General features: G+C 37.8%; 251 protein-coding genes, 2 pseudogenes, 2 riboswitches and 1 other annotated feature (2 of these 256 running past the window's edge). Of the genes and pseudogenes, 41 read left to right on the plus strand and 212 right to left on the minus strand.

The window, feature by feature from the left end; translation table 11 throughout:
• The 17 genes from hisC to H0184_RS06390 all read right to left on the minus strand — a co-directional run.
• Window positions 1-531 carry the 5' portion of a histidinol-phosphate transaminase gene (gene hisC, locus H0184_RS06310; protein ID WP_221822683.1) on the minus strand. 585 nt of this gene lie to the left of the window's left edge, so 531 of the gene's 1,116 nt are visible here — the first part of the coding sequence; its start codon is at window positions 529-531; the stop codon falls past the left edge of the window.
• Between the two features lie 42 nt (window positions 532-573).
• On the minus strand, window positions 574-948 hold the full coding sequence (gene aroH, locus H0184_RS06315; protein WP_221822685.1) for a chorismate mutase: 375 nt from the start codon (window positions 946-948) through the stop codon (window positions 574-576).
• An 18-nt stretch (window positions 949-966) separates the two neighbouring features.
• Window positions 967-2,037 (minus strand): 3-dehydroquinate synthase, encoded by a 1,071-nt coding sequence (gene aroB, locus H0184_RS06320; RefSeq protein ID WP_221822686.1) that lies wholly within the window; start codon window positions 2,035-2,037, stop codon window positions 967-969.
• On the minus strand, window positions 2,037-3,209 hold the full coding sequence (gene aroC / locus H0184_RS06325; protein ID WP_221823105.1) for a chorismate synthase: 1,173 nt from the start codon (window positions 3,207-3,209) through the stop codon (window positions 2,037-2,039). The genes aroB and aroC overlap by 1 nt, the downstream gene beginning before the upstream one ends.
• A gap of 243 nt (window positions 3,210-3,452) precedes the next feature.
• Window positions 3,453-3,899: a nucleoside-diphosphate kinase gene (gene ndk / locus H0184_RS06330; RefSeq protein ID WP_221822687.1), complete on the minus strand. Its 447-nt coding sequence runs from the start codon at window positions 3,897-3,899 to the stop codon at window positions 3,453-3,455.
• A gap of 128 nt (window positions 3,900-4,027) precedes the next feature.
• Complete coding sequence (gene hepT, locus H0184_RS06335) at window positions 4,028-4,990, minus strand: heptaprenyl diphosphate synthase component II (RefSeq protein ID WP_221822688.1); 963 nt, start codon at window positions 4,988-4,990, stop codon at window positions 4,028-4,030.
• A gap of 45 nt (window positions 4,991-5,035) precedes the next feature.
• Complete coding sequence (locus H0184_RS06340) at window positions 5,036-5,740, minus strand: demethylmenaquinone methyltransferase (RefSeq protein ID WP_221822689.1); 705 nt, start codon at window positions 5,738-5,740, stop codon at window positions 5,036-5,038.
• Window positions 5,741-5,744: 4 nt separating this feature from the next.
• Window positions 5,745-6,566: a heptaprenyl diphosphate synthase component 1 gene (locus H0184_RS06345; RefSeq protein WP_313771725.1), complete on the minus strand. Its 822-nt coding sequence runs from the start codon at window positions 6,564-6,566 to the stop codon at window positions 5,745-5,747.
• Window positions 6,567-6,740: 174 nt separating this feature from the next.
• Entirely contained in the window at window positions 6,741-6,980 is a 240-nt protein-coding gene (gene mtrB, locus H0184_RS06350; RefSeq protein WP_221822691.1) for a trp RNA-binding attenuation protein MtrB, read from the minus strand.
• A 12-nt stretch (window positions 6,981-6,992) separates the two neighbouring features.
• The gene (gene folE, locus H0184_RS06355; RefSeq protein ID WP_221822693.1) at window positions 6,993-7,559 is read right to left on the minus strand and encodes a GTP cyclohydrolase I FolE; all 567 of its coding nucleotides are present in this window, start codon (window positions 7,557-7,559) and stop codon (window positions 6,993-6,995) included.
• A 160-nt stretch (window positions 7,560-7,719) separates the two neighbouring features.
• Window positions 7,720-7,992: a non-specific DNA-binding protein Hbs gene (gene hbs, locus H0184_RS06360; RefSeq protein WP_034676225.1), complete on the minus strand. Its 273-nt coding sequence runs from the start codon at window positions 7,990-7,992 to the stop codon at window positions 7,720-7,722.
• Window positions 7,993-8,353: 361 nt separating this feature from the next.
• On the minus strand, window positions 8,354-9,832 hold the full coding sequence (gene spoIVA, locus H0184_RS06365) for a stage IV sporulation protein A (protein ID WP_179596418.1): 1,479 nt from the start codon (window positions 9,830-9,832) through the stop codon (window positions 8,354-8,356).
• Window positions 9,833-10,160: 328 nt separating this feature from the next.
• The gene (locus tag H0184_RS06370; RefSeq protein WP_221822695.1) at window positions 10,161-10,871 is read right to left on the minus strand and encodes a hypothetical protein; all 711 of its coding nucleotides are present in this window, start codon (window positions 10,869-10,871) and stop codon (window positions 10,161-10,163) included.
• Window positions 10,872-10,893: 22 nt separating this feature from the next.
• Window positions 10,894-11,079, minus strand: coding sequence for a DUF2768 domain-containing protein (locus H0184_RS06375; RefSeq protein ID WP_221822697.1), 186 nt, complete (start codon window positions 11,077-11,079; stop codon window positions 10,894-10,896).
• Between the two features lie 247 nt (window positions 11,080-11,326).
• Window positions 11,327-12,379: an NAD(P)H-dependent glycerol-3-phosphate dehydrogenase gene (locus H0184_RS06380; RefSeq protein WP_313771726.1), complete on the minus strand. Its 1,053-nt coding sequence runs from the start codon at window positions 12,377-12,379 to the stop codon at window positions 11,327-11,329.
• 21 nt (window positions 12,380-12,400) lie between these two features.
• On the minus strand, window positions 12,401-13,711 hold the full coding sequence (gene der, locus H0184_RS06385; protein WP_221822699.1) for a ribosome biogenesis GTPase Der: 1,311 nt from the start codon (window positions 13,709-13,711) through the stop codon (window positions 12,401-12,403).
• Between the two features lie 198 nt (window positions 13,712-13,909).
• On the minus strand, window positions 13,910-14,518 hold the full coding sequence (locus tag H0184_RS06390; protein ID WP_221822701.1) for a YphA family membrane protein: 609 nt from the start codon (window positions 14,516-14,518) through the stop codon (window positions 13,910-13,912).
• A 110-nt stretch (window positions 14,519-14,628) separates the two neighbouring features.
• Between H0184_RS06390 and H0184_RS06395 the strand changes: the two genes are divergently transcribed.
• Window positions 14,629-14,772, plus strand: coding sequence for a YpzI family protein (locus H0184_RS06395; RefSeq protein ID WP_221822703.1), 144 nt, complete (start codon window positions 14,629-14,631; stop codon window positions 14,770-14,772).
• 29 nt (window positions 14,773-14,801) lie between these two features.
• Here the strand turns inward: H0184_RS06395 and fni are convergent, their stop codons facing one another.
• The 16 genes from fni to H0184_RS06475 form a co-directional block, all read right to left on the minus strand.
• A complete protein-coding gene (gene fni / locus H0184_RS06400) occupies window positions 14,802-15,860 on the minus strand; it encodes a type 2 isopentenyl-diphosphate Delta-isomerase (RefSeq protein WP_221822704.1) in 1,059 nt (352 codons plus the stop codon).
• 12 nt (window positions 15,861-15,872) lie between these two features.
• The gene (rpsA, locus tag H0184_RS06405; protein ID WP_221822706.1) at window positions 15,873-17,012 is read right to left on the minus strand and encodes a 30S ribosomal protein S1; all 1,140 of its coding nucleotides are present in this window, start codon (window positions 17,010-17,012) and stop codon (window positions 15,873-15,875) included.
• 129 nt (window positions 17,013-17,141) lie between these two features.
• Window positions 17,142-17,723: a lysophospholipid acyltransferase family protein gene (locus H0184_RS06410; protein ID WP_221822708.1), complete on the minus strand. Its 582-nt coding sequence runs from the start codon at window positions 17,721-17,723 to the stop codon at window positions 17,142-17,144.
• 2 nt (window positions 17,724-17,725) lie between these two features.
• Window positions 17,726-18,400 (minus strand): (d)CMP kinase, encoded by a 675-nt coding sequence (cmk, locus tag H0184_RS06415; RefSeq protein WP_221822710.1) that lies wholly within the window; start codon window positions 18,398-18,400, stop codon window positions 17,726-17,728.
• Between the two features lie 154 nt (window positions 18,401-18,554).
• Window positions 18,555-18,734: a YpfB family protein gene (locus H0184_RS06420; RefSeq protein ID WP_221822712.1), complete on the minus strand. Its 180-nt coding sequence runs from the start codon at window positions 18,732-18,734 to the stop codon at window positions 18,555-18,557.
• 67 nt (window positions 18,735-18,801) lie between these two features.
• On the minus strand, window positions 18,802-20,154 hold the full coding sequence (gene ypeB / locus H0184_RS06425; protein WP_221822714.1) for a germination protein YpeB: 1,353 nt from the start codon (window positions 20,152-20,154) through the stop codon (window positions 18,802-18,804).
• Between the two features lie 13 nt (window positions 20,155-20,167).
• Window positions 20,168-21,091, minus strand: coding sequence for a spore cortex-lytic enzyme (gene sleB, locus H0184_RS06430; protein WP_221822716.1), 924 nt, complete (start codon window positions 21,089-21,091; stop codon window positions 20,168-20,170).
• 110 nt (window positions 21,092-21,201) lie between these two features.
• Window positions 21,202-21,891, minus strand: coding sequence for a glutamic-type intramembrane protease PrsW (gene prsW, locus H0184_RS06435; protein ID WP_221822718.1), 690 nt, complete (start codon window positions 21,889-21,891; stop codon window positions 21,202-21,204).
• A gap of 97 nt (window positions 21,892-21,988) precedes the next feature.
• Window positions 21,989-22,945 (minus strand): asparaginase, encoded by a 957-nt coding sequence (locus tag H0184_RS06440; protein WP_221822720.1) that lies wholly within the window; start codon window positions 22,943-22,945, stop codon window positions 21,989-21,991.
• Between the two features lie 9 nt (window positions 22,946-22,954).
• Window positions 22,955-23,926, minus strand: coding sequence for a YpdA family putative bacillithiol disulfide reductase (locus tag H0184_RS06445; RefSeq protein ID WP_221822723.1), 972 nt, complete (start codon window positions 23,924-23,926; stop codon window positions 22,955-22,957).
• 87 nt (window positions 23,927-24,013) lie between these two features.
• On the minus strand, window positions 24,014-25,291 hold the full coding sequence (locus tag H0184_RS06450; RefSeq protein WP_221822724.1) for a Glu/Leu/Phe/Val family dehydrogenase: 1,278 nt from the start codon (window positions 25,289-25,291) through the stop codon (window positions 24,014-24,016).
• 209 nt (window positions 25,292-25,500) lie between these two features.
• Window positions 25,501-26,088 carry a genetic competence negative regulator gene (locus H0184_RS06455; RefSeq protein WP_221822726.1) on the minus strand — a complete coding sequence of 196 codons (588 nt, stop codon included), beginning with the start codon at window positions 26,086-26,088 and terminating at the stop codon, window positions 25,501-25,503.
• A gap of 71 nt (window positions 26,089-26,159) precedes the next feature.
• On the minus strand, window positions 26,160-27,071 hold the full coding sequence (locus H0184_RS06460; protein WP_221822728.1) for a MerR family transcriptional regulator: 912 nt from the start codon (window positions 27,069-27,071) through the stop codon (window positions 26,160-26,162).
• Between the two features lie 32 nt (window positions 27,072-27,103).
• A complete protein-coding gene (locus H0184_RS06465; protein ID WP_221822729.1) occupies window positions 27,104-27,877 on the minus strand; it encodes a metallophosphoesterase in 774 nt (257 codons plus the stop codon).
• Between the two features lie 69 nt (window positions 27,878-27,946).
• Window positions 27,947-28,189, minus strand: a complete 243-nt coding sequence (locus H0184_RS06470) for a hypothetical protein (protein WP_221822731.1) — start codon at window positions 28,187-28,189, stop codon at window positions 27,947-27,949.
• A gap of 57 nt (window positions 28,190-28,246) precedes the next feature.
• The gene (locus H0184_RS06475) at window positions 28,247-28,879 is read right to left on the minus strand and encodes a CBS domain-containing protein (protein ID WP_221822733.1); all 633 of its coding nucleotides are present in this window, start codon (window positions 28,877-28,879) and stop codon (window positions 28,247-28,249) included.
• Window positions 28,880-29,022: 143 nt separating this feature from the next.
• Between H0184_RS06475 and H0184_RS06480 the strand changes: the two genes are divergently transcribed.
• From H0184_RS06480 to H0184_RS06490, 3 genes are read left to right on the plus strand one after another with little or no spacing between them, the layout of a single operon-like run.
• Window positions 29,023-29,253: a spore coat associated protein CotJA gene (locus H0184_RS06480; protein ID WP_221822734.1), complete on the plus strand. Its 231-nt coding sequence runs from the start codon at window positions 29,023-29,025 to the stop codon at window positions 29,251-29,253.
• Complete coding sequence (locus tag H0184_RS06485) at window positions 29,250-29,510, plus strand: spore coat protein CotJB (RefSeq protein WP_221822736.1); 261 nt, start codon at window positions 29,250-29,252, stop codon at window positions 29,508-29,510. The genes H0184_RS06480 and H0184_RS06485 overlap by 4 nt, the downstream gene beginning before the upstream one ends.
• Before the next feature lie 35 nt (window positions 29,511-29,545).
• A complete protein-coding gene (locus H0184_RS06490; protein WP_221822738.1) occupies window positions 29,546-30,115 on the plus strand; it encodes a manganese catalase family protein in 570 nt (189 codons plus the stop codon).
• A 30-nt stretch (window positions 30,116-30,145) separates the two neighbouring features.
• Here H0184_RS06490 and H0184_RS06495 read toward each other — a convergent pair whose 3' ends face one another.
• From H0184_RS06495 to H0184_RS06515, 5 genes are all read right to left on the minus strand, one after another.
• Window positions 30,146-30,601 (minus strand): DUF2663 family protein, encoded by a 456-nt coding sequence (locus tag H0184_RS06495; protein ID WP_221822740.1) that lies wholly within the window; start codon window positions 30,599-30,601, stop codon window positions 30,146-30,148.
• Window positions 30,602-30,687: 86 nt separating this feature from the next.
• Entirely contained in the window at window positions 30,688-31,344 is a 657-nt protein-coding gene (locus H0184_RS06500; RefSeq protein WP_221822742.1) for a LysM peptidoglycan-binding domain-containing protein, read from the minus strand.
• A complete protein-coding gene (locus H0184_RS06505) occupies window positions 31,337-31,945 on the minus strand; it encodes a CPBP family intramembrane glutamic endopeptidase (protein ID WP_221822744.1) in 609 nt (202 codons plus the stop codon). Before H0184_RS06505 ends, H0184_RS06500 begins: the two co-directional genes overlap by 8 nt.
• Window positions 31,942-33,447 (minus strand): RecQ family ATP-dependent DNA helicase, encoded by a 1,506-nt coding sequence (locus H0184_RS06510; protein WP_221822769.1) that lies wholly within the window; start codon window positions 33,445-33,447, stop codon window positions 31,942-31,944. The genes H0184_RS06505 and H0184_RS06510 overlap by 4 nt, the downstream gene beginning before the upstream one ends.
• Window positions 33,438-34,484, minus strand: a complete 1,047-nt coding sequence (locus H0184_RS06515; protein WP_221822771.1) for a YpbB family protein — start codon at window positions 34,482-34,484, stop codon at window positions 33,438-33,440. Before H0184_RS06515 ends, H0184_RS06510 begins: the two co-directional genes overlap by 10 nt.
• 233 nt (window positions 34,485-34,717) lie before the next feature.
• Between H0184_RS06515 and H0184_RS06520 the strand changes: the two genes are divergently transcribed.
• Complete coding sequence (locus H0184_RS06520; protein ID WP_079509594.1) at window positions 34,718-34,966, plus strand: ferredoxin; 249 nt, start codon at window positions 34,718-34,720, stop codon at window positions 34,964-34,966.
• A gap of 398 nt (window positions 34,967-35,364) precedes the next feature.
• Here H0184_RS06520 and H0184_RS06525 read toward each other — a convergent pair whose 3' ends face one another.
• From H0184_RS06525 to H0184_RS06610, 18 genes are all read right to left on the minus strand, one after another.
• Window positions 35,365-35,934: an ECF transporter S component gene (locus H0184_RS06525; RefSeq protein WP_313771727.1), complete on the minus strand. Its 570-nt coding sequence runs from the start codon at window positions 35,932-35,934 to the stop codon at window positions 35,365-35,367.
• A gap of 163 nt (window positions 35,935-36,097) precedes the next feature.
• Window positions 36,098-36,229: riboswitch (FMN riboswitch) on the minus strand.
• An 87-nt stretch (window positions 36,230-36,316) separates the two neighbouring features.
• A complete protein-coding gene (locus H0184_RS06530) occupies window positions 36,317-37,039 on the minus strand; it encodes a peptidoglycan DD-metalloendopeptidase family protein (RefSeq protein ID WP_221822772.1) in 723 nt (240 codons plus the stop codon).
• 216 nt (window positions 37,040-37,255) lie between these two features.
• Window positions 37,256-38,434: a GerMN domain-containing protein gene (locus tag H0184_RS06535; protein ID WP_221822773.1), complete on the minus strand. Its 1,179-nt coding sequence runs from the start codon at window positions 38,432-38,434 to the stop codon at window positions 37,256-37,258.
• Window positions 38,409-38,960, minus strand: a complete 552-nt coding sequence (sigX, locus tag H0184_RS06540) for an RNA polymerase sigma factor SigX (protein ID WP_221822776.1) — start codon at window positions 38,958-38,960, stop codon at window positions 38,409-38,411. Before sigX ends, H0184_RS06535 begins: the two co-directional genes overlap by 26 nt.
• Window positions 38,961-39,143: 183 nt before the next feature.
• Window positions 39,144-40,949, minus strand: a complete 1,806-nt coding sequence (locus H0184_RS06545) for an ATP-binding protein (RefSeq protein ID WP_221822777.1) — start codon at window positions 40,947-40,949, stop codon at window positions 39,144-39,146.
• A complete protein-coding gene (locus tag H0184_RS06550) occupies window positions 40,946-41,662 on the minus strand; it encodes a response regulator transcription factor (RefSeq protein ID WP_221822779.1) in 717 nt (238 codons plus the stop codon). Before H0184_RS06550 ends, H0184_RS06545 begins: the two co-directional genes overlap by 4 nt.
• A gap of 174 nt (window positions 41,663-41,836) precedes the next feature.
• Entirely contained in the window at window positions 41,837-43,021 is a 1,185-nt protein-coding gene (gene ccsB / locus H0184_RS06555) for a c-type cytochrome biogenesis protein CcsB (RefSeq protein ID WP_221822781.1), read from the minus strand.
• Window positions 43,022-44,653, minus strand: a complete 1,632-nt coding sequence (gene resB / locus H0184_RS06560; RefSeq protein ID WP_221822783.1) for a cytochrome c biogenesis protein ResB — start codon at window positions 44,651-44,653, stop codon at window positions 43,022-43,024.
• Between the two features lie 23 nt (window positions 44,654-44,676).
• Complete coding sequence (resA, locus tag H0184_RS06565) at window positions 44,677-45,201, minus strand: thiol-disulfide oxidoreductase ResA (RefSeq protein ID WP_221822785.1); 525 nt, start codon at window positions 45,199-45,201, stop codon at window positions 44,677-44,679.
• A gap of 105 nt (window positions 45,202-45,306) precedes the next feature.
• Window positions 45,307-46,044 carry a 23S rRNA pseudouridine(2605) synthase RluB gene (gene rluB, locus H0184_RS06570; RefSeq protein WP_221822786.1) on the minus strand — a complete coding sequence of 246 codons (738 nt, stop codon included), beginning with the start codon at window positions 46,042-46,044 and terminating at the stop codon, window positions 45,307-45,309.
• Between the two features lie 227 nt (window positions 46,045-46,271).
• Window positions 46,272-46,808: a spore maturation protein gene (locus tag H0184_RS06575; protein WP_221822788.1), complete on the minus strand. Its 537-nt coding sequence runs from the start codon at window positions 46,806-46,808 to the stop codon at window positions 46,272-46,274.
• 5 nt (window positions 46,809-46,813) lie between these two features.
• On the minus strand, window positions 46,814-47,401 hold the full coding sequence (locus H0184_RS06580) for a nucleoside recognition domain-containing protein (RefSeq protein ID WP_221822790.1): 588 nt from the start codon (window positions 47,399-47,401) through the stop codon (window positions 46,814-46,816).
• Window positions 47,394-48,539 carry a D-alanyl-D-alanine carboxypeptidase family protein gene (locus H0184_RS06585; RefSeq protein WP_221822792.1) on the minus strand — a complete coding sequence of 382 codons (1,146 nt, stop codon included), beginning with the start codon at window positions 48,537-48,539 and terminating at the stop codon, window positions 47,394-47,396. The genes H0184_RS06580 and H0184_RS06585 overlap by 8 nt, the downstream gene beginning before the upstream one ends.
• Window positions 48,540-48,685: 146 nt before the next feature.
• Window positions 48,686-49,576, minus strand: a complete 891-nt coding sequence (locus H0184_RS06590; RefSeq protein ID WP_221822794.1) for a superoxide dismutase — start codon at window positions 49,574-49,576, stop codon at window positions 48,686-48,688.
• 130 nt (window positions 49,577-49,706) lie between these two features.
• On the minus strand, window positions 49,707-50,195 hold the full coding sequence (locus H0184_RS06595; protein WP_221822796.1) for a YpuI family protein: 489 nt from the start codon (window positions 50,193-50,195) through the stop codon (window positions 49,707-49,709).
• 31 nt (window positions 50,196-50,226) lie between these two features.
• On the minus strand, window positions 50,227-50,646 hold the full coding sequence (locus tag H0184_RS06600) for a hypothetical protein (RefSeq protein ID WP_221822798.1): 420 nt from the start codon (window positions 50,644-50,646) through the stop codon (window positions 50,227-50,229).
• A 348-nt stretch (window positions 50,647-50,994) separates the two neighbouring features.
• Complete coding sequence (gene scpB / locus H0184_RS06605; protein WP_221822800.1) at window positions 50,995-51,582, minus strand: SMC-Scp complex subunit ScpB; 588 nt, start codon at window positions 51,580-51,582, stop codon at window positions 50,995-50,997.
• 5 nt (window positions 51,583-51,587) lie between these two features.
• The gene (locus tag H0184_RS06610; protein ID WP_221822801.1) at window positions 51,588-52,343 is read right to left on the minus strand and encodes a segregation/condensation protein A; all 756 of its coding nucleotides are present in this window, start codon (window positions 52,341-52,343) and stop codon (window positions 51,588-51,590) included.
• A 199-nt stretch (window positions 52,344-52,542) separates the two neighbouring features.
• Here H0184_RS06610 and H0184_RS06615 point away from each other — a divergent pair, with 199 nt between their 5' ends.
• Together H0184_RS06615 and H0184_RS06620 are read left to right on the plus strand one after the other, a co-directional pair.
• A complete protein-coding gene (locus H0184_RS06615; RefSeq protein WP_179156986.1) occupies window positions 52,543-52,632 on the plus strand; it encodes a YjcZ family sporulation protein in 90 nt (29 codons plus the stop codon).
• Between the two features lie 140 nt (window positions 52,633-52,772).
• A complete protein-coding gene (locus tag H0184_RS06620) occupies window positions 52,773-53,294 on the plus strand; it encodes a DUF309 domain-containing protein (protein WP_221822803.1) in 522 nt (173 codons plus the stop codon).
• A 34-nt stretch (window positions 53,295-53,328) separates the two neighbouring features.
• On the opposite strand, the gene H0184_RS06625 is transcribed toward H0184_RS06620, so the two are convergent.
• The 19 genes from H0184_RS06625 to H0184_RS06715 all read right to left on the minus strand — a co-directional run bounded on the left by H0184_RS06625 (window position 53,329) and on the right by H0184_RS06715 (window position 69,717).
• Window positions 53,329-53,679 carry a GNAT family N-acetyltransferase gene (locus H0184_RS06625; RefSeq protein WP_221822804.1) on the minus strand — a complete coding sequence of 117 codons (351 nt, stop codon included), beginning with the start codon at window positions 53,677-53,679 and terminating at the stop codon, window positions 53,329-53,331.
• A gap of 417 nt (window positions 53,680-54,096) precedes the next feature.
• Window positions 54,097-55,401: a diaminopimelate decarboxylase gene (gene lysA / locus H0184_RS06630; RefSeq protein ID WP_221822805.1), complete on the minus strand. Its 1,305-nt coding sequence runs from the start codon at window positions 55,399-55,401 to the stop codon at window positions 54,097-54,099.
• A gap of 166 nt (window positions 55,402-55,567) precedes the next feature.
• On the minus strand, window positions 55,568-57,052 hold the full coding sequence (locus H0184_RS06635) for a spore germination protein (protein WP_221822806.1): 1,485 nt from the start codon (window positions 57,050-57,052) through the stop codon (window positions 55,568-55,570).
• On the minus strand, window positions 57,015-57,614 hold the full coding sequence (gene spoVAEA, locus H0184_RS06640) for a stage V sporulation protein SpoVABEA (RefSeq protein WP_221822807.1): 600 nt from the start codon (window positions 57,612-57,614) through the stop codon (window positions 57,015-57,017). Before spoVAEA ends, H0184_RS06635 begins: the two co-directional genes overlap by 38 nt.
• Before the next feature lie 61 nt (window positions 57,615-57,675).
• On the minus strand, window positions 57,676-58,098 hold the full coding sequence (locus H0184_RS06645) for a stage V sporulation protein AB (protein ID WP_221822808.1): 423 nt from the start codon (window positions 58,096-58,098) through the stop codon (window positions 57,676-57,678).
• Window positions 58,088-58,708: a stage V sporulation protein AA gene (locus H0184_RS06650; RefSeq protein WP_221822809.1), complete on the minus strand. Its 621-nt coding sequence runs from the start codon at window positions 58,706-58,708 to the stop codon at window positions 58,088-58,090. The genes H0184_RS06645 and H0184_RS06650 overlap by 11 nt, the downstream gene beginning before the upstream one ends.
• Window positions 58,709-58,794: 86 nt before the next feature.
• Window positions 58,795-59,553: an RNA polymerase sporulation sigma factor SigF gene (sigF, locus tag H0184_RS06655; protein ID WP_221822810.1), complete on the minus strand. Its 759-nt coding sequence runs from the start codon at window positions 59,551-59,553 to the stop codon at window positions 58,795-58,797.
• A gap of 12 nt (window positions 59,554-59,565) precedes the next feature.
• Window positions 59,566-60,006 carry an anti-sigma F factor gene (gene spoIIAB, locus H0184_RS06660; RefSeq protein ID WP_221822811.1) on the minus strand — a complete coding sequence of 147 codons (441 nt, stop codon included), beginning with the start codon at window positions 60,004-60,006 and terminating at the stop codon, window positions 59,566-59,568.
• A 2-nt stretch (window positions 60,007-60,008) separates the two neighbouring features.
• Window positions 60,009-60,359 carry an anti-sigma F factor antagonist gene (spoIIAA, locus tag H0184_RS06665; protein WP_221822813.1) on the minus strand — a complete coding sequence of 117 codons (351 nt, stop codon included), beginning with the start codon at window positions 60,357-60,359 and terminating at the stop codon, window positions 60,009-60,011.
• 129 nt (window positions 60,360-60,488) lie between these two features.
• Complete coding sequence (locus H0184_RS06670; protein ID WP_221822815.1) at window positions 60,489-61,658, minus strand: D-alanyl-D-alanine carboxypeptidase family protein; 1,170 nt, start codon at window positions 61,656-61,658, stop codon at window positions 60,489-60,491.
• 127 nt (window positions 61,659-61,785) lie between these two features.
• Window positions 61,786-63,090 carry a pyrimidine-nucleoside phosphorylase gene (locus H0184_RS06675; RefSeq protein WP_221822816.1) on the minus strand — a complete coding sequence of 435 codons (1,305 nt, stop codon included), beginning with the start codon at window positions 63,088-63,090 and terminating at the stop codon, window positions 61,786-61,788.
• Window positions 63,091-63,112: 22 nt separating this feature from the next.
• Window positions 63,113-63,934 (minus strand): purine-nucleoside phosphorylase, encoded by an 822-nt coding sequence (locus H0184_RS06680; protein WP_221822818.1) that lies wholly within the window; start codon window positions 63,932-63,934, stop codon window positions 63,113-63,115.
• A gap of 12 nt (window positions 63,935-63,946) precedes the next feature.
• Window positions 63,947-65,131: a phosphopentomutase gene (gene deoB / locus H0184_RS06685; protein ID WP_221822820.1), complete on the minus strand. Its 1,185-nt coding sequence runs from the start codon at window positions 65,129-65,131 to the stop codon at window positions 63,947-63,949.
• Window positions 65,132-65,344: 213 nt separating this feature from the next.
• Window positions 65,345-66,235 carry a site-specific tyrosine recombinase XerD gene (gene xerD / locus H0184_RS06690; protein WP_221822822.1) on the minus strand — a complete coding sequence of 297 codons (891 nt, stop codon included), beginning with the start codon at window positions 66,233-66,235 and terminating at the stop codon, window positions 65,345-65,347.
• A gap of 6 nt (window positions 66,236-66,241) precedes the next feature.
• Window positions 66,242-66,469, minus strand: coding sequence for a YqzK family protein (locus tag H0184_RS06695; RefSeq protein ID WP_045517435.1), 228 nt, complete (start codon window positions 66,467-66,469; stop codon window positions 66,242-66,244).
• A 162-nt stretch (window positions 66,470-66,631) separates the two neighbouring features.
• Complete coding sequence (gene fur / locus H0184_RS06700; protein WP_221822823.1) at window positions 66,632-67,096, minus strand: ferric iron uptake transcriptional regulator; 465 nt, start codon at window positions 67,094-67,096, stop codon at window positions 66,632-66,634.
• Between the two features lie 110 nt (window positions 67,097-67,206).
• Window positions 67,207-67,851, minus strand: coding sequence for a stage II sporulation protein M (gene spoIIM / locus H0184_RS06705; protein WP_221822825.1), 645 nt, complete (start codon window positions 67,849-67,851; stop codon window positions 67,207-67,209).
• 151 nt (window positions 67,852-68,002) lie between these two features.
• On the minus strand, window positions 68,003-69,166 hold the full coding sequence (locus H0184_RS06710) for an endonuclease Q family protein (RefSeq protein ID WP_221822827.1): 1,164 nt from the start codon (window positions 69,164-69,166) through the stop codon (window positions 68,003-68,005).
• Window positions 69,163-69,717, minus strand: a complete 555-nt coding sequence (locus H0184_RS06715) for an NUDIX hydrolase (protein ID WP_221822828.1) — start codon at window positions 69,715-69,717, stop codon at window positions 69,163-69,165. Before H0184_RS06715 ends, H0184_RS06710 begins: the two co-directional genes overlap by 4 nt.
• Before the next feature lie 74 nt (window positions 69,718-69,791).
• Between H0184_RS06715 and mciZ the strand changes: the two genes are divergently transcribed.
• On the plus strand, window positions 69,792-69,923 hold the full coding sequence (gene mciZ / locus H0184_RS06720; protein ID WP_221822830.1) for a Z-ring formation inhibitor MciZ: 132 nt from the start codon (window positions 69,792-69,794) through the stop codon (window positions 69,921-69,923).
• Window positions 69,924-69,988: 65 nt separating this feature from the next.
• Window positions 69,989-70,900: an aldo/keto reductase gene (locus tag H0184_RS06725; protein WP_221822832.1), complete on the plus strand. Its 912-nt coding sequence runs from the start codon at window positions 69,989-69,991 to the stop codon at window positions 70,898-70,900.
• Window positions 70,901-70,928: 28 nt separating this feature from the next.
• Here H0184_RS06725 and H0184_RS06730 read toward each other — a convergent pair whose 3' ends face one another.
• From H0184_RS06730 to H0184_RS06745, 4 genes are all read right to left on the minus strand, one after another.
• Window positions 70,929-71,183, minus strand: coding sequence for a YqkE family protein (locus tag H0184_RS06730; RefSeq protein WP_221822834.1), 255 nt, complete (start codon window positions 71,181-71,183; stop codon window positions 70,929-70,931).
• 94 nt (window positions 71,184-71,277) lie between these two features.
• A complete protein-coding gene (locus H0184_RS06735) occupies window positions 71,278-71,934 on the minus strand; it encodes a 3-oxoacid CoA-transferase subunit B (RefSeq protein WP_221822836.1) in 657 nt (218 codons plus the stop codon).
• 23 nt (window positions 71,935-71,957) lie between these two features.
• Window positions 71,958-72,647, minus strand: a complete 690-nt coding sequence (locus H0184_RS06740) for a CoA transferase subunit A (RefSeq protein ID WP_221822838.1) — start codon at window positions 72,645-72,647, stop codon at window positions 71,958-71,960.
• 27 nt (window positions 72,648-72,674) lie between these two features.
• Window positions 72,675-73,862, minus strand: coding sequence for an acetyl-CoA C-acetyltransferase (locus H0184_RS06745; RefSeq protein ID WP_221822840.1), 1,188 nt, complete (start codon window positions 73,860-73,862; stop codon window positions 72,675-72,677).
• Between the two features lie 146 nt (window positions 73,863-74,008).
• On the opposite strand from H0184_RS06745, the gene H0184_RS06750 reads away from it, so the two are divergent.
• The 4 genes from H0184_RS06750 to H0184_RS06765 all read left to right on the plus strand — a co-directional run bounded on the left by H0184_RS06750 (window position 74,009) and on the right by H0184_RS06765 (window position 76,761).
• The gene (locus H0184_RS06750; protein WP_221822841.1) at window positions 74,009-74,914 is read left to right on the plus strand and encodes a hydroxymethylglutaryl-CoA lyase; all 906 of its coding nucleotides are present in this window, start codon (window positions 74,009-74,011) and stop codon (window positions 74,912-74,914) included.
• 76 nt (window positions 74,915-74,990) lie between these two features.
• Window positions 74,991-75,131 (plus strand): hypothetical protein, encoded by a 141-nt coding sequence (locus H0184_RS06755; protein WP_221822844.1) that lies wholly within the window; start codon window positions 74,991-74,993, stop codon window positions 75,129-75,131.
• A 154-nt stretch (window positions 75,132-75,285) separates the two neighbouring features.
• Window positions 75,286-76,203 (plus strand): alpha/beta hydrolase, encoded by a 918-nt coding sequence (locus H0184_RS06760; RefSeq protein WP_221822846.1) that lies wholly within the window; start codon window positions 75,286-75,288, stop codon window positions 76,201-76,203.
• A 351-nt stretch (window positions 76,204-76,554) separates the two neighbouring features.
• A complete protein-coding gene (locus tag H0184_RS06765) occupies window positions 76,555-76,761 on the plus strand; it encodes a CDGSH iron-sulfur domain-containing protein (RefSeq protein WP_221822848.1) in 207 nt (68 codons plus the stop codon).
• A gap of 59 nt (window positions 76,762-76,820) precedes the next feature.
• On the opposite strand, the gene H0184_RS06770 is transcribed toward H0184_RS06765, so the two are convergent.
• On the minus strand, window positions 76,821-77,156 hold the full coding sequence (locus H0184_RS06770; RefSeq protein ID WP_221822850.1) for a YolD-like family protein: 336 nt from the start codon (window positions 77,154-77,156) through the stop codon (window positions 76,821-76,823).
• A gap of 214 nt (window positions 77,157-77,370) precedes the next feature.
• The gene (locus H0184_RS06775) at window positions 77,371-78,630 is read right to left on the minus strand and encodes a Y-family DNA polymerase (RefSeq protein WP_221822852.1); all 1,260 of its coding nucleotides are present in this window, start codon (window positions 78,628-78,630) and stop codon (window positions 77,371-77,373) included.
• A 222-nt stretch (window positions 78,631-78,852) separates the two neighbouring features.
• Between H0184_RS06775 and H0184_RS06780 the strand changes: the two genes are divergently transcribed.
• Complete coding sequence (locus tag H0184_RS06780; protein ID WP_221822854.1) at window positions 78,853-79,047, plus strand: YqzH family protein; 195 nt, start codon at window positions 78,853-78,855, stop codon at window positions 79,045-79,047.
• Window positions 79,048-79,074: 27 nt separating this feature from the next.
• Here the strand turns inward: H0184_RS06780 and H0184_RS06785 are convergent, their stop codons facing one another.
• The gene (locus H0184_RS06785; RefSeq protein ID WP_221822855.1) at window positions 79,075-79,872 is read right to left on the minus strand and encodes an SDR family NAD(P)-dependent oxidoreductase; all 798 of its coding nucleotides are present in this window, start codon (window positions 79,870-79,872) and stop codon (window positions 79,075-79,077) included.
• Between the two features lie 9 nt (window positions 79,873-79,881).
• Window positions 79,882-80,844 carry an MBL fold metallo-hydrolase gene (locus tag H0184_RS06790; RefSeq protein WP_221822857.1) on the minus strand — a complete coding sequence of 321 codons (963 nt, stop codon included), beginning with the start codon at window positions 80,842-80,844 and terminating at the stop codon, window positions 79,882-79,884.
• Between the two features lie 454 nt (window positions 80,845-81,298).
• Here H0184_RS06790 and proC point away from each other — a divergent pair, with 454 nt between their 5' ends.
• From proC to namA, 3 genes are all read left to right on the plus strand, one after another.
• Window positions 81,299-82,144, plus strand: coding sequence for a pyrroline-5-carboxylate reductase (gene proC, locus H0184_RS06795; protein WP_221822859.1), 846 nt, complete (start codon window positions 81,299-81,301; stop codon window positions 82,142-82,144).
• Between the two features lie 123 nt (window positions 82,145-82,267).
• Window positions 82,268-83,338 (plus strand): glycosyltransferase family 2 protein, encoded by a 1,071-nt coding sequence (locus H0184_RS06800; RefSeq protein WP_260631471.1) that lies wholly within the window; start codon window positions 82,268-82,270, stop codon window positions 83,336-83,338.
• Window positions 83,339-83,519: 181 nt separating this feature from the next.
• Window positions 83,520-84,539, plus strand: a complete 1,020-nt coding sequence (gene namA / locus H0184_RS06805; RefSeq protein WP_221822862.1) for an NADPH dehydrogenase NamA — start codon at window positions 83,520-83,522, stop codon at window positions 84,537-84,539.
• Between the two features lie 785 nt (window positions 84,540-85,324).
• Here namA and rnz read toward each other — a convergent pair.
• On the minus strand, window positions 85,325-86,248 hold the full coding sequence (gene rnz, locus H0184_RS06810) for a ribonuclease Z (RefSeq protein WP_221822864.1): 924 nt from the start codon (window positions 86,246-86,248) through the stop codon (window positions 85,325-85,327).
• A 195-nt stretch (window positions 86,249-86,443) separates the two neighbouring features.
• Between rnz and zwf the strand changes: the two genes are divergently transcribed.
• Complete coding sequence (gene zwf / locus H0184_RS06815; protein ID WP_221823111.1) at window positions 86,444-87,913, plus strand: glucose-6-phosphate dehydrogenase; 1,470 nt, start codon at window positions 86,444-86,446, stop codon at window positions 87,911-87,913.
• A 43-nt stretch (window positions 87,914-87,956) separates the two neighbouring features.
• Here the strand turns inward: zwf and H0184_RS06820 are convergent, their stop codons facing one another.
• The 4 genes from H0184_RS06820 to mce all read right to left on the minus strand — a co-directional run bounded on the left by H0184_RS06820 (window position 87,957) and on the right by mce (window position 92,469).
• The gene (locus H0184_RS06820) at window positions 87,957-89,237 is read right to left on the minus strand and encodes a DNA polymerase IV (protein WP_221822866.1); all 1,281 of its coding nucleotides are present in this window, start codon (window positions 89,235-89,237) and stop codon (window positions 87,957-87,959) included.
• A gap of 74 nt (window positions 89,238-89,311) precedes the next feature.
• A complete protein-coding gene (locus H0184_RS06825) occupies window positions 89,312-90,433 on the minus strand; it encodes a tripeptidase T (RefSeq protein ID WP_221822868.1) in 1,122 nt (373 codons plus the stop codon).
• A gap of 73 nt (window positions 90,434-90,506) precedes the next feature.
• Window positions 90,507-92,057, minus strand: a complete 1,551-nt coding sequence (locus tag H0184_RS06830) for an acyl-CoA carboxylase subunit beta (RefSeq protein WP_221822870.1) — start codon at window positions 92,055-92,057, stop codon at window positions 90,507-90,509.
• A gap of 7 nt (window positions 92,058-92,064) precedes the next feature.
• A complete protein-coding gene (gene mce / locus H0184_RS06835) occupies window positions 92,065-92,469 on the minus strand; it encodes a methylmalonyl-CoA epimerase (RefSeq protein WP_221822871.1) in 405 nt (134 codons plus the stop codon).
• Between the two features lie 161 nt (window positions 92,470-92,630).
• Between mce and prli42 the strand changes: the two genes are divergently transcribed.
• On the plus strand, window positions 92,631-92,726 hold the full coding sequence (gene prli42 / locus H0184_RS06840; protein WP_221822874.1) for a stressosome-associated protein Prli42: 96 nt from the start codon (window positions 92,631-92,633) through the stop codon (window positions 92,724-92,726).
• 47 nt (window positions 92,727-92,773) lie between these two features.
• On the opposite strand, the gene H0184_RS06845 is transcribed toward prli42, so the two are convergent.
• From H0184_RS06845 to H0184_RS06925, 17 genes are all read right to left on the minus strand, one after another.
• Window positions 92,774-93,286: a L,D-transpeptidase gene (locus H0184_RS06845; RefSeq protein WP_221822876.1), complete on the minus strand. Its 513-nt coding sequence runs from the start codon at window positions 93,284-93,286 to the stop codon at window positions 92,774-92,776.
• A gap of 23 nt (window positions 93,287-93,309) precedes the next feature.
• On the minus strand, window positions 93,310-94,293 hold the full coding sequence (locus H0184_RS06850; RefSeq protein ID WP_221822877.1) for an aromatic acid exporter family protein: 984 nt from the start codon (window positions 94,291-94,293) through the stop codon (window positions 93,310-93,312).
• A gap of 57 nt (window positions 94,294-94,350) precedes the next feature.
• Complete coding sequence (locus tag H0184_RS06855; RefSeq protein ID WP_221822878.1) at window positions 94,351-95,073, minus strand: amino acid ABC transporter ATP-binding protein; 723 nt, start codon at window positions 95,071-95,073, stop codon at window positions 94,351-94,353.
• A complete protein-coding gene (locus tag H0184_RS06860) occupies window positions 95,066-95,725 on the minus strand; it encodes an amino acid ABC transporter permease (RefSeq protein ID WP_221822879.1) in 660 nt (219 codons plus the stop codon). The genes H0184_RS06855 and H0184_RS06860 overlap by 8 nt, the downstream gene beginning before the upstream one ends.
• Window positions 95,726-95,799: 74 nt before the next feature.
• On the minus strand, window positions 95,800-96,576 hold the full coding sequence (locus H0184_RS06865) for a transporter substrate-binding domain-containing protein (RefSeq protein WP_221822880.1): 777 nt from the start codon (window positions 96,574-96,576) through the stop codon (window positions 95,800-95,802).
• Window positions 96,577-96,792: 216 nt separating this feature from the next.
• On the minus strand, window positions 96,793-97,230 hold the full coding sequence (locus H0184_RS06870; protein ID WP_221822881.1) for a BrxA/BrxB family bacilliredoxin: 438 nt from the start codon (window positions 97,228-97,230) through the stop codon (window positions 96,793-96,795).
• A 110-nt stretch (window positions 97,231-97,340) separates the two neighbouring features.
• Complete coding sequence (gene meaB, locus H0184_RS06875) at window positions 97,341-98,468, minus strand: methylmalonyl Co-A mutase-associated GTPase MeaB (RefSeq protein WP_221822882.1); 1,128 nt, start codon at window positions 98,466-98,468, stop codon at window positions 97,341-97,343.
• Window positions 98,469-100,667 carry a methylmalonyl-CoA mutase gene (gene scpA, locus H0184_RS06880; RefSeq protein ID WP_221822884.1) on the minus strand — a complete coding sequence of 733 codons (2,199 nt, stop codon included), beginning with the start codon at window positions 100,665-100,667 and terminating at the stop codon, window positions 98,469-98,471.
• Complete coding sequence (locus tag H0184_RS06885; protein WP_221822886.1) at window positions 100,648-102,531, minus strand: methylmalonyl-CoA mutase subunit beta; 1,884 nt, start codon at window positions 102,529-102,531, stop codon at window positions 100,648-100,650. Before H0184_RS06885 ends, scpA begins: the two co-directional genes overlap by 20 nt.
• Before the next feature lie 134 nt (window positions 102,532-102,665).
• Window positions 102,666-103,979 carry a dihydrolipoamide acetyltransferase family protein gene (locus H0184_RS06890; protein ID WP_221822888.1) on the minus strand — a complete coding sequence of 438 codons (1,314 nt, stop codon included), beginning with the start codon at window positions 103,977-103,979 and terminating at the stop codon, window positions 102,666-102,668.
• 15 nt (window positions 103,980-103,994) lie between these two features.
• Window positions 103,995-104,978 carry an alpha-ketoacid dehydrogenase subunit beta gene (locus tag H0184_RS06895; RefSeq protein ID WP_221822890.1) on the minus strand — a complete coding sequence of 328 codons (984 nt, stop codon included), beginning with the start codon at window positions 104,976-104,978 and terminating at the stop codon, window positions 103,995-103,997.
• Between the two features lie 12 nt (window positions 104,979-104,990).
• Entirely contained in the window at window positions 104,991-105,986 is a 996-nt protein-coding gene (locus H0184_RS06900) for a thiamine pyrophosphate-dependent dehydrogenase E1 component subunit alpha (protein WP_221822892.1), read from the minus strand.
• A gap of 37 nt (window positions 105,987-106,023) precedes the next feature.
• Entirely contained in the window at window positions 106,024-107,445 is a 1,422-nt protein-coding gene (gene lpdA, locus H0184_RS06905; RefSeq protein WP_221822894.1) for a dihydrolipoyl dehydrogenase, read from the minus strand.
• Between the two features lie 19 nt (window positions 107,446-107,464).
• Window positions 107,465-108,547 carry a butyrate kinase gene (gene buk / locus H0184_RS06910; RefSeq protein WP_260631486.1) on the minus strand — a complete coding sequence of 361 codons (1,083 nt, stop codon included), beginning with the start codon at window positions 108,545-108,547 and terminating at the stop codon, window positions 107,465-107,467.
• A 111-nt stretch (window positions 108,548-108,658) separates the two neighbouring features.
• Complete coding sequence (gene bcd, locus H0184_RS06915) at window positions 108,659-109,753, minus strand: branched-chain amino acid dehydrogenase (protein WP_221822897.1); 1,095 nt, start codon at window positions 109,751-109,753, stop codon at window positions 108,659-108,661.
• A gap of 38 nt (window positions 109,754-109,791) precedes the next feature.
• A complete protein-coding gene (gene yqiS, locus H0184_RS06920; RefSeq protein WP_221822898.1) occupies window positions 109,792-110,697 on the minus strand; it encodes a phosphate butyryltransferase in 906 nt (301 codons plus the stop codon).
• A gap of 135 nt (window positions 110,698-110,832) precedes the next feature.
• Window positions 110,833-112,908, minus strand: coding sequence for a sigma-54 interaction domain-containing protein (locus tag H0184_RS06925; protein WP_221822899.1), 2,076 nt, complete (start codon window positions 112,906-112,908; stop codon window positions 110,833-110,835).
• Window positions 112,909-113,096: 188 nt separating this feature from the next.
• Here H0184_RS06925 and H0184_RS06930 point away from each other — a divergent pair, with 188 nt between their 5' ends.
• Entirely contained in the window at window positions 113,097-113,333 is a 237-nt protein-coding gene (locus H0184_RS06930) for a DUF2627 domain-containing protein (RefSeq protein ID WP_221822900.1), read from the plus strand.
• 10 nt (window positions 113,334-113,343) lie between these two features.
• On the opposite strand, the gene H0184_RS06935 is transcribed toward H0184_RS06930, so the two are convergent.
• Window positions 113,344-114,072: a glycerophosphodiester phosphodiesterase gene (locus H0184_RS06935; RefSeq protein WP_221822902.1), complete on the minus strand. Its 729-nt coding sequence runs from the start codon at window positions 114,070-114,072 to the stop codon at window positions 113,344-113,346.
• Window positions 114,073-114,114: 42 nt separating this feature from the next.
• Between H0184_RS06935 and H0184_RS06940 the strand changes: the two genes are divergently transcribed.
• Window positions 114,115-114,252 (plus strand): YycC family protein, encoded by a 138-nt coding sequence (locus H0184_RS06940; protein WP_221822904.1) that lies wholly within the window; start codon window positions 114,115-114,117, stop codon window positions 114,250-114,252.
• Between the two features lie 66 nt (window positions 114,253-114,318).
• Here H0184_RS06940 and spo0A read toward each other — a convergent pair whose 3' ends face one another.
• The 22 genes from spo0A to spoIIIAA all read right to left on the minus strand — a co-directional run bounded on the left by spo0A (window position 114,319) and on the right by spoIIIAA (window position 133,953).
• Entirely contained in the window at window positions 114,319-115,110 is a 792-nt protein-coding gene (gene spo0A / locus H0184_RS06945; RefSeq protein ID WP_221822906.1) for a sporulation transcription factor Spo0A, read from the minus strand.
• 278 nt (window positions 115,111-115,388) lie between these two features.
• Complete coding sequence (gene spoIVB / locus H0184_RS06950) at window positions 115,389-116,687, minus strand: SpoIVB peptidase (protein ID WP_396953578.1); 1,299 nt, start codon at window positions 116,685-116,687, stop codon at window positions 115,389-115,391.
• 99 nt (window positions 116,688-116,786) lie between these two features.
• The gene (gene recN, locus H0184_RS06955) at window positions 116,787-118,487 is read right to left on the minus strand and encodes a DNA repair protein RecN (protein ID WP_221822910.1); all 1,701 of its coding nucleotides are present in this window, start codon (window positions 118,485-118,487) and stop codon (window positions 116,787-116,789) included.
• A gap of 13 nt (window positions 118,488-118,500) precedes the next feature.
• Complete coding sequence (gene ahrC, locus H0184_RS06960; protein ID WP_221822911.1) at window positions 118,501-118,950, minus strand: transcriptional regulator AhrC/ArgR; 450 nt, start codon at window positions 118,948-118,950, stop codon at window positions 118,501-118,503.
• 146 nt (window positions 118,951-119,096) lie between these two features.
• Window positions 119,097-119,936: a TlyA family RNA methyltransferase gene (locus tag H0184_RS06965; protein WP_221822912.1), complete on the minus strand. Its 840-nt coding sequence runs from the start codon at window positions 119,934-119,936 to the stop codon at window positions 119,097-119,099.
• 3 nt (window positions 119,937-119,939) lie between these two features.
• Window positions 119,940-121,832: a 1-deoxy-D-xylulose-5-phosphate synthase gene (gene dxs, locus H0184_RS06970; protein ID WP_221822913.1), complete on the minus strand. Its 1,893-nt coding sequence runs from the start codon at window positions 121,830-121,832 to the stop codon at window positions 119,940-119,942.
• Between the two features lie 149 nt (window positions 121,833-121,981).
• On the minus strand, window positions 121,982-122,875 hold the full coding sequence (locus tag H0184_RS06975; protein ID WP_221822914.1) for a polyprenyl synthetase family protein: 894 nt from the start codon (window positions 122,873-122,875) through the stop codon (window positions 121,982-121,984).
• 3 nt (window positions 122,876-122,878) lie between these two features.
• Window positions 122,879-123,112: an exodeoxyribonuclease VII small subunit gene (locus tag H0184_RS06980; protein ID WP_221822915.1), complete on the minus strand. Its 234-nt coding sequence runs from the start codon at window positions 123,110-123,112 to the stop codon at window positions 122,879-122,881.
• Window positions 123,105-124,460: an exodeoxyribonuclease VII large subunit gene (gene xseA / locus H0184_RS06985; protein WP_221822916.1), complete on the minus strand. Its 1,356-nt coding sequence runs from the start codon at window positions 124,458-124,460 to the stop codon at window positions 123,105-123,107. Before xseA ends, H0184_RS06980 begins: the two co-directional genes overlap by 8 nt.
• A 14-nt stretch (window positions 124,461-124,474) precedes the next feature.
• Window positions 124,475-125,329: a bifunctional methylenetetrahydrofolate dehydrogenase/methenyltetrahydrofolate cyclohydrolase FolD gene (gene folD, locus H0184_RS06990; RefSeq protein WP_221822918.1), complete on the minus strand. Its 855-nt coding sequence runs from the start codon at window positions 125,327-125,329 to the stop codon at window positions 124,475-124,477.
• Window positions 125,330-125,363: 34 nt separating this feature from the next.
• Window positions 125,364-125,753 carry a transcription antitermination factor NusB gene (gene nusB / locus H0184_RS06995; protein ID WP_221822920.1) on the minus strand — a complete coding sequence of 130 codons (390 nt, stop codon included), beginning with the start codon at window positions 125,751-125,753 and terminating at the stop codon, window positions 125,364-125,366.
• 388 nt (window positions 125,754-126,141) lie between these two features.
• Window positions 126,142-126,549 (minus strand): Asp23/Gls24 family envelope stress response protein, encoded by a 408-nt coding sequence (locus H0184_RS07000; RefSeq protein WP_221822922.1) that lies wholly within the window; start codon window positions 126,547-126,549, stop codon window positions 126,142-126,144.
• A gap of 18 nt (window positions 126,550-126,567) precedes the next feature.
• Window positions 126,568-127,923, minus strand: coding sequence for an acetyl-CoA carboxylase biotin carboxylase subunit (gene accC / locus H0184_RS07005; protein ID WP_221822924.1), 1,356 nt, complete (start codon window positions 127,921-127,923; stop codon window positions 126,568-126,570).
• A 15-nt stretch (window positions 127,924-127,938) separates the two neighbouring features.
• The gene (gene accB, locus H0184_RS07010; protein ID WP_221822925.1) at window positions 127,939-128,454 is read right to left on the minus strand and encodes an acetyl-CoA carboxylase biotin carboxyl carrier protein; all 516 of its coding nucleotides are present in this window, start codon (window positions 128,452-128,454) and stop codon (window positions 127,939-127,941) included.
• 130 nt (window positions 128,455-128,584) lie between these two features.
• Window positions 128,585-129,163, minus strand: a complete 579-nt coding sequence (locus tag H0184_RS07015; protein WP_221822926.1) for a SpoIIIAH-like family protein — start codon at window positions 129,161-129,163, stop codon at window positions 128,585-128,587.
• 15 nt (window positions 129,164-129,178) lie between these two features.
• Entirely contained in the window at window positions 129,179-129,832 is a 654-nt protein-coding gene (spoIIIAG, locus tag H0184_RS07020) for a stage III sporulation protein AG (RefSeq protein ID WP_221822927.1), read from the minus strand.
• Window positions 129,822-130,454 carry a stage III sporulation protein AF gene (gene spoIIIAF / locus H0184_RS07025; RefSeq protein WP_221822928.1) on the minus strand — a complete coding sequence of 211 codons (633 nt, stop codon included), beginning with the start codon at window positions 130,452-130,454 and terminating at the stop codon, window positions 129,822-129,824. Before spoIIIAF ends, spoIIIAG begins: the two co-directional genes overlap by 11 nt.
• An 11-nt stretch (window positions 130,455-130,465) precedes the next feature.
• Window positions 130,466-131,665: a stage III sporulation protein AE gene (spoIIIAE, locus tag H0184_RS07030; protein ID WP_221822929.1), complete on the minus strand. Its 1,200-nt coding sequence runs from the start codon at window positions 131,663-131,665 to the stop codon at window positions 130,466-130,468.
• 227 nt (window positions 131,666-131,892) lie between these two features.
• Entirely contained in the window at window positions 131,893-132,282 is a 390-nt protein-coding gene (spoIIIAD, locus tag H0184_RS07035) for a stage III sporulation protein AD (protein ID WP_095247152.1), read from the minus strand.
• A gap of 16 nt (window positions 132,283-132,298) precedes the next feature.
• Complete coding sequence (gene spoIIIAC / locus H0184_RS07040; protein WP_007084610.1) at window positions 132,299-132,502, minus strand: stage III sporulation protein AC; 204 nt, start codon at window positions 132,500-132,502, stop codon at window positions 132,299-132,301.
• Window positions 132,503-132,513: 11 nt separating this feature from the next.
• A complete protein-coding gene (gene spoIIIAB, locus H0184_RS07045) occupies window positions 132,514-133,029 on the minus strand; it encodes a stage III sporulation protein SpoIIIAB (RefSeq protein ID WP_221822930.1) in 516 nt (171 codons plus the stop codon).
• Window positions 133,030-133,953: a stage III sporulation protein AA gene (spoIIIAA, locus tag H0184_RS07050; RefSeq protein ID WP_221822931.1), complete on the minus strand. Its 924-nt coding sequence runs from the start codon at window positions 133,951-133,953 to the stop codon at window positions 133,030-133,032.
• 197 nt (window positions 133,954-134,150) lie between these two features.
• On the opposite strand from spoIIIAA, the gene H0184_RS07055 reads away from it, so the two are divergent.
• Complete coding sequence (locus H0184_RS07055; RefSeq protein WP_221822932.1) at window positions 134,151-134,825, plus strand: SIMPL domain-containing protein; 675 nt, start codon at window positions 134,151-134,153, stop codon at window positions 134,823-134,825.
• A 50-nt stretch (window positions 134,826-134,875) separates the two neighbouring features.
• Here H0184_RS07055 and H0184_RS07060 read toward each other — a convergent pair whose 3' ends face one another.
• The 16 genes from H0184_RS07060 to H0184_RS07140 form a co-directional block, all read right to left on the minus strand.
• Window positions 134,876-135,382, minus strand: coding sequence for a TlpA family protein disulfide reductase (locus H0184_RS07060; RefSeq protein ID WP_221822933.1), 507 nt, complete (start codon window positions 135,380-135,382; stop codon window positions 134,876-134,878).
• 79 nt (window positions 135,383-135,461) lie between these two features.
• Window positions 135,462-135,587: a CcmD family protein gene (locus tag H0184_RS07065; protein ID WP_221822934.1), complete on the minus strand. Its 126-nt coding sequence runs from the start codon at window positions 135,585-135,587 to the stop codon at window positions 135,462-135,464.
• A 12-nt stretch (window positions 135,588-135,599) separates the two neighbouring features.
• Window positions 135,600-136,361: a cytochrome c biogenesis protein gene (locus H0184_RS07070; protein ID WP_221822935.1), complete on the minus strand. Its 762-nt coding sequence runs from the start codon at window positions 136,359-136,361 to the stop codon at window positions 135,600-135,602.
• Between the two features lie 3 nt (window positions 136,362-136,364).
• Complete coding sequence (locus tag H0184_RS07075) at window positions 136,365-137,039, minus strand: heme exporter protein CcmB (RefSeq protein ID WP_221822937.1); 675 nt, start codon at window positions 137,037-137,039, stop codon at window positions 136,365-136,367.
• Complete coding sequence (gene ccmA, locus H0184_RS07080) at window positions 137,039-137,743, minus strand: heme ABC exporter ATP-binding protein CcmA (RefSeq protein ID WP_221822939.1); 705 nt, start codon at window positions 137,741-137,743, stop codon at window positions 137,039-137,041. Before ccmA ends, H0184_RS07075 begins: the two co-directional genes overlap by 1 nt.
• A gap of 23 nt (window positions 137,744-137,766) precedes the next feature.
• Window positions 137,767-138,762, minus strand: a complete 996-nt coding sequence (locus H0184_RS07085) for a hypothetical protein (protein WP_221822940.1) — start codon at window positions 138,760-138,762, stop codon at window positions 137,767-137,769.
• Complete coding sequence (locus H0184_RS07090; protein ID WP_221822942.1) at window positions 138,759-139,136, minus strand: hypothetical protein; 378 nt, start codon at window positions 139,134-139,136, stop codon at window positions 138,759-138,761. Before H0184_RS07090 ends, H0184_RS07085 begins: the two co-directional genes overlap by 4 nt.
• Window positions 139,137-139,148: 12 nt before the next feature.
• Window positions 139,149-139,652, minus strand: a complete 504-nt coding sequence (locus H0184_RS07095) for a cytochrome c-type biogenesis protein (RefSeq protein WP_221822944.1) — start codon at window positions 139,650-139,652, stop codon at window positions 139,149-139,151.
• Window position 139,653: 1 nt separating this feature from the next.
• Entirely contained in the window at window positions 139,654-141,636 is a 1,983-nt protein-coding gene (locus H0184_RS07100) for a heme lyase CcmF/NrfE family subunit (protein WP_221822946.1), read from the minus strand.
• A gap of 15 nt (window positions 141,637-141,651) precedes the next feature.
• Window positions 141,652-142,116, minus strand: a complete 465-nt coding sequence (locus tag H0184_RS07105; protein ID WP_221822948.1) for a cytochrome c maturation protein CcmE — start codon at window positions 142,114-142,116, stop codon at window positions 141,652-141,654.
• A 14-nt stretch (window positions 142,117-142,130) separates the two neighbouring features.
• Window positions 142,131-143,198, minus strand: coding sequence for a hypothetical protein (locus tag H0184_RS07110; RefSeq protein WP_221822950.1), 1,068 nt, complete (start codon window positions 143,196-143,198; stop codon window positions 142,131-142,133).
• A gap of 328 nt (window positions 143,199-143,526) precedes the next feature.
• A complete protein-coding gene (locus tag H0184_RS07115) occupies window positions 143,527-144,177 on the minus strand; it encodes a c-type cytochrome (RefSeq protein WP_221822952.1) in 651 nt (216 codons plus the stop codon).
• A 10-nt stretch (window positions 144,178-144,187) separates the two neighbouring features.
• Complete coding sequence (locus H0184_RS27600) at window positions 144,188-144,637, minus strand: PCYCGC motif-containing (lipo)protein (RefSeq protein ID WP_313771728.1); 450 nt, start codon at window positions 144,635-144,637, stop codon at window positions 144,188-144,190.
• Between the two features lie 166 nt (window positions 144,638-144,803).
• Window positions 144,804-145,364 carry an elongation factor P gene (gene efp, locus H0184_RS07130; protein ID WP_221822954.1) on the minus strand — a complete coding sequence of 187 codons (561 nt, stop codon included), beginning with the start codon at window positions 145,362-145,364 and terminating at the stop codon, window positions 144,804-144,806.
• A gap of 20 nt (window positions 145,365-145,384) precedes the next feature.
• Window positions 145,385-146,446, minus strand: coding sequence for a Xaa-Pro dipeptidase (pepQ, locus tag H0184_RS07135; protein WP_221822955.1), 1,062 nt, complete (start codon window positions 146,444-146,446; stop codon window positions 145,385-145,387).
• 104 nt (window positions 146,447-146,550) lie between these two features.
• The gene (locus H0184_RS07140; RefSeq protein WP_221822956.1) at window positions 146,551-147,048 is read right to left on the minus strand and encodes a YqhR family membrane protein; all 498 of its coding nucleotides are present in this window, start codon (window positions 147,046-147,048) and stop codon (window positions 146,551-146,553) included.
• 329 nt (window positions 147,049-147,377) lie between these two features.
• On the opposite strand from H0184_RS07140, the gene H0184_RS07145 reads away from it, so the two are divergent.
• Entirely contained in the window at window positions 147,378-147,770 is a 393-nt protein-coding gene (locus H0184_RS07145) for an SA1362 family protein (protein WP_313771729.1), read from the plus strand.
• A gap of 33 nt (window positions 147,771-147,803) precedes the next feature.
• On the opposite strand, the gene H0184_RS07150 is transcribed toward H0184_RS07145, so the two are convergent.
• Together H0184_RS07150 and splB are read right to left on the minus strand one after the other, a co-directional pair.
• The gene (locus H0184_RS07150; protein ID WP_221822958.1) at window positions 147,804-148,688 is read right to left on the minus strand and encodes a patatin-like phospholipase family protein; all 885 of its coding nucleotides are present in this window, start codon (window positions 148,686-148,688) and stop codon (window positions 147,804-147,806) included.
• Window positions 148,689-148,772: 84 nt separating this feature from the next.
• Complete coding sequence (splB, locus tag H0184_RS07155) at window positions 148,773-149,798, minus strand: spore photoproduct lyase (RefSeq protein ID WP_221822960.1); 1,026 nt, start codon at window positions 149,796-149,798, stop codon at window positions 148,773-148,775.
• A 187-nt stretch (window positions 149,799-149,985) separates the two neighbouring features.
• Here splB and H0184_RS07160 point away from each other — a divergent pair, with 187 nt between their 5' ends.
• Complete coding sequence (locus H0184_RS07160; RefSeq protein WP_221822962.1) at window positions 149,986-151,782, plus strand: urease accessory protein UreH domain-containing protein; 1,797 nt, start codon at window positions 149,986-149,988, stop codon at window positions 151,780-151,782.
• A gap of 39 nt (window positions 151,783-151,821) precedes the next feature.
• On the opposite strand, the gene H0184_RS07165 is transcribed toward H0184_RS07160, so the two are convergent.
• The 5 genes from H0184_RS07165 to H0184_RS07185 form a co-directional block, all read right to left on the minus strand.
• Window positions 151,822-153,183, minus strand: coding sequence for a sensor histidine kinase (locus tag H0184_RS07165; protein WP_221822964.1), 1,362 nt, complete (start codon window positions 153,181-153,183; stop codon window positions 151,822-151,824).
• Window positions 153,184-153,870 carry a response regulator transcription factor gene (locus tag H0184_RS07170; protein ID WP_221822966.1) on the minus strand — a complete coding sequence of 229 codons (687 nt, stop codon included), beginning with the start codon at window positions 153,868-153,870 and terminating at the stop codon, window positions 153,184-153,186.
• Between the two features lie 128 nt (window positions 153,871-153,998).
• Complete coding sequence (locus H0184_RS07175) at window positions 153,999-156,410, minus strand: heavy metal translocating P-type ATPase (protein ID WP_221822968.1); 2,412 nt, start codon at window positions 156,408-156,410, stop codon at window positions 153,999-154,001.
• 81 nt (window positions 156,411-156,491) lie between these two features.
• Window positions 156,492-156,698, minus strand: a complete 207-nt coding sequence (gene copZ / locus H0184_RS07180) for a copper chaperone CopZ (protein WP_221822970.1) — start codon at window positions 156,696-156,698, stop codon at window positions 156,492-156,494.
• Between the two features lie 328 nt (window positions 156,699-157,026).
• Entirely contained in the window at window positions 157,027-157,761 is a 735-nt protein-coding gene (locus H0184_RS07185) for an urease accessory protein UreH domain-containing protein (protein WP_221822971.1), read from the minus strand.
• 239 nt (window positions 157,762-158,000) lie between these two features.
• On the opposite strand from H0184_RS07185, the gene H0184_RS07190 reads away from it, so the two are divergent.
• Entirely contained in the window at window positions 158,001-159,176 is a 1,176-nt protein-coding gene (locus tag H0184_RS07190; RefSeq protein ID WP_221822972.1) for a chromate transporter, read from the plus strand.
• Between the two features lie 411 nt (window positions 159,177-159,587).
• Here H0184_RS07190 and H0184_RS07195 read toward each other — a convergent pair.
• The 3 genes and pseudogenes from H0184_RS07195 to H0184_RS07205 all read right to left on the minus strand — a co-directional run.
• Window positions 159,588-160,697 (minus strand): annotated as a pseudogene (locus H0184_RS07195) (vitamin B12-dependent ribonucleotide reductase); the annotation flags it as partial.
• A 60-nt stretch (window positions 160,698-160,757) separates the two neighbouring features.
• The gene (locus tag H0184_RS07200) at window positions 160,758-161,693 is read right to left on the minus strand and encodes a PDDEXK family nuclease (protein WP_221822973.1); all 936 of its coding nucleotides are present in this window, start codon (window positions 161,691-161,693) and stop codon (window positions 160,758-160,760) included.
• Window positions 161,694-161,888: 195 nt separating this feature from the next.
• A pseudogene (locus tag H0184_RS07205) lies at window positions 161,889-163,331 on the minus strand (vitamin B12-dependent ribonucleotide reductase); the annotation flags it as partial.
• Window positions 163,332-163,709: 378 nt separating this feature from the next.
• On the opposite strand from H0184_RS07205, the gene H0184_RS07210 reads away from it, so the two are divergent.
• Window positions 163,710-164,189: an SRPBCC family protein gene (locus tag H0184_RS07210; RefSeq protein WP_221822975.1), complete on the plus strand. Its 480-nt coding sequence runs from the start codon at window positions 163,710-163,712 to the stop codon at window positions 164,187-164,189.
• Between the two features lie 40 nt (window positions 164,190-164,229).
• Here H0184_RS07210 and H0184_RS07215 read toward each other — a convergent pair whose 3' ends face one another.
• Window positions 164,230-165,066 (minus strand): lipoate--protein ligase family protein, encoded by an 837-nt coding sequence (locus H0184_RS07215; RefSeq protein WP_221822976.1) that lies wholly within the window; start codon window positions 165,064-165,066, stop codon window positions 164,230-164,232.
• A gap of 191 nt (window positions 165,067-165,257) precedes the next feature.
• On the opposite strand from H0184_RS07215, the gene H0184_RS07220 reads away from it, so the two are divergent.
• A complete protein-coding gene (locus H0184_RS07220) occupies window positions 165,258-165,641 on the plus strand; it encodes a rhodanese-like domain-containing protein (protein WP_221822977.1) in 384 nt (127 codons plus the stop codon).
• Between the two features lie 257 nt (window positions 165,642-165,898).
• Here H0184_RS07220 and gcvPB read toward each other — a convergent pair whose 3' ends face one another.
• From gcvPB to gcvT, 3 genes are read right to left on the minus strand one after another with little or no spacing between them, the layout of a single operon-like run.
• Window positions 165,899-167,359, minus strand: a complete 1,461-nt coding sequence (gene gcvPB, locus H0184_RS07225) for an aminomethyl-transferring glycine dehydrogenase subunit GcvPB (RefSeq protein WP_221822978.1) — start codon at window positions 167,357-167,359, stop codon at window positions 165,899-165,901.
• On the minus strand, window positions 167,352-168,698 hold the full coding sequence (gcvPA, locus tag H0184_RS07230) for an aminomethyl-transferring glycine dehydrogenase subunit GcvPA (protein WP_221822979.1): 1,347 nt from the start codon (window positions 168,696-168,698) through the stop codon (window positions 167,352-167,354). The genes gcvPB and gcvPA overlap by 8 nt, the downstream gene beginning before the upstream one ends.
• Window positions 168,699-168,719: 21 nt before the next feature.
• Complete coding sequence (gene gcvT / locus H0184_RS07235; protein ID WP_221822981.1) at window positions 168,720-169,823, minus strand: glycine cleavage system aminomethyltransferase GcvT; 1,104 nt, start codon at window positions 169,821-169,823, stop codon at window positions 168,720-168,722.
• Window positions 169,824-170,016: 193 nt separating this feature from the next.
• Window positions 170,017-170,105, minus strand: a riboswitch (glycine riboswitch).
• Between the two features lie 154 nt (window positions 170,106-170,259).
• Between gcvT and H0184_RS07240 the strand changes: the two genes are divergently transcribed.
• Both H0184_RS07240 and H0184_RS07245 read left to right on the plus strand, forming a co-directional pair.
• A complete protein-coding gene (locus tag H0184_RS07240; RefSeq protein ID WP_221822983.1) occupies window positions 170,260-171,948 on the plus strand; it encodes a DEAD/DEAH box helicase in 1,689 nt (562 codons plus the stop codon).
• Window positions 171,926-172,717, plus strand: coding sequence for a YqhG family protein (locus H0184_RS07245; RefSeq protein ID WP_221822985.1), 792 nt, complete (start codon window positions 171,926-171,928; stop codon window positions 172,715-172,717). The genes H0184_RS07240 and H0184_RS07245 overlap by 23 nt, the downstream gene beginning before the upstream one ends.
• A gap of 71 nt (window positions 172,718-172,788) precedes the next feature.
• Here H0184_RS07245 and H0184_RS07250 read toward each other — a convergent pair whose 3' ends face one another.
• From H0184_RS07250 to comGA, 8 genes are all read right to left on the minus strand, one after another.
• Entirely contained in the window at window positions 172,789-172,974 is a 186-nt protein-coding gene (locus tag H0184_RS07250) for a YqzE family protein (protein WP_221822987.1), read from the minus strand.
• A 72-nt stretch (window positions 172,975-173,046) separates the two neighbouring features.
• Entirely contained in the window at window positions 173,047-173,430 is a 384-nt protein-coding gene (gene comGG / locus H0184_RS07255) for a competence type IV pilus minor pilin ComGG (RefSeq protein ID WP_221822989.1), read from the minus strand.
• Window positions 173,427-173,867, minus strand: a complete 441-nt coding sequence (gene comGF, locus H0184_RS07260) for a competence type IV pilus minor pilin ComGF (RefSeq protein ID WP_313771730.1) — start codon at window positions 173,865-173,867, stop codon at window positions 173,427-173,429. The genes comGG and comGF overlap by 4 nt, the downstream gene beginning before the upstream one ends.
• The gene (comGE, locus tag H0184_RS07265) at window positions 173,851-174,189 is read right to left on the minus strand and encodes a competence type IV pilus minor pilin ComGE (protein WP_221822993.1); all 339 of its coding nucleotides are present in this window, start codon (window positions 174,187-174,189) and stop codon (window positions 173,851-173,853) included. Before comGE ends, comGF begins: the two co-directional genes overlap by 17 nt.
• Complete coding sequence (gene comGD / locus H0184_RS07270) at window positions 174,173-174,607, minus strand: competence type IV pilus minor pilin ComGD (protein WP_221822995.1); 435 nt, start codon at window positions 174,605-174,607, stop codon at window positions 174,173-174,175. Before comGD ends, comGE begins: the two co-directional genes overlap by 17 nt.
• On the minus strand, window positions 174,607-174,921 hold the full coding sequence (comGC, locus tag H0184_RS07275; RefSeq protein WP_221823115.1) for a competence type IV pilus major pilin ComGC: 315 nt from the start codon (window positions 174,919-174,921) through the stop codon (window positions 174,607-174,609). The genes comGD and comGC overlap by 1 nt, the downstream gene beginning before the upstream one ends.
• Window positions 174,922-174,941: 20 nt before the next feature.
• Window positions 174,942-175,973 (minus strand): competence type IV pilus assembly protein ComGB, encoded by a 1,032-nt coding sequence (comGB, locus tag H0184_RS07280; protein WP_221822997.1) that lies wholly within the window; start codon window positions 175,971-175,973, stop codon window positions 174,942-174,944.
• The gene (gene comGA / locus H0184_RS07285; RefSeq protein ID WP_221822999.1) at window positions 175,960-177,045 is read right to left on the minus strand and encodes a competence type IV pilus ATPase ComGA; all 1,086 of its coding nucleotides are present in this window, start codon (window positions 177,043-177,045) and stop codon (window positions 175,960-175,962) included. The genes comGB and comGA overlap by 14 nt, the downstream gene beginning before the upstream one ends.
• A 289-nt stretch (window positions 177,046-177,334) precedes the next feature.
• On the opposite strand from comGA, the gene H0184_RS07290 reads away from it, so the two are divergent.
• On the plus strand, window positions 177,335-178,030 hold the full coding sequence (locus H0184_RS07290) for a helix-turn-helix transcriptional regulator (RefSeq protein WP_221823001.1): 696 nt from the start codon (window positions 177,335-177,337) through the stop codon (window positions 178,028-178,030).
• An 80-nt stretch (window positions 178,031-178,110) separates the two neighbouring features.
• Window positions 178,111-178,353, plus strand: coding sequence for a DUF2626 domain-containing protein (locus H0184_RS07295; protein ID WP_221823002.1), 243 nt, complete (start codon window positions 178,111-178,113; stop codon window positions 178,351-178,353).
• Between the two features lie 51 nt (window positions 178,354-178,404).
• Here H0184_RS07295 and H0184_RS07300 read toward each other — a convergent pair whose 3' ends face one another.
• Window positions 178,405-179,487, minus strand: coding sequence for a class I SAM-dependent methyltransferase (locus H0184_RS07300; protein ID WP_396953579.1), 1,083 nt, complete (start codon window positions 179,485-179,487; stop codon window positions 178,405-178,407).
• 186 nt (window positions 179,488-179,673) lie between these two features.
• Window positions 179,674-180,309 (minus strand): MBL fold metallo-hydrolase, encoded by a 636-nt coding sequence (locus tag H0184_RS07305; RefSeq protein ID WP_221823005.1) that lies wholly within the window; start codon window positions 180,307-180,309, stop codon window positions 179,674-179,676.
• A gap of 193 nt (window positions 180,310-180,502) precedes the next feature.
• Here H0184_RS07305 and H0184_RS07310 point away from each other — a divergent pair, with 193 nt between their 5' ends.
• The gene (locus H0184_RS07310) at window positions 180,503-180,679 is read left to right on the plus strand and encodes a DUF2759 domain-containing protein (RefSeq protein ID WP_221823006.1); all 177 of its coding nucleotides are present in this window, start codon (window positions 180,503-180,505) and stop codon (window positions 180,677-180,679) included.
• Between the two features lie 37 nt (window positions 180,680-180,716).
• On the opposite strand, the gene H0184_RS07315 is transcribed toward H0184_RS07310, so the two are convergent.
• From H0184_RS07315 to H0184_RS07330, 4 genes are all read right to left on the minus strand, one after another.
• The gene (locus H0184_RS07315) at window positions 180,717-181,859 is read right to left on the minus strand and encodes a YqgU-like beta propeller domain-containing protein (RefSeq protein ID WP_221823007.1); all 1,143 of its coding nucleotides are present in this window, start codon (window positions 181,857-181,859) and stop codon (window positions 180,717-180,719) included.
• Window positions 181,860-182,049: 190 nt separating this feature from the next.
• Window positions 182,050-183,237, minus strand: coding sequence for a M14 family metallopeptidase (locus H0184_RS07320; RefSeq protein WP_221823008.1), 1,188 nt, complete (start codon window positions 183,235-183,237; stop codon window positions 182,050-182,052).
• 101 nt (window positions 183,238-183,338) lie between these two features.
• Entirely contained in the window at window positions 183,339-184,313 is a 975-nt protein-coding gene (locus H0184_RS07325; RefSeq protein ID WP_221823009.1) for an ROK family glucokinase, read from the minus strand.
• 5 nt (window positions 184,314-184,318) lie between these two features.
• A complete protein-coding gene (locus tag H0184_RS07330; RefSeq protein WP_221823010.1) occupies window positions 184,319-184,531 on the minus strand; it encodes a YqgQ family protein in 213 nt (70 codons plus the stop codon).
• 192 nt (window positions 184,532-184,723) lie between these two features.
• Between H0184_RS07330 and H0184_RS07335 the strand changes: the two genes are divergently transcribed.
• Window positions 184,724-185,560 (plus strand): hypothetical protein, encoded by an 837-nt coding sequence (locus tag H0184_RS07335; RefSeq protein ID WP_221823012.1) that lies wholly within the window; start codon window positions 184,724-184,726, stop codon window positions 185,558-185,560.
• Here H0184_RS07335 and H0184_RS07340 read toward each other — a convergent pair.
• The 16 genes from H0184_RS07340 to H0184_RS07415 form a co-directional block, all read right to left on the minus strand.
• On the minus strand, window positions 185,523-187,094 hold the full coding sequence (locus H0184_RS07340) for a rhomboid family intramembrane serine protease (protein ID WP_396953580.1): 1,572 nt from the start codon (window positions 187,092-187,094) through the stop codon (window positions 185,523-185,525). The genes H0184_RS07335 and H0184_RS07340 overlap by 38 nt on opposite strands.
• A gap of 145 nt (window positions 187,095-187,239) precedes the next feature.
• The gene (locus H0184_RS07345; RefSeq protein WP_221823016.1) at window positions 187,240-187,446 is read right to left on the minus strand and encodes a hypothetical protein; all 207 of its coding nucleotides are present in this window, start codon (window positions 187,444-187,446) and stop codon (window positions 187,240-187,242) included.
• Window positions 187,447-187,503: 57 nt separating this feature from the next.
• Window positions 187,504-188,454 (minus strand): L-lactate dehydrogenase, encoded by a 951-nt coding sequence (locus H0184_RS07350; protein ID WP_221823118.1) that lies wholly within the window; start codon window positions 188,452-188,454, stop codon window positions 187,504-187,506.
• Window positions 188,455-188,535: 81 nt separating this feature from the next.
• Window positions 188,536-189,315, minus strand: a complete 780-nt coding sequence (locus H0184_RS07355; RefSeq protein ID WP_221823018.1) for a DUF92 domain-containing protein — start codon at window positions 189,313-189,315, stop codon at window positions 188,536-188,538.
• A complete protein-coding gene (locus H0184_RS07360; protein WP_221823020.1) occupies window positions 189,312-189,878 on the minus strand; it encodes a 5-formyltetrahydrofolate cyclo-ligase in 567 nt (188 codons plus the stop codon). Before H0184_RS07360 ends, H0184_RS07355 begins: the two co-directional genes overlap by 4 nt.
• 58 nt (window positions 189,879-189,936) lie before the next feature.
• On the minus strand, window positions 189,937-190,086 hold the full coding sequence (rpmG, locus tag H0184_RS07365; RefSeq protein ID WP_015594975.1) for a 50S ribosomal protein L33: 150 nt from the start codon (window positions 190,084-190,086) through the stop codon (window positions 189,937-189,939).
• Between the two features lie 142 nt (window positions 190,087-190,228).
• Entirely contained in the window at window positions 190,229-191,467 is a 1,239-nt protein-coding gene (locus tag H0184_RS07370; RefSeq protein ID WP_221823022.1) for a glycosyltransferase family 4 protein, read from the minus strand.
• Entirely contained in the window at window positions 191,460-192,128 is a 669-nt protein-coding gene (locus tag H0184_RS07375) for a DUF4912 domain-containing protein (RefSeq protein WP_221823023.1), read from the minus strand. Before H0184_RS07375 ends, H0184_RS07370 begins: the two co-directional genes overlap by 8 nt.
• A gap of 262 nt (window positions 192,129-192,390) precedes the next feature.
• On the minus strand, window positions 192,391-193,050 hold the full coding sequence (gene phoU, locus H0184_RS07380; protein ID WP_221823025.1) for a phosphate signaling complex protein PhoU: 660 nt from the start codon (window positions 193,048-193,050) through the stop codon (window positions 192,391-192,393).
• An 11-nt stretch (window positions 193,051-193,061) separates the two neighbouring features.
• The gene (gene pstB, locus H0184_RS07385) at window positions 193,062-193,862 is read right to left on the minus strand and encodes a phosphate ABC transporter ATP-binding protein PstB (protein WP_221823027.1); all 801 of its coding nucleotides are present in this window, start codon (window positions 193,860-193,862) and stop codon (window positions 193,062-193,064) included.
• 28 nt (window positions 193,863-193,890) lie between these two features.
• Window positions 193,891-194,769 (minus strand): phosphate ABC transporter permease PstA, encoded by an 879-nt coding sequence (gene pstA / locus H0184_RS07390; protein ID WP_221823029.1) that lies wholly within the window; start codon window positions 194,767-194,769, stop codon window positions 193,891-193,893.
• A complete protein-coding gene (gene pstC / locus H0184_RS07395) occupies window positions 194,769-195,716 on the minus strand; it encodes a phosphate ABC transporter permease subunit PstC (RefSeq protein ID WP_221823031.1) in 948 nt (315 codons plus the stop codon). Before pstC ends, pstA begins: the two co-directional genes overlap by 1 nt.
• 76 nt (window positions 195,717-195,792) lie before the next feature.
• Window positions 195,793-196,752, minus strand: coding sequence for a PstS family phosphate ABC transporter substrate-binding protein (locus H0184_RS07400; protein WP_221823033.1), 960 nt, complete (start codon window positions 196,750-196,752; stop codon window positions 195,793-195,795).
• A gap of 198 nt (window positions 196,753-196,950) precedes the next feature.
• Entirely contained in the window at window positions 196,951-199,077 is a 2,127-nt protein-coding gene (locus H0184_RS07405; protein ID WP_221823035.1) for a peptidoglycan D,D-transpeptidase FtsI family protein, read from the minus strand.
• 163 nt (window positions 199,078-199,240) lie between these two features.
• A complete protein-coding gene (locus H0184_RS07410; protein ID WP_221823036.1) occupies window positions 199,241-200,458 on the minus strand; it encodes an MFS transporter in 1,218 nt (405 codons plus the stop codon).
• A 113-nt stretch (window positions 200,459-200,571) separates the two neighbouring features.
• Entirely contained in the window at window positions 200,572-201,180 is a 609-nt protein-coding gene (locus H0184_RS07415; RefSeq protein ID WP_221823038.1) for a superoxide dismutase, read from the minus strand.
• A 300-nt stretch (window positions 201,181-201,480) separates the two neighbouring features.
• Between H0184_RS07415 and H0184_RS07420 the strand changes: the two genes are divergently transcribed.
• On the plus strand, window positions 201,481-202,176 hold the full coding sequence (locus tag H0184_RS07420) for a Crp/Fnr family transcriptional regulator (RefSeq protein WP_221823039.1): 696 nt from the start codon (window positions 201,481-201,483) through the stop codon (window positions 202,174-202,176).
• Window positions 202,177-202,217: 41 nt separating this feature from the next.
• Here the strand turns inward: H0184_RS07420 and H0184_RS07425 are convergent, their stop codons facing one another.
• Window positions 202,218-202,700: a DUF456 domain-containing protein gene (locus tag H0184_RS07425; RefSeq protein WP_221823041.1), complete on the minus strand. Its 483-nt coding sequence runs from the start codon at window positions 202,698-202,700 to the stop codon at window positions 202,218-202,220.
• Between the two features lie 136 nt (window positions 202,701-202,836).
• Here H0184_RS07425 and H0184_RS07430 point away from each other — a divergent pair, with 136 nt between their 5' ends.
• The 3 genes from H0184_RS07430 to ispG all read left to right on the plus strand — a co-directional run bounded on the left by H0184_RS07430 (window position 202,837) and on the right by ispG (window position 205,257).
• Window positions 202,837-203,616: a DUF1189 domain-containing protein gene (locus H0184_RS07430; RefSeq protein WP_221823043.1), complete on the plus strand. Its 780-nt coding sequence runs from the start codon at window positions 202,837-202,839 to the stop codon at window positions 203,614-203,616.
• A gap of 87 nt (window positions 203,617-203,703) precedes the next feature.
• Entirely contained in the window at window positions 203,704-204,033 is a 330-nt protein-coding gene (locus H0184_RS07435) for a LysM peptidoglycan-binding domain-containing protein (RefSeq protein ID WP_221823045.1), read from the plus strand.
• 117 nt (window positions 204,034-204,150) lie between these two features.
• Window positions 204,151-205,257, plus strand: a complete 1,107-nt coding sequence (gene ispG, locus H0184_RS07440) for a flavodoxin-dependent (E)-4-hydroxy-3-methylbut-2-enyl-diphosphate synthase (protein ID WP_221823120.1) — start codon at window positions 204,151-204,153, stop codon at window positions 205,255-205,257.
• A 109-nt stretch (window positions 205,258-205,366) separates the two neighbouring features.
• Here the strand turns inward: ispG and H0184_RS27605 are convergent, their stop codons facing one another.
• Window positions 205,367-205,747 (minus strand): DUF4190 domain-containing protein, encoded by a 381-nt coding sequence (locus H0184_RS27605; RefSeq protein ID WP_260631476.1) that lies wholly within the window; start codon window positions 205,745-205,747, stop codon window positions 205,367-205,369.
• Window positions 205,748-205,856: 109 nt separating this feature from the next.
• On the opposite strand from H0184_RS27605, the gene H0184_RS07450 reads away from it, so the two are divergent.
• The gene (locus tag H0184_RS07450; RefSeq protein ID WP_221823047.1) at window positions 205,857-206,420 is read left to right on the plus strand and encodes a hypothetical protein; all 564 of its coding nucleotides are present in this window, start codon (window positions 205,857-205,859) and stop codon (window positions 206,418-206,420) included.
• Between the two features lie 48 nt (window positions 206,421-206,468).
• Here H0184_RS07450 and H0184_RS07455 read toward each other — a convergent pair whose 3' ends face one another.
• Genes H0184_RS07455 through H0184_RS07465 form a run of 3 tightly spaced genes read right to left on the minus strand, consistent with a single transcriptional unit; the run spans window position 206,469 to window position 208,515 of the window.
• The gene (locus H0184_RS07455) at window positions 206,469-206,879 is read right to left on the minus strand and encodes a Fur family transcriptional regulator (RefSeq protein WP_045517657.1); all 411 of its coding nucleotides are present in this window, start codon (window positions 206,877-206,879) and stop codon (window positions 206,469-206,471) included.
• Complete coding sequence (locus tag H0184_RS07460) at window positions 206,876-207,739, minus strand: metal ABC transporter permease (protein WP_221823049.1); 864 nt, start codon at window positions 207,737-207,739, stop codon at window positions 206,876-206,878. Before H0184_RS07460 ends, H0184_RS07455 begins: the two co-directional genes overlap by 4 nt.
• Window positions 207,736-208,515, minus strand: coding sequence for a metal ABC transporter ATP-binding protein (locus tag H0184_RS07465; RefSeq protein WP_221823051.1), 780 nt, complete (start codon window positions 208,513-208,515; stop codon window positions 207,736-207,738). Before H0184_RS07465 ends, H0184_RS07460 begins: the two co-directional genes overlap by 4 nt.
• A gap of 173 nt (window positions 208,516-208,688) precedes the next feature.
• On the opposite strand from H0184_RS07465, the gene H0184_RS07470 reads away from it, so the two are divergent.
• Entirely contained in the window at window positions 208,689-208,943 is a 255-nt protein-coding gene (locus H0184_RS07470) for a DUF2624 domain-containing protein (protein ID WP_221823053.1), read from the plus strand.
• A gap of 342 nt (window positions 208,944-209,285) precedes the next feature.
• Here H0184_RS07470 and H0184_RS07475 read toward each other — a convergent pair whose 3' ends face one another.
• Together H0184_RS07475 and H0184_RS07480 are read right to left on the minus strand one after the other, a co-directional pair.
• Entirely contained in the window at window positions 209,286-210,179 is an 894-nt protein-coding gene (locus H0184_RS07475) for a deoxyribonuclease IV (RefSeq protein WP_221823055.1), read from the minus strand.
• Between the two features lie 21 nt (window positions 210,180-210,200).
• Window positions 210,201-211,511: a DEAD/DEAH box helicase gene (locus H0184_RS07480; protein WP_221823057.1), complete on the minus strand. Its 1,311-nt coding sequence runs from the start codon at window positions 211,509-211,511 to the stop codon at window positions 210,201-210,203.
• Window positions 211,512-211,764: 253 nt separating this feature from the next.
• Here H0184_RS07480 and H0184_RS07485 point away from each other — a divergent pair, with 253 nt between their 5' ends.
• Entirely contained in the window at window positions 211,765-212,424 is a 660-nt protein-coding gene (locus H0184_RS07485; protein WP_260631478.1) for a YqfQ family protein, read from the plus strand.
• A gap of 141 nt (window positions 212,425-212,565) precedes the next feature.
• Complete coding sequence (locus H0184_RS07490; RefSeq protein ID WP_221823058.1) at window positions 212,566-213,504, plus strand: 4-hydroxy-3-methylbut-2-enyl diphosphate reductase; 939 nt, start codon at window positions 212,566-212,568, stop codon at window positions 213,502-213,504.
• A 29-nt stretch (window positions 213,505-213,533) separates the two neighbouring features.
• Here the strand turns inward: H0184_RS07490 and H0184_RS07495 are convergent, their stop codons facing one another.
• The 17 genes from H0184_RS07495 to H0184_RS07575 all read right to left on the minus strand — a co-directional run.
• The gene (locus tag H0184_RS07495) at window positions 213,534-214,649 is read right to left on the minus strand and encodes a Nif3-like dinuclear metal center hexameric protein (protein WP_221823059.1); all 1,116 of its coding nucleotides are present in this window, start codon (window positions 214,647-214,649) and stop codon (window positions 213,534-213,536) included.
• Window positions 214,627-215,358: a tRNA (adenine(22)-N(1))-methyltransferase gene (locus H0184_RS07500; RefSeq protein ID WP_221823060.1), complete on the minus strand. Its 732-nt coding sequence runs from the start codon at window positions 215,356-215,358 to the stop codon at window positions 214,627-214,629. Before H0184_RS07500 ends, H0184_RS07495 begins: the two co-directional genes overlap by 23 nt.
• A gap of 79 nt (window positions 215,359-215,437) precedes the next feature.
• The gene (gene cccA, locus H0184_RS07505; protein WP_221823061.1) at window positions 215,438-215,797 is read right to left on the minus strand and encodes a cytochrome c550; all 360 of its coding nucleotides are present in this window, start codon (window positions 215,795-215,797) and stop codon (window positions 215,438-215,440) included.
• 185 nt (window positions 215,798-215,982) lie between these two features.
• Window positions 215,983-217,122: an acyl-CoA dehydrogenase family protein gene (locus H0184_RS07510; RefSeq protein WP_221823062.1), complete on the minus strand. Its 1,140-nt coding sequence runs from the start codon at window positions 217,120-217,122 to the stop codon at window positions 215,983-215,985.
• 338 nt (window positions 217,123-217,460) lie between these two features.
• On the minus strand, window positions 217,461-218,588 hold the full coding sequence (rpoD, locus tag H0184_RS07515; RefSeq protein WP_221823063.1) for an RNA polymerase sigma factor RpoD: 1,128 nt from the start codon (window positions 218,586-218,588) through the stop codon (window positions 217,461-217,463).
• Between the two features lie 42 nt (window positions 218,589-218,630).
• Window positions 218,631-220,439 carry a DNA primase gene (gene dnaG / locus H0184_RS07520; RefSeq protein WP_221823064.1) on the minus strand — a complete coding sequence of 603 codons (1,809 nt, stop codon included), beginning with the start codon at window positions 220,437-220,439 and terminating at the stop codon, window positions 218,631-218,633.
• Between the two features lie 713 nt (window positions 220,440-221,152).
• Window positions 221,153-221,962, minus strand: coding sequence for a pyruvate, water dikinase regulatory protein (locus H0184_RS07525; protein WP_221823065.1), 810 nt, complete (start codon window positions 221,960-221,962; stop codon window positions 221,153-221,155).
• 66 nt (window positions 221,963-222,028) lie between these two features.
• Window positions 222,029-222,664 (minus strand): helix-turn-helix transcriptional regulator, encoded by a 636-nt coding sequence (locus tag H0184_RS07530; RefSeq protein ID WP_260631479.1) that lies wholly within the window; start codon window positions 222,662-222,664, stop codon window positions 222,029-222,031.
• A 63-nt stretch (window positions 222,665-222,727) separates the two neighbouring features.
• Window positions 222,728-224,110: a glycine--tRNA ligase gene (locus H0184_RS07535; RefSeq protein WP_221823066.1), complete on the minus strand. Its 1,383-nt coding sequence runs from the start codon at window positions 224,108-224,110 to the stop codon at window positions 222,728-222,730.
• A gap of 62 nt (window positions 224,111-224,172) precedes the next feature.
• Window positions 224,173-224,358 (minus strand) — a binding site (T-box leader).
• 49 nt (window positions 224,359-224,407) lie between these two features.
• Entirely contained in the window at window positions 224,408-225,160 is a 753-nt protein-coding gene (gene recO, locus H0184_RS07540) for a DNA repair protein RecO (protein WP_221823067.1), read from the minus strand.
• 31 nt (window positions 225,161-225,191) lie between these two features.
• A complete protein-coding gene (locus tag H0184_RS07545) occupies window positions 225,192-225,335 on the minus strand; it encodes a YqzL family protein (RefSeq protein ID WP_081954416.1) in 144 nt (47 codons plus the stop codon).
• 162 nt (window positions 225,336-225,497) lie between these two features.
• Window positions 225,498-226,415, minus strand: coding sequence for a GTPase Era (era, locus tag H0184_RS07550; RefSeq protein WP_221823068.1), 918 nt, complete (start codon window positions 226,413-226,415; stop codon window positions 225,498-225,500).
• Window positions 226,405-226,806, minus strand: coding sequence for a cytidine deaminase (locus tag H0184_RS07555; protein WP_221823069.1), 402 nt, complete (start codon window positions 226,804-226,806; stop codon window positions 226,405-226,407). The genes era and H0184_RS07555 overlap by 11 nt, the downstream gene beginning before the upstream one ends.
• Before the next feature lie 181 nt (window positions 226,807-226,987).
• Window positions 226,988-227,374 (minus strand): diacylglycerol kinase family protein, encoded by a 387-nt coding sequence (locus tag H0184_RS07560; RefSeq protein ID WP_221823071.1) that lies wholly within the window; start codon window positions 227,372-227,374, stop codon window positions 226,988-226,990.
• Entirely contained in the window at window positions 227,358-227,831 is a 474-nt protein-coding gene (ybeY, locus tag H0184_RS07565) for an rRNA maturation RNase YbeY (protein ID WP_221823073.1), read from the minus strand. Before ybeY ends, H0184_RS07560 begins: the two co-directional genes overlap by 17 nt.
• Window positions 227,828-229,996: an HD family phosphohydrolase gene (locus H0184_RS07570; protein WP_221823075.1), complete on the minus strand. Its 2,169-nt coding sequence runs from the start codon at window positions 229,994-229,996 to the stop codon at window positions 227,828-227,830. The genes ybeY and H0184_RS07570 overlap by 4 nt, the downstream gene beginning before the upstream one ends.
• Before the next feature lie 190 nt (window positions 229,997-230,186).
• Window positions 230,187-230,686, minus strand: partial view of a PhoH family protein gene (locus H0184_RS07575; RefSeq protein ID WP_221823076.1) — the 3' portion only. It continues 469 nt past the right edge of the window; the window shows 500 of its 969 coding nt (coding positions 470-969); its start codon lies off the right edge, out of view; it ends in the stop codon at window positions 230,187-230,189.

Consider the following 230,686-nt stretch of genomic DNA (forward strand, 5'->3'; position numbering starts at 1 on the left):
TAAAAATGCGATTAATCTATTCTCTGATACATATGTACCTGTTGGATTGTTAGGGCTGCAAACCCAAACTACATTTGTATTATCATCAATGGCAGCTGCCATTCTCTCCAAATCATGCTGCCCATCAAGTAATGGAATTTCCCTTATTTCTGCTCCTTCAATCACAGCATTATGTTTGTATTGTGAAAAGGAAGGGGTCGCCATTACGGTATTTGCTCCCGGATGCAATAACGCCCTTGAAATGATTTGAATAATATTATCCGAGCCATTACCAAATATAAGTTCATCTTGGTTTACTTTTAAAAATGAAGCTACTGATTCTCTTAAACCTGTCATATAGCCATCAGGGTAAATAGCAAAACCTGGTTGAGAATTTTGTAATGCAGTAAGAACCTTCTTCGAGCACCCAAAAGGGTTCTCATTTGATGCTAACTTAACAATTTGATCTAATTTATATTGTTTTTTTACTGACTCGATTGATTTACCTGGCTGATATGGAGTCAGTGTTAATAACTGCTTTTTCCATCTCATTTCTTTCCACTCCATCCGTATATGATGATATTTATTCTGAGTTTATTTCGACGTGGTATTGCCTAAATCAGGCCGTAAAACCGTTGCCCCTCCTAAATATACATGGACAATTTCTTCCTGAGGGACTGCCGTATTAACATGCAGCATGATTCTAACGCACATCTGTAATGAATTCGGTACTGGTAATTCCCTCATACACATAACAGGTACATAAGTCCACCCGGCGAATTTGCGGAGTGCTTTAGCAGGGAATGCAGCGTTTAGATCTTCAGTTGTAGAAATAAAAGCCGAAGCTACCTGCTCTGGAAGGATATTGTTATCCTCAATTAATTGTTTCAAAAGTATTTCTGTTGCCGATACGATGGCCTCTTCGGTATTGCAATCAACAGTGACTGCTCCCCTCACCCCTCTAATCATGAAAAATCCCCCTTGTTCTTATAGATTCTTGAGCTGGTCTAATAAAAAATCATCCGATAGCTCTTGAAGTTTTGGTATACCTATTTGCTCTAACAATACAAATTTTACTGCCCCGGCTGCAGATTTTTTATCCTGCTTCATCTTTGACAACAATCTCTCAGGTGACAGGTGCGGAGGAATCTCTGTTTGATAACCAAGCCCCTTTACCCAGGTAACAAACTCATCTGTATTAAAGGTTAATCCTGCTATTTCTTTACTGAGCTTTAAAGCAAAGATCATTCCAATCATAACCGCTTCACCATGTGTGAAATTACCATAGCCCATTTCCGATTCAATGGCGTGTCCTAAAGTATGTCCAAAATTCAAGTAAGCTCGAACTCCAGTCTCTTTTTCGTCCTTTGAAACAAACTCATTCTTTATTTTTATCCCTTTTGTAAGTGATTCAAATAATTGATCTGAAGTTAAGGATTTTAGATCGTGAATATCTGACTTTAACCAATGATAAAAAGTAGAATCATAAATAAGTGCATGTTTAATAACCTCTGCAAAACCAGACCGAATTTCTTGCTCAGGTAATGTATGGAGAAAGTTAAGGTCATAAAAAACAGCTTCGGGCTGGTGAAAAGCCCCTATCATATTTTTTCCCAGCGGATGATTTATAGCCACTTTCCCCCCTACCGCACTATCATGTGCGAGTATAGTGGTGGGAACCTGAATAAAGGGTATACCTCTCATGAACGATGCCGCAACAAAACCTGATAGATCTCCAACCGCACCACCGCCAAGAGCGATAATGGCAGATTTACGGTCTAACCGGTTTTCTAACGCCACTGACAATGCCTCGTAGTATACCTCGAACGTTTTTGCTTTTTCACCGCTTGGCGCAGTAAAAATAGCAGGATTCCATTGAGACAATAGCGGTACCACTTTATCAAGATGTATACTCCCAACTGTCTCATCCGTAATAATTAATACTCTGGTGAGGTTTGGAAAATGATTGTTTAAAAAAGTTCTAATCTCATTTAATATACCTTCGCCAACAAACACATTATAGCTTTTCGAACTCGTTTGAATGTGAATGGCTTCCATTAAAATTCCCTCGCGTATTCACGCTGGCGGTTTATTTCAGCCGCAAAGGTTTCAAAACGATCACTATAAAATTGTTCGATAAGTGAATTGGCTAATTCCCACGCGACAACATGCTCTGCAACTACCGCCGCAGCAGGAACAGCACAACTATCAGAACGCTCTACACTCGCAGAAAATGGTTCCTTACTATCGATATCAACACTCATCAATGGCTTATAAAGCGTTGGAATTGGCTTCATCACTCCACGAACTACGATAGGCATCCCTGTGGTCATACCGCCTTCAAAACCGCCTAAACGATTTGTTTTACGAGTATAGCCATTTTCTTGATCCCAAACAATTTCATCATGCACTTCACTTCCTGGCTTTCTTGCAGCTTCAAAGCCAATTCCAAACTCTACTCCTTTAAATGCATTAATACTAATTATTGCTGCAGCTAGCTTTGCATCTAATTTTCTATCATATTGAACATAACTTCCCACACCTGCAGGCATACCCGCAGCAATAACTTCTACAACCCCGCCTATTGAATCACCATTCTTCTTAGCGTTGTCTATTGCATTCATCATGTCCTGTTCTACATCTGGGTCCCCGCAGCGTACTGGCGAAAGCTCTGTTCTTTCCTTCAACTCTGCAATTGTTAGGTCTGGATTGGCTTTGGCCTTAATACCGCCAATTTCAACCACATGAGATACAAGTGTAACACCTACTAAAGATAAAAGTTTCTTAGCAACTGCACCTGCTGCAACTCTTACAGTCGTTTCTCGTGCAGATGAACGCTCGAGAACATTCCGCATATCTCGATGGCCGTATTTTATCGCACCATTTAAATCTGCATGTCCAGGTCTTGGACGGGTAATTTTTCGTTTTACTTCATCTTCTTGACCTTCTATTAATGGGTCTGCCCCCATAATTTTCGTCCAATGTTTCCAGTCATTATTCTTTACGACAAGAGCAACTGGAGAGCCTAGTGTTTCTCCATGTCTTACTCCTGAAGTGATTTCAACAGTATCTTTTTCAATTTGCATTCGCCTGCCGCGGCCGTACCCCTGCTGCCGTCTTGCAAGTTCCGTATTAATATCCTCTGCCAATAATGGCATACCTGCTGGCAGTCCTTCTAATATTGTCGTTAATTGTGGACCGTGTGATTCCCCTGCTGTTAAATATCTCATTCCCATGACTCTTTCCCCCTTCAACTCATTAAAGGATTTTATTCAATATACCATATACAGACTAATATAGTAAGTATAATTATCTGAAAATAGCATAAATTGATAGATGATTATTTATTTAATGATAATCACAGTTTATCCATTTGTACACTATTGTTACCGAAATATTTTTATAATTTTTGATGTATGCGCATACAAAAAAAGCACTTGTATTTTTCTATACAAGTGCTTTTTTTGTATATATTAGTAAATCCATTCGTTAACTAGTTTAGAGTACTCTACTACGCCGCCATCTTTAAAGAACAAGCCAATTTCACGTTCTGCACTTGCAGGTGAATCTGAACCGTGAATAACATTCTTTCCAACCGTTAAGCCAAAATCGCCGCGGATAGTACCTGGTGCTGCATCTTTAGGATTGGTAGATCCCATCATTTGACGTGCAGTTGCAATAACATTCTCACCTTGCCAGACCATAGCGAAAACAGGGCCGGATGTAATGAAATCTACTAGTTCACCAAAGAATGGACGTTCTTTGTGTTCGCCATAGTGCTCCTGTGCAAGTTCAGTAGGAATGCTCATTAATTTAGCGCCTACTAATTGGAAACCCTTTTTTTCAAAACGAGCAACAACTTCTCCGATTAAATTACGCTGTACACCATCAGGCTTCACCATTAAAAATGTTTTTTCCATGAATTCCACTCCTAAAATAGTATGTATAATAATTGTCATAGTGGGACAATCCATTGAAATGTTATCATTTTTTGGAAAATTTCGCAAGTCTATTAAAAAGGAGCTAATCTCTGATTAGCTCCTAGCATTTAATATTTTCGGCGGCCGATGAATTTTGCAATATCCCGCAGTGTTTTTTTTGCTCTATTAGAGGGCAGATCTTCTAATACTGCCAATGCTTTATCAAGATACAAATCACTTAAGGCGATAGATTTTTCAATCGCACCTGAAGCTTTAATTAGTGAGATAATTTTTTGTATCTGAACTGGCTCCATATCCTCATGAACCTTTTCAATTTCACGTCGAATGGTTTCATTCTCCATAGCATATAGCGCAGGAGCAGTGATGTTTCCTTGAAGCAAATCACTGCCTGCGGGTTTTCCCAGCTCCTCCTCTGATGAGGTAAAGTCGAGAATATCATCTGTAATTTGAAAAGCCATCCCAACATAATAGCCAAATAAATACAGTTTATTATGTATAGACTCTTCTACATCAGCTGCAATAGCACCAAGCTGGCAGCTTGCTGAGATTAACAATGCCGTCTTTCGTTTGATTCTTCTTAAATAATCCCGAAGATTTTGATTAAAACGATACTTGTCTTTTATCTGTTGAATTTCACCAACAGTTACCTCAACAATGGTATGGGCTAATATTTTATGAGCTAAGGGCTTATGAATGCCACTCATCAGTTCCAGTGACAGCGCAAAGATAAAATCACCCGTATACATAGCTGTCTTATTGTCCCATTTCGCTTTAACCGTTGGCTGGCCTCTTCGCAAATCCGCGTCGTCGATAACATCATCATGAACTAATGAAGCCATGTGGATCAGTTCTAGAGCAACAGCCACATTCTTCATTACATTAATATCATAGTTGCCGAACTTTCCTGCCAATAAAACAAAAACAGGACGAATCCTTTTACCACCTGCCTGCAGGGTATGTAAAGAAGCCCGTTTCAAAAGAAGAGAGTCCGCCTGAATGGTCTCTTCTAACGTTCTTTCAATTAAATTAATATCTGAATTCAAAAATGAATACATCATCTTTAATTTCATTTGTATTCACCAGCTTTTCGTCCTGTTTACATGTCTAATTACAAATTACCTTTTATAACCGATATGAACTGCAGCCGCTCCACCACTATACGGTTTATAAAAAACATTTTTAAAACCAGCAGTTTCAAACATTTTCGCTAATTCTTTCATACCTGGGAAATCCCGGGCAGATTCCTGGAGCCACGAGTATTCTTGATAACTCTTTGCAAATAACTTGCCAAACATAGGCATGATAAATTTAAAGTAGAAATAAAATAACTGTTTATAACCAGGTAAGGTAGGCTGGGATGTTTCTAGGCAAACTGCAATGCCTCCTGGTTTTACTACACGGTGCATTTCTTTTAATACTTGCAGGTAATCAGGTACATTCCTCAAACCAAAACCTATAGTCACATAGTCAAAGCTGTTATCCGGGAAAGGAAGTTCCATGGCATTACCATGTATTAAAGTTACCTGGTTTAGACCTAAATTTTTTACTTTTTCTAAACCCACGTTTAGCATATTTTGACTAAAATCTAATCCATTAACCTCACCAGAAGGGCCAACGGCCTCAGCTAGGGCAATCGTCCAGTCACCTGTTCCACAACATACATCAAGCGCTTTCGAACCTGGCTTAACATTCATTCTTTTCATTGTATCTTTACGCCATTTGATGTGCTGCTGAAAACTAATTACTGAGTTCATTTTATCGTAGTTATCTGAGATTTTTTCAAATACCTTATGAACTCGTTGTTCCTTAGATTGCTGCATACGCTTACCCTTCTTCCACTAAAGTATTCGCCAATGGTTGATGTTCATTAATGATCGAAGTAATTCTTTCTTCTAACATATCATTTAGATATGGGAGCTGACTAATCCCTTTTAAGAGGAATTGTTTTGAAGAATCAAGATAATGATCACAAATCACTAGCAAATCTCTCTGCTGTTTATCTGATAGATTTTTTATTGAAATATTATTATTAGCTATTGTTAATTCTTTTAGGATTTCAAACACTAAGCTGTTTCCTGCTTGTATAAATAATTTCTTTTCGTGAAGCAAACGCTTGAAAAAGAATAAATTACCTACAAACTCATTCCATAGGTCCACTTTAAAGCAATCAGAGAATTTCACAAGTAAAGAGCTTTCAATTCTCTTAATACTAGTCATTAAGTTATCAATTCCATTAAGTTCTTTTTGATATACGGAAACTTTATGTTCATTAACCAATTTTATCCCTTTGGAGAGTTCTTTTATCATGTTTATATCTTCAGACTCTGCCAAAAGTTTATAATACAATCCACTATAATAATCTCCAGCTAGGACCGTTAATTGTCTATTTATATCATCCACATGAGCATTAGATATATGCTCATGGGTATCAAGGGCAATCTGGATAAGCATCGTAGTCATCGCATAATTTTTTAACTCATTGTAAGACAATTCGAGTCGATCCATAATGGATACAAGAATAAGCAGTTTATCTTCATCAATTACAGGCGTCTCAATATATTTTAGCAAGTAAGGATGAAATACTTTTTGCTCAACTTGCTCCTTTATGTCTGTAAACTTTTGTCGAATGTCTGGCAATTTAATCACCCTTGCTTCCCCGAATTAATATATTTATTACGATCCTCTTATGTTAACAAGGCAGTGACAATTATATCATAAAAGCGTATGTATGGGCAGAAATTCACAAAATAAATACATCTAAACACTTTGGAAATAAGAATGAAAAAAATAAAACGGTTATATTAATAACATTTTTCTAAATTACTTTTTCATTTCGCTTTCAATTTCGCCAAAATGAGTCATTATTTTTGCATTTCCCCTAATTTTTATTGCTGATGTATGTTCGGTGAATTGGGCGATTAAGACTTCGCCTTTATCCAGCTTCTCTGAATGATGAAATTTTGTATCACTTCCTCGAGTCAACCCGATAACACTAACACCATCATCAACAGCTTTTATTACAACAAACTCACTACTATTTTGTGATTGACGTTTCTCCATAGTATCACCCCATTAATTCTTAATTAAAGCTAATATTTCAGAACGAGCAATGGTATCATTTGCAAGATTGCCCCGAACTGCAGTTGTCACTGTCTTTGACCCTGGTTTTTTTACTCCCCGCATGGTCATACACATATGCTCTGCCTCTACGACAATCATTACTCCATGAGGATCTAACTTTTCCATCATACTATCGGCAATGGTAGAAGTAATCCTCTCCTGCAGTTGAGGTCTTTTAGCCACGGCCTCTACAGCCCTGGCTAATTTACTTAGCCCTGTTACACGACCGTTTTTAGGAATGTAGGCAACATGAGCTTTTCCGAAGAAAGGTACAAGATGATGTTCACACATGGAATAGAATGGAATATCCTTCACTAGCACTAATTCTTCATGGTCTTCACTAAAAATGGTCTCGAAGTGTTTTTTTGGATCTTCACTTAGACCGCTGAATACCTCTTCGTACATTTTTGCTACTCGTTTCGGTGTATCCAGTAGGCCTTCTCTGCTCGGATCTTCACCAATTGCTGTTAATATTAAACGTACCGCCTCTTCGATTTGGGTACGATTCACTTCTTTCATGCATATTCCCCCTACTGTATATCAAACAAGTATATATAATAAATACATCTTAGCACAACAAAAGTGATGTTCAAAGTTCTGATAAACAGAAAAAAGGTCACGAGACAAGACTCATGACCTTTTTGCCTAAGCAATCGCTTAAAGCAATAAACTTATGTAATTATTTTACTGCGTCTTTAAGCGCTTTACCTGGTTTGAATGCAGGAACTTTGCTTGCACCAATTTCGATTTCCTCACCAGTTTGAGGATTACGTCCTTTACGTGCTGCACGTTCGCGTACTTCAAAGTTACCAAAACCGATTAGTTGGACTTTATCACCATTTTTTAAAGCATCTAGAATTGAATCAAAAACAGCATCAACTGCTTTTGTAGCGTCTTTTTTAGAAAGTTCGCTTGCTTCTGCAACTGCGTTAATTAGTTCTGTCTTGTTCATGCTATTCACCTCCTCCCAATAATATAGTTAAGAATCGTAAATAAGATTACTTATCTACATTTCTAAACAATTTTTATCAATTCTATACGTCATAGCGCGGTTTTATTGGCAAAGTAATCAAAAAATGCAGCTTTTGATATTTTAATCTACTTTTTAATAAAAAACCTTATTATATAAAGGTTTCAAGCACCAAACGTAAGTCTGTTAAAAGATTATCACAATCATTTACGCTTATCAAGAATATTTCATGAAATAATGGTAATCTTTTTCTTCATTTCTACAAATTTCTACTATTTTTTAGAATTTCTGCTGTAGTTTTTTGTAAAACAAGAAAAAAGACCCCAAATCGGAGTCTCAACTCTTAAAGGATTATTGCAATTAAACCGCCTGATCCTTCGTTAATAATTCTCTCTAATGTTTCTTTTAGTTTATATCTCGCATTCTCTGGCATTAAGGATAGCTTTGCTTGGATACCTTCCCTAACGATGGAGCTTAGCGAGCGTCCAAAAATATCTGAATTCCAGATGGATAACGGATCATCCTCAAAGTCCTGCATTAAGTAGCGAACAAGCTCTTCACTTTGCTTCTCTGTTCCGATAATTGGAGCAAATTCCGATTCAACATCCACCTTAATCATATGAATAGATGGAGCTACTGCACGCAGCCTTACGCCAAATCTTGCACCCTGACGGATAATTTCTGGTTCTTCCAAGCTCATGTCTGATAGTGATGGCGAGGCAATACCGTAACCTGTCTGCTTCACCATTCTTAACGCGTCTGATATATGATCATATTCCGCTTTTGCATGGGCAAAATCCTGCATTAGCTCAAGGAGATGATCTTTACCTCTTATTTCTACTCCGACAATTTCTTTTAATATATCATCATAAAGTTCATCTGGAGCGAATAAGTCAATTTCTGCAACACCTTGACCCATTTCGATTCCCGCTAATCCGGCTCTTTCAATATAGTCAAAGTCGCTAAATTGCTGAACGACCCTATCAACATCTCTTAATCTCTTTATATCTTTAACTGTTTCTTTGACTGCTTCTTGATAACTTTCACGAAGCCAGTGATTCTCTCTTAATACCATTACCCAGCTAGGGAGATTTACATTAACCTCAAGAACCGGGAACTCATATAGTGCCTCTCTGAGAACATTAAGCACATCACTGTCACGCATACTTTCTACACTCATTGCCAATACAGGTATGTCATATTTTTCTGCCAGGCTGGATCTAAGTGTTTCTGTGCTCGGGTGATATGGCTGAGCACTATTGACGACCATTATAAATGGTTTGCCAACCTCTTTCAGCTCGTTGATCACTCTTTCCTCAGCTTCAATGTAATTACTTCTAGGTATTTCGCCGATTGTGCCATCAGTAGTCACTACAACCCCAATCGTGGAATGCTCCTGAATAACTTTCCTGGTTCCAATTTCTGCTGCTTCATGGAATGGAATTGGCTCTTCATACCAAGGAGTGGTAATCATTCTAGGACCATTTTCATCCTCATACCCTTTTGCACCTGGAACGGTGTAGCCGACACAATCAACCAGTCTAATATTAACATTAAGCCCTTCGTCAACATGGACACTAGCAGCTTGATTCGGAACAAACTTGGGCTCGGTCGTCATGATTGTTTTACCTGCAGCACTTTGAGGAAGCTCGTCGACTGTTCTAGATCTCTCTGCTTCATTGTCTATATTCGGTAAAACCACAAGCTCCATAAATTTTTTAATAAATGTGGATTTTCCTGTTCTAACAGCACCTACTACTCCTAAATAAATATCACCGCCAGTTCTTTCGGCAATATCTTTGAAAATATCAACCTTTTCCAAGTGATCCCCTCCCGATCATAGAGTAAAGTGGGATAATATTATCCATCAAGATATTTTTGGACAATATATATTTATGACGTTGTCCTATATTCTTATGACAGTTTTTTAAAATTTTTTTACCCCCCTAACTATTTATTCCTTGAATATGCTAGTATCTTTTGTGTCTGAACATTTGATTAAATGAGGGTTCCTGAGGTAAAGCAACACGGGAGAAACTCATTTTCCGTATTCATCTTTAACCTAATAGATAAATGGCACGTTGATGCCAAAAAAAACCCTTCTCCTACAATATATTTCGTAAGAGAAGGGTTATGACTATTTGGCATTCTTATTGTTTTAAAAAAACTGGTTCATTATTCTCAGGGTCGATTGTATAAGGTAAAGAATAGGCTGGAACAAACATGGAATCTTCCACAAGAATATAGCGTATATCCTCACCCGGCTTTACCTCTTTATCATTTTCCTTAAGCTTCTGAAATAAATCTTGCCGATAATCGATAAAAACTTCAGCATTTGTTGTTACGACAAATGGAAGATTTTGATTAGTAAATGGACTAACTGCATATGGCTCCTGCTTATAACCTAATTCATCAAAGTCAATAGTATATACATTATCAGCAATTTTATCTTTATATGGCGGGTAACCATTGGACTTGATTCTTATATTAATTTCACGTATGGTATCAGCCATTCTCAAGTCTAATAGTTTTACGGTCGGGTTGGTTTCAACGTCTATTAGAACATATTGAAATATTCCTCCACTTTCAAATGCATTACCTGGCGGCTCAGCAATATACTTGGGTGCAATTTTTTTAAATTCAATCGGATATTTTTGATATATCGGAGTCACTGCATCTTTTGTTTTTATCGGCAGGATACCTCCATTATCCTCTTTAAAGGAATTTACAGCTTGTTGAACTGCTTGGACTTGGTCTGTATATGGGATTTGATTTTCTGCTAACTTCTCCTTTGGATACATGCAGCCTGACAAAAACAAGGAAGTTAGTACTAGTAACACTCCGATGACTTTCCAATTCATACAATCACCTATTTTTTATGTATTATGTAAAAAGAACAATAAACAACGTAATTCCTGAAATAATTAAGAAAATATAAGCAAGCACACCAGTTAAAAACTTTAACACTCCTTTTAACTTATACCGGCTTAGATATATTGTAATTATTGCAAGGAACATAAGTCCCATTCCTGCAATTGAAATCCACATTTTCAGCATACCTGGTGACATTAGGACACCCCCCTTATTCCGAAAGCTATTATAACACAGGGAGCCCAATACATAAAAAACTTTTGATTTTACCCAAATAAAAAAACTGAAGTAAAGAGGGGCGAATTCCTTACTTCAGTCTTAGTGACTAAAACAACCCAAACTCTAAGGTTCATACTACACGTGTGCTTCGCTTGCATTGTATGCAGGCGCGGCACAATGCGCATCATCGAATGCCTATTTTTCAATGAAAAATGTACCTTTTTTATTATTCGAGGTTTCTCTCCTCAAGGATATTAACCAAATCTTCCATTTCATGGGTTTTCCCGCGTGCCATTAAAACATCCACTGCATCCTTGGCATTTTTTCCATTAAATAATACATCATAAAGGGCACATGTAATCGGCATGCTGACATTGTACTTCTCGGCAAGCTGATAGGCTGCTTTGGTTGTTCTTACACCCTCTACAACCATCCCCATGTTCTCAAGAACCTCATCAAGGTTTTTTCCTTTACCAAGTAAATTACCTGCTCTCCAGTTCCTTGAATGTACGCTTGTACATGTAACAATTAAATCCCCTATTCCCGTTAAACCCGAAAACGTTAAGGGGTTAGCACCCATTTTTGTACCAAGACGAGCGATCTCTGCTAATCCTCTAGTTATTAATGCGGCTTTTGCATTATCACCATACCCCAATCCGTCCGTGATTCCAGCAGCTAACGCAATAATATTCTTTAAAGCTCCACCTATCTCAACGCCAATGACATCCGGGTTCGTATAGACTCGAAAATTATGATTGATAAACAAATCTTGTATTCCTTCTGCAGCGGTCATATCTTCTGACGATACAGTTACAGTAGTTGGGTGCCTTAAACTAACTTCCTCCGCATGGCTTGGACCTGAGAGCACTACTACTGCTTTCAAAAGCTCACTCGGCATTTCTTCTTTAATTAGTTCCGAAATTCTTAATAATGAATCTGGCTCAATTCCTTTACTAACATGTGCAATTGTTAAAGGCGAGTTTTGAACTGTACGGATTTTCCCAATTACCTCACGAATTGCTTTTGTCGGTACCGCTAAAATAACCTCTTTTATTCCTGCCAGAGCATCTTTTAAAGAAGCATAACCAACAATTAGCTCAGGCAGCACAATTTCTGGCAAGTATTTTTTATTTGTATGAGATTGATTAATTTCTTGCACCTGGGATTCATTATGGCTCCACAATCTGACTTCATGTCCATTGTCTGCAAGGACCATCGCAAGAGCAGTTCCCCAGCTACCGGCACCTACAACAGCTACAGCTTTTTTCATATCCTGCATCAAATCACTCCACCGTAAAAATTATTTTCTTTCTCTAGCGTAAAGTTTTATCGGGGTTCCTTCGAATCCAAAAGCCTCTCGAATTCGGTTTTCTAAGAAGCGCTCATAAGAAAAATGCAGTAACTCTGGTTCATTTACAAAAACAACAAAGGTTGGCGGTTTCACAGCTACTTGTGTAGTGTAATAAATTTTTAATCGACGACCTTTATCCGTTGGTGTTGGGTTCATCGCAACCGCATCCATTATTATATCATTTAAAACGCTTGTTTCGACTCTCATAGCATGGTTTTCACTAGCAGTATTGATCATCGGAAGTAAAGTATGGATACGTTTTTTAGTCTTAGCAGATAAGAAAACAATTGGGGCATAACTTAAGAAGAGAAAATGTTCTCTAATTTTTTGTTCTAGTTCCTTCATTGTTTTTTCATCTTTTTCGACGGCATCCCACTTGTTGACAACAATAACAATCGCCCTGCCAGCTTCATGTGCATATCCAGCAATTTTCTTATCTTGTTCAATGATTCCTTCTTCCGCATTAATGACTACTAAAACAACGTCAGAACGTTCGATTGCCCTTAGTGCACGCAGTACACTATACTTTTCAGTGCTCTCATATACTTTACCTTTTTTACGCATACCTGCCGTATCGATTATGACATACTTATCTCCATTATAGGTATAAGGTGAGTCGACTGCGTCTCTAGTTGTTCCAGCTATATCACTTACAATTACACGGTCTTCTCCCAAAATGGCATTAACTAATGATGACTTCCCTACATTCGGTCTGCCAATTAAAGAAAATTTAATAACATCCTCAGCATAATCTTGTCCCTTATTCTTCGGAAAATGTTTAGCGGCCTCATCCAACAAGTCTCCTAGTCCAAGACCGTGAGAGCCTGAGACAGGTACCGGTTCACCAAATCCTAAAGAATAAAAATCATAGATTTGTTCACGCATTTCAGGATTATCTATTTTGTTAACAGCTAATACGATAGGTTTTTTAGATTTATACAAAATCTTTGCTACCTCTTCGTCTGCAGCAGTAACTCCTTCTCTGCCATTTGTTAAAAAAATAATCACATCGGCTTCATCTATAGCAACTTCTGCCTGTTGGCGGATTTGTTCGAGAAATGGTTCATCCCCGATATCAATTCCCCCTGTATCAATTACATTAAAATCATGAGTTAACCATTCCCCAGAGCTATAAATTCGATCACGTGTTACTCCTGGGATATCCTCAACGATGGAAATTCTTTCTCCAACAATTCTGTTAAAAATGGTTGACTTTCCAACATTCGGTCGCCCTACAATGGCTATAACAGGTTTTACCATTATAATCGCCATCCTTTCTATCCATATATTATCAATATTATTTTGTTATTTTTATCGTTAAAGCAGAGAAACTCAATTTATAATCAAGCAATTGCGTACTAATGATAAAGAAACCCTTCTATCCTAAAGAAGGGTCTAACCATATTATTTTAGCAATGTGAAACCTTTCCTGCAATGGTAAAACTTAATAAGTCAGTTTTATGATGATTTTTGCTTCCCTTTTTCCAAAAAATGAAAATGGTTTTGAAAGAATGTACCGGCATTTTCCAGGGCGCCCCACCCCACCAGCAAAATAATTACTAAAGAAGCAACATCTAGGTAAGCTATTGTTCCTATGGGATAGGAAAATTCAAATTTACTTAGGTAAAATGCATAGAGTATCTCTCCTTGCATAGTACCGCTAACAACTATCAATAATCTGTCTTTTAAAGACGTTTGCAAGATGATTGCCAGGAAGCTAATACAAACCCCCATCATCCATTCCTTTTGAAATATCACCCAGACTGGATCAAAGATGACAAATAAGTTAAAGGTGACATATGAAATTGTTACAATAAATGAACAAATAAAGGCATATAGCAATGAACCCAGCTTTTTCTTACCCAAAATAATATAAGATAATAGCAGCATAAACAATCCACTAGCATAAAACTGGAAACTCTCAACTAAAAAATGTACATCCGAAAGAATAATGACCATTAAGATAACAACAGCTAATTTTGTCCGATATGGATTTTGTTTGTTAAAAAAGAATGTAATGCACACCCAAAATAACCAAAGTATCCAATAAAACACGGAACCCTCCATTATCACACACCTCCTACTATTTCCATTATCGGTATTCTTTATGTAGTTTCATACTTCGCTGAATAATCTTTCGTCAACAAAATCATGTTAATAGGAGGAGGTGTGTAAAAATGGGAAAGGATCGTCAAGAAAAAAAGTTAAGAGCAAGTGGTAAAGTCGAATCAGATCGTGACCAAGCGCTGCATTATCCTGGTGCAGCCAAACTTCAAAGTCCTGAGGAAGCAAGAGGCTTAAACGATAATAAGTATAGTTAACAAATAAAGCTCCCGTTGGCTGCGGGAGCTTATTTGATCGTACGCTGGCTGTATGCTTTTGTATCAATTCCTCTTTGTGATAACCAATGAAATGTTTGACCAGATATCATTAAAGGAGCTCTTTGTAATTCCGAAATAGAGCTTGCCCCTAAAGCAGTCATAATCATAATTAACCCATTGTGAAGGGATGAGACTTCTTCAATAAGTGATTCAATTCCTTCTTCAACCAGAATTTTTAAGAAATGGCCTGCAAAGCCGGTGAGACTCGCTCCTAACGCTATTCCCTTTGCAATATCAATACTTGAAGTAAAACCACCTGAACCAATTATAGAAACCGGTAGAGAAGACTGTGAGGCTTCTGAAATAGAAATAGCTGTAGGGATTCCCCACTGATTAAAAAAAGCTTGCATTTTATCGCTGCGCTTATTTTCTATTTCAGCAAAGTTTGTTCCGCCAAATCCCCCCACATCCACAGCTGAAACCCCTACACCTGCTAGAGATTCAACGGTTTCTTTACACATACCGAATCCAACCTCTTTTACAATAACAGGAACATCAATCTCTCTAATAATTTTTTCTATCCGTTTTAGGGCCCCGGAAAAGTCCCGGTCTCCTTCTGGCATTGCGAGTTCCTGTATTACATTTAAATGGATTTGCAAGGCATTGGCCTCGAGCATATCAATTGCCATCTTTGCTTGGTCAGGAGTTGCTTCACTCCCTAAGTTTGCAATGAGAACCCCCGAAGGGTTTTCTTTGCGTACGACCTCATATGTATATTTCTCAGACTTGTCCTTCAGTGCTGACATTTGTGACCCAACTGCCATAGCTAGTCCTAATTCCCTAGCCGCCATAGCAAGCTGCTTATTCAGAGAGTAGGTCTTCTCGCCTCCGCCACCAGTCATTGCATTGATAAAAATTGGCGAACTTAAAGAAAGTCCGCCAATTTTTTGGTGAAAAGAGACATCTGAAACATTAATGTTTGGTAAACTTTGATGAATAAACTGTATATCATCAAATGATGTTAATCGCTTTTGCCCTGTTTCTAAGGCATAGCGAATATGATCCCATTTCCGTTCAGATCTAGACACTTATTATCACCATTATTTTCCCAGATTCTTTAACTTATCGCCAATCATTTCACCAAGCTGAAATCCTTTAGATTCTTCAGGAAGCTCATAATCAAAGTTTTCTTCTGCATCTTTTTCAAGAAGATCTTTGATGCTTAAAGAAAGTCTTTGTTCTTGTTCATTAGCCTCTAACACTTTAACTTGTACTTCCTGGCCTTCTTTCAATACCTCATGTGGTGTACCGATATGCTTATGAGCAATTTGTGAGATATGAACAAGTCCTTCAACCCCAGGAAAAACTTCCACAAAAGCACCATAGGAAACTAATCTTTTAACGGTTCCAGTTAATGTACTGCCCTTAGGAGCCTTTTCTGATACTTGTGACCATGGTCCTGGTTGTGTTTCTTTAATAGATAAAGAAATTCTTTCATTATCGCGGTCCACACTTAAAACTTTAACTTTTACTTGTTGACCTTCTTGTACAACGTCTGATGGTTTCTCAATATGTTGATGTGACAACTGAGAAATATGAACAAGTCCATCGATTCCGCCAATGTCAACGAAAGCACCAAAATCTGTTATTCTTTGCACAGTTCCATCAATAACTTGTCCAGGTGTGATGGCACTTAATAGATTTTTCTTTTGTTTTCCCTTCTCTTCTTCCACCACTGCACGATGTGAGAGGATTAAACGATTTTTTTCTCTATCAAGTTCCACAATTTTAAAGGTAAGGTTTTTACCTTTGTAATCAGAAAAATCTTCAACATAATGCGCTTCAACCAAAGACGCAGGAACAAAGCCGCGTACGCCTAAATCTACAACTAGACCGCCTTTAACAACATCTTTTACTTCAGTTTCAAAGACTTCACCACTATTGAAACGTTCCTCAAGATTCACCCAGGCTTTCTCGGCATCAACTTTTCTTTTAGATAAGATAATAGCATCCTCTTCTACTTTAAGTACTTCAAGATCTAACTCATCACCCTCAGAAACAACATCAGAGGCTTTTTCAACATGAAGACTAGAAAGCTCACTGATTGGGATAATACCGTCATGTTTACTATCCTGAATATTTACAATTACTTGTTTCTCTTCTACCTTAGTAACTTGTCCAGTGACTTTATCACCAATGGTATAATTTTTAACTTCTACTTGGTTCATTTCTTCCGACATATGTATTCCTCCTTAATCCAATAACTACTAAATGAAATTATATAATTTCTTAATGAAAAACGAGTGAATATTCTAATAAAATCTCTTTTTATTAACTTCTTACAAATAGCCTTTTTTGTCAAGCAGAAGCTACCTATGCTCTATAATAAGTTTATGGATTTCTGACATAATTAATTCAGTTGCCTCATCGGCAGAGGCTTTCTTACTCCTCACTTCTTCCATAGCAATCGGCTTTCCATAAACCACCTTTAGCTTTCCGAAACTTTTATACGGTCCAATTATGGCACAAGGCAGTACATAGGCTTCAGTCCTCAGAGCAAAAAAACCAGCTCCAGATAATCCTTTTCCGATTTCTCCTGTCTTACTCCTAGTCCCTTCAGGAAAAAGGCCAAAAACATTTCCGTCTTTTAAAACTTTTAATCCAGCCCTTAGTGCTTCTCTGTCTCCCATTCCTCTTTTTACTGGGAAAGCATTACACTTTCTTACAATATTACCTAAAACAGGAACCTTGAATATTTCTTCCTTAGCCATAAAATGGACGGGTCTTGGAGCTGTAGCGCCTACGACTAAGGGATCAAAATTATGAATATGATTCGTGCAAAGAAGTACTCCGCCTTCTTTAGGAAAATGCTCTAACCCAATAACTTCAATTCTGTACATCGGTTTAAAAATCCCAGCCACAACCGACCTAGCAAACGAATAAAACGTCACACTTATCCAACCCTTTCATTTACGAGAGCCATTATTTTTTCAACTACTTCAGGGATAGACAAAGCTGTGGTGTCAATTTCAATAGCGTCATCCGCTTTTTTTAACGGTGCAAACTCTCGCTCAGAATCAATTTTATCACGCCGGGCAATTTCTTCCCTTAATTGTTCTAAATTGGACGGATAACCTTTTTTAAGGTTCTCTGTGTGGCGTCTAACTGCTCTCTCCTCGACACTTGCAAGCAGGAAAACCTTTACCTCCGCATTTGGAAGCACATGAGTTCCTATATCTCTTCCATCCATTACAACTCCTCCATTTACTGCGAAGGATTGCTGCATTCTTACCATTTCTTCTCGTACCTTCTGGTGCTTGGCTACAATCGAAACAGAATTCGTAACTTCTGATGATCGTATTGCTTCCGTCACTTCTTGATTATCAAGAAATACCAATTGTCCATTTGGGGAAGGATATAGCTCCAACTTTGTTGTTAGTAAACTGTCTAATAGAAGGTCTTCATCTTCTAAATTAAGGTTGTTAACCATTGCTTTGTATGTCAAGGCCCGATACATAGCTCCTGTATCGATATATATGTAGGATAACTTTTCTGCGACAACTTTTGCTACTGTACTCTTGCCGGCTGCAGCAGGGCCATCAATGGCAATTGATATTTTTTTCTCCATAAATCCTCCTAGGTCATTCATGATCGTCTTGTACGCCCATATATTTATTTTACCATAAGAAAGGTGGTTGCCTCTTGTTTTTAACATTTTTATATGGATTTTCTTATTACTTTCCCCACTTTAATCATAAAAAAAAAGCAGGATTCCTGCTTTTTTAATTGCCGCTAAAGGTTTGTAATATTTCAGTAAATGTATTCTCATTTACTCCTTCATATTTTGTTAACTGTTCTAATTGTGGAAATATATCTAACTGATGTAGAAAAAACTGAGCTAAAAATAGAAAGATAAATTGGATAATAACTACCTTTATTAATATTCTTTCTACTGCTTTCATACCATCACTCCAAATAATTACAATTACTACTATTATTGGAGTGATGGTATAGTTTTATTCTAAATCCTTAAATAACCTCGTCGTAAACTTCTTCAGCATTCTTTAGCTTTTCTACTTCCTCTTCTGTACCATCTACAGCATTTATAAAGATTCTGTATGTGTCATCATCGATAGTTCCCAGGAATTCATAACATAACACTTCTTTGTTTAGATCATTAACGATAATCGCTTGTCTCTCTTCCATGACCTTAAATCTAGGATTTACTTTTGTCCGAGCTTGTTCACTAGTTAATACTGGTTTTTCAATTTTCCTTGTATCATCTAATGATTTTAGATATTCCTCTGACGAGAAACCAATTATGCTGCCATTATCGAGCGCCACTTCTACCTTGATAGCTTCAGGATAAATCCTAATTTTGTTCTCACTGGTGACAAAATTAAAGACCCCTGTGTTATCATATTGCATGCTCTCGAATAATTCTAGATTTTTATAACCATTTTCCTTCAGAAAAGCTGCAGCTTTGAGATTAGCATCATTTAAACTAATCTTCTGCTTATTCACTTCTCTGTGATTAATAAACCATATTGGATAACCGGCTTTTTTTGTAATATCCATACTGCCCTCTTGACCCGTTTTCTTGTTTCTTATTGATACACTATAAAAACCGTAGTCCGACCCCTTGCCATTCTCAGTTACTTTTACTTCAGCATTCCCATCAAATTTCATATATTTTTTTGCTATGCTAATGGCTTCTTTTTCGGAAATACTTTTTCCTTTAATTTTATTATAATTTTCATCCTTATTTTGCATGTTGGTAAAACTTGGTCCAAAATCGCTTTCATCATAGCCAGATACTGTTTTTTCAACTGTTTTAAATCCATCTATAATGGTATTGTCTGTAGTTTCCTTCCCTGATGCCAGGGCAAGCTCAACATCCATCCAGCGGAGATTATTTTCCAAAACCATATGCTGTACATTACGCAGTTCATTTTGAATTTCACCTGATTGTTTGTAAAGAACCTTTAATGTTTTATATTCCTCATCTGATAAAGGTTCTTTATCTAAATCTCTTACTGCCGTTTGATAACTAAACTTTCCGATTTGAGCCAAAAACTCCTCTGTTTTATTGAAAGGGAGCAATGTCAATGGAAGTTGACCGACATCATTATGAGCTTCCGAAGTTAATCGCCAAACCTCTACTAACGAAGGTGACAAGGAATGTCTTGAGTTCATTGCTAGAGTCGTTCCAATCTTATCGTGAAGTAAGTCCATCTCATAGGTAAGATCATGAAATGCACGTTGATAATTATTTTCTGCATTTATTAATATTGCATTTTTCTCGCGATGTTCTTGATAACCCCAGTATGCTGTACCTGCAACACCTACTGCTAGAACACCTATGATTATTCCTCTAATCATCCATTTCACCCCTCTATTCGCAAAATATATGTTTCCCAATTCGTTTAATTTGTGGTCTTGACCAAATCCACTTACTTGTAGCAGTAGCCGGGTTAAAATAATATAGTGCTTCCCCAGTTGGATCAATGCCATTGATCGCATCTAGTACTGCTTTTTTAGCTTGTTCATTTGGAGTCAGCCAAATTTGACCATCCGCAACAGCGGTGAATGCACCAGGTTCAAAAATAACTCCTGAAACAGTGTTTGGGAAAGATGCGCTATTTACACGGTTTAAGATAACGGCAGCAACTGCCACTTGACCCGTATACGGTTCACCTCTGGATTCACCATAAACAGCATTAGCCATTAATTGAATATCGTTACTTGAGAAACCGCCTGGAGTATTAGCCGCAGTTGGTTTATTTGGTGCTTTTTGTGTTGCCTGCTTTGGTGCCGCTTCTTTTGGTGCTGTTTGCTTTGGTGCAGCCTGTTTTTGACTGCCTGTTTTTGCAGGTGTTTGGGCGGGTGCCTTCGCAGGTGATTTAGCTGGTGCTTTTGGCGGCGGTGCAGTCTGCTTTTTTTGGTCTACTCCACCGTAATGTGTAAATTTATTTCCTTTATTGATTTGTTCTTTTACAAAGTTTTTATCATATTTACTAGCTTTGACTAATTTTGCCTTTGTTTCTGTACCTGCAAGTCCATCAATTGTCATTCCAAATTCATATTGAAAATTCCTTAATGCCCAATAGGTACTCCATCCGAACACACCATCAATTTTCCGATTGTAAAAACCCAAATACTGTAGTCTAGATTGAAGCTCAATGACATCCTCTCCAACAGCACCCTGTTGAACGACCTGATTGGAGAATGCAAATGCCTTGTTGTCCTCTAGAAACGTAAATGGCATCATACAAAGGGAGATTATGATTGGTAAAATAAACGTAACGATCTTCTTCATGGTAAAGTAACCCCCAGTTGTAAATCTTTTTAGATGTAAGCCTATTTTTTGTTGTAATGGGAAATTTATTCAAAAAAAATCCCCTTCATTTAGAATGAAGGGAATTTCTATTATGAATGAAAGGTATTTTGCGTTGAATATTGCTTTTTCTTATGGTTTGTCGTAAGGATTTTCGCCATTTTAACCTTTCTTAAGCCAAACCACCAAAGAAAGATCATGAAAGGTAAAATAATATAAATCCAGTTTTCTTGTGAAATTAAAATATAATCATAAGAGCCATGAAGGATAAACGGCAAAAGTAGTGATGCTAATACCCATTTTTGTTTTTTTCCTTCCGTAAATTTAGCTTTTCCTAAGTAAAATCCCATAATGACTCCGAACAGCGCATGACTAGAGACTGGAAGCAATGCCCTTGCCATGGCATGTTCAATTCCATTAGCAATCAAATAAAATATATTTTCAACGGTGGCAAAACCAAGCGAAACAGCCACACCATATACAATACCATCAAAAGGTTCATCCAATTCAACATGCTGGTAAATAGCGTAGAACAGGATAAACCATTTAAAAAACTCTTCAAGCAAACTAGAGGAAAGGAATGCATCGATAAATCCTGATTTAATGATATTTTCTGTTTGGAGCACATGCTGAATAAACATGATTGGAAACACCAGAAGAGCACCGTACATGAATGTCCTCATAACTACGGATATTGGCTCTGACTCATATTCATCTTTTAAATAGAAATAGCTCAGCAAAGCCAATCCTGGGGCGATGCCGGCTGATAATATTCCCAGCATGGATAATCCTCATTTCAAAATCAATTCGTATACTTAATCCTAACATGATATTGATATTAATTAAATGAAAGATTATTTCCTTTTAGTAATTGCTTTATTAAAAATTTATTTTCTCAAGTCCGCTGGCAAGTGCAACTGCTAATTTAATTCTAGCCTTTTTAGAATCATTATCACTTCCTAGTATTACACCCTTCTGAAATAAGTCATATGCACTGCCTTTATAATCATAAGTAGTATACACAGAACCTTCTTCAGCACTCGTTGTAACCACCAGAATAATTCCTTCAGAAAGGGACTTTTCTATTTCCTCCATCATATTAGGAGCAACTTGACCGCGTCCAACACCTTCAAGGATGATTCCTTTTACACCGGACTCCCTCGCAGCCTTAATAAATTTTCCATCAGCACCGATATAACATTTTACAATTTCGACTTCAGGAATTGGCGACTTAATCTCAAAAAATTCACGTTTTATCGGCTTTTGAAAAATATGGACAACATCATTATCGATAATTCCAAGATAACCGAATCCAAACACGTTAAATCCCTGTATATTGGAGGCATGTTCTTTTTTTACATACCGAGCGGCAAAAATTCGTTCATTGAACACGACAACAGCCCCTGCGTTTAGTAAATCCTCTGAACAGGCAGAATAAATAGCATGTCTAAGGTTTATGTAAACATCGCTTCCAACATCATCAGGCGAACGCTGGGATCCTGTTATTACCACTGGCCGTGGATCCAGAATAGTTAAATCAAGAAAGTAGGCTGTTTCCTCAAGGGTGTCTGTTCCATGGGTTACCACCACTCCAGAAACACTCTCATCCTCAAAATATTGCTTGATTTTGTCCTTTAAAAACACTAAATCTTCAAACGTAATATGTATACTTGCCTTTTGAAATACGGAATCAACAATGACTTCAATATCACCCGGCAAATTACACATTGCAGCAAGTTCTTCCCCTGTTAATTCCCCAGAAGCTAATTTACCTGAATCCTTATTAGGCTTACTGGCAATTGTTCCGCCTGTTGTTAACAATACAACTTTTTTCATATGATTTTTTCACCCTTTTACACCTTTGTCTTTAATTGAATTTGCAATAAGACCGCCATGGAACCTGCCGTTTTCTATAAATATCTCGTTCGCATTGTTACCTGCTGCAATCACACCTGCAATATAAATACCTTCTATATTCGTCTCCATTGTGTCTGAATTAAAAAGTGGCCTTCCCGTTTCTTCGTCAATGATTACTCCCATATTATATAAAAATTTATGATCAGGCCGATACCCAGTCATCGCAAAAACGAAATCATTATATATGCTCTTTTCTTCTCCATCTTTTTTATATCTTACTTGATCATCGGTTATCTCTATAATATGGGAATTAAATTCCATCGTAATGGTTCCATTTCGTACTAATGCCTCAAATTCAGGGAGGATCCAAGGCTTAATGCTCGTTGAATATTCTTTACCACGGTATAAAACCGTAACTCGTGCACCTGCTTTAACAAGTTCAAGTGCTGCGTCAACACTAGAATTTTTCCCGCCGATTACACAAACGTCCTTATCAAAGTAAGGGTGTGCTTCTTTAAAATAATGAGACACCTTCTGTAAATCTTCCCCAGGGACATTCATATAATTTGGGTGATCGTAGTATCCTGTGGCTACTACAACAAACTGAGTCTGATATACCTGTTTATTCGTAACTACTTGAAAACCTTTTTCCTCCTTTTGCACCTTTGATACTTTTTCAAAGGCATTAATACGCAGACTTTTCCGCTTAACAACATCCCGATAATAAACGAGTGCTTGATTTCTTTTTGGTTTATAGCTTTCAGTAATGAAAGGGACATCACCGATTTCCAGCTTTTCACTTGTACTAAAAAATGTTTGATGAGTAGGGTAATGATAGATAGCATTCACAACATTCCCTTTTTCAATGATGAGAGGATTTAGCCCAATTTCTTTAAATGCAATGGCTGCTGCTAAACCACATGGTCCCCCTCCGACAATAATAATATCTTCTAGTTGCAAATTGATCACCTCAATTTATTATTCCATAAAAAAACTCCTACCTGACAATGATAGGAGTTTTTCCATTATGTTTCAATAGTAATGCTTTTAAATCCATCCTCTAAACCGGCTGGCCTCAGCCATTTTTCTAACACCGACCATATAGGCAGATAAGCGCATATCTACACGCCTTGTTTGCGCTGTATCATAAATATTGTTAAATGATTTTACCATTACTTTTTCTAGTTTTTCTTCAACTTCTTCTTCAGACCAATAATAGCCTTGATTATTTTGAACCCATTCAAAGTAGGAAACCGTTACTCCTCCAGCTGAAGCTAATACATCTGGTACAAGTAAAATTCCACGTTCTGTCAGGATCTCAGTTGCCTCAAGTGTTGTTGGTCCGTTAGCAGCCTCAACCACAATACTTGCACGAATATTGTGAGCATTTTCAGCAGTAATCTGATTTTCTATCGCTGCCGGAACGAGAATGTCACAATCCAGCTCTAGGAGTTCCTTGTTCGAAATTGTGTTATTAAATAATTTCGTCACAGTTCCGAAGCTATCACGGCGATCCAAAAGATAGTCAATATCAAGTCCATCTGGATCATATAAAGCTCCATATGCATCAGAAATACCTACTACCTTAGCTCCTGCGTCGTGCATGAATTTAGATAAATAGCTGCCTGCATTACCAAAGCCTTGAACAACAACCCTGGCACCCTCAATTTGAATTCCTTTCTTTTTTGCTGCTTCCCGTATACAAATGGTTACACCTTTTGCAGTAGCCGATTCACGTCCATGAGAGCCGCCTAGAACCAAAGGCTTGCCTGTAATAAAGCCTGGAGAATTAAATTCATCTATACGACTATACTCGTCCATCATCCAAGCCATAATTTGAGAATTTGTAAAAACATCTGGCGCCGGTATATCTTTTGTTGGTCCAACAATTTGACTTATTGCACGTACATACCCACGACTTAATCTTTCTAACTCTCTAAATGACATGTCACGTGGATCACAAATGATACCGCCTTTTCCACCGCCATATGGAAGATCGACAATACCGCATTTTAAGCTCATCCAAATCGAAAGGGCCTTTACTTCAGTCTCTGTTACATTGGGATGAAACCTAATTCCACCCTTAGTTGGACCGACAGCGTCGTTATGCTGTGCACGATAGCCAGTAAATATTTTAATTGAACCGTCATCCATTCTAATTGGAATTTTCACGGTCATCATCCGTAACGGCTCTTTTAAGAGCTCATATACTTCTTCAGGATAACCTAACTTCTCAAGAGCTTTATGTATTACTGTCTGCGTTGAAGTTAACACATTATTTTCAGTCTCTTGATTAGTTTTTTCATTACTTTTTTCGGCTACCATCTGTAAACCTCCTAGAAATCACTTTAACAATTGTTGTCGCTTTCAGACACAAGTATACACGACTAATGGATTTATGCAAGATGAAAAATACACTTTTCCCTATTTCTGAGATGCTTTTTGTAACCGCTGTCATTTTTTATTGAAGTATGATGCAGCTCCTAAACAAAACAAAAAGGAGCGGTGGGCTCCTTTGTCTCAAAAATAACTATCTACTTAAAATATTTTCGTATCGTTTCCACCGCATTATTCTCTATAATTTGATTGCCATACTCAGCAAGTAAATGTGTGCTTAAAATTGAAGGATTTCCGTATTCTGATAAAAATGCCGCAATTTTTTCTACGATGGAGGAATCTATATTATTCATAAGTAAGTAATAACGATTATTATAGGAATATAAACTGCCGCCATTAACTTTTAGTAAAGTCAGCGTGTGTGATAGATCAATAATATTTTCTATACTCTCGAATTGGTACAGCAGGTTTTCACAGCCTTCAACCCTTACTTGCATTTCTACAAAACCATCAAATAATACTTCTTCTTCTTCATCTTCAATATTTTCATCAACCGTAATGATCATAATCATTCCTTGGGCCTGTAAGGAAAATATTTCAACTGCCACAGATCCTTGAATCTCAACATCAAATTCCACGCTTGCTTCTTCCAGCATGTCATGGAATAGTTGATGCCATTTAATTGAATCTTTCCAAATATCGTCTTTGGAAAGTCCCCTTTCCATTAAATCATCAGAGGTTAAAAAAATTTTAATCTTATTGACTGTTAAGCGTTCTAAGCGCATGCTCTTTTGCCCCCTGCCGTGACATAACTCTTATCCCTAGTGTATGTCAACGGAGGTGGTTGGTGCTTTGTCTAAAATACCATACGTTCCATCAGCCAAGATTCCCATTCATTAATAGTCTGCCCGAAAATATGGGTTGAATAGCGATCCTTATCAGACGATTTCAAGGCGGTAATTGCTTTACCGCCAAGACCTATGGTAATTTCATCATGATTTAAGGATAGCAGTTCAACAAGTGAAAGTGCTTCATTTAAGTCTTTCTGATCATTACAAGAGATGATACATATATCAGGATGTATGATTTCCAAAGTTTCTTTAAGATCACCCTCAGAATAAAAATGGCCAATATTAACTACCTCTATTCCACGCTTTCTTAAATAAAAGCAGATCATTAGCTGCCCAAAATCCTCACCATCCTGCGAGAAAGTGAGACTTACTGCTTTATTGGGATTATGATTAACAGGAAAGCTTTCAATGATCGTTGTAATTCGAGCTTTTAAGCAGGATGAAGAATACCTTCTTTGTACATTGTTTATTTTCCCATTTTTAAAAGAATCATCAATTTTTATAAGGACCTGACTAAAAATATCTAAAACTACTTTTTCCATCGTAAAGATACTAAACATTGAATTGATTACTTCATTAATCCTCTCATTTTCAAAGTGGATTAAGGCATCATATAGTGAGTCAGTTAAACCGTTTAATGGGTTACTTTGTTTAAGGTTTAAGCCTTCAGAAGCCATTTGTATCTGATTATGCCCCATTAAGGAAATAGCTTGACTAATGGTAAATCCCTGATCCACTTTTTTTATTAACCACTTGAGAATCTTAATATGCTCTTCTGTATATAATCGATGTCCTGCTTCATTTCTAACTGGTGCAATCATTTGATAACGTCTTTCCCATGCTCTTAGCGTTCCAGGCTGAATCCCCAGCATTAATGCAGCAGCTTTAATATTATACTTACCTACTTGGTCCGCCATCCTAATTCCCCCGATTTTATCCAAGTAAAAGATTACTGCTGCCCCTTTTTAATCGTAATTAAATGACATTGTGCAGGAGCTCCTAATCTTAGAGGAACTCCTGTTGTACCATACCCGTTACTAATTAATAAAGTGGTATTTTCTAATTTTTCTACCTTTCCTGCCTCAAATGGACTGTAACCCAAAATATGTATTTGCCCTCCGTGAGTATGACCACTTAACACCAATCTTATATTATGTTCAGGTAATATTTTGTCAGTAATGTCAGGGTAATGACTTGCTAATATTTTAAAGCTTTTTTCCTCAGCGTCTAATAATGCCAAGTCAAGTCTGTCTCGTTCTTGATTAAGGTCATCTACACCAAGCAGTGATAATTTATCTCCGTCCACAGATTCAAAAGTAGCAGCTGTATTAGCTAATACTTTTACACCAGAATCTAAAAGGATTGCATCTAATTTACGATAGTCCGTTTCATAATCATTGTTTCCCCAAACAAAATACACTGGTCCTGCTTTTTTTAGTTTTTCGAGGTTCTTTTTAACACGTTCAAACGGAACACTCTTCTCGGTTAAATCCCCGCCAATTACTATGATATCGGCTTTTCCGGTAACATTGTTGATGATTTCGTCAGAAATTAGACGCTTATGAATATCTGAGATAAAAAATACCGATACAGACCCAAACGAGCTAGGAAAATCTTCAAAAGCCATCTCATGATGCACCAGTTGATTTTTAAATGCTTCTTTAACCATATACAAAATAAGAGCTGCTCCCACAATCAGAAGCAAAACGATGATATACCCCATGCTTTCCCCTTTTCCATTCTTAATATTTACTTAAAATCATACCATAAAGGAGACTAAAACCAAACAGGACTAACGTTTGCTGTGTTTCTTCTTCACTATTTTCATTGTAAGGCGATGAATCTCTTGAAATAGCTGCAGACTGAAGAAAATACAAAAGAAAAAAGCTAATGTGGCAGCAAAAAATTCTAATGGATAAATAATAGGTCCGACCAAAATTTCAGATAAATCAATGGGATAAGTAATTGGAAACCATTCAATTACTAAATAGCCGCACAAAAAAATAAGTATTAGCCGTAATGTAATCTTCAGCAAAAAAATCCCTCCCATACATTGTATGAGAAGGATTTCATTTCTTTCACTTAAGAAAAATTAGTCTTCCTGAATGCTTAAGATACGGAATCCTTGTTCTTCAAGTTTCTTCGTAAACCGATCAATATTGTCTTTCTTTTCAACCTTCATTACAATTCTTCGAACTAATTTATCAGTCTCATCAAAAGTTACTAGAGATATAATATGTTCATGGAAGTGATGTGCAATTTCAGATAGTCGCGCAATACGCCCCTCTGTTTCTACAGATGTAAAGGCAATTCTAACCCCTGGGCGATTTACTCCAAAAGCGCTTTGAAAAGTGGAAAGCACATCGGATCGTGTAACCACTCCCAGAAATTTACGTTCTGAGCTGACTACAGCCAGTAAAGGGAAGTCTTTCAAGTCTAGAAGAGTTTTTTCAAATACTTCTTCACCCAATAGGTACTTTTCTTGATGTGTAGCTATATCTTTTACTTTGGAGTTCTTTAAAAAATCATCCTTTTGTTTTCCGGATAAGAAGTAACTTTCATATATTTTGTATCGTGTTGCGACCCCCAGATACTTATCTCCCTGTAAAACGGGCACCCCATCAATTTGGTTTGCTTCCAGCTGTTCTAATGCTTCAGCCAATGTTGTGTCTTCCTGGACCGTCACACACGCATGCTGTGGAATCATCATATTTTTTACAAACACTATCCATCACCTCTAAGTAAATATCCTGCCTACCCTATTATACTTCAACAAAACATGGATTTATCCTTTTTAATAAAAGTTTTAAGTCATGATTCCCAAAAATTTTCATATTTATTAATGATGTTAATTAAGGGAGGGCTACTATGTTTACTCTATATAAAACCTGGCACCCTATCGCTAGTCCATTTGACCCTTGCAAGCCAATTGTAGAAAAAACCTTTTCAACTCCACCAAATCTATATATCGGATTTCAACCGCCAAACCTTCCACAATTCTCACCACAGGAAGCACTAAGAGCAGGAACACTATGGAAAGCATTTTACGACCCTTACTACAACCCATTTGAGAAAGCTAAGGGGGGCATTCCTAGATGAAACAAATCCCGCCTGAATATTATCAAATGATGGAACAGCTGCAAACAGTTGACTTTGTCTTAGTTGAATTAACACTCTATTTAGACACACATCCGGACGACCTTGAAGCTATTAAGCAATTCAATCATTATGCAAAAGAAAGAAAAACATTGAAAAAGGCATTTGAAAGTCAGTTTGGTCCACTTCAGCAGTTCGGCAACAGCTACTCCGCACACCCTTGGAATTGGAATGAACCTCCATGGCCTTGGCAAGTTTAAACTACTTTTCTAAACTGAGGGAGGGAATTGTATAAATGTGGATATATGAAAAAAAGCTTCAATATCCGGTTCGTGTAAGTACTTGTAATCCAACTCTAGCTAAATATTTAGTGGAGCAATATGGCGGTGCAGATGGTGAACTGTCAGCGGCGTTGCGGTATTTAAATCAAAGATATTCCATCCCAGATAAAGTTATTGGATTATTAACGGATATCGGAACAGAGGAATTTGCCCATCTTGAAATGATTGCCACAATGATATATAAACTTACGAAGGACGCCACTCCGGAAATGATGAAAGCAGCAGGTTTAGGTGATCACTACGCCATTCATGATAATGCCTTGTATTATGAAAATTCCTCTGGTGTCCCTTGGACAGCTTCCTATATTCAAGCAAAAGGAGACCCAATTGCGGACCTTTACGAAGATATTGCTGCTGAAGAAAAGGCAAGGGCAACTTATCAATGGATCATTAATCTGAGTGATGATCCCGATCTAAATGATGGTCTTAGGTTCCTGCGCGAGCGTGAAATTATCCATTCACAGCGCTTCCTTGAAGCAGTTGAAATATTAAAAGATGAGCAAGGTAAGAAGAAGTTTTTTTGATGTTATAAAGAAGCAGACAAGGGCTGCTTCTTATTTTTTTTCGTGATAAAGATTAATGTCATAGGTTTTCTTCATTACTTGAAAATCAACATGGCGGTTTTTCCAATGTTCTTCCTTTTTCCATAAATCTTTACTACGGTTGACTATTTCACACCTTAATTCCTGATATTCTTTCTCTTTTTTATCCTTCTGCTGCCTTAATACATTCATCGCACCATACAGGATTGCTGTTATTCCTAACAAACTGAGGTTCATAGCGTCACTAACTGAGGCTGAGAACATAGCAAAAAAAGAATAAGAGTATTGCTTGGCAATGATAAAGTAGAAATAACTAAAAAATAGGAAGGCAAATAGCAGCATGGAATAAATAGTTACATAATGCCATTTTTTCGCATTATCAAATTTCACCTTTCTTTTACGAACGTTTTCTAACATTTGTTTCGTTGCTTCATCAGTATGTTCAAGTAATTGGATTGGTTTATCCATCTCTAACCACCTCTTTATTATAAATATGAACTTGTCCATAAAAATATGAAATTTTACATAAAAAAAACCGATCAAAAAATGATCGGTCACTTGTTTAATGGTATTTCTAAGACTTGTCCCAGGTAGATTTCATCACCCTTAAGATTGTTTGCTTTTCGGATGACTTCTTCTCCAGCTTTTGAATGATAATATTTCAGAGAAATCCTATAAAGATTTTCTCCCTTTTTAACTGTATGATAAATAACTTTATTTGAATTAGGTTTTGCCGAAACAGGTTCAGTTGAAGTGCCTGCATTTTTATCAGTGCCTTTGTCGGTGGATTCTGTACTCTTTATCGTAGTATCTGGCAGTACAGTCTTTTGAACCTCGATCGCTTCTTCATCACTTTCCACTGTTTTCTCTTCTTCATCAGATTCTGTAGAGCTTTCTGTTTCGGACTTCTCAAAATTAATAACCTCGTAACCAGAAGAGTCCCCGGTGACCTTTTCGGTTCTATTGCTCTTTTTCCCCTCTTCTAGATAGGTATAGGCACTAAATATAACGATTGGCATTAGGATAAAAAATAATACCAATATACGAATAACCGGATATTTTACCTTTAATTTCGTTTTCTTTCTCTTTTCCCTATGAACCTGTTCTCTAGGAGGTAATTGGTCACGAACTTCGTTTGTTTCTTCATTTATTCTTTCTATACGCTGTTTTAGCCTTTCAGCCTGGTCTCTATAAGGTTCTTCTTTATTCATGAAGTAGCCCCTCCTGTGCATCCTTATCGGTGGAGTGTTTATATTTAATGTATAATCCTAATAAAAAATCAATCGTAAAATGCATTACCATTGTAAGAGCTAAATTGTTACTCCATTCATACATGAAACCTATGAAAAAACTGAGGAGAACAATATTAATAAATAAAAACCAATTAAAAAGATATCGATAATGAATGAGTGCAAATATGAGACTTGCGAATATTAGACCAACCTTTGTTTGTATAACTCCTCGGAATAGTAATTCCTCACTTATTGCAACAAATGCTGCAATCCAAGCTATGTGAAGGATGCTCCTATTTCTGAAAATTCTCTCGTTCAAACCGCCATCATCGTAATAAGATGATGGAAGCCATTTCATCAATAGTATATCTACAATGACAACCGCAACCCCAGCAGGTACGCCAATAAGCAAAATTCTGATGTCAGAAAAATCAATAGCCCTCATAAATGAAAATTGGTCAAACAAAATAATACCTGCAGCTACTGTAATGATAAGCAGTAAGATTTGGGTCATGTATAAATGAAAGAGCAGTTCTTTATCTGTTAATCCTTTAATTAATTCATTATATTTATTTTTCATTCACTCAACTCACTATTTAACAGCATATTAGCTAAATAATCCTTCCACATCTTTTCAGTCAAAGGAGTAGTTCGGTCACTTATAGCAGCTTGATATTGACCTAGGTTAATCCCACAAATATCGCAGCAATTCTTTACCTTTCCATTTATATCAGCTTCTTCAAAGTACTCTAGAATTAGATTTCTTCTGCATGATTTTGACTTAATCCACTTTTTCTGAAAGGTAACGCTATCTTTCTTTACTTTTAATCTTTCATTTACAAATTCCTTCAAATTCTGCTTCAACAGCTCTTGATTGGAAGCTCCTAATGGATTTTTGATGAAATCTTGAATAATACGCCATTGTACCTCGGAAAACCCTCCGTACTCTCTTAAATATTGATTAGCCTCTAAGAAATGATGAAGCGGTATTCCAGGTGTAAACTGTGAAAACAGCCAATCAATTTGCTGTTCAGACGGGAGTTCTCCTTCTGCGAGCTGTATCGGAAGCTGCTCATCGCCAGGAGAATAAAGAAGTACCGCAAGACTAGTCTCTCCATCTCGTCCAGCTCTGCCGATTTCTTGCAGATACGATTCAATTTGCATTGGCATATGGTAATGAATGATAAAGCGAATATTTTCCTTATTAACCCCCATACCAAAAGCACTCGTTGCACAAATAACATCTAACTGTCCGTGAATAAATTGCTGTTGAATCAAGATCCTTTGTTCCTGGTCTAACCCGCCATGATAGGCCATAGCTCGGCTTATGCCACTCTCTGCTAATAAAGAGGCTATTTGTTCCGCAATCTTTTTACTTGAAAAATAAATGATTCCTGGTTTTTGCATTTTTCGGACAAGTTCTATCAAGCGTGATTGCTTATCATGATAATTAGGGACCTCCTCAACATAAAAAGCAATATTAGGCCGGTCAATCGTTGATTCAATCTTGTGGTAATTCTGTAAGGAAAGAGACTTGATAATATCCTCTCTTACCTTTTTGGTTGCAGTTGCTGTTAAAGCAAGAGTTAAGGGATTTCCGAGTTTTTTTCGAAAATCGCCGAGCTTAGAATATTCCGGGCGAAAATCGTAACCCCATTGCGAAATACAATGTGCCTCATCCACTACAAATAAAGAAATAGTAAGTGCTTGCAGCCTTTTCATAATAGAAGGCAGACTTAACATTTCTGGTGAGACAAAAATATATTTATATTTTGTTAAATTACGTAATACGTAACCTCTCTTATCCGAATCAAGAAAAGAGTTTAATGCAATTACCCGTTTTTCACCAAATTTCATTAATTGCTCCACCTGATCCTGCATAAGAGATAACAGCGGGGAAATGATTAATATCTGCCCATCAAGACAATACCCTGGAAGTTGGTAACACAATGATTTACCTGTACCTGTTGGAAGCATGGCAAGGGTATGATTCCCTGCAAGTACAGAAGAAATCACTTCCTTTTGCCCCGCTTTAAATGTTTGATAACCAAAATATTTATATAGAAGTTTTTCTAATTCCATTGCCTATCACCATACTTTGCGAGAACGAGTCTAATTTGAAAATAGGAAGCTGTTTTTAATGTATTCCGAATTACTTTAAGCTGCCTAGTAGTTTCTTGCTTTGAGATCTCTAGTATCTTTTGTTGGACTTCTTCTTCAACATAGGGATGAATTGAAAAATCCTTTATATTTAAAGCAAATTCTACAAGATGGTCTTCAATTGTACTTAACTTTAAATTCCTAATTCCTGCTATTTCTTCTGATGTAAAGCCCTGTTTTAAAAGTACCCAGGTTTTTCGAGAAGATAGGGTCAATGAATCATTTTGTTCAAGATTTGTAAGCAGCGACGATAATACCTGGTATCGATCAGGTTGTTCTTCAACAGATTGAATCAAGCAATGGAGAATATTAATAAATGCAAGATGATATTGGTGTATATCCATGTTCAGCATGTTTGCCGTCTGCAAAGGGGTTAATCCAATTCGATTGTTCCCTGTTAATCGAAAAACAAGTACGGAAGGTTTGATATCCTTTGCCTGTTCAAGACAATCCACTAATTCCAAAAAGAGGCTTTCTCCCAGCTTCTGCTTGGGTATGGTGTTTGATTTTAAAATCTCTTTCAACCAGTTATGAACCTCAATATTCTTTTGAATTGGGATATATTTTGTTTCTTGGAATGTAAAGTTGGATGCAACTTGTACTAGCAGGGAAAGTCTTTCCCACACTAACATTGTATAAGGTTGATACCTCCACCCATTTATATAGCGGGGCTGTGGATTTTGTATTAAGTACTCTCTTCCAGCTGTTGTTAGAAGGTACCGCTGCTCTCCACAGACTTCCACCAGTTTTTTCGAGAGTATATTGTTAAATATTTCATCAAAAGATTCGCGTGTTAATGGTTCCAGGATTCGGAAGTACCTCTTAAGAGAAAACAAATGAGCATCCTGAAGTGTTTGAGATGACTTTTTTCCATTTAAAAGATGATAGATGGAATAAATTGTTCTTTCACCATTTATTTGTTTCAAACAATATAATAAAATGTTTTCAATTTCACACATTCCATTCCACCACTTTTTGCTCATAATCGACAAAATTACCTATTTTTCTATCCCTATTCTATCATGAAAGTAGAAATCATGTTGCTAAAAAATGTGGAAGATTAGGGAATCCAAATTCTATAGAGTATTTTTCTATTGAAAAGTTATTGATTCAGTTTTACAATAGGTATGAGTAATGCGTTTCCATTTTTATATGGATGTAGTAAGTTATTTTATTGGGAGGTTTTTTTTTCATGGCAAAGTATACGATTGTTGACAAAGAAACTTGCATTGCATGCGGAGCATGCGGCGCAGCGGCACCAGATATTTACGATTATGATGATGAGGGTATTGCATTCGTAACTCTAGATGATAATGAGGGTATTGTAGAAATCCCTGATGTATTAATTGATGATATGATGGATGCTTTTGAAGGCTGTCCAACAGATTCAATCAAAGTTGCAGACGAACCATTTGATGGAGACGCAACTAAATTCGAATAATATTTTGTCGTTGAAATATTGTTAAGCTGCTACCCCCGCCATATGATGGCGGGTTTTTTATTTTTGGGATCTGTTGTTATTCATTGTTGTTTTTCGTGCAGGGGTAAGAATTCATAGGCGGAGAATTTCCGGCTATTGTTTATAGAGGAACCTTTAGAAGCAGTTATTAGCGGAGATATTCCGCTTAATTGCTTTAAATAAGACAAATTACAAGGATTTGGATACAATAAGTGGAAAAACTCCGCCTATTATTAAGGAAATATGGGTATTTCCCAATTTAAACGGAAATTCTCCGCTTATGTTCCAAACACAGTGAAAACAACATTAAGTTTTAACAGAGCCTATTTTTTAAGGCGCGTAAAAAAAGAAACCTGGAACTCAGGTTTCTTTTTTGACTATTAAGCACTTTTTACAATGGATATTTTATTAATCCATGACTGTAATCTAATAAATAACAGCATGAATATGGAAGACATGATTATGCCCTTAATGATATTGAAAGGCAGTATAGCCGGTACCACTAAATTACGCATATCAGGAAACTTCAACAGTGAGGTGTAAGCCGGTAAAATAAATAAGTAATTTAAAATACTCATCATTACGGCCATAATAAGGGTTCCTGCAATTAATGCAAGCGTCATCCCTTTTCTAGTTCTCATTTTGTTGTAAACGTAATAAGCAGGCAATACAAACAGAATACCAGCTAGGAAATTAGCAATATGGCCAACTGGAATTCCCGTAGCACTTCCAGTTGCAAGATAATTGAGTGCGTTCTTGAAAAACTCAACCAATATTCCTGCGACAGGTCCAAAAATTAATGCAGCGACTAATGCTGGGATATCGCTGAAATCAATAAATAAGAAATTTGGAAATGGCGGGAGCGGGAAATTTATCAGCATTAAAAGATATGCGATACTGCTCAGCATTCCAATTGATACAATTGCTTTGACACTCATTTTTTTCTTCATTTTCCTCTCTCCTTGTTGATCCATCAAGTTAGGAAGAGAGGTTCAGCAGCTTTTAAGATGTCCTAGTAAAATAAAAAACCTCAAGAAAATAATCTTGAGGGAGTTTATGAAGGCACACTTAATAAACGTTCAATAAACCAGCATTTTTTGAACGTCGCAGAACCTCCATCTTCTCCCATCCAGACTATACTGTCGGCTTTGGAATCACACCAAATCCTGCCATAAAGGCTCGCGGGCTCAAGAGTTTTACTCTAATACCGCCGATCGGGAATTTCACCCTGCCCCGAAGATAGATCGATATTTAATTTCTATTTTATTATACTAGTAAAAAAAAGGTTTGAAAAGAAAAAAAACTAACCGAATGTGACGGTTAGCGAAACTACTACTGTTGTATGACTAAGACTTGTTCAGGTATTATTAGGTCTGTTTTAAGCTGATTGACTTCTTTTAATTGTATAACTGAGAGATTGCTTTTCTTTGCGATGGAGGATAGGGTATCTCCTGCCTGCACAATATAACGTACCTTATCACCTTTAATATTCGTACTAGCTGCAAGACTCTCAGTACTGCCTGTCTTTCCACCCATTACGGTTGAACCGACCTCAGTATAACCAAGCAGCATTTCAGGATCGATTGCATTTTTCTTATCAAATGTCCATGCTATTTGATGACTCTCAAAGTGTAGATGAACACCTGTTGATTCACCTGTCCTCCCCATCGTCCCAATTCTGTCGCCCTGATTTATTTCCTGTCCAGCTTGTACAAGTCGATTATTTAAGTGGGCATATACTGTAACATAGTTACTTGGGTGCTTAATAAATATCACATTCCCATATGTCTGTGAATAATAAGATTTATCCACTACCCCTTTCTCCACAGCTATAATAGGAGAATTTAATCTGCCCGCTATATCAATTCCCTTATGTGTTCCATGTCTTGTTCCATATGTATCGGATATGACACCATCTGCAGGCCATATCCACCCTTCTTTAATCTCTCTTGATTCCTGCATACTCGCTTCAGTCTGCTTGCCGCCTAAAAACAATAAGCTGACACAAAGCGCCATAATTGCGGCAATTAAAAGCCGCCTTATGTAGTCTCGCATTTGATTTTTTTCCTCCTTAATCATGTCCTCTCTACCAAACACCATATGTTCAGCAGTTATTGTTTAGAACATCGAGTTGGTCAGAGCGGTTAAGCATACTTGTTATAATTTGGAGAGAAATGGTTTTTTATTCATATTATCTAGAAAAGTGTAAGTCGCATTTAAGTAAACATAGAAAAGACTAACCTTGTACAGGTTAATCTTTTTCAACTTATATTATTGGATTGGGCGATGATTAGGTGCTAATGGTACTTTCATTTCCTTTGTTAAATCAAACGGTCCTAGAAAATTAATTGGTGCGTTTAATACTGTTATTGTCTCGATTCCAAATTCCTTTGCTGTTAATAAAATTGCTTCGTAAGAATAAACCGCTGCTTGGTTATTCTCCATTGTAGTGTTTTCATCCATAGTGATGATTAATTTATTATCTTCAATTGTAAATTCCTTAAGAGGGAAGCCAGGAACGAGTGAAGCAGCTAACCCCTGCTGTTGATCGGATTTCATCGCTTCAAATGCAGCATTAATATCAAGATAGGTCTCAGTTGAAGGAACCAGATAGGCGGTATCTAATCCATCAGGGGTATATAAGAAATAGGCATGTTTTCCTTCAGGATTAACCTCTATTTCTTCAATTACCCCATAGTTCCCAAGCTCTATTCCCGGCTGTCCGTTGGTAGTGAATACTATTTTATTCACCTGACTATTCGCAGCAATGTTTTTCTTTAATGAATCAATAAACATTGTTTCAGACGCAGAACCTTGCCCGTATTTATGATCATTAGGCACGTCAACAATAACTGTGTTATTATCCAATTCCAACTTAGCATTTATAGGATAATAGTCAGTTAATCCCCATTCCTCTTCATTTAAAAGTTCCATCGATTCAGTAAAGTTCGTTAACCAATCCTTATTATTATCTGGAGTAACGAGAATAGAAACAGGAACGAGAATTTGTATTTGCGAATCAGGAATCCAATAAGTAAATACTGTCCCCGCGGCTGTGTCTTCTTCATATACAGCAGTTTTATTGCTAGGTGTCATCGACATTTTAGGCTCTGCATCTGATATACCAATCTCATTTTGTTCCGAGTCATCTTGTTTCCTCAAATCAGAAGAGTTATCCTCAGAAATACTTATTTTTTCCTCACTTGACGATTCTTCCTGTTTTGCGCTATCCAAAGAATATTGTGTTCCATCAAATAGTTTAGGAACTAATAAGAAAAAAAGGAATAAGGCGGCGGCTGCTGCTAATCCAGGAATAATCCATGCTGGCCTTTTTCTCTTTTTTAAGGAAATGTTTTGGTATATGTCACGAGGATTGCGATGGTCTTGTATTCTAGGCATTTCTCTTAGTAATTCTTCGAGCTGTTTATCGCTCCACTCTGACTTCTTCACTCTCTATTCCCTCCTTTTCATTAAATAATTCCATGTACTTCTTCAATACCTTCAATGCACGATGTTGAGTTGTTTTTACTTTGCTTTCCGTCCAACCTAGTGCTTGTGCAGTTTCAGTTATAGATAAATCGTTTAAAAAACGCAAAATGACAACTGAGCGTTGATCGACAGTACAGTGATCCAGACATTGATAAATCCATTTGATTTCTTCTTTTTGGATGGTAATTTCTTCTGGAATCGGATGCTCATCCTTTACTTGGCTCGAAGACCAATCAAATTTTTCAAGGAGTCTTCCTTTCCATCCTTTTTGCTTACGAAATGAATCAATGGCAACATTTCGCGCAATAGAAAATAACCAGGTTTTTTCACTGCTTTTTCCTTCAAAGCGATGATGAGACTTAAACACCCTGATATATACTTCTTGAACTAGATCCTCAGCCTGTTCTTTATTTCTAACCATATAAAAAAGAAATTGAAAAACATCATGATGATATTTTTGGTAGAGTTCTTCGAAAACGGAGTCCATCCATTCCCCTCCCCGTTCATAGAATTAGTCGATACTTATGTACAAAAAGTTTCACATTTTAAATATAGACTTTTTATTATTAAAAGTGAAGGCAAAACAAAAAACTCACCCTTTTAGATGAGTTTATCGTTATTTAAAGGTCTCCTGCTCCAGGTGCCTCAACTCTTAATTGTTCCTCGTGAATCAAGAGAAATCGCCATTTTTTTCTTTTTTTCGTGGAAGCAAGAAGGTAAATGTCGTTCCTTGTCCAATTTTACTTTGTACAGATATATGACCATGATGGGCATCTATGATGTTTTTAACAATAGCTAGTCCTAATCCAGTACCGGCTCTGCCTCTAGTTCTTGCTTTATCTGCTTTATAAAAACGTTCAAACACGAATGGCAAATCTTCCTCTGGAATACCAGATCCAGAATCAGAAACTTCTACTTTAATACCGAAATCATCATCTCTAACACGCAGCTTAACTGAACCGCCTTGTGGCGTGTGTCTGATAGCATTATCAATTAAATTAGTTAACACTTGTTCGATGCGGTCTGGATCAAATAATATGCTGGGAATATTATTATCTAATTCAGCACTAAGTTGTATCTCATTGTCTTTTGCCAGACCTTGAAACTTGTATACTATTCTATTCATAAAAGCAGGCAGACTCACTTCATCATAGCTTAATTGAATATGCCCAGCTTCCATTCTTGCTAGATCAAGTAATTCATTTACAAGCCGGCCCATTCTTAATGATTCATCATAGATAACCTTTGCCATTTCCTTTTTCTCTTCCTGAGATTCAGCGATATCATCAACAATGGCTTCACTATAACCCTGTAACATGGAAATCGGTGTTCTAAGTTCATGAGAAACATTTGCAATAAAGTCTTTCCTCATTTTTTCTAATACCCGTTCTTCTGTCATATCTCGAAGTACCGCAACTGCTCCTCGAATAAATCGGTTGCTGTATAGTGGACTAACCAATATTACCCAGTGACGGCCTTGAAGAGAAATTTCCCCCACCTGCTCTGTTTCTGTGTTCACAGCTAGTTGAAAAAGCTCCATTACTTGAGTTGGAATTTCTTCGGAAGGAGAGCCAGCACCACCTTTTTCATAGTACCAATATTGTAAAAATCGGTCAGCTGGTGGATTGCTAATTAAAATCGTACCATCTCTGTTAAAGGTAATAACACCATCCGCCATACTACTCAAGATACTCGAGAGCTGTTCTTTTTCCTGACTCAGGGCATTCATATTGAACTTTAATTGTCGGCCCATCTGGTTAAATGCCGTGGCAAGTTCCCCAATTTCATCGTGAGTTAGAATAGGTACTTTTGTATCAAATTTCCCTCTTGCCACTTCAAACGCTGCCTCTCTCATTTTCCTTAACGGGGCAGTTATCCTCGTTGATAAAAAGAAGGCAAATATAGTTGTTAGGATAATAGCGACACCTGCAACAAGTAATATAAAATTAGTTGTTGAACGTGTAGTTTCTTGAATTATCTCCAAAGATTGATAGATAAATACTGCGCCATTTTGCCCATTATCAACGTGCAGCGGAACACCGATTATCGAGAACTTCGCAATATCCTTATTTGAATTATCAGTTGAAAGCTTTGAAACCTTTTCAACAATAATGTCATCCTCAAAGACTTTTGACAATTCAACATCATTACGTATATCTGAAACCGATAATTTCACTGATTTCTCAGAGCCGGGAGAGTAATAAACCTCTTTGTCATTTTTAATTATGACTACTTTGGTGAAGTCATCTATTATTTCCCAAGAGATTTCTAATCCTAAGGAAAATTGCTCATCCGGATGAGTTTCCAACACATTCGCTATTTTCTCAGCTTGATGAGTTAAGTTATTTTTGGTTTCCGTAATTTTATTATTCTCAAAAAATTCAAGGAGCATTACCGTTAAAATGAAAAGTATAAAGGCAACCAAAAATATGATGGTAAACCAAAGCTTACCAACTACACTGCGTAAGAAGGTCATTCATTAACGACCTCAAATTTATAACCTACGCCCCAAACAGTTACAATCATTCTTGCAGCCTGCTCAGAGACTTTATTTAACTTTTCACGAAGACGCTTAACGTGTGTGTCAACCGTACGTAAATCTCCAAAAAACTCATAATGCCATACTTCTTTCAATAATTGCTCCCGGTCAAAAACCTTGTCAGGTGCTTTAGCAAGGAAATATAATAATTCATATTCTTTTGGAGTTAAACTTACTTCTTTACCATCTGCTAAAACCCTATGTGCGTCATTGTCAATTGTTAAATGCGGGAACACTATAACATCCTTTGTAGTTGTTTCTGTTTGAAGATAACTAGTTTGAGAAGACCTTCTTAACAGAGCTTTTACTCGTAATACCACTTCTCTAGGGCTGAATGGCTTAACAATATAATCGTCTGTACCCACTTCAAACCCCTGTACACGGTTTACCTCTTCACCTTTAGCTGTTAACATGATAACAGGTGTAGCTTTCTTTTCTCTTAGTTCACGGCAAACCTCTAGTCCGTCCTTACCAGGCATCATTAAGTCTAAAAGAATTACATCATAATCATTAGCAATCGCTTTCGTTAACGCTTCATTTCCATCCTCTGCTTCATCTATGGTATATTCCTCACGCTCTAAATACATCTTTAATAAACGCCTGATTCTTTCCTCGTCGTCCACTACTAAAATCTTCACGTCTTTATCCATTAATAATCCCCCCATGCAGTTATTTTACAAAATGTGACTATTTTAATCTATAACTAAGCGAAATTGTCTCAACAAAATGTGACTATTTTTTGACAAACAAGCTTTTTTCTATATAAAAATGTGCAAAATAGCCTTTACTTGGAAAAAGTAAAGGCTATAAAGTTAAATATATCATTATCCTGCGTAAGAATGAAGTCCTGCAATAACTAAGTTAACAGCTACCAAATTAAACATGATAATGACAAAACCGATAACCGCCAGCCAGGCTGATTTCTCCCCGTGCCATCCCTTAGAAAGACGAAGATGTAAAAAGGCTGCGTAGAATAACCATGTTATTAACGCCCAAACCTCTTTAGGATCCCAGCCCCAGAATCTTGTCCAGGCAATTTGTGCCCAAATCATCGCAAAAATCAAAGCTCCTAACGTAAATACAGGGAACCCGATTAATACAGACCGATAGCTTATTTCATCTACAAAGTCGAGATTAATGTTTTTTACTAAAGGCTGAAGTGCGGCAGAAATACGTTTTCTCAGGATTAATCGTATTAAACCATACAGGATAAAACCACCTATAAACGACCAAATAACAGAATTCATTTTCTTCGCATTTATCAACGCAGGCATTTCCACAAGCGGTTCAAATTTTCCGCTGGTTAGGAGTTCCCCTTCATGAGGGCCAGTAATCGCTGGCATAGTGTATTCAATTTTTGCTTCACTGTCATTCTTATCAATCCAACTAAATTCAGCTTTATAATCCATTGCCGAGAATAAAGTGGAAACAAGAACAAATCCTAATGTTGTTACTAACCCAAACATGACAGCTTCAAGCCAGAAGGTCCTCTTGCTCGCTTTAGATTGATCAATTACCTTTACTAGATAAATCAATCCGGCTGCAAAGCTGATTGCTAATATTGCCTCTCCTAAAGCTGCAGTCGTAACATGGATGTGAAGCCAGTCACTTTGCAATGCAGGTATTAATGGAGAGATATCTCTTGGAAACATACTTGCATAAGCAATTACAAGTATTGCAACTGGCATAGTGAATAATCCTAGAAGCGGTGTTCGATAAATAAAATAAATAACGATAAATGCTCCGACAAGACACATTCCAAAAAAGGTTGTAAATTCAAATAAATTACTTACAGGAGCATGTCCTGCTGCAATCCATCTAGTAATAAAGTATCCAACCTGAGATATAAATCCAATAATTGTTAAAAAGACGGCAATTTTCCCCCATCGATTTGTATCTTTCTTTTCCCCGGTGTTCTTCTTAGCCTTGATAGCCCCGCCAAAGAAGAGGGTCGCTGCTAAATAAAGAATAAATGCAATATATAGTAAATTACTACTTAGTGTTACCAATTAGACACCCTCCTTATCCATTCTTTCCCTTTGTACTTGATCATTAGGAATAGTAAGTTTTGTTTCCGTTAGTACGAATTCTATTTCTCTTTTTAATCCAAACCAATTCTTATTGGTATGTGCGGCAATCCAAATTTTTCCGTCTTTGTTTTGTACCCAAATTCTACGATGATTCCAGTATGCACCTTGGATTACCCCAATCATAAAGAGAATTCCACCAACAATAATAATCCAAATCGTTAAGTCTTTACGGACAGTCAAAGCAGTAACATTTTTAGTTTCAATACCTTTGAAAGCCATTTTATATTGGTTATCCCCTAATGGCTCAATGGTTTGTTGAATGGCAACAAAACTCGTTTCCCCTTTTGGTACTTCAGGTGAAATCATTTTGAATACAAAGGCAGGATTATTGGGTATACGTGATTTAGTTGTCGGCTCTCCATCTTCTCCAAATTCAAAGTCTGGGAAAAAACTTAAGACCTCAACGGCATAACCATTTTCAAGGTCATATTTAGGCTTTGGATCATAAAGATTAACTTTTATGTCACCAAATGTTTTGCCTGAATCTTTGTTTGTTAAAGAGAAGGACATTGTATTTAATTCATCCAGCTTGTAGTCTACTTGGTATAAAGCAAACCTTTCAAATTTTAATGGCTGATTCACTTTAATTTTGTGTTCTTTGACTTTTTCTAATTCTGGCTTTTCTCCAGGAATTGCCGGACCGACTCTTTTATAAAGTACAGCATTTGTCTGATAATTTTTCACAACCATTCCAGCACGATCAATTGCTGCTTCAAACGTTTTGTCTTTTTCTTTATCATAATTTTCAAGAATAAACTTTTCGTTTGCAACATAGTATTGTCCATCTGTTTCTGGGACAACCTTTGTTTCACCTTCACGCAGCCATAAGACTTTATCAATATACATACCAGGAACAAATCGCAGCATTCCGCCTATTAAGAATATTATTAATCCCACATGGTTCACATAAGGACCCCAACGAGAAAAACGATTTTTTTCAGCGAGCAAATCTCCATTTTCTTCCCTTACATGATAACGCTTGGATTTTAATCGTTCTTTTACGGCTGTTAAGTCCTGTTGGTCCCCATTCTCACTTATCCCAAATAAACGCTGACGCTTTAAAAATCCTTCATGTCTTGTTACTCTTTGGGCCTTTAAAGCCTTATACAATGGCACTACCCTATCAAGACTACAAATCACAAGCGAGATACCTATCATGGCTATTAGGATTAGATACCACCAAGAACTATATAAATTATTAAAGCCAAGTACATAGTATAACTTCCCAAACCATCCGTACTGATCTTCGTAATATTCTTCAGCTGGCATAGTAGGTGGTATGTACATTTCCTGTGGAAGAATTGTCCCAGCTGCTGAAGCAACTAATGTGATGACGATGAGCCATACACCTACTTTGACGGATGAAAAAAAGTTCCATATTTTATCAATTATGGACTTATTATATGTCTGTGAGCGGCGGGCACTGCCTTCATATCGCATATCTAACAGTGGTTGATCTTGTGATTGTTCAACTAGAACTTTCCCGCATGCCTCACACAATACGGTCCCGTGTGGATTTACATGTCCGCATTCACATTTAACATCTTTCATTACAAAAAACTCCCTACAACCCCTTAAGGTTTAATTTTCTCCATAAACTCCCTTACAGTTGCTTCTGTTAACGTTCCAGTATGATACTTAACTACTTTTCCATCCTTATCAATCAAAAAGGTTGCCGGAAGCGGATTAATACCATATGCCGCTTGAACCTGCCCGTCTTTATCAATAACATTAGGAAAATCAAGCTTCTTGCGTTCTATAAATCGGTTAACTGCTAATTCAGACTCACTCACGTTAACAGCCAGCACTGTTACACCCTTATCTTTATAATGATTATATTGATTATTAATATAAGGCATCTCAGCTTCACATGGTTTACACCAGGTTCCCCAAAAATTCAAGAATACCCCTTGGCCTTTATAATCAGATAGCTTATGCTTTTCGCCTTGCATATCAACCAACACAAAATCAGGCGCTTGTTTTCCAACTTCCACTTTCATTCTATTGTCCTTCGTCAGGTTGGCATAAAGTGTGTAGGCTACGGCAGAGGCTAAAACCAATAAGATGATCGCCCTCATTACTAATCGCCGTTTTTTCAAAGTTCTCCCTCCCTGAAAGTCACAATTATGAGACACAGTTTATCTAAATTATATCATTTAGCACTGTGCCTATAGTAAATACTCCTTATTACAATTGTGACATCTTTATGAATTTTTTTTAGTTGACTCTAGTGACAGCCCTCTTAGTAACTTCACTTCATGGTGTGTTAACTCTCTAGCATCCCCGGCTGAAAGACCATGTAAAGTTAAAAAGCCATAACGTTCTCGTTTTAATTTCAGAACCTCATGTCCAATGGCTTCAAACATTCTCCTAACCTGACGATTCCGTCCTTCATGGATGATGATTTCAATGATAGCAGTTTGTTTTTGCTTATCTACTGAGAGCATCTTGACCTTTGCCGGAGCTGTTTTACCATCTTCAAGATGAATTCCTCTCTCTAACTTCCGAAGATTTTCCTTGGACGGAATACCTTTCGATTTTACTACATAAACTTTATCTATTTGATTCCTTGGGTGCATAAGTAAATTAGCAAATTCCCCATCATTTGTTAACAGCAATAATCCTGAAGTATCATAATCAAGACGTCCTACCGGGAAAATACGCTCTTGCTGATATGGAAAGAAATCCGTGACCACCTTCCTCCCTTTATCATCACTTACACTCGATATAACTCCTCTTGGTTTATACAATAGAAAATAAACAGGTTCCTCTTTTTCAATTTGTACCCCGTTAACTTCAACTTTGTCAGATGGTGTGACTTTCACCCCAAGCTCCGTTATTACCTTTCCATTGACCTTAACTCTTCCTTCTTTAATTAATTCTTCAGACTTCCTTCTGGAAGCAATTCCTGCTCGTGCAATTACTTTTTGCAATCTTTCCAATATGATCCACCTCAGCTGTTTACCTTTATTTTGAATACTGGATGCAGTGCACCACAGTTTGTAGGAAACAAATTTGTTATTCTTCCCTAATGAATTATGACACAAAATTGCCCTTTTTCAAAGTAACGGCCTTTCTTTTGCATGAAATACAAAAAAGCAGGCTCCTATTTATGAAAACTCTCCTAGGAACCTGCTTATTTATTTATAAACCATCTCTTAACAATCATCTACTGTGCACCGAATACTAGGACTACGACCACAATCGCTGCAATAATTCCCACTACATCTGCAAGCAGGCCAACCTTAAGGGCATCGCCCATTTTTTTGATTCCGACAGCTCCGAAATATACTGTTAACACATAAAAAGTCGTATCTGTACTTCCCTGAAGAACTGAAGCTAGTCTCCCAATAAATGAATCCGGCCCATAAACAGCAATTAAATCACTGGTCATACCAAGCGCAGCTGTGCCCGAAATTGGTCTAATTAAAATAAGGGGAACAATTTCTGCAGGGACTCCGATTGCTTCCATCGCTGGTCTAATCCAATTCATCAACGCTTCTAGAGCACCTGATGCACGAAAGACAGTAATTGCTACAAGCATTCCTACTAAAAATGGAATAATCGAAACAGCAATTTTGATACCTTCTTTTCCACCCTCAACGAAACTTTCATATGTTGGTACTTGTTTAATCGTTCCGTAAAGAAGGATAAAACCAATTAATACAGGGATAAAACCTAGGGAAATAAGCGAAAGAAATTCCATGCTATTCATCCTTTACGACTTCGTCGATTATAAAAATAACGATCTATCATAACTGCTCCGAGCATTGAGATAATGGTTGCAATTAAGGTTGGAACTACAATTTCAGTTGGGGAAGCAGAATTGTAGTTCATTCGGATTGCAATTACGGTTGTGGGGATAATCGTAATGCTTGCCGTATTTATTGCTAAGAAGGTGACCATAGATCGGCTGGCTGAATTCTTGCCGCCATTTAATTGTTTCAATTCCTCCATCGCTTTAATTCCCAGCGGTGTAGCCGCATTGCCCAAGCCAAACATATTGGCAATCATATTAGACAATATATACCCCATGGCAGGATGATTTGTTGGCACATCTGGGAATACCCTTTTCACCAGTGGCCGGAATAACTTTGACAACAAATCTAGTAATCCTGATTCTTGGGCTATCCGCATCATCCCTAACCAAAACACAAGAATGCTTATTAGCCCTATACAAAGTGTCACAGCTTCCTTTGCCCCATCAAATATTGCTTTATTTACTTCTTCGATTGTCCCATTAAACATAGCAAAAACGAATCCAACAATCGTCATAAAAACCCAAATATAATTAACCATGTAATTTCACGCCAATAACTGATAGAAATAAATCTTTTAAGGAATCAAACAGTCCCTTTTTTTTCTCAGGACCCCCTTGATAATAAATAGGTGTTTCTCTTACGACTTTGCCATCAAGGAAGACCTGTGCTTTACCAACTGCTTCCCCATTATGCTCTGATTCATCCCAGTCTTCTCCCGGCTTATTCAATTTATATTTTATAGTGAATAACTCCATTTCCTGATCAGTTGCTGGGTAGACAATTGATCTCTTTAAAAAGAGATGCTTTTGAAAATGCTTATTCGTTTTAATATCGATTGTTCCTTTTGAAAGTACTTCCGCCATATCATAGGTTTTAAAACCATTTTCATACATGGCTATGTGATCATTCCAATCATCAGAAGCGTTCAAGGTAACAGCAATTAAACTCATATCTCCTTTGGTTGCTGTTGTAACAAGAGTTCTTTTCGCCCGTTTTGTATATCCTGTTTTACCGCCAGTCGTATATTTATATTTTGTAAGCAGGCGGTTTTTATTTTTCCACTGACGATCCCAATTTTCAGTAGGGTTTGGCGCTTTATAGGTCTTTGTTCCAGCAATTTTTTTGTATGCCTTATTTTGCATAGCATATTTGGTTAAGAGAGCCATATCATATGCAGTTGAATAATGATTTTCATGATCGTCCAGACCATGGGGATTGGAAAAGTGAGTATTCAACATACCAATCTCTCGTGCTTTTTGATTCATTAAATATACGAACCCATCCAAACTTCCTCCAACATGCTCAGCAATTGCTACAGCGGTGTCATTTCCAGACCTAAGCATCAGACCATAAACTAAATGCTCGAGCTTAATCTTTTCTCCAGGCTTTAAGTACACAGACGACCCCTCAGCTCGGGTTGCTTGTTCACTTACTTTCACTAATTCATTCATTTTTCCCGATTCAATCGCGAGTATCGCTGTCATTATTTTTGTAATACTAGCGATTCTTCTTTTTGTGTGGGCATCTTTCTCAAATAGGACACGCCCTGATTCTTGCTCCATTAGAACTGCACCACGTGCACTTACGGAAACGGAAGCATCCACCTTTTGAGGAATGTTTGTAATGAATAGTGAGACCATGAGGGAAAAAATGACTAGCTTCCAAATCATTCTCATAAGTTTACCTCGTCCCCTTCGTTAACATGTCTAGCCAGTAGTTCATGTTACTAGCTTTCTAAAATTTTATGCGGGACAAGGCTTGTTATGACTATTTGTCCTAAAAAATGAAAAAAGCAATCGACATATTGCCGATTGCCCGCCGTTTAGAATGCCGGCCATTTAATTTCAGATGCTTTATCGAACCTCATTTCAACATCGTTCCAGTTTATAAGATTCCACCAATTTTCAATATAGCCCGCCCGATTGTTTTTATATTGGAGATAATAGGCATGCTCCCAAACATCAAGTACTAACAATGGGATAGTGTCCCATTGTGTTAACAGCATATGTCTTTCAGATTGTAAAATTTCGAGATGTCTCGCCCGCGGTGACCATACAAGGATAGCCCAGCCTACACCCTCTACCTGCTTAGCTGCTTCTGAAAATTGTTTCTTAAATTTATCGAAACTCCCAAAATAGTTTTCAATTTCTCTTTTCAGAAGTCCTTGAGGGCTGCCCCCTCCTTTTGGGATCATATTCTTCCAGAATATCGTGTGAAGATAATGTCCTGAACCATGAAAGGCTAATTCTCTGGACCAGTGCTTTATAAGGCTAAAATCATTATGATCTCTAGCCTTTTTTAGATTCACTTCGGCTTTGTTCAGCCCTTCTACGTAAGAGCGATGGTGCTTATCATGGTGCAGTCTCATTATTTCTTCCGAAATATAGGGTTCAAGTGCATTGTATGCGTACGGAAGTTCTGGGAGTGTATGACCGCCGGGCGGTACAGTTTTATTCTCAACCCAGATATTTCCCGCACCTTGTTTACGAGCAAAAAAGCTTTCCATATGCTCATGAATTTCCTCTGCCTTTGATTGAAGTCCAAGCATATCACTATCTGATAAAGATTCACCTGTGTTTTCAATCAACTCGGTAAAATGTTCAAGCTGCTCCCAAAGTTCTAAGTTGTCTTGCACTCCTTCACTATCTAAAAATCGTTTCATATCCTCATTCCATTCAAATAGCTCAAGAATATACTGATTAAATCGATTCATTTTATCCCACCTTTATTTTGAATCTACCTAAAAGGTATGAAAAATATTGGGGAATATGAATAAATATCCGCAACAGAACTTGATGAGAATGTAAAAAACTGCCCTAAATAGAGGACAGCTTCTTTATTATTTACTTCGATTGAATCATTTTTGTACGGTAATCCGTTTCATAGAATTCAAGTTCTTCTCTGACTCTTTGAAATTCTCCCTCGAATCCTCTAACTAACCTTTTAACACTTTCAGGCACGCTTTTATAAAATTTAATTGAATTTTTTCCAGTATACGCTGAACGACTATCCTCAAACCATGCATCATTTTTTGGTGAGAAAAACTCTTCAATACACTGATGGAAAATTCGATAAAGGGTTTTTTCGGCAGTTGCTTTCTGGAATGGTTCACTTTGCAAAATAACCGAGCACGCATCTAAGCCTTCTTCACAATAAACGAGCAATTTTCTCAAGTTTGATAGGACTAACTTATAATAAGCGGAATCTCCAGGCAGCTCTTGTTCCATCTGTGAAATCGTGGTTTCATTTAAATAGCTTTCTAATGAACTAATCGTAGAAGTTAAAAATCCACTTACATCTTTTAACTGCGATTTAACTAATGAATTTCCCATCAAAACACCCCTTCGAATTCTTCTTATCTTACTATCTCGGCTGCTTAATGTAATCCAGCGGAGAACGAAGCTCAAAATTATTATTTTGCTTAACACCTAGTACGATTTCAGGTAATTTTTCAAAGTCAATATCTTGAAAATAAGAAGCAAATTCTTGTTTAGAATTAATGTATAAACGTTTTCGATTACGCAAACCCGGATTCTTGATTAAGCACACTAAGGCAACGATGTCCTTGAAGGTTACTTGGATATTGTCTTTTGTGAAAATTGGATTTTGCTGATAAGGAGTGAATTCTTGGATGAATTCGTCAAAGTATCTAACATATAATACATGCAGTGTTTTTTCCTCTGATTCATCCATAAATGTTACTTCACTTCTATTAAAGAAGTCTTCTGAAGTATTTGATTTTTCCTTTTCCAATTCGTATCCGATACAGTCTTTTATTAACAATTAAATCAATCCCCTTTTGCCATTAACGAATAAGTTGAATTTTCGGAAATTCTTTTAAAATCTTATTTCTATTTTAGCACATCTAACGAAATTGTTTTACATTTAACTGCTTTATAGTTGTCTGTTGATTTCCGCTCCACTAAGGAATGCTTCTTGAATAATCATCGCAGGGACAGGCGGTCTCTGCCTGTCCCGAGGCACTTCGCTTTCCGCGGGCGGTCCGGGGAGCCTCCTCGGCGCTTAGCGCCTGTGGGGTCTCCCCAGCCCCGTCCTCCCGCAGGAGTCTTCGTGCCTTCCGCTCCAATCAACAGAGTGCAATATCAACTAATGAGATTTAAAATTATTCCCTTAAGGATTTAGATTTTGCTGAAATTTTTCGAAGAAGAGGTCTGCTTCTTCTTGGACGAATTCTTCTTCTACTCTATCAGGAAGCTTTGGTAATTCGTCGATGTTTTTTAACCCGAAGTAGTCAAGGAATTCTTTTGTTGTTCCGTATAGATATGCTCTCCCCGTTCCCTCAGCCCTTCCAACTTCCTTAATGAGTGCTTTTGTCATTAGTGTATGAAGTGGTCTTTCTGTTTTAACACCTCGTATTTCTTCGATTTCAGTACGAGTGATTGGCTGTTTGTATGCAATAATAGCCAATGTCTCCAAAGCTGCCTGTGACAGGGTAGATGTATTAGGCGAGTCAACCAGTCTCTTTAAATAATCAGCATTTTCTTTTTTTGTAGCAAGCTGATACGTTCCAGCAAGCTGAACAATCATGATTCCTCGTTCGCCATCTTCTTCATAGACCTGTTTTAATTCCTCTAATATTTCTCCAGCCCTCAACTCGTCTACCTCTAGGACCTCCGCAACATGCTTTAAAGTAAGTCCTTCATCACCAGCCGCAAATAAAAGACTCTCTAAAATACTATGCCAATTTATTATCTCCAAACCCCTTACTCTCCTTCTTTTATTGCATGAACAAAGATGTCCCCAAAGTTTTCATTTTGCTCTACATCAATTTCTTTTCTTTTGATAAGCTCCAACACTGCCAAAAACGTCACAACAATATGATCCTTTGTAGGAATAGGGAATAAATCATTGAAGTTTCTCCGACCTTTTAAGTACCTTAGCTCACTCATTATTTCAGTCATTCTAGTCTCAATTGAAATTTCTTGTCTAGTAATCTTTGTTGCCAATGGCCGCTGCAGTTTTTTCCTTCTTAATAGTTTTTGAAAAGCAGCTAACATATCATAAAGAGTGATATTTATCTCGGTTTTTTCTGGCTGCTTTTCCTTTGCATAATCTGAAAGATCACTTGGAGGTTTCGTATACATAAGTCCACGTTCTTCCTCCAGTGACTTTAAGTCATGTGCAGCCTCTTTATATTTTCGATACTCAATCAGCCTTTCAACAAGTTCATCTCTGGGGTCTTCTTCATAAGTCATTTCCGAATCAAAGTCATCCAATTCTTCTTCATGCTTTGGTAAAAGCATTTTGCTTTTAATCGCTAATAAAGTTGCTGCCATTACTAAAAACTCACTGGCAATATCCAATTTAAGTTCGGTCATTGTTTTTATATAGATTAAGTATTGCTCCGTTATTTGAGCAACAGGAATATCGTATATATCAATTTCGAGTCGATTAATTAAATGAAGCAGTAAATCCAAAGGTCCTTCAAACGCATCAATTTTAACATTATAGTGTATCATCTTTCACCAGTATCCTTGATGTAATTTTCATAAAAAATCATGACTATTATAGTATAGAGGATTCAAAACACTTATCCAATAGAAAAATCATTCCCTTCATAATTATTGAAAATGTGATGTTGGCCTATAACACCGGACAAACACCCTACATATGATGAGAGTGAAAAGAATAACAAAACAGTATAGGAGGTTTTTGAAAATGGCTGAAGGTTACGGTTTTGGAGGCGGCTTCGCTTTAATCGTGGTTCTATTCATTCTTTTAATTATCGTTGGTGCTTCTTGGTTTTAATTAAATAACCGATGTAAGCTAGGCAGCCCGCCTTTGTGGCGGGCTTTTTCTAGTGGCAAGATCTTTCTAGTGGCAAGATCCTGAAGAATCTGTTATTATGTGCTACACTGTACATAACTTGTTGGTTAGGGGGAGATATATTGTACCCAAAGGAGTATATTCAATTTTTAGTCCATTTTAATGGTGATCGGGATTATTTTGAATGCCACGAAATACTAGAGGAGTACTGGAAGGAATCTAATGATAAAAAAAAGGATTCAATCTGGGTGGGCTTTATACTATTAGCAGTATCAAGGTATCATCATCGAAGAGGAAACTTTAAGGGTGCCAAGCGAACCTTGGAAAAAGCGATTATCATCTTGTCGCTGCAGGAAAATATTTCTTCCATAAAGGGATTGGATGTCAATGTTTTATTTGCTCTTCTCTCAAAAATTCTGTCTGATATAGATAAAGAGATATGGTATCAAAGCATTAACCTTCCTGTGAAAGATCCTGTACTTTTACAAGCCTGCATTACAGAATGTAAAAAAAGAGGGTTCATTTGGGGGCAGGAGAGTATTGCAGTGGATGAATCCATCGTGCATAGACATAAATTGCGCGACAGATCAAAGGTTATTGAAGAACGGCAAGAAGCCCTGAGAATTAGAAAAGGCAACGAATAGAATCGTTGCCTTTATCGTTAAAACTACATTTTTCTTAACATAAATCACACTTCTCTACAAACGGTGCAGTATTGCTATTTGCTGTTATTTGCTTATCTGGATACATATCCTTCAATGCTTTGACCATTCTTTTTCCAACCCCTTGATACCGGTGTGAGGGATTGACAGAAATATGTTGAATCATTATCGCATTGTCATCTTCGTTCATATGAACTCCAATAAGACCGATAATATCTTCTTCCTTCCAAAGAAAGAGCTGCAGGTTCTCTTCCGTTTCATACTCCTTAATGGTTAACTGGAGTTTCTTCAAGTCCTTCTCCGTAGGCATAAAGGACATTAAGCCCATGGCTATCTTTTCAAATGTTTTCTTATAACGAATTAACATAATAGCTCCCTCATTATATTAAATAAACCCAGTTAGGGATAATATATTTTTTCCAACAAGTTCATAAATAAACAGTTTTATCTATAATATGTAGTCTCATTCGTAAAGTGTTTCATTATTGTCCATCATACATAATAAATGTTTATCAATCAATCCCAATATTAATATCATTATTTTGGTACAATAAAAACCCAATAGATAATTCCCCAAATAAGTGCAAGCGCCCCAAGGATACCAAATACAGTCCAATTACTTTTCTTCATAAAAAATCCTCCAAATACAATTTGAAGATAGCGTACATGTTGTCATTCTACACTATATACAAAAAATAATCCATTTAATCCATATAAGCGGCAGCGCCTATGCGCTGTAGCTGGATTAGAAAATAAATAAACTGCCGCTTTGGCGGCAGCTCATTTATTTTAATGGCAAGTCTAACCGAAGTAAATCTTCGTACGTTTCCCTTTTTACAACGAGTGCAGCATTCCCATTTTCAACAAATACTACAGCTGGACGTGGAATACGATTATAATTATTTGCCATCGAATATCCATAAGCTCCCGTACAAAAAACAGCAAGTAAATCATCATCTTCTGTTTCAGGAAGCGGCAGATCCCAAATCAGCATATCACCTGATTCACAGCATTTACCAGCAATGGAAACCTTATCTTTGTTTTTTGCCAATGGCCTATTAGCAAGTACCGCTTCATACTTCGCCTGATAGAGAGCTGGTCTAATATTGTCACTCATCCCGCCATCTACCGCCAAGTATTTTCTAACACCAGGAACTTCTTTAGAAGACCCAATTCGATATAACGTTGTACCTGCATCACCAACAAGTGACCGTCCCGGCTCGATCCATATTTCTGGCATTGCCATTGAGTATTGCTGTATTAACTTCTTAACCTCTTTAATAATCTCACTAACATATTGAGAAGGTAAAAGCGGTTCATCTTCACTTGTATAACGGATTCCGAAACCTCCGCCTAAATTAAGGACTTTTGCTTCAAAGTTAAGAGTATCTTTCCATTGGTTCATTTTTCCAACAATTTTTTCCGCAGCCAGCAAGAAACCAGTTGTCTCAAAAATTTGGGAACCAATATGACAATGTAATCCTAATACATCAAAATAATCACAGCGAAGAGCAGTCGTTAAAGCCTCTTCCGCTTGTCCATTTTGCAAATCAAAACCAAATTTCGAATCTTCCTGACCAGTTAAAATATAATCATGTGTATGTGCTTCAATTCCTGGAGTTACCCGTAGCAGAATGCTTATGGTTTCATTTTTCTCATGGCAAATTGTCTTTAAAAGCTCTAACTCATAAAAATTATCAACTACAATACAGCCAATTTTGTTTTCTAGTGCCATTTCTAATTCTTCTCTACTTTTATTATTACCATGAAAATGAATTCTTTCTGTTGGAAAACCTGCAGCTATTGCGGTATATAACTCTCCTCCGGAGACAACGTCAAGAGATAAACCTTCTTCCTCTGCAAGCTGAAGCATTGCAATGGTCGAAAATGCCTTACTCGCATAAGCAACCTGTGCTTTGATGTTTTGATCTTCAAAAGTCTGCTTAAAACCTCTAGCTCTTTCCCGCATTAATGATACGTCATAAACATAGAGAGGCGTTCCAAATTGTTCGGCCAAATCTACAGCATCTACTCCGCCTATTTCCAAATTCCCCTTGCCGTTTACGCCTGTTGTCCCGTAAAAATACATTACCTCTCCCTCTCTTTCGTAGAGACTCTTTATTATTGTATGGTACATGCTTAAAAAAGTAATAAATAATAGACAGAATCCACAAAGGATACTGCCTATTTTTAGCTTCTTATCCTTTTATATAATTAAAAATACTTTAGCATAACAATATCTTTTCCGCAATATTTTATTCTCCATCCGGCGGCTGACGGTAGCGATTCCTAGGATGTACAATACTTGGACGAAGAATCGATCCAGGTATTGCCCGCCGGAAAATAATTTGCAGAAATCCCTTTGGTTCAAAAGGGAGAAATGGCCAAAAATACGGAGTATTAAGAGTACGCGTGGTTACTAAATGAATAAATAACAAGGTAGAGCCAATGACGAAACCTGGCGTATGGAAAATGGCTACGAGTATTAATAGGGTAATTCTTCCTATTTTATTTGCAACACTTAGCTCGTAACTCGGTGTGGTGAACGTACCAATACCAGCAACAGCAACATAGAGTATTACTTCGGGTACAAACAAACCAACTTCAATTGCAATCTGACCAATCAACACTGCAGCAATTAATCCCATCGCAGTTGATAGCGGGGTGGGTGTATGTATGGCCGCAATCTTTAAAAATTCAAGTCCAAAATCAGCTAATAATATCTGAACCACGATTGGAATATTGGTTTGTTCATTTGGGCCAATAAACGAAAGCTTATCTGGCAGTAAGGATGGTTCTAACACGAACAAGAGCCACAAAGGAAGTAATAATATAGATGTTAGAACACCTAAAAACCTTGACCAGCGGACAAAAGTTCCCATTACTGGTGCTTCCCGAAACTCCTCTGCATGCTGGACATGATGAAAATAAGTAGTCGGCGCGATGATGACACTTGGAGATGTATCCACATATATAATTACATGTCCTTCTAATAGATGTGCCGCAGCTACATCTGCACGTTCTGTGTATCTTACCAATGGATAAGGGTTAAATCCTTGTTTTAGAATAAACTCTTCTATCGTTTTATCAGCCATCGGAATTCCATCAATTTTTATCGACTTAAGTTCTTTCCGGATAATATTAACTAAATCCGGATCAGCTATATCATTTATGTATCCTATGGCTATATCTGTTTTTGAACGTTCACCAACCTTCAAAATCTCAAAGCGGAGCCGTTCATCACGTATTCTTCTTCTTGTTAATGCAGTATTAATAACAATATTTTCAACAAACCCGTCACGCGAGCCTCTAACTACTTTCTCAGTATCGGGCTCCTGAGGTGTACGGCCGGGGTAGCTTCTGACGTCAACGGCAAGAGCAGTATTTGCTCCCTCTACTACTACAACAATTAATCCAGACAAAACTTGTGTAACCATTTCATCAAGAGTTTTAACAGGACTAACAGATTGGTTGACGAGCCTATTTTCAACTATCTTAAATAAATCAGCAGACACTTTCTCATGATCATTTATGCGTACTAATTCTTCTACGGTTTCAATAATAAATTGAGTATCACATAAACCAGTTATCCAGTAAAAATGAACATCCTTTTTTAGTATTTTTAACTTACGAACGCCAAAGTCAAAACTGACTCCTAGTCCGACTCGCTGTTTCATGTAATGTTCTATTTCTTCCAGCGATTCAGGAATCGGCCAATCTATTTCGTTCTCTCTCGTCACGAAATCCACTCCTTTCGAGTATTAGCTCTACCGCCTTTTTCGTAATAGGTGCTCCACGTTCATAGTGATCTCGCCGCGCCATTTTCCCTACATCTCCAATGCCAACGATGAGTGGAATATCTAATTCATCGAGGCAGTAAACGGTATCCCCATTTAGCCTTCCAATCTCCAGTTCTGGTATACCATGTTTGTCTACACCATAGGGAGTTAATTCTCCATCCCGATCGATACTTACATCGATTCTTGTCCACTCTGCCTGATGAGTTTTTGCAGCAACTGCAATTACTCCTAAGACTTCAATATCTTTATGGGTGGCGACATATTTTAATGCTCGTTCCCCTGCACCCTCTCCAACAAGTCCACTGTCATCAAACATTACTAATACTGGGTCGTTTGCGGCCTTTTTAATTAATTCAACAAGTTCCGCTCCTGTCAGCTGAGAGGGATTTCCTTGAGACATAGAAATACAACGCCCTCCTACTTCTTTGGCGACACACTCTACGGCCCTCTTTGCATACTCATCACCATCAGTAATTAATATAACCCGCCTGCGAATACTCATTCTAGGATGTCCTTTCTAGATGAAATGCGAAAAAGCGCGCCTTGGGCTAGACACTGCAGATTTAAAGATGAACAAAATAGACCCATTGAAAAATTGACCCAACAATTTTACCTAATACAATTGCCATAATTAAGATGATAATTTTCCCATCAATCCCCATCCTTTTTGCCAATACAGGGAATACATTTAAGGCTTCTGTGAGACCTGCAGCTAACATCCCTACAAATACACCACCGACAAGACCTAGAGGCAGCATGAAATATGGGGATATACCTAAAATTGGATCTCTAAGACTTGCGCCCACACCCGTTAACGCCCCCATAACAACAGCCCATTCATAATGCCGAATCATTTTCATTGTTTTCGTTAACTGCGTCATTCTTGGGATAATTCCAAGTACTGTTAAAAAAGCTACAAAACCTGAACCAACTGCTAATCCACCTGCAAGTCCGATAAACATAACTGCTACTACCTTAATCGTCATTCGTACGATTCATGCTTTCCTTGTTTTCATGAATGATGACATAGTTATCTAAATCCATTTGATAGTTAAACATCTCAACTTCCAGGGGACTTGGTTCTTCATTGATTCTTTTTTGAAATACATGATTGAAAAATAAAATCATGCCAAGACCTAAACCGATTGAATAGGGGATTTGAAATATCCAAGGCTTAGAATCTTCCACACCAGTAATAATCCTGTATAACTTCTCTTGTACACTTCGCATACTCACGTCATCATGAAAATTCATAATGGCCATTGCTGAACCGAAAAATAATAGAAACCAAATCAAGAGAAAAAGAGGAAATGACATTTGTTTTTTTTGTAACATCACTTCTACAATTGTTTGCGCAGGTCCAATTGTTTGGACTTCGACATCTTCAATCAGACCTGAAATTAAACGAATTATTTTCATGACGTCAATGATAATAATATTTTTGTCCTTTACGGTTACTTGATGAACCATTAGACTTTTCAAGTCAGAGATGACGGTTTCTGGTGCAATAACCTGAGCAATATCCATTAAATAAATCTTTTCTTCCGGTTTTACCAGAACACGATTCCGCATGCGGATGTAGATTGTTTTTTCCAAAACATTCACTCCCCACACATTGATTTCCTTGTATAACTAGTATGAGCAAAAAATCTTTCTTTACTAAAAAAAAAAAATCGTATGGATTAGAGATCCATACGATCCTTCATTTGCTGCAAAATCTTCTTCTCAAGTCTTGAAACTTGTACCTGAGATATACCCAGTCTTACAGCTACTTCTGACTGTGTTTGGTCTTTATAATAACGTAAATAAACAATGAGCCGCTCACGTTCATCCAATTCTCGAATTGCCTCTTTCAAGGCAATTTTATCAAACCATTTGCCTTCGTTTCCATCATCTATTTGATCTAATAATGTAATAGGATCTCCATCATTTTCATAAACTGTTTCATGAATAGAAGATGGCGTCCGGCTAGCTTCCTGGGCAAGGATAACATCCTCCGGAGATAGCTGAAGATGCTCTGAAATTTCGTTAACAGTTGGAATTCTGCCATATGTCTTCGACAATTCATCCTTTGCCTTTCTAATTCGGTTGCCCATTTCCTTTAATGAACGGCTAACCTTTACCGTCCCATCATCACGAATAAACCTTTGGATTTCACCAATAATCATTGGAACCGCATAGGTAGAAAACTTCACATCATAGGAAAGATCAAACTTATCTACAGATTTCAGCAGTCCGATACATCCAATTTGGAAAAGATCATCTGGATCATATCCTCTGTTTAGAAACCGCTGGACAACCGACCAAACAAGACGCATATTTTTTTCAGCAATATGATCTCTTGCTGCTTGGTCGCCATCTTGGCTTTTCTTAATAAGCTCTTTAACTTCATGGTCCTTTAAATACGTTTGCGCTTTATCTTTTTTGACCTCCACATCCATTGGCAAGTCTCCTTAATTGCATAGCATTTTGCTTGTGTGTAAATGCTTTTTTAGTCTTACTTCGGTTCCTTTACCTGGCTGTGTGAGAACCTCAACCTCATCCATGAAATTTTCCATGATAGTGAATCCCATACCAGATCTTTCTAAATCTGGCTTCGTTGTAAATAATGGCTGTCGAGCTTCCTCCACATCTACAATACCCAGTCCGACATCTTTAATTGAAATATCCACTATGTTATCTTCAATGGTTACCTGGATAAAAACAATTCCATCAGGGTCATTTTCATAACCATGAATAATAGAATTGGTTACAGCTTCTGAAACAACTGTTTTGATTTCAGTCAGTTCATCCATTGTAGGGTCAAGCTGTGCTATAAAAGCAGCAACAGTAACACGGGCAAATGATTCATTTTGACTTAAAGCGCTGAATTGAAGATTCATTGAATTCTTCATCTTTAGGCCACCCCCAATCTTTGCAATGCAAACTCTTCGGTCGGTTCAAGCTTTATGATTTTGAACATCCCCGACATATCGAATAATCGTTGTATTGCAGGGGAAATCGCACAAACGACCATTTCACCATGCACCTGCTTGATTTGCTTATACCGCCCTATAATGACACCTAACCCAGAGCTATCCATAAAAGAAAGCTGTTCTAGATTTAAAACTATATGACGAATATCATTTTTTTCAATTGCATTCGAAGCTTGTTCGCGTAATTCGTCTGCTGTATGATGATCCAATTCACCGCTTATACGGAGTAATAAAACATCATGTTTTACTTCCATTTCAATGTTAAGACTCACTATTCCTAGCCTCCTTAGTCTGGTATAGTGAGTCAATTCGTTACTGTTAGAGCAATCTCCTTCTCTCAAGACAAAACTAGTTGTTATCTGCTAAAAATAGTTGGATTTCGACATACATTTTCAGGAATACTATTTACCTGCTTTTGTAAACATTCCAAATGAACGTTTATAAAGAGTCCACCAGCTTGCTTCTTTTACGTCGTTTTTCGCAACTAGTTCGCTTTCAAGAATTACTTTTCCATCCTTAACTAGTTTAATGGTCCCTACTTTATCACCTTTATTAATTGGTGCATCTAGATTTTTATCCAGTGAGATTTTTTGTTTTACATCTTCAGTTTTCTCACCTTTTTTAGTAAGTAATGAAAGTGGCTCACTTGTTACTGCCTCAACTTTCTTTTCTTTTCCCTTACTAACATGGGCGCTGCCAATCACTTGATTTCGTTTGAACATTGGATGTGTTTGATACTGTGCGAACGCATAATTAAGCATTTTGGTTACTTGAGCATTTCTTTCTTTTGATGTCGGCGCACCAAAAACGACTGCTATTACGCGCATACCATCCTTTTGGGCAGTTGCAGTTAAACAATACTTGGCTTCACCTGTGAAGCCAGTCTTGAGACCATCTACTCCTGGGTAAAATCGAACTAATTTATTGGTATTCACCAGCCAGAATTTTTTATCTGTATTTTCTCGTAAATACGCTTCATATGTTCCTGTAAACTTTGTTATGTCTTCGTACTTCAATAGCTCCTTGGCCATGATTGCCATATCATGCGCGGAACTATAGTGACCGCTTCCTGGAAGTCCTGTAGTATTTTTAAAAGTTGTATTCTTCAAGCCAAGTTCTTTTACTTTGTTATTCATCGTGTCAACAAAGGCTTCCTCTGATCCTGCAATTTTCTCTGCCATAGCTACTGATGCATCATTTCCAGAGCCAATTGCTATACCTTGAAGCATTTGCTTAACTGTCATCTCTTCTCCTGGTTCAAGGAAGATTTGCGAACCACCCATCGAGGCAGCATACTCACTTGTGCGGACACTTTCATCCCATTTGAGTTTTCCTTGGTCAATTGCTTCCATAATAAGCAGCATGGTCATGATTTTTGTCATACTTGCTGGCGGAAGCTCCTCATTACTATTTTTCTCATAAAGAATTTGACCAGTATCACGCTCAATAAGGATCGCGGACCTAACATTTTCTGTAATATCAGTACTTTGTTTTTCTTCAGCAGATACGGTTGGTATCCATATACTTGTTAATAACAAGACTATTACTAGTAAAGAGATATATCGTTTCATTCGCATAACCCTCCATTCTTTATATAGATTCCATTTTTTCCAATTTCAATAACTTTATACAATATTTTCCTGTCAATAAAATAAAAAAAGCCCAGGAAGTTTTCCCTGGACTGTCATTACTATCTTTTTATTGTGTTATTTCTTCATGAATGAGGGTTGGTGCCTCTACTTTTTCTGAAGAAAGGATGATATTTTCATAAAGCATTGCTTTTACTTCACTTACATCCTCAAAATTACTATAAATCGTTACTAACGATTCACCTTTTTTCACTTGATCTCCGATCTTCTTTCTTAAAACAAGCCCTACAGCTAAATCAATTACGGACTCTTTTGTCGCTCTTCCTGCTCCTAGTTTCATTGCAGCTGTTCCAACTTCATCGGCAACTATTTCAGAAACATAACCGTCTTCTTTTGCTTCCAGCTCGAAAGTGAATTGAGCTTGCGGCATTTTAGATGGATCATCAACAATCGAAGCATCCCCGCCTTGAGAGCTTAGGAAGACCTTAAACTTTTCAAGTGCAGATCCATCTTTAATAACCTTTTCAAGCATTGTGCGTGCTTCTGTTAAAGAACTAGCCTTTTCTGCTAAGTAAACCATGTGACTGCCAAGTGTTAAGCAAAGCTCTGTTAAGTCCTCAGGACCTTCACCTTTTAAGGTATCAATCGCTTCCTTCACTTCAAGTGCATTTCCGATTGCAAACCCGAGCGGCTGACTCATGTCAGAAATAACAGCCATTGTTCGTCTTCCAACATTGTTTCCGATACCTACCATTGCTTTAGCCAGTTCTCTAGAGTCATCAATCGTCTTCATGAAGGCACCTGCACCGGTTTTTACATCCAAAACAATTGCATCAGCACCAGCAGCGATTTTTTTGCTCATGATAGAGCCGGCAATTAGCGGGATACTATTAACCGTTGCTGTTACATCTCTTAATGCATATAACTTTTTATCAGCAGGTGTTAAGTTGCCACTTTGTCCAATAACCGCAATTTTATTTTTATTAACTAAATCAATAAACTCCTCGTTCTCGATTTCAACGTGGAAACCTTTTACTGCTTCTAATTTATCAATCGTACCGCCCGTATGTCCTAAGCCGCGTCCTGACATTTTTGCAACTGGAACACCTAGTGCCGCAACAAGCGGTCCAAGGACTAGTGTTGTTGTATCGCCTACTCCGCCTGTTGAATGCTTATCAACTTTAATGCCTTCAATTTGTGATAAATCAATTTGATCGCCTGATTCAACCATGGCCATAGTTAAATCTGCTCTTTCTTTTTCTGTCATGCCTTGGAAAAATATTGCCATAGTTAAAGCACTAACCTGATAATCTGGGATGGAACCATCTGTGTATCCATTGATAATAAATTTTATTTCTTCGGTAGTTAGTTCTTGCCCATCTCTTTTTTTCTCAATTAAATCAACCATTCTCATATAAATCACCACTTCTTTAAGATTATTTTGCTATGTTTTTAACGATCTCTTTTATATATAATAAAAAGTTTGCTTTCACTTTTTCGGTTGTTTCAATTACTTCATCATGAGTTAAAGGTTGATCAAGAATTCCTGCTGCCATATTTGATATGCAGGAAATTCCTAATACCTTCATCCCGCTATGGCGGGCAACAATAACTTCAGGTACAGTTGACATCCCTACCGCATCTCCGCCAAGAGTTCTAACCAATCTAACTTCCGCTGGAGTCTCGTACACTGGTCCTGGATTACCAAAATAAACGCCTTCTTTAACATTCAAGTTAATTTGAGAGGCAATTTCTTTCGCCACGGCACGTAATTCTTTTGAATACGCTTCTGACATATCTGGGAAACGAGCTCCTAGTTTAGAATCATTCGGACCTATTAATGGATTGGTACCCATAAAATTAATATGATCGGTAATAATCATTAAATCTCCTGCTTCAAAGCTTTCATTTACTCCGCCGGCTGCATTTGTCACAATCAGCATATCTACACCAAGTTCCTTCATTACGCGGACCGGAAAGGTTACTTTATCCATGCCATAGCCTTCATAGAAGTGGAACCTGCCTTGCATTGCCACCACTTCAACTCCATTTAATACACCAAAAACGAGCTGTCCGGCATGACCTTCAACAGTTGAAATCGGGAAATCAGGTATTTCGTTATATGGTATTTTGACTGGATTTTCAATTTCATCTGCTAACACCCCAAGTCCTGAACCTAAGATTAGACCTACTCTTGGTGTGTTTGAGTACTTTTCCTTTAAAAATCTTGCAGCATTTTGAATTTTTTCTAGATTCATTTTCATACCCCTTTAGTTTATTTCTTGTAAGAAGCTTTTTCCGAAATTCGGCATTTTCACCTTGAAGTTATCTGCAACGGTTGCACCAATGTCAGCAAAGGTTTCACGAATAGGAAGTTCTTTGCCTTCTGTCATTTTCTTTGAATATACAATTAATGGTACATATTCACGTGTATGATCAGTTCCTGGTGCAACCGGATCATTTCCGTGGTCCGCTGTAATGATTAACAAATCATCCTCTTTTAATTTGGCAAACACTTCCGGAAGGCGGGCATCATATTCTTCAAGAGCTTTTCCATAGCCTTCTGGATCGCGGCGATGTCCAAATAGTGCATCAAAATCAACTAAATTTAGGAAGCTCATCCCCGTAAAATCCATATCCAGTGTTTGTACCAGCTTATCCATACCATCCATATTTGAAATGGTTCTTAGAGACTGGGTAACTCCTTCCCCGTCATAGATATCTGATATTTTTCCAATCGCAATTACATCTAAACCAGCATCTTTCATTTCATTCATAACCGTTCTATCAAATGGTTTTAAGGCGTAGTCATGACGATTAGCTGTTCTTTTAAAATTGCCTGGTTCACCTAAAAATGGACGAGCAATAACTCGGCCGACCATGTATTTTTCATCGAGGGTTAACTCGCGTGCGATTTTACATATTTTATATTGCTCTTCAATTGGAACAATTTCTTCATGTGCTGCAATTTGCAGGACTGAATCTGCAGAGGTGTAGACAATTAATGCTCCTGTTTTCATATGCTCTTCCCCAAGTTCATCGAGGATTTCCGTTCCACTGGCAGGCTTATTGCCTATAATCTTTCTTCCTGAACGTTCTTCTAATTCTGAAAGAAGCTCATCAGGGAAGCCATCTGGAAATACTCGGAAAGGTGTTTGGATATTCAACCCCATAATCTCCCAGTGACCTGTCATGGTGTCCTTTCCATTGGATGCTTCCATCATTTTAGTATAGTACGCCAATGGTTTTTCAGCTTTTTCAATCCCCTTAATTTGACGAATATTGCTTAACCCTAAATTTCCCATATTTGGCATAGTTAGACCGTTCATTCTTTCTGCAATATGTCCAAGGGTATCCGCACCTTTATCACCAAACTTTTCTGCATCCGGTGATTCACCAATCCCAACAGAGTCCATTACAATTAAAAATATTCGTTTATATGTATTTAATGCCATTCCAGAATTCCTCCTTTTTGTAAAAAAACTTTACAAATCATATAAAAATAGATTGCCCTTATTAAAATTGGATTATTTACGCTTTTGAAAATCTAACGTCAGAAGTCTGACCTCTATATTTTACTAAACTCTAGTAAAATTACAAGAAAAAGCTGCCAATAAATATGACAGCTTTTCGACTTTTTATTATAATGTTATGAAACTAGTTGCTTATTAAGCTCTTGGGTGGAATTTACTATAGACATCCTTTAACCTAGTTTTCGATAATTGAGTATAAATTTGCGTAGTGGATATATCAGCATGTCCAAGCATTTCTTGGACTGCTTTTAAATCGGCACCATTTTGTAATAGATGTGTGGCAAATGAATGTCGAAGTGTATGTGGTGTTAAATCATTCTCAATGCCTGCTTCTTTAGCTAGTTTTTTTAAGATTTTCCAAAAGCCTTGTCGTGTTAATCTCTTTCCTTGGTGATTTAAGAATAATGAATAATCCTGATATTTCGAAATAAAATGGGGTCTTCCATGCTCCAGGTAACGTTTTAACGCTTCTGCCGCTGGTCCTCCAATGGGAATGATTCGCTCTTTATCGCTTTTACCAATGATGGTGACGAAGCCCATCGTTAAATTCACATGAGCCACATCCATTTGAATAAGCTCACTGACACGTATTCCAGTAGCATAGAGAATTTCCAGCATAGCCTTGTCCCTCAAAGCAAAATGTTCATGCCCATGAGGTATTTCTAACAGTTTTTCTACTTCCTGTAAGCTTAATATCTTCGGAATTGATCTTTCTGATTTAGGAATTTCGATAAGAACTGATGGGTCTTGATTCGTGGTCTGATTCCGTAATAGAAATTGGTGGAAAGCGCGAATTGAAGCTATATGCCTCGCCAAAGTTTTTGCTGATTTCCCTTGTTCCTTTAAAAAGGTAAGGAAATGGACAATATGAACCCGCTGTACTTGATTTAATGTTTCAATTCCTTCAACGTTTTTTAGGTAGTGAAGATACGTTTTTAAATCTCGTTCGTAAGACAACAGCGTATTCTTCGCTAACCTTTTTTCTACGAGTAAAAACTGCATAAATTTTTTTAAATGATCATTCATTGAATACTACTCCCCATTTAAGTAAAACAAAATCAGCCGATCCAGCCAGACAGGGTTCTCATCTTTATTTAATGTGGAAACCTTTAAGGCAGAGCCTTCTGGTGAATCATAGCGATGATAATTTTGGTACTCCTCATTTACCCACATAATACCATAATAAAAGAGTATTGTGCATCCGGTGAATATTATAAAAACCTTTAAGGTTTGTAGTACTACTTTAATAAAAGAGAACATTATATCTTCCCCCAAACAGTTCGCCTAGTAAAAGATATGCCAATTTGTCCATCTTTTATACCTAATAGTCACTATTTTGGCAGAATTAATTTCTGCGAGAGTTGTGCAAAAAGAATTTATAGACAGAAAAAAAGTCCTTTTTTAAGAAAGGACCTTGTGTTATTATTCGGCATTTTCCTCAGTTTTCCCTTTATCTTGGCAGCGATAGCAAATACCATGGAATGTGAGGCGATGGTCTTTAATTTTAAAGTTCCACCTGCGTTCTACGATGGCTTCCACATCTTCAAGAAGATCTTCTTGAATTTCATCAACTGCTCCACATTCAATGCAAACGAGGTGATGATGGAAATGTGCTGCTCCTTCTTGGCGGAGGTCATAACGCGAGACTCCGTCACCAAAGTTGATTTTATCAACAATCTTTAATTCAGTTAGTAATTCAAGTGTACGATATACCGTTGCTAAACCGATTTCAGGCGATTTTTCTTTAACGAGGAGGTATACATCTTCTGCACTTAAATGATCCTCTTCATGCTCTAACAATACTCGAACGGTTGCTTCACGTTGAGGTGTTAGCTTATAACTTGATGAATGCAAATGCTTTTTAATTCTCTCAATTCTAGTTTCCATCCCGAAGTCCCTCCCTCGCCGCTGCTATTCTCATTATAACAGATGAGAAAGAGGTGTCAAAATAAAATTATTATAAACAAGATATTATATTTTATATTAAGTGATAATAATTATAAATTGAGTGTGCCCATCATGGTTTTCATCAGCCATGGTGAAACGTAAGCCTCCACTCCTGAAGCAGCAGAGATAAGAACTACAGCAGCTACGAAGGTGAGAATATAGTTTTTAAAGAATGGTAATATCGGCTGCCCATACGTTTTAAAAAATTGTTTTTTTATCATTCTCAATGAGAATATAACGGATAAAGCAGCCATTAGAATGAAAACGGGAATGATAATCAAATTTTGTGGCAGAATTGACACAAATGCGAGTAAAAATCCCTTCAGCCCCAATTGACTTACTAGGAAACCAACTGTAAATCCTACCACCAATCCTTTGATAAATAATAGAATGAGAATAACAGGCAGTCCGATAATTGATATTCCCAGGATCCAAATGAGTCCAATGAACTTACTGTTATGAAGAAAGCTTTGAGCAAATAAGTCATTATTTTCTGCGACTTTTCCATTTAGAATTTGTCCAAAGAATTGTGATAAATAATAAAATAAATCTTCCTTTTGGGTGATGCTCATGCTATTCACAACAATTGCCCCAAAAATTACACCCATTAAAAATAATATAACAATAAATAAAAAAATTGAGGAATGCTCACGGAAATAACTAGCGGCATCGTTCTGGTACAATCGTTTCTTCATCTGCAGTCCCTCCTATTTCTCCTAATCAGTTATTACATTTTATGCCTCTCTATTATTTCTATGACGACATTTTAATAGATTTTCATTTTTGCGAGTCAAAAAAACCTGGCAGAATTAGTGACTCTGGCAGGTTTTCATTAGATTTATTAAATTAGTGTGCAATTTTGCCGTATTTTCCGCCGCCGCCGGCTGCTAAAGTTACTTTTCCTTCTCTAGCTTTCATGATGAGGCCGGCAATTTTTGATGGAACCACTTCGTTTAATGCTTGATAAGGAACCTCATGCAAAATGGCCATTTCTGAACCAAAATGGTTGACGAGTTTTTCAAGTAATTTTGGTCCCAATCCTGGAATAAAGTCTAGCGGTACTTGATGAACATAGGGAGGACGTCCTTCTGGACTCTCTTCTGCTGTCTTCAGTTCAAGAATCCGTTGTGCTACCCCTTTAACAATTTGACTTTTTCCACACTGAGAGCAAATTTGATCATCTTCATGTGCTGGATACAAGCATTTTGCACAGACGGTTTTGTGATATTTACCCAGGAGCGGATCTAACCCATAGTTTGCAACAATATGCCGTCCCTCTTCCTTTCTTAACGCCATTCCCAATTCTTTAAATGAGGGTTCCTTCATTGATATTACCTGATATTCTCGGGCAATTTTTGCTAAGGAGTGTGCATCAGAATTAGTAACAAAGGTATAGCTGTGTAACTCTTCTATTTGATCCGCCATCTTTGTATTAGAACTTAAACCTAGTTCGATGCCATCGATCAAGCTGGGATCAAATACTTCAGTTAATGATTTATGGACACCCTTGCCGTAAAGACTTTTAAAAGGAGTAAACACATGAGCGGGAATAAATATTCCACCGAGTTCTTTTACTTTTTTTTGCAATTCAAGGCCTGATGCATAAATTCGCTGTGAGCTTAACTGAACATTTTTCAAATGACCAGACAGCCAATTTGAGAACTCTCTCATGATTTTTATAGTAGGAAAATAACAAAGTACATGTATCGGTCCATTACATTGTTCATCATAGATTTCTAACTCCGAACCGGGAATAACCGTTAAATCCCCGAAAGCCAAACCGCCATCTGGATGTTCTACAATGTCTCCACAGGTAACTAGACTTTCCATTTCGAGAATCACTTCTGGTGAGTGGCTATCAATTATTCCGACCATATTCAGCCCTTTTTCATGCCGGGCATGCTCAATGATATTGGTAAACGTTAAGGATTTGGCACCTGTTATTTTCACAGGCTTGCCGGTCCAGGTTCTCCCGATATGAATATGTAAATCTACATAATAGGTTTTCATTTTTTTACTAATGCCTCTTGCAACTGCAAGTATTGAACAGCATAGGCAGTTTTGGCATCATAAATTTTTTGTTCCTTAATATATTGAATCGCTTCATCTAGTGTTATTTCCTCAAGGTTCACAAACTCATCTTCATCAAGAGCTGCAGAATTTTCCTTTTTTGTCAGTCCTTTCGCTGCATACAGATGAACAATCTCATCTGCAAATCCAGGTGATGTATAGAACGAGATAAGCAGCTCCAGACTTTCACATTCATACCCTGTCTCTTCCTCTAACTCACGGCGCGCACATAAAGCAGGTTCTTCGCCTTTTTCTAATTTACCTGCGGGAATTTCAACTATGGTCCGTTCTAGAGCTTTACGAAATTGCTCTACCATAACAATTTTGTTTTCATTCGTAATTGCTAAAATTGCCACAGCACCTGGGTGTTTAATAATCTCCCTTTTTGACTGATTACCATTTGGGAGTTCAACATCCTGTAGTTGCAGGGTTATTATCTTTCCAGAATAAATCTCTTCACTATGTAATGTCTTTTCGTTTAGGTTCTTCATCTATGTCAACTCCTGTTCTAATTTTTGTATATGCGCTCATACATTTTACCATACATTATTTGGAGGGGTATGGGATGAAGGTATACGTGCATGATAAAGGAATTATTCTAGTTGGTAAGGGCTGGGAGATTGTACAAAAGTTAAAGGAATATAATAAAGAGTATTCTACTGTTGCACAATGGCTGGAAAAAGTTGCCCCAAAATAATCTCTTAATTTGTAGTCTTCCCCGGATTTTCGTAAAATTATAGAAAAGGACGGGGTGAATCTATTATGAAAAAAAGAAAACTTGGAAATTCAGATTTATGGGTAACAGAGCTAGGTTTAGGCTGCATGTCGATTGGCACAGAGGAGAAAGCAGCTAGAGAGATTATTGAGACTGCATTAGATGAGGGAATTAATTATTTTGACACTGCAGATTTATATGATTTTGGTGAAAATGAAAGAATCGTCGGGTCTGCTCTAAAACATGTACGTGAAAACGTCATCCTTGCCTCCAAGGTTGGAAACCGGTGGAACCAGGATAAATCAGGCTGGTCCTGGGATCCCTCCAAATCGTATATAAAAGAAGCAGTTAAGCAAAGCCTGAAACGTCTTGATACTGACTACATTGATTTATACCAGCTGCATGGCGGGACACTCGAGGACCGGATCGAGGAAACGATAGATGCCTTTGAAGAATTGAAGTCTGAGGGCTATATTCGCTATTTTGGAATTTCATCGATTCGTCCCAATGTTATCCGCGAATATGTAAAGAAGTCTCACATTGTTTCCGTTATGATGCAATATAGTATTTTAGACCGCCGCCCAGAAGAAGAAGCATTGCCACTACTTCATGAACACGGTGTTAGTGTAGTAACACGCGGCCCGCTCGCAAAAGGACTTCTAAGTGATAAAATGCTCGAAAAGGTGTCACCAAAAGGTTATCAAGACTATATTCAGGATGAGCTCCTTTCTGTATTACCAATGTTAAAGGACAAACTAGCAAGTGAACGCTCTTTTACCGAAGTAGCTCTTCAATATAATTTGTCACACCCTGCTGTTGCCTCTGTCATTGCAGGAGCCAGCAGTCCACAACAGGTTAAAGCTAATGCCAGCGCAATTAATAGTCCATCTTTGACAGGTGATGAGCTAGCGATTATTAAAGCAATTTCTAAGGCAAATCTTTATAAAGAACATCGTTAACATAGTAAAAGGAGAGCCCTCGGCTCTCCTATTTATATTCCTTCCAGTTCATGCCGCTTTCGTTTAACAGCTCCTCAAAGGATTTATTCTTTTCCTTTAAACGGCGCTCTTCGCGTTTCCTCTGCATTTCTTCTTCTCTTTTACGCTCCTCGGCGGCCTTCAACTGATCCTGCTGTTCTTTTAACTGCTTGATTAATTCTGGATTAATCATATCTTTAAGCGTTACCGCTGCTTCTTCTATTTTTGGTTTAGATTGGTTTTTTTGTTTCGATTTCTTTTTCATCCTAAACTCCCCCTGTTATCATCAATTCTTAAATATTATAGCAATTTTTAATAGAAAAAGCAGGCTGCCCTGTTACACAGCCTGCTGACCCTTTTTAATAAGCTTCCAATACCACGTTGTCATCCACTGTCAAAGAGGCTTCTGTCGAATTTATTACATCCTCAACTGTAAACCCCGAGGCCACTTCAACTAGTCTCAAACCTGAATCACTTACATCCATTACCGCCCGCTCGGTGATAATTCGATGAACAACACCTTTTCCTGTTAACGGTAATGTACATTGTTTTAGTATTTTTGATTCGCACCGTTTGTTGACATGCTCCATAATAACAATGATTTTCTGAGCTCCATGGACCAGATCCATGGCACCACCCATACCTTTAATCATCTTACCAGGAATCATCCAGTTTGCGAGGTCTCCTTTTTCAGAAACCTCCATGCCTCCTAGAATGGCTATATTAATGTGTCCGCCACGAATCATTGCAAAAGATTCAGCACTATCAAAATATGAAGCTCCGCTAATCGCAGTTACCGTTTCTTTTCCGGCATTGATTAAATCAGGATCAACCTCTTCTTCCGTTGGATAAGGACCAATTCCAAGCAGTCCATTTTCTGATTGCAGTACAACCTGTTTATTTTCTGATATATAATTGGCAACCAGTGTCGGCATACCGATTCCTAAATTTACATAAAATCCGTCCTCTATTTCTTTCTCTGCCCTTATTGCAATTCTCTCTCTAACAGAGACCATTGGCACTCTCTCCCTCCACAAATCTATTTTCTAACTGTCATTCTCTCAATCCGTTTTTGCTGCTGTCCTTCTATAATCATCTGAACGTAAACGCTTGGAGTGTGAATGAAATTAGGGTCGAGTTCACCAATTTCATAGAGTGTTTCTACTTCAGCAATCGTTACTTTTCCAGCTGCTGCAATCATTGGATTAAAGTTTCGTGCGGTTTTGTGATACACAAGATTCCCCATCTTGTCACCTTTCCATGCTCTAACAAGACTAAAGTCAGCAGTCAATGCTTCCTCCAGCAGATACTCCCTGCCATTAAAGACCTTTGTTTCCTTGCCATCGGCAATGGGTGTTCCTACACCGGCAGGAGTATAAAAGGCAGGTATCCCTGCTCCCCCAGCTCTGATTTTTTCTGCTAATGTTCCTTGTGGTGTTAGTTCTACTTCAAGCTCGCCAGCAAGTACCTGTCTTTCAAACTCTTTATTTTCACCCACATAAGAGCCTATCATTTTTTTTATCTGTTTATTTTTCAACAAAGGTCCAAGACCCCAGTCATCGACTCCACAATTATTGGAAATAACTGTTAATTCCTTTACCCCTTTTTCTACCAATGCTAAGATTAGATTTTCAGGAATGCCGCACAAGCCGAAACCGCCCACCATCAACGTCGCGCCATCTTGAATCTCAGCTACTGCTTCCTGAAAGGAAGTACTGATTTTCTTCATACTGTTTGATCTCCCCTCATTGTAGACTTACACAAGTTCAACCACTGTTGCTACACCTTGGCCTCCGCCAATACAAAGTGTTGCCAATCCTTTATGAGCATTTCTACGTTTCATTTCATGTATTAACGTCACTAAAACCCTGGCTCCACTCGCGCCGATTGGGTGACCGAGGGCAATAGCTCCGCCATTTACATTTAGGATTTCTTTATTAAAATGAAGTTCACGATCAACCGCCAGCGATTGAGCCGCAAAGGCTTCATTAGCTTCGATTAAATCAAATTCCTCTATTGAAAGAGATGTTTTTTCCAGGACCTTTCTTACTGCTGGTACCGGTCCAATTCCCATAATGCTTGGATCCACACCAGCGCTGGCATTTCCTCTAATCGTAACAATTGGTTTTATCCCTAATTCGTCTGCTTTTTTCCTGCTCATTACAACTACAGCCGCTGCTCCATCATTGATACCTGAAGCATTTCCAGCTGTAACGCTGCCATCTTTTTTAAAGGCAGGTCGCAATCCAGCAAGTTTTTCTACTGTACTCCCTTTTTTCGGGTATTCATCTGTATCAAAAATGATTGGCTGCCCTTTGCGTTGTGGAATAATAACAGGGACAATTTCATCTTTAAATTTACCGGCTTCAATTGCCTTTACTGCCTTTTCCTGACTCCAAGCAGCAAATTCGTCCTGTTCTTCTCTGGTTAAATTGTACTTTTCACATAAATTTTCTGCTGTTACACCCATATGATATCGATTAAAGGCACAATGAAGTCCATCTTCTAGTAAAGTATCAATTAACTTTTGATCGCCCATTTTAAAGCCTTCACGTGCATTTTTTAGAATATATGGTGCTTGACTCATATTTTCCATCCCGCCAGCAACAACAACATCCGCTTCTCCTGCTAAAATTGCCTGCGTCGCAAGGTGCACGGCTTTTAATCCAGATCCGCACAATTTATTTATCGTCATCGAGGAAACGCTTTCAGGAATTCCCGCAGCAATAGCAGCCTGTCTGGCAGGATTTTGACCAAGACCTGCTTGCAGAACATTCCCTAATATAACCTCGTCTACTAACTCTGGTTTCAGACCTGCTTGTTCAAGCGCTCCTTTGATAACAGTTGCGCCTAATTCTGGGGCTGATACATTTTTTAAGCTTCCATTAAAATTCCCTATTGCAGTACGGACTGCACTAACAATTACTACCTCTGTTGGACTCATTATCTTTCGCTCCTTTTTAGTCGTTTTACCTTTACTAATTCGAGTGCAAACTTAGAAAACCCTCTTATTTTGTCAAAATTTCTATTATTCTTGATTTTTAGATTTCAACGCCTCTACAATGAGAGTATGAAGGTTCGAGGGGGAAAATGATGTTTAATTTACCTAAAAGCGTAAGTATTATTGAGGTTGGTCCTCGTGATGGATTGCAAAATGAAAAGCTATTTGTTCCTACTGAAATTAAAAAGAAGTTTATTAAGGGGTTAAAAAATGCTGGTCTTCAGGAAATGGAGTTAACTTCATTTGTTTCACCTAAATGGGTACCACAAATGGGGGACGCAGCTGAAATTGTTGCTGATTGTCTTGATTTAAATGCCCGCGATATTGTTCTGGCACCTAATCGTAAAGGAATTGATCGTGTTTATATGTCTGAATGTAAAGCTGTTGCCTTCTTTGTTGGTGTTAGTAACACTTTTAATCAAAAAAATATTAATAAAACCACCGCTGATAGTATGGCCGAGCTTCAGCCGCTGATTGCCGAATTAAAAGACAAGAACTACTTTGTCCGAGCATGTATTTCTACAGCGTTTTATTGTCCTTATGAGGGAAAAATAGATGAAAATGATGCCATTAATCTTTGTACTGAGTTTGTTCAATCAGGGGTCGATGAGTTGAGTGTTGCAGATACAATTGGAATGGCAGCACCCCATGAAGCCTATTCTTTATTTTCTAAATTAAAGCAGGCATTTCCTGATATATTAATTACTGCACATTTCCATGATACTAGAAAGCTGGCGCTAGCGAATATCTTAGCGTCCCTCCAAGCAGGCATTGACAGGTTTGATACCTCCGCTGGCGGTTTAGGCGGCTGTCCTTTTGCTCCAGGTGCTGCAGGAAATGCCGCAACCGAGGATGTTGTATATATGCTTGAGCGAATGGGAATTTCCACTGGAGTGGATCTTAAGAAACTTGTAGATGCAATTGAAATTGTCCGGCCGCACCTATCAAGGCAGATTGAAAGCGGCTATTTCAAGCTCCATGCTCAAACAGTATAGTTATGCTCCCATGAATAAACAGTCTCCTATATAAGCACCTTATTAAGTGAAACCACTTGAAGGGAGTCTGAAGATAATGAGTCAAAAACGAGATAAAGGCAACAGCCAGCGAGGTAAAGATTACGCAGAATCTGCAGGTGGAGGGAAGCGGATGATTGCTGCAGAGGAACTAGAAAAAGCACTTCATCCAACAAAAAGGCAAAATGCAGAGCAATAAGAAATGCTTCAGCGCCTCTAGGCGCTGAAGCTGGACAAATAATTATATTTTTCATTAAGCCGCTAAATGGAGTTAGCGGCTTTTCTTATGTTAAAATAAAAGCCAACATAAATTACCAGAAAATGACTATAACAAACCTTTTGGAGGTGTACTTATGAGAAAGGCCTTGCGAGCTCTGTTAATTTCATTCTTGTTTACATTTTCTTTAGGTTTTTATTTTACAAATCGACTTATTTATATGAAGAAAAAGGATGAACAATTTATAGTACAGCGGGAAAAGGAAGCTGGAAGATTTAATCCAGAGCATTTTGAATCTCTTCCTAAGCGGGAGGTAATCATTGATTCTCCTTTTGGCTACCCTATTAAGGCGCTATTGGTAGAACCACACGAATCCAATCGTTATGTTATTATTTCTCATGGTGTAACGGAAACAAAAATAAATTCGATAAAGTATATGAATCTTTTCTTAGAGCGTGGATTTAATGCAATGATTTACGACCATCGCCGACACGGGGAATCTGGTGGAAAAACAACCAGCTTCGGTCATTATGAAAAATTTGATTTAAAGGCAGTTATTGATTGGTTGAAAAACGAGAAGGGACCTGCCCTTACGCTCGGTATTCATGGGGAATCAATGGGGGCAGCTACGATGCTTCTATACGCAGGGATGCTTGAGGATGGTGCTGATTTTTATATAGCAGACTGCCCGTTCTCTGACTTAAAAGAACAAGTATCTTATCAACTAAAAAAAGAATTTAAGAATGTATCAACATTATTAATTCCCATAGCTGATTTTATTTTACGCCTTCGTGAAAAATATTCAATTTGTCATGTCTCCCCCATATCAGTTATTGAAAATATTCAACATCCAATTCTTTTTATTCATAGTGAAAACGATGATTTTATTCTTCCAGCCATGACAAAGGAATTATATGAGAAAAAGCAAGGTCCGAAGATGCTTTACCTAGCTGCAAATGGCCGCCATGCACAGTCCTTTAATGAAAATCCAGAGGAATATCGAACTGTTATAGACAAATTTTTGCAAAAATATGTTGAGAAAGCTTCACATTAGTGATTATGGACATAAAACAGACTGCCCAAATGTTAAGCACCAAAGCTTATAATTAGGCGGAGAAATTCCGCTTAATTATTATTTAGTACTTAAAAATGCTTAAATAGACGGAGAGATTCCGCCTATTTGACCCGAAAAATTCGAAAATGGGGATTTTTCTTTGATTAAGCGGAAAACTTCCGCTTATCTACCCCGAAACGAACTCCATTTTGCATTTAACCGGAAAATATCCGCTTATTTTACTCTTGCTGGTTACTTGATTAAGGTACTAGAATTTATGTTAATTTGCGTTTTTCTCCTATTCGATATATTCTGAAAATATTACATGCATATTTAAAAGGAGTGGTAATAATGACAAAAGTACAAATTAAAGTAAACGATAATGGATCCCTGCGGATTACTGGTGAGGTAGAATTGCTAGACGGTGCAGGAAATGTCATGGAAACGAAGCCAGCCTTTTCTCTTTGCCGCTGCGGGCTTTCCAACAACAAACCTTTTTGTGATGGTTCACATAAAGGGAAATTTGACTCCCAAGTACGAGTTGAAAAAGAAGAGTAATTTCTTCTATAAAAGCCTCAAAAAGAGCGTATCCAAAAATTGGAGACGCTCTTTTTGGTTTAAACATCCGTTATCCTGATATCCGCAATGTCACCAATTGGAATACGGTGTACTTCATCAAAGTGATCAACAATATGAAGCCTCTGTGTCATTTCATCCCAATAGTGAATTTTTCCAATGACAAGTTCATAATTACGATTTCGATAATGTGTAACGGTAACGAATTGGTCGAATTCAATTGCTTCAGATAAGGTTGCATTCATAAGTTCAAGTTGCTGCTCATCTATTTCTTTTTTCACTTCATACTGATCTTCTTTTACCCAATCCCTCAGCATTTTAATATGCTCAGGAAGCATCATTGATACCCACTTGATTCTTCCGCGGTCGCGAATCATCCGACTCCCCTCCTATCTTATTTCTTATCCTTTGGCTTTGTTAAATATGTCTGTTGATTTACGCTCCAGGCACTTCGCTTTCCGCAGGCGTTGCGGTGAGCCTCCTCGGCGCTAGCGCCTGTGGGGTCTCACCTGCTCGTACTCCTGCAGGAGTCTTCGTGCCTTCCGCGAAAATCAACAGAGTGCAAATATCAACATTTAGCTTTAACAAAGCCTAACCTTTATGTCCTCCAACAAGCGTTGCCCGATGCTTGGCGGTTCCAGCTGCCGTATACGAAACAGCCCGTAACAAGGAAGCTGAACCAAAACGTCTGCGAACGGAATCCACCACATAGCCAAGCTCCCGGCGCTTATACGCCCCCATGTCAAAGAGATCGAGCTGAAACTCGTGATCATCGACAATGTTTCCGATACTAACCGCAATCTGCCTCACTGTTTTCCCTGTATAATGTTCGTGGAATAATTCAAGACAAACCCGATAAATGTCCATCGTTACATTTGTTGGCTGCTTGATGGTTCTTGAGCGATGAAAGCCGCCTCCGAGTTCATCTTGGCTATATCCAATGCTAAGGCTGATAGTCCTTCCTGCTTTGCGGCGAGACCTCGTTCTTCGGGCTACTTCTTCACATATTTCTAAAATTACATGCTTTATTTCTTCTTCCTCTTTATAATCCCTTAAAAGAATTTGGCTTTTGCCAAAGCTTATTTGCCCTTCAATTAGAGGTGCTCCCAAGTCTGAAAGATCTACTCCCCAGGCATGATGATAAAGCTGATTGCCCATGATTCCAAATTTCTTTTCCAGCGCTTCTAGATCATAGCGAGCCAGCTGACCAACCGTAAAAATGCCCATGCCATTCAGTGTTTTTTCAACACGCCTGCCGATTCCCCACATTTCTCTTAGCGGTGAAACCTTCCAAAGCTTGTTCTGAACATCCTCATACTTCCATTCGGCAACTCCATGCTTCTTTGCTTCAAGATCAAGGCATAGCTTCGACAGTAACATATTGGGGCCAATTCCGACCGCACAGGGAAGCTGGAACTCACGTTCAATATCATTCTTTATTTTTTGGGCAATGGTAAAGGCGTCCCCCCACAAATGAAGTGCCCCATCTACCTTGATAAAACTTTCATCAACGCTATACGTGTGGATGGCTTCCTTTGGTACATAACGATTAAATACGCGGGTAATTTCAGTAGAAATACGCAAATAAGTTGCCATTTTCGGCTCAACTACTCGAATGCGCGGATCATTAGGAATCTCAAATAGTCTGGAACCTGTTTTAATTCCAAATTCTTTCTTCAAACGTGGTGATGCGGCAAGCACAACACTTCCATTCCGTTCTTTGTTACCGGCCACAGCTAGATAGCAAGTCAAGGGATCAAGACCAAGCATGACAGCGGAACAGCTCGCATAGAAGCTCTTCATATCTACGCATAAAATTTGATTGTGCGGTAACGTGCTGTAATCAACCATGACTTTTCCTCCAAATCGAAAAGCACAGGGCGCCATCGGCTTATGACTCGAGCCAATGGCGCCCGGAGCTAGATAAATTAAATATCGAACATCCGTTCTTTACATTATATACATATCTTACGCGAATATACGTTCGTGTTCAATGGTAATTTTTTGACACGTTTCTTGGTTATGGTTATTTTTTTGGAGGAAAACGGTATAATTATGGAGAGGTGCTCGACCATGGAGAAGAAGTTAATTATTAAAATGATAAGAAATTGCTTTAAACAATATTATTCCGAGGCAGATTCACTGCCAATGAGCAGTAATGATTTAGAGGCGCTTGCGGATCGGATTATTCAAATAAAAATAGAAGAGCCCACAGTGGACTTATACGAGGCCGTGAATGATACTGTATACGAATTTTTAACAGGATGAAGCACAAAAAAACCGCAAAGCGCGGTTTTATTTTTTGTTAAATGCTTTTTTTCCAATGCGTTCAAACAGCCTTGGAAAGAGAACATAGACAACGCTTCCCATATTCATCCAGCGCGGCAGATTAATTTCTCTTGTTTTCGTAAGCATACTGTCAACGACTTTACGAGCAACATAATCGGGCTGGAGCATAAATCTTTTAACATTGTTAACATACGTTCCTTTTTCATCAGCGATGTTAAAAAAGTTCGTTGCAATCGGTCCTGGATTCACAGATGTTACCAGAACATTATAATCACTTAGCTCCATCCTTAGTGAATTGGTGTAACCGAGGACAGCATGCTTGGTAGCCGAATACACACTTGATTTTGGCGTAGCGATTTTGCCCGCCTGAGACGCGATGTTAATAATATGGCCGGAACGGCGTTCACGCATTTTTGGCAGTACCATACTGGTACAGGCCATCAGCCCGATGACATTGACATCGAACATCCCTTTAATTTCATCCATTGTTGCTGCATGAGCTTCACGAAAAACACCGAAACCGGCGTTATTGACCAGGATATCTACTTCACCGATTTCCGAAAAAACAGCTGTAAAAACTTCCTTCACTTTTTCCGTATTAGAGACATCTAATTGATAGACCTCTACCCTTACTTGATGCTTTTGCTGTAACTCTGTTTGCAGCTGCTTCAACTTTTCTATACTTCTTGCGATTAGGACAAGGTTGGCACCACTTGCTGCACAAAGCTTGGCGATTTCAGCACCTATCCCTCCGGATGCACCGGTAATGACAATATTCTTACCCTTAAGTTGTTCCCTAACCATACTCACACCTCATCTAGCTTGATAAAGGACTGGTTGATGATCCTCACTACTACTAATCTCGCCGATTGAGGCTAAATAGTCAAGCTGCCCCACGGTTTCCGATAAAGTTAGTATCAATTCTCGCTTATAAGCTGAGGGAAAAAGCCGCTTGCAAAGTTCAAATACAGTCTGCTGCTCCTCTTTTAGCCAATTATTAACCTTCATTGCCCGTTCATGTTGGTGAACCAGCCTTTTTTCAATTAACTCTTTTAATTGGTAAACTTCCTCGCCATGACCTGTGTAAACGAATTGAATCGGATAAGATAACAGCTTTTTCATGGAATGATTATGCTGCAGCTGCGGCTTCGGCCTCTCTATTTCACCTGGTGCCGGCATCTCAAGAAATGGATTAGGAGAGATTTGTGCCAGTATCAAATCCCCTCCGATAAGTATCCCATCTCTTTCTCGAAATAAAGCGATTTGACTCTGTGCATGACCTGGTGTTTCAATGACCCTCCATTCACTTAACCCAGGCGGGACCATTCCTTCAACCAGTTCTCCTGTCAATGAGATGTTACAGGAATACTTGAACGACTCTCGTAACATTGAGTCAGTTGGAAGATATTCTTTGGGTAACCCGAATTCAAGAAATAATTTATGAAAAAAATCCTCTTGCTCTTGAAAAAAAGCCTCGGTTGGTTTAATCCATCGTTCATTCAGATGATGACCATATACTTCTATGCTCTCAGACATAAAATCAAGCATTCCAACATGGTCAGCATGGTGATGCGTAATAATCACCTGCTCAATATCATTTGGAGTTAAATTTAATTCAGCCAGCTGCGCCTTGAAAGCATTCCATGACGCCTTCGTTTTAATGCCCGCATCAACAAGCGTCAACACCTCTCCATTAATTAAATAAGCATTAACATCTCCGACCGCAAAAGGAGTCGGCATCGTTAATTTCGCAATCCCATCTTTCCATTCCGCCATTTTCAAAAACTCCTATCGTTATATGTAAATAGAATGTGAACATTTATTGACAATTATATATAAAGTAAGTGTACCGATTTCTATGCCGATTGTCATTTTTGGTGCATAACAAATTTAAAAATTCAGAAATTTTTCCCTTGACAGGCAGACTGATTATCTTGCATAATCACTATAAAATTTGATTCGTAAATTGCAATGACTAAGACTAGTAAATGAAGAATGGCGAAAGAGAGTGAAGTCCATCGGCTGAAAGGCTTCACAGCCCACTTTATCATTGAATCCTACCTTACGAGCAGTTAGGAAAACCTAACGTAATCCGGCGTTAACGGAGTCGAGTGAACCCTGACATGAAATAAGTTTGGGTAAATGAAGGTGGTACCACGGAAGCTAGACCTTTCGTCCTTTTTGGATGAGGGGTCTTTTTGTTTATAAAGAATAATAGGAGGCAATATTCATGAAAAAAATCGTATTTATCGGTGCCGGATCAATGGCTGAAGCATTCATTTCAGGGATTCTTGAAAATAGTTTGATTGATAGAAAAAACGTATGGGTTACAAATAATTCAAATGCAGAACGGCTGAAGAGGATAAATGATAGGTACGGAGTTCGCACCACCTACGATTTAAAGGAATTGTTTGAAGGAGCTGAAATTGTCGTATTATCGATGAAACCAAAGGATGCGGCAGCGGCCATTCAAGATATACGTGAATATTTAACACAAGAAATGCTGGTAGTTTCTGTGTTAGCGGGTGTGTCCATGAGTACTATCGAGACATTAGCGAGATTACCAATTGCGGTTGTTAGAGCAATGCCGAATACATCGGCAGCAGTTGGTAAATCTGCCACTGCTGTTGCTGTAAATGAACGAGTTACTTCTGAGCAAATTGAATTAATGAAGGATTTATTTGGAACCGTCGGCTTGACTACTTTCGTAGAAGAAGAGCAGCTTGATGCTGTTACAGGACTCTCCGGCAGCGGACCAGCGTATATTTATTACCTGATTGAAGCTATGGAAAAAAGCGCCGTTGAGGTTGGACTCGATAAGGATATGGCGAGCGAATTAATCGTGCAAACATTAATTGGCGCCGCAGAGATGGTGAAAAATTCCACTAAATCATCTGAACAGTTACGTAGAGATGTAACAAGCCCAGGCGGTACAACAGAGGCTGGAGTTAAAGTGCTTGAAGATCATCAAGTACAGCAGGCGTTCATTTCTTGTATTAAGGCTGCAACGGCTCAATCGAAAAAAATGGGAGCGGCATTGCGTGAACAGCTGGAAGTGACTGAACCAACTTCCTAATTTGTTTCTATTGATTTAAACTAGGGTTAAAAGAGACTAGGAAGTGTGTAAAAGATGCTAACGGTATTATTCTCATTGGGAATCCTGGTCTGGACTGTTTTCCTTATAGATGGGGTTATAGGTTTGCGGAAAATAGAAGCTTTAGAGGCTGAGGATTGCTTAGAAAATGGACCTTTGTTATCCGTCATTGTAGCGGCACGCAATGAAGAAGGGGAAATAAAAGCTAGCATCCTCAGCCAATTAGAGCAAACGTATAAAAACGTTGAGTGGATCCTCGTTAATGACCGGTCAACAGATTCCACAGGGTATTTGATGGAGGAGCTGCAACAAGAGGATTCGCGCATCTCTGTGGTTCATATAGAGGAATTGCCTGAAGGCTGGCTTGGAAAAAATAACGCTTTATATAGGGGATATCTTCAGGCATCTGGAAAATGGCTGTTGTTTACCGATGCTGATGTGAAATTTGAAAAAGAGGCATTTGCAAAGGCATTAAGATATTTTGAACGCCACAAGCTGGACCATTTAACTGCCGCACCTAACTTAAGCGCTAAGAAATTTTGGTTAAAAACATTTGTAGCTTTTTTCTTATTTGGATTTTCCTATTTTAAACGGCCTTGGGCTGCTAACAACCCAAAGTCAAGAATCGGGACTGGAATTGGCGCTTTTAATCTGGTTTCAAAGGCATCGTATAAGGCGTTCGGAACACACGAGAAGGTAAAACTGAGGCCGGATGACGACCTGCAGCTTGGAATGAGAATGAAACAAGCAGGCTATCGTCAAAGGATTGTTACGGCTCTTAAGCTGATTGAAGTAGAATGGTACGGAAGTTTGAAAGAAGCATTTGTCGGTCTTGAAAAAAATACATTTGCCGGATTACAGTACCGGGTAAGTATGGTGCTATTTGCGATATTTGGTGTATTTGTTACGAATGTCCTTCCGTTCATTACCCTATTTTCACCTGATAAAATACTTGCATTTTTGAGCTTAGGCATTATTTTGTTAAGTGGAATTCATTATGTATTGGTAATCAAAAAAATGACGATATTCTCTCCTGCTATGTTTTTTGTATTACCTGTAACAGCTCTGTTGTTTATCTATTGTATTATTCGGGCCAGTCTATTAACCTTTAAACGCGGCGGAATCATGTGGAGGGGTACCATATATAAATTAAGCGAGTTAAGGGAGAAGGAGTAAGGCACTATTTTTATAAAATGAGATTTCGTTTGTTATACTAGAGTGGACTTTAGTATAGTGACCGAGTAGTATGGTTTGGGTCACTCTAGGTTGTCTTGAGTGACCCAAATCTCTTTATAGACCATTTTTCAGTCACTCTACCCAAGGCTGTACATATAAAACTATCAATAGGAGGCTTACAATGTCTACGAAATTATTTTCCCCTTTTACAATTAAGGATGTTACATTGAAAAATCGAATTGTAATGGCGCCGATGTGCATGTATTCAAGTCATAACGAAGACGGGCACATTCAAAACTGGCATCGTACCCATTATACTAGCAGAGCAGTTGGACAAGTCGGGCTTATTATTGTTGAAGCAACTGCAGTAACGAAGCAAGGCAGGATTTCAGCTAGGGATTTAGGAATATGGAGTGATGACCACATTGAAGGCTTCGCAGAACTCGTTAGCTTAATGAAGGAGCATGGTGCTAAAACAGGTATCCAGCTTGCACACGCAGGGAGAAAGGCAGACCTAGAAGGTGAAATCATCGCCCCTTCGGCCTTAGCTTTTAATGAGAAAATGAAAACGCCAAAAGAAATGACAAAAGAGGATATTAAAGAAACCATTGAGGCTTTTAAAAAAGGTGCAGAACGGGCAGCAAAAGCTGGTTTTGATGTAATTGAAATACATGCTGCACATGGTTATTTAATTAATGAATTCCTCTCTCCGTTATCAAATAAAAGAAGTGATGAATACGGTGGTTCATCCGAAAATCGCTATCGCTTGCTTCGTGAAGTAATTGAAGGTATCAAAAGTGTTTGGGATGGAGTACTATTTGTACGGGTTTCAGCTCATGAATATCATGAAGAGGGATTAACACCGCTGGATTATGTATTTTTCAGCCAATGGATGAAGGAACAAGGCGTAGATTTAATTGATACAAGCTCTGGAGGAGTTGTACCAGCACAGATTAATGTCTATCCCGGCTATCAAGTCCCTTACTCAGAAACCATTAGAAATGGTGCTGAAATTCCCACAGGAGCAGTAGGATTAATTACAACTGGTATCCAAGCCGAGGAAATTCTTCAAAATGAGCGTGCCGATTTAGTGTTTTTAGCTCGGGAATTATTACGGGACCCATACTGGCCAAGAACGGCAGCCAAGGAACTGGGTGTCATCATAGAAGGGCCAAAACAATATGAACGAGGTTGGAATTAACAAGTAAGACGGCCAAGGCCGTCAGATTGTCGGGAAAGGTATCTTTCTCGGCAATTTTTATTTTTTTGCCTGCCCAAAGGCCTGTTAATTTCCGCTCCAGGTGCTTCGCTTTCCGCGGGCGTGCCGGGGAGCCTCCTCAGCGCTTAAGCGCCTGCGGGGTCTCCCCAGCCCCGTACTCCCGCAGGAGTCTTCGCACCTTCCACTCCAATCAACAGGGAGAATTAACCTGGATATTGCCACACACTTTTTCAAACCTGGCTAAGTGCGTGGCAAACTTTTTCATGTTTTGGATGCATCGGTAAGTAACACTTGCTCACCAATAAAAGAAAAATTAATATACTAGTCCCACCTTTCTTAACAGGTGATCGTGAGGCACTAAATCATCAATAAATACAAATTCCGCTTCATTTTGTATCTCTTTTTTAGGCTTATACATTTAATCCACCGGCCTATTAATATAAATAATATTATGCTAAATCAACGCGGTGAATTGTTAAAGTTATTGAAAAATAAAGGCTCTTTTCTAAAAGATTGATGCAAAGAGTGGATTGGAGCGAAAGGTGCTTGACTCCTGCGGGATGTAGAGGAAAAGTCGAGACCCCACAGACGCGCAGCGTCGAGGAGGCTCGACTTCCTCCCCGCGGAAAGCAAGCACCTGTAGCGGAAAGGAACGGTCCATTTGTATACAAAAAACAACATTCTATACAAAAAGAGCCAAAATAAAAGACTGTCGAGAGTTTCTCGACAGCCTGACGGCCAAGGTCGTCTTTATTTATTATATAAGCTTATTTACTAGGTATATTTATTTCTTTAAAGTCTTCGGCTATTTCGGTATTAGGGAATATCTCCTGTGCTTCCTTAACTAACTCAAGCCAGGCTTGCCGGTCGTAACGCGAGCTAATATGAGTCAAGCAGAGCTGCTTACTTCCTGATATCCTTGCTATCTCTGCAGCCTGATTGGTGGTTGAGTGAAAATAATCATAGGCCAGCTTCTCTTCTCCTTTTGAAAAGGTTGCTTCATGGATTAATAAATCCGCATCCTGAGCTAAGGAAATAGCATTCTCGCAGTATCTGGTATCTCCTAGAATTGTGATAATCCGTCCCTTTTGATCTGGACCAAGAAACTCTGCTGGAGCGATAACTCTCCCATCCTCAAGCGTAACACTTTCACCTTCTTTAATTTTCCGGAAAAGCGGTCCAGGCTTTACACCAGCCTCTACAAGCTTATCCGCTAAAAGCGTCCCTGGCCTGTCCTTCTCAATAATCCGATACCCGTATGAAGGAATTCCATGTTCTAATAGTTGTGCTTTTACAATAAACTGTTCATCTTCAAAAATAACGCCTTCATCAATTTCAACAACCTTTAAGGGGTATTTCAAGTAGGTTTGGCTGACCGAAAGACTTATCGTAATATACTCTTGCAGTCCTTTTGGCCCGTAAACAGTCACCTCCGATTCTCCACCTTGAAATGAACGGCTCGCTAATAGCCCAGGAAGCCCATAGATATGGTCACCGTGAAGATGTGTGATGAAAACTTTTTCGATTCTACGCGGTTTAATAGATGTATGTAAAATTTGATGCTGAGTTGCTTCACCTGCATCAAATAACCAAATCGCCCCCCGTTCTTCAAGTAATTTTAAGGCGATTGAAGTAACGTTGCGAAGCTTAGCTGGAATACCCGCTCCTGTTCCTAAAAAAAATATATCCAAACTGGCTCCTCCTTTTCCGAATAATTTTATAAATAATATAGCATATTGCTTGCACAATTGCCCTATGTGCGTTTATTCTCTTTTAAAGGACTAGATTTGGATACATGCTTCAGAGGTTTTTTGCAAAATCTAAATTGAATACATATAAAGAGAGGTATTATCGTGGAACAATCTAAAAATATGACTTCATTAATTATGATTTTTGGTGCAACGGGAGACCTAGCCGTTCGGAAGCTTTTTCCGTCACTTTACCGATTGTTTCAAAAAGGGAAGTTAGACAAATTTGCAGTCATTGGTGTAGCAAGGAGACCCTTAACTACAGAAGAGTTTCAGAATTCTGTAAAGGACTCTGTCATAACGGCTCTAGGGAAAAAGGAAAAAATCGACGAGTTTATCTCTCATTTCTATTATCAGTCACATGATGTATCAGATTCTAACTCATACCAAAACCTAAAAAATTTAGCACAGCAAATTGATGATCAATATGAATTAGAAGGAAATCGGATTTTCTATCTAGCTATGGCTCCTGAATTTTTTGGTCCTATCGCCCTCCATTTAAAATCGGATGGATTGACGGATGTAAAAGGATACAAACGACTTGTAATTGAAAAACCATTCGGACATGATCTCGAATCCGCAAAATTGTTAAACAATCAAATTCGCGGGGCCTTTTCAGAAAGCGAAGTTTACAGGATTGATCACTACTTAGGCAAAGAAATGGTTCGGAACATAGAAGTTATTCGTTTTGCCAATGCCATTTTTGAACCATTATGGAATAATCGCTATATCTCCAATATTCAAATTACCTCAAGTGAGGTGCTTGGAGTAGAAGAACGCGGCCGTTATTATGAAACAAGCGGGGCTCTTCGGGATATGGTTCAAAACCATATGATGCAAATGGTGGCACTTCTTGCAATGGAGCCTCCGATTAAATTGACAACCGATGAAGTACGTTCTGAGAAGGTACGAGTATTTCGTTCACTAAGAATGATCAAAGGGGATAAGATAAATAAATATTTTGTCAGGGGACAATATGGTGCAGGTATGATAGAGGATCAACAGGTCCCTGAATACCGGGCAGAACCAATGGTGGACAAGGAGTCGAATACAGAAACATTTGTGGCCGGAAAGATTATGATCGATAATTTCCGCTGGGCGGGTGTACCTTTTTACATTCGAACTGGAAAGAGAATGACAACAAAGTCCACGAAGATTGTTGTTCAATTTAAAGACATTCCGATGAATCTTTATTATCAGCCGGAAAAATTGTTGAACCCGAACCTGCTTGTCATTCATATTCAGCCTGAGGAAGGAATCACCCTTCATCTCAACGCTAAAAAGGCTGGGGGCCATCTCGATGCTCAAGAAGTTAAATTGAGTTTTGCTAACACAGGGATTCATGCGATGAACACACCTGAAGGATATGAAAAGCTTCTATATGATTGCATGCGCGGCGACGCAACTAATTTTACTCACTGGGATGAAGTTGCTTATTCTTGGGCATTTGTTGATAATATCTCTGAAGTATGGGAAAAAACGAAAGCAGTAGACTATCCAAATTATGAATCTGGTTCAATGGGACCGAAAGCTGCCGATGAACTGTTAGAAAAAGACGGATTTTTCTGGTGGCCTGTAACAGATTTAGATGTAGATATCTGTAAATAATACAAAAAGCTCCGCATTTGTTTATTAAACAATGGCGGAGCTTTTATTCTTCTTCTTGCTGTTTTTGTGGAAAGGTTCGAAGAAAGTCTTTATTAAAACTTGTTCCCGTTCCCACGTTATGAGCATGATCGATATTTCTATTACCAGCATTTTCAATGATATTCTTCCCATATTTGTCCCGTAGAGTGGAAAGGGTTTTAAGCAAGGGCTCTTTTTTTGCATCTTTTTCAAATGAAAATAAATCAAGCTGTTTATAGGCTGAATTCTGCTCTACTAAATCGTAGCCTGTAATGCCTAATAGTCGGACAGAATTCCCGTTCCAATGCTTAAGAAAAATCTGCTTCGAAAGTGAAGCTATATCTTCTTTCTGTTGAATGGGGTTGGAAAGTTTCTTACTGCGGGTAATGGTTTTCCGATCTTTAAAACGGATGGTGATGCCCAGCGTTGTGGCTAGGACATTTTTCCGCTTTAATCTTACCGAAACTGTATCTGCCAAAGCTTCCAAAACCCGGTACAATTCTTGTTGATTGCTCGTATCCTTTGGCAGCGTTGTGGAATTTCCAATACTCTTAAATTCAGAAACAGATTCAGGGTCTACCACCCTATTATCAATTCCATTTGCCCTCTCCTTTATGCGGATACCATTAATGCCAAGCAGAGACTTTAGCTGTATCTCATTGCCTGCAGCTAATTCTCCAATGGTATGAATGCCAATTGTTGTTAGCTTTTCAGCTGTCTTTTTGCCAACACCATGCATTTCACTGGTGTTTAACGGCCACAGAACGGAGGGAACATCACGCTTTCGCAGTATCGTTATTCCCATCGGTTTTTTCATATCAGAGGCTGTCTTTGCTAAAAATTTATTGGGAGCAATCCCGATACTGCATGGCAGATCAAGCTGCTCGAGAACCCTTTTTTGGATACTTTGGGCGATTTCTATTGGACTCCCTAGTTCATAGGAATCGGTAATATCCATAAACCCTTCATCAATTGATACAGGTTCCACGAGCTCTGTATAATTCCTGAGAATCTCAAACATGGCAATTGATGCAGTCCGGTAGCGGTCAAAATTAGGTTTTCTGATGATTAACTGGGGACAGAGTTTCTTCGCTTCCCACAACGGCATGGTTGTCTTGACTCCGAATTTTCTAGCTTCATAGCTGCAGGTAATAATAATCCCCCTGCGCTCCTCCACGTTTCCGGCAATAGCAACAGGCTTCCCCTTCAATTCTGAATCATACGCCATCTCCACTGAGGCGTAGAAGCTATTCATATCAACATGCAGTATGACTCTTCCCTTTTTCGGATACATTTCCTTCTTCATGGCACTTCTCCTAGAAAAATGGTACCTCTAGTATAACAAAAGGAGAACCAAATGGCTCTCCGTCTAGGTATCACTTATTGATTTGAAACCTCTTCAATAATTGCAATCGTCATTTCTGCAAGCTTGTTAAGTTCTTCAATCGGCATGCGTTCATTTGTAGTATGAATATCTTCATAACCTACTGCTAGGTTTACAGTTGGAATATTGAAGCCCGCAATGACGTTGGCATCACTTCCGCCCCCGCTATGCTGTAATTCACAGCTGCGGCCAATTTTTTCCGCAGCTTTACGTGCGAGTTCAACTACCAAGTCACCTTCACCAAACTTAAAGCCTGGGTACATTACCTGGATATCCACTTCTGCTCTTCCACCCATTTCTGCAGCAACAGTTTCAAATGCTTCTTTCATTTTAGCAGCTTGTGCTTCCATTTTTTCAGCAATAAGTGAACGAGCTTCTGCTAAAATATCAACACGGTCGCAAACGATATTCGTTTGTGTTCCGCCTTCGAAGCGGCCGATGTTTGCTGTAGTTTCTGAGTCGATTCTGCCTAATGGCATTCTCGAAATTGATTTTGCTGCAATCGTGATTGCTGAAACCCCTTTTTCCGGAGCCACACCTGCATGAGCCGTTTTACCATATATAACCGCTTTTATCTTGGCTTGAGTAGGAGCTGCAACTACGATATTACCCACTGCCCCATCACTGTCCAATGCGTAGCCATACTTTGCTTTCAGTAAGGACGAATCAAGTGCTTTAGCTCCTACAAGTCCAGATTCTTCGCCAACTGTGATAACAAATTGGATTTGCCCATGGGGAATATTCTGCTCTTTTAAGACACGTATCGTTTCTAGCATAACTGCTAAGCCTGTTTTATCATCAGCACCTAAAATGGTTGTTCCATCTGTTACAACATAACCGTCTTTAATAGATGGTTTAACACCTCTTCCTGGAACGACTGTATCCATATGAGAAGTAAAGTAAATAGGATCTACGCCGTCTTTAGTGGCAGCAAGGGTACAAATTAAATTCCCTGCCCCATGTCCTGTAACGGCCATTGTATCGTCTTCAAATACATCAAGACCTAAATCTGTAAACTTCTGTTTTAAAACTTTCGCAATTTCTGCTTCATATTTTGTTTCAGAGTCGATTTGTACAAGCTCTAAAAATTCATTCAAAAGACGTTCATGATTAATCATCAGAATAACCCTCCGTTTTATGTACTCACTACTAGAGTATACTCCTTCATAATCCTGTCATCAAATGAAAGCATTAAAGCGGGATATTACCATGTTTTTTGAACGGTCTCGATTCTTTTTTATTGCGAAGCATTTCTAATGCTTGGATAATTTTTATTCTTGTTTCACGCGGGTCAATGACATCATCAACCATCCCTCTGCTGGCAGCTACATATGGATTAGCAAACTTTTCTCGATATTCTTCTATCTTTTGCTGTCTTACTTGTTCAGGATTCTCACTATTTTGTATTTCTTTAGCAAAAATAATATTGGCAGCACCCTGAGGACCCATTACAGCAATTTCAGCATTTGGCCAAGCAAAGACTAAGTCTGCACCGATAGACTTGCTATTAAGCGCTACGTATGCCCCTCCGTATGCTTTTCTTGTAATCACTGTCAGTTTTGGTACTGTCGCTTCTGAATAAGCATATAGAATCTTAGCTCCATGGCGAATAATGCCTCCATGCTCCTGTTTAACTCCTGGAAAGAACCCTGTTACATCTTCAAATGTAATAATCGGAATATTAAACGAATCACAAGTACGAATGAATCTTGCTGCCTTATCGGAAGAATCAATATCAAGTCCACCCGCCATTACTTTGGGCTGGTTACATACTAATCCGACAGTTTCACCTTTAATCCTCGCAAAACCAACGACGATGTTTTTCGCAAAGTTTTTCTGTATTTCCATAAAAGAGTCTGCATCCGCAACTTGTTCAATTACCTTTCGGACATCATATGGACGGATAGCATCAAAAGGAATAACGTCTGTTAAGTCTGGCCGATAATCATTTTCCTCATCAACTTCTAGTCTTGGAGGTTTTTCTTCATTATTTTGCGGCAGATAGCTTAGCAGTCTACGAACCTCTTCTAAAACCTCCTGCTCAGATGCTGATTCAAAATGAGCATTTCCACTAATGCTATTATGAACATGGGCACCTCCAAGGTCCTCAGCAGAAATTTTCTCACCGGTCACGGTTTCAATTACTTTTGGACCAGTTATAAACATTTGACTGGTTTTTTCAACCATGAAAACGAAATCGGTAATGGCAGGTGAATAAACTGCTCCACCGGCACAAGGTCCCATAATAACCGATATCTGCGGGATAACCCCAGAATAGATTGCATTCCGATAAAAGATGTGCCCGTATCCATCGAGTGAGACAACACCTTCTTGGATTCGGGCACCGCCAGAATCATTTAATCCCACAAATGGTGTACCGTTTTTAGCAGCTAAATCCATTACATTTGCAATCTTTTTGGCATGCATTTCCCCTAATGCACCGCCAAATACGGTAAAGTCTTGGGAAAATAAGTAGATTGGCCTGCCATTTACTTTTCCATAACCGGTAACAACACCATCTCCAGGTCCTTTCTGTTCATCAAGACCAAAATCATTTGTCCTGTGCTCTATAAATGGGCTCAATTCTACAAATGTTCCTTTATCAACTAAAAGGTCAATTCTTTCTCTTGCCGTAAGTTTTCCTTTTTCATGCTGTTTTTCAATTCTTTCATCCCCGCCTCCCAGTTCTACTTCGCGGCGCTTATCATATAATTCATTTATTTTTTCATAGATGTCTATCATTTCGCTTTCACCCTTTCTTCTCACATAGCTCGACCAAAACACCCGAGGCTGATTTAGGATGCATAAAAGCAATATGTGCTCCTCCTGCACCAATCCTTGGTTCCTTATCGATCATGGTAATACCCTTTTCATTCATTTCTTGTATTCTCTCTTCAATAGAATCGACACCAAGTGCTACATGGTGGATACCTTCACCACGTTTTTCGATATATTTGGCAATTGTACTATCCTCTGAGGTTGGTTCTAGGAGCTCTAGTTTCGTTTCTCCAGCCTTCAGAAACGCAACTTTAACCTTTTGACTTTTAACCTCCTCAATCCCTAGTAAAGGTAAATTAAGTACCTCTGTATAAAAGGGAAGTGTCATCTCAAGTGATCGAACAGCGATTCCAATGTGGTCCACTTTTTTTATCATGCTTACCCCTCTGTTTTCAAAATTATAATTGTTTCGACAATTATCATATTCGCTAAAAAATTCATAATTCCTTCCCAAATTGAGATGTTGTTCCATTGTTCAAATGGGCTTTTCCCTGTAAAATAGAAATAAAGCTATTTAATATAAAGGGGGAACCCACTTTGAATAAGAAGAGAACAAGAAAAATAATTGTATATTTAATGCTTTTCGCTATGTTAGCCTCAACTCTATTAATTGGGATTGCTCAATTTATTTAATCAAAAAAATAGACAAGGGACTGTTCGATGAACAGTCCCTTTTACCTTTATTGAATCGCACCAAATTCTTTTCCGAGCTCTTCAAATGACTTACTCGTTGAAGTAACTAATATTTTTGTGCCTAATGGAATTAGGGGGTACAAAGAGGAAATTACTTCATTCTGCGTACGGATGCAGCCTTGTGAAACATATCTGCCGATGGAAGCAGGCTGATTGGTTCCATGAATTCCATAAATCCGTCCATCTGTCCCCTCTGCATCAAAGCCAATCCACCTTGATCCAAGTGGATTATTAGGGTCACCTCCGGGAATATCCTTACGGCGATAGTACGGATCTTTAGCTTTTACCGTTATTGTAAATAAACCTTCTGGTGTTAACTCTTTGGTCTTACCTGTACCAATACTCACAACAGTTTGGACCTTATTTTCATCAATTAAGGCTAACTCATTTGTAGACTTATTGACGATAACAAAAGGGTCACCTGGGAGAGGATTTGGACCTAACGGCCAAAGAGGTGAAATAAAAAAAGCAAACAGGATTGGCGATAGTATCTTTATCATGTAATCCACCTGCCATTTTTTCCTTAGTTTGCTTCAATTTTCTTCGGCTTATTCCATTTTGATGTTTTAAAGGAGCTTTTAATGATTAAATATTCATTCATTTCTTTCACTAATTGAAGCAATGCAGCACGTACCTCAAATTCCTCTCGTGTTTTCGGAAGCTCCATTTCCTCAAATTCTTTTTTCATCTCTTTTAATTTTTCTAGATAAATATAAGCAGTATTTCCTGGTTGTATATTTCCAGATAATTCTTTGAGAAACTGTGCAATCATTTTCCCCTGTGGTAACGTCACTGTGAGTGAAGTAACAATTGGTAAAACTCTTTCAATAACCTCAAATTGCTTTTCTCTCATTTTAAAATAATGAAAGTAATCATTTTCATCTCTTAAAAAGTGGTTTTCTACATCTCGGAAGGCGTAGGATTTGGCTTCTTCCAGCAACTTTGCTGTTTCCGTTATTTCTTTTCCAGACCAATCACTTTCCCCTGTTCTTAAGAATTTGACCATCTCACAAAAAATCACTTTAAAATTTTCCTCTAATTTTAATTGGTATTGATTTAATCTATTATCAGCACTTGGCATATAGAGATTAATAATAAGCGCTACTCCAATTCCAATAATAATAACACCAAGCTCATTTAGAAAAAGACCTATAGATAAGTTGTCAGCCATATAGATATGTAAAATTATGACACTGCTCGTAACAATTCCATCATTAGCTTTAAACATGACAACAGTCGGAATAAAGAATAATAGCATAATACCAATTACAATGGGATGGTATGCGATTACTTCAAAAAATAAACTTGAAAATGCCATGGCTAAAACACAAGCCAGAAATCGGTCCCAAGAAGCACGTACCGATTTTCTTTTCGTAACCTTGATACATAAAATGGTTAAGATTCCCGCAGAGGCAAAGTTGTCTAAACCAAACTTCTGTGCAATCAAGATAGAGATAGCTGTTCCTAATGCGGTTTTTATCGTCCGATACCCAATTCGATATTTCATAGCATTCTCCTCAAAATAAAAAAGATGATCATAAAGACCATCTTTAGCTTATCCTTATTAGAGCATTTTTTGCAAGAAATCTTGTGCCCGCTTGCTCTTCGGGTTCGTAAAAAATTCATGAGGTTTGGCGTCTTCTACAAGTACTCCTCCATCTAGGAACAGCACACGGTCAGCCACTTCCCGGGCAAAGCCCATTTCGTGGGTCACAATTGCCATCGTCATCCCTGTATGAGCAAGGGATTTCATTACTTCAAGTACTTCTTTCACCATTTCTGGATCAAGTGCCGACGTAGGTTCATCAAACAGCATAACTTCCGGCTCCATTGCCAGAGCTCTTGCAATTGCCACACGCTGCTTTTGCCCGCCTGATAATCTTGTCGGATATTCGTTTGCTTTTTCTGCTAAACCCACTTTTTCTAACAAATCATAAGCAACCTGTTCTGCTTCAGCTTTTGTCAATCCTTTTACCTTTATCGGTGCATAAGTAAGATTCTGCAATACGGTTTTATGCGGGAATAAATGAAAGTGTTGAAAAACCATTCCAACGTTTTGCCGTACCTTCATGATATTTGTCTTCTTATCAGTAACATCCTGATCACCTACAAATATTCTTCCACTAGTTGGATTTTCTAGGAGGTTCATGCAACGCAGGAAAGTCGACTTTCCTGATCCTGATGGTCCAATAATTGCTACCACTTCACCAGCTTCGATTGTTGTAGATATTCCCTTTAATACTTCGAGTCTTCCATAATTTTTGTGCAAATCCTCTACCTTAATCACTGCGTCTCATTCTCCTTTCAACCGCTTTACCTAGGAAGGTCAAAGCTACGACCATTAAGTAGTAGATCAGCCCCGCAATCAATAATGGCTCGAAGAACGAATAGTTTTCAGCCCCTACTTGATAAGACCTGCGCATAATGTCCATTACTCCAATTGTGGTGACAATCGCAGATTCCTTTGTCAGCGTAATAAATTCGTTCATTAAAGCAGGAAGGATATTTTTAAGAGCTTGCGGCAGAATAATATCCCACATCATTTTTGTGTAAGGTACACCCAGTGCCATTGCAGCTTCCTGCTGGCCTTTGTCAATCGCCTGAATCCCCGCTCTGATAATTTCTGATATGTACGCACCAGAATTTAGAGCAAAGGAAAGAATCGCTGCTGTGTAAGGCTCAATTTGATAACCAAGTAATTGTGGTGAACCATAATAGATTAACATAAGTTGTAAAACTAATGGCGTACCACGAAAAATTGACGTATACGCGTCCGCAAACCAGCCAAGAAATTTGAATTTGCTAATCTTAAACAATGAAAGAATAATACCTAAAGCAAATCCTAAGATACCAGCCAAAATGACAATCTTAAGTGTAACAAGTATTCCCTCTAAAATGTATGGCATTGAAGGAATGAATTGTGCAAAATCTAAGTTCATTCATGTGCCGTCCTCTCTATGTAATGAAATTAGTAAGACGTTCAGAAGACTTTCTGAACGTCTTGGTTGTAGAATTAGTTTTCCCCACCAAACCATTTAACAATCAATTCTTGTAGTTCGCCATTATCTTTCATTTTTTGAAGCTCTTTGTTAAATTTATCTGTTAGTTCGCTATCCTTTGGAAATGCAATCGCTGATCCTGCTTCTTCTGGGTCATCGCTAACTGTGAAGCTTGATAAATCAGCTTCTTTATCAAGGTACCCTTTAGCCACTGTGTCTTCAATAATGACTGCGTCAAAACGGCCGGCTTTCAATTCTTGAATAAGCTCTGGGATACGGTTACGATTTTCTACTTTTATCGCTACAGTTTCATTAATTTCATCTGCTTTACCTTCTTGAATAGAACCTAATTGCACGCCAACTGTTTTACCTTCTAAATCCTCTACTGTTGCAATTCCACTGTCTTTTTTAGAGATAACCATGTGTTGTGCTGTGTAGTAGATATCACTAAAATCAACGTTTTTCTTTCTTTTTTCTGTAGGTGTCATTCCCGCTAATACAAAGTCAGCTTGTCCAGATTTAAGTGACTGAACCAAACCGCCAAAATCCATGTCTTTTACTTCAACTTTATAACCAAGTTTTCCGGCAATTGCCTTTGCTAAATCAACATCAAAACCAATAATTTCATCACTTTTATCTGATTCAATATATTCAAACGGCGCATAATCGGCAGAGGTTGCCATCACTAATGTCTTTTTTTCACCTGCATTAGCATCCTTTGTTTCGCCGCACCCTGCAAGTAATCCTGCTGCTAGAATCATTATTAAGAATAAACCAATTACCTTTTTCATTTGTTTTCCTCCTATAATTTTCTGAAAATTAAAATTTAATTTTAGTATCGCTTTTTACTAACTTAGTAGAGTTAAAGTTTAATATTTATGCAACGTAATGAATTTTAACACAGCCTTAAATAATTATGCAAGTATATTTATAAAAATTATTATTACTTTTTTGAAATACAAAAAGAGCTAATCCCTGTTAAGGAGATTAGCTCTTTTGACTATGATTTATAGTTCTTCGCAGTTTTCTTCAAATTCTTTTTGCAGTCTTGCTACGACTGTTGCTGGATCGTAGCCTTCTATTTGGTGTCTTTCGATCATCGAAATGATTTTTCCGTCTTTCAATAAAGCGAAGGACGGTGAGGAAGGCGGATAACCTGTAAAATAGCTGCGTGCTTTTTCTGTTGCTTCTTTATCCTGTCCGGCAAAAACCGTAACAAGCTGGTCAGGACGTTTATCATAATGAAGGGCATGAGCTGCTGCAGGACGTGCAATACCGCCCGCACAGCCACATACAGAATTGATCATCACTAAGGTTGTACCTTTTTGTTCAAGCGCTCCTTCAACCTCTTCAGGTGTTCTTAGTTCTTTATATCCAGCTGCTGCGATTTCTTTACGTGCTTGTGTCACAACATCATTCATGAAAAAATTGAAATCCATGCTCATACTTTTCACTCCTAATTTATGTCGATATAACTACATGATAACAGTAAAAATGTGTTTCTTTCAAATAAATAGGAACTTTTTTATGAAAAAGACTGTCAATAAATTGACAGTCACAACTTTTGACCTGAAAGGAATGTATTAAAGAGTATATCTACAGCACTTGCTGCCGTTTTCTTTCCGGCCATTACTTCATTTTCTAATTGAGGTAATTTGAGTTTAATTTCGGGATGGTGAAAAAAGCTATAGTGCAGCTGGTCGGTAATGAGAGAATAAATCCAATCACGCTGCTGTCCTTTTCGTCTTTCCGCAAACACTCCTGAGGACTTTCCTTTCTCCTCAAAATCCTTAATAACACCCCAAACCTCTTTAATACCCTCCCCTGTTAAAGAGGAGCACGTATAAGCCTTGGACGCCCATCCCTTAGTGGCAGGCTGAAGAAAGTGAAGGATACGGCTATACTCTTTTCTAGTCTGCTCCGCCTTCTCTTTATTAGAGCCATCTGCTTTATGAACAAGGACGGCATCGGCCAGCTCCATGATTCCTTTTTTCATTCCCTGTAATTCATCACCAGCACCAGTCAGGACGAGAAGCATGAAAAAGTCCACCATGTCTCTTATTATCACTTCGCTTTGACCCACACCCACTGTTTCAATAAGGATCACATTAAATCCAGCAGCTTCGCAAATCAACATCGCTTCTCTCGTTTTTCGATGGACACCACCCAGCTTACCTGCAGTTGGTGATGGGCGGATAAAAGCCCTTGGATTCCGGGACAGTTTCTCCATCCTGGTTTTATCACCAAGAATACTCCCCCCGCTTAAACTTGAGCTTGGATCAATAGCAAGAACAGCGACCGAAAGACCAAGGTCACAAAGAAAGGTACCGAATGCTTCAATAAAGGTACTTTTCCCGGCACCAGGCACACCAGTAATTCCGATTCGAATTGATTTTCCACTGTGAGACTGGAGCTTTTGCAGGAGCTCCTGTGCCTTGTGGAAATGCTGTTCAGCATTACTTTCGACCAAGGTAATGGCACGGGCTAACTGTCCTCTATTCCCTGACAGTACACCGTCAACTAACTCTTCAACAGAAGGGTCCTTTGATTCACGTTTTCGATAAACAATGTTTTTTTCGATGACTATAGACTGGCCTTCCTGCTCTTCCCCTTTTTTGATTAATGTTGAAAATTTCTCAGGTTCATTTGGGTCGCTCCATTCCGGCTTCCTATCCTCAGACATCTATTTTGCCACTTCCTCATAGCCAAGCTGCTTATAAATTTCCTTTATAACCTTTTGGGCTGCAACCGGGATAATCGTTCCAGGACCAAAAATTGCAGCTGCTCCATTATCATATAAAAATTGATAATCCTGAGCTGGAATAACGCCGCCAATCACCATTAATATATCTTCGCGCCCAAGCTTTTTTAACTCCGCAGCGAGCTGTGGCAACAACGTCTTGTGCCCTGCTGCAAGTGAACTCATCCCAATGACATGAACATCATTTTCAACAGCCTGCATGGCCGTTTCCTCTGGAGTCTGAAATAATGGTCCAATATCGACATCAAAGCCAAGATCGGCAAAGGCTGTTGCAATGACCTTAGCCCCGCGGTCATGTCCATCCTGCCCCATTTTGGCGATAAGAATCCTTGGTCGTCTACCTTCATTCTCAAGGAATTCATCTGTCATCTTCTTCACTTCAGAAATTTCCTCTTCGTTTGTAAATGCCTTGCTGTACACTCCGCTAATAGAACGAATCACTGCTTTATGCCTGTTCGCAACCTTCTCAATTGCATCAGAAATCTCACCTAAGGTGGCTCTTACTCTTGCCGCTTGTACAGCTAGCTCTAAGAGATTACTTTCCCCTGTCTCTGCCCCCTTTGTTAATGCGGCTAAAGCTTCTGCTACCTTTCCTTCATCACGGCCAGCCTTTAAACTAGTTAATTTTTCAATTTGCTTTAAACGGACTGCTGTATTATCAATATCTAAGATATCAATTGCTTCTTCTTTTTCAAGCCGGTAACGATTTACACCGATAATGGTTTCTTTACCAGAGTCGATTTGTGCTTGTCTTCTCGCTGCAGCCTCTTCAATTCTCATTTTTGGAAGGCCTGTTTCGATTGCTTTTGCCATTCCGCCGAGATTTTCAATTTCTTCAATATGTTTCCAAGCCCTATTCACCAATTCATCGGTAAGCTTCTCAACATAATAGGAACCTGCCCACGGGTCAATTACTTTGGTAATAGCTGTTTCCTCTTGTAAGAACAACTGGGTATTTCGAGCAATTCGAGCTGAGAAATCTGTTGGTAGTGCAATGGCTTCATCAAGAGCATTTGTATGAAGTGATTGCGTATGTCCCATGGCTGCTGCATGTGCTTCAAGTAAGGTTCGGATTACATTGTTAAATGGATCTTGCTCCGTTAAACTCCAGCCTGAGGTTTGGGAATGCGTTCTAAGTGCCATAGATTTCTCACTTTTTGGGTCAAAGGATTTCATCATTTTGGCCCAAATTAATCGGCCTGCACGCATTTTAGCCACTTCCATGAAATAATTCATGCCTACTGCCCAAAAGAAGGATAGACGTGGTGCAAATTTATCGATGTCGATCCCAGCCATGAGGCCCGTTCGTACATATTCTAAGCCATCAGCTAGAGTGTAAGCTAATTCCAAGTCAGCTGGGGCTCCTGCCTCCTGCATATGATAGCCGGAAATACTGATACTATTAAACTTTGGCATATATTTAGAGGTATACTCGAAAATGTCTGCAATGATTTTCATGGACATCTCAGGTGGATAAATATACGTATTACGAACCATATACTCTTTTAAAATATCATTTTGTATCGTTCCAGACAGCTTATCCTGTGTGACTCCCTGTTCCTCAGCGGTAACAATGAAAAATGCTAGAATTGGCAAAACAGCTCCATTCATTGTCATGGAAACAGACATTTGATCTAGTGGTATACCATCAAAAAGAGTCTTCATATCAAGAACCGAATCAATGGCAACCCCTGCCTTACCAACGTCTCCCACTACCCTTGGATGATCAGAATCATAACCGCGGTGTGTAGCTAAATCAAAGGCAACGGATAAACCTTTCTGCCCCATCGCTAAGTTTCTCCGATAAAAGGCATTACTCTCCTCAGCCGTTGAAAATCCAGCATATTGTCTTAGAGTCCATGGACGATTCACGTACATAGTCGGGTACGGCCCGCGCGTATACGGAGGAAGGCCAGGCAGATCATCTAAATGCTGAATACCTTCCCTGTCTTCGGAGGTATAGAGTGGTTTTAACTGAATCTGTTCATTGGTTTCAAATAGTAGGTCATCAATTGAAGTTTCAATTTCTTTGTCAACTTGATTCTGCCATTGCACCTTTGTGATGAAGTCTTGTTCATCAAATAAATGAATGTTTTGAAAATCAGGCTTTTGTGACTTCATCCAATGCCACCTCCATTGAAGATAAAATTGAAGCAAGAGTTTCATAACAATTGCTTTTTATATGGATAAACTGTTTAATTCCCTCATCCATCCATTGCATATGAACCTGCTTTTCTGGTAATCCTGCTAAATAAAAAATTGCATTAGGAAATTCTTTTTTCAACGACGTTAGAATGCCATGCCCATCTGACTCGTAGTGGTCATTACTTCCACAAATACATAAATATTTTGTGTTTTGATTCTTTATAAATTGTTTTGCCTGCTCCAAGGATGTGATTGTCCCACTTTCGACACCTTTTAAACCTCCAGCAGCGAGAAATCCTTTCATAAAATCAAGTCTAGGTTTATATTGTTTTAGCTCTCCCAGACAAATCATGCCAACCTGTGGTTTAGCACCTGATTTCTTTTCAATTTCTTCACTCATCCTCCGAAGATTTTCATAAGGCTCTGATAGTCTTTTGTTAGGAATAGCCTTAATTTGAATACTCGAAGTAAGCTGACCCAAATAACTGTCTGCAGGTCGCTCATTAGCTGGAGCAGCCGACTCATCAAGATTGGCATATACATTCGTCCCGACAATGCTTTGTTTTCTAAAATAAATATCCTTCTTCCGATTTTCATTTACAGAGGCTATTTCATCTTGTAACCAGCCCGTTTTTAAAACTTCCAGCATACCGCCTTTTGCTTCAATCTGCTGAAAATACTGCCACGCTTTTTCTGCAAGCTCTGCTGTCAGCGCTTCGACGTACCAGGAGCCGCCGGCTGGGTCAACTACATTTTGAAGATGTGCTTCTTCCTTCAGAATGTTTTGCGTGTTCCTCGCAATTCTTTCTGATAACTGTGAACCTCCAGTTTCGTAATCAAAAGGTGTTACATGGAGATATTGAACGCCCCCTAACACAGCTGCAAACGCCTCATTTCCAGCACGAAGTATGTTTACGTGGGAATCATAGACTGTTTTTGTAAACGAAGACGTTTCTGCAGCAATCTGCATTCCTCTGTTTTTAGTGTCAGCTCCATAAACTTGAGTAATTTTATCCCATAGGATTCGTGCTGCACGCAATTTGGCCAGTTCCATAAAGAAATTACTGCCTATTGAAAATTGAAAAATCATTTTGGTTAGAACATCATCAAGCTTCATACCATTATCAAGAAGAAGCTGTAGATAAAAGGTTCCGGCTGCGGCTGCAATTCCCAGCTCTTGTACCGCATTGGCACCGCCTTGATGGCAGGTGGTTGTATTTATTAATACAGTCCGTAAGTTTGGCAGTTTTAGATTTGCGAGCTTTATATCTTCTATCCAACCCTTGAATAGATCTTCTTCGATGAATCCTCCCTCTGCAAACAAAGCTAAAGGGTCACTGCCAACATATCCACTTACTTGATTGGCGCTAGTCTCATTTTCTGCTAATACTGCTAGCAATGCCGAGTGCATGGCTCTTCCATTAATGGCAAACGGGAATGCAGCAGGTAAATCACCAAGTACTCCATTTAATGTTTCCTTTGATTCAAAAAGAGCTTCAGTAACTTCAAACGAAAGAGCGGTTTGTCCTTTTTCAACGCCCTTATGGAGCTTTTCCTTTAATTCCTCCACAGAATGATAGCTAATACGCTGTGCTGTCTTCCAATCATTTGTTACATACCCTAAAGGATTACTACCTCTACGAAAATCCGAACCTCCCGGAAAGTCTGGAGCTTTCTGATCATCTTCCCGAGAATAAAGCGGTTGCAAAACGATGTTTTCATATGTACTACTATTTAAAGACTCAACACTCTTGCCTTTTAAAGATTCCTCTGCTTTTACTTTCCAATCTTCTTTTGTCTTTAAAGAAAATTCTTGATTTTGCAATTCCTCAACACTCATTTGTTTCCCCCCTATCTAAAATAAAAATAACAAAATATTCTTTAAATTACTTAATACCTCTATTTTAGGACACAAATACAATACAAGCAATAAAAAAACCGCAGCCGATCAAATACCGGGAGCGGTTATTTTCATTAATAAATAGAAGTTGTTGATTTGGAGGTATTTTCAAGAATTTCTTTAACCCGTTGTAAAAACCTGCCGCAAACCAGCCCATCTAAAACTCTGTGGTCAAGTGACATACATAGATTTACCATGTCTCGAACCGCAATCATTCCGTTGTTCATAACAACAGGGCGCTTGACGATTGATTCTACTTGCAGAATTGCTGCCTGCGGGTAGTTGATAATTCCCATCGATTGTACTGATCCAAATGAGCCGGTGTTATTAACCGTAAATGTCCCACCCTGCATATCTTCTGAGCGAAGCTTTCCAGTTCTAACTTTTACAGCAAGTTCAGAAATTTCACGGGCAATTCCTTTAATCGTTTTCTCATCAGCCTGCTTTATGACTGGTACATACAGCGCGTCATCGGTTGCTACCGCAATTGAGATATTGATGTCTTTCTTCTGGATAATCTTATCACCAGCCCACATTGAATTGATTTGTGGGAAATCCTTCAACGCTTGTGCAACTGCCTTTACGAAGAATGCAAAGAAGGTCAAATTGAAACCTTCCTTTTTCTTAAACTCATCCTTTAAGGAATTACGGTATTCCACAAGATTTGTTGCATCTACTTCAATCATCGTCCATGCATGCGGTGCTTCGTGCTTACTGCGGAGCATGTTTGCAGCAATTGCTTTACGTATTCCTGTTACCGGTATTTCAATGTCACCTGCTGCCACAGGGATACTTGGAGCAGGGACAGATTGCTTCGGAGCCGAGGATGGCTGAGCAGAAACAGATGATACTGTTTCCTGTACAACTGCAGATTGAGCGTCTTGCTGCTTCGGTGCTTCCACCTTTGCTCCTGCTGTTGGAATATTCCCTGATTCAATCAATTTCAATAAATCTTTCCTTGTTATACGACCGCCTGAACCGGTGCCTGTCACCTGTGTTAAATCAATTCCATTCTCTTGCGAAATCTTTAATACAGCAGGCGAATAACGGGCTTTGTTTCCTTGATCCTTTTGCTCGGAAACAGCAGCAATCGTGGCAGCTTCAGGTTTTTGTTCACTGCCTATTGCTGCTTCATCATTTCCAACACCTTCGATTTCGATGGTACAAATGATTTCTCCGACCGCAAGTGTGTCTCCGTCTTCCGCAACCAACTCTTTAATGGTACCTGTGAAGGAGGAAGGCACTTCTGCATTTACTTTATCTGTCATGACTTCTGCTAGTGGGTCATATTTGTTAACTTTATCTCCGACAGAAACAAGCCACTTTGAGATTGTTCCTTCGGTTACACTTTCCCCTAGCTGCGGCATTTTAATTTGTTCAATAACCAAGTTTCCAACCTCCTATTAATATTCAGCAAGCTCACGCATTGCTTTTTCAACTTTTTCAGGGTTAACCATAAAGAATTTCTCCATCGTCGGTGCATATGGCATCGCTGGGACATCTGGTCCTGCCAGGCGCATAATCGGAGCATCTAATTCAAATAAGCAATTTTCAGCGATGATGGCGGAAACTTCACTTATTATACTTCCTTCTTTATTATCTTCAGTTATTAGCAATACCTTACCAGTTTTAGAAGCAGCTTCAATAATTGCTTCTTTATCTAAAGGATAAACCGTTCTTAAATCAAGAATATGTGCTGAGATTCCATCCTTGGCTAATTTTTCAGCAGCCTGCAGGGCAAAATGAACACAAAGACCGTAGGTAATAATGGTTATATCTTCGCCTTCACGCTTCACATCTGCCTTTCCAATCGGCAATGTGTAATCATCCGCTGGTACTTCCCCTTTGATTAAGCGATATGCACGCTTATGCTCAAAGAATAGCACTGGATCATTATCACGAATAGCCGCTTTTAATAGCCCCTTCACATCGTACGGAGTTGAAGGCATAACAATCTTTAATCCCGGTGTATTCGCAAATACTGCTTCAACGGATTGGGAATGATAAAGTGCCCCGTGAACTCCGCCGCCATATGGTGCCCGGATAACCATCGGGCAGCTCCAATCGTTATTTGAACGATAACGAATCTTTGCTGCTTCTGAAATAATTTGGTTGACTGCAGGCATAATAAAATCAGCAAATTGCATTTCAGCAATCGGTCTCATTCCGTACATTGCAGCCCCAATTCCTACCCCGGCAATCGCGGACTCTGCAAGCGGTGTATCAATGACACGTTCTTCACCAAATTGTTCATATAAACCTTGTGTTGCCTTAAAAACCCCGCCTTTTACTCCAACGTCTTCCCCCAGAACAAAAACCTTTGGGTCTCTTTCCATTTCTTCCCGGATGGCCATCGTGACCGCATCAATATAAGAAATTACTGCCATGTTATATCCCCCTTACCTATCACCATAAACATATTTCAGCGCGTGCTCAGGTGCTGCATACGGTGCATTCTCAGCATAATCAGTAGCTTCATTCACTTGCTTCATCACACGATCGTTGATTTCCTTTTCCAATTCATCATTCATGACGCCTGTTTCTTTTAAATAGGCACCAAAAGTAATGATTGGATCCTTCGTTTTCGCTTTAGCTACTTCATCAGGAGCGCGGTAAGAACGGTCATCATCATCAGAAGAGTGTGGTGTCAGACGGTATGAAATAGTTTCAATTAACGAAGGTCCCTCGCCGCGGCGTCCGCGGTCAGCTGCTTCCTTCACTACTTTATACACTTCTAATGGATCGTTTCCATCAACAGTAAAGCCCGGCATACCGTAACCAATTGCACGGTCCGATACCTTTTCACATCCCAATTGTTTCTCAATAGGGACAGATATCGCATATTTATTATTTTCACACATGAAAATGACAGGCAGTTTATGGACTCCAGCAAAGTTAGCTCCTTCATGGAAATCTCCTTGGTTTGATGACCCTTCACCAAAGGTTACGAAGGTCACGAGGTCCTTCTTTTCCATTTTCCCAGCTAATGCTACACCAACAGCATGCGGAACCTGAGTTGTTACAGGAGAAGAACCTGTTACAATACGATTACTCTTTTGTCCGAAGTGTCCAGGCATTTGCCTGCCCCCAGAGTTTGGGTCCTCTGCTTTAGCAAATCCAGATAGCATAAGTTCCTTTGGTGTCATTCCAAAAGTTAAAACTACACCCATATCGCGATAATAAGGAAGAACATAATCCTTCTCCTTATCGAGTGCATATGCTGCTCCTACTTGAGCAGCTTCTTGTCCTTGACAGGAAATAACAAATGGAATTTTTCCAGCACGATTTAATAACCACATCCGCTCATCAATCCGGCGGGCTAAAAGCATAGTTTCATACATTTCCATAACCTTTTCATCACTTAAACCTAAAGCATGATGACGATTTTCAGCCATTTATTTTTACCTCCCGTTTGTCGCATTTAAAAAATTCTTATGAATGGATTGCTCTTCCATCTACTGCAAGCGCAGCTTCCCCTATAGCTTCTGATAGCGTTGGATGTGGATGAATCGTATGAGCAATCTCCCACGGTGTTGCATCCAATACCATTGCCAAACCTGCTTCTGTAATCATATCTGTAACATGAGGACCAATCATATGCACCCCTAGAATATCATTCGTTTCCTCATCAGCAACAATTTTGACAAAACCATCGGATTCTCCAAATACAAGAGCCTTCCCGATCGCCCGGAAGGAAAATTTACCCACTTTTACTTTATGACCCTTTTCTTTTGCCTGTTCTTCTGTTATTCCCACACTCGATACCTCTGGATTACTATAAATACATCTAGAAACTAAGTCATAATTAAGTGCAGATGGATCTTTCCTGGCAATATGCTCGACAGCAATAATTCCTTCATGGGAGGCTACATGTGCAAGCTGCAGGCCGCCAATTACATCACCAATTGCGTAAATATGAGATTCCTTAGTTTGATAAAATTCATTTGTAACAATAAAACCTTTTTCAACTTGTATTTCTGTATTTTCCAAGCCAATTCCTTCAACATTTGCTTGTCGGCCAACAGAAACAAGAAGTTTTTCTGCCTTAAATTCTTTCAGCCCTGCTTTTACTTCCGCAGAAATGGTAACTCCATCACCTTTTTCTAGTGTTTCTGGCAGAACCTTAGCTCCTGTTACCAGTTTAATACCTTTTTTCTTCATTAAGCGCTGCATTTCCTTAGAAATCTCTTTATCCTCTGTTGGGATAATAGTGTCTGCATACTCAATGACGGTGACATCGACTCCAAAATCAGATAACATTGAAGCCCACTCAATTCCAATGACACCCCCGCCAACAATAATGATAGAAGCAGGTAATGTTTCAAGTTCCAATGCCTCATCAGAGGTGATAACATACTCTCCATCAATATCTAGTCCCGGAAGGGTTCTAGGTCTTGAACCAGTTGCAACCACAACGTTTTTGGGAATGAGCATTTCATTTTCCTCACCATTATTCATTTCAACTGAAATGGTTCCTGGCATTGGCGAAAAAATTGACGGTCCTAAAATCCTGCCTAAACCTTCATAGACATCAATTTTCCCCTGTTTCATGAGATGTTGAACACCTTTATGAAGTTGATCAATTATTTTATTTTTTCTTTCCTGAACTTTGACAAAGTTAAAAGATACTTCACTTGTAATGACACCAAAATCTTCACTGTGCTTAGCTGTCGCATAGACCTCAGCACTTCTTAGAAGTGCTTTACTAGGTATACAACCTTTATGAAGGCATGTTCCGCCAAGCTTTCCTTTTTCAACGATCGCTGTTTTCAAACCCAGCTGAGAGGCGCGAATAGCAGCTACATAACCGCCAGTACCACCGCCTAGAATGACTAAATCATATTCTTGTGACACTATTTTTCCTCCCCCAAAATTAGAGTTTTGCTGTTTTGAACGTACCAGGATATTCTTTTACTTTTTCTTCTCCACGTAATACCCGGAGTGCACCTTCTGCCAATGCTTGCAGTTCATTTTCACCTGGATGGACTAAACAATCAGCTATCCAATTTATCCGTTCAATTATGGATTTCACAAATCCCTTACCATAAGCAAGACCGCCAGTTAACACGATAGCATCAACTTTTCCTGCTAAAACAGCACTTGCTGCCCCTATTTCCTTAGCAACCTGATAGGCCATCGCTTCATATACCAGTGCTGCCTGTTCATCACCCGCGGCGATCCGCCTTTCGACTTCAACTGCATCGTTTGTTCCCAAGTAGCCAACAAGACCGCCTTGACCTACAAGCTTTTTCATTATTTCATCGCGGTAGTATTGACCAGAGTAACAAAGCGCAACTAAATCACCAGCAGGTACGCTTCCTGCACGTTCAGGGCTGAAAGGACCATCACCATGGAGGCCATTATTTACATCCACAACTTTTCCCTGCTTATGTACACCAACTGTAATCCCGCCGCCCATATGGGTGACAATAAGATTTAATTCCGTATATTCCTTCCCTAATTCTTTTGCAACTCTTCGTGCAACCGCCTTTTGATTTAAGGCATGAAAAATACTAACTCTCTCAATTAAAGAAAAACCGGAAATTCTTGCAATTGGTTCTAGTTCATCCACTACTACGGGATCGACTATGAAGGAAGGAATATTTAAGCCTGAAGCTATTTCATGTGCAATGATCCCGCCTAAATTCGAAGCATGCTGTCCAGCCAAACCAGTCCGCAAATCCTCCAGCATGGTTTCATTAACGGCATAGGTTCCACCTTCAATGGGACGAAGCAAGCCGCCGCGGCCGCATACAGCATCCAGTTTTGATATATTAATCCCTTCATGATCAAGTGTTTCCAAGATGGTATTCTTTCTAAATTCATATTGATCAATAATTGCATCAAACCTATTAATCATATCTGAATCATGGCGGATTGTTTTTTCTAAAATGGAAATATCATTATCGAAGACCCCGATCTTAGTTGAAGTGGAACCTGGATTGATGATGAGCATTCGATATTTATTAATAGGCACCGTATTTAACCTCCATCTTTTTACATTTCATACCTATTAAAGGGAAAAGACGCTGAACTACTCATTCAGCGCTTTTTCCTAACAAATTTTTTAACGTCGGCTTAAGATATGATGGCCATTTTGAAGGAATTGACTGCGAGAATTACGCATTCTTTCGATTCTTTCCTCAGCCATACGATCTGCTGCCACGTAAGTCGGAATACCGTCACGTTTCGAAATAGCAATTACCTTTTCAATGCTTGCATATATTTGATCAACCTTTTTCATTGCTCTCTCATGGTTATATCCGTAAAGTTCATCCGCCACGTTAATTACGCCGCCAGCATTTATTACATAATCAGGTGCATACACGATACCCATTTCATGGATAATGTCACCGTGACGAGTATCTTTTAATTGATTATTAGCAGAACCTGCAATTACCTTCGCCTTAAGCTGGGGAATTGTATCATCATTGATTGTTGCACCTAATGCACAAGGGGCATAAATGTCACATTCAACGCCATATATTTCATTTGGATCTACTGCTCGTGCACCAAAATCCGCAACTGCCCGGGCAACAGCTTCTTTATTAATATCAGTAACAATTAATTGTGCACCCTCTTTATGCAAGTATTCACAAAGAGTATAAGCTACATTCCCAACACCTTGAATCGCAACTACTTTCCCTTCAAGGGAATCCGTGCCGAATGCTTCCTTTGCAGCTGCTTTCATTCCAACGTACACACCGTAAGCCGTTACAGGTGATGGATTACCTGAAGAACCAAATGCTGGGGAGATGCCAGTCACATAATCTGTTTCCTCATGAATTAAATCCATATCTGCAACCGTTGTTCCTACATCCTCTGCTGTAATATATCTTCCATTTAATCCTTGAATATAGCGTCCAAAAGCACGGAATAACTCCTCATTCTTATCCTTACGCGGGTCACCAATGATAACCGTTTTACCGCCGCCAAGATTTAAACCGGCTGCTGCGTTTTTATATGTCATACCTTTTGCTAAACGTAAAGCATCAATGATTGCTGCTTCCTCTGATTCATAAGTCCACATACGAGTGCCGCCTAATGCTGGCCCTAATGTTGTATCGTGTATAGCAATAATAGCTTTTAATCCAGATTGTTTATCCTGGCAAAATACCACTTGCTCATAATCATATTGTTCTAAGTACTTGAAAATTTCCATGTTTACATCCTCCTCTAATATGAAAGCTAGATAAAAATCTATTTAGTTACAGAGCAGATGGCGAGTGCGAGTGAGTATAATTTACTTTCCGCCGAATCAGCCCTAGAGGTTAATACAATTGGAGCCTTTGCTCCTGAAATAACAGCTCCTACCTTTGCTTTTGCAAAGTAAATTAATGACTTATATAAGACATTTCCAACTTCAATAGTAGGAACTAATAATATATCAGCTTTTCCCGCTACTTCACTATGAATCCCTTTGTGTTCAGCAGCTATTGCAGATACGGCATTATCTAATGCTAATGGTCCATCCACAATACAATCTGTGATTTGTCCTCGTTTATTCATAACACTTAATGCAGCGGCATCAATAGTCGCTTGCATGGCTGGATTCACTACTTCAACGGCCGCTATTGGAGCAACCTTGGGATATTCTATTCCAATTGCCCTTGCCAGTGTTGCTGCATTTTTAATTATTTGAACCTTCTGTTCTAAATCAGGGGCAATATTCATTCCAGCGTCAGTAACAATAGTAAATCGATTGAAATCCGGAACCTCAAAGACTGCTGTATGCGAAAGGACATTTCCTGTCCTAAGACCGTACTGTTTATTTAAAACTGCTTTTAAAAGGATACTCGTTGGGATATTCCCTTTCATTAGTACAGTTGCTTCTTTATTGGATACAGCCCTGACTGCCAGCTCAGCAGCCAGTATGTTTGACTCAGCATGAATAACAGTAAGCGTTCTATTTACGTTTTTAATCTCATAATAAACACTTAGAATAGTTTCAATTTTTTCTTTATCGCCAAATAAAATAAAGTTGGCTAGATTACGGTTTAACGCCTCAATAACTGCCTTAATGACTTCTTCATCTTCTGCCGCCGCAACAGCTACCGTATTCCCTTCAAGTTGGGTTGCTTTGTTTATCAGTGATTCAAGCAACAAGTTGTCATCAACCCTTTCTTTTCTACAGCTGCAACTCCATATATGTACCATGCAATATTTGTGCCAAATTGATTTTTTACTGAAAACGCTTTAATTCTCGTTACAACTCCTGCAATTTACTTCATACTGTGAAAATTATTGCATGCTATTATTTTCAATTTTGTACTTTTCAAGTTTATAATAAAGATTTCTCACCGATAGACCAAGCGCTTTTGCAGTTGCCGTTTTATTTCCATTCAAACGTTGAAGTGTTTGCTGAATTATTTCAGTTTCATACTCTTCAACCATATCGGTTAGGGAACGATTTTGTTGAACGGGTTCATTAACATCAGTTATTAGTGGTTCACTTCCCGCTTTTTTAGGCCTCAGTTCCGGGAGGTGATGGACATTAATGAATGTTTCATAATAATTCATAAAAATCATCGCTCTGCCAAGAATATTCTCTAGTTCCCTTACATTTCCCGGCCAATCATAATTTATTAATTTGAGAATTGCTGCTTGGGTAACGCCCTCCACATTTCTTCCATAGTCTCGATTAATTTTCTGAATAATTCTTTCACACAATATCGGAATCTCTTGTTTACGATTCCGTAGCGGGGGTATATGTATTGGCATACGATTTAAACGATAGTATAAGTCTTCCCTAAATGAACCTTTTGCAATTCCTTTTTCAAGATTCACATGTGTCGCCGCTATGATTCGAACATTTATCGGAACAGGCTTTGTACCACCTACACGCATAATTTCGTTTTCTTGAAGCACTCTTAATAGTTTTGCCTGTGTATTTGCTGAAAGTTCACCAATTTCATCCAAGAAAATACTACCGTTATTTGCCTCTTCAAAAAATCCTCGTTTCCCTCCCCTTTTTGCCCCTGAAAACGCCCCCTCTTCGTAGCCAAATAGTTCACTTTCTAGAAGAGACTCAGAAATAGCAGCACAATTCACACGGATAAATTTGTTATATTTTCGATCACTAGCATTATGTATAGCATGAGCAAACAATTCTTTTCCTGTGCCAGATTCACCTCGTAACAGAACTGTCGCAGGTGTTTTTGCTCCCAGCTTTGCCTGTTCAATGGCAAGCGTCATTTCCTCGGAGCTGCCGATTATATCCTCAAATGTATATTTCGCTTCAAGTGTACGGATGATTTGCCTGGCACGGGTTAATTCCCTATTTAAGTTTTTTATCTCTGACATGTCATGAATAACACCCACACTGCCTTTTAATATCCCTTTTACAATAATCGGTGCTACATTAACGATAACTTCTCGTTTATTAGCACCTACTCGCATTGGGACCCCGCGGACTGCTCTTCTTGTTTGGAGTACTTTCATATGCATACTTTCACCTTCAGATATATCAGCAGTCGCAGGATGTCCGATAACCTGTTCCTGTGTAAGACCTGTAAGACGCGTATATGCTGGATTAATGAGAATACCCCTGCCATTTTCATCAACTACTGAGATGGCATCGTCACTAGACTGGATAATAGCTTGCAGCATTGTTTGTATTTCTTTTAAATCGGTTATCTTTTCTGCAAGATTCACCACTTCTGTGATATCTTTAAAAACGGCAAATGCTCCTATTAAGGTTCCGTTCTCTTCAATGATAGGAATACGTGTGGTAATAATCTTCCGACCGTTTCCCAAGATCATTTCTTGGTTCGTCTCTGTCCTTCTAGTTTCAAGAATTAAAGGCAGCCTGCTTTCAGGTATAACCTCCATCACATATTTCCCAAGGGCTTGCTCACGTTTAACATTCGTCATTTCTTCGGCCCGGTTATTGAATAATATAACAAAGCCCTGGGCATCGATCACCAGCATCCCATCATTGGCGGCATTAAAGATTAACTCTTGTTGATAAGAGGCATTTTGGTGTTTAACAATTAATTCTTCTTTCTCTTCAAGGAGCCTTACAAGAAGAAAGGCTACACTGCCAGGTATCAGGACTGTTTTCTTGTTTTTGGCATTTCTTAATTCTTGAAATACCTTTTCACTTCCAGTTACCTCAATGATAATATCGATGTTTTCATTTAAAAAAGGCTTCCAGTCTGTACCAGTTTTTAGTCCCTCATTTTGTGCAATCATAATCCCTGGTGCATCCAAGTTTCTGTCAATCACGACCTGAACTTTTAAAACTTCCGTTTCATTGAGTAATTTAAGGATCGCTGTACCGCCCTTTCCGGCCCCAACAATCATAACATTTTGCATTTTTTCGCCCCTTTATTATATTTGAAAAAAAGAAAACTTTTTCACACCAACATAATCGAAAACATGCAATATTTTTCATTATCTATTCTATATTTTTTTTGAATCCTTGACAAATTATATCTTTATACTAATATTTTTCTTGAGGGTAAAAGTCATTCGACTTACTATACAATTGGAAGGATTAAATTATGAAGCGGATTGTTGCTCTACTTATATTAGTAATTCCTGGTTTTTTAGCTGGATATGGGATCAAATTAATGCGTGATATGACATTCGGTATTCTTCAAAGCCCAATCCCATTCTTATGGCTACAATTTCTTTTAGGTCTTGTCCTTTTCCTAGGTGGATTAGCGTTCGTCGCAGGATTTATTTTTCACCGTGACCGAAAGAGGAACAATGTGCAGGACAGGTTTAAGAATAAATAAAAAGAGGCCGTCAAGGTCTCTTTTCATATTGTTTCTTAAATTTTAAAGCTTTAACTGGGTCATCCGTAATAAGCGATGTACAATTGAGCTTAAATAACCTATGCATGTCAGCCTCTTTATTCACCGTATACGGTCTTACTGCAATACCATTTTCAATCGCAGCTTCAATAATTTCATCTGATACCGAGGCTAACTTCGGATGGATTCCTCGTGCTCTAATGGATTGCGCATAAACCCAGGGCATATAGATTCGTTCATTAAATAAGGGGGCTGTCTCAATTTCAGCTGCCATTCGATAACTTAAAACAATGCTATAATGATTAAAAGAAGAAATGATAATCCGATTGCTTAAGTTATATTTTCGAACAAGTTGAATTACCTTTTCTTCCATACCTTCATACGGTATTAAATTATTTTTCAGCTCAATATTACAAATTAATCGATTGGATTGCATCCATTCTAAAACTTCAATTAATGACGGGATTGGCTCTTTTTTTATACCTTTTTTGTTTGCATTGAACTTTCGTATTTCTTTAAATAAAAAGTTTTTTACCAAACCATTGCCGCTGGTGGTTCTATCGATTTTTTCATCATGAATGACAACCACTTCGCCGTCTTTTGTTAATTGGACATCAAGCTCTAAGCCATCTGCACCAGCCTTTTCAGCCGCAATGAAAGCACTCATGGTATTTTCAGCAAAAGCTGCAGAATAACCTCGATGCGCTAATATCTGTGTCATCTTTTTCACTTCCCAACTAAATGAATGGAGGTAACTCTCGGAATGAAACCTTTACAATTATCACCTGAAACTGCCGTTAAACTTGCAGAGAAATTAGGTGTTCCATTAGAACATCTTATGCATATGCCTCAGCATATACTTATTAAAAAATTGGTGGAACTAGAAAAGGAAAATAAATAACATTTATACATAAAAAAGCCTTCATTTATCAAAAGATGAAGGCTTTTTTTCATTTTATTGATCTTTTCAAGAAGCCTTATGCTCCAGGCGCAGCTTATCCGCAACCATCGCAATAAACTCTGAGTTCGTAGGCTTAGCCTTTGACATGCTTACCGTGTACCCGAATAGAGAAGAAATGGAATCGATATTTCCACGGCTCCAAGCTACTTCAATAGCATGGCGTATAGCACGTTCCACACGGCTTGCTGTGGTGTTATATTTCTTTGCAATATCAGGATATAATACCTTTGTAATTGAGCCTAGTAATTCAATATCATTATAAACCATTGAAATGGCTTCTCGTAGATATAAGTATCCTTTGATATGTGCCGGAACACCAATTTCATGGATAATGCTTGTAATACTTGCATCTAGGTTTCTTGGTTTATTTTCTGTATGGGAACGATAATTTCCAGTCGGAGCCTTACGACTAACTTGACTGCTTTTTCCACTTACTTGACGGATATGATTCCCTAAATTCTCCATATCAAAAGGCTTTAGGATAAAATAAGACGCACCAAGCTCTACTGCCTTCTTCGTGACGTCTTCTTGTCCAAATGCAGTCAACATAATAACATTTGGAATTGCGCCCTTCTTAACCTCTCTAAGGCGCTCTAAAACGGCCAGCCCGTCGAGATGTGGCATAATAATATCTAAAACGAGTACATCCGTATCTGTTGATTCAAGAAGTTCTAAACAATCCTGCCCATTGTGTGCAATACCAGCAATCTCCATATCTTCTTGGGAAGAAATATACTCCTCTAATAATCCCACTAATTCCCTATTATCGTCCACGACACAAACTTTAATCTTTTTCACCTTATATCCTCCTCAAATCCAAAATGGATTATATCTCTATTTAACATTAATTTCATTCTCTTAATTCTATTCTAAATTAGAAATTCGACAATGCAACTAAAATTCCTCTAGTTTTTTTAATATTTCTTAAAATAGTGAGAAAATCTCATCTTTTCTTTGTTTTACTTTAAATTTCGACTAAATTCGCATATATTCCTATTTATACCATATTTTTGTCGAATAATCTTTATGTAAAAATAAAATAGGCGAAACTCGCCTATTTTATTTTATATAATCAATTAACTTGCTTTTTCCTTTGGTGTTTCATATATGTTAATTCCTGCTTCACTTAACATCCATTCAATGTGAACTCCATAACCAGAGGTTGGATCATTGACAAAGACATGTGTTACTGCTCCGATTAGCTTTCCATCCTGGATAATTGGACTTCCGCTCATCCCTTGAACGATTCCGCCCGTTTTCTCCAGTAGCTTTGGATCAGTTACTTTTATAACCATGCCTTTTGTTGCTGGAAATTTCTGCGGGATAGTGCTGACAATTTCAATTTCAAATTCTTCGACCCTGTCATCATTTACCACTGTAAGGATTTTTGCTGGACCTTCCTTAACTTGGTGAGATAACGCGATTGGCAGCGGCTTATCCATAATTCCATTCTTTAACTCTTTATTTAACACACCAAATATGCCAAATGGACTATTTTTTGTGATGTTTCCGACAATTTCACGGTCTGAAGAGAATCTAGCCAGCTTTTCTCCTGGGTCCCCGTTACTCCCTTTTTCGATGGAGGTAACTGTAGAACGAACGATTTGACCATCTTCCACTACAATAGGCTTCTTTGTATCCATATCTGAAATAACGTGCCCTAAGGCACCATATTTTTTTGATTGTGGATGAACAAATGTCATTGTTCCAATTCCTGCTGCTGAATCGCGAATATACAATCCAAGCTTATAGGAGTTTTCTCCCTTATCTTTCAAGGGAGTAAGTTTCGTTTTGAACTTACCACTTTCCCTGCTAATAACCATATCTAATGCTTCTCCACTTTGTCCTGCATTTTGTACAAAGGGAGCCACATCTGTCATCTTTTCAATTTTGCTTCCATTAATTTCTGTAATAATATCACCGATTTTGATTCCTGCAATTTCTCCAGGGGATTTTTTCCCATCTTCTGTATTAACTAAATGGTGGCCTACGACCAATACGCCAACCGTATTTAATTTAACACCGATGGATTGTCCTCCTGGCTTAACTCTGAAATCCTTTAGAACGTTAACATCGACCTTTTTAACGGGTATTCCTGCAAATTCTAATAACATTTCCTCGTTACCTTTTTCGCTTGCTATAAAGGAAACATTGTTTTTATCTTGTTCAAGTGTGATGTTTGAATTGAGAGACACTAAAGAGGCTGATACCGGTACAGCCTTTTGGAAAGTATAATCTTGTCCTTCAAAGACTGTAATGGTCTTTGGTATATCAAGGTACTGCTGAAATGGCTGAAAAAAAAGAACGCTGATTAATGAAACAAGGAGAATTCCACCAATGATCTTTCTAATTATTTCTAACTTCAAAATCTTCACTCTCCTCGCTTCTGTTTCACTCTACATGTAAATGGCTACATCTTTAATTTTGCCTGCATCTGCGGCATTTATAACCGAAGACAACATAAAAAAGCTCCCCTATTTGGGAAGCTTTTCAATTTTTTTATTTTCTGAAGCTAAAAACAACAATTCTTCGGCATGTTTTTTAGTTAAATCGGTAATTTCAACACCAGAAATCATTCGACCAATTTCTTTTATTTTTTCTTCTACACTTAATGGACTTACTGAAGTCTTTGTACGGCCTCCATCTGTCACCTTGGAAATAAACAAATGAGTGTCAGCCATTGCTGCTACTTGCGGTAAGTGAGAAATACACAATACTTGCGAATCAACAGCTACTTTATATATTTTTTCAGCAATTGATTGTGCAACCCTGCCGCTCACACCAGTGTCAACCTCATCAAAGATAATAGAAGTAACGCCTTGATGCTTAGAAAAAATACTCTTTAGCGCTAACATAATTCTTGATAATTCGCCGCCAGAAGCAATCTTAGATAAAGGTTTTAATGGTTCACCAGGGTTTGTAGTAATATAAAACTCAACGTGATCAACACCATTTTTTGTAAAATGTGGTAAGACAGATTCAAAGCGAATTTCAAATACAGTTTTTGCCATGTATAGTTCTTTCAATTCATTATGGATTAAATGAGTAAGCTTATCAGCCCATCGTTTTCTGAGTTCAGTTAATTGTTTGGCTTCAAGTTTTAAGTCTTTCTGAATAGAAGCTAATTGCCTTTCTAACTGCCCTATATGGGTTTCTTTATTTTGCAGGGTTTCAATTTCTTCTTCAATTTTTGCTGCATATTCTAAAATTTCTTCTATAGTTTTTCCATATTTCCGTTTCAATTGATTGATTTCATTTAATCTTTCTTCAATTTCATTTAATCGCTGCGGATCATATTCTAATTCATCAAGGTCATTTCTTAACGTCCGGGATGCATCCTCTAATTGATAAAAACAATTCATAACTGATTCATATACTTCCTTATATGATGAATCCAATTCTGCAGCGTCTTCGAGGTGTCCCATGACCATACTAATCCAATCAAGTCCTTTTTGTTCACCTGTCAGCGCATTATACCCCGATTGTATTGCCTCAAATACCCGCTCAAAATTCCCAAGTCTTCTTTTTTCTTCAAAAAGTATTTCGTCTTCTTGAAGCTTTAAATTCGCGTTTTGAATCTCCTCAAATTGAAATTGAATAAGATCTAGGCGATGTGCAGTTTTTTGCTCATTTTCACTTAATGATTTAAGCTTTTGAGAGGTTTGTTCATAGCGGCGGAACACCTCTTGGTATTCAGCGTGGGATTGAGAAATTTCCTCAAACCCAAATTGATCAAGCAATAGCAAATGTCTGGTTTCATCCATTAAATCTTGATGTTCATGCTGACTATGTATATCAACTAAGGTAGATCCCACTTCCCGAAGGGTTGATATGGTAACAAGCTTTCCGTTAATTCGGCACACACTTTTGCCTGAACGAGAAATATCTCTTCTTAATACAACCATACCCTCTTCAATTTCAATACCAAATTCAAAGGCTTTTGAATGACAAGGATGGTGCTCATCTATTTGAAAAAGCCCTTCAATCTCTGCTTTTTCTTCCCCATGTCTGACAAATTCTGCTGAACCTCTTCCGCCTACAAGTAAGTGAATGGCGTCAATAATAATTGATTTTCCTGCACCAGTTTCTCCTGTTAAAACGGTTAAGCCTTTATCGAACGATACCGAGAGTGCCTCTATTATGGCAAAGTTCTTAATCGATAATTCTGATAACAAGGTTTCAACCTCCCTATAGCATGTCTAGGAACCGATTTGTGATTGTCTCTGTATCCTCCGGTGTACGACAGATAATTAAGATCGTATCGTCACCGCAGATGGTTCCTAATACTTCATCCCAGTCAAGGTTATCAAGTAAAGCACCTATTGCCATAGCGTTTCCTGGCAAACATTTCATCACAAGCAAATGTCCAGCAGAATCAATTCGAACAAACGCATCCATTAATGATCTTTTTAATTTTTGTAAAGGGTTAAAGCGTTGGTCTGCCGGTAAGCTATATTTGTATCTGCCATCTAATAATGGGACTTTAACCAAGTGTAGTTCCTTGATGTCTCTAGAGACAGTCGCTTGAGTTACGTTAAATCCCGCACTTTTTAATTCGTCAACTAGTTCATCCTGTGTTTCAATATCATTATTAGTGATAATTTCTCTTATCTTTATATGACGTTGACCTTTATTCAATCTATTCACCCCGTAATTATCAAAACATTTAGGTATTTTGTACAAAAATGTCGCTTATACCCATATGTTAGCCCATTTTGGTTAGGATGTACAATTATTATTGCAGAGAAAAAACGAATAATAAAAATAAAAGGATAAGCATATGCTCATCCTTCTACATCTTGTTTTGATTTAAATTCCTGATGAGAGTCTTTCACAATTTGTGAAGGATCCTTTGGTAATAAATTTTTTCCTTTTTCTTGCTCACCCAGCCACTTGAGATGAAGAAGATACTCGATATTACCATCTCCACCTGTTATTGGGGAATAGGATAAATTAACAGCATTATATCCCTGTTCAAGAGAGAAATCGACAATTTTGTTAACAACCTGTAAATGGACCTTTTCATCACGAACGATACCCTTTTTACCAACTTGTTCACGCCCTGCCTCAAATTGCGGCTTAACCAGTGCAACAATATCACTATTAGGGACAAGAAGTGTTTTCAAAACAGGTAAAATAAGCTTTAGAGATATAAAAGAGACATCAATAGTTGCAAAGTTGGGCATTTCTCCTGCTAAATCCTTAGGTGTTACATACCGAAAGTTGGTCCGTTCCATTACCACGACCCGTTCATCTTGACGCAGCTTCCAAGCAAGCTGATTGTAACCTACATCCAAGGCATATGACATCTTAGCACCATTTTGCAAGGCACAGTCCGTAAAGCCCCCAGTTGATGCACCAATGTCAAGCATGGTTTTATCCTCGACAATAACATCAAAAACCTTTAGAGCCTTCTCAAGCTTTAGTCCACCCCGGCTAACATATGGAAGTACGTTGCCTTTTATCGTCAAAGGAATATCTACTTTCACTTTTTCTCCGGGTTTATCGAGACGTTCTTCATTCGAATAAACTAGTCCCGCCATTATTGAACGTTTTGCTTTTTCCCTTGTTTCCGCTAATCCTCTTTCAACTAATAACACATCTAAACGTTCTTTATTCTTCATTCCTTATGCCCTTTGTTGTTTTTTTCGCGCAAGTATAGTCATTCTTTTCACAACTTCTGAAGTAGTCATCCCAATTTCCTCAAGCAGTGAGTCAACATCTCCGTGCTCAATAAATTGGTCTGGTATCCCCATTCGGTCAATTGCTTGATGATAAAACCCTTGATCATGTGCGTATTCTAACACAAAGCTTCCAAATCCCCCCTGAAGAACTGCTTCTTCAATCGTAAGGATAGGGATATTTTTTGAGAATAACTGATTGAGCATCTTTTCATCTAATGGCTTTATGAATCGTGCATTCACTACTTTAACTGAAACTCCTTGTTTTTCAAGAGCTTCTGCTGCCTCCATTGCCATTGGGATTGTGGTACCAAAGGTTAAGATAGCACCATCTTCGCCTTCCTTTAATACTTCCCATGTGCCAATTGGGATACTCTTTAATTCTTCATCCATAGGAACACCCAAGCCATTTCCTCGAGGAAATCTCATCGCTATAGGGCCATCATCATATTTTACGGCAGTATAAACCATGTGCTGCCCTTCATTTTCATCTTTAGGCATCATTAGAACCATATTAGGCACATGTCTCAAAAAGGCAATATCAAATACTCCTTGATGAGTTTCACCGTCTGCTCCTACTAATCCAGCACGATCAATTCCAATGAAGACATTTAGATTTTGACGGCAAATGTCATGAACGACTTGATCATAGGCTCGTTGTAAAAAAGTCGAATAAATTGCTAAAAATGGCTTCATATTTTGCGTGGCTAATCCTGCCGCTACAGTAGCAGCATGCTGCTCAGCAATTCCAACATCATACATTCTCTCTGGAAATTCGCTTGCAAAGCCCTCTAGCTTTGATCCAACTGGCATTGCTGGGGTAATTGCTACAATTCGTTCGTCGCTTCTTGCAAGCTTACGAACTGTTTCACTTACTAAGCTGCTCCAGGCTGGCGGTGCTTTATCTGGCTTAACAAAGTCCCCTGTATCCATCTTATAAGGTCCGGTTCCGTGCCATGTCCCTTTTTTATCACTTTCAGCAGGATGGAAGCCCTTCCCCTTCTTAGTGATGACATGAAGAAGGACTGGGCCTTCAGTTTTCTTTGCATAACGAAAATTCTCAAATAATGCTTCAAAATCATGTCCATCTACTGGACCTAAATAAGTAAAGCCCAACTCCTCAAAGAACATGCCGGAAACAAATAAGTATTTAAGACTGTCTTTTACTCGCTCAGCCGTAGCAGCAAGTTTACCGCCAACAGCAGGGACCTTTTTTAAGAACAATTCTAATTCATCTTTGACCCATTGATACTTACCAGCTGTTCTTAACTGCCCAAGTATATTATGAAGCGCACCAACATTAGGTGCAATCGACATCTCATTGTCGTTAAGTATAACAATCATGTTCTTTTTTTCATGGCCAATGTGGTTTAAAGCCTCTAAAGCCATTCCACCTGTTAGTGCACCATCTCCGATAATAGGTACAACATAAGAATCTTCTTTTTTCAAATCTCTGGCAATGACCATTCCCATTGCTGCCGATAGAGATGTTGAACTATGCCCAGTCTCCCAAACATCATGTTCACTTTCAATTCTTTTTGGAAAGCCGCAAAGTCCCTTAAATTGACGCAAAGTATCAAATTCACAAGCTCTGCCTGTCAATATTTTATGAACATAAGACTGATGTCCTACATCCCAAATAAATTTATCTTTTGGACTGTCGAAACATTTGTGTAAAGCAAGTGTTAGTTCGACAACACCTAAATTTGGTCCAATATGGCCTCCAGTTACAGACAGCTTTTCAATCAAGAATTGTCGTATTTCTTGACTTAAAACCTCCAATTCTTGATTTGACATCCCTTTTAAAAAGGAAGGGTCTTTTATTGATAACAGATCCATGTTTGGACCACTCACTTTCATACTTTATCTGTCAGTTCACTCGATTAAAAAATAGCCGCTAACACTATTCGTGATAACGGCATTAACAACGTTCTCTACATTGACAACAATTATAACACAATTACGTTGTTGTTCAAATACCAGTTATTTTAGTGATCTCTAGCTGCTACAAGATCAGCAATTTCGCTAAGTAAATTTATATCAAGCCCTGTCTTTGTCAGGTATTGCTTGGACTTTTCCAAATGCTTTTGTAATGCTTCCTTTGCACCATCCATCGTTAAGAGCTGTGGATACGTACTTTTATTATTTGTGGTATCACTGCCAACAGGTTTACCCAAGACTTCGGGATTTCCTTCCAAATCGAGAATGTCATCACGAATTTGAAAAGCAAGCCCCAGATGATGGGCAAATGAAGAAAGGTTCTCAAGCTGCTCTTGATTTGCCCCGCCTAACAATGCACCCGCGATGACGCTAAATCTTAAAAGTCTGCCTGTTTTATGTATATGAATATACTCAAGTTCTTCAATGGTTAGAGCTTTTCCCTCCCCTTCCATATCCGCTACCTGACCGCCAACCATACCCTCACTTCCAGCAGCTTTGGCCATTTCAATTACCAGCTGAAGCTTCGTCTCACTCGAAGCAATCTCGTTTGAAATTTTTCCAATTACCTCAAAGCTGTAGGTTAATAAGGCATCTCCTGCTAATATAGCGATTGCGTCACCAAAGACTTTATGATTCGTTGGCTTACCTCTTCTGAGATCATCATTGTCCATACTTGGCAAGTCATCATGGATTAATGAATAGGTATGGATCATTTCAATTGCTGAAGCAGCTAATAGCCCATTTCTAGGCTCTTTTCCAAAAGCTGCAAGGGTAGCAAATAATAGTAAGGGACGGATTCTTTTCCCGCCTGCTTCAAGGGAATAATGCATTGCTTCTTTGATTATAGGAGGTGAATTCAGCCTTTCCACCAAGGTTCGAAGCTCTAATTCAAGCAGCTGTTTATATTCTTGTGTAAAAGCATCTAGAACTTTAGTATTCAAAGCCTACACCTCCTCTTCAATCGTAAAGTTTTGTTTACGTCCGTCCTCCGTAATAATCTGAGTTAATTGTTCTTCAACATTTTTCAGCTTATCATGGCAAAGCTTTGACAGCTCCATTCCCTCTTTATAAAAGGCAATAGCTGCTTCTAGCGGGACATCCCCTTCTTCAAGCTTATCCACAATTTGCTCCAGCTTATTCATAGCTTCCTCAAAGGAAATGTTTTGTTCATTACTCACGGTTTTCGCTCTCCTTTATGTTCGTTACATTGCAGAGAAGGCTGCCATCTGTTAATTGAATTTGTAGTGGTTCATTCTCTCTAACTTGATTAATACTTTTTATTAACACATTGTCTTCAGAATAGACGAGACTGTATCCCCGGTCCATTATTTTTAACGGGCTTAAAGCTTGGAGTGTTGAAATGACCTTTTCAAATTGAGTTTGTTTCTTCAAGAATATTTGAATCATTGCCCGCCCCATATCTTTTTGTGAGCGGTCAAATCTACTCTCTGCTTCTCGTAAAGCTATTCTTGGATGGTTCCGAACTAGACGTTTATGAATGGTCTCATGCTGCCCTTTTTTTACATCCATCAATCGAGAAGCACCACGAACTAGCAATTCTGTTAATTTATCAACATGTTCAAGCTTTTGTTCGTAAAGGCGCTGAGGATAACGGAACGCATAGGATCTTTGCGCGCGGTCTAACCGCTGTTTTTCGTATCGATATCTTCCACTCATGGATTGAAGCATCCGGGTTTTTCTTTGCAATAACCGCTCCATTAATTCATCTATATGAGGAACAGCTAACTCCGCTGCTGCAGTAGGAGTTGGAGCACGCATGTCTGCAACAAAATCAGCAATTGTAAAATCAGTTTCATGCCCTACGGCAGATATGACTGGGACCAGCGATTGAAAAATAGCTCTAGCAACTAACTCTTCGTTAAAAGCCCATAATTCTTCAATAGAGCCGCCTCCACGCCCAACAATAAGTACATCTATCTCGTCCATTTTGTTAGCTTTTTCAATGGCCCGTGCTATAGAAGGTGCCGCATTTTCACCTTGTACAAGTGCAGGTAATACAAGAATATTAGCAATTGGATAACGTCTTTTAATGGTGGTGATAATATCCCTAATTGCAGCTCCTGTTGGTGATGTGATGACACCCACCGTTTTCGGATAGCTCGGTATGGGCTTTTTCTGTTCAATAGAAAATAAGCCTTCACTTTCAAGTCTTTTTTTTAACTGCTCGTAAGCCAAAAATAATTCTCCAATACCATCTGGACGCATTTCTTTGATATATATTTGGTATTGCCCACTAGGCTCGTATACAGAGATATCTCCTTTAACTACGACCTTCATACCGTTTTCTGGCGAAAACTTCATAGCTCGTGATTGGCTGGAGAACATTACAGCAAGAATACGGGCTTTGTCATCCTTTAATGTAAAATACATATGCCCACTAGAATGCTGTTTGAAGTTAGATATTTCACCTCGTACATGGACATCCTGCAAATGTGGGTCTGCGTCGAATTTTCTTTTTATGTATTTTGTTAATGCAATTACAGATAAATACTTTTTCTCCTGCATAACGAACTCCTCTTTTAGGAATGCAACGTATTTTTCGCCGACTTAAGAGTGTTATACATTAGCATTGTAATCGTCATCGGCCCGACTCCTTTTGGAACAGGGGTAATATAACCTGCCTTTTTGCTCACTTCATCAAAAGCAACATCTCCGCAAAGCTTTCCGGCTTCATTCCGGTTTATCCCTACATCAATTACAACTGCACCCTCTTTTACATGTTCAGCTTTAATAAAGTTAGCTATCCCGACTGCTGCAACGATAATATCTGCTTGTGATGTATGGTACTTTAAATCTGCTGTTCTTGAATGACAATAAGTTACGGTCGCATGCTGATTTAGAAACAACTGACCTACCGGTTTTCCAACAATATTGCTTCTTCCAACTACTACAACATGTTTACCGGCAACGGATATACCAGTTTCCTCTAATAGCACCATAATTCCATATGGTGTGCATGGTAAGAAAGCATCTTGTCCTGTCATCATTCTTCCAATATTTATCGGATGAAATCCGTCAACATCCTTATAAGGGGAGATGGATTCTATTACTTTTGTTTCATCGATATGCTTTGGAAGCGGAAGCTGCACCAAAATCCCATGGATAGCTGGATCTCCATTTAGTTCCTCAATTTTAGTAAGTAATTCCTCTTGAGAAGTCAATTCCGGCAATTCAATTAGCACTGAATGCATACCAAGTTCTCGACAAGTTTTTTCTTTATTTGTTACATATGTTCTCGATGCATGATTATTTCCTACAAGAATTACGGCAAGCCCTGGGGTAACCCCTAATTTCTTTAATTTATTTACTTCTTCAGCAATTTCTACCTTTTTTTTCGCGGCGATTTCCTTCCCGTCAATAATTGTTGCAGTCATGACATTTCCCCCTGTTCTATTTGAAATAAAGCAATTATAGTTTTTCTTTTACTTTCGACAGTACACCATTAATAAAACGGCTGGATTGTTCATCTCCGTAAATTTTTGCTATTTCTATCGCTTCATCTAAGATAACATTTTCAGGAATTTCATTACGGAAATATAATAGCTCGTAAATCGCAATCCTTAACAAATTTCTATCAACCGTTGCTAAACGATCCATCGTCCATTTTTCAAGATTTTCTTCAATGTACGGATCAATTTCATTTTTTTGTTCAACTACACCTAAAACTAGCTTTGTTAAGTAGTCGTCACCTGACTCACCCTCTAAAACATGTTCAATAGCTGAAGATGGATCTGTATTACTTACATCGATTTGAAAAAGAGCTTGTAACGCTTTTTCCCTTGCTGTTCTTCTTTTCATTATACCGTTAACTCCTTTAGAGATAATAATTAATTTTTGTCTAATTTTATACAACAATTGCATGATATTGTTTTGTACATAAAAAGATAATAGCATAACTAAATTTGATTCGCACTGTAAGAACTTATTTTTACCTAGAAGCATTATACTAATAACCGTAAAAAAAGAAAAAACCAAAGGAAATATACCTTTGGTTCAGGCTGTATAAATGTCTGTTGATTTCCACTCCAGGCACTTCGCTTTCCGCGGGCGGCCCGGGGAGCCTCCTCGGCGCATGAGCGCCTGTGGGGTCTCCCCTGTCCCGTCCTCTGAGCAGGAGTCTTCGTGCCTTCCGCTCCAATCAACGAGTTAACTTAACTAAGTTTATCACAGCATTAAGTTTTGTTTTTTAAATTTCTTCTTCTATTTCTGGTTCTGGTTTTTGGGTTTCGAATGAGATTCCTACTACGTGTATGTTTACTGCTTCTGCCTCGAGTGCTGTCATGTTAAGCAGTGCTTGGCGAATGTTGTCTTGTATCTTCCCTGCTACTGTCGGGATTGATACACCAAATTTCATTAAGCAATAAACGTCAACTGTAATTCCTTCTTCCGATAATTCCACCTTAACACCTTTGCCGTGGTTTTTCTTCCCTAACCGTTCTACCACACCTGTAGCAAAATTCCCGCGCATTTGTGCTACTCCTTCGACCTCGGACGCAGCAATTCCCGCAATAACTTCAATGACTTCAGGTGCAATTTCTACTTTTCCGTGACCATTGTTCCCTTGGTTCATTTCTAGTACATTATACTCACTCATAAAGGACACCTCCAGATTTTAGATAGACTTCATCACATCATGTAACTCAAGAAATTTCGTATTGAATTGTCCCTCTACAAAATCTTCATGCTCAAGTAATTTTAAATGGAACGGTATGGTGGTATGTATACCCTCGATTACAAATTCACTTAACGCACGTTTCATTCGTGAGATTGCTTCTTCCCTGCTGGCACCATATGTGATGACTTTCGCAATCATGGAATCATAATAAGGTGGAATCGTATATCCTGGGTAAGCCGCTGAATCTATTCGAACACCTAAGCCGCCAGGCGGCAAGTACATATTAATCTTCCCTGCTGAAGGCATAAAATTCTTTTCAGGATTTTCGGCATTAATCCGGCACTCAATTGCCCAGCCCGTAAAGGTAACATCCTGCTGATTTACCGTTAATTTCTCTCCTGAAGCAACTCGGATTTGCTCTTTAATAAGATCAATACCTGTAACCATTTCTGTTACTGGGTGCTCAACCTGGATCCTTGTGTTCATTTCCATAAAATAAAATTTACGATTGCGGTAGTCATATATAAATTCTACCGTTCCAGCACCTGAATAATCAACTGCTTTTGCAGCTTTTACTGCAGCCTCTCCCATTTCCTCACGAATTTCTCCATCTAAGGCAGGTGAAGGAGACTCTTCTAAAAGCTTTTGCAGTCTGCGTTGAATCGTGCAATCCCTTTCCCCTAAATGAATCGTGTTTCCATAGGAATCAGCTAGTACCTGTATTTCAACATGACGGAAATCCTCAATATACTTTTCTATGTATACGCCAGGATTACCGAAAGCAGTTTGAGCCTCTTGCTGTGTAATATTAATACCCTTAACTAGCTCCTGTTCATTTTTTGCAACACGGATCCCTTTACCGCCGCCGCCTGCCGTTGCTTTAATGATAACAGGGTACTGAATCCTGCTTACGAGCTCAAGTGCCTCATCTATATCATTTATGATCCCCGTTGAGCCTGGTACAATTGGTACACCGGCTTCACGCATGGTTTCTCTAGCAATATCTTTCGTTCCCATTCTGGTAATCGCTTCTGGACTTGGTCCAACGAAGGTAATATTACATTCACGGCAAAGCTCTGCGAAATCAGCATTTTCAGCTAGAAATCCATAACCTGGGTGAATAGCGTCACAAGCAGTTAGTTTTGCTACACTAATTAAATTTGTCACATTCAAGTAACTATCTTTTGATAATGTCGGTCCAATGCAATAGGCTTCATCTGCAAGTTGTACATGCAGTGCTTCACGGTCTGCCTCGGAGAAAACTGCTACAGATTCAATTCCCATTTCCCTGCAAGCACGAATTATCCTGACCGCTATTTCTCCTCTATTTGCAATTAACAGTTTCTTTATCATCCTGTTACCCGCTCCTTATTCTGGCTTTACCAAAAATAATGGCTGCCCATATTCTACTAATTGGCCATTTTTCACAAGAACTTCAACGACCTCACCATTAACTTCTGCTTCAATCTCATTGAATAATTTCATTGCTTCAACAATACATACAATAGAATCCTTTGTAACAATAGAACCAGCTTTTACATACGCATCTGTATCTGGTGTTGGTGAGGCATAAAAAGTCCCAACCATGGGAGAAGTAATTTTGTGTAAATTAGATGTGTCAGCTTGACTTGCTGCAGCATTGTTTACTGTTTCTTGTACCACTTCTTGAACAGGTGTCGAAGTAGAAACTGCTGCAGGTGCAGCTGGTTGAATAACAGGAACAACTTCAACTGGTGCTTGTGGCACTGCCTGTACAGTTGTAACTGTTGTGCCTGTGTTTTTTTTCATTTTGATTTTAGAACCTTCATTTTCATATACGAATTCATCAATGCTGGACTGGTCAACCAATTTGATTAATTCTCTAATCTCTTGTACTTTTAACATACTGAACACTCCTTGTCCCACTAAATTAAGACTAACTACTAATACTATACGCTAATACCTTATTAAAGTTCAATAATCTTCTTCACCTATCAGCAAAAAAGGAAAGCCTCAGCTTTCCTTTTTACTGTTTTTATTTAGTTGGCTGGAATTCAACAGCAACAAAGTTTGTTTCTCCAATTTCTTTCTTTACCATTTGAATAATCGCATTTGCTTCTGATTTAGAAGACTCTTTATTTGATTTTACAATAATTTTTACGGTTGAACCATCTGCTCTAACTAAAGCATCTTCGTAATCCATTGCTTTAATTAATGTTTCAAGCATTTCTTCCTTTTGAGCAATTTCATTTAATTTTTTCATTTGGTCAACCGCTTCACTTCTTTCATCAGCAGGCAGATCAGTTGTTGCTACAACAGTACTTAACTGTTCTTTTAATTCGCTGCGCTCATCTTGAAGCTTTAAACGAAGTGCCTCAAACTCTTCGTCACCAGCAACCTGTGAAATGATTGTATCGCCATCTTTTGTTTCAGTGTCAGTTTTAGCATCAGTCTTGGTATCTGTTTTAGTTTCCTTTTGATCAGCTTTTTCTTCTTGTTTCACAGCAGCAAGCTCATTGCTTTTTTGTTCAGGAGATGTAATGTAGTAAACAGATAACACAACCACCAAACTTAACATTGTTAATAACCAAACTGTTTGTTTTTTCAATAGCATTCGTAATTCCCCCTTTTATTTTTTAGGCATAACGGCAACTCGATGACTTGGTACGTCAAGCGCTCTTGTTACTGCCTCAATGATCCATTTTTTCACTTGAATATTTTCTGCACCTTTGGCAACTACCAGTACACCGCGTATTTCAGGTTTCTTTTCCTCGATTACAATCGGTACTTCCTTCTCCCCATTCCTAATGATCACTACTTGCTCATCAGTTGAGGTATCCTGAACCTTCCGTTCCCCACCCTCATTGTCTTTTTCTTCTGTTGTTTGGGATTTTGTAATCGTATTTTTCTCAAGCACTTTCTTATCTGTAGAATCAATATTCACCACTACCATCACATCATCTACACCCAGCATTTCTTCAAGTGCCTTCGTCAACTGCTTCTCATATGTCTCTTCATAACCGGTGATTGACTTATTATTTGAATCCTTTTTAAGACTGAAGGTCTCAACATCTTCCGTTTGTCCCTGGCTGCTGCTGACAGCCTGACTTTCAATCGGAGAGGTTTTGTCAGAAAATAATACATTGCCGACAATCATGAATGCTGCCCCGATACAAAGTACTAGAACCATATATTGATACTTTCCAGTCTTTTTATCGCTGTTTTCTCCCTTTGAAACTATGTTTTTAAGCCATGAAAACGACCCTTTATTATTATTGTCCATCCTGCTTATTCATCCCCCCTTCAACCGAGACTTCAATTGCTTTTTCGGATACATTCCATTGGTGCGAAAGAAATGCTGCAATTTTTTCTGATTCTTCTGTTGGATCCTTAGATGGAAGAGGTGTATCGGTAGTAATGCTGACTGGTTGTATGGCTTCGACTGTCGTAAGTGATGTTTCTGGCTCTTTTAAAAGCACTGTAACCATTTCTAGGTTTTCAGGGAATGTTTCTTGACTATCATTCTTGGTTGTTAGTTCTATTTTTGCAATTTCCAATCCAAATTGTTCCATCAACTCCTCTTCTACTCCCTTTTCAAGCTGGACAGCCATTGTTTCTAAAATATATGCATGATTAGAGGCTTGTATTTCTTTTTTCTGCAATTCTATTAAATTTTCCATATTTTTTTCTCCTGAACCTTGAAACGAAGGGATCTGGGCCATTGCAGTTTCAAAATCCTTTGAGATTAATTTAAAAATAGGGGTCAAGATGATTGCAATTAGAAGCAGCCCTGTAACCATTTTTGTATATTTTTGCATACTTGTATTTGGCAGCAGCATATCAATAACGGTTGCTAGAAGGATAAAAAGAATAATATTCGTTACCCATTCTATTAAAAATTCCATGATATTCTCCCCTATCTCATCATCATCGTTAGGTTCCCTGCTGCGACAATTACTGTAATACTTAAAAAGAACATGAGTGAGACTATTCCTAATGCAGCAAATACATAAATCACACTTTTACTAATAATATCCAGGCACTTGATAACTGGCCCTCCGCCTAATGGCTGCAACACAGCAGCAGCGAATTTATAAATAAACGCGATCATTAAAATTTTTATCGCAGGAAAAGCAACAATGATTAGAAGAATAGCTACACCGGCTATTCCAACAGAATTTTTCAACAAGCCAGATGCGCTGACAACTGTATCTGCTGCATCAGTAAAAATTCTTCCAATGACAGGGATAAAGTTACCTGTAACGAATTTTGCCGTCCGAATCGCAACCCCATCGGTTATTGCAGTGGATGCACCTTGTACTGAAATAACACCAAGAAAGACGGTCAAGAATAGTCCCATTAATCCAATACTCCAATTTCTTAGCAGCTGCGCCAACTGAGTCACTTTATATTGGTCGGACATCGTACTAACAATACTCAATAGAGTAGCTAAAAAGAGGAGCGGCAGAATAACATATTGCATGAACATCCCGCTGATATTCATTAAGAATAAGATAACAGGATGGAAGAAAGCTGCTGAGATGATCCCGCCGGATGAAGCAATTAAGGCTAACAAGAGCGGAATCAGAGCCAGCACGAAGGAAATCATGCTCCCAATCGCCTCATTGGTATACTCTATGACAATGTGAAAACTATTTAGTGCGATAATTACTAGAACCATATAGACGATTGAATAAGCTACTTTACTAATCGTGCTGCTTTCAAACGCATTTTGCATCGATTGGAGAAACATACTGAATATCGTAAGCAGGATTAAGGACCCCAGTAATTTTCCATTTACCACAAATTCATGAAATAAAAATTTCAGAATTCCTTGTGCCCAATCCTTGAAGGTGAACTGCTTATCTCCCTTTACAAAATCATATAAACTTCCCTTTTGACTTTCGGGGAGAAAGCCTCCATATTTACTTTGAACATCCTCCCAGTACTGTTTAAGCTCTGTTAAATCCATGTTTTTTAGCTGTGCATCTACTAATTCCTGTGGAGAGAGAGGTGTTGACGCATCTTTTACTTCATCGTTAGCTTGTACACTTGTTGAGGTAAATAAAATAAACAATAGAATCATAATGGGAATAAACTGCAGCTTTTGCTTCATATTTTCACCTCATGTTTTCAAAGGCTCTTTTCTCAAATGTTATTACTTTTGGAAATAAATTCGATTGTTTGAGCATTATTTTCATTGGGAATAGCAGTAATTTATGAGAAAAGAGACTACAAACTTAGTTCTAAAGCTTAAAATAGCTTATTCCACGTTAAAATCGGCTTTAAGATTTTAACAACTATTTTTAAGAAAATAGCCTTTTCAAAAGAAAATAACCTTCCCTAGCTTGGAATCAGCTTGATTATTGTTTCAATCATGACAGTTAATATTGGAATTGCCATCGCTAGAATTAACACTTTTCCAGCAAGCTCAATTTTTGAAGCGACTGCTCCCTGACCTGCGTCCTTTGTGATTTGGGACGCAAACTCGGCAATATAGGCAATTCCAATTATCTTAAGGATGGTTTCTACGTAAACCAAATTCACATTTGCATTTACGGCCAGTTTTTCTAGCATATGAATAATTTCATAGATCTTATCAACTAAAAACAGAAATATGCTGCAGCCAACAAATACGATTAACAGGAAGGCGAAATTAGGTTTTTGCTCTTTTATTATTAATGCAAGGAAGGTTGCGACAAGGGCCACTCCAACTATTTTAATAATTTCAATGGCAAAGCCCTCCTTTCTATTGAAACAAGAAGACAGATTTTATTTTTTGGAAAAGATCATCAACAATTGAAGCAACTTGAAACAAAATGTAAATAAAGCCAAATAAAGTTACCCACTGGGCATATTCCTTTTTCCCAACTTGATCAAGTACGGTATGCAAAAATGCAACGACTATTCCCACCCCGGCAATTTTAAAAATAATATCCACTTCTAGGCCCATTGCTTTTCCCCCTAAATTAATAAAATAATCAGTAATAATCCTGAAAAGAATCCCAAACTCTTAACCATCTTTTCGTATTTTGCCTGTTTATCAACTGCATCTGCTTCTTCTCTTTCAAGATGGGAAAGAGTCAGCATAATATGTTTTTGCTGGGAAATGCGATCGTGCCGACCTAGGGTTTCCCCAAATTGCTTCATAATCTCAAATTCACCTTGTTTAAAAGCGGTCTGTTTCCAAACATCCTTTAAACTGTCTTCCCAAGCGTCCTTAACTGTTGTTTCAGTATCGGTTAGTTTCTTAGCAAAGCCCTCGAAGAAGGATGATAATGGATTTGATAATTGTGCCGCTAATCTCCTTGCAGCTTCATGCAGCGGCGTATGTCCATACATAATTTCTGCTTCAAGCGATTGCAAGGCTGATCTTAATTGTCTAAGCTGTCTAGGACGTTCACTTAAATGTTTAGCGGCTTCAAATCCAGTCCATGTGGTAGCAAGAATAATAAAAATGGCTCCAATTAATTTAACCATTTAGGTCACTCTCACTTTTTTACTCAGTTCATTTCCATTACCATCAAAAATATGTGTAATCGTTCCCGGGCCGCGAGACCTGCTTAAGACAATAAATCGCTGGAATATATTTTGGTCTATAATAGACTTAAGTGATGGCCTATTTTTCACTTCCTCTAAACTCGAGCCATGAGTAGTCATGATTAGTTTTATCCCTGCATGTACAGCTTCTTGAATCGCTTCGGCATCCTCTATTCGGCCAATCTCATCCACAACTAAAACTTCTGGGCTCATTGAACGGATCATCATCATCATCCCCTCAGCTTTTGGGCAAGCATCGAGCACATCTATACGGTGACCAAATGTCATTTGAGGGATTCCTTGTACACATCCTGCTATTTCCGAGCGTTCATCAACAATTCCTACCTTATATGGATGTATCCCTCTGTCAGGACTTCCAGTGGAAATAATTCTGGCGATATCCCGTAACAAGGTTGTTTTTCCGGTCTGCGGAGGCCCCACAAGCATCGTATGGGTCCAAGTATCTTTGAAAATAAAGGGCATAATATTATCCGCAATACCAATCTTTTCTTTGGCAATCCGAATGTTAAAAGAAGCAATATCCCTTATCGCTTTTACCTTACCTTCTTCAAGGATGACCTTACCGGCAAGTCCAATTCGATGACCGCCTGAAACTGTGATATAGCCCCGCTTCAGTTCTTCCTCAAGCGTGTAAATGGAAAACTGGCTTATTTTATTCAATAAGTGGAAGGCATCTTCTTGCCCCGTAATGTACGATAGAAAACGTGGAGCTCCTTTTAACGTAATTTCTATTGGGCGGTGTATTCGGATTCTGATTTCTTCCAATTCATCTTTTTGACTAGGAGGGATTTTACTGATTTGGTCTGCAATGTTTTTGGGTAAGAATTTTAGGATCGTTTCCACATTCTTTCCTCCTTGTGGGTTGCTTGTCTCATTATTTAAAATGTATGCCTTTCAATACGCAATATGACTTTGAAAATGTCAATTCTTTCAAAACCCTCTTATATTCTATTTTTCTAAGGGATTTACTAGAACAAGGAATACTTAATTAAGATGAACGTATTTTATTTAGTAATGGATTTTAATAAGGGGGAAAGACCATGTATATTCAGAACCCTGGGGATCGTAATACTCTAAACCATAAAAACAATATTATTAAAGTAAGGGGTGAAGGAGAAATTCCTGTTCAACCAGATACAGCCTCGGTTAATCTAGGTGTAGTAACTGAAAGCAAGGAACTTATTTCTGCTCAGCAGGAGAATTCAGTTGTTGGAAACAAGGTAATTGAATCTCTAATTGCCCTAGGTATTGATAAAAGTCAAATACAAACCTTTGATTATCGAATTGAACCCAATTACGACTATGACCAAGGAAAACAAATTTTTCGAGGATATAAAATAACACATATTTTGCAGGTAAAAATCGAGGATTTATCGATTATTGGCAAAGCAGTGGATACTGCGGTACAACACGGTGCAAACTATGCCGCTAACGTTCAATTCACTACGAGATACCTGGATGCATATTACCAACAAGCACTTGCCTTGGCATTAAAGAATGCGAACAGTAAAGCAACAACTATTGCTAATACGATCAGAGTAAACCTAAACCCTATACCCATTCTAGTTATCGAAGGAATGGACACAATTCAACCTTTTGAATCCCAGCAAATGGCTTTTGCTAAAGGAGTCAGCTCAACCCAAATTGAACCCGGCCAGCTCCTTATTAAAGCAAGTGTTTCTGCAGATTTCAAATACCAATCAATAAATGGATAAAAAAAAGGATTGAATCACTTAATAGTGGCTCAATCCTTTTTCTATAGCTCCTATTCATACTTTTTTACCATTCCATATAATTGTGCTGATGTAACAGGACCATTGTAATGCTCTCTAATTACTCCTTGTCTATCAATAACAAATGTTTCGGGCTGTCCTGTAACATTATACTTTTTTGCAATTTTAGAATTGTAGTCAAAAACATATACAGCAGGTGTGTTATATTTTTCAAGGAACTTTCTCACTCGGTCCATTGTTTCGCCTTTGTTTATCATAATTAATCGGTATTTATCGCCGTAATCCCTTGCAAAAGCCTCAAGTTCCGGTGCTTCATCTACACATGGTTTACACCATGATGCAAAGTAATTTAGGATGATGACCTCGCCTTTGTAATCAGAAAGCTTCGTATTCGTTCCATCTAAGTTTGGCAGTTCAAAATTATATGCTTTGTCACCAACATCGGTATTGTCACCCTTACTAGCCAAACTATATCCAAAAAAGCCAAACATTCCAATTAATAGAAACAATACGAGTAAGTTAATGACTCGTCTGCTCATCTGTGCTTCCTCCTGACACCAATAAATAGTTTTATAGAAAAGACCTGTTTGTCGTATAAACAGGCCTTTTCAATTTTATCTACTTATCTAATTGTTTTAGAAATTCAATATCTTTCTTAAGCTTGCTATGACGTTTTCCGATTACAAGCATATAACCAAAAATAACTACCCAAACTACTGAATATGCTCCATACATGAATTCCATATAAAATTCCTCCTAATTTTCTAATCTTTCACGTAATTTTTCTTTGTAGTGATCAACTTTAATTTTCATATTTTCAAAGGACACACCCTTATGCAGCAAGTAGGCGTAAAGGAAGGTAAAGGCAGCAATAGTAACTAACAATGCAACAAGCATACTTGGTGCAATCCCGCCGCCTTGCTGGGATGGCCCATCCCCGAATACGATTGGATGGAATTTAGATTGCCACCAGCGAATTGCAAAGAATACGATTGGAACATCTGCAAACCCAATAATTCCAAATACTGCAGCTAGTCTAGCTTTTTTATCCCAAACCCCATCCATCTGTCGAACCATCAAATAGGCGACAAAGAGGAAGAAAAGGATAAGTGTTGTTGTTAGGCGTGGTTCCCAAGCCCACCATGTATTCCAAGAAGACTTTGCCCATATTGGTCCAGTCGTTAATACAATTATCGTAAATACAACACCAATTTCAGCAGAAACATAGGCATAAGTATCGAATATCCTTTTCCGTTTTATTAAGAATAAGATACTAAAGACAAATGTTACGAAGAAGGCTAAAAATGCTACCCATGCAGATGGAACATGCATATAAAATATCTTTTGAACTGCCCCCATTGTTTTTTCAATTTCAGCATATAAGAAAATAAAGTAGAATGCCGCTAACATCGCAGCTGCCATACTTCCATATAATATTTTGGTTAACAGTGAACTTTTTACTGGGGATAAATCTGCTGCAGGAAGCGGCGCCTTTTCTCTTTCTAGATTTATACTCATCTCTTAAACCTCCAGAACGTACTCAATTAGTAGAAAGCATAGTACGAAGAAAATTACATCATAGGCAGCAACCAATTGCAGCCAAGCAATGGCACTATGTAATTTCTCCATATTCGTAAGAATGATTTTCGTTGCTTGGGTTACCCCAATTAAAACTGGGCTTGTCATTGGGAACAGCAGAAGTGGTAATAACATTTCACTACTTTTTGAATTGGAAGCAAGTGCCGCTAAAAAGGTGCCTATTGCAATGAAACCAAAACTTCCAACAAACAGCACTAAGATGAAGTATAAAATGCTGCCATTCACTTTAAAATCAAATAATAGAAATAGGAATGGAATTGATACAGCTTCTACAATTAATATCATAGAAAAGTTCGCCATAAACTTTCCTAAATAAATGCTGGAGGCTTCCATTGGTGCAACCAGCAAACCATGCATAGTATCATTTCGCTGCTCTGAAACTAACGAACGATTTAGACCCAATATTCCTGAAAAAACAATGATGATCCAAACCGCGCCAGGAATAACTGCTTTTGTTGTATTGTTTGCAGGGTCAAACGCAAAGCTTAGTACTAATATGACTAATCCGGCAAAGATGATCATTGTCCCTAAAACTTGCTTTGTTCTTAGTTCGGAATAGATATCTTTTTTAGCAATTGTGAGGGCTGCTCTTAACATTACGACACTCCCTCCACTAAAACCTGATATTTTTCGGAAACCAATCCTAATGATTTATTATTTATTTTAAAATCATCAGCAATTTTGCCGTTCTTCACAATAATAATTCGGTCACATATTTCTGCTGCTTGTTTGAAATCATGTGTAACCATTAAAGTAGTGCATCCTTTTTCTTTCATAGAGAGGACTACATTATTTAGAATCGAAATTGCTCCCTGATCCAAACCTGTATGTGGTTCATCTAGCAGCATGATTTTTGGATCATGAATGATAGCTCTTGCAATCGCAATTCTCTGGATCATTCCTCGGGAGAAATTCTTAACAGGCTCATTGATAAAAAACGATAAACCAACCTCTTTTACAAGCTCTCTTGCTTTATCTTCAACATCCTTAACTCCATACAATTCTCCAAAGAATACTAAGTTCTCTAGTGGTGTGTAATGATCGTAAAGTAAGCTTGCATGTGGTAAGTAACCAAACAATTTTTTTACTTCAATATGATCTTTTTTTAAATCCAATCCGTTAATCTTTACATGGCCTGATGTAGGTTTTATTAAGGTTGCCAGCACTTTTAATAGCGTGCTCTTCCCCGCACCATTTGGACCCAGGATTGCAACTGTTTCACCTTGTTTAATTGAAAGGTCTACACCTCGAAGGATTAACTTATTGTCGGCTTGCTTTGTAAGCTTTTTAATTTCAATCATTTTGCATCCCTCGCATTCCGACGTTACTCGACAAATTGGCGTAAATTCATTTTTACTTGTACTAAATGCTGTTTATAAGCATTTATTTTAGCTTTGTAATCCTCTTCTGATAGATTCCCATCATCGTATTTCTCTTCCAGTTCGAGAATTTTATCCATAATCGCCTTTTGCTTAGCCATTAGATTTTTAAATGCATTCTCTTCCTTATCCGCACCAAGTCTCTTCTCTTCCGCCCTTGCTTTCATTCGGAAGTAAGCAAAATAGGACAATGCGGCGATAATAATGGCAGCCATAACAATTAAGAAAACATGTGGGTCCCAGCTGCGTAACGGTGATTGTGACCACATCCGTAAGTGTCCAGGGTTATGGAAAGCAGGTGCTGTTTTGGTCACGTTTGTGCTTGACTCACCTGTTCCTTGTGCAGTAGAACTTTGTGATTCATTTGAAGCTGGCTGTTTATCCTTGTCATAAATCATTGTAAAGGATTGTTTCGCTTGAATGCCTTCAACACTGTATCCTTGATAATTTTGATCGTCCATCTTGAATAGCCCTTGATTGGTGGCGGTAATGTTCTTAAATTCAATACTTCCCATCCCCTCAGGAACAAGAATTTGTATTGCTTGAACAGGATAGTCGAAGCTTAGATTAATTTCCTCGCCCTTTGCTATTCTATAACTGTAAGGTAATACTACTGTTTGATTGCCTGGAATAGGTTCGGTGGTAATAAATCCTGTATCAACCTGTTTCTGAGCAATCTTATTATCTAAAAAAGTAAATCCTGATGCTCCTGTCGGAATAGTAACATTTAATACGGCTTCACCTGAGCCGTCACCTTTATACTCCTCTGCAGTTATATTAGTGTAGTTCACCATATTCATCATATTGGTTGAACCATCTTCTGCAGGACTGACGACTAGGTAATGCATATCAACTGATATTGCGGGTTCTGCAGCTGCCATTCCATTTAATGGAATAAGCAGCACCAGTCCGAGGAGGAAAACGGTGATTTTCTTGATCACTTTCCTCCCTCCTTTTTATTCTTTTGACTCTTCATTGCAGCTTTAATTTCACTTTCTATTTCAGCCATTAAATCTTTGTCTACTGTTTGAGATGATACTTGATCTTCTTCATCCTTCATAATGCTTACTACTTGAGATTCATATTGCTTTTTTAGATTCTTGTAATCAGCATGTGAAATTTTATCCATCTTATATTCGAACTCTAATTCATTAAGTGTAGATAAAAGCACTTCCTTATTTGAAGCAGAGTCTTGACCCTTGTAAGCAAAACTTATATACGAATCCCAAGAAAAGAAGGGTGCCAGCACGAGAAATAAACAAATGAGCACAAGAGCTGCTGTAAAAATCATTGAAATGATTGAGATTTCTTGCATTATGTTCACATCCTAAAGATACTTTTTGCGTTGTTCTTCAATCATAGATGAAAGGATTTCCTCTTCCACTTCATCCTTAACACTTTCACTGTCTGAAGTAAGTTCCTCCGGTCCCTTTTTCTTCACCCATTTACGAACGATGAAGAATATTGCTATCCCTGCTATGAATAGAACAGCAAAAGGCAGTACCCAAGCAACTAAACTGAACCCGCTTTTTTCCGGAGCTGTTAAAATTTCCTCACCGTAAATATTGACGTAGTATTCACGTATTTTGTCCTTATCCCAGCCCTTGTTCATCATTTCAACAATGTCTTCCTTAAAGCCAATTGTGAGGTTACATGTCTTAGGGTCACATTCAAAATGGTCTTGACCACAGCCGCAGGTACACATGAATTGCGACGCAGCTGCTTCGAATTCCTTAGATTTGTAGTCGAACTCTTTTGCTTGTACTTGAAAGATTGAAGCCTGAAAAATAAAGGCAATTAGAAGGAGTCCAATATAAATTTTATTTTTCACATTAAGACACCTCTTTGCGTACTCCTGTGTATCGTGGAGTAATATTTTGATATTTTCCATTCCAAACGGCAAATAGTGACCCGATTACAATCATGAAGGATCCAATCCAAAGCCACGCAATCATTGGATTAACTTTTACAATAAAGGTAGCTTTTCCGTCATCTTCCCAATCACTTAGTACAACGTATAAATCCTCTTTTAAGGATGTGATTAGTCCAACTTCTGATGATGGCTGATCCCAGTTCCCATAGAATACTTTTTCAGGCTGAATGTTACCAATACGTTTACCGTTTTTGAAAACAGTCATCTCCGCATAAACAATATCATTAATACCTTCTTTTTTCTGATCAAGCCGCTCGTAATTAATACGGTAATCCTTCACTTCAATGGATTCCCCTAAGTTTACTGTTTTCATAGTTTGCACATCATAATTTTGTGATCCAATAATACCCATTGCGATAAAAGCTATACCAATATGGACGATGTAACCACCATAACGGCGGCGATTTTTTGTCATTAAGCGATATAGAGAAAGATAAACTTTTTCTTTTGTCATTTTCCTGCGCGCTTTTACTCCACGGTAAAACTCAAGGAAGTGGGTAATTAAGAGAAGAACGATAACTCCAAAGCCGATTACTGCCCAGGCTTTTTGGATTCCCAGTATAACCATTAACGCCATTGCTGCAACAGCAAGAATTGCTGGAATCAAAAAGTTCTTCTTTAAATTCTTTAATGATGATCTTTGCCATGCCAACAATGGACATACTGCCATTACAAACATCATAGATAATAGAATAGGAGCTTGGACTGTATTAAAGAATGGCATTCCTACTGTTACTTTCGTACCTCTTACCGCTTCAGATACAAGCGGGAATACTGTTCCCCAGAATACACCAAACGCGGCTCCTACTAACAATAGGTTGTTAATTAAGAAGCTGCTTTCTTTTGAAATATATGAATTAAATTCTCCTGCACTTCTTTTTAGCAGGTTGTAACGGCTCATTAACACATACAATGCTCCAATTACCATTACACCCATGAAAATTAGGAAGTATAAACCTAAGTTTGAGTTAGCAAATGCGTGAACAGATGTAAGTACACCGCTTCGAACTAAGAACGTACCAAATAATGTTAACGCATATGAAGTAATGATTAAGCTTATATTCCAAACCTTTAACATATTCTTTCTTTCTTGAATCATAACAGAATGCAAAAATGCAGTAGCTGTTAACCATGGCATAAAAGAGGCATTTTCAACAGGATCCCATGCCCAGTATCCTCCCCAGCCCAACTCGACATAAGCCCATTGTCCGCCAAAGATATTACCTAGACTTAAAAACAACCAGGCAATTATTGTCCAGCGTCTTGTCATTTTAATCCAAAAGTCATCCACGTTTTTCAATATAAGTGCTGCCATTGCAAAAGCAAATGGAATGGCAAGTCCTACATAACCTAGGTAAAGTGTTACAGGGTGAATAATCATACCCGGGTTTTGCAGCATTGGGTTTAAGCCATGACCTTCAATCGGAACTTGATCCAATAGGATAAATGGTTTAGCAACAAATCCAAGGATTAAAAAGAAGAATACGATATTTCCTAATAGAATAGCGGAAATATACGGAACCATTGGATTCCCTCTCATTTTTCGTGAAAAGGCAATCATGACAGTGTAGAGAACTAGGAAGAAAGTCCATAATAATAATGATCCTGAATTCCCCGCCCATAGTGCTGTAAGCTTATAAATGACTGGAAGCTCACTGCTGGTGTAATCACTAACATATTCATATTGGAATTGAGAGGTTGCTAGTAAGTAGAAAAGTGAAAGCATTGCCATTGAGGCGCAGACTAAGATAGCAATTACGCCGCCTTTACCACTATTAATTAACTTTTGATTTTTAGTACTGATCCCCAATGTGATTATGAGGAGTGAATAGATTGCAAGCGCTAAACCTACATATATTGTTGCGTTAGCAAATAAGTACATATCGTCACCTTCTTATTATTTTGCACTTTCTGGTTCTGTTGGTGGCTGATCTAATAGCTTTTTATGTGCTTGGGGGTCATAGTTTTCAACATCTTCCCCCTCATATTTAGAAGGACATCTTGTTTTAACAGTTTCTGCAACAAAGGTATCTTTCTTTGTAGGTGCGCCTTGAAGAATGACAATTACTCCTTCTGAGAAGTTATCTGGTCTTGTGCCATTGTGAATAACATGCATTAAATTACCATCGTTATCTTCTAGGTCAAATTTCAACTCAATTTTATCGGGATTCCATTTAATAGATTCTTCAATTAATAGACCTTCAACAGTTACAAAATCGTCTTTATGTTCTTCTTGATTAGCTAAAAGCTCTTTCATCGTTAATTCAATCCCGCTTGACCCTGGTGTTGCGGCCATTAGCAAGAAAACAATTGCCCCTGCGATAATAAAACCGCCAAGCATCACGATTGTGTTCTTTTTCATCCCATTTCACCCCATTAAATTAATTTTTTCATTTCCTCATCGTATGTTTCTTGGTCAATCTTTCCCGTTAAAAGCTTTTTTCGTAATTCCCTTTTATCGTCAACACTTATTGACTTTGTACTAATTGATTTCGTTTCTTTTTTACCTTGCTGCTTTTTAGGGTGTTGGTTCATTGATTTAGAACTTGGTGCTTTAGGTGCATTTTGTGATTTTCCTTTTAGTCCTAAGTAAACAAACAGACCAGCAATGATAAGGGCAGCTCCAATAACGATTGCACCGCCCAAACCAATCAGAGGACGATCTCCGCCTGACCCGCCGGAAATTTGATCTGTTGCTGTACCATTACCATTAACACTAGTATGATTTTCATCATTGGGGGGTTGTTTCTCGTTGATAGCTTCTAAAGTTGATTTGAAATCATCCTTTTGATAGGAAAAAGAATATTTATAGCTTTCTCCCGCTTTTACATCTTTGTACTGGTAGTAGAACAACTCTTCACCATATTCACTTTTTGTATTATTTGGTGCCTTTGGCTCTAATGTTATTTCTTTTGCGTCCATCGGTGCGTAGAAGATTACATCTAATGTTCCAACTTCAGTTGAGTTACTAAATTCAAATGTAAAACTTCTATTATCTTTTACTTCAACAGAACTGGTATAATACTCGACTACGAATCTATAGGTTTCATTGTTCTTAATTGCTTTTGAAGGCTTCCACGTGATTATTCCTTTTTCCTTATCTACATCAAATGGACGCTGTACTTCTGGCTTATTATCTTCAGGAAATTCTGCTACTAAGTATGCTTGGAATCCTTTTTCATTTACCGGAAGTGCCATTTCAATTTTCCCATCGAAATCCTGCCCACTTTTGTTAGTAAAGGTTCCATATTGGCCTATTAATAATGACGGGGTGTCTTTTGGCCAGTTTTCAGGATAATCAAACTCAGGCATTACCTGAATTTGCATATCAGTATAAGGAAACTTTTCTGGTTGAAAGGTGCTTTCCGCATATACGTTTGGAATGATAAAACTCGTTAAAAATGACGTAATCACAAATAAAGCCAACAACTTTTTTTTAAGCATGTTATTCCTCCTTGAACTCCTATAAAAAGCTATTTTTCACTATAGCCCTCTTTGAAATAAATATAATATTAATCATCTATGTATAGTTGATTCAGTTTTGAACATTTTGTAAAAGGAGAAAAAACGTTTCGTTTTCGTCAATAAATGACCACAGAATGTTCACATTTACCTATCTCTCATATATTTCCCAGTATTTTAACACCCCGCTAGTACTATAAACCTGAAGCTATATACCTAGTTGATTTGAAAATGAACGTTTTGTTAAATTATCACTTTAAGATCAAGCACAAGAAAAACCCTGAATCCAAAGATTCAGGGTTCTCATTATTTATCTTTCTAAAGAACGGATATACGTTACGATATCTGTGATTTCTTTTTCTTGAAGCTGTCTGACGCCGTCGAGACCTTTTAAGGTTGGAGCCATTCGGGTACCATCACGACCATAAGCAGTACTAATCCATATCTGCTTATCAGTGGTGTATTTCAAATATTGGCGGTTTGCTAGCGCTGTTCCCATTTTCAATTTACCGCTGCCTGCTTCACCGTGACAGTTAATACAATATAAATTATAAAGCTTTTCGCCGTTAACAATATTTCCAGCAATTGTTTTAGGTGCTTCAAAGTTAATTTCCTCAGACTGCCAATTCCTAATATACGCAACAACATTATTTAACTCTTCATCTGAAAGTCTTGGTCCATAACTTGGCATACCTGTACCTTCTCTGCCAAATTTAACACTATTAAAAATATCGGTGTCATTAACCGTATTTAGATACTGTTGATTATTAATAGCCGTTCCAGCATTTTTTCCTTCACCTTTGCCATTTTCCCCATGACAAATCAGGCACTGCTTGTTATATATCTTTTCGCCCGCAGCTATGGCTTTACCATTCTTACTGCTGAAAATATTGCTATTTACGATACATATAATAATCCCTATTATTATAACGATGTAAAGGCCATAAAGTATTTTTTTCATAGGTTATCCCTTACTTTGGTTCCGGCGTCGGAGTTGGTTCCCCAAAATCTTGATATTTAGTAGTGATTAAGTCATATATTTTCTTAGGGCTTTTACCGTCAAGATGCATTTCTACCGCCTCCCGGGCGATATCTATACAGACGTCTCAGGATATACTCATTGGGTCCCAGCCGGTTACGGCTTTATCTTCTCCAAATGAATCAATATAGCAATCCAGATTGCTTTCATGTCCATCTTGTGCATAACAGCCGCAATAGCATGGAACACCAGCTACAACCTCTGGATAATTTGATACCAATGCGTATGTTTCTTGAACTAAATCAGAAGAATTCAATACATAATCTGGTAATGGCAGATGTTTACTATCTAAAGTTACATTCATCTCTTTGGTGTTGCCGCATGCTGCAGCTAAGAGGCCAATAGCCGTACAAAGAAACAAGAGAGATAGGATTTTTTTCATTGCTGTGTCACCCCTTTGTTTATAGGTTTGTTATTCTACTTTATTTTAGCAAAAACTAATCACTTGAATTGAAAGTAATTATTACTATTTAGTGAAGTTTTCACAATAGGTAAAGTTGATATAAAAAAAACTAAGACCTAATATTCGGTCTTAGTTTTTATTGTTATTATGCGCGAGAAACATAGGAAGCTTCAGTGGTATTAATAATCAATTTATCTCCTTGGTTAACGAAGAACGGAACTTGAACGGTAAGCCCTGTTTCAAGTGTAGCTGACTTGGTGCCCCCTGAAGAAGTATCACCTTTAATTCCTGGCTCCGTATCAGTAACCTCTAAAACAACGGTGTTTGGCAGTTCTACTCCAAGTGTTTCATGACCGTACATCATGATATGAACTTCCATGTTTTCTCTTAGAAACTTTAATTCATACTCAATATTGTTTGCAGGCAGCTCTACTTGTTCGTAAGATTCCATATCCATAAATACATGCTGATCGCCGCTTGCATATAGATATTGCATTTTACGATTATCAATTTGTGCTTTTTCAACCTTCTCACCGGCACGGAATGTTTTTTCTTGAATCGCACCATTACGAAGGTTACGAAGCTTAGAGCGGACAAAAGCTGCGCCTTTACCTGGTTTAACATGCTGGAAATCAAGAACGCGCCATAGGCCGCCATCAACCTCTATAGTTAAACCGGTTTTAAAATCATTAACAGAAATACTCATGTTTTATCCTCCTATGTCTACTACAAAATAATAAGTTCTTTAGTTGAATGAGTAAAAGTTTCGTTATGGTCTTTGGTAATGAGAGTATCATCCTCAATCCGAACACCACCAAGACCTGGTATGTAGATACCTGGTTCAACAGTCACAATCATGCCTGGCTCAAGTACGATATCTGAACGAAATGACAGTGTAGGACCTTCATGGACTTCAAGACCAATTCCGTGACCGGTTGAATGACCGAAATATTCTCCATAACCTTTTTCAGTTATGTAATCCCTTGTCAGTGCATCTGCCTCTTTACCTGTCATTCCAGGCTTTATACCAGCCATTCCTCTTGCCTGCGCTTCTAGTACAATGTCGTATATTTCCTTCAGCTTAGCTTCAGGTTCTCCTACTGAAACAGTTCGTGTAATATCAGATACATAGCCGTTATAATAGGCACCAAAGTCCAAAGTAACAAAATCACCTTTTTCAATAACTTTGTCACTTGCAACTCCATGTGGAAGTGCTGACCGATACCCTGACGCAACAATAATATCGAAAGAAGAAGAAGTTGCTCCTGCTTTTCTCATAAAGAACTCTAATTCATTGGATACTTCGAGCTCCGTTTTCCCTGGACGAATAAAATCCAATATATGCTTAAACGCAGCGTCGGCAATATCTGCTGCCACCTTTAATATCTTAATCTCTGAGTCAGTCTTAATCAAGCGTAACTTTTCAATTACACCTGAAACAGGAATAAGTTCTGCTTCTACTTCTTTTTCATAAGCTTTATATGTAGCAAATGTTAAATGATCCTCTTCAAATCCAAGCTTTTTAATTCCCAGTTTTTTTGCTTGCTTTGCTACCTCTTCAACCAGCGACCCTGTCATTTTGACAATTTCATATCCTTCGCATTGGGTCGAAGCTTGCTCAACATACCGGAAGTCCGTAATAAATTGCGCTTTATCAGAACTTATGAGAACTACTCCAGCCGATCCTGTAAAGTTTGTCATATAGCGACGGTTGTATTGGCTTGTAATTAAAAAACCATCAATTCCATATGTAGAAAAACTTGATCTTAAATTATCTATCTTTCCCATCTTCTTCCACTCTCCCGTATGTATTCCAGCAGCAAAAAAATGCCTTCTTCAATAATATCAACCATTATTTTAACACATCTCATCCTCTAAAGACTAATAAAGCGTTAAGATGCTGTCTCATTTTCTTCCATATGGTTTATTTCATACTCATAGTTAATCGAATACCCTATAAATAATCCATATACAAGATATATACATACTGACGTAATAACCGTATTACGGCTTAAGTCTAAAAATGGCTTCATGTCAGGGAAGATCGGGTTCAATACCAAGTATACGAGCAGAAAAAGTACAATACCATACCCTAAACCTAACCAAATACCATTATATTTCTTTAAGGCAATAGAATAAACAAATGCTGCACCCACCGATAATATCCCCAGTAAAATGATTGAAATTACAGTGCCGAGCCATTTATTTTTCCAGTCCCCTAATGCCCATGGGTCCAATATAATATTAGGACGAATTTCAGTAAAATTAAAATAGTATGCTAATAAACCAATAGTCCCCCAAAACAGACCACCAACTAAACCCGTCCAAAAAACAACTGTTGAAAAAGACATAGGTTTTGGATAATTGGATTTTTCTTTACTGTTAACCATAATAAAACCTCCTTTAAAGGTGTTTTTTTATTTATAGAGTAGAATTCAACCATATTATGCCCTTTCTCCGTTAATGACTTGCATAGAATAAATTTTTTAATTGGAAATATTATGTCTTCCTAGAGGTTTTTTCATATATGAAGTAGAATAAAATTAAGTACATACAATTAATATTTATATTTGGTAATCTCACTCTGTTTCTTTGGAAGTAATACAAAAGAACCAACACAGAGTGAGTTTATATATCAGCTAATAGCTAAAAATTTATTAAAACATTATTATTTATGAGTTTAAAAAATTAAGAAAATGATTATGATGCTGTTAGGGAGGTGGCTTTCTTGAAAAATCGGATTTCCGTTCCTTTGGTTGGTAGTGTTATTGTTTTAGGGATAATTGGCATTATTGGAGCATTAACAAGTGATCCAATTGGTTTTCTAAAGAATATCGCAGTGTTCGCATTGATCGGTGTGGCCATATATTTTGTTTTTAGGCTAATTCGCAGATCGAACCCTAGAAATAAAGAGCAGCAGGCTTTTATTAAAGCAGCTAAGAAATCGAAAAAAAGATTACAAACTAAAGGTGGAGAAAATTCTCCAAAAAGTACATCTTTTGGTTCCCTTACGTCTTTAAAGAAAAGCAAGAAGACAAAAAAGAAATCCCCTGTACACTTAACAGTCATCGATGGTAAAAAAGGCAAAAAGAAAAATCGAGCGTCGTTATAAACGCTCGATTTTTTAATGGGCATGATTGGAAAGTTAATAGCACCAAGACCTAAAGAATTTTTCTGCAGAATTCCGACCTAATTCGAATAACTCCTGTTTCTTTTCGTCTGTCAAATGGAACTCGACGGTCAATGCACCCTCAGTGGGAATAAATATGATATTTTTTTCATGTTTCCTAGAAATATAACGTGAATCATGTGCATCCTTCATTGTTTCAAATAATGCTCCAAACAATTGAATGGCATTCTTAATCTGATGTTTTTCGTGCTCGTATTCACTTGCGCTTAACTTAATCCCAATTACCGGCCTTACTTTTTGAAGATTTTCCCGATCAAAAAGCCACATTGGAAAATTACTTAATACTCCCCCATCGACCAAAACATTTACTCCATCCATAGATTTCAATTTCACAGGTTCAAAGAAATACGGAATACTGCAGCTCATTCTCACTGCTTTTGCAATTGAAAAGGAGCCAGGGGAAATACCGTATTTAACTAAGTCATCCGGCAGCACAACTAACCTGCCGTTTGAAAGGTCTGAAGCAATGATTCTTAGGTTTTGAGGAGGCAGGTCTGAAAATGTTTTAACCCCTTTGGCTGCTAATTTTTCCTCAATCCATTTTTCTAACTCATTCCCTTTATATAATCCTAACTTCCAATAAACAAACAGCCATTTTGCCAGTGGAAAAGGAATAATCATTTTCCTTGCGTCAAGAAATTTAGTTAGATCCAGTTCGTCAAGAAGTTGTTCCATTTCACCGCTCCGGTAACCCGCAGCAATTAATGCCGCTACAATTGATCCTGCACTCGTCCCAGCAACCCTTTCAAATTGAAAACCTCTTTTTTCAATTTCTTGGATGGCCCCTATTAGGGCAAAGCCTTTAATTCCTCCCCCAGAAAAAACACCGTCTATTTTCATGGCAGCCACTCCTAAAGTAACTCATTGTTACATTTTTAAGCAGCAGCCTCAAAAAATAGTACAGTGTACAAGTAGAAAATTTTTTTATGTGAAATATTCAACAACAGCATTTGGAAAGAATTCATTTATATAATTGCGTATTGTGGTTTCTAACTCATTCGCTTCTTCAGTTGGATAAACATATTTGCCAATTCCATATCTGCCCCATTTGTATTTACGCTTTTCTTCATCCATTTCCAGCTTCGTTTTTGGGTACCTCTTTGCAATGACATTTTTTGCCGGTTTAGTAAAACGATGTTGAATGAGTTCAAAGGTTAAATTAGGCACTTCAATTCCAGTAAGCTCTTCACTTAATCGCTCGAATAATTCACGGTAGCCTTCCTTCCAATCTTCATGTAAATAAATAGGAGCTATGATAAACCCTAGTGGATAATTTGCCTTTGCTACCTTCCTTGCGGCTGACAAACGATCTTCAAAGGAAGATGTACCTGGTTCAAAGTTTTTTATCACATAACGTGAGTTAACACTGAAACGGAATCGAGTCCGCCCATTGTGGTTAGCATCAAGTAGATGGTCTACATGATGGAACTTCGTAACAAACCGCAGCAAGCCAAATTCTGACTGTCCTATGAATTCGATAGTTTTTTTTAGGGAATGTGTAAGATGATCCAATCCAACGATGTCGGAGGTACAAGCAGCTTCAAACCGCGTAATTTCCGGCTTTCGCTCATCCATATACTTTTGGGCTTGTTCAAAAATTTCATCTAGATTTACATATGTTCGAATATATGGTTTACTGCCAAGTGTTGTTTGTAAATAGCAATAATGGCAATGCCCCATGCAGCCAGTGGCCAGCGGAATCGCATATTCTGCAGAAGGCTTGGAAGTATCAAATTTCAGCGTTTTCCTTATTCCCACAACTAGGGTAGATTTTGCATTTCGGTATTTTTGAAGTTCATTATCCCCTGGTAAATCACGTATCTGGTTATGCGAAGTAGTCTCTCGTATTTCTAAATTTAACTTTTCGAATTTCTCTTTCAGTTCTCTTCCAAGAGGGTATTCTAATGCTCTAGGTTCAAAGTATACTAATTGAGGCATAAAAGGTTCCAAGTTGATTCCTCTTTTCATCCTGTTTTTTATAGTATGAACATTTAATAATGATTAACATTGTTCAAAATTTGGTTATTTTTTGTCTACAAATTGTTCACTTTCATACTCTCTTTCTTCATATCATCAACACAAAAGTTCTCTATACTTTACCTATTAATTAGCATTACAAGTAAAGGCAGGGAACTTAATGACCATTCTAAAAGAAACCATTAAAGTATATGAAATGACTTGTGCATCCTGTGAAAAGCGGGTAGAAAGAACAGTAAAAAAAGTAGATGGAGTACAACATGTAAAGGCTAGTTTTAGTGGTCAATATGCTGAGATTGAATATAATGGTGAACGTTGTAACATGAAAGAAATAAAATCAGCCATTCATAGTGTGGGTTACAGCACAGAAAATCCAAAAGACTTTAAGTTTATTGGCATTCTAATCGCGGCAGCGGCGGTTGTGCTGTTAGGAATCAATTCCGGAGCTTATGATATGGAATCACAACTAAATAACGCTTCTTATGCTGTGTTATTTGTTGTAGGTGTGATTACCTCCATTCACTGTGTGGGAATGTGCGGCGGGATTATGCTCTCACAGAGTATTGGAAAAGAGAGTAAAAACAAATTCGAGGCCATAAAGCCGGCTCTTTTATATAATGCCGGAAGAGTAATCGCCTATACGCTCCTAGGCGGCATAGTAGGTGCAATAGGTTCGATATTCGCTCTTTCTCTTACAGTAAAAGCCGGTTTACAGCTATTTGCTGGTGTTTTCATGATTATGATGGGCTTTAATATGGCAGGATTTAAAGCTTTCAGGAAGTTACAAATTAAATTACCTAATGCAGCATGCAGAGCCATGAGTAAACCAAGAGCCCCATTTTTTGTTGGACTTCTCAATGGATTAATGCCCTGCGGACCTTTACAAACTATGCAAATCTTTGCATTAGGAACTGGAAGTGCAGCTGCTGGAGCATTTTCTATGTTCGTGTTTTCAATTGGTACTGTTCCATTAATGTTAACGTTCGGTGCATTATCAGGATTATTAAGTAAAGGATATACAAAGAAAATCCTCAAATTCAGCGGTATTTTAATCATAATGCTTGGTCTTCTTATGAGTAATAGAGGTCTTGCTCTAGCAGGAATGAATTTGAACCCCATGGGTATCATGGCTAATGTTGGAGCGTTCGGGGAGTCTAACAGCTCATCTGAATCATCCATGGCAATTAAAGCAACTATTAAAGATGGTGTTCAGGTTTTAAATATGAGTGCGAAAGTCAGCGGCTATACTCCGAATACACTTTATGTACAAAAAGGCCTTCCTGTAAAATGGGTTGTTGAAGGCGAAGAGATTACTGGCTGTAACAATACAATCGTTGTACCAGATATGAATATTCAACAGAAGCTGCAAAGTGGAAATAACTTAATTGAATTTACTCCTGGTGAAGAAGATTTAAACTTTAGCTGCTGGATGGGAATGAAGCGGGGTGTCATTAAGGTAGTAGATAACCTTGAGGCAATTACTGCGGAAAGTAGTGATGGCGATGGCCTTGATACTGCTGTTACTGCGCAAGCAGAGAGTGCCGCACCAACACAGGCAAGTATTTACGGTGAAGATATTAGCAAGACTGCTACAGAGCGCTTGGTTAAAAAAGCAGAAATAACTTCTACTGAGCAGAGTATTACTATAAAAGGGACTGGATATGAATTTGAACCGCTGATAATGGTGGTTAATAAAGGTCTGCATACGAAAATGACTCTGGACTTAACAACCTTTGATAATGCTGACGGTTATTTTATGATATTGAATTCCTCCACTATGCAGATTGTTACCGTTTTTACAGGCTCAAAAGGCATCAATAATATTGATTTTACTATTAATAATATTGGCTCTTATGGGGTCTACCTAAATGAACAAAAATTACTTGGAATTATTGAAGTAGTAGAGGATGTAAATTCGGTAAACTTAGAAGAAATAAGAGCTAAATACCTTAAATAATAAAAAAAGAGCTTTGGTAATCGATTTGATTATCAAAGCTCATTCATTTAAATAAATCTTCACAGTAGTACCTTTGCCATCCTCACTTGCAACCTGAATCTTAGCATTGTGAAGTTCTAGGATATTCTTAACAATCGTTAATCCAATACCGTTGCCTTCAATTTGATTTCTACTTATGTCCCCTCTATACAGCCTTTCAAAAATAAAAGGTAAGTCTTCCTGTTTGATCCCGATTCCGTTATCAATCACTTCGATAATGATCTTTTTCTTTTCTTTATATAGTTTAATAAGCACCTTTCCATTTTCCTCGGTAAATTTCAGTGAATTTGATAATATATTTATTATTACTTGTTTCATTTTATCTTTATCTGCGATGATTTGATATTCATCTGGGAGAATCTCATATTCAATACTTATCTTTTTGTTTTCAGCACCCATTAAGAAATCCTTGCAAATCTCTGAAATTAATTGATCCAGGAAGATAGGTTCATAATTTAGCTTTATACTCTCTGATTCAAATTCCTTTAATAAATTTAAGTCATTTATTAATTTTCCAAACCGAATGACTTCCTCATTTAAATAATTTAATCCTTCTTTTGTTACAGGAGAAATTCCATCAATCATAGCCTCAAGATTGTTCTGTAAAATGTTTAATGGGGTTCTAATCTCATGCGTAATGTCAGACACCAGCCTTTTTCTAAGGGTGTCCTGATACTTTAACTTTCCGGCAAGTATATTCACACTCTTTCTTAGATCCTCTAACTCTACAATATTACTTTTAATACTAGATTCTGTATTAAAGTTACCTTGTGATAAACTTACAGACATTTTAGCTACTTCTCTTATCGGGGTAGAAAATTGTTTTGAAAAATAGAGACTCAGGCTAATGATGATAATAAGAGCGAGTGCACCACTGACAATAATACTTTTGTTGATAGATGACTTGAAGGTTAAATCTTCCTCCGACAAAAGCACTGATGAATATTGCCCGATATCTACAAAACCAACAACTTTACCATCCACTTTTATTTCAAATGTCTTCGTTGAATAAATACCGCCATCATGCCCAGTCATTTCTCCAATATGGATTTGAGTATTTAAGTCATCCGGATCCATTCCCCAAACGGCCTGTTTGCTGCTATCTAAAAGCGTCAAACAATAGTTGCCCATATATGCCTCATGCATTAATTCGATACCTGTTTTTGGGGTCCACTTCCCTTCCCTTTTGTAGGCTTCCTCAAAATAAGATACGATTCTGTCGTACCTCTTGTTTTGGATATCAATCATGTATTCATTAAATTTATTGGAAACCGTCATATTAACAAAAACAGTAACCAGCAGGATGGCTGAAACAACAGATAGTACCAATAAAATACTTAATCTTCTGCTGATAGATTGCACTTACTTCTCACCGCCAAACTTATATCCTGCTTTCATTACCGTAATGATATATTTAGGGTTCTTCGTGTCTTGTTCTATCTTTTTACGGATATTTTTTATATGCACATCAATGGTTCGATCATAGCCATTAAAATCTACTCCAAAGATTTTATCAATCAGCTGTTCCCTAGATAACACATTTCCTTTTGCCGTAACCAGCGCACAAATAATATCAAATTCATTAGGTGTAAAAGGAATCTCTTGCCCCAATATTCGAACGGATCTTTTATCACAATCAATCAATAAATAACCATCGTTAAATATTATCTTCGATGATGGAAACTTAGATCCTATCCTCCTAAATAAGGCATTAACTCTAGCTGTTAATTCTCTAGGGCTAAATGGCTTCACCAAATACTCATCCGCACCAATATTTAATCCTTCTATTTTGTCATTTAATGCTCCCTTTGCTGTCAGCATAAAGATATGCACATCAGAGGATTGCCGGATTATTTTACATATCTCTTCTCCACTTATATCAGGAAGCATTAAATCAAGAATAATTAATTTAAAATCTTCTGTAGTAAAAATATCTAACCCTTTTAACCCTGTTGCTGCGCTATGGACGATGTAACCCTCTTTTTCCAAATAGCCTTTAATCACTGTAGACACACTAGTTTCATCTTCTATCAGCAAAATATGATTCATCCTATTTCACCCAGCCTAGTAAATTTGATTCCTTATAAGATAAGTATAATAGTTAAAGATAGTGAAAAATGTGAAAAAGGCTGACAATTATGTGTCAGCCTTTTTTGTTGAACGAAGAAGTTTCACAATTATAGTTTTACTTTCTGTAATCGTAAAGCATTAAGAACAACGGATACCGAACTGAATGCCATTGCTGCGCCAGCGAGCCAAGGAGCTAAAAACCCGAGTGCTGCAAACGGGATCCCGAGTGAATTATAGGCGAGTGCCCAGAAAAGATTTTGCTTTATATTAGTGATGGTTTTCTTACTCATGAAGATAGCGTCAGCAATACTATTTAGATCTCCGCGAATAAGGGTAATATCCGCCGCTTCCATTGCTACGTCCGTTCCAGTACCTATAGCCATCCCAATATCTGCAACCGCTAATGCTGGTGCATCGTTAATTCCATCTCCGACCATAGCTACTTTTTTACCTTGTGCTTGTAATTTCTTAATTTCATCTGCCTTTCCCTCTGGAAGAACTTCTGCAATTACCTGGTCAATACCCGCTTGTTTAGCAATCGCTAACGCAGTCTGCTGGTTATCACCAGTGATCATAATGACATCAAGCCCCATGTCCTTCAGGCGGGTAATCGCATTTTTTGACGTTTCCTTAATCGTATCAGCAACTGCAACAGTACCTGCATATTGACCATCAATCGCGGCAAGCATGGCTGTCTTTCCTACCCTCTCTAATTCATCCATTTTCCCTAAAGCAGCGGCAGCATCCACGTTAAACATATTCATTAGCTTTCTTGTACCAATTAATAATTCTTTTTCGTCAACCCTTGCTTTAATCCCATAACCAGGAATAGCTTCAAATTCTGTAACCTCTTTTATTCCAATCCCTTTCTCCTTAACACCTTTAACAATCGCTTGTGCAAGGGGATGTTCCGATTGTTTCTCGGCAGAGCCAACGAATGATAGAAATTCATCTTCTGATAATCCATTTGTGAAAACATCTGTTAAAACAGGTGTTCCGTTTGTGACTGTACCGGTTTTATCTAAAACCACAGTAGTTATACGGTGGGTCATTTCTAAATGTTCTCCACCCTTAAACAAAATTCCATACTCAGCAGCACGACCTGAACCAGCCATGATAGATGTTGGTGTTGCCAGTCCTAGTGCACATGGGCAGGCAATAACAAGAACTGCAATCATTTTTTCTAAGCTTTCCGCAAAGTCTCCAGGAGCAACCCACACAAACCAGATTATAAAAGTAATAACGGCGATTCCAACAACGATTGGTACAAATACTCCAGAAATTTTATCGGCAAGTCTTTGGATTGGCGCTTTTGAACCTTGTGCCTCTTCCACTACTTTAATAATTTGGGCTAATGCTGTATCCCTGCCAACCTTTTTCGCTTCAACTTTAAGGAATCCGTTTTTGTTTAGTGTAGCCCCAATCACATCATCACCGAAGGTTTTGTCAACAGGAACACTTTCACCAGTCAGCATGGACTCATCAATGGCAGAATTCCCTTCAATGATGGTCCCATCAACTGGTATTTTTTCACCTGGTTTAATATAGAGAATATCCCCTACGACCACCTCTTCAAGTGGAATGATCTGTTCTTGCCCATTTCTTTCAACTGTTGCACTCTTAGCTTGAAGTCCCATTAATTTCTTAATCGCTTCTGAGGAACGTCCTTTAGCTTTTGCTTCAAAAAGCTTTCCTAAGATGATTAAGGTAATGAGGACGGCACTTGTTTCATAGTAAAGCTCAAGTGAGTGAGAACCCATCGAAATCGACATAATCGATAAATATAAACTATAAAAATAGGCTGCGGAAGTACCTAAAGCTACCAGTACATCCATATTGGCACTTTTATTCTTTAATGCTTTATAAGCCCCTATATAGAACTGGCCGCCAATTAAAAACTGAACTGGGGTGGCCAAAGCCAATTGGAACCATGGATTCATAAATATTTCTGGAACCCAGATAAAAGAAGTAAACGTAAAGTGACCAACCATTGCCCATAATAAAGGGAGTGAAAGAATGGCAGAAATAATAAACTTATTCGTTTGTTTTTTAATTTCCTTTTGACGATGATCGGTTGATTCTTTTGCTTCTTCTTTTACACGTGCTCCATATCCTAGCTTTTCTACTTTTTGAATAATATCATTAGGCGTTAAAGCAGTACCGTTATACTCGACTGTTGCTTTTTCTAGTGCTAAATTCACATTTGCTTTAACGACACCTTCTAATTTATTCAGACCCTTTTCTATACGCGCAGAGCAGGCTGCACAGGTCATCCCTGTGATATCAAACTCTGTTTTCTCAGTAACAACCTCATATCCAAGGTCCCTAATCTTTTTCTCAATGTCTTCAACCTTTAGTTTTTCTGGATTATATTTAATGGCTGATTTTTCTAAAGCAAGATTAACTGTTGCAGTTTCTACGCCATCTAATTTATTTAAGCCCTTTTCGATTCTAGTAGCACATGCCGCACATGTCATACCGGAAATCTGTAAGTTGGTTTCTTTTAAACTTTGACTCATAAAAGTCACCTCTCATACCCCGCGTGGGTATATATTTTTGTAAAAAGAACGTGCTTATATTAGCACGTATCCTTTCGTATTTTACTCTACGTCGTAACCTTGATCATCAATTGTTTCTTTTATTTTGTCCAGTGAAACCTCTTGGTTGTTAAATTCAACATCGACTGTTTTTGATTTTAAATTAACTTTCACAGAGTTTACTCCGCTAAGTTCACCAACACTTCCTTCAACCGCTCTTACACAGTGATCACATGACATTCCTTGTACGTTTAATGTAACTTTTTCCATTTTATATACACCCTTTCTAATTTATCTTTTATTAAGGTATTGCTTATATTTATATTTAACCATACCCCCCTACCCTATGTAAAGCCTTTTTCAGAAATTCATTTTATTTTTTCCTTATCCTCACATTTTTTAAAGGCCGTGATAAATTGGGCTGTTGATTTGTGCTCCAGGCGCTTCGCTTTCCGCAGGCGGTTCGGGAAGCCTCCTCGAGCTAAAGCGCCTGTGGGGTCTCCCCTGTCCCGTCCTCCTGCAGGAGTCTCGCACCTTCCGCACAAATCAACAGGGTGCCAAAATCTATACTTTCCCTTTAGGAAACAAGAAAACATCCTTATAGAGACCAGTAAGTAAGGGTATCAAATATTCCTAAGAGGATCATTAATATGCCCGATGTTCTTTGAATAAACATACCAAACTTTCTTCCTTTTTTCATTAATACGCCTCCACCGCCTAGGTACCAAATAATAAGTATAAATACAATTAGCGGCAGCGCTGTCCCAAATGCAAAGATAGAAGGCAGAATAAACCCATATGAGCTTGATAATACAATCGGCATTAAGGTAACAAAAAACAGAATAAACATCGTTGGACAAAAAGCTAATGAGAAACTAAATCCTAACATAAAAGAACCAAATGGCGTTTCTTGTTTATATTCTTTCGAACCTTTAAATAAATTAATGGTCCCATTCAATTTAATAAGTCCTAACATATAAATTCCAACAATTATTAATAATGGCCCCATTATCTTGCGAATCCAAGGAAAATAATAAATGAGTTCATCTTGAATTTCTCTGCCTAATATCCAAACCAGAAACCCTAATAATGAAAAGGCTGCTACCTTACCTAAAGTAAAAAACAATACATCCTTCCAAACAATTTTCTGTTGAAAAGATCGATTACCATATAGCGTCAAGGCACTGATGTTCCCAGTAAGCTGGCAAGGGGCCAGTGCTCCTACAATCCCCAATAACAGTGCAAAGATTATTGGCAATGATTCTAGGTTATTAGCAATAATAAAAAAAGGTTTGCTAACAAACGAACTAAATTGGCTCATTAAATTATACATAGCTTTCACCTGCATTCTAGTAAATAAGACTATTTACTAATTACTACTATTTCTATAGTACTCAGATTATATGAAGATGGCATGAAGAGATTTTGACAATTTTGCAACAACTTTTCTCAACTGAAAATTTACTTTCTATTTATTTAGTGTATTTTTAATATTATTTACAAACAATTTACACGAAACCTTTGTGGAAAGACTTACAATTGTATTAATTATTCATTTTCTAAGGGGGATTTATGAAACAAAATATATTTTTAGAAATTCTTATTGTTTCTACCAAACTTGGTCTAACCTCATTTGGCGGCCCGGTTGCTCATTTAGGGTATTTTCATGAAGAGTATGTTCGAAAGAGAAAGTGGTTAGATGAGCAGGGATATGCCAACTTAGTTGCACTCTGTCAATTTTTGCCTGGTCCTGCCAGCAGTCAAGTTGGAATAGGTATTGGAGTACTTCGTGGCGGGTTTTTAGGTGGAATACTAGCATTTATCGGTTTTACTGTACCTTCAGTTATCGCACTAATCTCTTTTGCGCTTATTCTCCAAGGTATGGATATTGGGCATTCAGGATGGATTCATGGGTTGAAACTGGTTGCAGTTGCGGTTGTTGCTCATGCCATTATAGGTATGGCACAAAAGCTAACACCCGATCTTTCCCGTAAAACAATAGCTCTAGTTGCCTTAATAGGTACTTTACTATGGCAAACTGCTTTTACACAGGTTGCTATTATCCTGCTGGCAGCTGGGGTTGGATTCTTTATTTTCAAGGAGCAGAAGGTGGATTCCTCTCCTAAGTTACAGTTTCCTATTTCTCAAAAGGTTGCGTATGTTTGTTTAGGTTTATTTTTCGGATTTTTGGTTCTGCTTCCAATCTTAAGAGAGCTGAGTACTTCTAGCTGGGTTGCCATGTTTGATAGTTTCTACCGCTCGAGTTCTTTGGTTTTTGGCGGAGGGCATGTGGTTTTACCGCTATTGGAACGTGAATTTGATCCAAGCGGTTTGCTCAGTAAAGAAGCTTTCTTAGCTGGTTATGGTGCCGCCCAGGCTGTACCTGGCCCATTATTTACCTTTGCTGCCTATATTGGTGCTGTAATGGGTGGATGGGCTGGCGGAATAGTAGCAACCATTGCTATTTTTCTGCCTGCGTTTTTGCTGGTTTTAGGTACATTACCGTTTTGGAATAGCTTAAGCCACAATCCAAGAATAAAAAGTGCCCTTATGGGGGTAAATGCAGCGGTGGTTGGTATTTTAATCTCTGCTTTTTATAATCCTATATGGACGAGTTCAATCCTAGCACCAATTGATTTTGCAATTGCTGCCCTGCTGTTTTGCATGCTTGCCTATTGGAAGCTGCCACCTTGGGTGATTGTAGTAACCGGTGCTATTGGGGGTTACTTGCTTAGTTTTATTGGTTAAAATCGCCATAAAACGAGGCTTCCCGATAGTAGTGGCTATTCGTGCCCGTTAAGACTGAAAAAGGCTGGCAACGGTAATGAATAGAGGCTATTCGTGCCCTCTTAAACTGAAAAAGGAGGTTAGTGGTAACGAATAGAAGCTATTCGTGCCCTCTCAAGCTGAAAAAGGAGATAGAGGGTAACGAATCTAAATAGATATAAGATTATGTGAATATATAATTTAACTATCAGGTTATTTTAACAATGGATGATATATTTAATAAGGAATATAAGATTATAAATAAAAAAACGCTTGGATATATTACTTATCCAAGCATTTTTTCATGTTATTCATTGTTAAAATTGCTGTTGAAGGTACTATGAAATCAGAGGTGGTTTCCACAGTAAGTATATTCCCTACTCGAAGGACGTCCTACAAACCACACTTAAGCTGTGTTCCACAGTTAGAACATGTATTACAGCCGCCGATTTCTTTTACTTTACCTTTGCGGCAGACTGGACATGTGTTACCTACTTCTGAACCAATAGTTACATCTGTTGAGCGAAGGTCACTTATTGTATCCACAAGAACTACATGCTGTTTCGTTTTTTCTTTGAAAGTTGGAACTTCGTTTTCTTCTGCCTTTAGGGTAAGGACCTGCGAGTCACGTGAACCGTCAACATAAACAGTACCACCCTTAGCTCCGCCTTTATAAAGACGTTCGTATACTTTTTCAACTTGCTCCACACTATATCCTTGTGGTGCATTGACAGTTTTACTAATAGAACTATCAATCCAGCGCTGAATTACACATTGAACATCTGCATGTGCTTCTGGTGCTAATTCCATCGCTGCAACAAACCAGCTTGGAAGATTATCAGCATCTGCTTCTGGGTGACTATCTAGGTATTCTTGAACGATATCAGCTTTCACTTCAATAAATTTACCCAAACGTCCGCTTCGGAAATACGAGAAAGAGAAATAAGGTTCAAGGCCAGTGGAAACCCCAACCATGGTCCCAGTGGATCCAGTAGGAGCAACAGTTAACAAATGTGAATTCCTTATTCCATTTTCTAATATAGATTGGCGAACATCTTCAGGCATTTTTTTCATATATCCTGTATCGATGAATGCTTGTCGTAAACGGTTTGTTTCTTCGCGTGTTTCACCATTCAAGAATGGGAAGCTACCCTTTTCCTTGGCCAAATCTACTGATGTTTTGTAAGCTGTGGTTGCAATTACTTCAAAAACCTGATCAACAAGTTTATTTCCCTGTTCTGAACCGTACATGGTTTCACAGTAAATAAGCATATCGTGTAAGCCCATTACACCAAGACCAACTCGACGCTCACCTAGAGCCTGTTTCTTATTTTCCTCTAGGAAGTATGGTGTAGCATTAATAACGTTATCCTGCATTCTAACGCCAACTGCTACTGTTTTCTTTAACTTCTCAAAATCTACCGTTTTTGTTTCCTTATCAGCCATTTCTGCAAGATTAACAGCTGCAAGGTTACAAACGGAAAATGGTGCAAGTGGTTGTTCCAGTTTGTTATCCTAAAGGCTTTTTATCCTCTAGTTCTAACGGTTGATTTTCCCGTTAGTTCAGCATATCTTTTCATTACACACCTTTTTCATAAAAATAATAAGCTCTTTTCTACCTAGATCCTCACCAAAAACTGCTTTTGAAATCACTCTTAAATCTTTTACTCCAAACCGTCTTTCTATTTCCTTAACTAGTGGACTGATTGAAGTTTTTATTTTATTCATTGGAGTTGATAGAATTAATTCAACATTTTCCAACGACCATTTAATAATAAAATCCCTAATTTCAATATGAACTATGGTTCTTTGTTTAACATATTCTTCAGTAGCATGTTGGATTGCTATGGATCCTGAACATTGTTGGCTACAAAACTTTTTAGGAGAGGTAATTAAACACTGGAACTCTTTACCACATTTAAAACAATGCCTGACTATTCTTAGGGTTTTTAATTTTCCTTTTTGAGCTAACCCAGTATTCCTTAACCCTTCAAGCATTTTTTGTTTAGCGGGACTATCTGAATTCCATAGTTTTCTTGTATGTTCTCCAATTCTCTTTTTGGTAGCTACTGAATGCATTATATTAAAATGACCATTTAAGGACCCGTGCAAAGATTTATTTATAGTGGTCTTATCATCATTAATCCATTCAGAGATTGTCTGATTCAAAGTAAATGGTAATTCACTATAAATACTTAAAAGTTCCTCATATGAAATAAGTTCACAAAAAATCTTGTAGTTAGATTCTAATGTTTCAAGTGATTTAAGAGCATTTTCTATAGCGGTTTTATTTCTAGATTTAACCTCAACTATTTTTTCCAACTCATTGGTGGAATTGTAGATAAAGAAATCGGGCTTATACATTTTATATCCTAAATCAAAGGTTTTCTCTTCATATCTCCAAGGAATAGAATTAAAGTCTAGAAATTTCGCGTATGCATACTCATAAGAACTTCTTAAATAAAATCCTTTATAAAAGCCAGCATACCCTCTATTCATCTCATAGACCCCTCAATTCCTTATTGACATTTGTGTAATGTTGCGGCCTCTTGCGAAGATTATAGTCTGCAAATGCAGGATCACTTCGTATGCGTTGCCCCTGACTAAAGTATTACCCTCAGCCTTCGGTTCGGATTCCCATCTCAGGGTTCCCGCTTAATTCCGCAATTTTTAACGTGAGGCAAACTAAGCCACTTTACCACACGGATTTGTTGCCACAACCTGCTGGCCATATGCTTTTGCATTTGTCATGTCGTTAGCATTATCAATAAAGAAGATTCCTGGCTCTGCAGAGTAGGTTGCGCAAATGTTAATAAGGTTCCAAAGCTCTTTCGCTTTAATTTTCTTATATACTCTCACTTTGTGACCGAGTCTTTCCCATTCGCGTACGTCTCCAACGTTATGCCATTCCTCATTGTAAATCTTCATTTCCTCTTTACTATAATGTTCTACATATGGGAAACGAAGCTCGTACTCACTATCATTTTCAACGGCTTCCATGAATTCCTTCGTCAAACAAATTGAAATGTTTGCACCAGTTAAGAATTCTGGATTATGAACGGTATAATTCCCGCCAGTTTGAAGCTTCTCTTCTGCCTCGGCAATGACTTCCTCACCAAAGCCACCAGTACCTGGAATATGCTTATAATTAACAATTCCCTGATACATTGCCTTTTCCTGTGCAGTTAATGGAGTAAATTTAAGTTTGTCCTTAGCATGTTTCTTAATCGTTTCATCGTTTGTATTCTCTATTAAAAATCGTAGAATTCTAGGATTTTGCATTTTAGAAATAATAAATTCAATAACATCTGGATGCCAGTCAGCCAACATGATCATCTGAGCTCCGCGTCTTGATCCACCTTGTTCCACTAGGTGCGTCAATTTCGCAATATCATCTAACCACGATACTGAACCAGAGGATTTTCCATTTACGCCTCTTGCCAAGGTGTTTCTTGGTCTTAGTGTAGAACCATTTGTTCCAACACCGCCTCCGCGGCTCATGATTTCCATTACCTGCTTACGGTGATCCGAGATTCCTTCGCGTGAATCAGGAACAAAAGGCATTACGTAGCAGTTAAAGAATGTTACGTCTGTTTCAGCTCCCGCTCCATAAAGAACACGGCCCGCTGGAATGAAGTTCATAGAAACTAGCTCATTGTAAAACTTCTCAAACCACTCGATTCGCTTTTCTTCCGTTTCTTCAACAGATGCAAGACCAGTTGCATTTCGCTTTGCAATTTGCTCATAAAACAGTTCTAGAGGCTTTTCAATGACATCTAGAGACCGCCAAATCGCTCCTGTTTCACTTTCTTCAGGGTCGTCAAGAACACCTCTAAATTCCTCTTCCACTAAAACCTTTGCTTTTTTACTCTCCCAATCAATCTCCATGATGTATCCAAGACCGCGTGCTGGGAATTTTGGATCTTCTTTTATAGTGAGAACAACAAAGTCGCCATTCGTTAGGGTGATTTTTGCAGTGTCTTTGAAGGTGTACCGGTCCAACATGACCAATCGTGAAACACCCTTATGAGTTATTTTCATATCTGGGGTAACCGGGTGCACTTGGGGGAATAAGTGGATATCCTCATTCAACCTTTCAAAATCAATATTCATTTTTTGTCTAAAAACTACAGACATGAGAACAACTCCTTCAAAAAATTCTATATCTTGTGTGGGATTCTAGTAAGTTATGCTATATCTAGCTGACTTGATATAAATAAGTTACCATAGGTAGATACAACAAATCAATATATAGTACCGAAAATATTTTCGACACCACTACATATTGTATTTGAGGCAAAAAATATAAACTTTGTCAAACTCAAAATAAACTAGAAACAAGAGAATAGGTAAGATATCTATTAAATTTCGGCAAAATACAGGAAAATTTAACAAATTTCGCAGGTTGCGATTTTTAAATCCAGGAATATCCACTTAAAAAAGGAGATAAAGTGATTATCGAGAATATTAAAACAGGTATACTTTAATAAAAGCCTTATTAAGGAGGAAATATAGATGATAGCACGAATTGAAAAAATGGAGAAGAATTATTTAGCTACCTATGAGCGTCACCTTAAACACCCGGTAGAAGAAGTTTGGTCGTATTTAACCAATAATGAAAAACTTTCAAAATGGTTTTCAGAGCTGAGAGTGGACGAACTTCGCGAGGGAGGCGTCATTAAATTTGATATGGGGGATGGAACATTTGATGAGCTTTCTATCCTAGAATTAAAAGAAAATTCCGTTTTGGAATTCTACTGGTGGAAAGATACAGTTCGGTTCGAATTAGCCAAGGAATCAAATGGATGTTTATTGCGACTAGTAGAAAAAATACATACCCTTACTGACCATACCCCAAGAGATCTTGCAGGATGGCATGTCTGTTTAGACGTGATAGAAGCATTGCTGGATGGCACGTCCATAATACGAGAAGAAGAATGGAAAATCTGGTACGAAAAGTATGTAAAGGAAATTGAAAAAGTAACTAGCCAATAATATGAAAGGCGAACTCCTATTCAAGAGTTCGCCTTTCCATTTATCTTTTAAAATTCCATTCATCACTTTCATAGCGTTCTTTAGCTATTTTATTTACATAAGCAAGTTCTTCCTCTGTTAATTGGTAGGATTCAAGTTCAATATTAAGTCCCACTGCAAAGCCTTTATAAAAGGCTTCTTTCGCTTCCTCTAAGGTAATTTTACGAGGACTGATTTCGTTAATGGCTACCGCTTTATTTTTGAAAGCGGATTTCATCCGTTCTTTAACTCGTTCATTTGGGTATTTGAATAAGCTGAAAAGCTTATCCTCATCTAAATCTAAAAGAATAGCACCATGTTGGAGTATGACACCCTTTTGTCTTGTCTGGGCACTTCCGGCTACCTTGCGACCTTCGACCACTAGTTCATACCAGCTTGGAGCGTCAAAACAAACAGCCGAACGAGGGTCCTTAAGTGCACTACGTTCTTCGTCCGTTTTTGGAACTGCAAAGTATGCTTCTAATCCTAGTTGATGAAATCCTTTTAGGATTCCTTCAGAAATGACACGATAAGCCTCTGTAACCGTTTTAGGCATTTCTGGGTGCTCCTCGGACACGATAACACTGTAGGTAAGCTCGTGCTCATGCAGCACTCCGCGTCCACCGGTAGGTCTTCTAACAAACCCTAATCCTTGGGCTTTCACTGCCTCTAAATCAATTTCCTTTTCAACCTTTTGGAAATAACCAATTGAGAGGGCAGCAGGTTCCCAGCCATAAAAGCGTATAACAGGAGGAATTTTCCCCTCGCTATGCCATTCTAGTAAAGCTTCATCCAATGCCATGTTAAAGGATGGGGAACAATTCCCAGAATCTATAAATCGCCAAACCTCTTTGCTCATATAAAAAACCTCATTTTTATGTAGTATACTCATTTTTTAGTCTACCAAAATCTGATATGAATTCAAAACGAGAAGTTTCTGTTATAATTCTATATGAGTTAGAGAAAAATTTTGTCGTTTATTCTTTATCTTTACACGATTGACTTATATAATAAAACATAGTGTAACAAGCTTGAAGGGAGCAATAGAAATTGAATTCACTTTATGTCCTACTAGTCATTATAGTAGCAGTTCTGGCTTATTCCGTTTTTACCTATTTTCAACAAAAAAGGATTGTTAAAACGGTAACGGAAGAGGATTTTCGTGCCGGTTATAGAAAGGCACAGCTTATTGATGTTCGTGAACCGAACGAGTTTGAAGGCGGTCATATTTTAGGAGCCCGAAATATCCCAATGTCGCAAATGAAAATGCGCTTGAAGGAACTTCGTCCGGACCTGCCTGTTTACTTGTATGACCAAAATGGTATGCGCAGTGCACGTGCTGCACAATTCTTATACCGTAAAGGTTACAAGGACCTTACCCAGCTTCAAGGCGGGTTTAAAAAATGGTCAGGTAAAGTTAAAACTAAAAAATAAACATATGGGGACTTCCGTAATGCGGAAGTCTTTTTATTTTTACGGATTGTATTTTTACGGATTGTTACCTAATTTCCTAGCCAAATCGCTTTTCGGGCACAATCATGCTTGGATTGTTACTCAATTTCTCTCCACAACCAACCTTCGGGCACAATTATGTTTGAATTGTTCCCCAATTACCTGGTTTCAGCAAATTTCGGGTACAATAACGAAAAGTGATCGGATTCATTACTCGAATCCGATCACTTTTTTCTACATTATGCCTTTTGGTATTTTAAGATTGGTTTACGAGCAGCTGTTGCTTCATCCATACGGCCAACCACGGTTGTATGCGGCGCTTCTTGTACGATTTCTGGGCTCTCCTCTGCCTCTTTGGCGATTTGAATCATGATATCAACAAAAGAATCAAGAGTTTCTTTAGATTCTGTTTCCGTCGGCTCAATCATAATACATTCTTCCACATTTAATGGGAAGTAGATAGTTGGCGGATGGTAGCCAAAATCAAGCAGGCGTTTAGCAATATCAAGGGTGCGAACACCTAATTTTTTCTGTCTTCTTCCGCTTAATACAAATTCATGTTTGCAATGTTTATCAAATGGAAGATCATAATATTCAGCAAGTCTTCTCATCATATAGTTCGCATTTAATACAGCATATTCTGTTACCGCCTTTAAGCCATCAGGACCCATGGAACGGATATAGGTATAAGCACGAACATTGATTCCAAAGTTACCATAGAAAGGCTTCACACGGCCGATTGATTGCGGACGGTCATAATCAAACACATACTCTTCATCACGTTTTGTAACTACTGGTTTTGGTAGAAACGGAATTAGATCTGCTTTTACACCGACAGGACCTGAACCGGGACCGCCGCCGCCATGAGGACCTGTAAATGTCTTATGAAGATTCAAGTGGACAACATCAAATCCCATATCTCCAGGTCTAGCTTTTGATAGAACGGCATTTAAATTTGCTCCGTCATAATAAAGCTTACCACCTGCACCATGAACGATTTCAGCCATCTCAACGATGTTTTCTTCAAAAAGTCCAAGGGTATTTGGGTTTGTTAACATTAAAGCTGCTGTATCCTCACCGACAACTCTTCTTAAATCATCAAGGTCAACTAAACCATTTTCATTAGATTTAACCGTGATTGTTTCAAGGCCTGCAACAGTAGCAGATGCCGGGTTTGTTCCATGTGCGGAGTCTGGAACGATAACCTTTGTACGCTTCAAATCCCCGTTTGCTTCATGGTAGGCACGAATCATCATCAATCCAGTCCATTCTCCATGAGCACCAGCAGCTGGCTGCAAAGTCACTTCGTCCATCCCAGTAATTTCAATTAAATGCTGCTGCAGGTCATACAATAGTTCAAGTGCACCTTGAACAGAGCTCTCGTCCTGAAGCGGATGAACATGAGCAAATCCGTTAAAACGAGCTACGTTTTCGTTAATCTTTGGATTGTATTTCATTGTACAAGAACCTAATGGGTAGAACCCAGAATCCACACCATGGTTTCTTCTTGAGAGCGCAGTGTAGTGGCGCATAATATCAAGCTCTGAAACCTCAGGCAGCTCAGGCTCCTCGCTTCGTAAATATCCTTCAGGAAGAAGGCTGCTTAGGTCTAGTTCCGGAACATCCATTTCAGGGAGACTGTATCCAATTCTGCCTGGTGTACTAAGTTCAAAAATGAGTGCTTGGTCTTGGTTATGCATTCAAATCCCCCACTTCTTTCACAAGTGTATCAATTTCTTCCTGCGATCTTTGTTCTGTTACTGCAACCAGCATATGGTTAGCAAGCTCCGGGTAGTCACGTCCTAAATCGTAACCGCCAATAATTCCTTTTTGTAACAGTTTTTGATTAATTTCTTTCACTGGTTTGTTTAATTTAACAACAAATTCGTTGAATGAATATCCATCATAGACAACTTCAAACCCAGCTTCTTTAAATGCTAGTTTTGCATAATGTGCCTTCTGTAAGTTAGCAGCAGCCATTTCACGCACACCTTTTTTTCCGAGGGCCGTCATCGCCACCGATGCAGCAAGAGCATTTAATGCTTGGTTTGAGCAAATATTGGATGTCGCTTTATCACGGCGGATGTGCTGTTCACGAGCTTGCAGTGTTAATACGAATCCACGGCGTCCTTGATCGTCTGTAGTTTGACCAACCAGACGGCCTGGTACCTTCCTCATTAATTTAGTTGTTACGGCAAAATACCCACAGTGCGGGCCGCCAAATGCAGCAGGAATCCCAAATGGCTGAGCATCACCAATGACAATATCGGCACCAAACTTACCTGGAGGTGTTAATACTCCAAGTGAAAGCGGATTACTTGAAACAACAAATAATGATTTGTTGGCATGAATGATTTCTTCTAGTTCCTTTAGAGGCTCAATTCTTCCAAAAAAGTTTGGATACTGGACGATAACAGCAGCAATCTCATCATTTGCTAATCCTTTTAAGGCTTCAATATCCGTAACCCCATTATTAACAGGAACCTCAATCACTTCAAGATACTGTCCTTTTGCATACGTTTTGAGAACTTCCTTTGATTCAGGATGAACAGCACCTGAAACTAGGATTTTTTTACGTTTTGTATGACCCGCACTTAACATCGCAGCTTCAGCTAAAGCTGTGCCCCCATCATACATTGAGGAGTTAGCAACATCCATACCTGTTAATTCACAGATCATAGTCTGGAATTCAAAGATTGCTTGAAGTTCACCTTGTGAGATTTCAGGCTGATATGGCGTGTATGCTGTATAAAATTCAGAGCGGGAAATAACATGATCTACAATGACTGGCATGTAATGGTCGTATACTCCTGCACCTAAAAAAGATACATTTCTTTTGAAGTCAGCATTACGTGAAGCCATTTTAAACAGTTCTTTCATCAAGGAAGTCTCAGATTTTGCAGCCTTGATGTTATATTCACCTTTAAATCTAACTTTTTCTGGAATATCGCTGAATAATTCATCAACAGAGCTAACGCCAATTGTATCAAGCATTGCCTTTTTATCTTCTTCAGTCATAGGTAAATATCGATGTTTCATAAACCTAATCTCCCCTCGTGTTTACTTTTCTCGTTTATAAAAAGGTGTTGGTACCACTTTCGCCTTTAGGCGTTTTCCGCGAATTTCCACTTCAATTTCAGAATCTAGTCCTGTATGTTCATTTTTAATAAGGACAAGTCCAATATTCTTTTTCAAGGATGGTGATTGCGTTCCAGTTGTAACCTCACCAATTAGCTCTTCGCCTTTATAAACTGGATACCCATGACGTGGTATTCCACGGTCAATCATTTCAATTCCTACTAATTTTCTGGCAGCACCCTTTTCTTTCTGCTGTTTAAGTGCTTCTTTTCCAATAAAATCTGCTTCTTTATTTAACTTAACAGCAAAACCAATCCCAGCTTCTAATGGAGAGATTTCAGGAGACAATTCTTGGCCATAAAGTGCTAAAGTTGCCTCGAAACGAAGTGTATCCCGAGAACCCAGCCCGCATGGAACAACGCCTTCATCTTTTCCAGCAGATAAAATTGCCTTCCAAAGGTCTACAGCATCTGACGCGTCGCAATATATTTCAAAGCCATCCTCACCTGTATAACCAGTGCGTGAGACGAGTGCGTTTTTTCCATTAATGGTTACTGCTTGTTGAAACTTAAAGAACCCAATGGTACTTAGGTCCGTATCACCTGCCAGCTTTTGAAGTACTTTTTCAGCTAGCGGTCCTTGCAGCGCCAATTGAGCCATTTTTTCGGACAAATTCTCGACCGAAACATTGCCCTCTAAATGGTCTTCAAGCCATTTGAAGTCTTTCTCAATATTCGATGCATTCACAACGAGTAAATAATGATTGTCTTCTATTTTATATACCAGCAAGTCATCAACAGTGCCGCCATTTTCATAGCACATTGCATTGTATTGTGCTCCGCCATTTTTAATTTTTGAAATATCATTTGTTAACATCTTTTGTAAGTAGTTTAAGCTGTCTGGACCTTTTACTTCGATTTCTCCCATATGAGAAACATCAAATAAACCAGCTCTTGTGCGTACAGATTCATGTTCTTCCTTGATGCTTGAGAATTGAACTGGCAGCTCCCAGCCGCCAAAATCAATTGTTTTACCACCAAATTCCTTATATACGTCAAATAGTGGAGTGCGTTTTAATTCAGTCATCAATAATCCCCCTTCATCCAAAGATGTTTTTCATTTGTTGCTCCAATATTAAATACAGCGCAAAAAAAGACAAAAAAGGACAGAAACCTCCCTTTAACGAAAAAGAAGGTCTCTGTCCTTGCACCTGAAAGTTTACCTAAGCTAGGCTTTCCCCTTTGGTGGCTGCCCTAAAAGTCAGCACTCTCCAGAGCTGCGTCAAACAAGAGTTCTTTTGCCTGAGAGATTCACACATTGTGCTTGCTCCTTCGGCGCTACATTTGTAGTCTCTCCCCTTGTCATCATTCGCATTATAATATTTTCACAAACGGGCCATACTAAAATATACATCTGAAAAAAATTATTTTATTGAAATAGTTAAAACATTCAAATCTATTACCATCCTACCACTAAAGCATAACGTGAGCAATAAATTTTTGTGCAAAAAGGAGCTGAAACCATGACTGTTACAATAGAATTTGATTCCTCCTGGCAGGATGAATTTATACATAGAATTGAGAATGATGGTCCTTGGGGAAGTTGGGAACTTTTCAAACTCGCGGTTGGAGTTGAAAAACATCTAGTTATTCCAGAATTCGAAGGCTTACAAGCACCAAAGCATTTACCGAATCTGACTCCGCTTCCACATCAACTCGAAACAGCTAAACAAGTTATTGAAAATATGAATGGAAAAGCTATTCTTGCAGATGAAGTGGGACTTGGAAAAACAATTGAGGCAGGCTTAATATTAAAAGAATACATGATTCGCGGCCTTGTAAAAAAAGTCTTAATTCTTGTCCCTGCATCATTAGTAACCCAGTGGTCTTTCGAGTTAAATAGTAAATTTTTTATTCCAGCCGTTTCCCAAAGAAAAAGTTATGTTTGGGAACAATGTGATGTTGTTGTATCGTCCATTGACACTGCGAAAAGGGAACCCCACCGGGAAATTATAAATAAGCAAGACTATGATTTAATTATTATTGATGAGGCACACAAGCTAAAGAATAATAAAACGAAAAACTATGAGTTTGTGCAAAATTTGAAAAAGAAATTTTGTCTGCTTCTCACTGCAACACCTATACAAAATCGGATTGAGGAGATTTTCAACCTCGTTTCTCTATTAAAGCCTGGACATTTAGGCAGTGAAACAGCATTCTTTGATAAATACAAACGGGATGCACGATCATTAAATGATAATGAGCATTTAAAAGAACTTGTTAATAAAGTAATGATTCGAAACCGCCGTGCCGATACTGGTATTGAATGGACAAAGAGACATGTTGAAACGATTACGATTGAATTCACGCCACAGGAAAAAGAATTGTATGAAGCTATTACCGATTTAAAAAGTGAAGGCGATTGGGTACAGGCAAGTTCATTCTCGGTAATGACCTTACAGCGTGAAGCCTGCAGCAGCAGAGAGTCCGTCTTTTATACCCTTAAAAACATGCTTCAAAAAAAGGAAAATCCAACAAAAGCATTCGAAGATCAAATTCAATATTTAATCACTAAGGTAGAAGCCGTTCAAACAAATTCAAAAGCAGAAAAAGCGCTAGAATTGATTAAAAAAATCGATGATAAGGTAATTATTTTTACCGAATATCGTGCAACCCAAATGTACCTACAATGGTATTTAAAGCAGCATGGTATTTCTTCTGTTCCATTTCGCGGCGGCTTTAAACGCGGCAAAAAGGACTGGATGCGCGAGCTATTTCAAAATCGGGCTCAGGTATTAATTGCAACAGAAGCAGGCGGTGAAGGAATTAATCTTCAATTTTGTAATCATATTATCAATTTTGATTTGCCGTGGAATCCAATGCGGCTAGAACAGAGAATCGGGAGGATTCACCGTTTAGGGCAGGAAAAGGATGTCATGATTTATAATTTTGCCATTAAGAATACCGTCGAAGACCATATATTAAAGCTTTTATATGAAAAAATAGAACTATTTGAGAAGGTAATCGGTGACTTAGATGATATTTTAACAAAGTTAGACTTTGGCAATATCGAGGATCACCTAATAGATATTTTCGGACAATCCTGCTCAGAAGGTGAAATGCGTATAAAAATGGAAAATCTAACATCGATGATTGATTTGGCTAAGGATATGCAGAAGGAGGATTCACATGCAGCAGCTGGAAATTCATAATTTTCTCATTCGTTATTTTCAAGCTAATGAATGTGAAATAACAGAAAATGGTCCTGGTTACTTAACCGTTCAGTTAACGATTGAAATGGATAAGGAATTAATGAACCGTCCTTTTTATTGGCATTACTTAGAAAAAACCGGCGGGATACCAAATCCAATGAAGCTTACCTTTATTACTAATCCACAAATGGTACCTGAACATATCAAAGGAGAAACCATTCATTTTGGTTCTCCTAGACTCCATCAAATTTTCGAATCAACAAAAAAGCTTTCTAGTTACATCCGACTTTATGAGAATCACAATAATGTGAATCTACAAACACCTTTAATGCCTTGGCTTTGTATGAACGTGAAGGTATCTTATCAATGTGACCGCAAACGCGATATTTATAAGTCGATTGGTTTGCAGCTCATTAATGGACAAATGGTAGAGGATTTTCATGACCGCCTGCAGGAGGTGCACCTGACTCCCAAAATACCTGACTATTCCTTTACATTATCTCCGCTTGTAAAACCAAAAAGTGGTATGGCGAGAATCGAAAACTATCTCAGAGCAATGATTGAACAAGATGATCATTCATGGGCAGACGAGGCAAGAAAACGATGGGAACAGGATTTACGGCTTTTAGAACACTTTTATGAGGATGTAGAAGAAGAAAACGAAAATTATGAGACCGAGAAAAAAGCACTACAAGAACAGTATGAACCAAAAATAAACATATCGTTTATAAATGGAGGATTGTTTTATTTAACTGATAAAGCTGTATAATCCGAAAAGCTCCAGCACCTAGGCGCTGGAGCTGGACAAAACAAGAAAGAAGCAGAACGAGATCTGCTTCTTTACCTATTTCTTCGCTTTTTCACTTCAATATAAAATATATAGGGAAGTATCCCGAACCAACGGTACCAGAAAGATGCCTTAGCCTGCTTTCTCTCTTCTCGGAGCCTTTTTCGTTCATCCTTTGGCTGGTCTGCATATTTAACAAGGGTTTGAGTCATATATTTTACATAATCATTAGTTTTCATGGACACACCTGCCTTTATTTCTTCCCTAAAAGTATGTCCAAGTTTTTCTATTTAAAAACTACAACATCATTATTAATTAATTTCTGTCCATTTGGTCATCTTTTTGGAAGAAGTATTAAAAAATCCCCGTCCGACAACTGTTTCACCACTGTGTAATCTTAGAGTGAAGTTTACTTTCTGTATCTCTCCAATAGGTGTTTCAGCTTGATAAGCCATAATCCCTTTTATAAAAGAAAATGAACCTCTTATAGGTATACCTCCACCTGTTTGCATTATTTTTTCGATTTTTCTAACAGAAGAATGAAAATAATATTCCTCCTGAAGAATGATTTCTGTTTGATTGGACAACTTCCTTTCAGTTAACAATTGTTCTACCCGCAAGGAAAAAATTGCTAGAAACAAAATAAGTACAACTAAAATTAATGGATAAGTAAATCCTTGTTCATTTTTCCTCATATGACTGGAACCCATTCTATATAGGAATACACCCTAACACTGTATTCTCGACCCCAAATATCAATTACGCTAATTTTCACTGAATTATTTACCCTAGTAAAAGTTACGGAAGCCACATTTTGTAATAACGTTTCATGTCCGGAAGAATTCACTTGCCTTCTAATATTACTTCCATATTTCTCATAATAAATGGTATCACTATTTAGGGTTAATACTAGTCTCCCTGAAACCACCTGGGCTTTAGAGACAATACGGATTTCCTTTTTTACCTGACTGCAAAAAACATCCCATTCCATTTCTTGAAGTCTTTTATTGGAATCTTTATGATCTAATACAATTTGAAATACCGGGAGCATGAAAAATATAATCGTCGTAAAAATCGAAAAGGCAAATAAAACCTCAAGAAGGGTAAAAGCTTTCTCATTCGGGAACTGCACAGATTTCAATCCTTTGAAGAAATGTATTTTCATCTACTTTTACACACACTTCCTTCTGTTCATAAAGTGTTGATTGTTTCCAGTAAACTTTGTATTCCATTCTATTATGAAAAACGGAGTAACTTGAGGTTGACCAATCTTCCGATAAGTTTGCTTGTAGTTCCTCATATAAAAACTGTTTAACCTTTTTATTTCTTGCAAGCTGCTGCGATTGATTTGTTAAATCTAGTAACAAGGGGATAAAAAATATACAGATCATAAAAAGAGCAGATAACGATAGAAGGAGTTCTAGTAAAAAGAATCCATCATTCTTCCACAACATAAAACCGTCCCTTTCCAATCAAAAAAGTTAAACGATAAAGCTTTTGCTCCGTCCGAATAAATAATGAGCCAAATCTGTCTAAATTCCCATTCGGGCTAAACTTAAAATACAGTTGGATTGTCCCTTGACTTACTCTAATCTTTGGTGAATGAGTTCTCTCCACAATTTGATTACTTCCAGCAATTAGGACATACTTATGTTCATTTTCATAAAAGATAACTTTTACGTCCATCTGATTTGCAATGGCATATTGTTGACCGTAATATAAATCGGCTTTTAACTGGATAATAAACGCTTTGTCGTTTACTGAATGGAATTGTGGCTTTATGCTAAAGGCAGTAATTGAGGAGATGATTAGGAAGATAGAGAGAACAATCAAGGATTCAATTAATGTAAATCCTTTCTGATTGAGGAGCATTATGTTGTGGTTTTTGCTACTGCAGTTACTTTTCCTTCTGAATCAATTAATATACTTTTTGTTCCATTTGGACAACCGGTATCTTCTATTAGGTAATTTTCTGAAATAAGGTCAGCCATTGTAGGCACTTTATTCTTGTCAATCATATATGACTGTACCTGCGCTTGGACCATTTTAACAAATGCTTCACAGCCTTTATTGTTTATATTTGTATTATGCCTGGCCACATTTGGAATTGTAACAATTAATAATACAGAAATAACTAGCATAACAATCATCATTTCAACGAGGGTAAAACCTTTTTCATTTTTCATCATTATATTTTCCTCCAGTTTTATATTCCATCCATTAGCTGAAACATTGGTAATAGAATAGCTAAGTACATTGATACTACAAGAAATCCTATAAAAAGATAGAGTACAGGCTGAATCATTTTTAGGTTTTTTTCAATACTTTCTTCCATATTCAACACACAATGCTGGCTGAAGAACAGCAATTCCTGTTCTAATTTCCCATTTTCTTGGCCATGTTTTACAATCATCGAGAATTCTTTTTCAAAAAACGGAAAAGCTGCTAGGATTGACTCCAATTTTTCACCAGTTAACAGCTTTTGCTTAATTGCCCTTCCCAACTTGCTATAAAATGTCTGTCTATGGTTATTTTCGAATAGCTGCAGGGCTTCTAATACGGATATTCCCCCCGATAAAAGAAAGCTAAGTTGGACAGAAAAATAATGGGTAAACAACAATTTGAGGATTCGGCCTGCAATCGGTATTCTTACGAGTAATGAACGCTGTTGTAAGACGGGTATCTTTCTAAATACAAAAAGATAATAAACGATTCCTATTGCCAAGAACAACAGAAAGATAACTATTAATATTGGAAAATAGGTGCTAAAAGAATATAGGACCTTCATAAAGAAATTTGCTTCTAGATTCATAGATTCGAAGAGACTTGTAAATTTGGGCAATAATGATTTTTGAACAAACACAAACAAAAACCCAGTAATAAAGATAAGTAAAGCTGGATACTGCAGCAGTTTCAAAAGTTTTTTTCGATCATTCTCCTTTACTAATGCTAAAGAACTGCCTTCCTGGAGAGCGTCTGCAAAGCTTCCATGCTGTTCGGCAAAATAGACATAACCAATTAAATCATTATGAAAGCCTAGAATATTTAAAACATCATGGAACGAACTGCCATTTTTCAAATCAACTAAACATTGATACATTTCATCCTTACGGTTTTTAGGTAAATGTAAGGATAAGGATTCGATTGCTTCTGCGATTGGATAGCCTCGTGCAAGTAATTCACCCATTCGATTTAAAAAAGTTGCCTGCTCATTGACAGACCAATTATGGCGCTTCATTACTATAAACCAGCCGATCATATTCAGACTCTTTTATATAGCCAAGAGCAATCCCTTTTTTTATTACTTCCTTGACTGTTGTGTAACGCGAAATAATATTCTCTCCTTTTGCTTCCTTCATCGCAGCATTAAGGTTTCTTCCCGATAGAAGCTCAAAAACACTCGCTCTTTTCCATCTTCCATACGAGTAACAATAGGGCGAACATTCCCCTTCGCAATACGGACATGTCAGTTCTACTAATCGTTGAGCAGTAACCGCAATAAGGGTTTGTTCTACCTCTAACCAATTGACACCAAACTCATGGAGACGATATACCGCTCCTTTTGCATCCCTTGTATGCATAGTACTGAGAACTAAATGTCCTGTTAAGGCAGCACGTACTGCTATTTTTGCAGTTTCCGCGTCACGAATTTCTCCGACCATTATTATGTCGGGATCATGACGCAAAATCGCCTTTAGACCGGCTGCATATGTTACACCCGCTTTTTCATTCACTTGTATTTGTAAAACGGAATCGTAGTTTTTTTCGATGGGATCTTCAAGAGTAATAACGTTTCGATGAAAAAGATGGGCAGTTTCATTTAAAAGGGAGTAAAGAGTTGTGGTTTTGCCTGAACCTGTTGGTCCCGTGAAGATGATTAATCCATGTGCGTGTTTTAGGAGTGCCAATAGTTTTCTGGTCATGCCAGGGAATAAAGAGAGTTGATGAAAGGGAATCTGTTCTTGTTGGGGCAGAAGCCTAATTACCAGACTTTCTCGATTGTTAGATGGAAGGGTTGAAAGTCTAAGGCCCATTAATTTTCCATCCACTTCACAAAAAATAGCACCGCTTTGAGGGCGTCTTCGTTCTCCGATATCCATATTTGCAGTAAATTTAAAATGTGAAATTAACCTGTCGCATTCATCTTTTGGAAGTGATAACCGGGGAATGAGTTTGTTCGTTAAGCGGATTTGAATCAGTGTGTCTTTTTTTCTGGGTACAATGTGAATATCTGTTGCTTGGTTCCTGGCTGCATCTGTGATAATCCTATTTGCTAGTATTTCGATTGCACTTACAATGAGTAACACCACCTTTTATTTTGTCTTTGTAATTATTCGACACTTTTCAAGCATTTCCTTCAAGTTTCTTCTTTTTTTTAAAAATTTTTTTAATGTTCCACTTCATAAACTTCTTAAAAATAATTATTGACAGACATCCTGTGTATAATTCGTCTAACTTTTGTACAACTAAAGCTACCCATACAATTTATAATTGTGAACAAATTCTAAACATATAGTGTTAACATTGTTAACCTCATTCCCATGTTTAATTAGCTGTATTATAATTGGGGTAAATTATGGGGGTCCGAGGTGAACAGAGATGGAACAAACATTAAAGATAACAAATGTTTTATCAGATCCAACTAGGTATTATATTTATCAATACATTACGAAACGTCACCAAGAAGTTACAGTACAAGAGGTGGCCGAGAACTTTAATATTCATCCCAATGTTGCAAGATTACACTTATCAAAGCTCGAAGATGTTAACATGTTGATTTCTGAAACAAAGAAGACTGGTAAAGGCGGAAGACCTAGCAGATTATATCGTTTATCAGACGACGTTATTCAGCTGCACTTCCCGTTCCGGGATTACATGCTTCTATCCAAAGTAGCGATTTCTACCATGCTCACATTAGGTGAGGCAGGTAAACAAGCACTATATTTAACGGGTAAGCGTTTTGGTACTGAAGTAATTGAGCAGGAAATGGCAAAAAGATCCTTTGGAGATGAAATTGATTTTGATCAGAAGTTAACAATTTTAAAAAGTGCTGCCACATTAGCAGGATTCTATCCAGAATTCGAAGTAAATGGAGATCACACGAAAATTTACTTCCAAATTTACAATTGTCCATTCAAAGAAGTCGCAGAGGAACATGAAAGTGTTTGCGCAATGCATCATGAGTTTTTAAAAGGAATGTTTGAAGCATTGTTTAACTCAGTAGAGTTAGTTGAAAAAGAAAACATCATATCTGGATGTGAAACTTGCTCTTACCAGGCACTAGTTACAAACTAATTTTAAAGCTTATTTACTTTTGAACTCCTTTTCTTTATAATATTGCATGATGGTACCGTAGGGGAAAAGGAGGGATACATATGGATCGCATGTTCAGAGTCTTGGGTTTCTGGACGGGTATTTTTGCCGTAATGTTCTATCTAGGTGATATGGATAAAACCGCAATGCTTTTCTTGGCCCAAACTGGATTCTTTGTTTTGTTAAGCTATCTTAAACTTTCCGAACGTATGTATATGTATGTTTTCGGAGCATATTTAACCGTATTCTTCGCAGGCTTCACTTATTGGACAACATTTATGATGCCGCTAGGTGGAGGACATTAAGAAGATATTAACACATAAAAAACACCGGAGCATCTCTCCGGTGTTTTTTATTTAAGGAAAAAGATTACCGATCATACCTTTTTGTTGTAGAACCAGGTGAAAAAACGAACTCATTCCAGACGGCATGATTAAACTACGAATGGCACGATTTCGTTTACTAACCTCTGAAAATGGATTTGGATCATAATGGTTTTCTAATTCCTTTAATATACCTGCTTTAAGTAAAAACTCATCCTGTCTTAGCTTTGTATGGAATAACAGTTCAGCTTGTTCACCCTTTTGAATGAGCCAATCAAAATGAATGTGAGTTGTTATATCCATATCTCCTGGATGCTCCAATACATCATGAATCATTTGGTGCTGATAATATCCTCTTAAGCTTCCCTTTTTCCTTGAAGGGTGCTTCCACTCTTCATTGGTATAACCATAATCTGCTGTTACAACAATCCCTTTTTTTAAAACCCGGGATATATCCCGTACCATCCCTTCCATTAATAAAGGTACTTCTATACGCTGCTTTTCCTTTAATTCGAACCTGCTTTCCTCTAAAAAGGAAAAAATAAAGGGGTTTGTTAAAGGAACCTTTACTTCATATAAACTCTCGTTATTGATTCCAACCATTACCTCGAACAATTGACCATCGTCCTTTTCAATGACATGCACAGGCAAGGCATCAAACAACTCATTTGAAAAGACCATTCCTTCAAAAGGATCTAACTGATTAAGACTGTGCACCTGTTTAACCCTAAATTTGGGCTTTAGTATTTCATTCTGTAAATGGAGATGATAGGGACTGCTTTCTACTATTATGTATGTTAACGAAGTTTTCGTTGATTCTTCCCATTCTTGTAAAAAGGCATGTGCAAACCTTCCATTGCCAGCACCAATCTCGCAAAAAATGGGTTTTAAGTTATTTTCCCTGCATACACGTGTGAACCACTTTGCCATCATTCTCCCATAAATATCGGATATATTACTTGTAGTAATAAAATCCCCTTGGCTGCCAATTTTTTGTTTATTTTTCATATAGTATCCTAATTCTGGATGATAGAGGACGGCATCAATGTATTCTGCATAGGAAATTAAGTTTGTTTCTGAGTTTGAAATTAACCTCTTTAAATAGGTAATCATCATTATTCCCTCTTTCAATTTACATCATTGACACAGTAAATACTTTGTTATATTGTAATTTTAGCAGCTTAACTATATCCCTCCCATTTTTTATAGGACATCCCCCAAGAAAACCCTTCTCTAACGAGAAGGGTTTTTCTATGGATAAAATCGTCTAGCGCAAGTGCCCAGGGGCTTTTGCTTTGGGATTTAGAACCCATTTAAAAACGGATTGCCATCCATCTCTTCTCCAATGGTGGTTATCGGTCCATGACCTGATAATACGACGGTTTCTTCGGGTAAAAATAATAACTTGTCATGGATGCTTTTCATTAGCTGCTTATGGTTACCTCCCGGAAGGTCCGTTCGGCCTATACTGCTCTTAAATAAGGCATCACCTGAAACCACAAATCCCTCTGACTCAAAGTAATACGATACACTCCCAGGAGAATGACCTGGTGTCTCAAGAATGGAGAACATAAAATTATTAATTGTTATCGTCTCCTCCTTTTTTAGGATATAATCTGCTTTTTTCATTTGTATTAACTCTTGCATCTTAAAGAACTTGGAGCCATTCAATGCCGGATTTACTAACCAATCTTCTTCCTCTTCATGAATATATACAGGAATATCGTAAAAATCTCTAACCTCATCGACTGCTCCGATATGGTCGAAATGTGCATGTGTTAAAAAAATTGCAATTGGCTTGAGTTCTCTTTTTGACAGCCACTTTATTAGTCTTTTTCCTTCACTGCCTGGATCAAAGATCAAACAGGATTTATCAGGACTTTCAACAATGTAACAATTCGTTTGCAAAACACCTAGGGGAATTTGGGACCATTTCATCTGACTACCTCCAACTATTTTTACATTACTATCATTTTACACTATGTAAGGTACATTGCTAACTTTTTAGCCCTCGACAAATGATTAAAAAGAATATAAAATAAGTATCGAATGTATATAATATTCTTACATAACTATTTAGAAATTTGTTGGGCTTAGTCCAAGTATTATCTAATAAAGGGGGGCTTTATTAATGGGATTAGTTATTATTTTTGCTTTAGTATCTTTACTTGCTGCGTATGGTTCATTCACTGCACTAAAAAATAAAAATTTCTTAGGAGCATTCTGGGCGGTTGCAACATTGGCTGTTTTTGGCTGGTTTACAGTTATGACCCTTATTGAAAGTGGTTTCCCTACTGGAACACACTAAACCTAAAAAATTGAAAGACTGCCACATGGCAGTCTTTTTATTTTTCTACTAAATCAAATATTTCTTTTGTTTTTAAATTGATGATTCTCTCATAACGATTTCCAACTAATGCTGCTTCGCCATCAGGAGATAAGAGAATAGGTTCGTTTTTCAAATCCTGTAGAATTAAACTACTAGTTCCCTTATTAATATCATAGCTTATCAACTCAAAACCATCAGTGTAAGCATCTGCTTCTCCACTTTTTAGCGGTTTTAGGGTAACGAATTTCCCAGCTTTTTCATTAAAATCATAAAAGGGTACTAACCAGCCTGAAAACATTGTCAGATGTGGAATCGAGAAAGAACTAATCTGCATTTTGTCCTTGTTATAAAAGGTATAAGCTGCCTGTAATTGCTCCTCGTCCCTGACAGCAATTGTCATTAAAGTGTTATGATAAGCTGCAAATTGCAGTACTTCTGAAAATATCACTTTTGCTTCTTCAGTTCCTACTTTCTTAGACATTAACGGCCCAAAGAGAGAGGGACTAGCTTCATCCCAGTTTATATAAGCAACTTCATCTATCCCTATCCACTTTATAAAGGGTTGAGGAATGGTTAATTCAGTTGTTGTACTATGTTCTATATCAAGTAACAGCATATTATATGTCCAATCTTCATTAAAAGAAGATATTAGAATTTCAGATTCATTATATGGGTTCCACTCAAATGCTAATTCATAGGAGGTGAACGATTGCTTCATTAATTCAGTGCCTTCTGGAGATAGTACGATAACTTGTCCTTCATAGGTGGAAGGGGAAGTTTGTATTAGAATAAACTCCTTCGAAGGGCTGGCCTGCAGTGTAACGATTGGCACATCACTCTTATATAGTAATTTACTAGTTCCTTCTTGAAGATTATAAAGATACACATATGATGATTGTTCAAGGTTTGTAATATAAAGTAATTGATGGTCAGAGAGCCAGCTCCCTATTTTATAAAATTCACCTTCAGGAATTTCAATTGGGAGTTTCCACTTTTGCAGCGGTTCTGAAGGCGGTTTAATATTCTTGTCAATATCTTCAGGGTGTCTAGGCTTGGCCTCTTGCTGCTGTGTGCAAGCGCTAAAAAAGGAGACAATAAGGAGCAAAAAAGTGACTTGTATAATATATCTTATGATTATTTTTCTATTGTTAAGCCGCATTTCTCTCCTCCCTCCTTATTACACTCAATAATTAGTACGTTTTCTTTACAGAAATGTTTCAAAAATAACAGAATTATTTAAAAATAAGAAAAAAGTCGCATACGTACGACTTTTTCTTATTTACAAATACCAACACAATAGTTTATTTTAATGTCATTGCCATCAATTTACAAGCTGTGAAAATAACTATTTACAAATAAAGTGAGGCTATAAAAATGCCCTCAACTTTTTGATAGATAGCGTTAAATTGTGATAAGGGCAAAGGATTAATCCCTCTTCCAAGTTCCAATGTAAAACCAGGCTTTTTGAACTCCTGAATATACCAATCCTTGAATCCCGCATGACTATCGACATTCCGTATTGCCTTATATCCACTTACTCGTTCGAATTCCTTCGCCAGCACTTCTGATTCAGGGGGTTCGCAGCCTTCATAACCCCAGTAGAATTCTTCACCTTGGGTATGAAAGGCAAGTATTCGATCGAATTGATTATTCCTCATTAAATCAGCCATAGCAATTGCTTCAGGTTCTGACAAAGAAGACTCACCAGGATAATCTCTTGGGGCGGGAGACTTAGGTTCCTTCCTCTTCTGCTCAATCTCCCAATTCGCAGGAAATTGATTGTTTAAATCTACCCCTCTAATATTCGCCTTCCAATGTACAAATTCGCTGCTGCCTTCATTTATATTCATAACTTCATCCTGACGGCTCGTTGGGGGTCCATTTAAAACTAGGTCAACTCCGTCTGGATTCACCATTGGAACAATTGATAATTCAGTCTCATTATATAAATTTATTGTATCTATTCCTCTAATTGGTAATCGATTAGCTATTGAAATGAGGTAATGATTAACTAGGTTCATTAATAACATTGTTGTAATCCATTCGTTAGCATGAAAAGAGGCATTCATATGGACCTTTTTCAATCCCTTTCCAATTCTAATTTCTTGAATTGGTTTACCCAAAACGCTGGTACCTATGGTATTAACACTAATAAATGGATATAACTTTTTAAGAGCCTTGATTTGTTTGACTAATATGTCTGAGCCAAATGGCAATTTGCTAGTAACACTTTGTTTTGTCATACGTTCTGGCAGATAGAGGATTTCACCTGGAATTAATGTGTTGGGGTCTTTCAATTGATTTAAGATCATCAGTGCATCAATGGATAAATTTCTTACATTTCCAATTTTCCATAATGTATCGCTTTCTTTTATGGTATACGGAACGGAAACGTAGCCAGGGATTTTTATTTTTGTTCCAGGTTTTAAACTGGATGGATTTATGATCTCATTTGAATCAATAATGAGTTCAAGCGGAACCATAAATAAACGGCCATAATACGAAAATGAATCACCTTCTCGGACTCGAACCTCCATACTTTTTCCCTCCTTCCATCATAAAAATCATATGATGGCAAAGGTAATAAAATGAGCAAAAGAAAAACCCGCAGCTTGTGCAGGTATCATGAAATATTTTCTTATACGGTTAGTTTATTTTTAATCAGCCATGCCGCACCAATTACTCCAGCATCGTTCCCAAGTGTTGCCAGCGCAAGATTTGTAGAATCTCTGGCCGCTGAAAAAGCAAACTTAGAGAAATTCATTTTTACCGGGTCCAATAAAATATCACCCGCTCTAGAAACACCACCGCCAAGAACAATTTTGTCCGGGTTCAATGTATTCGCTATGTTCGCCAGAACAAACCCTAGATGGAAAGCGACCTCATCCACTATTTTTTTAGCAAGTTCATCCCCATTTCGAGCACTATCAAATACATCTTTTGCTGAGACTTTTCCATTTTCGGCATAAATTAGTGCCAGCGTCCCATTAGCATCAGCTTTTGATAGCTCTGCCTTTGCTAATCGTACAATTCCAGTTGCAGAAGCAATGGTTTCTATGCATCCTGTCTTTCCACAGTTACAAGGCGCCCCGCCAAACGGTATAGACGTTATATGCCCGATTTCACCGGCTGCACCATTAATGCCCCTAACAATATTACCGTTAGCAATTACGCCGCCGCCTACACCCGTTCCGAGTGTCACACATACTAAGTCGTCTGCACCCTTACCAGCACCATTCCACATTTCACCCAATGCCGCACAATTCGCATCATTTTCAATCGCAACTGGCAGAGCTGTTAGTGAATGCAAACTTTCTTGTAAAGGAAAGTTATCCTTCCACCCTAGATTAACAACATTCAGAACAATACCTGTCTCATAATCTATCGGTCCAGGTGCTCCCATACCAATTCCTATTAATTTTGACTTTTGTTCTTTAAGGTCTATTAATTTTTGTTCTATTGCGCTTGCAATATTCCTAGTAATATTTTGACCTTCATTTGAGTTATCAGTGGGAATTTCCCACTTATGAAGAATTTCTCCGTTCAGGTTAATAAACGCTAACTTTGTAGTTGTCCCGCCAAGGTCAACACCAACTATCCATTGTTCCGACACTATTATCACCTATCTTTTTCTTCTTTTTCTTTTAGAAATCTTATTTCATGTCTTAAAATTAACAGAGCAGTTGAGTATTCTCTCGGCTCAATTAACTGAGCTTGATACAAATCTTTTAATTCTGACTCCATTAATTCTAGGTCGGCGATTCGATCGCCAATATAAATAATCGTCCCATATTGCTTTAAAAATTGTTGAATATCATAAATTGACTTCATTTAATTAGCCCTCTTACATAAAGGATGAGAAACATTACAAGTAAAGTATACCTTAACCCCCTACCACCCTCAAGTTGTTCTTTTTCGCTAATGAAAATACAAGATTCTGGCATGTCCAGTTAATTGTCCCCATATAACATTAATAGATATATCAAATTTTAACTGAGGCACCAAAATAGAAGGTGGGGTCCTATGAATAAAATATATTTTGTTCTTTTCACATTAATTCTCGTTGTTCTAGCTTTTTCAATACAACAACATAAAAATCCGAAAGTACAGGAAAGTATTACGTACTTCCCGATTGACCCAAAGGTAACCTTTAAAACAGCTGAAACCAATCTTACCGTAATGAGTAAACCAGCAAATACACTCCTTTGGAAGGAAAAATCCATCTTGGATCGGGAAGCCTATTTAAGACAGGATGCTGCTCTGTTATTTGCAAATGGACGTCTTATCGATCAACTTTGGAATTGGAAGCAAAATACCTCAGTGATTGAGCAGGAAAAAAGAATCACGATTGACGAGAGTGTTTTTTTACAAGCTATTACCTTCCACCATGCAGAGCTTCATGAGAATGACAATCAAATTTTCAGTTCACAAGCAATGTCATCCCATCAAATTTTCTTCATAACAACTCAAAATGATCAAGAAAAATTAAAGAAACAATTAGACCAGCAGACAGAAAGAATGCTGCAACTTAGCTGGAACAAAGGATTGCGCCATTTTTCTATTAACTTGAGAAACTACCAGGAGGCGTTTCCCCTCAGCCAATTTAATGAACTGGCAAAGGATACCTTACCCGGTTTTACAAAATCAGAGACTGCTGCGATTGTAGGAAACCTTTGGGAGGGATTATATAAAAATTATATCCTCGGAATAAAAAAAGCAGAAGGTGCCATTGAAAATCCCAAAGGCAGCACCCTTCCACTTATATTAATTGCAAATGATAAAACTCATTTATTAGTATTAACTGAAACTAGGTCAGGGGAGCCTATTCTTCTTCGACAGCTGATGGAAGTAAACGATTAAGTTCCTGAACTAAATCAGAATATTCCTGTTGACTTGGTTTTAATTCTGCTGCTTTTAATGCATTTCTTTTTGATTGTGATAGGTTATTCTCCTCTAAATAGAGTAACGCTAAATTATAGTACGCTTCTGGTAAATTGGGATCCAATTCTATCACTTTAAGAAGATGAGATTTTGCTTCAACGAGTTTATTCAATTTTATTTCCACAAAGGATAATGCAAAATACACTTCTGCAGATGGTTCTTTAACGGTTTGTACGTATTTCGCTAATACATCATTTGCTTTATCGTAGTTCTCCTGTTTAATGTATTCTTGAGCCAGCATCATAGTTGAGCTTTCATTGCCGCCTGTTTCGGAACGCTGGAAACCATAGAATAAGGAGCCATATATGATAGATGCTGAAAACAATAAGAAAAGCATCTGTAAGAATGGCTTTTTCTTTTTAGGGAAATGAACCACTCCTGCAGCAAGGAAACCGCCTGCTAGTCCGCCTAAATGACCAGCATTATCTACAATGGACACAGTAAAACCAAATATTAAGTTAAAGATTAATACTGGAATAACGCTAGGTCCAATTGTTCGAAAAAAAAGCTTTGGATAAATTAGAGCAAAATAAAGTAATGCACCGAAACATCCAAAGATCGCCCCGCTTGCGCCAGCTGAAATATTAGGACTATAAATAAAACTGGCAATAACCCCTGATATTCCGGCAAGTAGATAAATAAATAAAAAGCGTATATTACCAAAGATTCTTTCAACAGCGGGGCCTAAAAAATACAAAGCCAAGGTATTCATTGCTAAATGTAAAAATCCAATATGAAGGAAAATAGGTGTTATGAATCTCCACCATTCTCCTTCATAAATATAAGGATTAAATTTTGCACCATATTTAATTAGTGTTGAGGTATTTGTGCTTCCGCCTTGAAGCTCTAGCAATAAAAAAACAGCGGCCTGAATGATCATAAATAAGTATGTAAAAAGTGGTCTTCCCTTTGAAAACATTTCCTTTTCTTTTTTAGACATTTGTATGGCAGAATCTAAAGCTAGTTTCTTTTGCGAATCAACGTCTTCCTGTGAATACTCATCTTGAAGTGGAAATGAGACTTCTCTTTCTAGTCTTTCTGATAATACTTTTAATCCTAATTCGTATTGATTGCTTGTTAGCAATACAGTGCTTACACTCGTTTTATTTCCTTCAGGAAAAATATATGGACTTTGCAGCCGATATTCATACTCATCAACAGGAGGGAATTGACTAATATAGATATTTACAACCAAAAGTTCCCCGCGTCCGATCTGTTTCCGGATTTTTTCTCCATTTGAGGCTGTAAATTCAATATCTCTCTGCATGGAATTACTCCAGTCTAAATCTTGTCGTAACAGCCTAACAATAGGGGTTCTTTTATTTTCGAGTTTTTCAAGCCATAATTCTTTTTGATTTTCAAATAATTGTATAATTCGGTATCCTTGATCCGAAATTAAGAAATGAGCCAATCTCCAAAAGACGTAATCCTCTCTATAATTCAATACTCCCACTACTTTCTATTAGGACATCATAGTTCTATTATTTTTTATCCATCTTACACTTGTTTATTATATTATAAACGAAATTCAAACCTAACAATGACTAAATTAGATGCTAACATGGGCATTTTATCAACAAAAAAACCATCTGTGGTTTTCACCAATCAGATGGTCTTTCAGCAGGTCCGCCAAATACAGTCTGCATCATTTTATTTTTCACACCTGGAAAGCTCATGAACGAGCCTACAGCTATTCTACGCATCCAGCCTGACCTGAGTAACAGGTTAATAATCCGGTATCTAAAGCGGAATGCAAAATAGCCAATTGACCCAATCATAAATATGGATGTCAACATACGAGACATTATCATCCCCTCCTACCCATATTGTGTGAATAGGAGGATGTTTTTATCCACTCTTTATCAGTATTTACTTAAGACAGGATCCATTGTTTCTTTTAGAACATTTACTGAGTTTGTAAACTTTTCTTTTTCTTTTTTATTCAAGTCTAGTTCAACAACTTCCCTAATTCCACTGCGATTTACTACTGCAGGTACGCCGATATAGACGTCTTTATGACCATATTCACCATCTAAATAAGCTGAGACAGTTAAAACTGAATTTTCATTACGCAATATCGCTTTTGTTAGACGAACCAGTCCCATGGCTATTCCATAATAGGTGGCACCTTTTCGCTCAATAATATGATAAGCAGCATCCCTGACATTAATAAATATATTATCTAGGTCCTCTTGGTTTGTTTCATGTTTACTAGTCCATTCGGAGATTTTCATTCCAGCAATGTCTGCATGGCTCCATACTGGAAGTTCCGTGTCTCCATGCTCACCAATGATGTATGCATGAACGTTACGTGTATCAACATCATAATACTGTCCCAATAAAAAGCGGAACCTTGCAGTATCTAAAATAGTTCCAGAACCAATTACACGTTCCTTTGGAAGACCAGAAAATTTCCAGACAGCATATGTTAATATATCAACTGGGTTCGTTGCAACTAAGAAAATACCATCGAAACCACTAGCCATTATTTGTTCAACTATACCTTTGAAGATGTTGGTGTTCTTCTCAACAAGATCCAAGCGTGTTTCACCAGGTTTTTGGTTAGCACCAGCTGTAATCACAACTAAATCAGCTTGATCGCAATCAGCATAGGTTCCATACCAAATTTTAGTGCGTGAAGGAGCAAAAGGCAGACCATGATTTAAATCCATCGCATCTCCTTCAGCTTTTGCTTCGTTTAAATCGACTAATACTAATTCCTCTGTGATTCCTTGGTTTAATAACGCAAAGGCATAGCTTGAACCTACAAACCCTGTTCCAACTAGAACAACTCTATTTACTTTTACCATTATATTACCTCCTTGAGAAAAGTGAGTTTCTATTAAAAATAGCTAGCTCAGCATAAATGTAATCGTAACTTCTTACCTAGTATATTACAAATAAACAACTAACATTGCTAACACTGCAGCAATGAATCCTGACAAAAAATTCACCATATCATTATCCACTAAATGATACCCTTTTATTCTTTTTGCAGCGGTTTGACAATGGACCTTTTTTTCGGTTTCTATACCACATATTCTGCAGCGATACACTTGCTGATAATAGGCACCTAATAAAGTATCAATGATATTTCCTAAAAAACCAAAAATAAAAATAATAAGGAAGAGAGTTATCTCCAGATGAAAAAGCAAGGTGCCTGCTAATGCAATTAACATTGACCCTAGTAATGCAGCGATAGTGCCCAGCCAACTGACAGCACCTGATGTTCCTTTTTCTATGGGTTTAAACGTTCGTATGTATAAAGGTCTTTTTTTACTTAATGAACCAATCTCTGAAGCCCATGTATCTGAATTTGAACTGGCAAGACAAACCGTAAAACCAACCAGCCAAGTAACGTCCTGGTGAAAATAATAAATAAGGCTTAGAATCGTTGCTGAACCTCCATTGGCTATAACTTGGCGCCAATCTCTAGTTGATCCCTTGGCCAATTTTTCTTCCATTTCTATTTTTGCAGTACTCTTAAATTTTGACCAAGAGCTGGAGGTTACAAAGAACAAGCCTAAAAGGATTAGCCCTTTTACACCGAAGCCGAAGTAGACAGCAATTCCAACTACAACAGCAGCAATAGCACCATTTCTACTTAATGAATGTTGTAAATAACCTGCTATTCCGCCAATTATAATCAAAATAAGAATTAGAATTTGAATCATTTTATTTTTATTACCTCTTCATTAGTAATAAGTTTCGAGACAGCTATATCATGTTCTTCGACAGGAAAATGTGGAATAACTTGGAAGTGAAAAGCAAGTGAAATCGTTTTACCCTTATATTGTGGTAAATAACGATCATAGTATCCACCACCAAAACCCAGCCGAAAACCATCTCTTGTATAAGCTAAACCCGGTACGATCAAAAGATCAATATCCTCGTGTCCAACTTCTATCGTTTGGTCAATGATGGGTTCAAATAATCCATAAAATACAGATTCGAGCTGCGAAAACTGTGTTATTTTATGGAAGGTTAACATCTTTTCCTTTGGATGACATTTTGGAACGACAACCTCTTTTCCAGATTCCCACGCTTTTCGAATGATTTGATAGGTATCAACCTCTGGCTCCTTTGAAATAGTAACCCCAATCACGTCCGCTTGTATCCAGTCATCTTGATCATATAGATTCCTGGCAATTATATAGGAATAATCTTCATAGTAAGGTTTAGAAAGTCCTGAAAGTCTCTCTTTCATTTCTTTTCGTATAAGAGTTTTTTCATTCATCTATATCGTATTCTCCTTATTTTTATCCAAAGAAAAAAGCAGCAGGAAGCCCTACTGCTTATTTTGTTTCACGATGTGCTGTTGTACGCTTTTCTCTTGGGCAATATTTCTTAAGCTCAAGACGATCAGGGTTGTTACGTTTATTTTTTGTTGAAATATAGTTACGATCTCCACACTCAGTGCAAGCTAACGTAATATTTACACGCATGTTAATTTCCCTCCAAACGATTAAGCTAGTTCGTTCATACGACTTTTCTATAATATCATTTTTCAAAAGGAAATGCTAGTATGTTTTTAAAGAAAAGCAAAAGCGCCTTGAAGAGGCGCCAGCGCCAGACAATAAAAGTATATTATCTAGAGTTTTCATTAACATTTGCACGTTTATTTATCATCGTTTCTTCGATAACTTTCACTGTTTGAGAAGCAACTCGTTTCCAACCATAGAGGCTCCTAACGATTTGCCTGCCTTTTTCGCCAATTTCCTTCGCCTTATGTGGATATTGTGTTAAAAAATCAATATTTGATAGAAGACTATCAGCATCACCGGGATCCATCAGCATACCAGTTTGCTTATGCATGATAATTCCTTTTAATCCCCCTGTTTCCGAAACAATTGTTGGTTTAGAAAGGATCATTGCTTCTAGTGCGACGATTCCAAAAGGTTCATATAAACTTGGAAAAACAGCGATTTCACTGTTAACTAATAGTGCATTTCTTTGCTCATCCGAAACATACCCAATAAAGGTAATATAATGGTCTAAATTTCTTTCACTGACCATCTTACGGTATCTCTCAAGCATTGGTCCTTTACCAGCAATAACAAAATAAATATCTTTTTTGCTTTCCTTTGCCAGTTGTGCACCCTCAATGATTGTTTCAAATCCCTTTTCTTTCACCATTCTGCCTATAGAAAAAACATACTTTCTGTCCTTAATGAATGGATAGATTTCGGCTGATTGAACCATAACTTCACCTTGTTCAATACCGTTAGGAACAATAGCCATTTTTTTCTCAGAGAGCTGGAAGTTTGATAGTAATTCTTCTCGCATATACTGACTGCAAACAATTATTTGATCTGACTCGCTAATTAACTGCCTTTCCTTTTCATGAATAAATTGCTGCATATCATTATAAATCCCATTATTCCTACCGTGTTCTGTAGCATGGATGGTCGTCAATAATGGCGCAGAAAGCTCTTCTTTTAGTGTAATTGCTGAAGTTCCTACCAGCCAATCATGAGCATGGACAATGTCAAACTTTATCTCAGCTGCTATTTGTACCCCTTTATAACTCATCGTTAAATTAAGGCCGGCAATCCAAGAAAGAAAATCATCATCCTGGTTGTTTATTGGAATGACACGATGGACATGAACTCCATTTATGTTTTCAAAAGCAGGGAGTCCTCCATTTCCAGCCGTAACCACATGTACGTCATGACCTAATTGAACTAAGTGCTCGGAAAGACCACAGACATGCCTCGAGAGCCCTCCAACAACATTCGGAGGGTATTCCCATGTTAAAATAAGAATTTTTAATTGCCCTTCACTGGTATGCTTTTTATTCCTATCACTCATTGGGTTATCAGTCATTTTTTGTTTCTCCATAATAGCTGTAGGTACTTACATGGTCAATCCACTTAGGTGAAAATTCATCAATATGTTGAGCGGTCACTAAATTTTTATATATTTCACTGCCATTTAGATTACCAATGGCCGGAGTTTGAACAGAATTGGAACGAAGGACTGGGAAAAATTCTTTATCATTTAATTTAACACCTAATTCAGCAACATAGCTGCGATTCGCTGTCAATCCTTTAATAAACCAATATCCCTTATTATAAGGAACAGTAATATCATAGTAGTGATGAGCATTATTCCCCGTAAAAATAATATCCGTAACATCATAAAGTCTGACGATATGAACCATTTCCTCCAATGTTTTATTATAAAATAAGCCCAAGACTTTGTTAGGAATGCTAGACACTTCCCAAAAAACAATTACTTTTCTTGGTGTTACAAGTTTAACCTGAAGCTCCCCTTTTACAGGTGTACAATCGTTCGTTGATTGATCTATATTATTTTCTTCCTTATGCTCCTTCTTTTCAACTGAAGGAACTTCCCTGCTATTTTCCTGGGACTTAATATATTTATTCCATCTATATTGCACTCTGCCAATAGTTGTATTCAATTGAGAGGCGATTTTTCGGAACGATAAACCATCCTCTCTAAGTTTAATAATTTCTTCTATCATTGTTCTCCTCCATTTCCGCAAGCAATACTATATGCAAAAGTAATCGAAATATTCTCTCATAGACAATATTAATGGTAACATCAGCAGTCAAAGTGTACAATAAACGCATTTTGTCGGATTTTGCTTATCCTTTGATAGTACAGAATGCTAGATAATCGAAAAAATTTATAAACATTGAAACCTACTAAAAATCGACAATTTTCTCCAGATAAAAAAGATGAGACAAAGTTTTTTTGTCTCATCATGTTGGTTTATTTCATTCTTACTCATTTAAATCAAATTGTTTTCCCGTTACCAAGTAAATGACATTCTCAGCTATATTCGTTGAATGGTCAGCAATCCTCTCGATAAACCGGCATACAAAAGCAAGTTGTATAATCTGGTTTGTTGCATTTGGATTTTCAGGAACCTTGCTAATCAGTTCATGTACTAATTTACCAAACATATCATCCACAACATCATCTTTTTCAGCACATTTTTGTGCTAACATGATATCCTCATTTATATATGCTTTAATGGACAGGGTTACCATTTCAAGGGCATACTCCATCATTCTCGGAATATCTAAAATTTCTTTAAAGTGCTTTTCTTTACCAATATGCAGGGTTGCTTTTGCTATATTGACTGCCATATCAGCCATTCGTTCCACTTCAGATGAAACCTTAAGAGCAACATTGATTGTTCTCAAGTCCTTGGCAACTGGTGATTCCCTTGCAATCAATAATAAAGCATTATCATGGATTTCATGTTCCAATGCGTTAATGGCATTATCACCATCGATAACCTGTTTTGCTTTTTCTAAATCCTGATTAATTAGGGCACTGAGTGAGTCTCTAACTGCTGTCTCAGCTAATTTTTCCATTTCTAATAATTTCTCTCTTAAACTCATTAATTTACTATCAAACTTTGACCTTGTACTCATCTCTTCACCTCTTATCCAAATCTTCCTGTAATATAGTCCTCTGTTCTCTTATCTTTAGGAGTGGAGAAAATTTTGTTGGTTTCTGAAAATTCTATCACTTCTCCATTTAAAAAGAAAGCTGTTTTCTTAGATATACGTGCTGCCTGCTGCATGTTATGGGTTACGATAATGATACTAAAATCCTTCTTCAGTTCTTGGACTAGTTCTTCAACTTTTAATGTTGAAATAGGATCTAATGCAGATGTTGGTTCATCCATTAAGATTACATCTGGTTCAATCGCCAAACAGCGGGCGATACAAAGGCGCTGCTGCTGTCCCCCAGAAAGCCCATATGCATTTTGGTGAAGACGATCCTTGACTTCATCCCAAATGGCTGCCCCTCTTAAGCTCTTCTCAACAATCTGATCCAGGATTTTTTTATCACGAATCCCGTGGATTTTGGGACCGTAAGCTACATTCTCATAAATTGATTTTGGAAATGGATTCGGTTTTTGAAACACCATCCCAACCTTTGTTCTTAATTCTTCAACTTGGTAGGATTTATCAAGTATATTTCTTTCTCGGTAGAGAATTTCTCCAGAAGTTCTAACTCCAGGAACTAATTCAATCATTCGATTTAGTGTTTTAATATACGTGGATTTACCACATCCCGATGGACCGATAATGGCAGTAACTTCATTTTCCATAATATCGAGATTAATATTTTTCAGTGCATGGTTTTCTCCATACCATAAATCCAGATTACTAGTCTTATAGACAAATTGTTTGTGTTCTGGTTGTATTACTTTTGCAGTTGCCGTTGTTGTTTCCATACAATCATTCCTCCTAAAAGTGTCAATTTTAATATCTTTTTTGGAATTTATTTCGAATTAACACAGCGATTGAATTCATGATAATTAACAGAACCAGCAGGACGATAATACCAGCCGCTGCTAACGCATGAAATTCTGCTTGAGGACGTCCGGTCCAGTTATAAATTTGCATTGGCAGCACCGTAATCATATCTAATAAGGTGTTTGGTAAAAAAGCTAGGAATAATGGCAGTCCGATTACGACTAGTGGTGCGGTCTCTCCAATAGCACGAGAAAGTGCTAATATTCCACCTGTTAAAATACCAGGTATCGCAGCTGGTAAAACAACTCGTACTATGGTTTGCCATTTCGTTGCACCCATTCCATATGAAGCTTCACGCAATTCTTTAGGAACAGCTCGAATAGCTTCCTGTGAGGCAACTATAATAATAGGTAAAACTAGTAAGCTCATAGTAAGACCTGCAGCTAGTACACTTGTCCCTAATGCAAGCGCACGAACAAAGACAGTTAAACCTAATAAACCAAAAACGATGGAAGGTACACCTGCTAGATTAGAAATATTCACTTTAATAAAAGCAGTCATCTTATTTAATTTTGCGTATTCTTCAAGGTATATGGCAGTCCCGACTCCAAGTAATAAAGAGACCGGAGCAACAACACCCATTAACCAAATACTTCCTATTAAAGCAGCGTATACTCCTGCTTGTTCAGGCTTCCGGGAAGGGAGACTTTGTAGAAATTGAAGATCTAAATAACCAAATCCTTGAGTGAACACCCGATATAATAAAACCCCTAAAATTAACAGTGCAAACATTGTTGCAGCAAAGAATACAGATTTTGAAAAAATGTTCATTGCTAACCTGGATTTCATCCGTTTGACAACAGACTTATGGTCTATTAAGTGCATTAATATTCCTCCCTAAAACGACGAGTGATGTATTGTGCAAATAGATTCATCACCAATGTAAATACAAATAGTGTCATACCAACAGCGTAGATACTATAGTAAATCGTTGTACCGTAACCAGCGTCACCTTGACTAACTTGGACAATATATGCGGTCATGGTTTGTATCGAGCTTGTCACATTCCATTCAAGGTTAGGAGTAGAACCGCCGGCAACAGCGACAATCATCGTTTCACCGATTGCTCGTGATATCGATAGCACGATTGATGCGATAATTCCTGAGATTGCAGCAGGCAGAACGACTTTAATAGCTACTTCAAATTTTGTCGATCCAAGTGCGAGCGCACCCTCCCTCATTGAATTTGGAACTGCAGTCATTGCATCCTCTGAAAGCGACGCTATCATCGGTGTAATCATAATTCCAATTACAATACCAGGACTTAAAGCATTAAAAATTTCTAGGGAAGGAATAATGTCACGTAATAAAGGAGTGACAAAAGTTAGGGCAAAAAAGCCATATACAATCGTTGGGATTCCAGCTAATACTTCTAATATCGGTTTAATAATTCTGCGAGAACGGTCTGATGCGTACTCACTCAAATATATGGCTGAGGTAAGTCCTATTGGCACAGCAACAACAGTTGCGATTAAGGTTACCTTAAGTGTTCCAGAAATCAATGGCAGGATTCCGAAAGATCCTTGAGTTTCAGAAAAAGGATACCACTTTTTCGCTGTAAAAAATTCTTTTATTGAAACTGCATCAAAAAACATAAATGTTTCAAATATTAGAGTTAACAGTATTCCGATTGTTGTTAACACCGAAACAGCAGCTGCAAGGAATAAAATATAAGGCATGATTTTCTCAACTATTCCTGCTGCGCTTTTTTTCTTTTTCTTTTCCTGAATCATTTTCTGAACAGAGAATGATTTCATGTTTTGCGTCTCCATTACGAAAACTCCTTTCAACCAATGGCAATATGAGAAGCACTTTTTCGGCGCTTCTCATATTACAATTTTCTAAACCCTATTTAAGAGATTCTAGTGTCTCAAGTGCCTTGGTGTACTCTTCTTCAGGTAATTTCACGTAACCTACATCTTCAGATAATACTGCTGAATTTTCGATTAAGAATTTTACAAAATCATAAACTTCTTCTTGTTCTTTTACAGCAGTATTTTTCACATAAGTGAATAATGGACGTGAGAGTGGAGCATATTCACCGGATTCTATGGTTTCATTTGTAGGTTCAACGGGGCCATCCCCGCCATCAATTGGAACAATCTTTAATGAATCTTTATTTTCTAAATAATAGGCATAACCGAAGTATCCAATAGCATTCTTGTCACCTTGTACACCTTGAACTAGGATGTTATCATCTTCAGAAAGTGTAGCTTTTTCAACGATTGGTTCATCTTCTAGTATTACTTCATTAAAGTAATCAAATGTTCCTGAATCTGTCCCTGGTGAATAAAATTTGATTTCTTCTTCAGGCCATTCTGGACGAATATCAGACCATTTCTTTACAGTCCCATCTTCAATCCACATTTTCTTCAGTTCATCAACTGTTAAGTGGTCAACAAAGTCATTTTCTTTATTTACAATAACGGAAAGACCGTCATATGCTAATTTTAATTCTGTAAATTCAATACCTTCCTCTTCAAGTGCAGCTTTTTCTTCATCCTTGATTGGACGTGAAGCGTTACTTAATTCTGTCTCACCTGCGATAAAGGCTTCAAATCCGCCGCCTGTACCAGAAACTCCTACAGAAACTTTTACATTAGGCTCTTCCATGCCATATTCTTCAACAACCGCCTCCATGATTGGGAAAACTGTAGATGAACCGTCTATTTTAATTTCACCTTGTAGCTGCTTCGCTTCTTCGCCCGCTTGCTCTTTGCCTTCAGTTCCTTGTGCACCACAAGCGGCAGTGATTGCCAGCACCCCAGTCATCATTGCTGTTAGTGCTAATTTCTTAAAGCTTTTCATTACTTGATTCCCCCTAAGAATTTTGGTTTGTAATAGTCTGTTCGTATTTCCTTACAAGATTAATAATACATTCCTTCTGTAAAGCTTGTTTTAATGAGATGTAAAGGGTTTGTAAATGAATGTATATATTTTGTAAATTGCAAATAATTTATTAAGTGTAAAAAAACACCTGCCTCATTTTTGAGACAGGTGTTAAGATTATTGATTATTTTGTTGTGTATCTGTGCTCTCTGCATTCTGATTTGTTTCGGCTGATTGTTCTTGTTTTTGTAGATTAAAGTAGGTGTCCAATACTCTTTTGCCAATTACATTAGCTGTACCCGGCCCACTGTTACCTTGGTATGCCCATGGAACTAATACGGCCATAGCAACTTCAGGATTCTCAAATGGGGCGTAGCTGATCAAACTCAAGTTCATCACTTCAGGCGATTCCTTAAATTTCTTACGTTCAGGACCATCGTATGGTGCTTGGGCAGTTCCCGTTTTACCTGCAGGATCGTACTCTGCTCCCTTAAAAGTACTAACACCGGTACCATCTCCAACCTGCATAACCATTCTAAATCCTTGTTGAACTCGATCAATCCATTCATCTTTAAAATCAATCCGATTTAATATGGTTGGTGTAATTTCCTTAAAAACTGGACCTAATTCATTGCTCTCCAGGACTGGTTCACGGATTTCCTTTACAATATGCGGCTGAACCCGGTATCCGCCATTTGCAATCGTAGAAATATATTGTGCTAATTGCATAACGGTATAGGTATCATACTGACCTATCACCAAGTCAAGCAGCAAACCAGATTGTTTTATTGGACCAATATAACCGGTACCCTCATTAGGAAGGTCAATACCAGTTTTTACTCCTAAACCGAATTGACTAAAGGATTGTCGTATCGTATCAAAAGCACTTAAGTCTAATGGGAGCGACTTATTAGGTGAATAATTCCCATTGGCCATCTCAATAACAGTTTTCCACATATATACGTTTGAGGATATTTGGAGGGCCCTTAAGTCATTAATACTTCCAAAGTTTTTCCATGAAGACTTAGTATCTGTACCCTTTATCAATAAAGGTGAATCATAATGCATTGATCCCGGCTTAATTGCCCCTGTATTATATCCCGTTAAAATTGTTGCTCCTTTGACAACAGATCCGACTTCATAAGAGGTTGTTATATTCCCAAGAGCGAAGTCACGCATTTCAGTTTTATTTGTCTCACTATTTTTTGCTATTTGCTTTCCGGCCATTGTTAATACTTCTCCAGTGTGTGGATCCATAAGAACAACAAAGGCACGGTCCAAAAGAGCAGATTTTGGATTTTGCTTTGCTTTCCAAAGTTCTTCTTCTATAATTTTTTCTATTTCAAGTTGAAGATTCATATCAATCGTTAAGACCAGATCTTTACCACGCTGTCCTTCTGAAACCACTTCAGTGGACAGGATTTTACCTGCTTTATCCGTGATATTTTTTACTTTACCCTTTTGCCCATGTAAGACATCTTCGTATTGCAGCTCAATATAACTTTTTCCCACTCGATCATTTCGATTATAATCCTTAGCAAGATATTCCTCTAATTTATCCTTCGGCAGGCCTTCATCAGAGGAGGTCACATTACCAAGCACGGTTTTTAATGTATTGCCAAATGCATAATATCTTTCCCAATCCGTAGTAGTATCAACACCCGGCAAATCTTCTAAATTTTCACTAACAACCGCAAATTCTTCAGGAGTGACATTTTCATTTTTAACAATTTGCTGTGTTAAAGCATAACCACTATTAAATTCCCTAAATATCGCTAGCGTTTCTAAATCCTGTGTAGTTAAACTAGCAAGATCCTTTTCATCAATTCTTTTTAGCTGAAGATTATATATCTCTTTATCATCCAGTTCGTCTTGATCGTATAAGTCCCATTCTTTTTCCGTAATTTTTTCTTTTGCTTTCTCAGGATTCTTTAATATCCAGAAATCCTGTTTATCACGCTCACGAATTTTCGAGATATCTTTATCGATCAGTTGTGCCAGTCTTTCAGCGGTTTCGAGCATTTCCTCTTGACTTGAATCCTGAAATTTAGTGTAGGTGATTGCATTTAATGGGGTATTATCAACAATAATTTTCCCGTTACGGTCAAACATTTTTCCCCGAGGGACTGGGTTATTCACTGTTATATCTTCTGTCCGTTCAATTTCACGTTTAAAGTCCTCTCCATAAACAATCTGTACTAAACCTAATCGCAGTATCAAAACTGAAAACAGCAAAAATATAACAAAGAAAAGTATGTTCAACCGGAATGTAACATGCGGTTTTTTTCTCTTTTTAATATCCAAATTCTCCACTTCCTTGTCCTAAACGACATCATAAGCTATATTTTAGCTGAAAACCATCAGGGTTTCTATTAAAAACTCTTACCAATTGACAGTATTCAACAAACAACTCCAAATACCTGTTTACAAAAATAAATGCGGTGAGTAATTTGAATTACTCACCGCATTATGCTGTAGGCAGTTGGACTCGTCTAACAAACAAATAGATTAATGAATGTCCTGCACCAAGAAATAAAAGGAGAATTGGAATACTTTCCTTTTCATTAAACCATGTTACTGCAGCGAGGAATGACAAAATGGAAACGATTCTTCCCAGGTTAATAAAAATTTCACGGACAACGATATACTCTATTCTCATTTCTGCCGCTTTCCAAGCAGATCCAATAATATCATAAGTCGTTGACATATATGGGACAAGCAAAATTGGATAAGCAACTGCAATCATCGCTGCATAAATTAATAGTTTTACATAACTAATATCCCAGACGATTAATAAAACAGCCAAATAAAGGATAATACCACCAACAAGGATAGCCTTTTTTCGCTTATCTTTTTTAATTAACCGGGATGCAAAATAATAGGCAATAAAAGAAATGCCAGAGTTAATAAGACCAAACGTACCTAGCGCCATCTCACTTTCAGTTGAAATATAAACGAGGACGGAGATAATAAATAAAAATGTCCCTTCTCTAAGCCCTTGAAAAAAATTCGCATTTGTAATAAGCCGCCAGTTTTTATTTTGTTTTCTTTCATCCAAAATCCGTTTAAAACAATACTTTCCATTTGCAGGCCGGGGCTTTAATGAAAAGCTCATGAATACTGCAAGTGCAAATAAAGCTAAAGAAATTCCAAACACAATAGAATACCCTGTGAATTTTTCAAAACGTGTAATAATAAATCCCGCAGCAATCGGTCCAATCATCCCGCCAGTCGAGGATAGGATTCCTAAAAAGCCATTGAAAAAATCTCTTGTTTCAGGTTCGGTTATTTCAAACGTTAAAACATTGTAGGCAAGCCAATAAAAACCATAGCCAATTCCAAGCATACTCCCTAAAAGCAATAGATAGGTTGAAGCATTTTTGCCTGTTATTAATACCATTAGGTAGAATAGCGCTAGAAATATGACACCAACTCTTAACACTTTAACTCGGTCAATTTTTTTTGCCCATCTGCCTGCCAGGATAAAGGTCAAAGGCTGTAATATGACAATCGACAGGTTATATAGTGCTAGGTCCGAATATTCTCCTGTTTGTTTCCATAAATAAATATTTACAAAAGTATTTGAAAGAGCAACACTCAATGAATACAACCCGCCAATTATTAACAGCAGAGATAAATCTTTCGTTAATTTTACGTCACCTAATAAATTAAATTTTTTCGCCATAATAACTCCCCTTTGTGATAAGGGTTAGTCTTTAACAAGCAGAGGTCCTTTATACGAAAAAAAGAAAAAGACAGCTGAAATCAAATCAGCTGTCTTGATAATTAGTAATCAAATTATTTTGCTGCGCTGTAGCGCTTAGAAACTTCATCCCAGTTAACTACATTCCAGAAAGAAGAGATGTAATCAGGACGACGGTTTTGATAATTTAGGTAATACGCGTGTTCCCAAACATCAAGTCCTAGGATAGGTGTCTTTCCTTCCATTAGAGGAGAGTCTTGGTTAGGTGTACTAGAAACCTCTAATTCACCATTGTTTACAGATAACCAAGCCCAGCCAGAACCAAAACGAGTAGTAGCTGCTTTTGCGAATTCTTCTTTAAAGCTATCAAAGCTGCCAAATTTACTGCTGATTGCATCAGCTAATTCACCAGTTGGTGCACCGCCGCCATTTGGAGCAAGGATTTGCCAGAATAATGAGTGGTTAGCGTGACCGCCGCCATTATTACGTACAGCTGTACGAGCTGCTTCTGGAACTGCATCTAGGTTAGCAATAACCTCTTCAACAGATTTTGATAATAGTTCTTCATTGCCTTGAAGAGCATTATTTAAGTTAGTTACATAAGTGTTGTGATGTTTTGTGTGGTGAATGTTCATTGTTTCTTTGTCAATGTGAGGCTCAAGCGCATCATACGCATACGGTAATTGTGGTAATTCAAATGCCATTGGTATTTCCTCCTATGTATAGAAAAGTTTTTTAAACTTTAGAGATATGTCCAAAATCAAAACGATTTTTGAATATTCCTAAAGCTGTGTAGCTTAAGATTACCAAAGAAAGTGTTTTCTTTCAAATAAAATGCTTTGTACCTAACAAATTTACAATATCCTTTTACGGATATTTTTATTCATACTTTTTCCCATAATGGGTAAAAACAATGATTATTCGATAAATTGTCATGTTTCAACCGGTGATAGGTTGTAAATACATGTTTAAATCAAATTGAAGGGATAAAAGGAGTGGGAAATATGCTTAGAAGCAGTTTTTCTATATATAGTTTATTGGATCATTTCTTTCGAAAATCAGAGCAAATACAAAAGCTAAAAGCAGGAACTGTTCTCTTTCAAGAGAAGGATTCTGTTGAATATGTTTACCTGCTGCTCAGTGGCACCGTTGCTCTAGGAAGAGTTCATATGCGGGGGAAAGACTTTATTTTAAAGGTCTTGAATAGCAGGGAATTGATAGTTGAATATCAAATATTTAAACAAAATCCCCATTATCAGTTTTATGCAAAGACACTTGATGATTGTGAAATTCTTGCTTTAACAAAAGAACAATTTGAAGAATTCATCATGAATGACCCAGATGCGATGAATGCATTTGTCTCTTGGTTGAGTACAAGTTACCTAAAGGCTCAAATGAAATGTCAGGATTTAATTATGAATGGTAAAAAAGGTGGATTATACTCAATCTTAATTAGACTTTGTAATACTTATGGGATAAAGACCGAGGATGGAATACTTATTGACTTCCCATTAACTCATCAAGAGCTTGCGAACTTAACTTTTGGTACGAGAGAAGTTATTCAACGTGCATTAAAAGAATTGCGGGAAAATGATGTTATATCTTATGAACAGCAAAAATTCACAATAAAAAACCTTAAATTTCTTAAAGAAGAAGTAGACTGCCAAAACTGCCCCTATGAGATTTGTGGTGTAAATTAAATAAAACTCCTGCTCACAATTATAGAGCAGGAGTTTTTCCATTATAGGACTACTAAAAGGAAGTATGCAATCATTAATACTTGTATAATCGTCTTTGTGATTACACTGCTAACAAATCCAACAACAGATCCGAATCCTATTTTTAAACTGTTTTTAAAGTCTCTTTTATTTACTAACAGTTCAGCTCCCACCGCGCCAATTAATGGACCTAGTAGAATTCCCAGGAACGGAATGACAAAGGGACCAACGATAAGACCGATTGTACTCCCCCAGACTCCAGCTTTCGAACCGCCGTATTTTTGAATCCCTATCATATTTGCAATATAATCTGCTACAAATAAAAGAATAACCAATAAACTCTGAACCAGCCAAAAGAACCAGCTAAAAGGCTCAAAGGAAAAAAAGACCCCATATAATATATAGCCTGCTAATAGAAATAAAACACTAGGGATGATTGGATAAATAAGTCCAACAAACCCTATGATAAATAAAATAGAAATGATTGACCAATAAACAATCTCCATTTATCTCAGTCCTTTAGAAAATATATTTAAAGGTATATACGTACTCATTCGTAATTAGTTTCATAATTCATCATTCTTGTTAATATCAGCCTCAAAAGCTACAATAGATGATGAATCTTTAATAAGGTGGTTAAACATGAACATTTTTAAGCAATTTTATAAGAGTACTTATTCCCCAAAGGACATTGCCTCTTTTCGATTTCAGGGAATTGGAAAAACAATATTATATGTATTTCTTCTCACTTTATTATCTATCCTGCCGGCCATCTACTACTTAAGTACAATGCTCACAGCAGGAATCGAAGATACAAAATCCGTTATGAAAAATGAACTCCCCTCATTTACAATCGATAATGGCAGTTTATCTGCAGAGACAGATGTACCCCTAACAATTGATAAGGGAGACTTCACCATTATGATTGATCCAACTGGAGTTACTACAACCGAAGATGTGGAAGATGCAAATAATGCTATTGCTTTACTCAAAAATGAAATTGCGGTAGCAGCAGGAGGAAGGATTGATACATATTCCTACTCCATGCTTGAAGGCTTAACGTTATCAAAAGAAGACTTTATCGATATAGTTGATACTATTGATGGAATGAAAGGTATTATTATTCCAGTCATGTCTCTTATTATGTTCCTTTTCTCGAGTGCCGTAAACTTCATTGAAGTATCTATTCTCGCTTGGTTTGGATTATTATTAAAGGGTCTTGCAGGTAAAAATATAAGTTATCGCCATTTATGGAGAATGGCGGCCTATAGTGTAACATTGCCAACTTTATTCTTTACCATTATGAGTGCTCTAAATACACCTGTTCCAAATAGCTTTATCATTAATTGGTTTGTTGAAATCATCATCCTATACTTAGCATTAAAAGAAATACCAAGCGAAAAAACAAATATCGAAAATTAAACGTACCCAAAGGGTGCGTTTTTTCGTTCTATTACGAATGGGACAAGCATAGGAATGTACAAACATTCCATTTTGGAGGCATGTCTCATGAAAAGAATATTCTTTTTTCTCTTCGGATTACTAACAATTTATGTTATTTATATTGATCTAACAGCCGGTACTCTGCCAAAAAATGAAACTCAAAAGCAGGAACAGACAGTGGCAACCATGGCTGCTCCAGAAAATACAATTGATGCCTTTGAAGCCGAGGTTGAACCTGGCGAAACGCTGATATCGATTGTGGAAAATCATATAAAAAAACCATTACCCGTATCGATTGAAGAATTAGTTGAAGACTTTCGAAGCTTAAATCCCGGACAAGCTCCAGAAAAAATTCAAATTGGGTCAACCTACCAATTTCCTGATTACTCAAAATAGGGGGACAAAAGCGTCAGTCTTGTCAAGATTAGCATAGGACTGATAAAATAGTAGGTGCATGTTTAAACTACCTATTATTCGAATCCAAATTGAAGGAGCGAATCTCCCTTGAGTGAAATTATTCATCGTACAAAGACCCGTCCCATTAAGGTTGGTAATTTAACCATTGGCGGGAGTAACGAATTATTTATACAAAGCATGACGACTACAAAAACGCATGATGTTGAAGCAACTGTTGCGGAAATTAAACGTCTTGAAGAAGCAGGCTGCCAGATTGTACGTGTTGCATGTCCCGACGAACGTGCGGCAAATGCCATACCTGAAATCAAAAAAAGAATCAATATCCCTCTAGTTGTCGATATCCATTTTGATTATAAATTAGCGCTTAAAGCTATTGAGGGCGGCGCAGATAAGATCCGGATTAATCCAGGAAATATTGGTAAGCGGGAAAAAGTAGAAGCTGTTGTTAAGGCTGCAAAGGAACGGGGAATTCCCATCCGGATTGGCGTAAATGCAGGTTCACTTGAAAAAAGGATTCTTGAAAAATATGGTTATCCAACCGCCGATGGAATGGTTGAAAGTGCCCTCCATCATATCAAAATCCTTGAAGACTTGGATTTCCACGATATTATTGTTTCCATGAAAGCATCTGATGTAAACCTTGCAATTGAAGCATATGAAAAAGCTTCTAAAGCATTTGATTATCCGTTACATTTAGGTATTACTGAATCAGGAACACTATTTGCAGGGACTGTTAAAAGCGCTGCAGGACTTGGTGCGATTATAAGCAAAGGAATTGGTAATACACTTCGTATTTCTTTAAGTGCTGACCCAGTTGAAGAGGTCAAAGTAGCCAGAGAGCTTTTAAAGGTATTTGGTCTTTCTTCCAATGCAGCAACCTTAATCTCCTGCCCAACCTGCGGTCGAATCGAAATTGATTTGATCAGTATTGCAAATGAAGTTGAAGAATATATCTCAACTATAAAAGCGCCAATTAAAGTAGCTGTTTTGGGATGTGCTGTTAACGGTCCTGGTGAAGCGAGAGAAGCTGATATTGGAATTGCCGGCGCTCGTGGTGAAGGCTTACTATTCCGTAAAGGCGAGATTGTTCGTAAAGTCCCTGAGGATCAATTAGTCGATGAATTGAAGAAGGAAATCGATCAAATTGCTGAAGAATATTTCCAGAAAAAAGCGGCAGAAGAAGCTGAAGTAACAAACCAATAAGCGAAATGAAGAAACCCGGCAAACCTGCCGGGTTTCTTTTTTTGCGAAGCAGCCTTAGATAAGGTCCTTACGCTTTTTATGCCCCTATATTTGCAAGTTACTGTTACTGTTAAAAGAACGGCAGGATAAAGATTCCGACAATGATCGAAATTGCACCTATCCCGATTGCCCACGCTCCAAGCCCTTCGGCTCCTCGACGTCTAGCAATGAACCCTAACACAATACCTGCTGCACCAAAAAGAATCGGCATTACAAACAATGATAGTATTGATAGAACTAAAGCAGCCCAGCCCATACCTGTTCCAGCACCGGTCTGCATTCCTTGATCAGACTTTGATCTTTCCTGGAATGCAGGTCGGGAAATGGGAACAGGGGCCGCAATTTCAGCTGCTGTTTCCTCTCGATAATCAGAAGGGTAATCTGGGCTATCTACATCAGTGTTTGGACTTGGGAGATACCCACGTATTTTCGTGTCTTTTTTATCTTCCATCCGAATCCCTCACTTTCAGTAATAGGAGCATTAATTATTGTTTGTAACTTTCATCTTTTTAGTATGGTAAAATAAAGATAATAATCATATCATTTGAAGGTGACTACATATGAGGAAAAGATTTGGAATTGATATTGATGGTACAGTAACCTGTCCATCAGCACTATTACCCTTTATTAATGAGGGATTTGGACTAAACATCACTTTAGCAGATGTAAAAGAATATGACTTAAATAAGGTTGTTAAAGTTCCTGAGGAAAGATTTGCAAAGTGGTTTATTGAAAACGAGCCCATCATTTATGAGAAATCTCCGTTAGCTGAAGGAGCAGAAAAGATTCTTACGAAGTGGAAAAATGAACATGAATTGTTTTTCATAAGCGCCAGAGGACCACACCTGTTAGAAAATACAAAGAAATGGTTTAGCAGGAAAGGTTTGTCCTACAACCATATTGAGCTAATCGGATCTCACGACAAGGTGTCTACTGCTAAACGACATGAAGTGGATATATTCCTCGAGGATAAACACGATAATGCTGTTATGATTCATGAAGAATGCGATATCCCAGTCCTTTTATTTAATACACCCTATAATCAGGACCCAATCCCTAAAGGTGTCGTTCGCGTTAATAATTGGTATGAGGCTAATAATTGGGTTGAAAATTGGCTTAGATAAGTTAAATATAAAAACAGCATGGCACTCTTAGCCATGCTGTTTTTCTTTTTAGTTGCATTCAGGACAGCGTCCATAAATTTCAAATTTGTGTCCGGAGATATCATACCCTTTTAAATCCTCACTTAAGCTGTTCATAGGACAGGTTTCAATCTCTTTTGTCTTACCGCAATCCATACAGATAAAATGATGATGATGCTGGTGCCGGGAACAGGAAAAGCGAAAATGCTTCTCACCAGAAAGTTCAGTCATTTCAAGAATTCCCATTTTTACAAAGAGAGAAAGATTACGATAAATCGTATCAAAACTTAATCCAGGATAATCTTCTTTTAACTCATCTAAAACATCCTTAGCTGTTAAATATTTATCACTGTCAGCAAACAATTGGAGCATATCTTCTCTTTTGCCTGTTTGTTTAAATCCATTTTCTTTTAAGAATTGAATAGCTTCATTCACATTCATCCTGCTGCACCCCCTTGTGAGATCTGATTTTTAAGCGTAAATTTTTTATATACGATGGTTAAAACTAAAATAGCTACTGCAATCATGACAATTGTTCCTCCTGGAGCAAGGTCAAGGTAATAAGAAGCAAACAGGCCTCCAAGTACAGATATCTCTCCGAATATAATCGACAAAAAGATTGTTTGTTTAAATCCTTTCGCAATACGAATACTAGCTGCAACCGGTAATGTCATCAATGAAGAAACAAGCATAATTCCTACAATCCGCATTGAAGCAGCAATCACTAGTGCCACCATAATAATAAAAATAAAATGAATACTTTTTGCTGCGATTCCCGAGGCTTTGGCGTGTTCTTCATCAAAAGATAATAAAAACAGTTCTTTATATAATAAAATGATGGTGATTACAACGGCGATACTTATAACAAAAATAACCCATAAATCCGTTCGGCTGACAGCTGAAACACTTCCAAATAAATAGCTGTACAAGTCCGTATTAAACCCATCAGCAAGTGAAATAAAGATTACCCCTAATCCGATACCGCCTGATAAAATGATCGGGATTGCAAGCTCTTGGTAATGTTTATAAACTCCACGTAGTTTTTCTATAAACAACGAACCTCCGACAGAAAAGACCATTCCTAAGTAAAGTGGATTTAATCCACTTAGAACAAGAAAATACTTTTCAAGGAGAAGACTGGCAGCAATTCCTGCTAAGGTTACGTGACTTAAAGCGTCAGCAATTAATGAAAGTCTTCTGACAACAATAAAAACACCCAATAATGGTGCAAGAAAACCTATTAAAATTCCTGTTAGAAAGGCATTTTGTAAAAATTCATATTGAAATAATCCTTGAATCATTTAAAAACGCCTCCGTGGTCATGTTGATGGGAAATAAGATGGACGTCCATTCCGTAGAATTCAGACATCCCTTCGCTCTGGTGTCTTTCAAATTCATCTGAATCTCCATGAAAGTGCAGATGCTTATTAAGACAGGCTACGTGTGTAACTTTATCTGAAATGGTTCCAACATCATGTGTAACTAATAGGAGTGTAATACCTCGATTTTTGTTTAGATCAGCCAGCATCTGATAAAATGCACTTACATTTTCAGCATCAACACCAACTGTTGGTTCATCTAAAATCAATAGCTTAGGCTCACTAACGAGTGCACGGGCAATAAATACTCTTTGCTGCTGCCCTCCTGAAAGCTCACCGATATTTCTGTTACTAAACTTTCTCATTCCCACAGCTTCCAACGCGTCATATACCTTTTGAGAGTCTTCTTTTTTAAAGAAGCGAAATAATCCAAGTTTCTTTGTTAATCCACTGGATACGACTTCAAAAACAGTGGCAGGAAAGCCTGTATTAAATGAATTTGCTTTCTGAGAAACATAACCAATTTGCTGCCATTCTTTAAATTTACTCATTTCCTGGCCAAATAAGCGAATTTCTCCTGTTTGCGGTTTTAATAATCCCAGTATTAACCTCAATAATGTTGATTTTCCTGATCCATTAGGACCGACAATGGCAAGAAAGGAGCCATTTGGTACGGCTAAGTTAATATTTTCAAGAACTGTTTCCTTTTCATATCGATAGGAAAGTTGTTTTATTTCAATAATAGCTTGTGATTTCATGGTTTCACACCTTAATTTTAAGAATCATTCCGATTTAACTTAAAGTAGTATACAATAGGAACTTCTTAATGTAAAGTCTTTACCTTTACACGGTTTTATTATTAGAGACCTTAGTATTCATTTTGTAACACTCTATTTCTCCCCTTCATACAGTAAATGAAGGAGTGATGAGTGTGAAGATTTTTGAGACCGTCATAAATCATAAGATTAATACCATTACTGGTGATGAACTATTCAAGTATGCACAACAATTTAATATACGAGTAAATAAGCAGCAAGCACATAAGGTTGCTCAATACTTAAGAGGTAAAAATGTAAATATTTTTGATGACCGTGAACGATCTGCATTGATTAAAGAAATCGCTAAAATTGCCGGCCCTGAGGCGGCAAGAGAAGTAAATAAGCTTTTTGTACAATTTACAAAATAAATCTTTGATTTGGGTAAATTGTCTGTTGATTTGCGCTCCACTAAGGAAAGCTTCTTCGAATAATCCCCGCAGTGACAGGCGATCTCTGCCTGTCACGAGGCACTTCGCTTTCCGCGGGCGGTTCGGGGAGCCTCCTCGGTGCTTTAGCGCCTGCGGGGTCCTCCCCTGCCCCGTCCTCCCGCAGGACATTGATTTTCATCCTAGAATTCGCCCACGCACGAAAAAAATGCGATAGCATTTTTGAGGAGTCTTCGTGCCTTCCGCTCCAATCAACAGGTGCCCAAATCAAAAATTATTAGCTAACCCAAATACAAAAGCTGTGCCCTTGAGCACAGCTTTTTGTTAACCTTGTACAATTTTATCGAGCAGATTTTCGTTGAACTTTTGTTCTCTCAGCATTTCAATTTCGAATGCATATGGAGGCTTTTTATTATCTTTGTCTTCACCCACGAATGGTGTTTCAAGTATTTTTGGAACATCCGCCAATTGGGGATGATGTACGATATAATTGAGTGCTTTGAAACCGATATGACCAAAGCCGATGTTTTCGTGTCGGTCTTTTTTCATTCCTACAGCATTTTTACTATCATTAATGTGAAGAACCTTTAGTTTATCCAAGCCCACAATTTTATCAAACTCATTTAAAACTCCATCAAAATCCTCAACAATGTTATATCCAGCATCGTGAGTATGGCAAGTATCAAAACAAACAGAGAGTCTATCACTATAATTTACCCCATCAATAATCATAGCCAATTCCTCAAACGACTTTCCGCATTCAGAACCTTTTCCTGCCATTGTTTCTAAAGCAATTTGTAATTGCTCTTTCCCTGTTAATACTTCATTCAGGCCTTCGATAATTTTCTTAATCCCCGCTTCGGTACCTGCGCCTACGTGAGCCCCAGGATGCAGGACGATTTGTTTTGCACCAAGTGCCTCTGTTCTTTCAATTTCAGTACGTAAGAATCGGACACCTAAATCAAAGGTATCAGGATTTGTCGTATTCCCAATATTGATAATGTACGGAGCATGGACAACAATTTCTGCTATTCCATTTTCCTCCATATGCCTTCTCCCTGCTTCAATATTAAGATCTTCTATTTTTTTCCTTCTTGTGTTTTGTGGTGCGCCTGTATAAATCATAAACGTATTAGCGCCATAAGAAACTGCTTCTTCGCTTGCTGCCAGCAGCATTTTTTTACCGCTCATTGAAACATGTGATCCTATTTTCAACAAAACTCCTCTCTCCCTTCACCATTACTTCTTGTTTAAACGTCTTTGACGCTTTTTAATTTTGTCCATTTCCCACTGCATTTTCTTTTTGTAGCCCGGTTTCACCTTTTGAGGTTTTTTAACCATCGTTTTAGCAGTCTTTTCTGCTTCATCTTCTTTCCTTACCCGGGTTTTTCTTTTATTTCGGTCCTCTAATTCAACAAATTCCTCTTTTTTTAGATCGATGTGTTTAAATTGTATACCCATTTTTTCAAGTCGATTTAACGCGTCCTCATCAGAGACATCATAAACAGTAAGAGCAACACCCGAATTTCCTGCTCTTGCAGTCCTCCCCACTCTGTGAATGTAAAAATCTAAATCTGTTGGTAATTCATAGTTAATAACGTGACTTATCCCTTCAATATCTATTCCTCTTGAAGCCAGGTCTGTCGCAACGATATATTGGTACTCTAAATCTTGGATTTGCTTCATCATTTTTTTCCGTTCACGCGGGTTTAAATCTCCATGAACACGAGCAACCTTTAGTCCTTTATTAATCAAAAAGTTGGCCACTTCTTCAGCCATTTTTTTGGTATTTGTAAAAACAATCGCCAAATAAGGGTTGTATTGAACTAGTGCATCGTGAACCAGTTGTTTTTTATTTCTGTGCCTAGAAGGCAGAAGATAATGTGTTAAATTCTCAGCCGTTTTTCTTTTGGCATCAATTTGAATCGTTTTCGGATTTTCCATGTACTTTTTGAGAAACGGTTTAAGTTTTTCTGGAATAGTGGCAGAAAATACAAGCATTTGTAACTTCTCAGGCATTTTTGCAGCTACCTGGTCCAAATCCTCGATAAAGCCCATATCAAGCATCATATCCGCTTCATCCACTACAAGTACTTCTGAAGTATGGACAAAGAGAGCCTGCTCCACCATTAGGTCTTTAATCCTGCCTGGAGTTCCAACTACAATATGTGGCTGTATTTTTAATTTATCAATGGTCCTTTGCTTGTCTGTTCCACCAATATAACATCTTGTCATAATCGCCTTGTCTGGACTGCAATGCTCTGTCACCTTTAGAATTTGGTGATAGATTTGTGAAGCAAGCTCTCTTGTTGGCGCAGTGATAACAGCCTGAACTTCTTTACGGTCTGGATTTATCTTCTCCAGAATAGGTAATACAAAGGCAAGCGTTTTCCCTGTACCAGTTTGGGATTGACCGATTGCACTTTCATTTTTTAGAACTAATGGAATCATCCGTTCCTGTATCTCAGTTGGTTCAAAAAACCCCTGTTCTTTAACTGCTTCTATAATAAAAGGCTGAAAATTAAAACGTTCAAAACGATTTTCCTTCATGTTATTGCTCCTTATATATTAATTTCTACCGTTCATGGAGTAGTTTTCTTGCATTAGCAAGAGCTTCCACTTTTATTTCCATCATATCATTATAGTAAAGATTCATCTAAATAACCAGTTATTATCATCTTTTACCTTTAAACTACTTTTAATCATGAAATTTACAGAATATCACTGTGTTTATTCCTAAACCAATTTCAGGCAGCTGCATACCATAGTTTATAAGGCTTTTATTTAAGAGGAGGACGTACGTATGCAGCAGCCTAGACCGAGATATCCCATGCACGGGCGTATGGGACCACAAATGATGGGTCCTGGGCCATTTGGTGGTCAACAACATATGATAAATCCCTATGGCGGTAATGGACAAATGATGGGACTACAGCAGACAATGAACGGCGGCAGACCCATGATGGGGCAAAACATGGGAAGAGGACAAGGAAGACGTAATGGCGGAGGATTACTTTCAAAAATTCTTGGCGGAAATAAGCAGAAGAACCAACCTGCAGGAATTGGAGGGATGCGTCAAGCTGGCAGGGCTGCCGCCGGCGGTACAGGGGGAATTGGCTCAATTCTTCAAACCCTAAGTAATCCTGACAGTCTTTCGGGGTTCCTTAACAATACTCAACAGGTATTGAAGACTGCACAGTCGATAGCTCCAATGATCCAGCAATACGGACCTATCGTCAAGAACCTTCCGATGATGTGGAAATTATATAAAGGATTTAAAGATTTACCTGCCGAGGATAAGTCAGATGAACATGAATCAGATGCTCCTATCATGGAGGAAGATACTGTTTCACCCAAAAACAGCCCAAAACCTAAGCAAAAAAGGAAACAGCATACCCAAATTGAAGATATTGAAGATAATAAACGTCAAAACGGAACATCACTTCCAAAACTATATATTTAAACAAGGATGCTGAACGTACAGCATCTTTTTTATTTTTCTGTTTATTCCACAGGAAAAAAGTATCTTTGTATTATTTCTATTAGTTTTATATAATAATTACATAGATTCAAAGTCAAACGTTCCTTAGGAGGACTTTATTATATGCAAATCATTAAGATTTCACCACGCGGTTATTGTTATGGTGTTGTTGATGCCATGGTGATAGCAAGGAATGCAGCTTTAGATAAATCATTACCTCGCCCTATCTACATTTTGGGGATGATTGTTCATAATAAACACGTTACTGATGCTTTTGCCGAAGAAGGTATTATTACCCTTGATGGTAAAAATCGTAAGGACATCCTGGACAAGGTGGATACTGGTACTGTTATTTTTACAGCACATGGCATCTCACCAGAAGTTAGAGAGCTTGCTAAAAAGAAAGGTCTTGTTACAATTGACGCTACCTGTCCGGATGTAACGAGAACACATGATTTAATAGAAGAAAAAACTAAGCAAGGGTATCAGGTTATTTACATCGGCAAAAAAGGTCATCCTGAGCCTGAAGGAGCGGTCGGCGTAGCTCCTGATGCTGTTCATCTGGTAGAAACACCGAGTGATGTTGAAGCGCTGACGATTAATAGTGAGAAGTTAATTGTTACCAACCAAACGACAATGAGTCAATGGGACGTTACTGAGACAATGAAAAAGGTTCTAGAAAAATACCCACATGCAGAGGCACATAATGAAATATGCAATGCAACACAGGTGCGTCAAGAAGCAGTTGCCGGTCAAGCCACTGAGGCAGATGTGACAATAGTGGTTGGAGATCCGATGAGTAATAACTCCAATCGACTTGCACAAGTCTCAGAAGAAATCGCTGGTACAAAGGCTTATCGAATTGCAGATATCTCTGAGTTAGAAATTGATTGGATTAAGGACGCTAAGAACGTGGCCGTAACATCTGGTGCTTCTACTCCAACACCAATTACAAAGGAAGTAATTAAATTCTTAGAACAATTTGATCCTAATAACGAAGCAACCTGGGAACGTCGTAAAAGTGTTCCTTTAAATAAAATTTTGCCAAAGGTAAAAAAATAACCGGTCAGATTATTCTGACCGGTATTTTTTTATATGAATGTAAATGGATCTGTATTGACTTCTGACGGGAAGATTTCAACTTCATAACCAGTTTCCTCGCACATTTTTGAAAGCGTGGCTGTGAGTCCCTTTTTCATGACTTTTTCGACATTATGTCCGGGATCAATCATATTTAATCCCTCCATCATGGCATCATGAGCTGTATGATAATATATATCACCAGTAATATAGACATCTGCTCCCTTAAACTTGGCGTGTTTGAAATACTTATTTCCATCTCCGCCTAATACAGCAACTTTTTTCACACGTGATGATAAATCACCAACCACCCTAACCTTATCAACCTGTAAAGCTTCTTTAACTCTTTCAGCAAATTCTCCTAGAGACATTTCCTGAACAGTTCCAATTCTTCCTAGACCAAGAACTTCACCTTTATTTTCAACCGGATACACATCATAGGCAACCTCTTCATAAGGATGGGCTTTTAGCATTGCCGTTACTACCCGCTTTAATAGTTTTACCGGTACAATGGTTTCAATTCTTACTTCTTCTACAGATTCTAATTGACCTTGTGAGCCAATATAGGGATTCGTATTTTCCCCAGGCATAAACCTTCCTGTTCCATCTGCTGAAAAGGAACAATGACTATAATTTCCAATAAAGCCTGCACCAGCATTTCCAAGTACCCTTCTAATCTCGTCAGCGTGACTTAATGGTGTAAAGACAACGATTTTCTTTAGCTTCTCTTCAAAGGTCGGAACAAGCACTTCAGGGTTTTCCAGTCCCAAGGCTTCTGCCAGGAGATCATTTACACCGCCTTTGGCTACATCAAGGTTGGTGTGAGCCGCATACACAGCTATATCGTGCTTTATTAGCTTTTCAATCATTCTCCCCTGTACTGTGTCAGTGATAACATTCTTAAGTGGTCGAAAGATCGGCGGATGATGGGCGATGATAAGCTGTACATTCTTTTCAATGGCTTCATCTATTACTTCTTCTAGTACATCAAGAGCAATCATAATCTTATCAATTTTTTTGTTCAGGCGTCCAATTTGCAACCCAATCTTATCATCTTCCATCGCTAAACCCTTAGGTGAAAATTGCTCAAAAAGTTGAATAATTTCATGACCATTCGCTTTCTTCATGATCCAATACCCCCTCGACAAGTGCTATTTTTTTAAGAACCTCTTGTTTTTTCTCTTCTGTTTCAGCTGTTGGCGCAGCTCCTTCAAGCTGTTCATAAATCCGCTTCCAGTTGTTTTTTTCTAAAGACCATTTTTTCAAGAATGCTTTTTCCTTTCTCTGAAGAAGGAAGGGTCCAACTAATAATCCGTTCTCTAATGATACTTCACGATAAGGCTTTAATGGTTCTCCTCTTTCAGCAACTAAAATTTCATATATTTTGCTATCTTCTTCGATAATTTCCTCTGCAATCAATTCCCAATTATTTTCCACCAGCCAGTTTCTAATGGCGGATGCATTAATGTTAGGCTGTAATATAAGGCGATTCACCTCAGCCAGCTTATCCTTGCCGCTTTCTAAAATACTAGCGATAAGACTTCCGCCCATACCAGCAATGGTTATACAATCAGCATCACCAGGCTGGATTACTTCCAGACCATCACCCATCCTGACTGAAATCATTTCAGAAAGCCCTTCTGCCATTACATTCTTTTCAGCAGACTGAAATGGACCCTTAGCAACTTCCCCTGCAATACCAAAGGTTATTTGCCCATTCTTTACAAGATAGCTAGGCAGGTACGCATGATCGGAACCTATATCCGCTACTCTTGAGTTTTTTGGAACATATTTTGCTACCGTTTCTAACCGGACTGATAATTTATCTGTATTCAACTTATTCACCACTTTTTATGTATTAATTCTAGTATAAAAAAAGTCCTTTACATAAGCAAAGGACCTTTCCATTGTAACATTATTTTATGTCAGCTAACCAATCAGCCATTGCATCGGCTTCTTCTGGTTTAACCATACCGCCAGGCATATTTCCTCTACCCTTGGTAACTACTTCGATAATTTCTTCCTTGGATAACCTTTCTCCAACACCAGTTAGAGCAGGACCCATTCCCCCTTGGTACGCATCACCGTGACAGCCTACACAAGACCCTGTGTAAATTTCTTCAGGACTTTTTGCAACCTGTTCTGTTTCGGTTCCGCCTTCTTTTTCCTTGGCAAGCTCATCCATATCCCCGAGGCCTTTGAAAGACAATAAGAACATTAGTCCGATTCCAAATACAAAGATCAGGATGTAAGGAATAACCGGATTTCGATTCATCATATAACCTCCCTTATGTACGTACAACTGTAAATAAATAGTCTTCTACAAACAACTACTATTTTACTTTAAAAACTTCAGAAGGAAAAGCCCTAAACTTATTTTGTCACGATAATATTTAGAAAATATGTAAAAAAGGGCTGAATTTTAAAGGTCAGCCCTTTTAATCTACCCTAAATATACCATTAACAACCAATCAAACGAGCAATAACGGTTCTTTGAATTTCAGAAGTACCTTCGCCAATTTCCAGCAGCTTGGCATCGCGCATCATTCTCTCAACATGATACTCCTTCATATAGCCATATCCGCCATGCAATTGGACAGCTTGATTGGTTACTTCCATGCATATTTCGGAAGCATAAAGCTTACACATTGACGCTTCTTTGCTGAACGGCCGGCCCTGATCCTTTAACCAAGCAGCCTTATAAACCATATTTCGTGCTAATTCAATTTTCATTGCCATATCTGCCAACTTAAATTGAACAGCCTGAAAGGATGATAATGACTTTCCGAACTGTTTCCGCTCCTTTGTGTACTGTAATGACTTGTCAAAGGCTCCCTGAGCTATTCCAACAGCCATGGCACCTATACCAATCCTTCCCCCATCCAGTGTGATTAGGAATTGTTTAAAGCCCTCACCCTCTTTACCCAAGAGATTCTCTTCTGGGACCCGTACATTCTCCATCACCAGCTCTGTTGTATTCGAAGCATTTAGACCCATCTTTTCATAGTTATCAATTACAGAGAACCCTTTTGCGTCTGTAGGAATAATAATCGCACTAATTTCCTTTTTCCCATCGTTCATGCCTGTTATGGCAGTTATAGCTAAGTGCTTCGCGTAGCTGGCATTTGTAATAAAACACTTATTTCCATTTATAATATATTCACCATTACTCTTTGCTGCCGTTGTTTGTGTGCCGCCTGCATCGGATCCTGCATTTGGCTCAGTTAATCCAAAGGCACCAAATGATTCCCCAGTGCAAATAGGAGTGAGATACTTATGTTTTTGTTCCTTTGTACCAAATAAATTTAATGGCGCTCCCCCCAATGAAATATGAGCTGAGTAGGTAATGCCAGTCGACGCACAAGCCCTGCTCAATTCTTCAGTAACGATAGCGAAACTAACAGTGTCAGCACCGCCGCCGCCATATTCCTCAGGAAACGGGAGACCCATAATTCCCATTTCGGATAACTGTTTAAAAACCTCAACAGGAAATTGTTTATTTCGATCCCTATCGATTGAACCAGGTGCCACTACTTCATCTGAAAACTCACGAATCATCTTTTTAATCATTTCTTGTTCTGCCGTTAAATCAAAATTCATATTCATCCCCCTTGTTAAAGCAATGTATGCGCTACCAATATTATAAGGGGAGTTCATCAATATTCACAAGATTTAAAAACTTATAAATATTTTTAGCTATATTCAAATAAAAAATTCAAACTACTTACTTCAATTGCATTAAGGTTTGAATGAAGAATTATTCTTTCGTACAAAAACGATTTGTGATGAATATTAAAAAGATTACTTTTAGCTATTTGCAAAGTGTAAAACAATTCAGTAAAATAAATACAAATGCAGTAAGTGCTTTCATTTCCAATTATTCTTAAAAGCGCAAAAAAAAATAGTTTACCCCTTTGTAGAAGTAAACTATCTTTTATTTATTCTAAGAAGTCTTTTAGACGTTTGCTGCGACTAGGATGTCGTAATTTACGCAATGCCTTTGCTTCAATTTGTCGGATACGTTCACGAGTAACACCGAAAACTTTTCCTACCTCTTCTAGTGTGCGAGTGCGTCCATCATCTAACCCGAAGCGTAAGCGCAGGACGTTTTCTTCACGGTCTGTAAGAGTATCAAGAACATCTTCTAGCTGCTCCTTTAATAATTCATAAGCAGCATGCTCAGAAGGGGAAGTAGCATCTTGATCTTCAATGAAATCACCCAGGTGCGAATCATCTTCTTCTCCGATAGGAGTTTCTAACGAAACAGGCTCTTGAGCTATTTTTAAAATTTCTCTAACCTTATCTGGCGTTAAGTCCATATCTTCACCAATTTCTTCTGGTGTTGGTTCGCGCCCTAGGTCCTGTAGTAACTGCCTCTGGACACGGATAAGTTTATTGATGGTTTCAACCATATGAACAGGAATACGAATGGTCCTAGCTTGGTCAGCAATGGCTCTTGTGATGGCTTGACGTATCCACCAAGTAGCATACGTACTGAATTTGAACCCTTTGCGATAATCGAATTTTTCAACCGCTTTAATGAGACCCATATTGCCTTCTTGAATAAGGTCAAGGAAGAGCATTCCGCGTCCAACATATCGTTTTGCGATACTAACCACGAGACGCAGGTTTGCTTCGGCTAGGCGTCGTTTTGCCTCTTCGTCACCTTCCTCAATTCGGTTAGCAAGCTTGATTTCTTCTTCAGCGGAAAGTAAGTCTACTCGGCCAATTTCCTTTAGATACATACGAACAGGATCGTTTATCTTTACACCAGGAGGAACGCTAAGATCATTTAAATCAAACTCATCGTCATCCCCTTTTGCTAATTGCTTAGGGTTTGGATCTTCCTCGTCACTTTCTCCTACTAATTCGATTCCTTGATCACCAAGAAATTCATAAAATTCATCCATTTGATCAGAATCTAATTCAAAATTTGCCATTCTTTCAGCAATATCATCGTAGGCAAGGACGCCGGTTTTCTTTCCCAGAACCGTTAACTGGTCTTTTACTTGTTCAAAGGTCAATTCGTTCTCGGCCTCTTTTGAACGGGCTGATTTTTCAGCCATATGTCCCCCTCCTTCCAGAATAAAAGACATTAAAGTTGGAATCTATAGCGATTTACGCAATTGAATGATTTCATTCGCAATTGCAGCTGCTTTACTAAAATCACTTTGTCGCTCAGCTTCTTTTTGTTCCACTTCTTTTTCTTTTATCTTTAACAATTTTTGATAATTCAACACCTGTTTGATATAATCAGTTAATTCTTGACTGCTTATTTCTTCATTAATTGACATCATTTCAATATCAACGACTATTCTTCTAAGATTTTCATCTTGAATATAGGTTAAAAAAGCACTAGAGTCAGGTTTAACATGCTCTTCGTAAAAACCAATTAGATAAGTTATTATTGCCTGATGTTCATCAATGTTAAACGTATTACCCTGCAATAAATCCTGTACCTTATAGGCCATATCACGGTCCCTTAACATATGGGCAATCAATCGTCTTTCAGCATTGTAATGAGCAGGCTTTAGTTTATTTGCTGGTTTTACAACAATAGCAGGTTTATTTACAGGCTGTGTCTGCCCATTTGACTTCCGTTTTTCAGTGAAAAAGATTTGTTTTAGCTGCTGCTGTAAGGCATCAAGAGAAATTGAAAATTCTGAGGCAAGTTGCCGCAAATAATGATCTTTTTCAACAGCTTTTGTCAATTTACTTATTTCTTTAAGTATTGTTTCGATATAGGCAAGCCGATCTCCTTCTATTTGAAGATTTTTTCCTCTTCGAAAATAAAGAAATTTAAATGACATCCAGGTAAGGCTTGCGCCAATGACCTCATTACGAAACTTTTCTGGACCATTTTTCTTAATATATTCATCCGGATCTAGTCCATCAGACATCATAGCCACTTTTATGGTGCAACCAGCATCAATAAGCATATTCCCTGCTCTATAGGCAGCTTCAATACCTGCTTTATCTGAATCAAAACAAATCGTTATAGATTGGGTATTCTGCCGAATTAGTGTTATATGCTCTTCTGTCAAGGAAGTACCCATCGTGGCAATCCCATTTTCCACACCAGATTTGTCAGCAGCAATGACATCAGCGAATCCTTCAAAAAGAACACCTTGCTGCAATTTTCTAATACTTGGTTTGGCCAAATGAAAATTATATAAAATTTTACTTTTATTAAAAATTGCTGTCTCGGGACTATTTAAATATTTAGGCTCATCAGCCCCTAAGGATCTCCCAGAAAAAGCAATACTGTTTCCATTGCGGTCAAAAATTGGAAACATAATTCGATCCCGGAATCGATCAAAATAGGTTCCATCCCTTTCTCGTTTGATGATCAAACCGGCCTTTTCCATTATTTCTGGAGAAAAATCTCTCTTTGATAGAAATTTGTATACAAAATCCCATGAATTTAAGGAATAACCAATTTGAAACTTATCAATCGATTCTCGAGTAAAGCCTCTATTTAGTAAATACTCTAATGCATGTTGACCGTCTTTTGTATTTACCAATAAGTGATGATAGAATTTACACAATAGCTCATGCGCATCCAGCATTGACTGAATTTCCGGAGATACGCTCTTCCCCTTCCCACTCGCTGAGAAGTTTACTTGAAGATCAATATTAGCTTTTTCAGCTAATTTTACGGCAGCTTCTAGGAAGGATATTCCCTCCAGCTCCATCAAGAAAGAGAAAACATTTCCTCCCGCTCCGCAGCCGAAGCAATGATAAATTTGTTTATCGGTTGAAACGGAAAATGATGGGGAGTTTTCTCCATGGAAAGGACATAATCCGAAGTAATTTCGCCCTTGTTTTTTTAGTTGAACATACTCACTAATAATTTCAACAATATCAACAGACTGACGAATTTGATTAATTTTTTCTTCGGCAATCCGTTCTGCCATGAAAAACATCTCCAATTGTACTTATTCTGCAAAGAAATCTAAAATCCTGCATATTTCGACAAAATCACGATAATTTTCTTTCTTAAATTTTGCACGATCATCAGAATTAAAAGGTTTTGGCCTTTACCATAATATCCTGTGTAACAGTAATATCCCCCTTTGCAGTGGATTCATGATTTATTAGTCCGCAGCTTCTTTCCCGGAATCAACATATTCTTATGCAGTGTTACCATATGTAGTCTTATTGTTTCCATGTTGACCATAAGAAGCAATATAAAGAATTTACGGAAAATGTAGAAGCGATTTCGACAATTTCCTCTTTTATCGGGCATGAATCTGCAGCTACAAATATAGTTGGAATGTCACTTGCATAACTAATAATTCTACATTAATCCGCATATTCCTTCTTTGTAAAGCTAACTTTTTAAGTAAACTCGCCAATTGGCAAGGTCTTAAAGGCGGATTATGAGATAGTTCTACTTGTACATTCTAATTTTATAAACGGGAGATTTAAATTGCCCTAAAAAGACTTATGTCGAATTTTTTTCTTTAGGTTTCCTTGACATCTAACAATAAATAGTTTATTCGTATACATGCAAGTCTAAACCTAAAAGATTCATTTTTATCACAATTTTTTATTATAGTACATTCTTTTGTACTTTTCCAGACTTTTTTTACCCTTAAATGAAAAACACATAATCTAAGATTATGTGCTAGGACCTTCTTTTATGAAAGTAGTTTAGAATAACATTTGCGGTTTCTTCAACAGCCTTGTTCGTTACATCTATAACTGGACAATTAATTCTGTTTACTATCTTTTCAAAGAAGGTTAGTTCATCACGAATCCGTTCAATATTTGCATAGCTGGCCTGATCATTTAATCCTAAAGAAATTAACCTTTCACGCCTAATATTATTTAGTTTTTGCGGGCTTATTTTAAGTCCGAAGCATTTTTCTGCTGGAACCTTATATAATTCCTCAGGAGGATCCACTTCTGGAACAAGAGGAACATTTGCAACTTTTAAACGTTTCAAAGCCAAATATTGAGATAAAGGAGTTTTAGATGTTCTTGATACTCCGATTAAAACGATATCAGCTTTTAATATTCCCCTTGGATCACGTCCATCATCATATTTCACAGCAAACTCTATGGCCTCTACTTTTTTAAAATAATCTTCATCAAGTTTTCTTACGAGTCCTGGTTCACACAGAGGAGTTTTCCCGCTAAAGATTTGAATTTGGTCCATAATTGGCCCCATTAAATCTACAGCATATATTCCTGCTTCGTCTGCCTTTTCCTTCATATAAGAACGCATATCTGGTTTTACTAAAGTAAAAGCGATCATAGCGTGGTCCATTGTAACAAGTGAAACTACTTCATCAATATGCTCCTTATCTTCAACATAAGGGAATCTTTTCAACGTCATTCCTGATCCATTAAACTGGCTGATCGCCGCTTTTGTAACTAATTCAGCTGTTTCCCCCACTGAATCAGATACCACATATATGACAGGTGTAATCATTCTTCCTCAACAGCTCCTCTGGAAATACTAATATTTATTCTACATCCAGTCCTAGAGTGTGCCTTATCACTCATCACCCAGGGCAACAAATGCTTTTGTGATATTTGTTTTCGTAATTCTGCCAATTACTTCAAACCCTTTTTCAGACTGTCTGACTATAGGTAATGCGTCAATTTGTTTATCAATAAGTAATTTAGCAACGTCAATTAAGGAATCTTCCATTTCACACATCGTGATATTAGGCATTCTAGTCATAATGATGTTAATGGGAAGTGCTGTAAGCTCCTGTTTACCAATACTGGCTCTTAGCAAATCCTTTCTTGATAAAACACCAACTAGCAGTGAGTTTTGATCTACAACAAATAAGGTTCCCACATCTTCAAGGAACATTGTACAAATGGCATCATAAACTGAAACGTTCTCCTTCACGATAACAGGTAATGAATTATAATCCTTTACAAGGACCTTTTGAAGGTTTTCAGTCAAGAGCTGAGATCCTGATTTTCCTGTATAAAAATATCCCACGCGCGGCCTTGCGTCCAAATATCCAGCCATGGTTAATATTGATAAATCAGGCCTTAAGGTTGCTCTTGTTAAGTTTAACTGCTCAGCAATGTTCTCCCCTGTGATTGGTCCATTATCCTTCACAATCTGAATGATTAGTTCTTGGCGTTTGGTCAGTTCTATTTTTCTCACCACCATATTTAATCCAATATATTGGCTGCGCCAAACTCAGTAACTCTTTAACACAGCCAAATTTTATAATTAAAACATTATTTTTTCTTGGATGAATGTGACTAGTTCTGCTATTGGTACTCTTGTTTGTTTCATTGTGTCACGGTCTCTGATGGTAACCATTTTGTCTTCTTTTGAATCGAAATCATAGGTAATACAGAAAGGCGTACCAATTTCATCATGTCTGCGGTAACGTTTTCCGATTGAACCTGCTTCATCGTAATCTACGGAAAAATGCTTAGCTAATGTTTCAAAAACTTCTCTTGCTTCTTCTGAAAGTTTTTTAGACAATGGAAGAACGGCTGCTTTAAATGGTGCCAGTGCAGGATGGAAGTGCATAACAGTTCTTGATGTCCCATCCTCAAGCTGTTCTTCATCATAAGCATCAATTAAAAATGCTAATGTTACCCTGTCTGCACCTAAAGAAGGTTCAATACAGTATGGAATATATCTTTCATTTGTCTCTGGATCAATATAGTTGAAGTCTTCTCCCGAGAATTGCATGTGCTGCTTTAAATCATAATCCGTCCGAGATGCTACACCCCAAAGTTCTCCCCATCCAAATGGGAACTTATATTCAAAGTCAGTTGTCGCATTACTATAATGAGAAAGTTCATCCTCTGAATGATCACGAAGACGTAAATTTTCCTGATTTAACCCTAATGAATGAAGCCATTTCTCAGCAAAATTCTTCCAATAATCAAACCATGTTAATTCTTCCCCTGGCTTACAGAAAAATTCAAGCTCCATTTGCTCAAACTCACGAGTACGGAAAGTAAAGTTTCCAGGAGTAATTTCATTACGGAAGCTTTTTCCGATTTGGGCAATTCCAAATGGTAATTTCTTTCTCATTGTACGCTGAACGTTTTTAAAGTTAACAAAAATCCCTTGCGCCGTTTCAGGCCGCAGGAATATTTCATTTGCACTAGATTCTGTTACCCCCTGGAAAGTCTTAAACATTAAATTAAATTGGCGAATACTAGTAAAATCATGACTGCCGCAGTCTGGGCAGGCAATATTATGTTCTTTAACAAGCTCTTCCATTTTATCAAACGGAAGGCCGTCAACAATCACTTCCATCCCCTTTTCATCAAGGGCATTTTCTATTAACTTATCGGCACGATGACGTGCTTTACAGTTTTTACAATCCATCATTGGATCGTTAAAGTTTCCAATATGTCCAGATGCTTCCCAAGTTCTCGGGTTCATTAAAATGCTTGCATCCAAACCAACATTGTATGGAGATTCTTGAACAAATTTCTTCCACCATGCCTGTTTGATGTTGTTTTTAAATTCTACTCCCAGTGGACCGTAATCCCATGTATTTGCCAGTCCTCCGTAGATTTCTGAACCCGGAAAAATAAAACCTCTATGTTTCGCATGAGAAACAATTTGCTCCATTGATACTTTCATTTTGATTACTCCTCTTCATTAATGGTAAAATAAAAAACTCTCGTCGCTATGCTTATAATAAGCATAGGGACGAGAGTTACCCGCGGTTCCACCCTATTTGCTGCAAGTTTCAAGCAGCCTCTTTTATGTGTCATTACACATGATATGCTCCAGAACGCCCTTCCTTAGGTCCCTATTCCCTAGCTCACACCATCCTAGGTTCGCTTTTATAGAGATTGCCAAGTACTTTTTTCTATCAACGCATCTATATTATTAAAACACATCATATCGAAATCTAAATTAAAAGTCAATCATTCACTATAATTGATTACGAAACTTTTCCATTGACTGGATAAATTTCTTAGTTTTTAGATAAAGGCCTGAATATTCCTCATAGTATGCTGAAATTACTGTTTTTAACTCATTCTTAGTTTCCTGCTTAACAGAGATATTTCCTAGTCTTGAAAGATCAATAAAATAAAATAACCGTAATAATTTTACAGATGATGGCGATAATTTATAATGGTATGGATCCTTATGTAAACATCGGTGACATATAAAGCCGCCTTCACGTATAGAAAAAGAAAAAGATCCGTCTGTGCTGCCGCAAACGGAACATTGATTAAGAATTGGATATAATCCCAAAACATCAAGCATTTTCATATCGTAAATATTCATAAGAATGTCCGGATCGTAGCCTTCATTCATATAATTTAACGTTTGAAACAGCAATTCGAAATGATAGGGATTAGGTTTTTTATCTTCTGTACACTTATCAGTTAATTCAACAATATAACTAGCATAAGCTGTTAGGAAAATATCTTCACCAATCCCCCGAAAACTTGTTATCATTTCACCTTGCTGAACACTTCCTAACCCAGTTCCTCTTTGGACTAGAAAGTAACCGTGGGTAAAAAGCTGGGTAATGGAGGATAGCCGGCTGTTTGGCTTTTTAGCTCCTCTAGCCATAACGCCGATTTTCCCCCATTCCCTTGTGTATAGGGTAATGATTTTATTGGTCTCACCATAATCTGTAGTTCTAATGACGATGCCTTCACATTTTTGGAGCATTGCTGTCACCATCCCGATACATTAGACAAACTTATGAAACGGGAAAATCCATTTGCGCTAGATCTTCATTCTGATTTCCGGGTATTTCTTGGTTTTCCTTCTCAAGCTCTTTATAGAGAAGATAAGTGTCAATATTACCTGTCTGTAGGAATACTTTCCACGTAAAATCCATCATCGAAAACCCCACCTTTCATGATATAGACTAGCCTTTTAAAGAATCCCAAACCTTACAATTATCATAGCCTGCCTGCTCAAAAATCATAAGACGAAAATTTTGTTAATGTTGTCCATGCATAATTTTATATAAAACGTAATAATTTAATTAGGGTTTTAGAAACTAGTATTCATCTTCATTAAAGCCAAAATCGCGTAGCTGGGACATTTTATTACGCCAATCCTTTTGAACTTTAACCCAAAGCTCTAAGAAAACTTTTGAGCCTAAAAGATTTTCAATATCTACTCGGGCTCGTTTCCCAATCTCTTTGAGCATACCCCCTTGTTTCCCAATAATAATACCTTTTTGAGAGTCTCTCTCGACAATAACAGTTGCCATTACATGAATGATATCCTTCCCTTTTTGCCGTTCAATTTTATCAAGGACAACAGCAAGAGAGTGAGGAATTTCTTCACGAGTTAAGTGCAGCGCTTTCTCACGTATTAATTCAGTGATTATAAATCTTTCTGGGTGATCGGTTACCTGATCCGCCGGATAATACTGTGGACCTTCAGGTAAATAAACTTTAATTTGTTCTAATAATCGTTCCACATTATTTCCTTCAAGTGCTGAAATGGGAACAATTTCTTTAAAAGGATACTTTTCTTTATATGATTCAATCAGCGGAAGTAATGCATCCGGGTGTATCTGGTCAATTTTATTTATAACAAGGAAGATAGGTGTGCTGACACTTTGGAATTTTTCAAGAATGAATTCCTCGCCACGGCCAAATCCTTCCTCAGCATTTACCATAAATAGGATTAAATCAACTTCTTTTAATGTGTTTTGTGCAACCTTCATCATAAAATCGCCTAGTTTATGCTTTGGCTTATGAATACCTGGAGTGTCAATAAAAACCATTTGGGTATCATCTAACGTTAATACACCCTGGATTTTGTTACGAGTGGTCTGTGGTTTATCACTCATAATAGCAATTTTCTGACCTATAACCCGGTTTAGAAATGTTGACTTCCCTACATTTGGACGTCCAATAATTGAGATGAAACCTGATTTATAACCTTTATTATCATTACTCAGCATGTAAATCCTCCGGGGAAAAGGCACCTGGAAGTAACTCAGCAACAGTAATTTCTAAGATATCACCTTTTAAGTTTGTTAGAACGACCTTCATGTCTTGTGGACATAGTTCCGAAATAACCTGCCGGCATGCACCACAAGGCGAGCATGGGCGATCAGTATCAGCAACCACTGCAAGCATTCTAAAGTCTCGATCACCTTCTGAATAAGCTTTAAACAATGCTGTACGTTCAGCGCAATTGCACATACTATAAGCGGCATTTTCAATGTTGCATCCATGATATACTTTTCCATCTGTTGTTAATAGAGCAGCTCCTACTTGAAAATTAGAGTAAGGAACATAGGCTTTTTCTCTTGCTTTCTTTGATTCTTCGATCAATGTCTCGATGTTCAAAGTTCAATCTTCCCTTCCAGCAGAATTCCTGCCGCTTTCTTTATTTTACCCTAAAAATGTCACAAAATCATCACTTGTAGCGAAAAAGTAACAATAAAATTTGAATTTTCTCAAAAATCAACTAATTTACCCATACCAGCAAAAAGCTGATAAGTTATTGTACCGAATTCATAATTTTATTTCAAATCCATCTGTTTAACAAATTAAGAACATGTGGCAAAAAGACTAGGATTCCAATAATTACTGCCATGATTGCATATATAAAAACAGCTCCTGCAGCAACATCCTTTGCCTGTTTGGCTAGTGGATGGTACTCAACAGTAATTAAATCCACTACTCGTTCGATAGCTGTATTTATTAGTTCTAATGAGAAAATCCCGCCAATTGCTATTAGGATAAATAACCACTCTATTTTACTTATTGAAAAAAAAACCGCACACAAAATTACCAGCACAGATACAACAAAATGGATGCGCATATTTCTTTCTGACCAAAGAGCCGTCTTTATTCCTGTAATAGCAAAAGCAAATGACTTCCATAAACGAATACGTTTATCTTGTAAGTCCATACTGCTCTAATAATTCCTTTTGTCTAGAGAACATTTTTTCCTCATCTGCTTTTTCCATATGATCGTAACCTAATAGATGGAGAAAGCCGTGAACGGATAAAAACCCTAACTCACGTAAAAATGAATGCCCATATTCTTTTGCCTGCTCTTCTGCCTTAGTTACAGATATAATTATATCCCCTAAGACACGAGGCTGCTCGGCCCCAATCAACTCTATTTCACCCTCTCCAAGCTCTTCCATCGCAAATGAAATAACATCCGTGGGTGCGTCTTTTTCTCTGTACTCACGGTTGATCTCGTGAATTCTTTCATTGGAAACAAAAGTAACAGAAACCTCACTATCGTCTTCAACATTTTCTTTATCAGCCGCAAAATTTAATAGCTTTTCGATTACATCTAATTGTTCGGCAGATAGTTGATCTGTTTCATCTACTAAATCAATTATCAACTTATTCATATTTGAACCACCTTCTTCGTCATTTCTGGGTACTCTATTCTTGAGTGAAAAATGCCCTTTAAGGTTTCACAAAAAGAATGGGAAACCGTTTCTAATTCTTTTAATGTTAAGTCGCATTCATTTAATTGCCCATCCTGCAGGCGGTCAGCAACAATCTTTTTAACGAGTGATTCTATTGTTTCAGGTGTAGGCTGGTTAAGGGATCTAACAGCCGCTTCCACGCTGTCAGCAATACCTACAACAGCTGATTCTTTTGTTTGTGCTTTTGGACCTGGATAGCGATAATCCTCTTCCTTTACGTCTTGTCCATCTTGTATGGCCTTATGGTAAAAGAATTTTAAAAGTGTAGTCCCGTGATGTTGTTCAGCGATTTGAATAATTTCCTTAGGCATATTGTATTTTTTTAAAATCGCTGCCCCATCGGTCACGTGTGAGATAATAATATTAGCACTTTTATCAGGCGGCAATCGATCATGCGGGTTGTCGAGATGCATTTGGTTTTCTATGAAAAAGTTTGGACGTTTGGTTTTACCAATATCATGGTAATAACAGCCAACCCTAGCAAGCAAACCATTTGCACCGATTGCTTCGCAGGCTGCGTCAGCTAGATTTGCAACCATAACACTATGGTGATAGGTTCCAGGTGCTTCCATTAAAATTCTCCTCAGAAGCGGGTGATTGGGGTTGGACAGCTCAATCAACTTCATCGTTGATAGAATTCCAAAGCTTGTCTCAAAGAATGGTAATAATCCCATTGTCAATACAGCTGAACCAATACCTGAAAAAATGGCTGTTAAGATATAATACCCATATTCCAATCCTGAAAATTGTCCATTTGGCAGAAACATGAGTGCCCAAATGGTGAAAAGATTTACAGCAGCTGCAAATGATCCTGCTTGAAGGATTTTAGAGCGCTGATTTTGATCACTTAAAAAAAGCACGCCTGCGAGAGCACTAAATAATATGTAAATACCCACTGAAAAATTTAGTGTTCCTGAAACACCTTCATTAAATAAAACACTTCCGAAAATCGAGAAGATGATTGATGAAAGAATGGCGAGTTTTTCATCGATTAAAATCTTAATCAGCATTCCACCCATAGCGGCCGGAAATAAATAACCAATTCCTGAATAATTAAAAATTTGAAGCATACTGATAATCTTCAAAATAAAAAACGTTAGGATAAAAACGATGCCAAATAAGAGAAGATTTGTCTGTCTCTTTTCAAGCTGCTCCTTCATTTGATAGAAATAATAATAAAGGGATGAAAGAATAATCGAAATTAAGATAATTAAACCAATAAAAGGTTTATACGATTGTTTGTTATCTAAGAGACCAACAAGCTCCAGCTGTCGATATTCTTCCTGACGAATTAATTTACCCTCTTCAATAATAATTTGTCCTTGCAGAATTTTTACAGGCTCAACTGATTCAGCTGCTTGCTTACGAAGTTCTTCAGTCGCTTCTGGATCATAAAACTCATTCTGAATGACAGCATACCTGCCTAATTCAATGGCTGCATTCTTTAAATCACCATTCAAAGTCGTGAATTTGAGCTCTTCCTCTAAACTTTTTTTTGCATTTTCAACATCGTCAGCAGAAATCCGTTTGCTCATTACATTGTTAATGGCTGTCACTGTTAAATCTTTGGCAATCGATAATTCATCATTACTAGCTTGCACAAGTGCGGTAAAGACACGTTCAGATAAGTCTTTAATTACACGATCAGTTAATTTTGCCTTAAGCATCATTACTTCTTCTTCGATGTTAGGTTCGATTACCTCTAACGGGTCTTCATCCAATATATTTTGTTTTTTTATTTCATCCTCAATTTCATCATTTACCTCTGAAGCCGAGTCAAATATAGAGCTGACTAAATCTACTTGATTAGAGGAGTATTCTTTTTTTAACGTATAGACGTCCTGTACTTGATCCAATGACTCTTGACGTTTTTTCTCTGTACTAACTTTGTCCTCAACCGTCGCTGGAGAGCGGATGGTCTTATCGGCTACAGTTAATAAACTTATATCAAGTTTCTCCGGCTTTACGTTTCCATACAGAGAAATAAATAATATTACACCTAAAACTACAAAAACAATCACTCTGAAGAAGGTATAATCGAGCAGCTTTTTTATTTGAATTAAGTATTGCTGAATTTTTTTCAACTAACTCCCCCCAAAGCCATAAAAAATAAACCATAATCACACATGTAAACCCGCTTCATGTAAAATGATAACAGTTTTTTCCTGAAGTTTCACCCTCTAATAAAAATAGGTTCATTTTTTAGATTGCTTAATTACGGTTATATGGCAAAAGGGATAAACCATTGGACGGTTTATCCCTTAAAACTTTGCTTTAGTTTTGCAGCGGCTTCTTTTCGTATGCCTCAATAATCCTGCCGACTAATGGGTGACGGACTACATCACTTTGTTCTAGAAAGACAAAGGAAAGTCCATTTACACCCAACAAGATTTTTTCAGCAGCTATGAGCCCTGATTTCGCACCTTTAGGTAAATCAATTTGTGTCTGGTCACCAGTAATAACCATTTTCGAACCAAAACCTAATCTGGTTAAAAACATCTTCATTTGAGCATGAGTCGTATTTTGGGCCTCGTCTAAAATAACGAAGGCGTCATCTAATGTCCGACCTCTCATATAGGCTAATGGCGCGATTTCAATCGTTCCACGTTCTATTAGCCTTTGAGTATGTTCTGCACCTAATACGTCATTCAGAGCGTCATATAACGGGCGTAAATATGGATCGACCTTTTCCTTTAAATCACCTGGTAAAAATCCAAGGCTTTCACCAGCTTCTACCGCAGGCCTTGTTAGAATAATTTTATTTACTTGTCCAT

Origin of the sequence: Neobacillus niacini, assembly GCF_019749295.1 — a bacterium.
GTDB classification, from domain to species: Bacteria; Bacillota; Bacilli; order Bacillales; family Cytobacillaceae; genus Neobacillus; species Neobacillus niacini_D.

Bases quoted from the DNA above. Each gene is read 5' to 3' on its own strand.
- aroH (WP_221822685.1), bottom strand. From the start codon at position 948: ATGATTAGAGGGGTGAGGGGAGCAGTCACTGTTGATTGCAATACCGAA.
- aroB (WP_221822686.1), bottom strand. From the start codon at position 2,037: ATGGAAGCCATTCACATTCAAACGAGTTCGAAAAGCTATAATGTGTTT.
- aroC (WP_221823105.1), bottom strand. From the start codon at position 3,209: ATGAGATATTTAACAGCAGGGGAATCACACGGTCCACAATTAACGACA.
- ndk (WP_221822687.1), bottom strand. From the start codon at position 3,899: ATGGAAAAAACATTTTTAATGGTGAAGCCTGATGGTGTACAGCGTAAT.
- hepT (WP_221822688.1), bottom strand. From the start codon at position 4,990: ATGAAATTAAAGATGATGTATTCATTTTTGAATTCAGATATTAATTTA.
- H0184_RS06340 (WP_221822689.1), bottom strand. From the start codon at position 5,740: ATGCAGCAATCTAAGGAACAACGAGTTCATAAGGTATTTGAAAAAATC.
- mtrB (WP_221822691.1), bottom strand. From the start codon at position 6,980: ATGGAGAAACGTCAATCACAAAATAGTAGTGAGTTTGTTGTAATAAAA.
- folE (WP_221822693.1), bottom strand. From the start codon at position 7,559: ATGAAAGAAGTGAATCGTACCCAAATCGAAGAGGCGGTACGTTTAATA.
- hbs (WP_034676225.1), bottom strand. From the start codon at position 7,992: ATGAACAAGACAGAACTAATTAACGCAGTTGCAGAAGCAAGCGAACTT.
- H0184_RS06370 (WP_221822695.1), bottom strand. From the start codon at position 10,871: ATGAATTGGAAAGTCATCGGAGTGTTACTAGTACTAACTTCCTTGTTT.
- H0184_RS06375 (WP_221822697.1), bottom strand. From the start codon at position 11,079: ATGTCACCAGGTATGCTGAAAATGTGGATTTCAATTGCAGGAATGGGA.
- H0184_RS06380 (WP_313771726.1), bottom strand. From the start codon at position 12,379: ATGCAGGATATGAAAAAAGCTGTAGCTGTTGTAGGTGCCGGTAGCTGG.
- der (WP_221822699.1), bottom strand. From the start codon at position 13,711: ATGGTAAAACCTGTTATAGCCATTGTAGGGCGACCGAATGTTGGAAAG.
- H0184_RS06390 (WP_221822701.1), bottom strand. From the start codon at position 14,518: ATGGAGGGTTCCGTGTTTTATTGGATACTTTGGTTATTTTGGGTGTGC.
- H0184_RS06395 (WP_221822703.1), top strand. From the start codon at position 14,629: ATGGGAAAGGATCGTCAAGAAAAAAAGTTAAGAGCAAGTGGTAAAGTC.
- rpsA (WP_221822706.1), bottom strand. From the start codon at position 17,012: ATGTCGGAAGAAATGAACCAAGTAGAAGTTAAAAATTATACCATTGGT.
- cmk (WP_221822710.1), bottom strand. From the start codon at position 18,400: ATGGAGAAAAAAATATCAATTGCCATTGATGGCCCTGCTGCAGCCGGC.
- H0184_RS06420 (WP_221822712.1), bottom strand. From the start codon at position 18,734: ATGAAAGCAGTAGAAAGAATATTAATAAAGGTAGTTATTATCCAATTT.
- ypeB (WP_221822714.1), bottom strand. From the start codon at position 20,154: ATGATTAGAGGAATAATCATAGGTGTTCTAGCAGTAGGTGTTGCAGGT.
- sleB (WP_221822716.1), bottom strand. From the start codon at position 21,091: ATGAAGAAGATCGTTACGTTTATTTTACCAATCATAATCTCCCTTTGT.
- prsW (WP_221822718.1), bottom strand. From the start codon at position 21,891: ATGCTGGGAATATTATCAGCCGGCATCGCCCCAGGATTGGCTTTGCTG.
- H0184_RS06440 (WP_221822720.1), bottom strand. From the start codon at position 22,945: ATGAAAAAAGTTGTATTGTTAACAACAGGCGGAACAATTGCCAGTAAG.
- H0184_RS06450 (WP_221822724.1), bottom strand. From the start codon at position 25,291: ATGGTAGCCGAAAAAAGTAATGAAAAAACTAATCAAGAGACTGAAAAT.
- H0184_RS06455 (WP_221822726.1), bottom strand. From the start codon at position 26,088: ATGCGCTTAGAACGCTTAACAGTCAATAAGATTAAAATTTTTTTAACC.
- H0184_RS06460 (WP_221822728.1), bottom strand. From the start codon at position 27,071: ATGGCGGACCAAGTAGGTAAGTATAATATTAAAGCTGCTGCATTAATG.
- H0184_RS06465 (WP_221822729.1), bottom strand. From the start codon at position 27,877: ATGGGGTATATCATCGTTTTGCTTCTGATTGTGGGAGCAGCTCTTATT.
- H0184_RS06480 (WP_221822734.1), top strand. From the start codon at position 29,023: ATGTTTACTCTATATAAAACCTGGCACCCTATCGCTAGTCCATTTGAC.
- H0184_RS06485 (WP_221822736.1), top strand. From the start codon at position 29,250: ATGAAACAAATCCCGCCTGAATATTATCAAATGATGGAACAGCTGCAA.
- H0184_RS06490 (WP_221822738.1), top strand. From the start codon at position 29,546: ATGTGGATATATGAAAAAAAGCTTCAATATCCGGTTCGTGTAAGTACT.
- H0184_RS06495 (WP_221822740.1), bottom strand. From the start codon at position 30,601: ATGGATAAACCAATCCAATTACTTGAACATACTGATGAAGCAACGAAA.
- H0184_RS06500 (WP_221822742.1), bottom strand. From the start codon at position 31,344: ATGAATAAAGAAGAACCTTATAGAGACCAGGCTGAAAGGCTAAAACAG.
- H0184_RS06505 (WP_221822744.1), bottom strand. From the start codon at position 31,945: ATGAAAAATAAATATAATGAATTAATTAAAGGATTAACAGATAAAGAA.
- H0184_RS06510 (WP_221822769.1), bottom strand. From the start codon at position 33,447: ATGGAATTAGAAAAACTTCTATATAAATATTTTGGTTATCAAACATTT.
- H0184_RS06515 (WP_221822771.1), bottom strand. From the start codon at position 34,484: ATGTGTGAAATTGAAAACATTTTATTATATTGTTTGAAACAAATAAAT.
- H0184_RS06520 (WP_079509594.1), top strand. From the start codon at position 34,718: ATGGCAAAGTATACGATTGTTGACAAAGAAACTTGCATTGCATGCGGA.
- H0184_RS06525 (WP_313771727.1), bottom strand. From the start codon at position 35,934: ATGAAGAAAAAAATGAGTGTCAAAGCAATTGTATCAATTGGAATGCTG.
- H0184_RS06530 (WP_221822772.1), bottom strand. From the start codon at position 37,039: ATGCGAGACTACATAAGGCGGCTTTTAATTGCCGCAATTATGGCGCTT.
- sigX (WP_221822776.1), bottom strand. From the start codon at position 38,960: ATGGACTCCGTTTTCGAAGAACTCTACCAAAAATATCATCATGATGTT.
- H0184_RS06545 (WP_221822777.1), bottom strand. From the start codon at position 40,949: ATGACCTTCTTACGCAGTGTAGTTGGTAAGCTTTGGTTTACCATCATA.
- H0184_RS06550 (WP_221822779.1), bottom strand. From the start codon at position 41,662: ATGGATAAAGACGTGAAGATTTTAGTAGTGGACGACGAGGAAAGAATC.
- resB (WP_221822783.1), bottom strand. From the start codon at position 44,653: ATGAAAGATGTTAAATGTGAATGCGGACATGTAAATCCACACGGGACC.
- H0184_RS06575 (WP_221822788.1), bottom strand. From the start codon at position 46,808: ATGGAATTTCTTTCGCTTATTTCCCTAGGTTTTATCCCTGTATTAATT.
- H0184_RS06580 (WP_221822790.1), bottom strand. From the start codon at position 47,401: ATGGTTAATTATATTTGGGTTTTTATGACGATTGTTGGATTCGTTTTT.
- H0184_RS06585 (WP_221822792.1), bottom strand. From the start codon at position 48,539: ATGAGAATGATTTGGAAGCTAGTCATTTTTTCCCTCATGGTCTCACTA.
- H0184_RS06590 (WP_221822794.1), bottom strand. From the start codon at position 49,576: ATGAATCGATTTAATCAGTATATTCTTGAGCTATTTGAATGGAATGAG.
- H0184_RS06595 (WP_221822796.1), bottom strand. From the start codon at position 50,195: ATGGGAAATTCATTAGTTAAATCGCAGTTAAAAGATGTAAGTGGATTT.
- H0184_RS06610 (WP_221822801.1), bottom strand. From the start codon at position 52,343: ATGATACACTATAATGTTAAAATTGATGCGTTTGAAGGACCTTTGGAT.
- H0184_RS06615 (WP_179156986.1), top strand. From the start codon at position 52,543: ATGGCTGAAGGTTACGGTTTTGGAGGCGGCTTCGCTTTAATCGTGGTT.
- H0184_RS06625 (WP_221822804.1), bottom strand. From the start codon at position 53,679: ATGTTAATTCGTTATAAGAAAACATTTGAAAAGATAGCCATGGGCTTA.
- lysA (WP_221822805.1), bottom strand. From the start codon at position 55,401: ATGTATTTTTACGGGACAACAGGCGTAAACGGCAAGGGGAATTTGGAA.
- spoVAEA (WP_221822807.1), bottom strand. From the start codon at position 57,614: ATGAGTATTCGCAGGCGGGTTATATTAATTACTGATGGTGATGAGTAT.
- H0184_RS06645 (WP_221822808.1), bottom strand. From the start codon at position 58,098: ATGACGATTAAGGTAGTAGCAGTTATGTTTATCGGACTTGCAGGTGGA.
- sigF (WP_221822810.1), bottom strand. From the start codon at position 59,553: ATGGATGTGGAGGTCAAAAAAGATAAAGCGCAAACGTATTTAAAGGAC.
- spoIIAB (WP_221822811.1), bottom strand. From the start codon at position 60,006: ATGAAGAATTCAATGAATCTTCAATTCAGCGCTTTAAGTCAAAATGAA.
- H0184_RS06670 (WP_221822815.1), bottom strand. From the start codon at position 61,658: ATGAAACGATATATCTCTTTACTAGTAATAGTCTTGTTATTAACAAGT.
- H0184_RS06675 (WP_221822816.1), bottom strand. From the start codon at position 63,090: ATGAGAATGGTTGATTTAATTGAGAAAAAAAGAGATGGGCAAGAACTA.
- H0184_RS06680 (WP_221822818.1), bottom strand. From the start codon at position 63,934: ATGAATCTAGAAAAAATTCAAAATGCTGCAAGATTTTTAAAGGAAAAG.
- deoB (WP_221822820.1), bottom strand. From the start codon at position 65,131: ATGGCATTAAATACATATAAACGAATATTTTTAATTGTAATGGACTCT.
- xerD (WP_221822822.1), bottom strand. From the start codon at position 66,235: ATGAATGATCATTTAAAAAAATTTATGCAGTTTTTACTCGTAGAAAAA.
- H0184_RS06695 (WP_045517435.1), bottom strand. From the start codon at position 66,469: ATGTTCTCTTTTATTAAAGTAGTACTACAAACCTTAAAGGTTTTTATA.
- fur (WP_221822823.1), bottom strand. From the start codon at position 67,096: ATGGAAACTAGAATTGAGAGAATTAAAAAGCATTTGCATTCATCAAGT.
- spoIIM (WP_221822825.1), bottom strand. From the start codon at position 67,851: ATGAAGAAACGATTGTACCAGAACGATGCCGCTAGTTATTTCCGTGAG.
- H0184_RS06710 (WP_221822827.1), bottom strand. From the start codon at position 69,166: ATGAAAACCTATTATGTAGATTTACATATTCATATCGGGAGAACCTGG.
- H0184_RS06715 (WP_221822828.1), bottom strand. From the start codon at position 69,717: ATGAAGAACCTAAACGAAAAGACATTACATAGTGAAGAGATTTATTCT.
- mciZ (WP_221822830.1), top strand. From the start codon at position 69,792: ATGAAGGTATACGTGCATGATAAAGGAATTATTCTAGTTGGTAAGGGC.
- H0184_RS06725 (WP_221822832.1), top strand. From the start codon at position 69,989: ATGAAAAAAAGAAAACTTGGAAATTCAGATTTATGGGTAACAGAGCTA.
- H0184_RS06730 (WP_221822834.1), bottom strand. From the start codon at position 71,183: ATGAAAAAGAAATCGAAACAAAAAAACCAATCTAAACCAAAAATAGAA.
- H0184_RS06735 (WP_221822836.1), bottom strand. From the start codon at position 71,934: ATGGTCTCTGTTAGAGAGAGAATTGCAATAAGGGCAGAGAAAGAAATA.
- H0184_RS06740 (WP_221822838.1), bottom strand. From the start codon at position 72,647: ATGAAGAAAATCAGTACTTCCTTTCAGGAAGCAGTAGCTGAGATTCAA.
- H0184_RS06745 (WP_221822840.1), bottom strand. From the start codon at position 73,862: ATGAGTCCAACAGAGGTAGTAATTGTTAGTGCAGTCCGTACTGCAATA.
- H0184_RS06750 (WP_221822841.1), top strand. From the start codon at position 74,009: ATGATGTTTAATTTACCTAAAAGCGTAAGTATTATTGAGGTTGGTCCT.
- H0184_RS06755 (WP_221822844.1), top strand. From the start codon at position 74,991: ATGAGTCAAAAACGAGATAAAGGCAACAGCCAGCGAGGTAAAGATTAC.
- H0184_RS06760 (WP_221822846.1), top strand. From the start codon at position 75,286: ATGAGAAAGGCCTTGCGAGCTCTGTTAATTTCATTCTTGTTTACATTT.
- H0184_RS06765 (WP_221822848.1), top strand. From the start codon at position 76,555: ATGACAAAAGTACAAATTAAAGTAAACGATAATGGATCCCTGCGGATT.
- H0184_RS06770 (WP_221822850.1), bottom strand. From the start codon at position 77,156: ATGATTCGCGACCGCGGAAGAATCAAGTGGGTATCAATGATGCTTCCT.
- H0184_RS06775 (WP_221822852.1), bottom strand. From the start codon at position 78,630: ATGGTTGATTACAGCACGTTACCGCACAATCAAATTTTATGCGTAGAT.
- H0184_RS06780 (WP_221822854.1), top strand. From the start codon at position 78,853: ATGGAGAAGAAGTTAATTATTAAAATGATAAGAAATTGCTTTAAACAA.
- H0184_RS06785 (WP_221822855.1), bottom strand. From the start codon at position 79,872: ATGGTTAGGGAACAACTTAAGGGTAAGAATATTGTCATTACCGGTGCA.
- H0184_RS06790 (WP_221822857.1), bottom strand. From the start codon at position 80,844: ATGGCGGAATGGAAAGATGGGATTGCGAAATTAACGATGCCGACTCCT.
- proC (WP_221822859.1), top strand. From the start codon at position 81,299: ATGAAAAAAATCGTATTTATCGGTGCCGGATCAATGGCTGAAGCATTC.
- namA (WP_221822862.1), top strand. From the start codon at position 83,520: ATGTCTACGAAATTATTTTCCCCTTTTACAATTAAGGATGTTACATTG.
- zwf (WP_221823111.1), top strand. From the start codon at position 86,444: ATGATTTTTGGTGCAACGGGAGACCTAGCCGTTCGGAAGCTTTTTCCG.
- H0184_RS06820 (WP_221822866.1), bottom strand. From the start codon at position 89,237: ATGAAGAAGGAAATGTATCCGAAAAAGGGAAGAGTCATACTGCATGTT.
- H0184_RS06825 (WP_221822868.1), bottom strand. From the start codon at position 90,433: ATGATTAATCATGAACGTCTTTTGAATGAATTTTTAGAGCTTGTACAA.
- H0184_RS06830 (WP_221822870.1), bottom strand. From the start codon at position 92,057: ATGATAGACATCTATGAAAAAATAAATGAATTATATGATAAGCGCCGC.
- mce (WP_221822871.1), bottom strand. From the start codon at position 92,469: ATGATAAAAAAAGTGGACCACATTGGAATCGCTGTTCGATCACTTGAG.
- H0184_RS06845 (WP_221822876.1), bottom strand. From the start codon at position 93,286: ATGATAAAGATACTATCGCCAATCCTGTTTGCTTTTTTTATTTCACCT.
- H0184_RS06850 (WP_221822877.1), bottom strand. From the start codon at position 94,293: ATGAAATATCGAATTGGGTATCGGACGATAAAAACCGCATTAGGAACA.
- H0184_RS06860 (WP_221822879.1), bottom strand. From the start codon at position 95,725: ATGAACTTAGATTTTGCACAATTCATTCCTTCAATGCCATACATTTTA.
- H0184_RS06865 (WP_221822880.1), bottom strand. From the start codon at position 96,576: ATGAAAAAGGTAATTGGTTTATTCTTAATAATGATTCTAGCAGCAGGA.
- H0184_RS06870 (WP_221822881.1), bottom strand. From the start codon at position 97,230: ATGAGCATGGATTTCAATTTTTTCATGAATGATGTTGTGACACAAGCA.
- meaB (WP_221822882.1), bottom strand. From the start codon at position 98,468: ATGTCTGAGGATAGGAAGCCGGAATGGAGCGACCCAAATGAACCTGAG.
- scpA (WP_221822884.1), bottom strand. From the start codon at position 100,667: ATGAAGTCACAAAAGCCTGATTTTCAAAACATTCATTTATTTGATGAA.
- H0184_RS06885 (WP_221822886.1), bottom strand. From the start codon at position 102,531: ATGAGTGTTGAGGAATTGCAAAATCAAGAATTTTCTTTAAAGACAAAA.
- H0184_RS06895 (WP_221822890.1), bottom strand. From the start codon at position 104,978: ATGGCAGTAATTTCTTATATTGATGCGGTCACGATGGCCATCCGGGAA.
- H0184_RS06900 (WP_221822892.1), bottom strand. From the start codon at position 105,986: ATGGCTGAAAATCGTCATCATGCTTTAGGTTTAAGTGATGAAAAGGTT.
- buk (WP_260631486.1), bottom strand. From the start codon at position 108,547: ATGCTCATCATCAATCCAGGTTCCACTTCAACTAAGATCGGGGTCTTC.
- bcd (WP_221822897.1), bottom strand. From the start codon at position 109,753: ATGGAAATTTTCAAGTACTTAGAACAATATGATTATGAGCAAGTGGTA.
- H0184_RS06925 (WP_221822899.1), bottom strand. From the start codon at position 112,908: ATGCAAAATGTTATGATTGTTGGGGCCGGAAAGGGCGGTACAGCGATC.
- H0184_RS06930 (WP_221822900.1), top strand. From the start codon at position 113,097: ATGAAGCGGATTGTTGCTCTACTTATATTAGTAATTCCTGGTTTTTTA.
- H0184_RS06935 (WP_221822902.1), bottom strand. From the start codon at position 114,072: ATGACACAGATATTAGCGCATCGAGGTTATTCTGCAGCTTTTGCTGAA.
- H0184_RS06940 (WP_221822904.1), top strand. From the start codon at position 114,115: ATGAAACCTTTACAATTATCACCTGAAACTGCCGTTAAACTTGCAGAG.
- H0184_RS06965 (WP_221822912.1), bottom strand. From the start codon at position 119,936: ATGAAGAATAAAGAACGTTTAGATGTGTTATTAGTTGAAAGAGGATTA.
- dxs (WP_221822913.1), bottom strand. From the start codon at position 121,832: ATGGATCTGTTATCAATAAAAGACCCTTCCTTTTTAAAAGGGATGTCA.
- xseA (WP_221822916.1), bottom strand. From the start codon at position 124,460: ATGCAGGAGAAAAAGTATTTATCTGTAATTGCATTAACAAAATACATA.
- folD (WP_221822918.1), bottom strand. From the start codon at position 125,329: ATGACTGCAACAATTATTGACGGGAAGGAAATCGCCGCGAAAAAAAAG.
- nusB (WP_221822920.1), bottom strand. From the start codon at position 125,753: ATGAAAAGAAGAACAGCAAGGGAAAAAGCGTTACAAGCTCTTTTTCAA.
- H0184_RS07000 (WP_221822922.1), bottom strand. From the start codon at position 126,549: ATGAGTGAGTATAATGTACTAGAAATGAACCAAGGGAACAATGGTCAC.
- accC (WP_221822924.1), bottom strand. From the start codon at position 127,923: ATGATAAAGAAACTGTTAATTGCAAATAGAGGAGAAATAGCGGTCAGG.
- accB (WP_221822925.1), bottom strand. From the start codon at position 128,454: ATGTTAAAAGTACAAGAGATTAGAGAATTAATCAAATTGGTTGACCAG.
- H0184_RS07015 (WP_221822926.1), bottom strand. From the start codon at position 129,163: ATGCTATTGAAAAAACAAACAGTTTGGTTATTAACAATGTTAAGTTTG.
- spoIIIAG (WP_221822927.1), bottom strand. From the start codon at position 129,832: ATGGACAATAATAATAAAGGGTCGTTTTCATGGCTTAAAAACATAGTT.
- spoIIIAF (WP_221822928.1), bottom strand. From the start codon at position 130,454: ATGGAATTTTTAATAGAATGGGTAACGAATATTATTCTTTTTATCCTT.
- spoIIIAE (WP_221822929.1), bottom strand. From the start codon at position 131,665: ATGAAGCAAAAGCTGCAGTTTATTCCCATTATGATTCTATTGTTTATT.
- spoIIIAC (WP_007084610.1), bottom strand. From the start codon at position 132,502: ATGGGCCTAGAAGTGGATATTATTTTTAAAATTGCCGGGGTGGGAATA.
- spoIIIAB (WP_221822930.1), bottom strand. From the start codon at position 133,029: ATGGTTAAATTAATTGGAGCCATTTTTATTATTCTTGCTACCACATGG.
- H0184_RS07055 (WP_221822932.1), top strand. From the start codon at position 134,151: ATGTATATTCAGAACCCTGGGGATCGTAATACTCTAAACCATAAAAAC.
- H0184_RS07060 (WP_221822933.1), bottom strand. From the start codon at position 135,382: ATGAGCAGACGAGTCATTAACTTACTCGTATTGTTTCTATTAATTGGA.
- H0184_RS07065 (WP_221822934.1), bottom strand. From the start codon at position 135,587: ATGGAATTCATGTATGGAGCATATTCAGTAGTTTGGGTAGTTATTTTT.
- H0184_RS07070 (WP_221822935.1), bottom strand. From the start codon at position 136,361: ATGAGTATAAATCTAGAAAGAGAAAAGGCGCCGCTTCCTGCAGCAGAT.
- H0184_RS07075 (WP_221822937.1), bottom strand. From the start codon at position 137,039: ATGTTAAGAGCAGCCCTCACAATTGCTAAAAAAGATATCTATTCCGAA.
- ccmA (WP_221822939.1), bottom strand. From the start codon at position 137,743: ATGATTGAAATTAAAAAGCTTACAAAGCAAGCCGACAATAAGTTAATC.
- H0184_RS07090 (WP_221822942.1), bottom strand. From the start codon at position 139,136: ATGCAAGAAATCTCAATCATTTCAATGATTTTTACAGCAGCTCTTGTG.
- H0184_RS07100 (WP_221822946.1), bottom strand. From the start codon at position 141,636: ATGTACTTATTTGCTAACGCAACAATATATGTAGGTTTAGCGCTTGCA.
- H0184_RS07105 (WP_221822948.1), bottom strand. From the start codon at position 142,116: ATGAAAAAGAACACAATCGTGATGCTTGGCGGTTTTATTATCGCAGGG.
- H0184_RS07110 (WP_221822950.1), bottom strand. From the start codon at position 143,198: ATGCTTAAAAAAAAGTTGTTGGCTTTATTTGTGATTACGTCATTTTTA.
- H0184_RS07115 (WP_221822952.1), bottom strand. From the start codon at position 144,177: ATGAAAAAAATACTTTATGGCCTTTACATCGTTATAATAATAGGGATT.
- efp (WP_221822954.1), bottom strand. From the start codon at position 145,364: ATGAGTATTTCTGTTAATGATTTTAAAACCGGTTTAACTATAGAGGTT.
- pepQ (WP_221822955.1), bottom strand. From the start codon at position 146,446: ATGGGAAAGATAGATAATTTAAGATCAAGTTTTTCTACATATGGAATT.
- H0184_RS07140 (WP_221822956.1), bottom strand. From the start codon at position 147,048: ATGGTTAACAGTAAAGAAAAATCCAATTATCCAAAACCTATGTCTTTT.
- H0184_RS07150 (WP_221822958.1), bottom strand. From the start codon at position 148,688: ATGAAAATAGACGGTGTTTTTTCTGGGGGAGGAATTAAAGGCTTTGCC.
- H0184_RS07160 (WP_221822962.1), top strand. From the start codon at position 149,986: ATGACCATTCTAAAAGAAACCATTAAAGTATATGAAATGACTTGTGCA.
- H0184_RS07170 (WP_221822966.1), bottom strand. From the start codon at position 153,870: ATGAATCATATTTTGCTGATAGAAGATGAAACTAGTGTGTCTACAGTG.
- H0184_RS07175 (WP_221822968.1), bottom strand. From the start codon at position 156,410: ATGAGTCAAAGTTTAAAAGAAACCAACTTACAGATTTCCGGTATGACA.
- copZ (WP_221822970.1), bottom strand. From the start codon at position 156,698: ATGGAAAAAGTTACATTAAACGTACAAGGAATGTCATGTGATCACTGT.
- H0184_RS07185 (WP_221822971.1), bottom strand. From the start codon at position 157,761: ATGTATAATTTAATGAGCCAATTTAGTTCGTTTGTTAGCAAACCTTTT.
- H0184_RS07190 (WP_221822972.1), top strand. From the start codon at position 158,001: ATGAAACAAAATATATTTTTAGAAATTCTTATTGTTTCTACCAAACTT.
- H0184_RS07200 (WP_221822973.1), bottom strand. From the start codon at position 161,693: ATGAATAGAGGGTATGCTGGCTTTTATAAAGGATTTTATTTAAGAAGT.
- H0184_RS07210 (WP_221822975.1), top strand. From the start codon at position 163,710: ATGATAGCACGAATTGAAAAAATGGAGAAGAATTATTTAGCTACCTAT.
- H0184_RS07215 (WP_221822976.1), bottom strand. From the start codon at position 165,066: ATGAGCAAAGAGGTTTGGCGATTTATAGATTCTGGGAATTGTTCCCCA.
- gcvPB (WP_221822978.1), bottom strand. From the start codon at position 167,359: ATGCATAACCAAGACCAAGCACTCATTTTTGAACTTAGTACACCAGGC.
- gcvPA (WP_221822979.1), bottom strand. From the start codon at position 168,698: ATGAAACATCGATATTTACCTATGACTGAAGAAGATAAAAAGGCAATG.
- gcvT (WP_221822981.1), bottom strand. From the start codon at position 169,823: ATGACTGAATTAAAACGCACTCCACTATTTGACGTATATAAGGAATTT.
- H0184_RS07240 (WP_221822983.1), top strand. From the start codon at position 170,260: ATGACTGTTACAATAGAATTTGATTCCTCCTGGCAGGATGAATTTATA.
- H0184_RS07245 (WP_221822985.1), top strand. From the start codon at position 171,926: ATGCAGCAGCTGGAAATTCATAATTTTCTCATTCGTTATTTTCAAGCT.
- H0184_RS07250 (WP_221822987.1), bottom strand. From the start codon at position 172,974: ATGAAAACTAATGATTATGTAAAATATATGACTCAAACCCTTGTTAAA.
- comGG (WP_221822989.1), bottom strand. From the start codon at position 173,430: ATGAGGAAAAATGAACAAGGATTTACTTATCCATTAATTTTAGTTGTA.
- comGE (WP_221822993.1), bottom strand. From the start codon at position 174,189: ATGTTGTGGAAGAATGATGGATTCTTTTTACTAGAACTCCTTCTATCG.
- comGD (WP_221822995.1), bottom strand. From the start codon at position 174,607: ATGCTCCTCAATCAGAAAGGATTTACATTAATTGAATCCTTGATTGTT.
- comGC (WP_221823115.1), bottom strand. From the start codon at position 174,921: ATGAAAAATGAAAAAGGTTTTACCCTCGTTGAAATGATGATTGTTATG.
- comGB (WP_221822997.1), bottom strand. From the start codon at position 175,973: ATGAAGCGCCATAATTGGTCTGTCAATGAGCAGGCAACTTTTTTAAAT.
- H0184_RS07290 (WP_221823001.1), top strand. From the start codon at position 177,335: ATGGAACAAACATTAAAGATAACAAATGTTTTATCAGATCCAACTAGG.
- H0184_RS07295 (WP_221823002.1), top strand. From the start codon at position 178,111: ATGGATCGCATGTTCAGAGTCTTGGGTTTCTGGACGGGTATTTTTGCC.
- H0184_RS07300 (WP_396953579.1), bottom strand. From the start codon at position 179,487: ATGATGATTACCTATTTAAAGAGGTTAATTTCAAACTCAGAAACAAAC.
- H0184_RS07305 (WP_221823005.1), bottom strand. From the start codon at position 180,309: ATGAAATGGTCCCAAATTCCCCTAGGTGTTTTGCAAACGAATTGTTAC.
- H0184_RS07310 (WP_221823006.1), top strand. From the start codon at position 180,503: ATGGGATTAGTTATTATTTTTGCTTTAGTATCTTTACTTGCTGCGTAT.
- H0184_RS07315 (WP_221823007.1), bottom strand. From the start codon at position 181,859: ATGCGGCTTAACAATAGAAAAATAATCATAAGATATATTATACAAGTC.
- H0184_RS07320 (WP_221823008.1), bottom strand. From the start codon at position 183,237: ATGGAGGTTCGAGTCCGAGAAGGTGATTCATTTTCGTATTATGGCCGT.
- H0184_RS07330 (WP_221823010.1), bottom strand. From the start codon at position 184,531: ATGAAGTCAATTTATGATATTCAACAATTTTTAAAGCAATATGGGACG.
- H0184_RS07335 (WP_221823012.1), top strand. From the start codon at position 184,724: ATGAATAAAATATATTTTGTTCTTTTCACATTAATTCTCGTTGTTCTA.
- H0184_RS07345 (WP_221823016.1), bottom strand. From the start codon at position 187,446: ATGTCTCGTATGTTGACATCCATATTTATGATTGGGTCAATTGGCTAT.
- H0184_RS07355 (WP_221823018.1), bottom strand. From the start codon at position 189,315: ATGATTCAAATTCTAATTCTTATTTTGATTATAATTGGCGGAATAGCA.
- H0184_RS07360 (WP_221823020.1), bottom strand. From the start codon at position 189,878: ATGAATGAAAAAACTCTTATACGAAAAGAAATGAAAGAGAGACTTTCA.
- rpmG (WP_015594975.1), bottom strand. From the start codon at position 190,086: ATGCGTGTAAATATTACGTTAGCTTGCACTGAGTGTGGAGATCGTAAC.
- H0184_RS07370 (WP_221823022.1), bottom strand. From the start codon at position 191,467: ATGACTGATAACCCAATGAGTGATAGGAATAAAAAGCATACCAGTGAA.
- H0184_RS07375 (WP_221823023.1), bottom strand. From the start codon at position 192,128: ATGATAGAAGAAATTATTAAACTTAGAGAGGATGGTTTATCGTTCCGA.
- phoU (WP_221823025.1), bottom strand. From the start codon at position 193,050: ATGAGTACAAGGTCAAAGTTTGATAGTAAATTAATGAGTTTAAGAGAG.
- pstB (WP_221823027.1), bottom strand. From the start codon at position 193,862: ATGGAAACAACAACGGCAACTGCAAAAGTAATACAACCAGAACACAAA.
- pstA (WP_221823029.1), bottom strand. From the start codon at position 194,769: ATGCACTTAATAGACCATAAGTCTGTTGTCAAACGGATGAAATCCAGG.
- pstC (WP_221823031.1), bottom strand. From the start codon at position 195,716: ATGGAGACGCAAAACATGAAATCATTCTCTGTTCAGAAAATGATTCAG.
- H0184_RS07400 (WP_221823033.1), bottom strand. From the start codon at position 196,752: ATGAAAAGCTTTAAGAAATTAGCACTAACAGCAATGATGACTGGGGTG.
- H0184_RS07410 (WP_221823036.1), bottom strand. From the start codon at position 200,458: ATGGCGAAAAAATTTAATTTATTAGGTGACGTAAAATTAACGAAAGAT.
- H0184_RS07415 (WP_221823038.1), bottom strand. From the start codon at position 201,180: ATGGCATTTGAATTACCACAATTACCGTATGCGTATGATGCGCTTGAG.
- H0184_RS07420 (WP_221823039.1), top strand. From the start codon at position 201,481: ATGCTTAGAAGCAGTTTTTCTATATATAGTTTATTGGATCATTTCTTT.
- H0184_RS07425 (WP_221823041.1), bottom strand. From the start codon at position 202,700: ATGGAGATTGTTTATTGGTCAATCATTTCTATTTTATTTATCATAGGG.
- H0184_RS07430 (WP_221823043.1), top strand. From the start codon at position 202,837: ATGAACATTTTTAAGCAATTTTATAAGAGTACTTATTCCCCAAAGGAC.
- H0184_RS07435 (WP_221823045.1), top strand. From the start codon at position 203,704: ATGAAAAGAATATTCTTTTTTCTCTTCGGATTACTAACAATTTATGTT.
- H0184_RS27605 (WP_260631476.1), bottom strand. From the start codon at position 205,747: ATGGAAGATAAAAAAGACACGAAAATACGTGGGTATCTCCCAAGTCCA.
- H0184_RS07450 (WP_221823047.1), top strand. From the start codon at position 205,857: ATGAGGAAAAGATTTGGAATTGATATTGATGGTACAGTAACCTGTCCA.
- H0184_RS07455 (WP_045517657.1), bottom strand. From the start codon at position 206,879: ATGAATGTGAATGAAGCTATTCAATTCTTAAAAGAAAATGGATTTAAA.
- H0184_RS07460 (WP_221823049.1), bottom strand. From the start codon at position 207,739: ATGATTCAAGGATTATTTCAATATGAATTTTTACAAAATGCCTTTCTA.
- H0184_RS07465 (WP_221823051.1), bottom strand. From the start codon at position 208,515: ATGAAATCACAAGCTATTATTGAAATAAAACAACTTTCCTATCGATAT.
- H0184_RS07480 (WP_221823057.1), bottom strand. From the start codon at position 211,511: ATGAAGGAAAATCGTTTTGAACGTTTTAATTTTCAGCCTTTTATTATA.
- H0184_RS07485 (WP_260631478.1), top strand. From the start codon at position 211,765: ATGCAGCAGCCTAGACCGAGATATCCCATGCACGGGCGTATGGGACCA.
- H0184_RS07490 (WP_221823058.1), top strand. From the start codon at position 212,566: ATGCAAATCATTAAGATTTCACCACGCGGTTATTGTTATGGTGTTGTT.
- H0184_RS07495 (WP_221823059.1), bottom strand. From the start codon at position 214,649: ATGAAGAAAGCGAATGGTCATGAAATTATTCAACTTTTTGAGCAATTT.
- cccA (WP_221823061.1), bottom strand. From the start codon at position 215,797: ATGAATCGAAATCCGGTTATTCCTTACATCCTGATCTTTGTATTTGGA.
- H0184_RS07510 (WP_221823062.1), bottom strand. From the start codon at position 217,122: ATGAATTTTGATTTAACGGCAGAACAAGAAATGATTAAAAAGATGATT.
- rpoD (WP_221823063.1), bottom strand. From the start codon at position 218,588: ATGGCTGAAAAATCAGCCCGTTCAAAAGAGGCCGAGAACGAATTGACC.
- dnaG (WP_221823064.1), bottom strand. From the start codon at position 220,439: ATGGCAGAACGGATTGCCGAAGAAAAAATTAATCAAATTCGTCAGTCT.
- H0184_RS07525 (WP_221823065.1), bottom strand. From the start codon at position 221,962: ATGATTACACCTGTCATATATGTGGTATCTGATTCAGTGGGGGAAACA.
- H0184_RS07530 (WP_260631479.1), bottom strand. From the start codon at position 222,664: ATGGTGGTGAGAAAAATAGAACTGACCAAACGCCAAGAACTAATCATT.
- H0184_RS07535 (WP_221823066.1), bottom strand. From the start codon at position 224,110: ATGAAAGTATCAATGGAGCAAATTGTTTCTCATGCGAAACATAGAGGT.
- recO (WP_221823067.1), bottom strand. From the start codon at position 225,160: ATGCTCCAAAAATGTGAAGGCATCGTCATTAGAACTACAGATTATGGT.
- H0184_RS07545 (WP_081954416.1), bottom strand. From the start codon at position 225,335: ATGATGGATTTTACGTGGAAAGTATTCCTACAGACAGGTAATATTGAC.
- era (WP_221823068.1), bottom strand. From the start codon at position 226,415: ATGCTGAGTAATGATAATAAAGGTTATAAATCAGGTTTCATCTCAATT.
- H0184_RS07560 (WP_221823071.1), bottom strand. From the start codon at position 227,374: ATGGACTTACAAGATAAACGTATTCGTTTATGGAAGTCATTTGCTTTT.
- ybeY (WP_221823073.1), bottom strand. From the start codon at position 227,831: ATGAATAAGTTGATAATTGATTTAGTAGATGAAACAGATCAACTATCT.